This window comes from Sorangiineae bacterium MSr11954 (assembly GCA_037157815.1).
GTDB lineage: Bacteria > Myxococcota_A > Polyangia > Polyangiales > Polyangiaceae > Pendulispora > Pendulispora albinea.
Genome location: CP089984.1, coordinates 2,306,142 through 2,536,827 on the forward strand (window position 1 = coordinate 2,306,142; position 230,686 = coordinate 2,536,827).

Annotated in this window: 153 protein-coding genes, 2 tRNA genes and 1 pseudogene (2 of these 156 only partly in view); 84 read left to right on the top strand and 72 right to left on the bottom strand. The window is 67.0% G+C overall.

Going from position 1 to position 230,686, the window contains the following annotated elements; all coding sequences use genetic code 11:
• The 3 genes from LZC94_09460 to LZC94_09470 all read right to left on the bottom strand — a co-directional run.
• A protein-coding gene (locus LZC94_09460) for a pyridoxal-dependent decarboxylase (protein WXB17492.1) crosses the window boundary here: on the bottom strand, window positions 1-1,482 show its 5' portion. 12 nt of this gene lie to the left of the window's left edge; only the first 1,482 of its 1,494 coding nucleotides appear in the window; its start codon is at window positions 1,480-1,482; its stop codon lies off the left edge, out of view.
• Window positions 1,483-1,928: 446 nt separating this feature from the next.
• The gene (gene ligA / locus LZC94_09465; protein ID WXB17493.1) at window positions 1,929-3,872 is read right to left on the bottom strand and encodes an NAD-dependent DNA ligase LigA; all 1,944 of its coding nucleotides are present in this window, start codon (window positions 3,870-3,872) and stop codon (window positions 1,929-1,931) included.
• Between the two features lie 661 nt (window positions 3,873-4,533).
• Window positions 4,534-4,752 (bottom strand): hypothetical protein, encoded by a 219-nt coding sequence (locus LZC94_09470; protein ID WXB17494.1) that lies wholly within the window; start codon window positions 4,750-4,752, stop codon window positions 4,534-4,536.
• A 633-nt stretch (window positions 4,753-5,385) separates the two neighbouring features.
• On the opposite strand from LZC94_09470, the gene LZC94_09475 reads away from it, so the two are divergent.
• The 5 genes from LZC94_09475 to LZC94_09495 all read left to right on the top strand — a co-directional run bounded on the left by LZC94_09475 (window position 5,386) and on the right by LZC94_09495 (window position 13,174).
• Window positions 5,386-8,364, top strand: coding sequence for a serine/threonine protein kinase (locus tag LZC94_09475; protein WXB17495.1), 2,979 nt, complete (start codon window positions 5,386-5,388; stop codon window positions 8,362-8,364).
• Window positions 8,324-8,530 carry a hypothetical protein gene (locus LZC94_09480; protein ID WXB17496.1) on the top strand — a complete coding sequence of 69 codons (207 nt, stop codon included), beginning with the start codon at window positions 8,324-8,326 and terminating at the stop codon, window positions 8,528-8,530. Before LZC94_09475 ends, LZC94_09480 begins: the two co-directional genes overlap by 41 nt.
• Before the next feature lie 516 nt (window positions 8,531-9,046).
• Window positions 9,047-11,236, top strand: coding sequence for a prolyl oligopeptidase family serine peptidase (locus tag LZC94_09485; protein WXB17497.1), 2,190 nt, complete (start codon window positions 9,047-9,049; stop codon window positions 11,234-11,236).
• Between the two features lie 4 nt (window positions 11,237-11,240).
• Window positions 11,241-12,488, top strand: a complete 1,248-nt coding sequence (locus LZC94_09490) for a cupin domain-containing protein (protein ID WXB17498.1) — start codon at window positions 11,241-11,243, stop codon at window positions 12,486-12,488.
• A gap of 137 nt (window positions 12,489-12,625) precedes the next feature.
• Window positions 12,626-13,174: a sigma-70 family RNA polymerase sigma factor gene (locus tag LZC94_09495; GenBank protein ID WXB17499.1), complete on the top strand. Its 549-nt coding sequence runs from the start codon at window positions 12,626-12,628 to the stop codon at window positions 13,172-13,174.
• Here the strand turns inward: LZC94_09495 and LZC94_09500 are convergent.
• Complete coding sequence (locus LZC94_09500) at window positions 13,171-13,758, bottom strand: DoxX family protein (GenBank protein ID WXB17500.1); 588 nt, start codon at window positions 13,756-13,758, stop codon at window positions 13,171-13,173. The genes LZC94_09495 and LZC94_09500 overlap by 4 nt on opposite strands.
• Entirely contained in the window at window positions 13,755-14,363 is a 609-nt protein-coding gene (locus LZC94_09505) for a TetR/AcrR family transcriptional regulator (protein WXB17501.1), read from the bottom strand. The genes LZC94_09500 and LZC94_09505 overlap by 4 nt, the downstream gene beginning before the upstream one ends.
• 191 nt (window positions 14,364-14,554) lie before the next feature.
• Here LZC94_09505 and LZC94_09510 point away from each other — a divergent pair, with 191 nt between their 5' ends.
• From LZC94_09510 to LZC94_09525, 4 genes are all read left to right on the top strand, one after another.
• A complete protein-coding gene (locus LZC94_09510; protein ID WXB17502.1) occupies window positions 14,555-14,998 on the top strand; it encodes a DUF4339 domain-containing protein in 444 nt (147 codons plus the stop codon).
• 239 nt (window positions 14,999-15,237) lie between these two features.
• Window positions 15,238-16,737: a hypothetical protein gene (locus LZC94_09515; protein WXB17503.1), complete on the top strand. Its 1,500-nt coding sequence runs from the start codon at window positions 15,238-15,240 to the stop codon at window positions 16,735-16,737.
• 216 nt (window positions 16,738-16,953) lie between these two features.
• A complete protein-coding gene (locus tag LZC94_09520; GenBank protein ID WXB17504.1) occupies window positions 16,954-17,394 on the top strand; it encodes a MarR family transcriptional regulator in 441 nt (146 codons plus the stop codon).
• A complete protein-coding gene (locus LZC94_09525) occupies window positions 17,391-18,161 on the top strand; it encodes an enoyl-CoA hydratase (protein ID WXB17505.1) in 771 nt (256 codons plus the stop codon). The genes LZC94_09520 and LZC94_09525 overlap by 4 nt, the downstream gene beginning before the upstream one ends.
• A 5-nt stretch (window positions 18,162-18,166) precedes the next feature.
• On the opposite strand, the gene LZC94_09530 is transcribed toward LZC94_09525, so the two are convergent.
• Window positions 18,167-19,117, bottom strand: coding sequence for a PEGA domain-containing protein (locus LZC94_09530; protein ID WXB17506.1), 951 nt, complete (start codon window positions 19,115-19,117; stop codon window positions 18,167-18,169).
• A 37-nt stretch (window positions 19,118-19,154) separates the two neighbouring features.
• Window positions 19,155-20,690, bottom strand: a complete 1,536-nt coding sequence (locus LZC94_09535) for a serine/threonine protein kinase (protein WXB17507.1) — start codon at window positions 20,688-20,690, stop codon at window positions 19,155-19,157.
• A gap of 72 nt (window positions 20,691-20,762) precedes the next feature.
• On the opposite strand from LZC94_09535, the gene LZC94_09540 reads away from it, so the two are divergent.
• A complete protein-coding gene (locus LZC94_09540; GenBank protein ID WXB17508.1) occupies window positions 20,763-21,449 on the top strand; it encodes a hypothetical protein in 687 nt (228 codons plus the stop codon).
• Window positions 21,450-21,516: 67 nt separating this feature from the next.
• On the opposite strand, the gene LZC94_09545 is transcribed toward LZC94_09540, so the two are convergent.
• The gene (locus tag LZC94_09545) at window positions 21,517-22,182 is read right to left on the bottom strand and encodes a queuosine precursor transporter (GenBank protein ID WXB20367.1); all 666 of its coding nucleotides are present in this window, start codon (window positions 22,180-22,182) and stop codon (window positions 21,517-21,519) included.
• Window positions 22,183-22,333: 151 nt separating this feature from the next.
• Between LZC94_09545 and LZC94_09550 the strand changes: the two genes are divergently transcribed.
• Window positions 22,334-23,944, top strand: coding sequence for a metallophosphoesterase (locus LZC94_09550; protein ID WXB17509.1), 1,611 nt, complete (start codon window positions 22,334-22,336; stop codon window positions 23,942-23,944).
• Window positions 23,945-23,965: 21 nt separating this feature from the next.
• On the opposite strand, the gene LZC94_09555 is transcribed toward LZC94_09550, so the two are convergent.
• Window positions 23,966-26,632: an aminopeptidase gene (locus tag LZC94_09555; protein WXB17510.1), complete on the bottom strand. Its 2,667-nt coding sequence runs from the start codon at window positions 26,630-26,632 to the stop codon at window positions 23,966-23,968.
• 77 nt (window positions 26,633-26,709) lie between these two features.
• Between LZC94_09555 and LZC94_09560 the strand changes: the two genes are divergently transcribed.
• The 4 genes from LZC94_09560 to LZC94_09575 are packed head-to-tail and all read left to right on the top strand — an operon-like array spanning window position 26,710 to window position 31,269.
• Window positions 26,710-28,089, top strand: coding sequence for a DEAD/DEAH box helicase family protein (locus LZC94_09560; protein ID WXB17511.1), 1,380 nt, complete (start codon window positions 26,710-26,712; stop codon window positions 28,087-28,089).
• Window positions 28,076-29,296, top strand: a complete 1,221-nt coding sequence (locus tag LZC94_09565; GenBank protein WXB17512.1) for a DUF790 family protein — start codon at window positions 28,076-28,078, stop codon at window positions 29,294-29,296. The genes LZC94_09560 and LZC94_09565 overlap by 14 nt, the downstream gene beginning before the upstream one ends.
• Window positions 29,293-30,393, top strand: coding sequence for a N(4)-(beta-N-acetylglucosaminyl)-L-asparaginase (locus LZC94_09570; protein ID WXB17513.1), 1,101 nt, complete (start codon window positions 29,293-29,295; stop codon window positions 30,391-30,393). Before LZC94_09565 ends, LZC94_09570 begins: the two co-directional genes overlap by 4 nt.
• Window positions 30,394-30,432: 39 nt before the next feature.
• Complete coding sequence (locus LZC94_09575) at window positions 30,433-31,269, top strand: arylamine N-acetyltransferase (protein ID WXB17514.1); 837 nt, start codon at window positions 30,433-30,435, stop codon at window positions 31,267-31,269.
• Here LZC94_09575 and LZC94_09580 read toward each other — a convergent pair.
• The gene (locus LZC94_09580; GenBank protein ID WXB17515.1) at window positions 31,199-31,975 is read right to left on the bottom strand and encodes an AraC family transcriptional regulator; all 777 of its coding nucleotides are present in this window, start codon (window positions 31,973-31,975) and stop codon (window positions 31,199-31,201) included. The genes LZC94_09575 and LZC94_09580 overlap by 71 nt on opposite strands.
• Before the next feature lie 82 nt (window positions 31,976-32,057).
• On the opposite strand from LZC94_09580, the gene LZC94_09585 reads away from it, so the two are divergent.
• The 5 genes from LZC94_09585 to LZC94_09605 all read left to right on the top strand — a co-directional run bounded on the left by LZC94_09585 (window position 32,058) and on the right by LZC94_09605 (window position 38,151).
• On the top strand, window positions 32,058-33,047 hold the full coding sequence (locus LZC94_09585) for a proline racemase family protein (protein WXB17516.1): 990 nt from the start codon (window positions 32,058-32,060) through the stop codon (window positions 33,045-33,047).
• On the top strand, window positions 33,044-34,297 hold the full coding sequence (locus tag LZC94_09590) for an FAD-dependent oxidoreductase (protein ID WXB17517.1): 1,254 nt from the start codon (window positions 33,044-33,046) through the stop codon (window positions 34,295-34,297). The genes LZC94_09585 and LZC94_09590 overlap by 4 nt, the downstream gene beginning before the upstream one ends.
• A 101-nt stretch (window positions 34,298-34,398) precedes the next feature.
• Entirely contained in the window at window positions 34,399-35,304 is a 906-nt protein-coding gene (locus tag LZC94_09595) for a dihydrodipicolinate synthase family protein (GenBank protein ID WXB17518.1), read from the top strand.
• Window positions 35,305-35,306: 2 nt separating this feature from the next.
• Window positions 35,307-36,902 (top strand): aldehyde dehydrogenase (NADP(+)), encoded by a 1,596-nt coding sequence (locus LZC94_09600; protein ID WXB17519.1) that lies wholly within the window; start codon window positions 35,307-35,309, stop codon window positions 36,900-36,902.
• A 91-nt stretch (window positions 36,903-36,993) separates the two neighbouring features.
• Window positions 36,994-38,151, top strand: a complete 1,158-nt coding sequence (locus LZC94_09605; GenBank protein WXB17520.1) for an MFS transporter — start codon at window positions 36,994-36,996, stop codon at window positions 38,149-38,151.
• Between the two features lie 380 nt (window positions 38,152-38,531).
• Here the strand turns inward: LZC94_09605 and LZC94_09610 are convergent, their stop codons facing one another.
• The 3 genes from LZC94_09610 to LZC94_09620 are packed head-to-tail and all read right to left on the bottom strand — an operon-like array spanning window position 38,532 to window position 42,311.
• The gene (locus LZC94_09610; protein ID WXB17521.1) at window positions 38,532-39,755 is read right to left on the bottom strand and encodes a substrate-binding domain-containing protein; all 1,224 of its coding nucleotides are present in this window, start codon (window positions 39,753-39,755) and stop codon (window positions 38,532-38,534) included.
• A complete protein-coding gene (locus LZC94_09615; protein ID WXB17522.1) occupies window positions 39,752-40,537 on the bottom strand; it encodes a dynactin subunit 2 in 786 nt (261 codons plus the stop codon). The genes LZC94_09610 and LZC94_09615 overlap by 4 nt, the downstream gene beginning before the upstream one ends.
• Before the next feature lie 28 nt (window positions 40,538-40,565).
• Entirely contained in the window at window positions 40,566-42,311 is a 1,746-nt protein-coding gene (locus tag LZC94_09620; protein WXB17523.1) for a VWA domain-containing protein, read from the bottom strand.
• 368 nt (window positions 42,312-42,679) lie between these two features.
• Between LZC94_09620 and LZC94_09625 the strand changes: the two genes are divergently transcribed.
• The 9 genes from LZC94_09625 (at window position 42,680) to LZC94_09665 (ending at window position 54,066) form a co-directional block, all read left to right on the top strand.
• On the top strand, window positions 42,680-44,674 hold the full coding sequence (locus tag LZC94_09625; protein WXB17524.1) for a DUF1585 domain-containing protein: 1,995 nt from the start codon (window positions 42,680-42,682) through the stop codon (window positions 44,672-44,674).
• Complete coding sequence (locus LZC94_09630; GenBank protein WXB17525.1) at window positions 44,671-45,387, top strand: hypothetical protein; 717 nt, start codon at window positions 44,671-44,673, stop codon at window positions 45,385-45,387. Before LZC94_09625 ends, LZC94_09630 begins: the two co-directional genes overlap by 4 nt.
• 13 nt (window positions 45,388-45,400) lie before the next feature.
• Entirely contained in the window at window positions 45,401-46,795 is a 1,395-nt protein-coding gene (locus tag LZC94_09635) for a DUF1501 domain-containing protein (GenBank protein ID WXB17526.1), read from the top strand.
• Window positions 46,792-47,976 carry a cytochrome c gene (locus tag LZC94_09640; protein ID WXB17527.1) on the top strand — a complete coding sequence of 395 codons (1,185 nt, stop codon included), beginning with the start codon at window positions 46,792-46,794 and terminating at the stop codon, window positions 47,974-47,976. Before LZC94_09635 ends, LZC94_09640 begins: the two co-directional genes overlap by 4 nt.
• Before the next feature lie 25 nt (window positions 47,977-48,001).
• Complete coding sequence (locus tag LZC94_09645) at window positions 48,002-49,369, top strand: sigma 54-interacting transcriptional regulator (GenBank protein ID WXB17528.1); 1,368 nt, start codon at window positions 48,002-48,004, stop codon at window positions 49,367-49,369.
• Window positions 49,369-50,751 carry a hypothetical protein gene (locus LZC94_09650; GenBank protein ID WXB17529.1) on the top strand — a complete coding sequence of 461 codons (1,383 nt, stop codon included), beginning with the start codon at window positions 49,369-49,371 and terminating at the stop codon, window positions 50,749-50,751. Before LZC94_09645 ends, LZC94_09650 begins: the two co-directional genes overlap by 1 nt.
• Window positions 50,752-50,891: 140 nt before the next feature.
• Entirely contained in the window at window positions 50,892-52,322 is a 1,431-nt protein-coding gene (locus tag LZC94_09655; GenBank protein ID WXB17530.1) for a serine/threonine protein kinase, read from the top strand.
• 4 nt (window positions 52,323-52,326) lie between these two features.
• Window positions 52,327-53,163, top strand: coding sequence for a hypothetical protein (locus tag LZC94_09660; GenBank protein ID WXB17531.1), 837 nt, complete (start codon window positions 52,327-52,329; stop codon window positions 53,161-53,163).
• Complete coding sequence (locus LZC94_09665; protein ID WXB17532.1) at window positions 53,164-54,066, top strand: glycoside hydrolase family 16 protein; 903 nt, start codon at window positions 53,164-53,166, stop codon at window positions 54,064-54,066.
• A 7-nt stretch (window positions 54,067-54,073) separates the two neighbouring features.
• On the opposite strand, the gene LZC94_09670 is transcribed toward LZC94_09665, so the two are convergent.
• The 5 genes and pseudogenes from LZC94_09670 to map form a co-directional block, all read right to left on the bottom strand.
• Window positions 54,074-54,994: a hypothetical protein gene (locus LZC94_09670; GenBank protein ID WXB20389.1), complete on the bottom strand. Its 921-nt coding sequence runs from the start codon at window positions 54,992-54,994 to the stop codon at window positions 54,074-54,076.
• A gap of 832 nt (window positions 54,995-55,826) precedes the next feature.
• A pseudogene (locus LZC94_09675) lies at window positions 55,827-56,516 on the bottom strand (serine/threonine protein kinase).
• Window positions 56,517-56,591: 75 nt separating this feature from the next.
• A complete protein-coding gene (locus LZC94_09680) occupies window positions 56,592-58,034 on the bottom strand; it encodes a sigma 54-interacting transcriptional regulator (GenBank protein WXB17533.1) in 1,443 nt (480 codons plus the stop codon).
• Window positions 58,031-58,288 (bottom strand): LysR family transcriptional regulator, encoded by a 258-nt coding sequence (locus tag LZC94_09685; GenBank protein WXB17534.1) that lies wholly within the window; start codon window positions 58,286-58,288, stop codon window positions 58,031-58,033. Before LZC94_09685 ends, LZC94_09680 begins: the two co-directional genes overlap by 4 nt.
• A 129-nt stretch (window positions 58,289-58,417) precedes the next feature.
• Window positions 58,418-59,182 (bottom strand): type I methionyl aminopeptidase, encoded by a 765-nt coding sequence (map, locus tag LZC94_09690; GenBank protein WXB17535.1) that lies wholly within the window; start codon window positions 59,180-59,182, stop codon window positions 58,418-58,420.
• Between the two features lie 118 nt (window positions 59,183-59,300).
• Between map and LZC94_09695 the strand changes: the two genes are divergently transcribed.
• From LZC94_09695 to LZC94_09705, 3 genes are all read left to right on the top strand, one after another.
• On the top strand, window positions 59,301-60,236 hold the full coding sequence (locus tag LZC94_09695) for a 2-dehydropantoate 2-reductase (GenBank protein WXB17536.1): 936 nt from the start codon (window positions 59,301-59,303) through the stop codon (window positions 60,234-60,236).
• Window positions 60,237-60,311: 75 nt separating this feature from the next.
• Window positions 60,312-61,292 (top strand): ATP-binding cassette domain-containing protein, encoded by a 981-nt coding sequence (locus LZC94_09700; GenBank protein WXB17537.1) that lies wholly within the window; start codon window positions 60,312-60,314, stop codon window positions 61,290-61,292.
• Window positions 61,289-61,945, top strand: coding sequence for an ABC transporter permease (locus tag LZC94_09705; GenBank protein WXB17538.1), 657 nt, complete (start codon window positions 61,289-61,291; stop codon window positions 61,943-61,945). The genes LZC94_09700 and LZC94_09705 overlap by 4 nt, the downstream gene beginning before the upstream one ends.
• A 639-nt stretch (window positions 61,946-62,584) precedes the next feature.
• Here LZC94_09705 and LZC94_09710 read toward each other — a convergent pair.
• Window positions 62,585-63,661 (bottom strand): histone deacetylase, encoded by a 1,077-nt coding sequence (locus LZC94_09710; protein WXB17539.1) that lies wholly within the window; start codon window positions 63,659-63,661, stop codon window positions 62,585-62,587.
• Window positions 63,662-63,831: 170 nt separating this feature from the next.
• Between LZC94_09710 and LZC94_09715 the strand changes: the two genes are divergently transcribed.
• Window positions 63,832-65,208: a cache domain-containing protein gene (locus tag LZC94_09715; protein ID WXB17540.1), complete on the top strand. Its 1,377-nt coding sequence runs from the start codon at window positions 63,832-63,834 to the stop codon at window positions 65,206-65,208.
• Between the two features lie 105 nt (window positions 65,209-65,313).
• Complete coding sequence (locus LZC94_09720) at window positions 65,314-66,066, top strand: HEAT repeat domain-containing protein (protein WXB17541.1); 753 nt, start codon at window positions 65,314-65,316, stop codon at window positions 66,064-66,066.
• A 220-nt stretch (window positions 66,067-66,286) separates the two neighbouring features.
• Here LZC94_09720 and LZC94_09725 read toward each other — a convergent pair whose 3' ends face one another.
• From LZC94_09725 to LZC94_09740, 4 genes are all read right to left on the bottom strand, one after another.
• Window positions 66,287-67,093, bottom strand: a complete 807-nt coding sequence (locus LZC94_09725; protein WXB17542.1) for a hypothetical protein — start codon at window positions 67,091-67,093, stop codon at window positions 66,287-66,289.
• A gap of 104 nt (window positions 67,094-67,197) precedes the next feature.
• The gene (locus LZC94_09730) at window positions 67,198-68,169 is read right to left on the bottom strand and encodes an outer membrane beta-barrel domain-containing protein (GenBank protein ID WXB17543.1); all 972 of its coding nucleotides are present in this window, start codon (window positions 68,167-68,169) and stop codon (window positions 67,198-67,200) included.
• A 300-nt stretch (window positions 68,170-68,469) separates the two neighbouring features.
• Complete coding sequence (gene ftsY, locus LZC94_09735; protein WXB17544.1) at window positions 68,470-69,441, bottom strand: signal recognition particle-docking protein FtsY; 972 nt, start codon at window positions 69,439-69,441, stop codon at window positions 68,470-68,472.
• Window positions 69,442-69,853: 412 nt separating this feature from the next.
• The gene (locus LZC94_09740) at window positions 69,854-71,716 is read right to left on the bottom strand and encodes a hypothetical protein (protein ID WXB17545.1); all 1,863 of its coding nucleotides are present in this window, start codon (window positions 71,714-71,716) and stop codon (window positions 69,854-69,856) included.
• A 116-nt stretch (window positions 71,717-71,832) separates the two neighbouring features.
• Here LZC94_09740 and LZC94_09745 point away from each other — a divergent pair, with 116 nt between their 5' ends.
• On the top strand, window positions 71,833-72,726 hold the full coding sequence (locus LZC94_09745; protein ID WXB17546.1) for a HEAT repeat domain-containing protein: 894 nt from the start codon (window positions 71,833-71,835) through the stop codon (window positions 72,724-72,726).
• Between the two features lie 81 nt (window positions 72,727-72,807).
• Window positions 72,808-73,533: a hypothetical protein gene (locus LZC94_09750; GenBank protein WXB17547.1), complete on the top strand. Its 726-nt coding sequence runs from the start codon at window positions 72,808-72,810 to the stop codon at window positions 73,531-73,533.
• A gap of 60 nt (window positions 73,534-73,593) precedes the next feature.
• Here LZC94_09750 and LZC94_09755 read toward each other — a convergent pair whose 3' ends face one another.
• Window positions 73,594-73,911, bottom strand: coding sequence for a YraN family protein (locus tag LZC94_09755; protein ID WXB17548.1), 318 nt, complete (start codon window positions 73,909-73,911; stop codon window positions 73,594-73,596).
• Window positions 73,912-73,984: 73 nt separating this feature from the next.
• A complete protein-coding gene (locus tag LZC94_09760; protein ID WXB17549.1) occupies window positions 73,985-74,611 on the bottom strand; it encodes a hypothetical protein in 627 nt (208 codons plus the stop codon).
• Window positions 74,612-75,086: 475 nt separating this feature from the next.
• Between LZC94_09760 and LZC94_09765 the strand changes: the two genes are divergently transcribed.
• The 8 genes from LZC94_09765 to LZC94_09800 all read left to right on the top strand — a co-directional run bounded on the left by LZC94_09765 (window position 75,087) and on the right by LZC94_09800 (window position 99,689).
• The gene (locus tag LZC94_09765) at window positions 75,087-76,919 is read left to right on the top strand and encodes a hypothetical protein (protein ID WXB17550.1); all 1,833 of its coding nucleotides are present in this window, start codon (window positions 75,087-75,089) and stop codon (window positions 76,917-76,919) included.
• A gap of 6 nt (window positions 76,920-76,925) precedes the next feature.
• The gene (locus tag LZC94_09770) at window positions 76,926-80,777 is read left to right on the top strand and encodes a tetratricopeptide repeat protein (GenBank protein ID WXB17551.1); all 3,852 of its coding nucleotides are present in this window, start codon (window positions 76,926-76,928) and stop codon (window positions 80,775-80,777) included.
• A gap of 11 nt (window positions 80,778-80,788) precedes the next feature.
• Window positions 80,789-82,255, top strand: a complete 1,467-nt coding sequence (locus LZC94_09775) for a hypothetical protein (GenBank protein WXB17552.1) — start codon at window positions 80,789-80,791, stop codon at window positions 82,253-82,255.
• 332 nt (window positions 82,256-82,587) lie between these two features.
• Entirely contained in the window at window positions 82,588-82,914 is a 327-nt protein-coding gene (locus LZC94_09780; protein ID WXB17553.1) for a hypothetical protein, read from the top strand.
• 3 nt (window positions 82,915-82,917) lie between these two features.
• Window positions 82,918-85,182, top strand: coding sequence for an AgmX/PglI C-terminal domain-containing protein (locus LZC94_09785; GenBank protein WXB17554.1), 2,265 nt, complete (start codon window positions 82,918-82,920; stop codon window positions 85,180-85,182).
• 457 nt (window positions 85,183-85,639) lie between these two features.
• Window positions 85,640-86,563 carry a tetratricopeptide repeat protein gene (locus LZC94_09790; protein WXB17555.1) on the top strand — a complete coding sequence of 308 codons (924 nt, stop codon included), beginning with the start codon at window positions 85,640-85,642 and terminating at the stop codon, window positions 86,561-86,563.
• A 479-nt stretch (window positions 86,564-87,042) separates the two neighbouring features.
• Window positions 87,043-98,940, top strand: coding sequence for a tetratricopeptide repeat protein (locus tag LZC94_09795; GenBank protein WXB17556.1), 11,898 nt, complete (start codon window positions 87,043-87,045; stop codon window positions 98,938-98,940).
• A gap of 245 nt (window positions 98,941-99,185) precedes the next feature.
• Entirely contained in the window at window positions 99,186-99,689 is a 504-nt protein-coding gene (locus tag LZC94_09800) for a DinB family protein (GenBank protein WXB17557.1), read from the top strand.
• Between the two features lie 43 nt (window positions 99,690-99,732).
• Here LZC94_09800 and LZC94_09805 read toward each other — a convergent pair whose 3' ends face one another.
• The 3 genes from LZC94_09805 to LZC94_09815 form a co-directional block, all read right to left on the bottom strand.
• On the bottom strand, window positions 99,733-99,927 hold the full coding sequence (locus LZC94_09805; protein WXB17558.1) for a hypothetical protein: 195 nt from the start codon (window positions 99,925-99,927) through the stop codon (window positions 99,733-99,735).
• A gap of 27 nt (window positions 99,928-99,954) precedes the next feature.
• Entirely contained in the window at window positions 99,955-101,589 is a 1,635-nt protein-coding gene (locus LZC94_09810) for an L-lactate permease (protein ID WXB17559.1), read from the bottom strand.
• 529 nt (window positions 101,590-102,118) lie between these two features.
• Window positions 102,119-102,955 carry an SDR family NAD(P)-dependent oxidoreductase gene (locus tag LZC94_09815; protein ID WXB17560.1) on the bottom strand — a complete coding sequence of 279 codons (837 nt, stop codon included), beginning with the start codon at window positions 102,953-102,955 and terminating at the stop codon, window positions 102,119-102,121.
• A 196-nt stretch (window positions 102,956-103,151) separates the two neighbouring features.
• Here LZC94_09815 and LZC94_09820 point away from each other — a divergent pair, with 196 nt between their 5' ends.
• On the top strand, window positions 103,152-103,508 hold the full coding sequence (locus LZC94_09820) for an antibiotic biosynthesis monooxygenase (protein ID WXB17561.1): 357 nt from the start codon (window positions 103,152-103,154) through the stop codon (window positions 103,506-103,508).
• Between the two features lie 90 nt (window positions 103,509-103,598).
• Window positions 103,599-104,192, top strand: coding sequence for a TetR/AcrR family transcriptional regulator (locus LZC94_09825; GenBank protein WXB17562.1), 594 nt, complete (start codon window positions 103,599-103,601; stop codon window positions 104,190-104,192).
• Window positions 104,193-104,206: 14 nt separating this feature from the next.
• Here the strand turns inward: LZC94_09825 and LZC94_09830 are convergent, their stop codons facing one another.
• The 9 genes from LZC94_09830 to LZC94_09870 form a co-directional block, all read right to left on the bottom strand.
• Window positions 104,207-105,388 (bottom strand): hypothetical protein, encoded by a 1,182-nt coding sequence (locus LZC94_09830; protein ID WXB17563.1) that lies wholly within the window; start codon window positions 105,386-105,388, stop codon window positions 104,207-104,209.
• Window positions 105,389-105,480: 92 nt separating this feature from the next.
• Entirely contained in the window at window positions 105,481-106,509 is a 1,029-nt protein-coding gene (locus LZC94_09835) for a hypothetical protein (protein ID WXB17564.1), read from the bottom strand.
• Window positions 106,510-106,811: 302 nt separating this feature from the next.
• Window positions 106,812-107,273 (bottom strand): YbjN domain-containing protein, encoded by a 462-nt coding sequence (locus LZC94_09840; GenBank protein WXB17565.1) that lies wholly within the window; start codon window positions 107,271-107,273, stop codon window positions 106,812-106,814.
• A 71-nt stretch (window positions 107,274-107,344) separates the two neighbouring features.
• Complete coding sequence (locus tag LZC94_09845; GenBank protein WXB17566.1) at window positions 107,345-108,238, bottom strand: hypothetical protein; 894 nt, start codon at window positions 108,236-108,238, stop codon at window positions 107,345-107,347.
• Window positions 108,239-108,271: 33 nt separating this feature from the next.
• Window positions 108,272-108,796 carry a leucyl aminopeptidase gene (locus LZC94_09850; protein WXB17567.1) on the bottom strand — a complete coding sequence of 175 codons (525 nt, stop codon included), beginning with the start codon at window positions 108,794-108,796 and terminating at the stop codon, window positions 108,272-108,274.
• 59 nt (window positions 108,797-108,855) lie between these two features.
• Entirely contained in the window at window positions 108,856-109,278 is a 423-nt protein-coding gene (gene nusB, locus LZC94_09855) for a transcription antitermination factor NusB (protein ID WXB17568.1), read from the bottom strand.
• Window positions 109,278-109,775, bottom strand: coding sequence for a 6,7-dimethyl-8-ribityllumazine synthase (ribE, locus tag LZC94_09860; GenBank protein ID WXB17569.1), 498 nt, complete (start codon window positions 109,773-109,775; stop codon window positions 109,278-109,280). The genes nusB and ribE overlap by 1 nt, the downstream gene beginning before the upstream one ends.
• Entirely contained in the window at window positions 109,775-110,956 is a 1,182-nt protein-coding gene (gene ribB / locus LZC94_09865; protein ID WXB17570.1) for a 3,4-dihydroxy-2-butanone-4-phosphate synthase, read from the bottom strand. The genes ribE and ribB overlap by 1 nt, the downstream gene beginning before the upstream one ends.
• Window positions 110,957-110,963: 7 nt before the next feature.
• Window positions 110,964-111,599: a riboflavin synthase gene (locus LZC94_09870; protein WXB17571.1), complete on the bottom strand. Its 636-nt coding sequence runs from the start codon at window positions 111,597-111,599 to the stop codon at window positions 110,964-110,966.
• A gap of 68 nt (window positions 111,600-111,667) precedes the next feature.
• On the opposite strand from LZC94_09870, the gene LZC94_09875 reads away from it, so the two are divergent.
• Window positions 111,668-112,354 (top strand): hypothetical protein, encoded by a 687-nt coding sequence (locus LZC94_09875; GenBank protein ID WXB17572.1) that lies wholly within the window; start codon window positions 111,668-111,670, stop codon window positions 112,352-112,354.
• A gap of 157 nt (window positions 112,355-112,511) precedes the next feature.
• Here the strand turns inward: LZC94_09875 and LZC94_09880 are convergent, their stop codons facing one another.
• From LZC94_09880 to hemB, 4 genes are read right to left on the bottom strand one after another with little or no spacing between them, the layout of a single operon-like run.
• On the bottom strand, window positions 112,512-113,054 hold the full coding sequence (locus tag LZC94_09880) for an inorganic diphosphatase (protein ID WXB17573.1): 543 nt from the start codon (window positions 113,052-113,054) through the stop codon (window positions 112,512-112,514).
• Window positions 113,051-113,626: a hypothetical protein gene (locus LZC94_09885; protein WXB17574.1), complete on the bottom strand. Its 576-nt coding sequence runs from the start codon at window positions 113,624-113,626 to the stop codon at window positions 113,051-113,053. Before LZC94_09885 ends, LZC94_09880 begins: the two co-directional genes overlap by 4 nt.
• Window positions 113,623-114,204 (bottom strand): hypothetical protein, encoded by a 582-nt coding sequence (locus LZC94_09890; protein WXB17575.1) that lies wholly within the window; start codon window positions 114,202-114,204, stop codon window positions 113,623-113,625. Before LZC94_09890 ends, LZC94_09885 begins: the two co-directional genes overlap by 4 nt.
• Window positions 114,201-115,193: a porphobilinogen synthase gene (gene hemB, locus LZC94_09895; protein ID WXB20368.1), complete on the bottom strand. Its 993-nt coding sequence runs from the start codon at window positions 115,191-115,193 to the stop codon at window positions 114,201-114,203. The genes LZC94_09890 and hemB overlap by 4 nt, the downstream gene beginning before the upstream one ends.
• A gap of 148 nt (window positions 115,194-115,341) precedes the next feature.
• Between hemB and LZC94_09900 the strand changes: the two genes are divergently transcribed.
• The 3 genes from LZC94_09900 (at window position 115,342) to LZC94_09910 (ending at window position 121,486) form a co-directional block, all read left to right on the top strand.
• A complete protein-coding gene (locus LZC94_09900; protein ID WXB20369.1) occupies window positions 115,342-116,982 on the top strand; it encodes a uroporphyrinogen-III synthase in 1,641 nt (546 codons plus the stop codon).
• On the top strand, window positions 116,979-120,473 hold the full coding sequence (locus LZC94_09905; GenBank protein WXB17576.1) for a hypothetical protein: 3,495 nt from the start codon (window positions 116,979-116,981) through the stop codon (window positions 120,471-120,473). The genes LZC94_09900 and LZC94_09905 overlap by 4 nt, the downstream gene beginning before the upstream one ends.
• Window positions 120,474-120,853: 380 nt before the next feature.
• Window positions 120,854-121,486 carry a hypothetical protein gene (locus LZC94_09910; protein ID WXB17577.1) on the top strand — a complete coding sequence of 211 codons (633 nt, stop codon included), beginning with the start codon at window positions 120,854-120,856 and terminating at the stop codon, window positions 121,484-121,486.
• Between the two features lie 196 nt (window positions 121,487-121,682).
• On the opposite strand, the gene LZC94_09915 is transcribed toward LZC94_09910, so the two are convergent.
• On the bottom strand, window positions 121,683-122,804 hold the full coding sequence (locus LZC94_09915; protein ID WXB17578.1) for a hypothetical protein: 1,122 nt from the start codon (window positions 122,802-122,804) through the stop codon (window positions 121,683-121,685).
• A gap of 103 nt (window positions 122,805-122,907) precedes the next feature.
• On the opposite strand from LZC94_09915, the gene LZC94_09920 reads away from it, so the two are divergent.
• A tRNA-Met gene (locus tag LZC94_09920) sits at window positions 122,908-122,981 on the top strand.
• 105 nt (window positions 122,982-123,086) lie between these two features.
• Window positions 123,087-123,160, top strand: a tRNA-Met gene (locus LZC94_09925).
• A 188-nt stretch (window positions 123,161-123,348) separates the two neighbouring features.
• On the opposite strand, the gene LZC94_09930 is transcribed toward LZC94_09925, so the two are convergent.
• Window positions 123,349-123,816 carry a hypothetical protein gene (locus tag LZC94_09930; protein WXB17579.1) on the bottom strand — a complete coding sequence of 156 codons (468 nt, stop codon included), beginning with the start codon at window positions 123,814-123,816 and terminating at the stop codon, window positions 123,349-123,351.
• Window positions 123,817-123,994: 178 nt separating this feature from the next.
• Between LZC94_09930 and LZC94_09935 the strand changes: the two genes are divergently transcribed.
• Complete coding sequence (locus tag LZC94_09935; GenBank protein ID WXB17580.1) at window positions 123,995-124,222, top strand: hypothetical protein; 228 nt, start codon at window positions 123,995-123,997, stop codon at window positions 124,220-124,222.
• A 188-nt stretch (window positions 124,223-124,410) separates the two neighbouring features.
• Here LZC94_09935 and LZC94_09940 read toward each other — a convergent pair whose 3' ends face one another.
• Window positions 124,411-124,836, bottom strand: a complete 426-nt coding sequence (locus tag LZC94_09940; GenBank protein WXB17581.1) for an avidin/streptavidin family protein — start codon at window positions 124,834-124,836, stop codon at window positions 124,411-124,413.
• A 1,238-nt stretch (window positions 124,837-126,074) separates the two neighbouring features.
• On the bottom strand, window positions 126,075-126,887 hold the full coding sequence (locus LZC94_09945; protein WXB17582.1) for an RNA ligase family protein: 813 nt from the start codon (window positions 126,885-126,887) through the stop codon (window positions 126,075-126,077).
• A 615-nt stretch (window positions 126,888-127,502) separates the two neighbouring features.
• Between LZC94_09945 and LZC94_09950 the strand changes: the two genes are divergently transcribed.
• The 4 genes from LZC94_09950 (at window position 127,503) to LZC94_09965 (ending at window position 131,139) form a co-directional block, all read left to right on the top strand.
• Window positions 127,503-128,066 carry a hypothetical protein gene (locus LZC94_09950; protein WXB17583.1) on the top strand — a complete coding sequence of 188 codons (564 nt, stop codon included), beginning with the start codon at window positions 127,503-127,505 and terminating at the stop codon, window positions 128,064-128,066.
• A 108-nt stretch (window positions 128,067-128,174) separates the two neighbouring features.
• Window positions 128,175-129,596 carry a hypothetical protein gene (locus LZC94_09955; GenBank protein ID WXB17584.1) on the top strand — a complete coding sequence of 474 codons (1,422 nt, stop codon included), beginning with the start codon at window positions 128,175-128,177 and terminating at the stop codon, window positions 129,594-129,596.
• Window positions 129,597-129,613: 17 nt separating this feature from the next.
• Complete coding sequence (locus LZC94_09960; GenBank protein ID WXB17585.1) at window positions 129,614-130,099, top strand: hypothetical protein; 486 nt, start codon at window positions 129,614-129,616, stop codon at window positions 130,097-130,099.
• A gap of 53 nt (window positions 130,100-130,152) precedes the next feature.
• Complete coding sequence (locus LZC94_09965; GenBank protein WXB17586.1) at window positions 130,153-131,139, top strand: hypothetical protein; 987 nt, start codon at window positions 130,153-130,155, stop codon at window positions 131,137-131,139.
• Between the two features lie 105 nt (window positions 131,140-131,244).
• Here the strand turns inward: LZC94_09965 and LZC94_09970 are convergent, their stop codons facing one another.
• Together LZC94_09970 and LZC94_09975 are read right to left on the bottom strand one after the other, a co-directional pair.
• Window positions 131,245-132,213, bottom strand: coding sequence for a serine protease (locus LZC94_09970; protein ID WXB17587.1), 969 nt, complete (start codon window positions 132,211-132,213; stop codon window positions 131,245-131,247).
• A 315-nt stretch (window positions 132,214-132,528) separates the two neighbouring features.
• Entirely contained in the window at window positions 132,529-133,434 is a 906-nt protein-coding gene (locus LZC94_09975; protein WXB20370.1) for an FHA domain-containing protein, read from the bottom strand.
• A gap of 560 nt (window positions 133,435-133,994) precedes the next feature.
• Between LZC94_09975 and LZC94_09980 the strand changes: the two genes are divergently transcribed.
• The 12 genes from LZC94_09980 (at window position 133,995) to LZC94_10035 (ending at window position 147,182) form a co-directional block, all read left to right on the top strand.
• The gene (locus LZC94_09980; protein ID WXB17588.1) at window positions 133,995-135,437 is read left to right on the top strand and encodes a DUF692 domain-containing protein; all 1,443 of its coding nucleotides are present in this window, start codon (window positions 133,995-133,997) and stop codon (window positions 135,435-135,437) included.
• A complete protein-coding gene (locus LZC94_09985; protein WXB17589.1) occupies window positions 135,380-136,099 on the top strand; it encodes a nucleotidyltransferase domain-containing protein in 720 nt (239 codons plus the stop codon). Before LZC94_09980 ends, LZC94_09985 begins: the two co-directional genes overlap by 58 nt.
• Window positions 136,096-137,112 carry a hypothetical protein gene (locus tag LZC94_09990; GenBank protein ID WXB17590.1) on the top strand — a complete coding sequence of 339 codons (1,017 nt, stop codon included), beginning with the start codon at window positions 136,096-136,098 and terminating at the stop codon, window positions 137,110-137,112. Before LZC94_09985 ends, LZC94_09990 begins: the two co-directional genes overlap by 4 nt.
• Window positions 137,109-138,467 (top strand): hypothetical protein, encoded by a 1,359-nt coding sequence (locus LZC94_09995; GenBank protein WXB17591.1) that lies wholly within the window; start codon window positions 137,109-137,111, stop codon window positions 138,465-138,467. Before LZC94_09990 ends, LZC94_09995 begins: the two co-directional genes overlap by 4 nt.
• Before the next feature lie 115 nt (window positions 138,468-138,582).
• Window positions 138,583-139,473, top strand: coding sequence for an N-acyl homoserine lactonase family protein (locus LZC94_10000; protein ID WXB17592.1), 891 nt, complete (start codon window positions 138,583-138,585; stop codon window positions 139,471-139,473).
• Between the two features lie 826 nt (window positions 139,474-140,299).
• On the top strand, window positions 140,300-141,376 hold the full coding sequence (locus tag LZC94_10005) for a hypothetical protein (GenBank protein WXB17593.1): 1,077 nt from the start codon (window positions 140,300-140,302) through the stop codon (window positions 141,374-141,376).
• A 436-nt stretch (window positions 141,377-141,812) separates the two neighbouring features.
• Window positions 141,813-143,381, top strand: a complete 1,569-nt coding sequence (locus tag LZC94_10010; GenBank protein WXB17594.1) for a hypothetical protein — start codon at window positions 141,813-141,815, stop codon at window positions 143,379-143,381.
• A 47-nt stretch (window positions 143,382-143,428) separates the two neighbouring features.
• Window positions 143,429-143,800 carry a hypothetical protein gene (locus LZC94_10015; protein WXB17595.1) on the top strand — a complete coding sequence of 124 codons (372 nt, stop codon included), beginning with the start codon at window positions 143,429-143,431 and terminating at the stop codon, window positions 143,798-143,800.
• The gene (locus LZC94_10020) at window positions 143,797-144,648 is read left to right on the top strand and encodes a DUF1588 domain-containing protein (GenBank protein WXB17596.1); all 852 of its coding nucleotides are present in this window, start codon (window positions 143,797-143,799) and stop codon (window positions 144,646-144,648) included. The genes LZC94_10015 and LZC94_10020 overlap by 4 nt, the downstream gene beginning before the upstream one ends.
• Window positions 144,649-144,688: 40 nt before the next feature.
• The gene (locus tag LZC94_10025; protein WXB17597.1) at window positions 144,689-144,877 is read left to right on the top strand and encodes a hypothetical protein; all 189 of its coding nucleotides are present in this window, start codon (window positions 144,689-144,691) and stop codon (window positions 144,875-144,877) included.
• A 105-nt stretch (window positions 144,878-144,982) separates the two neighbouring features.
• Window positions 144,983-145,564, top strand: coding sequence for a dihydrofolate reductase family protein (locus LZC94_10030; GenBank protein ID WXB17598.1), 582 nt, complete (start codon window positions 144,983-144,985; stop codon window positions 145,562-145,564).
• A gap of 799 nt (window positions 145,565-146,363) precedes the next feature.
• Window positions 146,364-147,182 (top strand): hypothetical protein, encoded by an 819-nt coding sequence (locus LZC94_10035; protein WXB17599.1) that lies wholly within the window; start codon window positions 146,364-146,366, stop codon window positions 147,180-147,182.
• Window positions 147,183-147,191: 9 nt separating this feature from the next.
• Here the strand turns inward: LZC94_10035 and LZC94_10040 are convergent, their stop codons facing one another.
• Complete coding sequence (locus LZC94_10040) at window positions 147,192-148,232, bottom strand: sigma-54 dependent transcriptional regulator (GenBank protein ID WXB17600.1); 1,041 nt, start codon at window positions 148,230-148,232, stop codon at window positions 147,192-147,194.
• A 321-nt stretch (window positions 148,233-148,553) separates the two neighbouring features.
• Between LZC94_10040 and dauA the strand changes: the two genes are divergently transcribed.
• Window positions 148,554-150,341, top strand: coding sequence for a C4-dicarboxylic acid transporter DauA (gene dauA / locus LZC94_10045; protein WXB17601.1), 1,788 nt, complete (start codon window positions 148,554-148,556; stop codon window positions 150,339-150,341).
• On the opposite strand, the gene LZC94_10050 is transcribed toward dauA, so the two are convergent.
• The 3 genes from LZC94_10050 to LZC94_10060 all read right to left on the bottom strand — a co-directional run bounded on the left by LZC94_10050 (window position 150,332) and on the right by LZC94_10060 (window position 154,589).
• Window positions 150,332-151,801, bottom strand: a complete 1,470-nt coding sequence (locus LZC94_10050; protein WXB17602.1) for a DUF1565 domain-containing protein — start codon at window positions 151,799-151,801, stop codon at window positions 150,332-150,334. The two genes, dauA and LZC94_10050, sit on opposite strands and share 10 nt — an antisense overlap.
• 42 nt (window positions 151,802-151,843) lie before the next feature.
• Entirely contained in the window at window positions 151,844-153,370 is a 1,527-nt protein-coding gene (locus tag LZC94_10055; protein ID WXB17603.1) for an Ig-like domain-containing protein, read from the bottom strand.
• 235 nt (window positions 153,371-153,605) lie between these two features.
• Window positions 153,606-154,589 (bottom strand): LysR family transcriptional regulator, encoded by a 984-nt coding sequence (locus LZC94_10060; protein ID WXB17604.1) that lies wholly within the window; start codon window positions 154,587-154,589, stop codon window positions 153,606-153,608.
• A 52-nt stretch (window positions 154,590-154,641) separates the two neighbouring features.
• Here LZC94_10060 and LZC94_10065 point away from each other — a divergent pair, with 52 nt between their 5' ends.
• Both LZC94_10065 and LZC94_10070 read left to right on the top strand, forming a co-directional pair.
• Window positions 154,642-155,346, top strand: a complete 705-nt coding sequence (locus LZC94_10065; GenBank protein ID WXB17605.1) for an NAD(P)H-binding protein — start codon at window positions 154,642-154,644, stop codon at window positions 155,344-155,346.
• Window positions 155,347-155,596: 250 nt separating this feature from the next.
• The gene (locus tag LZC94_10070; protein ID WXB17606.1) at window positions 155,597-156,649 is read left to right on the top strand and encodes a chitinase; all 1,053 of its coding nucleotides are present in this window, start codon (window positions 155,597-155,599) and stop codon (window positions 156,647-156,649) included.
• A gap of 106 nt (window positions 156,650-156,755) precedes the next feature.
• Here the strand turns inward: LZC94_10070 and LZC94_10075 are convergent, their stop codons facing one another.
• The gene (locus LZC94_10075; GenBank protein ID WXB17607.1) at window positions 156,756-157,646 is read right to left on the bottom strand and encodes an SDR family oxidoreductase; all 891 of its coding nucleotides are present in this window, start codon (window positions 157,644-157,646) and stop codon (window positions 156,756-156,758) included.
• Window positions 157,647-157,766: 120 nt separating this feature from the next.
• Here LZC94_10075 and LZC94_10080 point away from each other — a divergent pair, with 120 nt between their 5' ends.
• The 4 genes from LZC94_10080 to LZC94_10095 all read left to right on the top strand — a co-directional run bounded on the left by LZC94_10080 (window position 157,767) and on the right by LZC94_10095 (window position 162,337).
• On the top strand, window positions 157,767-158,756 hold the full coding sequence (locus LZC94_10080; GenBank protein ID WXB17608.1) for a LysR family transcriptional regulator: 990 nt from the start codon (window positions 157,767-157,769) through the stop codon (window positions 158,754-158,756).
• Between the two features lie 95 nt (window positions 158,757-158,851).
• Entirely contained in the window at window positions 158,852-159,274 is a 423-nt protein-coding gene (locus LZC94_10085; protein WXB17609.1) for a hypothetical protein, read from the top strand.
• Window positions 159,275-159,586: 312 nt separating this feature from the next.
• Complete coding sequence (lanKC, locus tag LZC94_10090; protein WXB17610.1) at window positions 159,587-162,163, top strand: class III lanthionine synthetase LanKC; 2,577 nt, start codon at window positions 159,587-159,589, stop codon at window positions 162,161-162,163.
• A 36-nt stretch (window positions 162,164-162,199) separates the two neighbouring features.
• Window positions 162,200-162,337: a SapB/AmfS family lanthipeptide gene (locus tag LZC94_10095; protein WXB17611.1), complete on the top strand. Its 138-nt coding sequence runs from the start codon at window positions 162,200-162,202 to the stop codon at window positions 162,335-162,337.
• Window positions 162,338-162,449: 112 nt separating this feature from the next.
• On the opposite strand, the gene LZC94_10100 is transcribed toward LZC94_10095, so the two are convergent.
• Window positions 162,450-163,232: a hypothetical protein gene (locus LZC94_10100; protein ID WXB17612.1), complete on the bottom strand. Its 783-nt coding sequence runs from the start codon at window positions 163,230-163,232 to the stop codon at window positions 162,450-162,452.
• Window positions 163,233-163,490: 258 nt separating this feature from the next.
• Here LZC94_10100 and LZC94_10105 point away from each other — a divergent pair, with 258 nt between their 5' ends.
• A complete protein-coding gene (locus LZC94_10105) occupies window positions 163,491-164,513 on the top strand; it encodes a sigma-70 family RNA polymerase sigma factor (GenBank protein WXB17613.1) in 1,023 nt (340 codons plus the stop codon).
• A 382-nt stretch (window positions 164,514-164,895) separates the two neighbouring features.
• A complete protein-coding gene (locus LZC94_10110; GenBank protein WXB17614.1) occupies window positions 164,896-165,537 on the top strand; it encodes a hypothetical protein in 642 nt (213 codons plus the stop codon).
• A 4-nt stretch (window positions 165,538-165,541) separates the two neighbouring features.
• Here the strand turns inward: LZC94_10110 and LZC94_10115 are convergent, their stop codons facing one another.
• Genes LZC94_10115 through LZC94_10160 form a run of 10 tightly spaced genes read right to left on the bottom strand, consistent with a single transcriptional unit; the run spans window position 165,542 to window position 212,148 of the window.
• Window positions 165,542-169,960, bottom strand: coding sequence for an amino acid adenylation domain-containing protein (locus tag LZC94_10115; protein ID WXB17615.1), 4,419 nt, complete (start codon window positions 169,958-169,960; stop codon window positions 165,542-165,544).
• Window positions 169,957-179,055, bottom strand: a complete 9,099-nt coding sequence (locus tag LZC94_10120; GenBank protein ID WXB17616.1) for an amino acid adenylation domain-containing protein — start codon at window positions 179,053-179,055, stop codon at window positions 169,957-169,959. Before LZC94_10120 ends, LZC94_10115 begins: the two co-directional genes overlap by 4 nt.
• Window positions 179,056-179,061: 6 nt before the next feature.
• The gene (locus tag LZC94_10125; protein ID WXB17617.1) at window positions 179,062-186,024 is read right to left on the bottom strand and encodes a condensation domain-containing protein; all 6,963 of its coding nucleotides are present in this window, start codon (window positions 186,022-186,024) and stop codon (window positions 179,062-179,064) included.
• 4 nt (window positions 186,025-186,028) lie between these two features.
• Window positions 186,029-194,377 carry an amino acid adenylation domain-containing protein gene (locus LZC94_10130; protein ID WXB17618.1) on the bottom strand — a complete coding sequence of 2,783 codons (8,349 nt, stop codon included), beginning with the start codon at window positions 194,375-194,377 and terminating at the stop codon, window positions 186,029-186,031.
• A complete protein-coding gene (locus LZC94_10135; GenBank protein WXB17619.1) occupies window positions 194,374-195,327 on the bottom strand; it encodes a TauD/TfdA family dioxygenase in 954 nt (317 codons plus the stop codon). The genes LZC94_10130 and LZC94_10135 overlap by 4 nt, the downstream gene beginning before the upstream one ends.
• Entirely contained in the window at window positions 195,324-195,587 is a 264-nt protein-coding gene (locus tag LZC94_10140) for an MbtH family protein (protein ID WXB17620.1), read from the bottom strand. Before LZC94_10140 ends, LZC94_10135 begins: the two co-directional genes overlap by 4 nt.
• Window positions 195,584-198,007 carry a penicillin acylase family protein gene (locus LZC94_10145; protein WXB17621.1) on the bottom strand — a complete coding sequence of 808 codons (2,424 nt, stop codon included), beginning with the start codon at window positions 198,005-198,007 and terminating at the stop codon, window positions 195,584-195,586. Before LZC94_10145 ends, LZC94_10140 begins: the two co-directional genes overlap by 4 nt.
• Window positions 198,004-199,395: a diaminobutyrate--2-oxoglutarate transaminase gene (locus tag LZC94_10150; GenBank protein ID WXB17622.1), complete on the bottom strand. Its 1,392-nt coding sequence runs from the start codon at window positions 199,393-199,395 to the stop codon at window positions 198,004-198,006. Before LZC94_10150 ends, LZC94_10145 begins: the two co-directional genes overlap by 4 nt.
• Window positions 199,396-199,435: 40 nt before the next feature.
• Entirely contained in the window at window positions 199,436-201,157 is a 1,722-nt protein-coding gene (locus tag LZC94_10155; protein WXB17623.1) for a cyclic peptide export ABC transporter, read from the bottom strand.
• On the bottom strand, window positions 201,154-212,148 hold the full coding sequence (locus tag LZC94_10160; protein ID WXB17624.1) for an amino acid adenylation domain-containing protein: 10,995 nt from the start codon (window positions 212,146-212,148) through the stop codon (window positions 201,154-201,156). The genes LZC94_10155 and LZC94_10160 overlap by 4 nt, the downstream gene beginning before the upstream one ends.
• Window positions 212,149-212,815: 667 nt before the next feature.
• Between LZC94_10160 and mxcH the strand changes: the two genes are divergently transcribed.
• A complete protein-coding gene (mxcH, locus tag LZC94_10165; GenBank protein WXB17625.1) occupies window positions 212,816-215,290 on the top strand; it encodes a TonB-dependent siderophore myxochelin receptor MxcH in 2,475 nt (824 codons plus the stop codon).
• A gap of 20 nt (window positions 215,291-215,310) precedes the next feature.
• On the top strand, window positions 215,311-216,552 hold the full coding sequence (locus LZC94_10170; protein WXB17626.1) for a hypothetical protein: 1,242 nt from the start codon (window positions 215,311-215,313) through the stop codon (window positions 216,550-216,552).
• 40 nt (window positions 216,553-216,592) lie between these two features.
• Here the strand turns inward: LZC94_10170 and LZC94_10175 are convergent, their stop codons facing one another.
• Window positions 216,593-216,832, bottom strand: a complete 240-nt coding sequence (locus tag LZC94_10175) for a hypothetical protein (protein ID WXB17627.1) — start codon at window positions 216,830-216,832, stop codon at window positions 216,593-216,595.
• Between the two features lie 74 nt (window positions 216,833-216,906).
• Window positions 216,907-217,143: a hypothetical protein gene (locus LZC94_10180; protein WXB17628.1), complete on the bottom strand. Its 237-nt coding sequence runs from the start codon at window positions 217,141-217,143 to the stop codon at window positions 216,907-216,909.
• A gap of 421 nt (window positions 217,144-217,564) precedes the next feature.
• Here LZC94_10180 and LZC94_10185 point away from each other — a divergent pair, with 421 nt between their 5' ends.
• Genes LZC94_10185 through LZC94_10195 form a run of 3 tightly spaced genes read left to right on the top strand, consistent with a single transcriptional unit; the run spans window position 217,565 to window position 221,887 of the window.
• On the top strand, window positions 217,565-218,584 hold the full coding sequence (locus LZC94_10185) for a PEGA domain-containing protein (GenBank protein WXB17629.1): 1,020 nt from the start codon (window positions 217,565-217,567) through the stop codon (window positions 218,582-218,584).
• 58 nt (window positions 218,585-218,642) lie between these two features.
• Window positions 218,643-220,112 (top strand): hypothetical protein, encoded by a 1,470-nt coding sequence (locus LZC94_10190; protein ID WXB17630.1) that lies wholly within the window; start codon window positions 218,643-218,645, stop codon window positions 220,110-220,112.
• A gap of 11 nt (window positions 220,113-220,123) precedes the next feature.
• Window positions 220,124-221,887: a hypothetical protein gene (locus LZC94_10195; protein WXB17631.1), complete on the top strand. Its 1,764-nt coding sequence runs from the start codon at window positions 220,124-220,126 to the stop codon at window positions 221,885-221,887.
• A 162-nt stretch (window positions 221,888-222,049) separates the two neighbouring features.
• Here the strand turns inward: LZC94_10195 and hflC are convergent, their stop codons facing one another.
• The 7 genes from hflC to LZC94_10230 form a co-directional block, all read right to left on the bottom strand.
• The gene (gene hflC, locus LZC94_10200; GenBank protein WXB17632.1) at window positions 222,050-222,961 is read right to left on the bottom strand and encodes a protease modulator HflC; all 912 of its coding nucleotides are present in this window, start codon (window positions 222,959-222,961) and stop codon (window positions 222,050-222,052) included.
• Window positions 222,958-224,010 carry an FtsH protease activity modulator HflK gene (gene hflK, locus LZC94_10205; protein ID WXB17633.1) on the bottom strand — a complete coding sequence of 351 codons (1,053 nt, stop codon included), beginning with the start codon at window positions 224,008-224,010 and terminating at the stop codon, window positions 222,958-222,960. Before hflK ends, hflC begins: the two co-directional genes overlap by 4 nt.
• Window positions 224,007-225,683, bottom strand: coding sequence for an MFS transporter (locus LZC94_10210; protein ID WXB17634.1), 1,677 nt, complete (start codon window positions 225,681-225,683; stop codon window positions 224,007-224,009). The genes hflK and LZC94_10210 overlap by 4 nt, the downstream gene beginning before the upstream one ends.
• A 68-nt stretch (window positions 225,684-225,751) precedes the next feature.
• Window positions 225,752-226,342, bottom strand: a complete 591-nt coding sequence (locus tag LZC94_10215; GenBank protein ID WXB17635.1) for a DUF1993 domain-containing protein — start codon at window positions 226,340-226,342, stop codon at window positions 225,752-225,754.
• An 87-nt stretch (window positions 226,343-226,429) separates the two neighbouring features.
• A complete protein-coding gene (locus tag LZC94_10220) occupies window positions 226,430-227,572 on the bottom strand; it encodes a sterol desaturase family protein (GenBank protein ID WXB17636.1) in 1,143 nt (380 codons plus the stop codon).
• Window positions 227,573-228,295: 723 nt separating this feature from the next.
• Complete coding sequence (locus LZC94_10225) at window positions 228,296-228,757, bottom strand: hypothetical protein (GenBank protein ID WXB17637.1); 462 nt, start codon at window positions 228,755-228,757, stop codon at window positions 228,296-228,298.
• A gap of 86 nt (window positions 228,758-228,843) precedes the next feature.
• On the bottom strand, window positions 228,844-229,842 hold the full coding sequence (locus LZC94_10230; GenBank protein WXB17638.1) for an AraC family transcriptional regulator: 999 nt from the start codon (window positions 229,840-229,842) through the stop codon (window positions 228,844-228,846).
• A 64-nt stretch (window positions 229,843-229,906) separates the two neighbouring features.
• Here LZC94_10230 and LZC94_10235 point away from each other — a divergent pair, with 64 nt between their 5' ends.
• A protein-coding gene (locus tag LZC94_10235) for a phytanoyl-CoA dioxygenase family protein (GenBank protein WXB17639.1) crosses the window boundary here: on the top strand, window positions 229,907-230,686 show its 5' portion. 72 nt of this gene lie beyond the right edge of the window; 780 of the gene's 852 nt are visible here — the first part of the coding sequence; its start codon is at window positions 229,907-229,909; the stop codon falls past the right edge of the window.

The window sequence follows — 230,686 nt, forward strand, 5'->3', positions numbered from 1 at the left end:
CGTGGGCTGTCGTCCGGGCTCGCGCACGAGCTCGCGTCCGAGCTTCTCGACCTCGTGCACCAGAAAGTCGAAGTCCTCGCGGCGGCTGCGATGGTTGGTGATCGACACGCGCAGCGCGAAGCGTCCATTCAAGACGGTGTGCGATGGCACCGCCGCGCCGCTCTCTTGCAATCGGTGGAGCAGCTCGCGGTTCAACGTGTTGCGCTGATCGTCGTCGCCCGGGAACCGGTAACGCAGGCACACGACATTGAGGGATACGGGCGCCAGCAGCTCCAGCTCCGGGGATGCCGTGACCAACTCCGCGAGGTAGCGGGCCTGCGCCACGTTTTGCTCGATCAGGCGCCGGAATTTGTCGATTCCATGTTCTTTGATGCCCATCCAGATCTTGAGGGCACGAAACCCTCGGGACAGTTGGGGCCCGTACTCGGTGAACGGTTGCGATCGCGCGGCCGACAAGCCCCGGGTCGAAGGCGCCATGTAGGCTGCCTCGTAGCGGAACGCCGCGCGGTGCTCGGCGTCCGAGCGGACCAGGACGCAGCCGGCCTCGTAAGGGAAATACATCCACTTGTGGAGATCGAAGGCGATTGAATCGGCGCGCTCCAAGCCGGCGAGCTTGGGTCGCAAGGCCGGGGAGAGGGCCGCGCAGGCGCCGAACGCGCCATCGAGGTGGAACCAGATGCGCTGGCGCGCGGCCAGATCGGCCAGGGCAGGAAGGTCGTCGATGGCGCCCGTGTTGACGGTGCCCGCCGTGCCGATGATGGCCAGCGGGATGCGGCCCGCCGCGCGGTCGTGTTCGATCGCAGACGCCAGCGCGCGCACATCGATGCGGTGCGCGTCGTCGACGGGGATTCGGGACAGCGCGTGGGTGCCGAGCCCGAGGAGCTGCACGGCCTTTTGAATCGAGGAGTGTGCCTCGGTCGAGCCATATACGATCAAGGGGCTCGTCCCGGCCAGCCCCCTCTGTTTGACGTCTGCGTCCCGTAAATTGTTGCGGGCCACGGCCAGGCCCACGAAGTTGGCCATCGAACATCCGCTCAGGAGGATGCCGCTGGCCTCGGGCCGATATCCCAGCATGGTTTTGCACCATGCGATCACCTGAGCCTCGACATAGGTCCCCGCGTCGTCGAACCCGTCGACGCTGGAATTGATGGCCGCTGCAAGCATTTCGGCCAGCATCGACAATCCGGTGCCATTTCCGCACACCCATCCCCAAAAGCGTGGATGCGCATTGCCGGTAACGTAAGGCAGAATCAGCTTCGTGAAGTCGGTATACGCCTCTTCCGCACCTTGCGGGGTGAGCGGTATCGGCTCTTGGAATCGCGCGCGAACGTCCTCGGGCATCGGCTGCCAAACGGGCCTTTTTCGCAGGTCTTCGAAGTAGGAGAACATGTCGTCCACCATGCGATGGCCAAGCTGCCGCAACTCCTCCCACGACTCCGGATCCAGCGTTTCTTCCGTGCTGCCGATCGAGCGATCGTCCATCTCGTCCTCCTGCATGGTCAGGGTTCAGAGTCACGGTTCACGTCAGTGCGCACGTTTTCCGTCGCGGGCGACACACTAGCTGAAAATTATCGAAGCACCATGGGATTAACGATCTGCGTGCGCAAACGAAATGGGAATGGATCGTACGCGATGACGAAATGGGTCCAAGATGTCTGTAGGGACGGGCAATTCCCTAATGCCGTGCCGGTCACGCCCACACATCGCCGCGATCGCGGGCGTTCGGGACACACGGTCCGCGGTTCGTTGGCGGATGAGTCGGAGCACCAGCCCACCATCATCCCACCATGATTGGGAGTCGATAGGGTTCGTTCAACATCACGCGTGCATGTCCTGAAGCGCGACCGTGGATGTTCCATGGCGCGCGTGCAGATTCAATGCGCCGCGCGGCGCATTCTGCCGCACCGCGCAAGGCGGGCTCGCTGCGACTACGACGCTTTGTCGCTCTCCAACATCGCCAGGAGCTCGTCCTCGGAGAGCACCTTGAGGGTGGCGCCCTGTCCAATGAGCTTCTCGGCGGCTTTTTCCTTGGTCGACTTGGGGCCGCTCTTGTCCGCGCCCACCACCAAATACGTCAGTTGTTTGGTGACGCTGCTGAGCACCGCGCCGCCCAGCGCGCGCACGCGCTTTTCGGCCTCGCTGCGGGAGAAGGCCACCATCTTGCCGGTGAACACGAACGACATGTTGCTGAGCGGGCCCTCGGCGCCGCCGTCTTGGTGCGCGGGCGCCGCGATGGTGACGTGCTCGCGCAGCGCCTCGATGACCGGGCGGGCCTCGGCCAAGCCGGCGACCACGCTCTTCGCGATGGACGAGCCGATGCTGTGCGTCTCGAGGAGCTCCTCTTCCGTCACCGCGAGCACGAGGTCGAGGGTGCGGTATCGATCGGCCAAAATGGCGGAGACATGTTTTCCGAGCTCCGAGATACCGAGCGCGCGAAGGAAGGTCGCGAGCTCCAGATTGCGCTTCTTGTCGACCTCCGCCACCAGCTTTTTGGCGATCTTCTCGCCGCATCGCTCGAACTTTGCGATCTCCTCCCATTGGAGTTTGTAAAAATCGACGGGGGAGCGGAGGATGCCCGCATTGTAGCCGTGCTCCAGAATGGCGTCGCCGAAGCCGAGCATGCCCACGGTGGCCGCGTAGTGCGCGAGCTGCCCGATGACCGCGGCTTTGCACGTATTGGGCGTGGTGCAAAAGATGAAATCGCGCTCGCGCACGACCGGCGAGCCGCAGCTCGGACATTGCTCGGGGATCGGCACGGGCTCGGTGCCCGGGGTGGTGACGTTCTCCAAGTTGGGAATGACGCCGCCGCGCCGGACGAGGGTGACGTGCGCGCCCAAGGTCAGCCCCAGGCTCCCGATGAAGGCCACGTTGTGCAAGGAGGCGCGGGTGACGGTGACCCCCGAGAGGTTCACGGGTTCGACGATGGCCACCGGGGTGATGGCCCCCGTGCGCGCCACCGACCACTCCACCTGGCGGAGCACCGTAATACCGGAGTCGCCCTGGAACTTGTACGCAATGGCGAAGCGGGGATGGTGCGACGTCTGCCCCAATCGGCGCTGCTCTTTGATGGAGTCGACTTTGTAAACGACGCCGTCGATTTCGTAGTCCAGATTCGGCCGCCACTCGGTGAACTTTTCGAAGCCCTCCATGATGCGGTCGCGCTCGAGCACCAGGTAATCCATCTTCGCAAAGCCGAATCGGACGAGCTCCTCCAGCTCCGTGACTTGGGAGTCGGCCTTGGTGCCAATGAGATCGTAGGCCGCGAAGGAGAGCTCGTAGGCCGCCGATTTGGCCTTGTCTTTTTGCTTGATGGCGCCCGCCGTGAGGTTGCGCGGGTTGGCCATGCCGGCGGCCTTGAACTTGGCAAAGACGGAGAGGCGCATGTAAATCTCGCCCCGCACCTCGATGGTCTCCTTGGTCGGGATCTTCGCGGGGACGTCTTTGATCTCGAGGACGTTGACGGTGATGTCGTCGCCCACCTGGCCATCGCCGCGGGTGGCGGCGACCTTGAGGCGGCCGCCCTCGTAGTGCAGCGCGCAGGCGATGCCGTCGAACTTGGGCATGGCCACCACCTTGCCGTCGAAGGACGAGGCCCACTCTTCGAGCTCGGCGGGCTCGTAGCATTTGTCGAGCGAGAGCATCGGCTCTTTGTGGCGGAACTCTTGGCCGAGGACGCGGGCGGGGTCTTTGCTAGGGCCCATCTCGGAGAGCACGGGGGCGTCGGGGGCGAGCTCTTTCAAGCGGCGTACGAGCTTGTCGTAATCGACGTCGGAGATTTCGGGGGTCGCCAGATCCCAATACAGTCGATTGTGGTGTCGGATTTCACTCTCGAGACGTTCGATTTCGGCCTTTTCCTTGGTGCTCTTGCTCACGAGTTCTCCGATTCTCTCTTCTAGATCTTCCAGACGCTTCGATACGGCAACGGTCGCCACGCGAGGATCTGCCCTGCGGTTGGGGTCGAGATTAGCAGGTCATGCGTCGCTTGCGGGGCTCGCGAGGGCCCGCCACAGCGCCGAGCGCGGCTTGGGAACCCTCGGCGCAGAGCAGCGCCAGGCACGTGGCGATTGGCTCCCGGTCGTCGGGGAACGCGAGCACGCCTCTCGTGCGGCCGGGGAACGCGAGCGCGCCTCTCGTGCGGCGGCAGGTGATGGTCGGAAGAAATCGACCAGGCGAGGTCGATGACGACGGGCGGGTGATGACAACCGCCAGGGCGCCATCGTCGCCCGGTGTTCGATAGGAATGGATTCAGAGACGCGGGAATGTCACGCCGCAAACGCGGGCGAGCGCTTCGAGCTTCGGTTGGCTGGCGCGGCCAATCACGTATTCGCCGCCGCACGATGGCCATCCGCCTCGCGCTCGCACCGCCGTTGCTTGCGCGCGCCGTCCGGTGGGAGGCGCGGGTGCAGGCCGCGCCGCCTTCGCGCGCGGCATCTCAGCCAGCTTGCGCGTCTTCTCGGAAGAGCTTACGAGCAAGTTGGTGGCGATCTTCCCTTTCTGATATTTTTGTTTTCTCACTCCGCTGGAACGCGGACGTCAGACGTGCCACTTGCACGTGGTCTTTCGCGCGCGCGCCGGCCGAGGGCAAAATCGGCACCGTTCAACGTTGTCGCCGCCGCGCGTCGAGGTGGAGGGCTGGTCCTTCCAGCGCCGGACGACGGCCGCCGCCTCCCGGACTTCACGGCGCCATTTGGTCACCATTTCCACTTGGGAATGATCGCCCGTCAAATAGAGACGATTTTCTTCGGATAGCATGCTCAATGCCAAGTCTTCGAGCGCATAGCCGAGTCGTTCCAGCGCGTCATCGATGGGAAGGGCGATCTCTTGGCTCTCACGGATCGCACCATACGTGGGGTCTGCCTCACTCGGGTGCCGTGGAGCCCCCCCGTGCGCTTCGTACCTTTCGCGATCCTCGCGGATTCGTTGGTCTTCCGGGTTTTGCGTGTTCGGCTCGGTTTGGCGGTGTTTTTGCCGATGTTGGTGGGCGCGTTCGACAAGGAAGGGTGAAGAGGCGTTCGGATCTGGACGCATGATTCCCCCATGCGCAACCGCGTGGCGGCTGCGAGGCCAGTGGTCGTCTATTGGTTAAAGGGGGAAGAGCGCCTTTTGAATGTACGAGGTGAAACAAATTCGTTTGTTCTGCGTAAGTTACTGTGGGTGCCTTGCGGGAACGTCCGCTGTCGAGGTACAATTAGGGATTTTTCGCGTCGTGCTTAGAATGGACTTGCGATCGCGCGGGAGGGGAACCACCATGCGAGCGTTTGGTTACGGTGGCGGGGGGCTTCGGACGCCTTTGGTTGCCAGATTTGGAACCCGAAGAGGCCAGGCAATGAGCAGGGGCACGCGGTTCAGCCGTCGCTCGTTCCACCCGTGCGCGCGGAGCGTGCCGTGAGCGCGGTCTCCCCAGTGGCCATGTTCTCCAAAGAGGCCGAAACGCTCGACGCGACGGCGCTCGACATGCCGACCGGTGCGCCGCCCAAGGTCGGAAGCCGTATTCGTGAATACTTACGACTCGACCGATTTCTGGAGCGCACGGAAGATTGGGCCCTGTACCTCGGCGACGATGAAGAGTCGTCGCAATTGGTGCTTGTCGTCATCGCCACATCGGAAGAAGCTCTAACGCGCTGTTTGTCGGGGCCTGCCAAGGGGGTCGTCCTCAAGCGCACGACCTTGGCGTCTTTGTTCGTCGCGGAGATCATGCTCGAGGAGCATCACTATCTTCGATTCGGCGAGCGATTCCTTTCCGTGCGAAGCATTCCGACGGAGAGCCCGACCCTCGTCTCCCCCAGCTCGCCCCACGAGGCATGCCTCTCCGACGGCAGCATCTTTGCAGGTCGCTATCGCATCGATGGCGTGCTGGGACGCGGCGGCATGGGCGAGGTGTACCGCGCGTTCGACGATACGTTCCAGCGCGCCGTGGCCCTCAAGGTCGTTCGCGTGGACATGTCGGACGAGACCACGGACCACCGCGACGAGTCCAAGCGCCGGCTGCTCAACGAGGCGCGCTTGGTGTCGGTGCTCAAACATCCGCACATCGTCGAGGTGTACGACGCCGGGGAGAGCTCGGGCCTGGCGTATTTGGTGCTCGAGCTTTGCGACGGCGGCAGCCTTCGAAAGGCGATGAGCGAGGGCGCGAGCGAGGCCGATCGACTGCGGTGGATCATCGAAATTGCGGAGGCGCTGGCGCACGCGCACGATCAAGGGATCATCCACCGCGACGTCAAGCCGGAGAACGTGATCCTCACGCGCGATGGCGTGGCCAAGGTCGCCGACTTCGGGATCGCCAAGGCGCTCGCGCGCGATCGCGCCGGCAACAGCACCGGCATCGTGGGCACCCCGCGGTACATGGCGCCCGAGCAGATCCTCGGCGGCGCCGTCGATGCGCGCGCCGATCAATACGCGTGGGGCCTGGTCGCCTACGAGCTCCTCAGCGGCTCGCACTGGCGATCGCGCGACGCCGGTCCGCTCCGCGATGGACATCTCGTCACCGGCGATCCCGCGGTGCCCCCGAGCTTCCGAAGGGTGCTCGCGCGCGTGCTGTCCAACGATCCGCGCGCGCGTTACGACGACGTGCGCACGCTGCTCGGCGAGTGGAGGCATCCCACGGGGCGGCGCCGCGCGTGGCCCCGGACCCTCGCCATCATCGCCGCGTCGATGGCGCTCGTGGCGGGCGCCTTCACCTTGACCCGGCAAAGCGCGGGTCAATCGGGCGCTCGCAAGGTGGCCCTGGCCTCGCCGAGCGCGGACGAGCCGGCCAAGCACGCGGGCGAAGGTTTGCCCTCGTCGTTCGCGCGGCCCGAGGACTCGATGCAGCCCGAGGCGCGCGCCGCCTACGACGCGGCCGTGCAACTGTGGGTCGACGCTTCGTCGCAAGACGCCCTGGCCTCCCTGGCCATGGCCACGCAGCTCGACACGTCGTTCGCGCGCGCGCACCTCTTGTACGCGCTCATCGACGACGTGACCGCGGACGCGCGGCAGCACTGGCAGCTGGCCGCGCAGCATCGCTCCAAGCTGTCCTCGCGCGATCGGGATCTGCTCGACGCGCTGGGGCCGTCGCTTCACGATCCGGTCGATCTGGAGGAGACGCGCACCTTGCTGGAGCGCCTCGAAAAGCGGTTTCCGGAGGATCCGGATATCCCCTTGTTCATCGCCAGCCGGTATCTGCGCGCATGGGATGGCAAACGGGCGCTTCCCTTCGCGGATCGTGCGATGGAGTGGCCGCGGCCCATCGCGCGACTCATGCGCGCTCGCTGCTTGGCCAAGCTGAATCGGGTGGAGGATTCGCGGGCCGAGTACGGCGCGTGCTTCGCCTCGTCGCCCTCGGCCACCGGGTGCTTGCGTTGGAACGCCAAGCTCGACGCGGCGGAGGGGCGCTGCCAGAGCGTGGAAAATCTCGCCCGGCAGCTCATCGCGGCGGCGCCCAACAACCCCGATGGTTACTACTTTTTGGCGGGCGGGCTGGTGGGGCAGACCGCGTCGATGCCGTCGGCCCAGGCGGCGCTCGAGACGCGCTGGCTGGTCGCGCCCGAGTCGGGGCGCACCTGGCTGCGTCTGCAGGACACCTTTTACCTGCAGGTCTCCTCGGGTGCTTTCGACGACGCGGAGCGCACGCTCGATGCCTGGCAGGCCGAGTCCTTGCGCTTCAGCGACGCGGACCATCGGGGGCGGCCGGCGGTCGAGCGTCTCTTGCTCAACCTCGAGCTGGGTCGCACCAAGAAGGCGGCCTCTCTGGCGCGAACGTATCTCGAGCAAAGTCGGGCGTGGACGGAGGGCGCATCGATCGTTTTCGACATCGAGGCGTATCGCGTCCTCTATTGGTCGCACGCGATTGACCGTACCGAGTTCGATCGTCTACGAGCGGCATGGTTGCTCGCCTCGGAACACCGCCGGGCGGGCATGAACGAGATGGCGCTCTATCGTTGGTACGAAGGGTTCGTGGAGCCCGTGGCCACCGAGGAGGATGCGGTGCTCGCGGTATCCCGGCGACCGGAAGGTATGGAGGAACCGGATCGAGAACTCATGCAGACCCAGTCGATGCAGAGGTTGGGCCGGATGTATCTCTTGGCTGGGCAAACGGATCAAGCGCTCGTTTTCTTAAAGAGATCGGTCGAGTCGTGCTTTTACCGATACCCCTTTCATCAAATGTGGGCGAATCTCGATTACGCGGCGGCGGTCAGCCAGAAAGGTGATACCGCGCTCGCCCTTAAATCGATCGATACCATTCTCCACAGATGGGGTAACGACCCACGAAGCAAGACCCAACGCGAGGCGCGGGACCTGGCCGCGCGCCTTCGCTACCGATCCCCCAAGGAAAGCGAGCATCCCCATGGCAGACAACCGTTCGATTCCCCGCCACGAGGAAGATGATCCTGCGCGCCTCGCCAGCCGCGCATCGCAGACGAGCGAGAGCTCCAAAAAAGCCGAAAAATCGGGTGAATCGAGGCAGATGAACCTGGTCCGAAAGTTCGTTGCCGTCCGAACCCGGCTGCGCGCGGGCGGCCCTCCGTCCATCCTCGATCCCGATCCGAAGTAGCCCGATCCGAAGTGCCGGTCGGCGCCGCCCGATCCGAAGTAGGCCGATCGGCGCCGCCCGATCCGAAGTAGCCCGATCCGAAGTAGCCCGATCCGAAGTGCCCGGTCGGCGCCGCCCGATCCGAAGTAGCCCGATCCGAAGTAGCCCGGTCGGCGCCGCCCGATCCGAAGTAGGCCGATCGGCGCCGCCCGATCCGAAGTAGCCCGATCCGAAGTGCCCGGTCGGCGCCGCCCGATCCGAAGTAGGCCGATCGGCGCCGCCCGATCCGAAGTAGGCCGATCCGAAGTAGCGATCGGCGCCGCCCGATCCGAAGTAGGCCGATCCGAAGTAGCGATCGGCGCCGCCCGATCCGATGTAGACCGATGCAGTCCGATCCGGCGTAGCTCGATTCGTGCAGCCCGATCCGACGTAGTCCGATTCGTACAGCCGATTCGAAGTAGGCTGATCCGAAATAACCGATCATGTCGAGTCCGCATATTTGTCCATCGGGTGCGGGCGCCACGAGGGATTCGTTCGATGACGTTTCGTGTTCTGTTTCTCATCGTGGTGCTCGTGCCCGTATGGGCATGCCGGAGCAAGAGCGCGCCCATCATGTCGTCCGCATCTTCGTCGCACAAACCGCCCGCGCACGAACCCTCGCCCCCGGTGGCCCCCGTGCGGCCCGTGCTCGATACGTATTTCGGTGTCGGGGTCACCGACCGATACCGCTGGATGGAAAACGATCCGTCCCCCGAGTACGGCACGTGGCTCGCGGAGCAGAATCAACACGCACGCCGCGCGCTCGACCGCATCGTGGGACGCTCGAAGGTGGCCGGCGACATCCGCGCGATCACCCGCGACGTCGATACCATCGTGGACATCCAGGACACCGAGACGTCCACCGTGCTCTCGCGCAAGCCCGCCGGCGCGATCTCCGCGAAGCTCTACGTGCGCGATGCGCACGAGCGGGATGGCCGCGGCCGCGAGGCGGGCGAGCGGCTCGTGTTCGATCCGCCCGGCGGCGCCACCCTCGACGGGTTCACGGCATCGCCCGATGGCCGGTTCGTGATCGTGCTCACCTCGAGCCGCGGCACCGAGGAACGAACGGCGCACGTCCTTCGCACCGAGGGCGCGCAGCCGCTCCCGGATCGGGTCGAGCGCCTGCGCGATCCGAGCATCGCATGGCTGCCGGGCGCGCGGAGCTTCGTGTACACGCGCTATCCGGAGGCGGGGAAGCCCGATCGCCTCGCGCGCTACAAGAACGCCGAGGTGTGCGTCCACGCCATCGGGACCGACGCCGCGGCGGACAAGGTGGTGTTCGGCGGCGTCGCGCTCGGCGGGGCGCCCGACGATTACCCGGTGGTCGCCCTCACCGAGGGCAGCCCCACGGCGCTCGGCATCGTCTACCACGGCGTGCTCCGCGAGATATCTCTTTACGTCAAGCCGCTCTCCGAGCTGGAGAGCCCGTCCAAGTGGCAAAAGCTCGCGGGCCCGGCGGACGCGATCACCGAGGTGGCCGCGCGCGAGAACGAGCTTTACCTCCTCTCGTTCCACGGCGCGGACCGCGGCCGCGTTTTACGGCTGCGCGAAGGGGCTGTGTCCCTCGCCTCGGCCACCACCCTCGTGCCCGAGGGCGAGGACGTCCTCGAGCAAATCCGCCCCGCGCGCGATGGCATCTTTACGTTGGCCCTCCGGCGCGGCGTGCACCGGCTGGCGCACGTATCGGCCACCGGCGAGCGCCACGAGGCGCCGCTCCCGGCCGAAGCCTCGGTGGAGAGCTTTCGTTCGCGCGGCGCCGAAACGACCGCCGTGCTTCGCACCGAGAGCTATGTGACCTCGCCCGTGTGGATGCGCTGGGAGGGGCGCGATTCGGCCCCCGTTCCGGTCTCGTTCAACCCCCGGCCGATGGCCTTCGCCGGAGTGCGGGTCGAGCGCACGGTGGCCACCAGCTCGGACGGCACCGCGATCCCGCTCACCCTCCTCGTGCCGCAGGGCGCGGCGCGCGACGGCAAGTCGTATGTCTGGCTCCTCGGCTACGGCGCCGGCGGCTACAGCCTTTCGCCCAAGTTTTATCCCTACCGCGATGCGTGGTTGAAGCGCGGCGGCGTCTGGGCCATCGCGCACATTCGCGGGGGCGGCGAGCTGGGCGCGGCCTGGCATCGCGCCGGCATGAAGGGGAACAAGGAGCGCTCGATCGACGACTTTTTGGCGTGCGCCGAGAAGCTCGTCAAGGACGGGTACACCACACCGCAGCGCATGGTGGCCAACGGTCGAAGCGCGGGCGCCATCGTGGCCGGCGGCGCGATGACCCGCCGCCCCGATCTCTTTCGCGCCGTGGTCTTGACCGCGGCGGGGGCGAACATGCTCCGGCTCGACACCTCGCCGGTGGGGGCCGAGAACGCGAGGGAGTTTGGCTCCACCAGCACCCAAGAGGGCTTCGAGGCGCTCCTCAAGATGGACACCGTGCAGCGCGTCCGCGACGGTCAGCCGTATCCGGCGCTGCTCCTTCAAACGGGCGCCAACGACCCAAAGCTGCCCAGCTGGCACTCGGGCAAGCTGGCGGCGCGCGTTCAAGCCGCGTCGACCAGCGGCCGCCCGGTGCTGCTCAGCGTGGCCGCCAACCAAGGACACCACGACGATACGGCCGAGCAAGTCGCCCAGAGCTACGCCGACGCCTTCTCATTCGCCTTTTCGCAGTTGGGCCACCCCGATTTCCCGTCGCGTTGATGCCATGAGCTCACCTGCGCTCCTCCCCACCGTCGAATCCTGGATATGGCCGCTCGGGCTCTCCGAGTTTCGGGAGCACTACTGGCTGCAGCGTGCGTACGTGCGCGACCGAGGCGCCTCGGCGCTGGGCGCATACGGCCATATCGGACCGGCGGCCGGTGACGCCGACGACCTCGAGTGGTTCCATACCCTGGGCGGCCGCGCGCGCGTGCCGATTCACGCGGGCGGGCGCCTGGCCAGCGTGGCCAATGTCTCGCTCCAGGAGGCGATCAAGTTCTATCGCGCCGGCCAAACCGTATATGTGACGGACGCCGAGCCGCTCATTCCGAGCGCCCGCGCGCTGGCGCGAACGTTCGATGTGCCGCCCTCGCACGTGGAGTGCAATCTTTATTTGTCCACCCGGGGATGCCGGACCACACCCCATTTCGACGCCACGGAGACCTTCGTCATCCAACTTCGCGGCACGAAGATCTGGCAGCTGGCCGACAATTCCATCGCGCCCTTGCCGCTGATGCATTGGCACCTGGAGAGACCGGTCCCCGCGTCGATTCGCAACTACGTGCCCGGCGAGTGGCCATCGTCGATGCCGGCGGACGCGCGCACCATCGTGGCCACGCCGGGGATGGTGATGTACGTGCCGCGCGGGACGTGGCACGCGACCGAGACGCACGAAGAGTCGCTCTCGGCGCACGTGCACTACCGCACCGCGTGCTGGGCCGACCTCGTGCAAATGACCATTCACCGGGAGCTGACCCGCCATCGCGCATGGCGAAGGGCGGCCCTGGGGCTGGGCGAAGATCCGGGCGAGCGCGGTCGCGCGGCGGCGGAGCTCGGACCGCTCTTGGCTCGCCTCGCCGAGGATCTGGCGGGGCTGACGGTGTCGGATCTTCTTGGCCCGCTCGACTCGGGCGCGGTGGGCGCGCGCGCGGGGTGGCCTGAGGATGGTGAGAGCCTCGATGCCGTGCGTTATAAGCGGGTGGCGCTGGCCTCGGTGGGCATCGAGTCGACGTCGGACGACCATCGAACCAAGATGGTGCGCTTCGTCGTCTCGGGGCCGCTCCATGAGCGGGTGACCGAGTACGAGCTCCCCGAGAGCTTTGCGCCGGCGTGCCTCTGGGTGCGGGCGCAGTCCTTGGCGACGCAGTTCGGGGTGGACGATCTGGTGCGGCTCGGACCCTCGCGCGCCGAGGCGAGGGAGATTCTGCCGGCGCTGGAGGCAGCGGGGGTCATCGAGCGCGTGGGACGGGCGTAGACCTCGTACGATGTGAATCCGTGATGATGTGAATATGGGACGGTATGAATCCGTAACGATGTGAATCGGTGAATGTGCAAACGTCTCGAACGACGCTATGATGCGAGCGACTCGAGCTGCAAGGGTTGTCTCGTCCCATGCTTCTTACCGCGCGCTCCCAGCTCATCATCGAGCTTCTCCCCGTGCTCTGCGCGGGGATTCGCCCCGTGCGTCTCCGGCCGTGCTACGCGGACGATGCTCTTCAACAAAGCCTCGTCGCATTGGTCCCCCACATGGAGCGGCTCGCGCAGATGCCGAAACGCGAGCGCTCCGCCTATGCGTTCGTGGTCGCCTCGCGCATGGCCATGGCCGAGCGAAGGCGTCTCGGCATCGAGCTCGCGCGCGGCTCCGAGGACGAGGTCCGCGCCTGGGAGCGCGAGGTGGCGCGCCGGAGCGCCACGCCCGAAGAGGTGCTGCGCGTGGCCGAGGGGGCCGAGGAAGTGGCGCGCGCGTTCGGCGCGTTGAGCACCCGCGATCGCTCCGTCGTTCTCGCCATCAACGACGATGGGCTCTCGGAACGCGAGGCGGCGCTCAAGCTCGGAATGACCCACGGGGAGGTCGCCTACCGCCTGCGGCGCGCCCGCGGCGGTCTTGCGCGGGTGTGGTTGGAGACGTCGTCGTGGGTTCGCCGCAAGCGCCCCACCTAGCTCGCTCCGCGTTGGTGCGCGTAATGGGGTAGAAGATCGCGCTGGGCGGCGTCACGGCCAAAGCGCCGGGCCAGGAGGGCGTCGAGGGAGAACCTGCCGGGGCCGATGCCGAGGAGCACGGCCGACATGGCGATGAAGAGGCTGGCGAGCTCGGAGGAGCCGGAGCCGGCGATGGATTGCCCACCGGCGCGGGCGAGCCACGTGGGGTAGATGCCCCAGGGCTCCCCGGGGCCCGGTGTGGCCATGCCGACGGTGAGCCGGATGAAGGGCTCGTGCATGGGGATGTGCCAGGTGAGGATGCCCATCACCATGGTGAAGAGGATCCCGGCGGTGGCGATGGGCGTGAGGAGGCCGAGGATCCAGGCGATTCCACCTCCGAACTCGGCAAAGGCGCCCAAGAATTGAAGCGCGCCGGGCATGGACGCCGAGGGGCCCATCCAGGTGAAAGGGGTCATCATTTTGGTGGAGCCATGGATGGCCATGGCGGTGCCGGCCAGCACGCGCAGAACCAGGAGCCCGGTGGACGCTCGTCCATCGACGTTACCGCGGCCAAACACATAGGGGAGAAGGGTATTCGTATTCATGGTGCGATCTCCGAAGCATGGCTGTTGATGAGAGAGAGACCCATCTGCACGGCCGCCCCAACGAGCACCGGATCGGTCTCGGTCTTTCCGACCACCGTCATTCCTTGAACGAGGACGACCAGGTGGCGCGCGAGGGTTCGTGCGTCGTGGGCTCGATCGATTTGCCCCAGCTTTTGGGCGGCCAAGATGGCCGGTTCGAGCGCCTCCGCCAGCTTGGTGAACCCGTCGCGGACGAGGGCCTGAATCTCCGGATCGTGGGGCGAGAGCTCGGCGGCGGTATTGGCCAGAAAGCAGCCGCGCTGGCGGGTCTGGCCCGTGCTGCAATGCTCCGCCCGGAGGCGCAAATAGCGCTCAATCCCTTCGCGCGGCGTGGGGGCAGCCGCCAAAATGGACTGGATTTCGCGCGGTCCCCACTCCGAATAGCGCGCCAAGGCCGCCAGAAAGAGGGACCGTTTATCGCCGAACGCCGCGTAGAGGCTCCCTTTGAGCAGCCCGGTGGCCGCCTCCAAATCGCGAACGGAGACGGCGTGGTAGCCCATTCGCCAAAAGCAATCGATGACGCGCTCGAGAACTTCGTCATCGTCGAAGGTCTTGGGTCGGCCCATGCGGATCGTTCCTGTGCCCCGCCGTTTTGGGGGCGCTGAAGTTGTTGGACGATCGTTCAAATAGGGGTTGTTGGACGACCGGTCAAGTACGGGGCGCGCGAAATTCTCGGCCAAAGGACATCGAGGCGCCTGCCGTCCCAGGTCTCGGGCCTTCGGCTAGCATCGTCGATGAGCCTTCGCGGAGGGTGACGATGCCGTATCGAGAAACTGCCGAACGCCCCAAGCTCGCGCCGGAAGAGCGGCGCTTCTTCACGAAGCGGGACGACGTGGAGAAGGGCCCGTTCGAGCGTGGCGCGCTTCTTCGGGCGATTCGCGCGGGCAAGCTCCATCGCGCGACCCTGGTCCGCGCCGAGGACGAGAGCGAGTGGCGTCCGCTGTCGTACGTGAAGCAGATCGACGCGGAGGTCGCTCCCGCGCCCAAGGTCGAGTTCGACGCCGCCCGGCACCTCCTCCACGACGAAGATTCGGGGAGCTTCGGCAAGGGGATCGTCATTGGTTTGCTCGGCGGGTGCGGCGGCTGGATCCTCGCCGAGATCTTCGCCAAGGGGCGAGAGACCAAGCGGGGCGCGCGGATCGGTTTCGTCGTGCAGCTCGTGGGCGGCATCTTCTTGCGACTCGTTCTCGGAAAGCCTTGACGCGACCCCGCCCGGCGCGCGCCGGGTGCCGAGATCGACGTCGATTCGCGCCGTCTCGGCTTTCTTTCGAGGGGCGATCGATTTCGTGATCGCGGCCCCTCGTCACCTGCACTCAGGGGACGAGAGGAACGCGATGCGCACGAAACATCGACTCGGATTCTCGACCGTACAAATTACGCCGATTTGGATGGCGACAACCGCGAAGCCATAAGCCATTTCGGCAATGAATAGGGTGCTCGGTGCGCCGATCCCAAAATTGGATAGCCGCCCTCGGCTTCATGGTGGCGATCTCCATCGTCTATTGTGCGAACCTCCAGCTCGGCTTGGGGTTCTGGTCCTCGCTTCCCGGCTGGTTCTGGTGGCGAACGGAGAAGCCGGCCGAGCCCCAGGGGCTTGCGCTGTTGGCCGCGGGCTGGATTTTCGCCGTGTCTGCGCTGCAGCTCGCGCAAGGACGTTCCACGGCCCACCTCGCGCGCCCGGCACGGGACCGCGCGAGGATGGTGGTCGTCGCGGTCCTCGTCTTCGGGGCCGCGCTGCTCTTTTCCTTTGGACATGTCTTATTGGAAGGGAGGGGGCTCGATCCATCGAGGAGGTATCTCGCGTACGTCCAGGGCGCCTGTTTGCACAGCAACCCGCTGGCGGTCATTCGCTATTACGAAGATATCGTCCGCTCCGAATATTGGTTTGGCGGTTTCTATCGAACGAAACCGCCCGGCCTCGCCGCCATGTACACGATCGCGTGCAATATCGCGTGCGGTTTCCCAGGCCCTCTCCCCGATCACGAGGGCCGCATGGCGCGCACGGTCGACCTCCTCGTCTGGATCTGGCCGCTCTTCAGCGCGGCCTCCGCCGTGCTCGTGGGGCTCTTCACCGCGCGAATCTCGAGGCCCCGGTCGAGCCGGCCATCGGCTTCCCGCGACCGCATGGATTTCGCCCTTGGAGGCGTGCTCTTTGCCAGCACCCCGGCGGTGGGGATCGTGGTGATGAACGCCGATCAATTTCTCTACCCCGGTCTCGTCGCGAGCTCCGGGCTGGCGCTCGTCCGCGCGCTGGATGGTGGGGGAACCGCGCGGGGGCGCGCGGGCTCGGCGGCGCTCGGCGCGATATGGATGTGGGTCTTCTGTTTCTTCCACTTTTCGACGCTCGCCGCGGCCGCGGGGCTCCTCGGGGGCGCGGGGTTGGCGCTCGCCGTTCGAATGGTGGATCGGTCGGTGCCGCGACGCGAGACCTGGAGGATCGCGGCGAGCCTCGCCCTTACCTTGTGCCTGGTGACGGTCCTGGCGTTCGTGGTCCTCCGCTACGATCCGCTGATGCGCTACCGCGATGCCATGGCGGCTCACATTGGGTGGAAAGGTTTTACGGACACCCCTCGCGAGAGGGCCTATTGGGCGTCCATCGATTTGCTCGAGCTCTCGATGACCTCGGGCTGGCCATTGGCATGCCTCGCCACATTCGGTGCGTTTAGCCTGCTGTCCGAGCCCCGGCGCTGGCTCCGGCCCCAAGGCGCGCTGCTGCTGATGCCGATGGTGTTCCTCCTGGCTGCGGCATGGGTGGGGAAGACCAAAGGGGAGACGGGCCGCATCTGGATTTTCTCGCTGGCCTTTACGGTCCCGCTCGCGGTCGAACGCTTGCGCGCCATCGCGCCGAGGCGCCTCGTCCTCAGCGCGTCCACCGTCGTGGGCCTCCAGGTTGTCGCTGCGATCTTCCTCAAGCGCTATCAGGACTTTCGCCCCCACTGAGCCGTGCGGCCGAGGCCATTGCGCGGATTGCGCCTGCTGCGCCGATTGCGCCTATTGCGTTTCGCGGCGCACGACCTCGTACAATCCCGTGTGCGAATACGCCTGGGCGGGGTCGACCTCGGCGTCGTGCGTCTTGGGGAAGTCGCGGTGAACGAAAGTTAGTACGCATGCATACTAATTATTGCGCATGTGTACCATTTCTGTCAGGCTGTTCGCGTGGCCTCCGATCGGCGGTTGTTCTTTCTTCTCCAGCGCGCGGCCCGTGCGGCCATGGGGCGCGCCAACGAGGTGATGATCGAAGCGCTGGGCGTGTCGTCGTCGCAGCTCGCGACGTTGGCGTATCTGGCCAAGCGACCGCGGTCCACGTTGACCGATGTCGCCAATCTGTTCGATTTGAACAAGTCGGGTGTGAGCAGCATGATCACACGCCTCGAGCGGGCGGGGCTGGTGAAGCGTGAGCCCAGCCCGCGCGACGGGCGGGCGAGCCTTTTGTCGCTGACGGCCAAGGGGGAGGCGGTGCGCGCGGAGTCCGTGCCGCTCATTCGGAGGGCGACGGCCGAGATGACGGAGGGGTTCACCTCGGCCGAGGTCGAGGTCATCTATCGATTTTTGAGTGCCATCATCGAAAAATGCGCGGGGGCGGAGGAAGAACCATGAGCGATATCATCATTGAGCGAACCGCGAACGTATCGAGTCTCATTCTCAATCGGCCCAAGAAGAAGAACGCCCTGTCGTTCGCCATGTACGAGGCCCTGACGGAGGCGCTCCAGACGGCGCAGAAGGATCCGGCCGTGCGCGTGGTGCTGCTCTCGGCCGCCGGCGATGCGTTTTGCTCGGGCAACGACATCACCGACTTTCTCTCGAGCGCCGGGATGGATCCCACGTCGGCGCCGCCCATCCGATTCATCGAGTCGCTGGTGGGCCTCGACAAGCCGCTGATCGTGGCGGTGCAAGGGGCGGCCGTGGGCATCGGCACGACCATGCTCCTGCACGCCGATCTCGTTTATGCGGGCGAGAACGCGAAGTTCTCGGTCCCCTTCGTGGGGCTCGGCCTGGTGCCGGAGGCGGCGTCGAGCCTCCTCTTGCCCCGGCGGGTCGGGCAAGCCGCGGCCAACGATCTTTTGCTGCGCGGAGGCGTCATCGACGCGCAGCGCGCGGCCGACATTGGCCTGGTGAACGAGGTGGTGCGCGCGCCCGCCGAGCTCCTCGCCGTCGCGCGCGAGCGCGCCGATGAAATCGCCGCCAAGCCGCCGCGCGCGGTGCGGCTCACGAAGGCGCTCACGCGCACGCCGCAAGCCGAGGTGCTCGCCCGCGTGCACGAGGAGGCGAAGCACTTTGCCGATCGCGTCGGCTCGGACGAGGCGCGCGAGGCGTTCATGGCCTTCATGGAGCGGCGTCCGGCCAACTTTGCCAACTTCTCGTAGGCGATTCAGAATTTGCCCGAGAACGATATGCCCGCCGTAGCGTGTGGACCGCTGGGCGCCGTGAGCACCAGCGCCACGCCGGTGCCCCCCAAGGCGGCGCCGGCCGCCAGCCCCGCGATGCCGACGATTTTCCAGCGATCGGCGGCCGAGACGTGGGACTGACACTGCGGCGGGTTGGGCAGCGGGCTGTTCATGCCCGGGCATTGGGGATCGTCGTTGTACCCGGACACCTCCGCGTTGCGCACGATCAAGCCGACGATCCCCGTGACGATGGCCGCGCCGCCGGCGCCGGTGAGGATCCATCCGACCGTGCGCTGGGTGCTGCCTGGTTTTGCGTCGGGGGGCGGGTTGGATGCGCGGGGCGGCGGTTGGCCGGGGACGGTGGTTTGGTCGGGGTCGGGTCTGCGCAAGGGGCGCAGCTCGATGGTCTCGCGCGCCGTCTTGTCGGGCAGGATGGTGACCATGCGCGACGTCGATTGGTAGCCCGGCGCGCGCAGCTCGAGGGTTCGGCCGCCCGCCTCGAGGCGCAGGCCGTGCGCGAGCGGTAGCTGGCCCACCTTGCCGCCGTCGACGAAGACCTCCGCGCCCGCGGGGCCGCGCACGTCGAGGGTGCCCAAGTGCTGTTCGATGGTCTTGAGCGACTGCGCCAGGGGCGCGCGGTTCTTGGCGATCCAGGGATCGCTCTCCGCGCCGAGGGCCGCGCGGACGTGCTCCTCGGCGGCCGTCCAGAGGCCGAGCGCCTGCTCGGCGAGGCCCATTTGCGCTTGCGCGCGCGGGGTGGGGGCGACGGCGTACGCTTTGCGAAACTCGGCCAGCGCCTCTTCGTCGCGACCTTGCTCGCGCAGGGTGACGCCATGTGCGATCAGCGCGTCGGCGCTTTGCGCGGCAAGTGGAGGGGATGCGAGCAGGAGCGCCGTCGCAAGGCCAAAAACGAGACGATGACGGAAAGGAAGCACGGCGCGAAGTATACGCTGCGTCCCCTCGAGGATCGCGCTAGTGAAGAATTGGCGCGCCGTTCGGCGATGTGCGTGGCGCTTCCGGCTGCGTCGATTCACCATGGGTCGCGCTGGACGCAGGTGCCGCGGAGCCCGACGTGCCCGCCGCTGCACCGGCTCCACCAGCTGCACCCGCGGCGGCTGTCGCACGCGGGGCGCGCTTTGGTCGTACGGGCGCCGCCGATCCCGGCGCGGTGGCGCTTGCGGTAGCAATCGTACCGATTCCGCCACCCGCGCCCGCGCCAGGCGCACCCGCATCGACGTCCATCCCGGCGAGCGCCGACTCCGTTCCGTTCGAGCCCGCCAAGGCATGCGCCGGCTCCGAGGCGCCCGATGAAGCAAACGGCGCCACGGCAGCCTCCGGCGCCAACGCCCGTGCGACCCCTGCGGCCGATCCCCGCCCACCCTCGTGCACATCGCTTCGCGCCATGAACAACCCCGCCGCCCCAAACGCCACCAGCGCACCGCCGGCGATCAGCCCAAAGGCAAACGCGCGACTCTTCCCGGGCTGCGCCTCCATCGGTTGCGTGCCGCCCCACGTCGGGTTCTCCGTGGCGCTGAGCTGCGGCTCCCGCGGGCGCTGCGGCGGCAAATCGCTGGGCGCGGCCGTGGTGGCGAGCGATCGCCAGGTGCGCTCGGTGACCCCGCGCACCGCGCTGGCGGAGAAGGGCTCGAGCGCCGCGGCCAGCGCGGCCACATTGGGAAAGCGCCGGTTGGGATCTTTTTCGAGGCAGCGCATCACCACGGCCACGAGCCCCGGCGGAAGATCGTCGCGCGTATGATCGGGGGGAACGACGGGATCGCCGACGACCTTGAGGCATAGCTCGGTCATGGTGTCGCCGGTGAAGGGCACATGGCCGGTGAGAAGCTCGTAGCAAATGACGCCAATGGACCAGATGTCCGTTCGCGTATCGACCGCGCGGGCCGAGCGCAGCTGCTCGGGGGCCATGTAGAGCGGGGAGCCGAGCACGGTGCTCGACTGCGTGAGCGAAGGTGTATCGATGGCGCTCGGGCCCACGAACTTCGATATGCCGAAATCGAGCACCTTGACGAGCGGCATGCCGTTTGGCCGCCGGGTGACGAACAGGTTGGCGGGCTTGAGATCGCGGTGCACGATGCCCAATCGATGCGCTTCGATGATGGCGTCGCACGCCTGGAGCACATATTCGACGGCATCGGCCACCGGCAGCGGTCCCCGCTCGTGCACCAGCTTGGAGAGATCGATGCCCTCCAGGAGCTCCATGACCAGAAACGGGACGCCGTCCGCCGTGGTGCCCACGTCGTGGACGCGCGCCACGTGCTCGCTTTTGAGCCGCACGGTGGCCCGCGCCTCACGCAAAAACCGCTCCCGAAACGACTCGCTCTCGTTCACATGGGGCAAAACGAACTTGAGCGCCACCGATTGCTCGAGCTGCACATGGGTGGCGGCGGCGATGATCCCCATACCACCCATTCCGAGCACGCGCTCGACGCGGTACTTTCCGTCGACGATATCGCCGACTCGGACGGGGAGCTTTTGCTGCGGGGGAACCATCGATGGCAGAAGGGAGGGTACCAGAAGGAAGACTTGGCGTGATGCCTCCCTTCTCAGTAGGCTGGTCGTCCCATGTCGCCCCGAAATGCAGTTTCGGTGCTGCTGCTATCCTGTCTCACCGCCCTGATGGTGCGGTGTTCGAGCTTCAAAGATGGCGCCGCGCTCGGTAAAGACGACGATGGCGGCGCGATCGATCCCGGAACGGGTTCCCGCGAGGGCGGCGTACCGAGCGACGGCGGCGGCCGTCCCGAAGATGCCAGCGATCCGAACGGCAGCGGCCCTGGCCCGCTGGGCGCGCTCCCCAGCGGCTACTGTTGCACCTCCAACGAGGAGTGCCGCTCGCGCAACTGCATCGAGCTCGCCGGGGGCTCCGCGGGTCAAAAAATGTGCGCCGACGGGTGCCGCTCCGACGATCACTGCAAGGGTGGACCCATCACCAGCCGCTGCGCCGGCGCCACCACCTCGCAGGACGGCCGCTGCGAGCCCGCGGCCAGCCCGGCGGCATGCATCCCCGCCGATCAGTTCCGGTACGGGGTCAAAGAGCTCGGCGTCTGTTGCTCGCCAAAGTCCGGTCAAGCCAATGGCCAAGAGTGCAAAAGCGGTCTGTGCAGCCTCTGGAACGAGATGACCCGCGCCATGTGCGACCGGGTTTGCACATCCATCGACGATTGCCCCGGCGGCGCCTTCTACTGCGGCCCGCCCGAGAACGGCCGCCGCCTCTGCGTTCCGAACGATCGAAAATACGAATGCCGCGAGTGAGGGCGAATCGAATTAGAAAATCGCCACGCCGTTTTGCTCATTCGTATTTGGCGTTGCGTTGCCGGGTTCAAGCTTTGAGCGAAAACGGCGTAAAGTTGGTATCGCGGTCGTAATAATCTTCTTGCTCGGCCTTCTTGAGCCAGCCCACCAGCTTGTAGGTGACCGGGGTAAACACCACCTCGACGGCGATCTTCGTCACGAACTGCGCCAGCATGACGGAGGGCAGTTTGTCGTTGGGGATGATGCCCGTATCGTAAAAGGCCAGCGGGTAGAAGAGCAGGGAGTCGACGCCTTCGCCAAAGATGGTGGAGCCGATGGTGCGCATCCAGAGGCGCTTGCCCTCGGTGAGGATCTTCATTTTGGCGAGGATGTAGGAGTTGGCGAACTCGCCGCAGCAGTAGGCGACGAGGGAGGCGAGGGAGATGCGCCAGGTGGAGCCGAAGGCGACTTCATAGGCGCCTTGGTTCTTCCAGAATGGGGCGGGGGGCAGGGATACGATGACGTAGGCCATCAGGGAGGCGAAGGCGAGACCGGAGAAGCCCGCCCAAATGACGCGGCGCGATCGCGCGTAGCCATAGACCTCGGTCAGAATGTCCCCGAAGACGTAGGAGATTGGGAAGAACATCACGCCGGCGCCGAAGGTCAGGGTGCCGACGATGGGGGCCTCGACCTGCGCAATTTTGGCGGGGCCTATGAGATTGGAGCACACGAGAATGGTCACGAATGCGACCATCACGAACTCATAGTAGCGATAGGTGCGTGGTGTCCCCATGAGCTCCCGTTTAGCACGGGCCGGGAGTGGGCAAGTTGGATGTTTTCGAGCCACCGGACACGTTTTGTATGATGCGTGCCCACTTTTTTGTTGGATGCTGACGGGATACGCCGTGAGTGACGCGCTCCTCGTTCATCTCTCCGATCTGCATTTCTGCCAATCCAAGGACCGCGATCCGGGTTCCCGGTTTCGAGCCAGCCTCTTCCAAGCCATCGCGGACGTGGTCAAAGAAGCAGCCCCCGCGCGGGTGGGGGTCGCCATTACGGGCGACTTGGTCGACAGCTCCGAGACGCCCGCCGAGACCATCTCGGCGGCTTTCTCCGCCTTCTTGCGCGATTTGCGCGAGGCGGTGGGGCAGGCGCCCGTCGTGCTCCTGCCCGGCAACCACGATCGACGCGGATCGGGCATCTTTGCGCCTTGGTCGACCCGCGCCATGGATCACATCGCGCACGCCATGGCCGGCGATCCGCACGTGTTCGTGCACGCGCCCACCGCCGACGAGCCGCTCGCCCGGCACCTGCCCGCGCTGTCCGAGGTGCTCAACGCCCACGTGGTGGCCTACGACAGCACGCACGCCGTCGATGGTCGGTTCTCGGCCGGCGGCATGTTTCGCACGGAGGATCTGCTCGCCGTGCCCGGCATCGTGGCCTCGGATCGTCCCGTGGTGTTGCTCCTGCACCATCACTTGGTGCCAACCCCCGTGACCGACGTCGGAGCGGTGGATACCTCGCACGCGCCATGGCCCCAGCAAATGTTCGTGGGGCACTTTCTCCCGTGGCTCGTGTCCTTTGCGGACCGCGAGGAGCTCTTCATGACCGCCCTCGGCGCCGGGACCGCGCTCACCTTGCTCAACGCGCTCGGCTCGCCGACCCTGGTGCTGCACGGCCACAAGCACTATCCGACCGCGCGCCTCTTGCGCGCCGTGCAGTCGGGCGATGGCGATGTGCTGGTCGCGTCGGCGGGGAGCGCGGGGGTCCTGGAGCATTACCGCGCGCTCGGGCCCATCGAGCGCACCTTTCTATGGGCGTCGTTCAACGCCATTTTCTTCCGTGGCGGGGAGGTCGAGATCGAGACCGTCTTCTTCTCGCCCAAGGGAACGCGCCCCAATGTGCGCCAGAGCATCGCGCGCGCCATGCGAAACGGCGCTTCGTGGGACGCCGCGCCCGTGCGCGCGCCAAAGCCCTCCGAGGTGCTCGCGAGCTCGGACGACGCCGAGTTTCGGCTGGAGCCCGGTCGCCAGGGGGTTTGGGACGTCACGTGCACGCGCCGGGTCATCACGCCGGCGAAGTCGGCCAAGTTCTATGTGGAGCCCATCGAATCGCTCCCGCGCGCCGAGATCACCGGCGACGCGGTCACCATCGAGCCCAACGGGCAAGCGATGCTCTCGATCCACGCCGTCGAGACGGCCGAGACCTCGTACCGCGCGCGCGGAGGCATCGTCCGCACCGTGGCCGAGGCGCGGCGGCTCGCGCCGGGGGATGGCTTTTCGCCTTTTGCGTCGGTGTGCCTCAAAGTGCGCCGGGGCGCGCGCTCGGCGCGCCTGGTGTTGCGCGGTCTGCCGAATGCGGCCGCCATCACCTTCGGCACGCTCACCGACTTGAACACCGGTCACAAGCGCCCCGTCCCCCTTCAGGAGATCGAAGACGGTGTCGCCCTCGTCGTTCCGTCGTGCCCCGCGAGGCGCTTGCTTCGGATCCATTGGCCGCTGGAGCGTGGCTCCTGATCGGCGACTCCGGACTGGCGCTCAGGGCGGACAGGCCGCCGGATTGTCGACCCGCGCTTGGACATCGGCCTTCAGCCGCGCGTCCGAGAGCCCCGCGACGAACGTTTGCCACGCGGGTGACCCAGGTGATCGGCCCGTGAGCGCGTACGCGGCGCAGACGGCGTCGCCATGGATATCGCCGTACCAATAGTCCACCGGATCGTGGAGGACCGCGTTCAAGCCCGCGAGCGCCGGGGCGCTGTCCGCCGGCGCGCTGGCCCGGGTCGCCACCACGCCCGCAATGGCGCTCGAGAGCACCGTGTAATCCTGCGACTCCGTGAGCAAGCGAACGAAGAACGCGCGCCACGTGGGGATGTCCTCGGCGGGCACGAGACCGCGGTACGCGTCGTCCCGGAGCTTGTACACCGCCTGGCCCCGCTGGTTGAGCGCGCTCGAATGGGTCGCGACATGGGACCAGATGGCCCACTCGCGCGCGGGCGAAAGATCGAAGCGGGTGAGGAAGGCGACGCGGTTCTCCGGGAGCCCCCGCGCCGAGGGCTCCGCCTCGAGCTTCGCCCAATCCGAGGCGAACAGCTCTTCGACGTCGAGGATCTTGCCGCACGCGGCAAATCGGCGGCTCGACAGATCGCGCAGGCCCAAGGTGGACGGCGGATCGCGCAGCGCGCGCGTGAGCACGGCCGTCCACCGCGCGCGCGCCTCCGGATCGAGCGCCGGATCGCTGGCCACGTCGCAGGCGCGCGAGATGGCCAACATCTTCGCGCCCTCCGCGTCGAGCTCCTTCAGGAACGCGTCGAACCGCTCGGGGCCCACCGCGGGCATCGTCCGTGAAAGCACCGCCATTTGATGGATCCCGCCCGCGTGCAGCCATTGCGCGAGCGCTCCGGGGCCCTTTGGCACCAGCAGCGGCGCCACGTACGTCTCGAAGTTCTTGCCGGAGGCGGGGCTGGCCAAGGTGGCGAGCCTCTTGGCGTCGAGGTGGATGTCGGGCGGATCGATCACCAGAAACTCGCCCTCGATCTGGGGCGCGAGTGCGACGCGCGCGTCGATGGCCAAGGTCTGATCGCGCGACGTTCCGTCGGGTGCTATCCAGCGCACGGTCATGGGCGCGACGATCGCGCCGTCCGGATCGCGGAGGGTGACGAAGGCGCCCGCGGGTGTCCCCGGCTCGACCTCCAGCCGCGGCAGGCGCTTGGCGGTGAGCGCCCGCGCGACGCGGGACGTGGCATCGGGCCCCAAACGCGGCGCGAAGGCGGCGACGAATTGGTCGGTGTCGATGGAGGCAAAACGGTATTGGCGCAAGACGCCGCGGAGGGTCCGCCAAAAAGGGTCGTCGCCCAGGATGCTTCGAATTTGCGTCAAGAGCCACGCGGCGCGCGCGTAGGGGCCGGAGCCATAGGGCATGACGGGCAGAGAGCGATCGCGCACGATGGCCTCGCCGTCGTTGGGTATGCGCCGCTCGATCCCCAGGGTGCCGATCCCCTCCTCGTCCAAAATGGGGAGCAGGGCCTCGGTCGCCAGCAGGGTGGCCATGCCTTCTTTGAACCAAACATCGTAAAAGCTGGTGTTGGTGACCAAATCGCCGAACCAATGGTGCGCGAGCTCGTGCGCGCCCGTATTGAGGTTGCCGTAGCTGCCGAAATCCAAGAACCACTCGCCCATCTGCGTGATGGTGGCGTTCTCCAAGCCCCCGCCGCCGGGGGTGAAGATTTGCGAATAGCGGTCGAAGGGATAAGGGCCAAAGAGCCGCTCGTACCGATCCATCGCGCGAACCGTCTCGGAGATCACGGTCGCGTAATCATTTCGGAGACCCCTTCGGTGCCAGATGGAGATGGGCACCCGGCCGTGTTGGATGGTCTCCGCCTCCACGTCGCCCGCGAAGAACGCCATCACGTACGTGGGCAATGGAAATCCGCTGTCGTACTTCATGCGGTGGGTGTTCGTGGCCTCGTCCTGGCGATCGAACCGCAAATCGCCGTTGGCGACCAAGCGCTCGTGCGCGGGCAGGCGCATCTCCACCGAGAAGACCGCGCGGTCCGAGGGCGTATCGTGGCACGGCATCCAGAACTGCGCGCCGAAGGGCTCGGAGAAGGTGGAGGCCATGCGCACGGGCGCCGGATCGCCTTTGAGCGCGGGCATCATGTACATGCGCGCGTTCTGCGTGAGCTCGGGGGTGATGACGGCGTCCGCCTCGTAGTCGATGTCGAGCCGCACCACGCGCCGGGAGCGCGCCTCGGGCGGGAGATCCACGAGCAGCTTTTGGTGCTCGCGGTCCACCGTGAAGGGCAGCGGCCCGCCATGCGCCAAACGCACCGCGCGCACATCGACCGCGCTGTCGAGGGCGATGCGCGCGAGGTTTTGGTGCCGGAGCTGGATGCCGACCGTCGCGACGAGACGGAGGCGCTCCCAGTCGAGCTCTCCTTTCAAATCGTAGCGTTGAACGTCGTAATCGGTATTGGCGTCGAGCTCGTCGCGTGTTTCGAGCGCGTGGGAAGATTCTTCCACGCGCGAGGGGCTCGGCGCCGCGCGCGAAGCTTCGTCCGAGCTGGAGCATGCCAGGGTGAGGGCGGTGATGGGGAGCGCCGCGAGCCATCGTCTGCGGCCCAAGCGGGAGACGCGCGAGATGCGCGAGACGCGAGAGATGCGCGAGACGCGAGAGGAGCGAGGGAAGCGAAGGAAAAAGGCGGCCATGATGCCTGATGAGCTTACCGACTTTCTGCCGAACGTCGACGATGCTAATCGGTATGCGCGTGCTTCCTCCCGTCACGGTGTCTTTGACGTTTGCATCCGGCACCCTCGAGATTCGAGGCGTGCCGCACGACCGTGAAGCGTCCGTTCCCGCGTCCGTTCCGGTTCCCGGGCTCGCGTGGGACGATCGCACCATGTGTTACCGCGCACCCGCCGTGGCGTATGCCGACGTGGTGCGATGGCTGGTCGCGGCCAAGATCCCCTACGAGGACGACGCACGACGTTATCCGACCCTCGACGCCGGTGCGCGCGTGCACCGCGAGCCGCGGCCCTTTCAAAGCGAGGCGCTCTCCGCCTGGCGCGCGCAGCGCGGGCGCGGGGTGGTCGTCTTGCCCACGGGCGCGGGCAAGAGCCATGTGGCGCTCATGGCCATCGACGACAAGCGCCGCGGCAGCCTGGTCGTCGCGCCCACCTTGGACTTGGTGCGTCAGTGGATCGACGTCCTCCAGACCACCTTTGGCGTGCACGTCGGGCTGGTGGGCGGCGGCGATCACGATGTGCAGCCGCTCACCGTCACCACCTACGACTCGCTGTACCTGCACGCCGAGCACCTGGGCTCGCGCTTTGGCCTCATCGTCTTCGACGAGTGCCACCACCTGCCCAGCGCCGCGTACTCGCTCGCCGCGCGCGCCTGCCTCGCGCCCTATCGCCTGGGGCTCACCGCCACCCCCGAGCGGGCCGATGGACGCGAGGCCGATCTGGCGGAGCTGATCGGCCCCGTCGCCTACCGCCGCGACATCGTGGAGCTCTCGGGCGAGTACCTCGCGGAGTACGAGACGGAGCGCGTCTCCATCGAGCTCTCGCCGGAGGAGCGCGAGGAGCACGATACGGAGCGCGCCATTTACCGCGACTTCGTGCAGAGCCACGGCATTCGTATGAGCCACCCCTCGGGCTGGGGCGAGTTCATCATGATGGCCTCGCAGAGCGCGAGCGGCCGCCGGGCCTTGGCCGCGTACCGACGGCAGCGCGAGCTGGCCTTTGCGCCGAAGGCCAAGCTCGAATACCTCGAGTACCTGCTCTTTCAGCACCGCCAGGACCGCGCCATCCTCTTTACGCAAGACAACGCCACCGCGTATGGCATCGCGCGGCGCTTTCTCGTGCCCGTGCTCACCCATCAGACCAAGGTGCGCGAGCGCAGCGCCATTTTGAAGGCGTTCGCCGAGGGCACGTACCACGCGCTCGCCACCTCCAAGGTGCTCAACGAGGGCGTCGACGTCCCCGACGCCAATGTGGCCGTGATCCTCTCGGGCAGCGGCTCGGTGCGCGAGCACGTGCAGAGGCTCGGGCGCATTTTGCGCAAGAAAGGCGACAAACGCGCGGTGCTCTACGAGCTGGTGACCGAGTCCACCACCGAGACGTTCACGAGCGAGCGGCGGAGGGAGCACAGTGCTTACCGTTGATCTGGTGAACGCGCGCCGCAAGAAGGGCGAGCTCCAGCTGGTGGCGCTCGACGGCGCCGCGCGCGAGCGGGCGCTGGTCATCGCCGAGCGGCTCATCACGGCCGCGCGCGAGCACGTGGGCCTGACCCGCGAGGAGCTCACGGCAGCCACCTCGGCCATCGACGTCGATGCGCGCGAGCACCGCCTGCGGGCCGGTCTGGCCAAGCTCGTGGAGGACCGCTGCGCGTTCGACGCGGCCGATGACGTGGATCCCGAGGCGCTGCGCCGCGAGGTGTTCACCCGCGCCAGCGCCGTGCGGGCCGCGCTCGGCCCGGGCGAGCACTTCGACCGCGACGCCGTCCTCGACGCGCTGGCCCGCGAGCGCGAGACCAGCCGCGAGGCGCTGGAGCGCGCCCTCTTCTCCGATTTGCGCGGCGCGCACCGGCTCTTGGCCTTCGACGCGCCCTCGGCGAAGACCCTCGTATTGGCCTACGAGCACGGCCAGGCGCAGGCGGTGCTGCTCCGCGCGGTGAATGTCCAGGTCGACGTGCAGTGCACCTCCGCCGCGACCCTGCGCGCGTTCTTTCGACGCCTCAAGTTTCTTCGCTTGTTGCACACGATTGAAAAGTTGGAGAAGGGATATCGCATCACCATCGACGGCCCCTTCAGCATCTTCGAGTCGGTGACCAAATATGGATTGCAGCTCGCGCTGATCCTGCCCGCGCTCGAGGAGTGCGATTCGTGGAAGCTCCAGGCCAACGTGCGCTGGGGCAAGGAGCGCACGCCGCTGGTGTTCAAGCTCGAGGGCGGATTTGCGGCGGGCGGCGAGGGCGCGCGCGCGGGCGAGCCGGCGCTCCCTGATGACATCGAGACCCTGATGCGCAACTTCGAGGCGCTCGGCACCGGGTGGAAGGTGGGGCCGAACACGACGATCCTCGAGCTACCCGGCATCGGGCTGGCCATACCCGATTTGGTCTTCGAGCGCGGAAAGGGCAAGCGCCGCGAGACCGTGTACCTGGAGGTGATGGGCTATTGGAGCCGCGCCGCCGTGTGGCAGCGGGTCGAGCTCGTTCGCGCCGGCCTCGCCGAGCGCGTTCTCTTTGCCGTCAGCTCGCGCCTTCGGGTCAGCGAAGAGGTCCTCGGCGACGATCTCCCCGGGGCACTTTACGTCTACAAAGGAACCATGAACGCACGCGCCATCGCCGAACGTCTGGAGCGACTCGGATGAATACCTTCGCCACGCGCCGAGATTGGCTCAAAATTTCCGCCGCCGGCTGTCTCCTCGGCTGCGCACCGGGCGCCTCTTCGCCGCGCGCCTCTTCGCCGGCTGCGGCCGCACCGGGTTCGCCCAGCTCGGGCGCCTCGGGTCCGACCTCTTCGCCTCTCCCAGGTGGTGCCCGCACGGGCGTGGGCGGCGCGGCCGGTGCCATCGTTCTTTCGACATGGAATTTCGGCCAAGCCGCCAACGAAGGAGCGTGGAAAATCCTGAGCGCGGGAGGTCGCGCGCTCGACGCCGTGGAGGCCGGGGTTCGCATTCCCGAGGCCGACCCCAAGATCACCACCGTGGGGTACGGCGGCGCGCCCGATCGCGACGGTCATGTGACCCTCGATGCGTGCATCATGGACGAGCAGGGGAACTGCGGCTCGGTCGCTTGCCTCGAGCACATCATGCACCCCATTTCCGTGGCTCGGAAGGTGATGGAAACGACGCCGCACGTCCTGCTCGTGGGCGAAGGGGCTCTGCAATTTGCCGTGGCGAACGGCTTTCCCAAGCAAAATTTGCTCACCCCCGAGTCGGAAAAAGCTTGGAAGGAGTGGCGCAAGACATCGCTTTACAAGCCGATCGTCAACATCGAAAACCATGACACCATCGGCATGATTGCGCTGGACCAAAGCGGTCGCCTCGCCGGCGCCTGCACCACCAGCGGCATGGCCTACAAAATGCGCGGCCGGGTCGGCGACTCGCCCATCATTGGCGCGGGGCTGTATGTCGACGGCGCCATCGGCGCGGCCACCTCCACCGGCGTGGGGGAAGAAGTGATTCGCATCGTCGGCTGCCACTTGGTTGTGGAGCTGATGCGCCAGAATCATACGCCGGAGGACGCATGCCGCCTGGCCGTCGAGCGGATTGTCGAGCGCGGACCTCGACGCGCGCGCGATATCCAGGTTGGATTTCTCGCCTTGAACCGTCATGGCGCGTACGGCGCCTACTGCCTGCAAAAAGGTTTCCAGTACGCGGTACGATCCGACACGCAAAACGTTCTGCTCGACGGGAAGAGCCACTACACTATTGATGCTACGGGGGATGCGCCCTATCGAAAGTGAGCCGCCGAGCACTTGCGCGCATGCACCGAGGACATTGCAATGACCGACATCGACCTAAGCGCCTATTTCGAACGAATCGGCTACACCGGGAATCGCTCTGCCACCTTGGACACATTGCGGGAGATCCATCGGCTGCACGCGCTGGCCATCCCCTTCGAGAACCTGGACCCCGTGCTGCGGCGCCCCGTTTCCCTGGACATCGTGTCGCTTCAGAAAAAGCTGATCGCGGATCGGCGCGGCGGCTACTGTTACGAGCAGAACCTGCTCTTTCAACATGTCTTGCGCGCCCTTGGTTTTTCGGTCACCGGCTTGGCCGCGCGCGTCATTTGGACCAACCCCGAGGGGGTCATCACCCCGCGCAGCCATATGCTCAATCGGGTCGACCTCGAGGGTACCACCTATGTCGCCGACGTGGGCTTTGGCGGCATTACCCTGACGGAGCCATTGGTGCTGGAACCGAACACGGAGCAGAGCACCTCGTACGAGCTGTTTCGTTTGGTGCCCCAGAACGACGAGGGCGGCGGCTTTGCCATGGATGCCAACGCCGGCGGAAAATGGCGGCGTCTCTATCGCTTCGATCTCACGCCGCAGTACCAACCGGATTACGAAATATCGAGCTGGTACCTGTGCACCAACCCCAAATCGCACTTTCTGACCGGGATCATGGCGGCGCGCCCCATCGAGGGCGGGCGCTACGCGCTGAACAACAATCAACTGACGATTCATCGCTTGAACGGGGAGCCCGAGCGCCGCACCCTGACGAGCGCCGCCGAGCTGCGCGACTTCTTCACCGATGGACTCGGGATCACCTTGCCCGACTCCCCGGATCTGGAGCCCGTCCTGGCGCGAGTCGCTGACGGAAAGCCCGTGGCGTAAGCCCCACCGTCGCTCGAAAATTGCGCGTGAAGGCGCTGTGATCGCTGTAGCCGCACGCGTGGGCGATGGCGGCGACGCTCGCCTGGCCTTCACGCAAGAGACGCGACGCCGCCTCCACCCGGATCTTGGTGAGGAGCTGCCGCGGCGTGAGGTGAAAGACTTGGGCGACCAGCCGCTCGAAGCGGTCCATCGAGAGGCCGACCTTTCGCGTGAGCGCCTCCAGCCGCAGCGACTCGTCGTAGTGCGCGTGAAGGAAGTCGATGGCCTCCGCCAGGCGGCGGTACTCCGGGTGACGCTCGTCGGGCCGGTGCAGATCGCGTGAAATGCCCGCGAGCCCTTGGATCGCACCGGCGCCGTCGCGCAGCGGGGTTTTGTAGGTGAGGCACCAGCCTTGTTGCCCGTCGGGGTAAATGTGGAGCTCGAGGCGATCGACGATCTCGTTGCCGGTCCGCAGCACCAGGCGATCCTGCGCGGTGTACCCGGCGCCCAGGCCACGCGGAAACACGTCCTCGGCCGTGCGGCCGAGCACCTGCTCTTTGTGCTGGATTCCGCAGCGCGAGAGGAAGGTCTCGTTGATCATCACATAGCGCTCTTGGCGGTCTTTTACGAAGAACGCAACGTCCGGGAGTCGGTCGAAAAGATGCTCGAGGAGAGCCGGGTCGGCCAGCAAGGTTGCCCAGCGCGCGGCGTTGGAGGCGTTCGCCATGTGCCTATTATGCAGAATTCCGCAACGGGATCGCGCCAATCCTTCAAGACCGCGCCGCCTTGGAGCGCTACGTTGCCCATCCATGACCTACAGCCGAATCAAGGTGGTCGACTCCCACACGGGAGGTGAGCCGACGCGGGTGATCCTGGAGGGCGGTCCGTCCTTGGGCACCGGGAGCCTGGCGGACCGGGTCCGCATCTTCCGCCGCGAGCTCGATCGGTTTCGCACGGCCATCGTGTGCGAGCCGCGCGGGCCCGAGTGCATGATCGGCGCGCTCCTGTGCGAGCCGACCGCCGCCGACTGTGCGACCGGTGTGATCTTCTTCGACAACGCAGGCTATTTGGGCATGTGCGGGCACGGGACCATCGGGTTGATGGTGACGTTGGCGCACCTGGGCCGCATCGGACCCGGGCTGCATCGCATCGAGACGCCGGTGGGGATCGTCTCCGTGCGTTTGCACGACGATGGTCGGGTTTCGATCGCCAATGTGCCGAGTTACCGGTTGGCGACGAAGGTGGGGGTCGATGTGCCGGGCTACGGCCGGGTGATGGGCGATGTGGCGTGGGGAGGCAATTGGTTCTTTTTGATCGAAAACCGCGGTGTGGCTTTGGAGCTCGCGCACGTGGAGGCGCTCACCGACTTCACCTGGAAGGTGCGGCAGGCGTTGAACGCGGCCGGCATCACCGGGGCGAACGGGGCCGAGATCGATCACATCGAGCTTTATGAATCGACACCCGGCCAACGAGCGCGCGGGTGCCGCAATTTCGTGCTCTGTCCGGGCAAGGCGTACGATCGCTCGCCGTGCGGGACGGGGACCAGCGCCAAGCTCGCGTGTTTGTACGCCGATGGAGAGCTCGCGCCGGGGGAGGTGTGGCTGCAGCGGAGCGTTACGGGAAGCGTGTTCGAGGCGCGGTTTCAGATCGATCCGGCAGGGGGCGGGCGGATTGTGCCGGAGATTACGGGGTCGGCGTATGTGACGGGGGAGGGGACGTTGATTTTGGATGAGCGCGATCCGCTGCGGTGGGGGTTTGGTGCGGGTGCGGGGTTTGGGGATGCGGCGGCGGCGCCATGAGCAAGCATGTGGTCATCATTGGGGCGGGGGTCGTGGGGCTTTGCACGGCGTATTATGCGGCGCGGAAGGGGCATCGGGTGACGGTGCTCGATCGGGCGGCAAACGCGGGGGAAGGGTGCTCGTATGGCAACGCGGGCATGGTGGTGCCCAGTCACTTCGTCCCGCTGGCCGCCCCGGGCATGGTGGCGCTGGGGCTGAAATGGATGTGGAACCCCGAGAGCCCGTTCTATGTGCGGCCGCGGTTCAGTGGGGAGCTCCTGAGCTGGGGGATCAAGTTCTGGCGGGCCGCGAATGCGGAGCACGTGTTGCGCAGCGCGCCCGTTCTGCGCGATTTGCACAGCGCCAGCCGCGCCTGTTTCGAGGAGCTCGACGAGCTGTGGGGGCGTGATTTCGGGCTCTCCAAAGAGGGCATGCTGATCCTCTGCAAGACCGTGCACGGCTTTCACGAGGAGGCGGAGGTGGCCGAGCGGGCGCGCCGGTTGGGCATCGCGGCCACTGTTCATGATGCGGGGGAGCTCGCCGGTCTCGAGCCCGAGGTCCGCATGGATGTGGCCGGCGCCATTCGCTATCCGATGGATTGCCATCTCACGCCGGGGCACTTGATGGCGGCCCTCGTGCGCGAGGTGAAGACGGCGGGGGTGCACCTTTCGTGGGGCACCCAGGTCCGCGGCTTTCGCACCCAGGACCGCCGCGTGGAGGCGCTGTCGACCGCCTCCGGCGAGGTCTCGGGCGATGAGTACGTGCTCTGCGCGGGCATTTGGTCGCACCGCATCGCGCGCGAGCTCGATCTGGCGATCCCCATGGAGGCGGGGAAGGGCTACAGCCTCACCTTGCCGGCGCCGCGCGCGACCTTGCGCCATTGCGCCATTCTCTCCGAGGCGCGGGTGGCCGTCACGCCGATGGGGAGCGCGCTTCGATTCGGTGGGACCATGGAGCTGTCCGGCATCGATTCGAGCATCGATCCGGCGCGCGTGCGCGGCATCGTCAACGCCGCCACCCGCTACTATCCGGACTTCACGGCCGACGATTTTGCGGGGGTGGCACCGTGGTGCGGGCTGCGCCCGTGCTCGCCCGATGGGCTGCCGTACGTGGGCCGCTTTGGACACTACGACAATCTCTCGGCCGCGACGGGCCACGCGATGATGGGGGTGAGCCTCGGCCCCATCACGGGCAAGCTCATGGCGGAGATCCTCTCGGGCGAGAAGCCATCGCTCGATATCGAATCCTTGAGCCCGAACCGATATTCGTAAATCGCGTGGAGACGGCGATTTGCTGGTTCATAACGTAGTTCGTAAATCATGGCCGTCCTTTTCGGGCGGCACCTCTACGAAGAATGAATGGAGAAGTGACGATGAGAGTAGACTTCAAAGGCGTATTCCCGGCAATCACGACACCATTCAACGCCGACCTCACGGTGGACCACGGTTTCCTCGCCGAGCATTGCCGGTGGTTGGTCGAGCAGGGCTCGGCCGGCATCGTCCCACTCGGCTCGCTGGGCGAGGGCGCGACCCTCTCGGCCGACGAGAAGTGGAAGATCCTCGAGACGTGCGTGGCCGCCGTGGGTGAGCGCGTGCCGATCATGCCCGGCATCTCGGCCCTCGGCACGCACGAGGCCGTGGCGCTCGCGAAGCATGCGGCGAGCGCCGGCTGTCGCGGCCTCATGGTCCTACCCCCTTACGTGTACAGCACGGATTGGCGGGAGATGCGCGCGCACGTGGCGGCCGTCCTCGGGGCCACCGATCTGCCGTGCATGCTCTACAACAACCCCGTCGCATACCGAACGGACTTCGTCCCCGAGCAGATCGCGGAGCTGGCCGCCGCGTTTCCCAACTTGAAGGCGGTGAAGGAGTCCAGCACCGACGTGCGCCGGGTCACCGGAATTCGCGCGCTCCTGGGCCAGCGCCTCGACATTTTGGTGGGGGTCGACGACGCCATCGTCGAGGGCATCGACGCCGGCGCCACCGGTTGGATCGCGGGCTTGGTCAACGCCTTTCCGGCCGAGTCCGTGGCGCTCTACCGCTACGCGATGGAGGGAAAAAAGCGGGAGGCCGCGGAGCTCTATCGCTGGTTTTTGCCGCTGCTCCGCATGGACACCGTGCCGAAGTTCGTGCAGCTCATCAAGCTGGTGCAAGAGAGGATCGGCCGGGGAAGCGCGCGCGTTCGCCCGCCGCGCCTCGTGCTCGAGGGCCAGGAGCTCGAGCAGGCGCGCGCCACCCTGGAGCACGCCCTCGCCACGCGCCCGCGGTTGGAGGTCTAGCCGTGTCCGCGTCTTCGCCGAAGCCCCAGAAAGGCCGCGAGGCCGGGGTGTCCCTTCGCGGTCTCTCCTTCATCGGCTTCGAACGCGGCGCCGCCGGCCCGCGCACGTTCCGCGCGGAGGACCCTTCGACCCGGCAGCCGCTTCCCCCCGTGTTTCACGCGGCGAGCGACCGCGACGTTGCCCGCGCATGCGAGCTGGCCGACCAAGCCGCGGATCCCTACGGCGACACCTCCGCGTCCGAGCGCGCCGTGTTCCTGCGCACCATCGCCGAGGGGCTCGAGGCCGAAGGCGCCGCCATCGTCGCCTGCGCGCACGCCGAGACCGGCCTTCCGCTGCCGCGCCTGCAGTCCGAGCTCGCGCGCACCGCCTTCCAGCTCCGCCTCTTTGCGCGCGTCATCGAGGACGGCACCTGGCTCGCCGCCCGCATCGATCCGGGCGATCCCGAGCGCAAGCCGCTCCCCAAACCCGACGTTCGCTCCCTGCGCATCCCCTTGGGACCGGTCGTGGTCTTTGGCGCCAGCAACTTCCCCCTGGCATTTTCCGTTGCCGGCGGCGACACGGCATCGGCGCTGGCGGCGGGCAACCCGGTGATCGTCAAAGCCCACCCGGCGCACCCTGGAACCTCCGAGCACGCGGGCGCCGTGATCGCGGCCGCCGTTCGAAGCTGCGGTCTGCCCGAGGGCACCTTCTCGCTCCTGTTCGACGATGGCTTCACCGTGGGCCAAGCGCTGGTGCAGCACCCCCAGGTCGCGGCGGTGGGCTTCACCGGATCGCGCGCGGGCGGCGAAGCGTTGATGCGCCTGGCCGCCAATCGGCCGTGCCCCATCCCGGTCTATGCTGAAATGGGGAGCGTCAACCCGGTGATCCTTTTGCCCGGCGCCTTGCGCGAGCGAGGTCCGAGCATCGCGGAGGGCTTGCACGCATCCTTCACGTTGGGCACCGGGCAATTCTGCACCAAGCCCGGGGTCGTCTTCGCCCAAGCGGGGGAGGCCATCGACGCGAGCTTCCTTGCGCCGCTCGCCGAGCGCACGCGCGCGACCGCGGCGGGCGCCATGCTCACGGCGCGTATGGCGGCCGCGTATTGGCAAGGTCTGGAGCGAATGCGATCGCTCGGTGCCAGCTTGCTCGCACAAGGAACCGCGGGTGCCTACGCGAGCTCGGGCGAAGCGGCGCTCTGGCAGGTGGACGGCGCGGCGGTGCTCCGCGAGCCGCGGCTGGTGGAGGAGGTCTTTGGCCCCTCGATGCTCCTGGTGCGCTACCGCGACGCGGACGAGCTCCTCGCGCTTCTTCGTTCGCTCGAAGGTCAGCTGACCGCCACCATCCATGCGCAGCCGGACGAAGTGGCTTCGGCCGCGCCGTTGGTGCGTTTGCTCGCGCGTAAGGTGGGGAGGGTGGTGTTCAATCAGTTCCCCACCGGCGTGGAGGTCGGTCCGGCCATGGTTCATGGCGGGCCCTTCCCAGCGACATCCGATGGACGGAGCACGTCCGTGGGCACGCATGCTATCGACCGATTCAGTCGTCTGGTTGCGTACCAGAATGCGCCCCACGAGGTGCTCCCCGCCGAACTCGTCCGCTCGGAAAAGCGCACGTCGACGTAAAAGGGTTACGTGACATCTCGCGCCGGGCATGGCAAACCCGGCGCGAGCGCGCAAACATGCGATGCGGGGAGGGGTAGCGCGCATTCGCTCGATGCATTACGCCAAGACCGTTTTTCCGCTCGCGTTGATCATGTTTCTCATCGGCGCCGATGAGTACATTTTGGCCTCGATCCTGGCCCCCATCGGCGAGACCTTCCAGGTCGAGCCGGCCCGCATCACCCTGCTGGTCACCGCCTACGCCCTGCCGTGCGCGATCTTTGCACCGCTCTTCGGTACCCTCTCCGACCATTGGGGCCGCCGGCGGGTTCTTCTTCCGTCGCTGTTCATCTTCGCGCTCGGCACCTACGGCGGCGCATTGGCCAGCTCCTTCACCTTCGCGCTCATCTGCCGCTTCATCGCCGGCGTGGCCGCCGCGGCCATGGGCCCCAATGCCTTCGCGCTGGTAGGCGACTTCATCCCGCTCGAGCGGAGGCCCGCGGCCATGGGGCACGTGATGCTGGGGCTGACCATCGGCTTGATCGTGAGCCCCGCCATCGGCGGTTGGGTGACCCAGGAGCTCGGCTGGCGCTGGGCCTTCGGTCTCCTCGCGACGAGCGCGCTCGCCACCCTGGCCGGCGCGGCCATCGGCATCCCGAGCACGCGCCAAGCGTCCACGTCGCACGCGTCTCCGGGCGTCGCCACCTATGCGCGGGCGCTGACCCTCCCCGGTGTTCCCGCCGGCATCGCCGCACAGGGTCTTTGGATTGGCGTCACCATTGGCGTGATGGCCATCGTGGGCGAAGTCTTGCGGACCCGTTACACCTTGAGCATCGTGCACACGGGCCTCGCCCTGGCGAGCTTCGGCGTCCTCACCATCGTCGGCAACCTGGCCGTCGCCCGCGCCGTCATCTGGACCGGGAGCACCCGCCGCGCCGTTTTGGTGGCCAACGCCGCCACCGTGATTGGCATTGGCGGTCTCACCTTGCTCCCCTCGTGGCCGTTGGCCTTTGCGCTCGCATCCTTCTGGCTCTGGGCGGTCTTCGCCGGCTTCGGCGGTCCCCTTCTCCAGTTGCGCCTCTCGGAGTTCGCAGGCGACTGCCGCGCAACGGTGCTCTCCACCAGCGCCTGTGCGATGCACTTGGGCGTGGTCGCCATGACGTTCATCGAGGCGTGGATCTTTCCGCAGTTTGGCGGGGTGGGGGTGGGCGTCGTTGCGTGTTCGCTCATGTCACTGGCGTTCGTCCTTCAGTGGCGGTCGACGGCGGGGTAAGGGCAGGATGGGCGCCTTTGGCGACTGTCGCCGGGGCGGCGGTAGAGCGGCGCGGTCGAGGTTGCGTTGCGGGCTTGGCGGATGAAGCCGAAAGCGAGCAAGACGCAACATCGATAGCTCGTCGAGATCGTCTTGCAGGAGCTCGAGCGCGCGGGAGGAGGTCTCCCGACGGAGAGCCCGGCACGCGCCTGCCACGCCCCCGTCCACGCCCTTCACGTCCACGCGAGGCGCCCGGCTGCGGGCGTTCATCGCCGCTCCGTCCCATGGTGATGCCATCGTTGCCATGCTCCGCATCGTGTGCGCGCAACGCGGCCGGGCCAAATGACACGAGCTGACCGTTCATGGACGCGTCGTCCCGACTCACCTCGTGCGGGCGAGCCTCAACGAGGTCCGACGCTGCGCGTCCAGAATGTCAACAAGTTGCGAACCACGGTGCCTTCGGGGGCGCGCGCCACCGGGGGAATGTCCACGCGAATGCCGAAGGGAGCCATCTTGGTAAACGGATTTTGGGCGTCGCCCGTCTTGATGGCGACCGACGGATCGCCCGGCCGGAACCCATAGGCCAGCGCCTTTTCCTGCACCGCGCGGCTGCGCAGATGGGCGATCCAGGTGCGCGCGGCTTGCTTTTGCTCGGAGGTGACCCAGTCGCCCTGCAGCAAGGCGACGGGGTGGTCGCTCCAGAGCGTGATCCCCGGGTAGTACACCTTGAGGTTCCCCCATCGACCCTGCGCGTTCTCGATCTGAGCGATGGCCAGGTTCTCGTACACCACGCTGATATCGTATTTGGAAGGACCAAAACGGACCATGTCCGTCATGAACGTCCCCGTCGAAGATTCGAATTTTTGCACGCCCTTTTCGATGTCTTTGACGAATGACTGATAATTCGGTTTCAGCAAATCGCCGACCTCGAGCCCGCCCGTTTTGCCGTAGAACTCGAGCGACATCAGATAGAGCGCCTGCACGCCCGAGTTGGAGCGGGTCGGGTCCGTATGTCCCAGCTTCACGAACCCCCAATCGGCCTTTCCGCCCACCGTGGGCCAGCCTTGGGGCGATTGCACGGCTTTGTGGATCGTGTGCCACGAGATGGTGTTTCCCGACTTGAGCAGCGCGTTGGCCCGGTCCTCCCACGCCACGAACACCAGCGGGGTGATGACCAAGGTCTGCGGCGCGTCTTCGGAGCCGGTGGGGGCTACGAGGTTCGACTTGTTCTTCGTCTGCCAGTCCGACTCGAGCAGGTTCATGATCATCGAGTCGGCCGGGCTGAAGAGGGTCGGCTTCTCCTTCTCGTCGAGGATCGCTTGCTCGCCCTCGAGCGAGCCTTTGCCAATCAAGGTGACCCGAATCTCCGGGTGCTCGCGCGCAAAGCTCACCGCGGCGTCCTCGACCCAGTCCTTCTTCTCCGTGCCGTACAACATGGAGATGGTGACCGCCGGGGCCGCCGGATCTTTGCCCTTGGCGGAGGCCAGCAAGGTGGCCGAGCCCGCGGCCGCGCCGGCCGAAGGATCTTTGCCCGCGCCGCCCTGTTCGCGCTCGCGAAGGGTGAAGACCACCACCACGACCAAGGCCACGAGAAACACGGCCACGATGGCCAATTTGGCTTTCACGCGATGACCTCCGAGAGAGACTTCAAGGTATCCTCGAGCGACTGCATATCGTCGTTCATTCGACTCAGCTCTTCGTTCATTGTCCCCGTGGCCGCGTCCATGGTCGCCGCGTCGAGCGCGCGCATGCGGACGATCTTCGCCGGGAGCGCGTCCAGGGTGGCGCCGATGGTCACCAGGCTCGCGAAGATCCGCTCTTTCACGTGCATCAGCTCCATCAAGGTCCCGAGGTGCTCCTCGCGCGCCTTCTTGGCCGCCTCGTACTGCGCGCGCGCTTCGGGATCGCGCGTTGCCGCAATCTGGTGTGCGAGCTGCCGCACGCCCTCTTCGACCACGCGGGGATCGGTCGTCCCGAGGTAGCTCCCGATGGCCTCCGCCCGCGCCGCCAGCTTGGTCGCGCGCTCCTCCAGCTCCGAGGCGGAGGCGAGCACCAGCACCAGATTCGCTTGGATCTCCTCCGAGGTCTCCGCCAGCACCCGGTCGAGCGCGATCCGCGAGGTCACCAAGGTCTGCATCGCCGAGCGGATGGCCGGATCGCGCAGGGTGCTGGGGTTGGGGAGGATCGAGGCGCGCGCCTTCCTCTTCGAGCCCTTCGGATCGCCGCTCGCCAGATCCCAGGCCACCAAGGTGGCGTAGGCGACCCCGCCCAGCGCCAACACCGACCAGGAATGGAGCGCGACCGCCCCCAATGTCGCGGTGCCGGCCACCGCCAGGCTCAGGGTCGATGTGGCGGCCTTCACCGTCTCTCGCAAGCTGCTGCTCGGCTTTTTCGTGGATTCACCCAAGCTCGATCCCGTTCCGGCGCGGCGCGCGCTAAAAGAATGCTGCCATATCCGCGTACACGCGGTTGATCGTTTCGACGCTCCCGCGCGCGGCCGAGCCCTTGGCCGATTCGGCGATCTCGTCCAACACGTCGGCGCTGGCGCCCTCGCCGTAGGCGATGGTGAAGACCTTCACCGGCGTGTCGGCTTCGTTGGGGAAGCGTCGTTTGAGGGCCGGGAGGGTCAATCGGCTCCCTTCGTCGTTGCCGTCGGTCATCACCACGATGGCGTGGATTCGACCTCGCGCGCTGGCGGCCCGCTTGGAGACGTCCTCGTAGGCCTTGTCGATGGCGTCGTAGAGGGACGTTCCGCCGCCCGCGCTCACGCCGTCGATCCGTTGCGCCAGTTGTTTGCGGCCGCCGTCGCCCAGCTTCACGGGGCCCACCGTCGGGTAGACGACGGTGTCGAAGAAGCTCAAGGTCACCTCGTCGCGATCCGAGAGGACGTCGAGGAAGCTCTTGGCCCCGCGCTTGGCCTCCTCCAAAGGACGCCCGCGCATCGAGCCGGATTTGTCGAAGACGAGCACCACGTCGGTGGTCTTCTTCGTGTCCTTCCACACGTCGAGGAGCTTCTCCAAGGTCGCGACCTCGGGCACCTCCAGGAGGTTCTGCGGCTGCTTGGGATCGACGCCGTGCGCGAGGTCGATGGGGGAGGCGATGGGCACCGAGGCCTCGCCCGGACGAAAGCCCAGCGCGAGCGCGCGCTCTTGCTGCGGACGCGCCTTGAGGAACTCGAGGAAGATCTTCGCCGCCTCGCGCTCTTCGTTGCCGACCCACTCCGCGTCCAGGATCGAATACGGGTGATCGGACCAGAACGTCCCCTCTTTGGGGTAAATGGCGATGATCGGCTGCGGCGGGTTCTTTTGATACGACTCGATGACCAGGTTCTCGTAGCTGACGGTGGCCGACATGTACGCGGGGCCGCGCGCGATCATCTTGTCGGTGAAGAAGCCCGTCGACGTTCCGTAGTGGACGATGGTCTGCTCCACCGACTCCAGGAATTTGCGCGTGCTCGGGTTGTCCAGGTCGGCGCGGGAGAGGCCGCGCGTCTTCTTGGCGCCGGCGTAGGCTTCGGCCAGGACCGAGAGAAATCCCGAGTTGGAGAACTCGGGGTGCGTGTGACCGAGCTTGAACCGGCCCCACTCCGCGAACCCTTTCGAGCCCCAGCCCCGCGGATCCAGGTTCACCTTGAGCAAATCCGACCAGCCGATGGGCGACTTCGGCCAGCCCAATGCCTCCGCCATCGGCTTCCACATGGCGATGACCACCGGCGAGAGCACCACCGTCTCCCCCGGTTGCGCGATGGGCTTGGCCCGCTTTTGCGCGTACGCGCTGTTCAACAAGGCGATGTACGCGCTGGACGCCGGGCTAAAGACGTGCGGCTTGTCGGTGCCGTTGACGATGGCTTGCACCGACTCGCCCGAGCCCATCGCTTTTGCGCGGATCGTGATGGGGCGGCCCGAGGCCGTGGTCTTTTTTTGCGGCTCGAAGGCTTTGATGGACTCCTCGAGCCATGTCTTCTTTTCGCTGCCGTAGATGAGGAAGACCTCGACCTCGCGGCCCGCGGCCCCCGAATTTGCGGCTCCTGCCGTCGCCGAACCCGCGGCGCTCGTGGCGCCCGGCGGCTTGTCCGCGCTGGGATCTTGGGTGGGGGCTTTCTGGGGGTTGCATCCGTTGCAGGCCCCCAGGCCGAAAATGCTGACGATGAGCAGCGCGAGCCGGAAAAAGCAGAGGCGCAAGCGATTCCCCTCCAAGGTAACCCGCAATTTTCGTTTGGCGACGGACGGCACTGCCTTCAATGTGCGTCTGCCTGCATCGATTGTGTGACAATTGGGTATCACGTTGATGGCGGCGCCGTTCGTTGGCCCTCGGCGGACTTACATGGTTGGTCCTCGGCCGACCTGCATCGTTGGCCGCGCCGGAGCGATCGGTTTGTGATCGATTCGATCTCAAGCCCGTGATCGAAAAGGGAACACGTCCACCCCCCTGGCTCCGGCCATGTTCTCCCATGATTTCCGATATTTCCGAGTGACGGTCCCCGCGTCCGGCCTCGCGCGTGCTTGGCCCGGATGGTGCGAAGAGCACGGGCAGGACGCGGAGGAACATCGTGAGAAAAGCTCGTCTACTCGTACCTTTACTGGCATCGGGCGCCCTTGGGTGGGCGGCGGATGCAGGCGCCGCGCCGTCGCTCGATGATTATCGGCGGTTTCGTGCGCTGACCGTGGATCTGGTGGGGCGCATTCCAACGCGGGACGAGGTGGCTGCGTTCGAGAAGCCCGGCTTCGACTTGGAAGGGTGGATCAACCAGCGCTTGACCGGCCCCGGGTACGCCGATCGGGTCACGCGCATCTACTCGGACCTTTTGCGGCTGCAGGTGAGCCCCGTGTTCAATGCCTTGAACTCGCAGGTCGACCTCCGGCGCGAGTTGATCCGCGGGCCCAACAACGAGCAAATTTATGTCTATTACCGATTGGGGCAGAGGCGCCAGCGGGCCGAGACCGACGGCGATTTCTGTCTGACCTCCGAGGAGACGGGGATCACCTTCCCGGTGAACCGCCCGCGCGGCACCTACCCCGACGGCGGAGCGCCGGGCGGAAAAGCGGTACCGGCGACGGTCCTCGACAAGGCCACCTTGAAGGTCAAACCGTGGTGGCTCTATCGCGACTACAAGTCCGCGAACCCCACGGACCGTTTCGACCCGGCGAAGTGGCCCGCCAAATATGGATTCGAACCCAACCGCGCCCTGCTCGTGGAGCCGACCGGCGATGCCACGGTCGAGATTCGAGTCTGCCGCGAGGAGGCGCAGGAGGCCGAGGTCGGGAAGGTCTACGCCAGCGGACGGACCGCGGGAGACGCCGGGGCTCTTCCGCCCGGACGCACCACCGCCCTGCCGCTCGACGACTCCTTCGCGACCGCGAACCAGGGCAAGCCCATTTCGTGCCGGACGCAAAGCGGTATTTCGCACTCCATCGATTGCGGCTGCGGCAAGGGGCTCGAGCACTGCTTCCCGACCCCGGGGTTCACCGGGCAAGACCTGGGGGTGGTGGCGCCGGAGGTCAACATCCTCGGCGCGGAGGCCCCCATCGACAGCATCGCGCAAGACAGCGGCGACTGGGATCGACTCTGGTGGGGCGAGGAGGCGCGCCACTTCATGCTCGACCTCTTCGGCAAGGACCGTGACTTTCGCGAGCTGCTCTCCTCCCCCCGCACCTTCGTGAACGGGCCGCTCATGCAGTATTACAAGAGCGACGCGCCGGGGACCTGCTGCGGCGCCGCGCTCTTTTTCGGCCACGTGGAGCCCGTTCCGCTGCTCGATCCCAAGAGCATCCCCGGAGGCTTGCTGCCGCACGACGCCAACACGTGGGTCGAGGTCCAGAACCGCGGCGCCTTCGCGTCGGGCATCCTCACCATGCCCATCTTCCTCACCAAATACGGCACCCGGCGGGCGCGCGCGCACGTCTTGTACAACGCGTTCCTCTGCAAGGACTTCGTGGCGCCCGCGAACCTGCAGCTCACCCCCTCGGAGGACCCCAACTTGATGACGCGCGAGGGTTGCCGATCGTGCCACACCACCCTGGAGCCGATGGCCGCGTACTTCGCGCGGGTGACCGAGAGCGGTGTCACGTATCTGCCGCCGGACAAGCTCCCGCTCGACACCGCCTCGATGTGCTCGCCCACCGCGACCAACCCCAGGGTTTGCACGTGCAAGAACGACGCGAATGGGAAGATGAACGGGACGTGCGCGCCTTATTACGATCCTGCGTTCAGCAACAAGACGCACGGCGTTCTGCGCGGCGGCTACCCCGATGTGACGAATCGAACGAACCACGCGGAGCAGGGGCCGAAAGGGATGGCGTCGGAGCTGGTCAACCAACCGGAGTTCGCGGCGTGCGTGGCCGAGAACGTGGCCAGCTCGTTCCTCGGTCGCTCGCTGAGCACCGAGGACGCGGAGCTGACGCGAACCTTGACCCAGGCGCTTCGAGACGGCGGCTACCGCATGCGTGCGGTGGTGAAGAAGATGCTCCTCAGCGACGCCTACCATCGCTCGAACAACCTGACCTCGAGCGCCTGGCGCGGCGGGACGGATGGAGGTGCGCGATGATCCGTAGAAAGGCTCTCTTCGCCGTGCGCGGCGCGCTCCTGGCGCTCGGCTTCGCCGGCACCTTCGCCGCGTTTGCGTCGTCCACCGCGTGCTCGAAATCGCCCGCCGAGCCGCTCACGCCCCCGGAGCCGCTGCCGCCCGGGCACGGTGTCCTGCAAGACAAGACGCCCAAGGAAGGCCCGCGCCTGGTGCCGGTCGAGGCCTATATCCGCACCTACTTGACGTTGTTCGGCAACCTCTCGCCGCTGCAAGCGCAAACCAACGCGCGGGGCACCGACGGCGCCAACCTATTCGACACGTGGCGCGACTACCTCGGCACCATGGGGATGCCCGACTACCGCTACGACACGCCGCGCGTGAACCAGACGAACACGCTCATGGTGGCCACCTTCGAGCGCATCGGGGTGGCGCTGTGCGATCGCGCGATGGAGCACGACAAGGCGCTCACGCCGCGGTTCATTTACGACTTCGACATGCCGAAAGATCTCGACGCGGCGGCGTTCGCGCCCCGGTTCGACGTGGTGCACCGCACGTTCCTCAATTACCCCGCGCAGCTCGCGCCCACGGATCGCACGAACCGGTTTTGGAAGCTCTATCAAGATACGGTGAAGACGCACGCCACGGTGACCGGTTCGCGCTTCTCCCCGGCGGAGGCCGGATGGGCGGCCGTCTGCTACGGCCTGATTCGCCACCCCGAGTTTCACCTTTATTGAGGAGCGCAGGATCATGAACAAATCGAGCCGCCGCAGTTTTCTCAAGGCCCTCGCCGGATCCGGCGTCGCCGCCCTGGCGAGCACGCCCCTCGTCCACGCCCTGGCCGCGCCCGGCGGAGACGCCAAGACGAGCGACGAGTTCTTCCTCCTCCTTCACGCGCTCGGAGGGTGGGACGTGACCTTGAGCCTCGACCCGCGCTGGGACGAGGTGGGGCTCATCGATCCGGCCACCACGGCCAACACGAACACCCTCGGCATTCGCCTCTGGGAGAACGATACGAAGAAGCTCTCGGACGGGGGTTACTCGTTCCAGCCGATCCGCCCCAAAGACACGCCCTTCGTCTTCGGGCCCGCCATCGGGAGCCTCGCCGACCTCGATCTGGTATCGCGCCTGTGCGTGGTGAACGGCCTCGCCACCAACACCGTGAGCCACCCCGACGGCCAGACGTACGCGGTGACCGGCCGCCACTTGAACGGCGGGAGGCCCAATCAGTCGAGCATCGACGTGTGCTGCGCCAACGAGTTCGGCACCGAGCAGCTCCTGCCGGTGGTGAGCGTGGAATATCCCTCGTACCTGCTCGGCTCGGAGCTGAGCTCCAAGGCGCGCCCTTTGCGCATCTCCAAAGTCGGCACCATGGCCCTCTCTTTGTCGCGCGCCACCGCCTTCGATACGCAGGCGGAGCGCAACAACGTGAACGCCGTGCTCACGGAGGAGGCGGCGGAGCTGGCCGAAATCTCCAACGACCCCAGCGCGCTCCAGAGCCTCGCCACGCAATATTCGGCGTTGGATCGGGTCTTGAGCGATACCCGGCTGCAAAACGTCTTTAGTGAGAAGGCGCTGGTGGACGGCCACAAGGAGTTCAACTTTCCCGCGCTGCGGCATCAATACAAAGCGGCCACCAACGCGGCGTTCGCGATCGAGGCCTTCGCCAACAACATGGCGCGGTGCGTGAGCTTCGCCTTCAATGGATTCGATACGCACGCCAACAATTATGCGTACCAAGCGGCCACGCAGCAGGAGACCTTCGACATTCTGGCGGCCTTGATCCGGAAGCTCGATACGCTCCCCCACCCGACCCGCACGGGGGCCAAGCTCAGCCAGCATACGCATATTTTGGTGACCAGCGATTTTTGCCGGACTCCGGCCATCAATATCGCGCGCGGGCGCGATCATCATCCCAATGGATCGGCGTTGGTGATTTCACCCAAGTTCAAAGGGAAAAAGGTCTTTGGATCGACCGACGTCCCCCAACTGCTTCCGCGCCCCATCAAAGCCGGAACGTTCATGGATGGCGAGCGGGCGGTGGCGCCGCCCGATTTGCTCGCGACCTTCGTCTCGGCCTTCGGGGTCAATCCGCAGAAGTACTTCCGCGAAGGGGAAGTCATCAAGGAGCTGCTCGCGACATGAAACGATCCACGGCTGCAGGTTTGATTGCGCTTCTTGCGTCGATGGGGCTGGGGTGCAGCTCCAGCGACGAGTCCCTCCCGCCGGGCGAGCTGACCCTCGGCCCCGTGGTCTGGAACCCCTCGAACATCGCGGTGGGGCAGGTGCAGGCGGTGGCGGAGTACGATAAAACGGTGGCGGTCTTCGGCGCCTCCGGGGTGAGCACCTTTACCAGCGGCGCGCTGGTGGGCAGCGACGCGAGCGTGACGTCCTGGCGCTCGGCGGCGGTGATCCCGTCGGCGTCGGGGCTGGGGACGTGGATCGTGGGCATCGACGGCAAGGGGCGCATGAAGCGCGTGCTCGGTCACGAAGGGATCGAGGACGTCTCCGATCGCTTCGGCCTGACATCCGAGGCCGTGTCGTCGCTCGCGGGGAGCACGGGGGCGACCGGGTTTCTCACCGAGCGCGGCATCGCCACCAGCGACGGTACCACGGTGACGCATTACCCGTCGTCCGAGCTTCACGCGGTGGCCGCGGGGGCAGGGCGGGTGGCGGTGGCGGTGGCGGGCGGCGTCCGGATCTTCGATCCCTCCGCGAAAGGAAGAGAGACCGACGTGGCGCTCCCCGACGCGCGCTTCGTCGCGTTCGACGCCGCTGGAGCGCTCTTTTCCGCCACCCCGCGGGGCCTCTACAAGTTGGAAGGTGGGGAGATGCGCGTGGTCTACGACGCCGGCGCGCGCGCCATCCGTGCGCTGGCGGCAGCGGGGCCGCACGTGTGGTTCGCCGTCGATCGCGATCTCGGGATGGTGCGGGACGGGCGGGTGTTCATCACCTCGGCGCCGCCGTCGCTGGGGGACGATCTGCGGCTCGCCGGCTCGCCCGACGGTGATGTCTGGGTGGTCACGGGCGGGCAGCTGTTTCGTTACGAGGCGCGCTTTGGGGGCGCCAGCGGGGATGAGGCCATCTGGACGGACACGGTGCAGCCCGCTTACGCGCGCGTCTGCAGCAACTGCCACAGCGCGCCGGGGAGCGGAAAAGCTTCATCCAATGTGGATCTCTCGACCTACGCGTTGTGGAACGCACGTCGCGCAGCCATCCGAGAGCGGGTGATAACGCAAGCGGGCACCCCCGGCGCGATGCCGCCATCGGGCTACACCTTGACCGAGGAAGAGAAGGCGGCCATCGACGCGTGGACCAAGCGCTGATTGGGAATGTGATACCGTTCGGACGATGCCCATCGAGGAGGGCGCGTCCACCGTTCTTCAATCGCGGCCCCGCGGCGGGTTCAACGCGACGGCCACGTTCCGTTTGCGCGTCGTCGAGGGGCCGGACGCGGGCCGGGAGTTCGTGCTGGACGGGACGCAGCCCTCGCGCGTCCTCATCGGCACGAGCCCCGCGTGCGCGTTTCGTCTGAGCGATCGCCAGATTTCACGCCGGCACGCGTCGATTGACGTGGTGCCGGAGGGCCTGCGCCTCACGGATCTGGGCTCCACCAACGGCACGTGGGCCAATGGGCTGTGCGTCTTCGACGTGCGGCTGCACGGCGGGGAGCTGGTGCGCCTGGGCGACAACGTGCTGCGGGTGGAGGTGGTGGCCATGCCGGCCGAGCACCCCACCACCTTGGCGATGCGGTTCGGGCGCCTGGTCGGGGCCAGCCCCGAGATGCGAAGGCTCTATCCTCTGTGCGAGCGGCTGGCGGCCACCGACGTGCCGGTGGTCATCGAGGGCGAGACGGGGACGGGCAAGGAGCTGCTCGCCGAGTCGATCCACGAGGAGAGCGCGCGCGAGAAGGGGCCGTTCGTGGTCTTCGACTGCACCACGGTGGCCGCGAACCTGCTCGAGTCGACCTTGTTCGGTCACGAGCGCGGCGCGTTCACCGGCGCCGTCGCCGCGCGGCGCGGGGTGTTCGAGCAGGCGCACGGCGGCACCTTGCTCATCGACGAGATCGGCGATCTGGACGCGTCGTTGCAGTCCAAGCTGCTGCGCGCCATCGAGCGCAACGAGGTGCAGCGGGTCGGCGGGGAGAAGTTCGTGCGCGTGGACGTGCGCGTGATGGCCGCCACCCGGCGCGATCTCGACAAAGAGGTGCAGGCGGGGCGCTTCCGGGACGACCTCTTCTACCGTCTGGCGGTGGCGCGCATCGAGCTGCCGCCGCTGCGCGAGCGGCGCGGCGACGTGCAGGTGCTGGGGCGCTACTTCTGGGAGCAGCTCGGCGGCACGGACAAGCCGATCCCGGAGGATTTGCTGCGGCGCTTCGAGGAGTACGGCTGGCCGGGCAATGTGCGCGAGCTGCACAACGCCATCGCGCGGCGGCTCGCGCTCGGTGACCTGGCGGCGATGGAGCGCTCGCGCGCGCTGGACCCGGCGCCGTCCCAGGCGCCGGGCGCGGACGTGATCAAAGAGACGTTGGCGATGGATCTTCCATTTCCCGCTGCGCGGCAGCGCGTCATGAACGCGTTCGAGCGGGGGTATGTGGAGCGCGTGCTGGCCAAGCACGGCGGCAACGTGGTGCGCGCGGCGGCCGCGTCGGGCATCGCGCGCCGGTATTTCTACGTCATCAAGTCGCGCCAGCGTCCGGGCGGGCAAGAGAACGAGTGATGCGTTCGCGGGTGCGCGCGGGGCTCGGGTTTCTCGGAGGGAGCGCGTTCGTCCTTGCCGCCGTGTTGGCCGCGTGCCGCTTTACGGACGATCTCACGGGCGGCGCCGCCTTGCCCAGCGAGTGCGACGCCGACGCCCCGCAATCGATCACCAACTGCGGCGCGTGCGGCCGCGTGTGCGCGTCCGGGCCCAATGGTTTCGCCGCGTGCGTGGACGGCGGATGCCAGGTGATGTGCGCGCCTGGCTTCGGCGACTGCGACGAGGACAGCACCAACGGGTGTGAAGTCTACGTGCTCGACGCCGGCGCGCATTGCGGCCGCTGTGGTCACGATTGCCAGGGTGGAAGCTGCCAAACCGGCGTATGCGGCCGCGTCATGCTTCGTTCGGGCGATGGCACCCCGATCCACATCGCCACGAACAATGGCTCGACGTCGGTGTACGGCATCACGCCCTTCGGGAGGGTCGTGAGCGTGCCCAAGGCGGGCGGCGATGCGTCGTACCTGACCGAAGGGAGCGCGTCGCCTCGGCTCGATCCACCGCCGCGCATCGCGATCGCCAACAACGTTCTCTATGCGACATCGTGGCGCAAGCCGCCGTGGGGACCGGACGGCGGTGCAGCGCCGGGCGCCGTCCTCTCCATGTACGTCGATGGTGGGGGGCTCCGTTCGATTGCTGCCAACGAGCCGTACGCGATCACCGCGACACCCGTGTCGACTGCGCAGGCGTACGTCTATTGGTCGGAGGGAACGCCGCCGCCGATTTGGGCCGATGCAGGTGCACCCGATGCGTCCGATCCGCCCACGATTCTTCGTCGTGCGGTGGGCCCGGCGTTCACGAGCGCGACCGTCATCGCGGATGCGGGCGTCGCGGCCATCTACTCCATGGCGTCGGATTCCAACGGTGTCTTTTGGACGAACACGGGCGCGTACACGGAATCGCACCGCGGCACGCTCGAGCGGTACCTCAACATGAGCGGAACCGGGGGTCCCGTGCGCGACGAGCTCGTTGGCGCCGAGCACAAGCTCGCACCTTTTGCTGTCGCCGCGACCTCGTCGAGCGTCTTCTTCACGGCAACGGGCGCGGGAGGAGGAACCTTGCGCAACCTGCTCCTCTCGTGTGGGGCCAGCGGTTGTCTGCAGGGCCCATCGCGGATCGCGTATCCGTACGATGCGCGCTTCGTGGCCGTCTCCGGGGCCACGATCTTTTGGACCGATGGCGATGGCACCATCCGATCGCTCCTGAACGGAGTCGAGTCCACCCTCTCCCGAGATGATCGAACAACGTCTCCTTGGGACATCGCGGTCGACGACACCACCATTTATTGGACGGCGTATGCGAACGCAGGGGCGAATGTCTACTTGTTCAAGATTGCGCGACCTTAGCAGTACCGGTGCAAGGGCCACCGTTCGACCTGCGTGGTCGGAGAATTCACGCTAACGTAGTGCGCAAGGTGTTCGAATCCCGGACATTGCCGCTCGTACTTGGCCGCTATGAGCTTCATTCCGTCATTGCGAGTGGCGGCATGGCGAGCATTCACCTGGGGAGGCTCCGCGGGGCCTCGGGGTTTGCGCGCACGGTAGCCATCAAGCGACTGCACCCCCACTACGCGCGCGATCCGGTGTTCGTGACCATGTTCATGGACGAGGCCCGGCTGGTCGCGCGCATCCGGCACCCCAACGTGGTGCCCATCGTGGACGTGGTGTCGGAGGACGGCGAGCTCTTTTTGGTCATGGAGTACGTGCACGGCGAGTCGCTCGCGCGGCTCGTTCACGATCGGGCCCGCGGCTCGGTCCCCGTGGCCCCGAACATGGCGGCGGCCATCTTCGCCGACGTTCTGCACGGCCTTCACGCCGCGCACGAGGCGAAGACGCCCGAGGGCGAGCACCTGGGGATGGTCCACCGCGATGTCACGCCGCACAACGTGTTGGTCGGGGTAGATGGCTCTGCCCGCATCGCCGACTTCGGCATCGCCAAGGCAACGCAGCGCAACCAAGCCTCGAGCTCGGGCATGCTCAAGGGGAAGCTCTTTTACTTCGCGCCGGAGCAAATCCACGGGCGCGCCGTGGGTCGCGCCACCGACGTGTATGCAGCTTCCGTCTCGCTCTGGGAAGCGCTCACCGGGCGTCCTCTGTTTGCCGCCGAGAACGAGGCGAGGGTGCTCGAGAAAATTCTCACGGGCGCCATGCGGCCGCCCAGCGCCTTTGCCGCGGGCATCCCGCCGGAGCTCGACGAGGTGGTGATGCACGGCCTCGAGATGCAGCCGCACAAGCGGTTCGCGAGCGCGCACGACATGGCGCTGGCCCTCGAGAAGAGCGTGGCGCTTCCATCGCCCTCGGAGATTGGGGCGTGGGTGCAGGCGCGCGCGGAGCAAGCGGTGGCCGAGCGGATGGCCCTCATCGAGACCCTGGAGCGCATGCCGCCCGTGGAGGCGGTGCCGATCCCCGCGGCCTTGGTGGCCATGGCGGATCTTTCGCAGACGCCCGTCTCCTCGGACTTGCCCGTAAGGCGCCGTCAATCCGTCGCGGCGTTCGTGGGGTTGACGGCGGTCGGCCTCGGGGCCGTGCTGAGCGGGGCGCTCTGGGCGCACGTTCGCTCGGCGCCCTCGGGCAGGGCGGGGCAGGCTTCAGCGGCGGTGTCGACCCCGTCGCCGTTGGCGCCGTCGCCGGTCGAGGTGAGCGACTTTTCGCCCTCGCTGGTGTCGGTGGCGATGAAGGCGGCGCCGGAGAGCGCGCCCGCGCCCGCGGCGGAGAAGGAGACGCCGCGCGCGTCGCGCACGCGCCCGCGCGGGGAGGCGAAGAGGAGCGCGACGTCCGTGAGCTCGGGAACGTCGGGGGCATCCGGAACGTCGGGGGCATCCGGAACGTCGGGGGCGCCGAAGGAAGACGATGCTTGCAAACCGCCGTACACGCGCGACGAGACGGGGCGCAAAATCTACAAGCGCGAGTGCCTCTAGGTCCATGCGCACGTTTCGTTCGGGGTCGATCGCCGTCGCCGTTCTCGCAGCTACCTTGGTCGCGGCCGATGGGGCGCGCGCCGACGAAAAAGACGTGTGCGCGTCGGGATCGGAGGACGCGCAGCGGCTCATCAAGCAGGGCAAGCTCCTCGAGGCGCGCGCCCGTCTCCTCGTGTGCACGCGGGCGGTGTGTCCGGCGGTGATCAAGCAAGACTGCGACGGGTGGCTCTCGACCTTGGATGCGACCACACCGTCGTTGGTGATCGCGGCGCGCGACGAGGCGGGGCGCGATTTGCTCGACCTTCGGGTGACATTGGACGGTGCGGCGGTCGACTCGTTGAACGGGCGCGCCATTCCGGTCAATCCTGGCGTTCACAAGCTGCAGTTCGAGGCGAGCGGGAAGACGCCGAGCGAGCAGCAGGTGGTGGTGCACGAAGGGGAGCGGGCGCGCCCGGTGACGGTGACCCTCGCCTCCGTCGCTCGTGCTCCGGCGCCGGCGGTGGCTCCCGTGCGTGCGCCGGCCGAGCGCTCCACATCGCCGTTCGTGTACGTGCTGGGCACCCTGGCGGGCGCCTCGCTCGTGAACTTTGCGGTCTTCGAGATCAAGGCGGCGACCGAAGCTTCGCACCTGCGTTCGACGTGCGCGCCGCGCTGCCATCCGGCGGACGTCGACCGGGTCAGCACCGATACGGTGATCGCCAATGTCTCGCTGGCGCTGGGCGTCGCGTTCGCGGGCGGCGCCGTCGCCGTCTGGTACTTCGGGCGCAAGGGCCCATCGTCTGCACCTGCCCTGGCCGTCGAGACGGGGCCGGGCCGGATCGGGTTGCGCGGGACGTTCTGAATGGTGCGCCGCTCCGTCGTCTCGCGTGTGCTCCGTGCGTTCCGTGGTTTGCGCGGTCTTCGCGCCTTGCGGGCGGGGGCGGTCGCGGCAGGCGCGTATGCGGTCGCCGCCGCGTTGTCGCACTGCTACTGGCTGACCCCGTACGACGATCTCACGAGCGACGGCGCGGGGGGAGACGGAGGCGATGCGGGGGCCATCGCGTACCCTCCGGGCGGCGGGTGGCGCTTGGTCTTCGACGATGAGTTCGAGGGGCGGACCCTCGATCGGAGGAAGTGGGATACGAAATATCCGCGCGACGGCGAGCGCGCCTATTCCGATCCCGACAACGGCGAAGCGCAATGGTACTTGGAGCAAAATGCGATCGTCGAAGATGGTAAGCTCAAGCTGACGGCGCGCCGTGAGGAGTACCGGAGCCCGAGTCGCGTATTTCGGTATACATCCGGGATGGTTCACGCCAAGTCGTCTCCATTTCAATATGGATACATGGAGGCGCGCATGCTCCTCCCCAAGGGCGTGGGGTTCCATCCTTCGTTCTGGACGTGGCCCGAAGACGAGAACGCGTCGCCCGAGATCGACGTCATGTCGTTCTTCAGCGGAACCCCGTCGAAGATCTCGTGCATCTACCATCCTCCGGGTGGCGGGTCGACGGTCGGCACCGACGTCACGCGCGCCGATTGGAGCGACGGTTGGCACACCTTCGCCGCCGATTGGTCGCGCGATGGAGTCAATTGGTACATCGATGGGCAATGGGTGCATTCGTCGCCTGCCCCGTCGACCAAGCTTTATATGATTCTCACCATGGCGGTGACCAATGGGGCGGCCGGGTTTCCTCCGGCGCCCGACGGGAATACGACGTTTCCCTCGGCGCTCCAAATCGATTACGTGCGCGTGTTTCAGCGATAGCGCGCCGTCAAAAGCGCGCGCGCAGGGAGGCGGCGGCGCCGTGGGGCTCGGCGCGGACATCGAACGTGAGGCCGGCGCTGGTGCCGGTGGTGTGCACGGTGGGGCGGGTGAGGACGAGCCAGGTGGTGATGCCGGCGGCGACGACGCCGGCGGCGAGGGAGATGTCGCCCACGAGGAGCTTTCGTCGGGCGTCGTCGACGTCGTCGCGTGCGCAGCGGTGGCCGCAGGTGGAGCGCAGATCGTCGAGGTCTCCGCGGCCCTTCAATCCGAAATAGGTGAAGCCGGCGAGGCCGATCAAAGCTGCGCTCCCCGTGATGTATGCGGCGGCGGGGATCGGGCGGCTCGGCGGCTCGCGCAAAGGGGCGCGGGGCTCTTCGGGGGGCGCGGCGGTGCGCGGCGGGGGCGATGGTTGCGCGCGCGACGGCGGCGGTTCGAGGGGCTCCAAGGTCGGTGCGATGAGCCGGTTCTTTTCGCCCTCGTGGATCACCGTCTCGAGGGTGAGCGGCTTTGCGCCGTCGAGCTCGAAGCGCAACGTGTGGGCGCCGGGATCGAGCGGCACCGCGCGACCGTTCAAGCTGCCCTGCAAAAGCTCGCCGTCGAACGCGATGCGCCCTTGGTGGAGCTCGCGCCCATCGCGGAGCTTGGGGGCAAAGACGACCGAGGGGAGGCTCGCGTCGACCTCCGTCAGCCAGTGTGCACAATCTCTTCGCACGGGCGCGGGGCACGAATCGCGGGCGCAGGCGATGAACTCGTCGCGGGCCTTTCGAAGCTTTCCATCGCGGTGAAGGAGCTGCCCTCGTTCCACGGCGGCGACGCACGCGCGTGCGTCCGGTTCGGCGGCTCGGGCGTGCGGGATACCGGGCGATGCGAGGACGGTGCAGATGGCGGCGGTCAGGGAGACGATGGATCGGGCACCGGGCAACGTCATCGAGGCGACTCTACCAGCACTCGGGCTTGTAGTGCCGCAGGCCGTCGGCTCCGATGCTGTACGGTGGGGAGCAGCTGGGGCGCGCGGGGCGGGGTTTTTCGCGGGTGCGCGCGGCGGGGGGAGCTGGATGGTGCTCGGGCGAGAGCGCGGGTGGTGCGGGGGTCGAAGGGGGATTGACCGGTGCATCGGTCGTGGGCGGGGGCGCGGCTGCAGAGGATGGCGCGGCTGCAGAGGATGGCGCGGCGATTGGTGTCGCGGGCGCGGCGGCGGAGAAGGATGTTGCGGCTTGCGGCGCGGGCGTCGCCGAGGGCGTTGCGGTTCGCGGTGTGGGCGATGGCGTTGCGGGCGACGGTGTGGACGATGGCGACGCGGCGTATGCGAGCGCGATCGCGATCGGGAGGGCCCCCGCGATCCACCATGGGAGGGGGCTGCGCGGGGTCTTCGCCGGGAGAGAAGGACCGCCAGGGCGCAAGGGAGTTGCGGAGTTCGTGGTGATGGGGGGCGAGAGGGGAGGGGAGGGGGCGAGTCCCGGTACGGCGCGGGTCGGGGGCCCTGTTGGCTCCTCGCCGTCGTCGCGGTCCTCGCCGTCGTCGCGGTCCTCGCCGTCTTCGTCGTCGCGCGCATCGTCCGACGGATGCTCGATGCTCGCCAGTTGGGTGGCGCGCCGATCGAGCGCGGGGGCGGCGATGCGCTCGAGCCACTGGGCTACGTCGATGGCGCTCGCCGGCGCCGAGGCGCGTTGCATCGCGGTGGCCATATCGAGCGCGGTGGGAAAGCGCTTCGACGGATCGCGCTCCAGCCCGCGCATCACCACCTCTTCGAGTGCCTCCGGGATCTCTGGCGCGTGCGCGCGCGGCGGTGTGATCCGAAGGTGGCGCACGTTGTCGATGCGGGCGGTGTCGCTCTGGCCGTCGAAGAGGCGAAGCCCGGTGAGCACCTCCCAGAGCACGATGGCCGTCGCGAACACGTCGGTGAGCCGGCTCGTCGCCCCCTCCAGCTGCTCGGGCGCCATGTACGCGAGCTTCCCTTTCAGCTCACCTGTGCGTGTCGTTTGAAAACGCCCGCGCGCCTTGGCGATCCCGAAGTCGGCGACCTTGGCGATGCCGTCGACTCCCACCAATACATTGTCCGGCGATACATCGCGGTGAACGATGTCGAGCGCCTCGCCCCGCGCGCTCTTCGCCTCGTGCGCCGCGTGGAGCCCCAAGAGCACGCCGTGCAGAATGGCCACCGCCATCGGTACGGGGATCCGCTCGCCCTGCCCGTGCGCATCGCGCATCAAGCGCGCGAGCGACTCGCCGTGGATGTACTCCATCACCACGAACAGCTCGCCCTGCGTCGACACCACGTCCAACGTTTGCACGACGTGCGGGTGCACGATGCGCGCGGCCAGCCGCGCCTCGTCCATGAACATGGAGACGAACGCCGGATCCTTGGCGAACTGCGGCTGCAGCATCTTGACGGCCACCGTGCGCGAAAAGCCCTCGTGCCCGAGCAGCCGCGCAAAATGCACCGAGGCCATCCCGCCGCGCCCGATCGCATCGTAGACGGCGTACCGCCCCGCCACGCGCACCGGATCGCCTCGCCTGCGCATCGTCTACTTGCGCGGCCGCGGCACGCCGTATTCATCGAGCCGCGCCACCAAGGTGCTCCGCGCCATGCCCAGCACCTTGGCCGCCCGCGACTGGTTGCCCGCGCACTCCTGCAGCACCCGGAGAATATGCTCTCGCTCCTGGTCCGCGCGCGACGACGCCGGCGCCCGCGAAGACGCCGGCGCCCGCGAGATCGCCGCTTCCCGCGACGACTCGGCGCCACCCTCCGGCAGCGCATGCGGCATGAGCGCGCTCCCCATCTCCGCCACGGGAAAGTGCTCCGCGCCCAGCACCGGCCCATCGGCGAGCAGCACCGCGCGCTCCACGCAATTGCGAAGCTCCCGCACATTGCCGGGCCACGGATACGCGCGCAGCAAATGCAGCGCCTCGGGCCGAAACCCGGGCACCTCGCCGCGCCCCAGCTCCGCGGCGGCGCGGGCCGCGAACGCCTTTGCCAGCGGCTCGATTTCGCGCGGTCGCTCGCGCAGCGGCGGAATCACGAGCTTCGCGCCCCCGAGCCGGAAGAACAAATCGCTCCGAAACCGCCCCTCGGCGATGGCCGCCCCCAGATCGCGGTTGGTCGCCGCCACGAAGCGCACGTCGATGGCGCGCGGACGAACGGCCCCCACCCGCAAGAGCTCCTTCGACTCGATCACGCGCAGGAGCTTCGCCTGCAGCGCCATCGGCATCTCGCCCACTTCATCGAGGAACACCGTTCCGCCGTGCGCCGTCTCCAGCAACCCGGGCTTGCTCTGCGCGGCGCCCGTGAACGCGCCGCGCTCGTAGCCAAAGAGCTCCGCCTCCAGCAGCGGCTCCGACAGCGCCGCGCAGTTGAGGCAAACGAACGGCCCCGCGCGCCGCGGCGACTCGAGGTGCAACGTCTCGGCGACGAGCTCCTTGCCGACCCCCGTCTCGCCCAGCACCAGCACATGGATGTGCCCGGCCGCGATGCGCGCCGCCATGGCGAAGAGCGCCTTCATCGCATCGTCCTCGACCACGTGCAGCGCCCGCCCCCGCGCGCCGGTGTGCACGATCCCCGCCCCGCGCTCCGCAGGGTTCGCCCGCCGGGTCGAGACTTCATCCGGGCTCGCGCGCCCGTGCGCATGCTCGCGCGAGGCGTCGTCCTCCGCGGAGAACACCACCAACACATTACCGATGTGAAAAGCTTCGCCGGCGAACACCTGCACCCGCTCGCCGGGTGCGATGCGCGCGCCGCGGACCCTCGTGCCGTTGACGCTCCCCAGATCCTCGATGGCCATGCCCGCGCCCACGTGGAGCCGCGCGTGCTTGCGCGAAATGGAATCGTCGTCGATGCGCACGTCGCTCTTCTCGGAGCGGCCCACGGCGAGGCGCCCGCTGGCCGGGAGCGCATAGCTCGCGAACACCCCTTGTCCTACGATCACCAGCCTTCGCCCGCTGTGCGCTCCGGAGCTGCTACGTGAGCTCATCGCTTGTAGAGCGCGGCCGTTGCCGACTCCACCGAGGACAGGATGGCCCGCGCATGCGGCAGAAACACGGCCCCCGACGAGGACAAGCGCATCCCGCGCGAGGTTCGCTCGAACAGCTCCGTGCCGAACTCCGCCTCCAAATTGCGAATCTGCCGGCTCAGCGCAGGTTGCGCGATGCGCAGTCGCTCCGCCGCGCGCCCCACGTTCTCCTCCTCGGCGACCGCGACGAAATAGCGAATCTGCTGCAAGCTCATCGACCCTTGGATCTACGACCGAAGGGCCCGATTGTCGAGACGTTCGCCCTGGGACCGAGCGCCGCGCCAAGCCGCGGAGTCGAGCCGCCGCGCCAAGCCGCGGAGTCGAGCCGCCGTGCCAAGCGCCCGTCAAGCCACCGTGAGAACGACCGGCCCGTCCTTGGTGATCGCCACCGTGTGCTCGAAGTGCGCGGAGCGCCGGTGATCCTTGGTGATCACCGTCCAGCCATCGCCCAAGGTGCGCACGTTGCCCGTCCCCTCGTTCACCATCGGCTCGATGGCGATCACCATCCCCGGCGCGAGCCTCACACCGCGACCGGGCGGTCCATGGTTCGGCACCGAAGGCTCCTCGTGCATCGCGCGTCCGATCCCGTGCCCCACGAACTGACGCACGACCGCGTAGCCGTGCGACGTCGCGCACTGCTCGATGGCCCAACCCACGTCCCCGAGGCGGCCGTTCGGCTGCGATGCCTCGATGGCGCGCTCGAGGCAAGCCTTCGTCGCGGCGAGGAGCTGGCGCGCGGCCGGCGACGCGGCGCCGACGGCCACCGTGCGCGCGGCGTCGGCGCAGTAGTCGTTCTTGAAGCACGCGAAGTCGAGGCCCACCACATCGCCGTCGCGAAGAATGACCTTCTTGCTCGGAATGCCATGCACCACCACCTCGTTGACCGAAGCACAAAGCACGGCCGGGTAGGGGGGCATCCCATGCGGGCGGTACCCGCGAAACGCGGAGCGCGCTTTGGCCCGCGACAGCTCGCGGTCGGCGATTTGGTCGAGCTCCCAGGTGGAGATGCCGGGCTTGCACGCTGCCTCGAGCGCATCGAGCACGGCATGCACGATGCGCCCCGTCTCCCGCATCTTGGCGATTTCGGCGTCGGATTTCAGGTGGATCATGGTGTTTCGACTCACACCCTCTGGTAGCCGAGCCTCTGGCCCTATGTCCAAGATCGAATCGATCTGCCCGCGCGGCCTCGATCGATCGACCTGCGGTGCTTTTCAAAGGAGGGAACGGATGAGCACATTCTTGATCGTAGGAACGGGTGGTGTCGGCGGTCTGCTGGGCGGTCTTCTGGCACGCGCCGGCCACGACGTGGCGTTCGTGGCGCGCGGCGCGCAGCTCGAGGCGCTGAAGGCCAAGGGCCTCACCCTTCGCGGGCCCGACGGAGAGATCGCGGTCCCGAAGCTCCGCGCCGGCGCCGATCCCGCGGAGTTCGGCGTGGTGGACCATGTGCTCGTCTGCGTCAAAGCGTGGCAAGTGGAGGAAATCGCCCCGCGCCTGCGCCCGGCCGTGGGCCCCTCGACCACGGTGGTCCCTCTGCAAAACGGCGTCGACGCCGGACCGACCTTGGCCGCAGCCCTGGGCGACGAGGTCGTGATTGGAAGCCTTTGCCATATGTTCGCCTGGATTGGCGGACCCGGCATCATCGAGTGGAAGCTCCCCCCGCCGGTGGTCACCCTGGGCGCGCGCATCGCGGCGCACCAGACGCGGATTGCGCGGCTCGCGTCCGAGCTCACCGCCGCCGGCATCACCACCCGCATTTCCGAGGACATCGACGCTGCGCTCTGGGAAAAGCTGATCTTTCTGGCGCCCATCGGATCGGTCGGCGCGGTGACCCGATCGCTCGCGGGGGTCCTTCGTGCGGTGCCCGAAACGCGCCAGCTGCTTCGGCGCGCCATGGACGAAATCGCGGCGGTCGCGCGGGCCCGGGGCATCAAGCTCGCGGGCGACGCCGTGGACCGGGCGCTGGCGTTCATCGATTCGCTGCCGCCCGAGAGCAATGCTTCGACCTATCGGGACATTCTGGCGGGACGGCCTTCCGAGCTCGGCAACCTCACGGGCGCGGCGGTGCGATTGGGCAAAGAATCCAATGTCCCCACCCCGGCCAACGACTTTTTGCTGGCCGCGCTGCTCCCCCAAGAAAATGCCGCGCGGGGGGTCGTTCGCTAAAATAGACGCTTCGCTCCTAAAGCGAATCTTTGTACATAGGCGGAGCGAACTCGTTCGTGCGAGCCTGTATCTTCCGTGATCCGATTTCAGAACGTCCGCAAAGTCTATGGCACCGGCGAGCAAGCTTTGGCCGCGCTCGACGACGTCACGCTCCATGTGCCCGAGGGTGAAATTTTCGGGGTGCTCGGCCAGAGCGGCGCGGGCAAGAGCACCCTGATCCGCTGCGTCAACCTGCTGGAGCGGCCGACCTCCGGGTCGGTGGTCGTCAATGGGCAGGAGATGACCAGCCTATCGCCGCCCGAGCTGCGCAAGGCGCGGCAGCAGATTGGCATCATCTTCCAGCACTTCAATCTTCTGCGCTCGCGCACGGTGGCCGAGAACATCGCCTTCCCACTGGAGGTCGTGGGCCAGCCGAAAGCGCAACGCGACACGCGGGTGAAGGAGCTGCTCTCCTTGGTCGGCCTGTCGGACAAGATCAACGCGTACCCGTCGCAGCTCTCGGGCGGTCAAAAGCAGCGGGTCGGCATCGCGCGCGCGCTGGCGTGCGAGCCCAAGGTGCTGCTCTCCGACGAGGCCACGTCGGCCCTCGATCCGCAGACCACCCGATCCATCTTGGATCTCCTGCGCGATCTCAATCGCCGCCTCAAACTGACGGTGCTTCTCATCACGCACGAGATGACGGTGGTCAAACACATCTGCGACCGCGTGGCCGTGCTGCGCGCGGGGCGGGTGGTGGAGCAGGGGTTGGTCGATGAGCTCATCGTGCGGCCGGGCTCCGAGATCGCGAGCGAGTTCTTTCCGCGCATCGTCCCGCCCTCCGGCCGCAACGGCGCGGTGCTGGCGACGATCACCTTCGCCGGTGCATCGGCCGACGAACCGATCCTCTCGTCCATCCTGCGAACGTACGACGTGGGCATCAACATTCTCGGCGGTGGCATCGAGACGGTGCGCGAGAAGCGGGTCGGCCGCTTGCTTCTGGAGCTCTCCGGGCCCGACGCCAACGCGGCGCGAAGCCACCTCGAACGAATGGGGCTGCTCGCGGAGGGTGCGACATGAGCATCGATACGATGCTTTCCATGCTGTGGACCGCCACCCTCGACACCTTTTACATGGTCGGCGTCTCCACCGCGCTCACCGTGGTGTTCGGGCTGCCGCTGGGCGTGCTCTTGATCCTGACCGATCACGGCGGCCTCCTCAGCGCGCCGTGGCTTCATCGGGTGCTGGGTGCGGTCGTCAATGTCGGCCGGTCGCTGCCGTTCATCATCTTGCTGGTGGCCGTCATCCCGCTGACCCGCTTCGTGGTGGGCACCACCATCGGCACCACGGCGGCCATCGTGCCGCTCACCCTGGCCGCCGTTCCATTCTTTGCGCGCGTCTGCGAGACCTCTTTGCGCGAGGTCGATCACGGTCTCATCGAGGCGGCGCAGGCCATGGGCTGCACCGAGGCGCAAATCGTCTACAAGGTGCTCATCCCCGAGGCCCTGCCGTCCCTCGTGCTCGGGGTCACCATCACGATCATCAGCCTCCTCAGCTACTCCGCCGTGGCCGGCGCCGTGGGCGCAGGCGGCCTCGGCGATCTCGCCATCCGCTACGGCTACCAGCGCTTCGACACCAAGGTGATGGCCGTCACCGTGGCCTTGCTCATCGTGATGGTGCAAGCCATCCAGTGGGTCGGCAACCTCCTCTCGCGCCGCCTCCGCACCTCGTAACGAGCGGCGCGCGCTGTGTTGGGCGGGCGGCGCGCGGGGTGTCCGGGACAGGTGAAAATTGCCCGGAAATCGTCCGGGGACAGGCAGGGGAGGGGATGTGCCTTCCATTTTTCCGGCAAAGGCGCCGTTCGTAGGGTGGCACCGGATTCGCAACCGGGGGCGGATAGGTTCCGAATTCGCGGCGCTCCGGACGCTGCGTTGCAGGACCGCAGACGATGGGTTGCCAATGGTACGATCGGGAGGCAACAGCCTGCGCATGCCTCGTGAGCTTCTTAGCCAGAGTCTCCACAGCGGAGGGCGGAATAAGCGAGGAATCCCATGCGACGGGTGATGGGACGCGCAGCGGGCGCGGACCGGTGGCCGAATTCCTCGTTGGGGCTAGCTGCGTAAACAACTGCTCGCATCCACCGGACCTTTTTTCGACCTCTCTTCGTCTGGACTCGAAAGAGAAGCCAGCAGCAGAACGTGTGCGAACGCGCGGAGCGCCTCGTTGACGCATTCGTTTGTCCGCCCGTGCCCCCCTCGTTCTTCACTGCTCGAACCTGCCTTGCCGATCGAACCTCAGCGAGCACACGTGATCGCACCTCCGGCGAGAGAACGTCTCCCGACGAGGGCACACACACGAAGCGCGGCGTGACGTCAGTCGATGGTCGGCCAATCGCTTCGGGCCGACTCGGCGGCGCGCGCGATGTCGATGGCGTCCGGCGCGCGCGGGATCTGCGCCGCCTCGCCGCGAACCACCCCATCGATGGCGGCCGCAAGCCCCGCTTCCATGGCGACCAGATCGTAGCCGCCCTCCAACACCAGCGCGATGCGCCCCTGGGCGCTCGTCTTCGCCTGCGCCGCCAACGCCTTGCCCATCCAGCCGAACGCCTGCGACGTGAGCTCCATCTCCGCGAGCGGATCGCGCCGCGCGGCATCGAACCCCGCGCTCACGAGCACCAACTCGGGGGCGAACGCCTCGAGCACCGGGAGGATCACGCGCTCGAACGCCGCGCGGTAAACGCCGTCGCCGCCACCTGCGAGCAGCGGAACGTTCACCGTGAACCCCTGACCCTCGCCCTCGCCGCGCTCGTCGGCCGCCCCCGTCCCCGGATAGAACGGATACTGGTGCGTCGAGAGATAGAGGACGCTCGGATCGCGGTAGAAGATCTCCTGCGTCCCGTTGCCGTGGTGCACGTCCCAATCGACGATGGCCACCCGCGAAAGCCCCCGCGCGCGCGCGTGCGCCGCCGCCACCGCCACGTTGTTGAGCAAGCAGAAACCCATCGCCTGCGCCGGGCGCGCATGATGCCCCGGCGGACGAAGCAAGGCGACGCCGCGCGGGCAGTCGCCGTCGATGAGCGCGTCCACCAGCGCGACGAGCCCGCCCGCGGCCTTCCGCGCGGCCGCCACGCTTCGTTCGGACACGTAGGTATCGGGGTCCAGGTAGGTTCGCTGGCCGCGAAGCTCCTCGAGCGACTCGAGGTACTGGGGCTCGTGCACCCGCAAAAGCTCGTCGTTGGTGGCATCCCGCGGCGCGACATGGCTCCAGCGAAGGCCCGGGCGCTCGAGGGCGGCCCGCGCGGCCAGCAGCCTCTCGGGTCGTTCGGGGTGGTACGCAAGGGGTACGTGTGCCTCGTAGACCGGATCGTCCAGAAGGACCGCGGTGGGCGCCGACGCACCTGTCGAACCTCCGGGCATCGCCTTGGGGTGTATTTCTTTTTGCTCAGCCATCGCTCTCGGTCTTGCTCACATCAGTTGCCGCCATACCAACGCGAATGATAGCGTCCAAATGCGTTCGGGAGCACCCCGGCGCACGCGCGGTCCGAGGGCGAATGCGAACCAAGATCATCGCTGTTAACGCGGTTATCGTTCTTTTGGTCGGACTTTTGACGTTCGTTCTGGTGCGGAAAGCACTGGATTCGGCGGCCGGAAATCCGACCCAGCTGATGGCCGAAGCCAAGCGCGACGCGCAGGCGGCGTCGGCACGTCTGCAGCTCGATGGGCTGCGAATGGAAAGGTGGCTGGCCGGCAAGGCATCTGAGCCTGCCACACTCGAGGTCCTGGCGAAAGCAAGTCCCGTGGCGCGAGGTGACGCTGCCACCAACCTTTGCGACGCCATCCTGAGCGCCGCCAAGCAATCGCACGCCTTTGGGGGCGCCGTCCCCTCGCTGGTCGTCCTCATCGACGCCCAGGGCAAGAGCATCGGGCGCAACGGCACCAACATCGGCCGCGACGAGGATTTTGCCGGCGTCTACGCGGGCCTCAAAGCCTCGCTCGCCACCGGCCAGAGCGGCTCCGACGTGTGGGCGAAGGCCGAGCGCACCGATCAGTACCTCGCCTCGTACGCGCCCGTTCGCAACGAGCAGGGGAAGGTCGTCGGCGCCATCGCCGCGGGCTTCACCTTGAACGACGAGCTCTCGCGGGTGAGCGACGCCACCACCGGGCGCGCGCTGCGGCTGGTGACCCCGCAGGGAAATAACCTGCAGATCGTCGCCAACTCGGCGGCCGGCAGCGAAACGTTGAACGCCGCCATCAACGGCGACGCCAAAGAAACGGTCAAGGGCGCGCTCATGGCCGGGCGCGTGGGCGCGCAGCAGGTGAGCGACACCATCGTCGCGGCCGCCGTGATCGAAGGATTTGGCGATGGAAAACGGGCGGCTGTCGTCTCCGCCCGGCCGGCGTCGCTGCTCGAAAACGTCAACGGCTTGATCCTGCCCGGCATCTTTGGCGTGACCTTGCTGGGGCTCGTGCTGGTCGTGGTGGGCGGATGGCTCCTCGGCAACTACATCACGCAGCCGATCGCGGTGCTCGAGGAGGGACTCTTGGCCATCCTCAACGGCCAAGCCGACAAGCGATTCCAGCTCGATCACCCCGATCTGGGCGGCCTCGCGTTCCGCATCGATCAACTGCTCAACCAGCTCATGGGAATCGAGGAGGACACCACCGACGACGAGGGCCGCGTGTCCAAGGCGCCGACCGCCTCCAATTTCACCGACGCCATGTCGGTCGACGACCGGCGGGGCGAAGCGCTCGATGCTGCCGCGCTCCAGCAGCTCGCGAACGAGCCCGCGGACCAGTACTACGCGCGCATCTACCGCGAGTACATCGCGGCCAAGCGCCAGATCGGCGAGGCGACCGACCACATCACCGAGCAAACGTTCCGCCAGCGCATTCAGAGCATGGAACAAGAGGCGTCCCAAAAGTTCGGAAAACCGGTGCGCTACCGCGTCCAACTCCGCGGCCGCGAGGTCACGCTCCTAGCGATTCCGCTCGGCTGACGCCGCGTTCCGGCCTCGGGTTGACGTCGTCCCACCCACGACCAACTTTGCGCCCACTGGAATCTCCAGGGTGCTAAACAGGTTGTCCCCGTAGAGGAGAACGTCGTGGGTTTGTTCGATCTTTTCAAGTCCGGCTCGAAGGACAAGGCAGAAAAACGCGACCCCAAGGCGGCCGCGGCCGCCAAATGGGCCGAGCGCGCAGGCGACAAGCGAGCGCAAAATTACGACCGCCAGGAGGCCCTTCACGCGCTCGCCGAGATGAAGACGGCGGAGGCCGCGGCCGCGCTCCTCAAGCGTTTCACCTTTTCGATCGACCCCTCGATCACGGACCAAGACGAGAAAGACACCGCCTTCGCCGGCATCATCGCCGCCGGCGAGCTCGCCATCGAGCCGATCCGCACCTTTTCGGCGAAGGCCGCCAGCTTGTCGTGGCCCATGAGAATCCTGAAGGAGCTCGTGCCCGAGGAAGCCTTCATCGAGGAGCTGCTCGCCTGGCTCGGTCGTTGGGACACCGAGTACGCCAAGTTCATCGACCCCAAGATCCAGCTGCTCGCCGCCCTCGAAGACTACAAACACGAGAAAATCCGCGAGGCCGTAGCCCCGTTCCTCGAGGACGTGAACGAGACCGCCCGCTTCCACGCCGTGGCCACCACCTTCGCCCAAGGCGACGACGCCGCCACCCCGGCGCTCATCGCGCTCCTCGTCGACGAAGAGAGCTTCCGCATCAAGAACAAGATCGCCGACGGCTTCGTCTCCGCCGGCTGGACCATCCCCGACGATCAACGCGACTCCACCCGCAAAGCCCTGCCCCCCGGCTACTCGATCGACGGCTCCGGCAAGGTCCGCAAGCGCGAGTAACCCCGCGAGCCAACGTAGAGAAGAGGGTCAACCGCAAGGACGCGAGGGTCGCAAGAAGAGATTTTTTGCCTTCCGCCCCCTTGCGATCCTGGTGCCCTGGCGGTTTCTTTCTTCTGAAACACATCGGCCCCGCTCTTCGACGAGAAGAGTCGGGGCCGAGCGCTTTTTCGGAGGCCGGCGAACGATCCACCGGCGCGCCTCCGGAGAGGCGCAGCCTCGCTTACTGGTTGATCTTCGGGCTCGCCGGCAGATGGAAGCCGATGGCGATCGTGATCATCTGATTGAACTTGAAGGTCCGATCCTCGCTGTTCACCTTGTCGTCGGGGAACTTGCTGTTGTTGCCCGCACCTCGCGAATCGAACCCGCCGCGGTTCCACGAGAAGGGGAACGCGCGATACTCGGCCCCGAGCGAGAGGAATCGGTTGATGTAGAACGACAGCCCGAGCCCGAAGGTCGGCGCCAGCGCCGTGCGCGACTCGAGCGAGAACGAGTTCGGATCCGTGCACCCGAGCTGCCCGGCGCCGCCGCACTCCTTGCGCTCGTCCACCCCCACGAAGGCCACGCCGCCGTGGATGTACGCGTCGGTGTCGACGAAGATCTTCTGGAAGATGGCGAGCTTCCCTCGGAAGGGCGTGAGCGTGATCTGCGGCGCGCCGATCCACTTCAACTTGGCCGTCTGGTCGGCGAAGTTGCCCGGCGTGACGTTGGTCGCCGTGAGCGGCGAGCCACGCGGCGCCTTCTCGTTGATTTGATCGGTCAGATCGGTCGCGATGCTCCCCGCGCCGAACGCGCCCCAGACGCCGATGCCGATCCAGTCCTTGATGTTGTACTGGAGCCGGCCGCCGACGAAGATCGTGCGCCGGTACTCGTCGAGCAAGGTGAACGAGATGGTGGGGGCGATCTCGAAACGGCCCTCGCGGTACAAGCGCAGGTGCTTGGCGGGAGGGGCGCCCGCCAACGGGCCCGTGAGCTGAATCTCTTGGGCCTCGGCGTTCCCCGCGGTGCCCAGCAGGGTGAAGGCAGCCACCGCGGCACCGGAACACCAAGCAAGAAGACGACGCGTAGAAATCATCGTTCGCTGTTTCATGGGACCGACCTCGCCAGTGGCGAGCTCTGAAGAGTTTTTGGCTCTCATTTCGGCAACCGGTAGTCCCAGCTAAAGGGAATGAAGACGCTCACACCGATTTGCGCCTGGACGTTGTTGGTGAGCTGGTTTTCGCCGTACCAAGTGCCTTTGTCGGTCTTCCCTGCACCCTGGGCGATGGTGAGGCTCTCGAGCTTCTCGCTGAAGATGTAGTCGCGCACCTCCGCGTTCACCGCGAACCAGCGATTGAGGAAGATGCGCAGGCCGAGCCCGGCGTTGAACGCCACCTTCATCTCGTAATCGAATTTACGATTGTCCGGGTCGATGACCGGGATCGGCCGGGTGGAGATGGCGCCTACGCCGCCCACCACGTACGCGTCGTAGTGGAAGATGAAGTCGCCGAAGGCGGCGAACTTTCCGTACATCGGCACGTAGGTGAAATTCAGCGCGGCGGAGAACTGATATTCATTGAGCGGCGCAGCGACGTGCGTGGCGCGGCGGTTTTCGAAGTTGAAATCCGAGTCGCCGTTCAGCCCATGATAAAAGTTACCGTTCAAGCCGATTGCCAGAACGTTGCTCAAATAATAGTTGATCGCGAGGCCCGGTCCCGGGTGATTCACGAACTGGTCGTTCAGGGTGAATCCCCAAAACGGATTGATCTCGAACCTGCGCGCGCGCAGCGCGTAGATCTGCTGCACCGCATAGATCTCGGCGTGAATGTCTTTGCTCGCCGCCGCCTTCACGTCGGCCGCTTTCGGACATGCCGAAGGATCGATGTCGCAGATGCCGCCCGTCGCACCCGCGGTGGGGGGCGGCGGCGCGGGTTGTGCGGGCTGCGTTCCCGGCTGATCGAGTTCCACCGTGCCCTCCTGCCCCGGTGGGGGAGTGGGAGGAGGCGCCGGCTGATCGAGTTCGACGGTGCCGGCGGGCGTCGTCGTACCTGGTGCGCCGGCGGGGGGCTTCGTCGGCTTCTTGCCGCCCCCCTTCTTCTGTGCCATCGCCGAGGATGCGGACAGCACGAGCCCCGCGCAGAGAGCTCCTGCGAGGAGCCATCGCATCCGCGGTCTCTCCCATGGCTTTTGACATTGATTCGCCCGGACGTCCGCGGGCCTAGCCTGCTTCATCGTGACCCCTTCCGCATCCACATTCTCGCGGTGACACTTTACGAGAAACCGCCTCCGGCCTTTCCTGAGGCGCCACTCCATTTTTGCGCCAGCCGCGTAACTTAACTGCTTAGAACAATTGGGGAATCAGGCTTACGGCTAAACTGTACACGACTATAGCATGTGCATTTTCAGCCAATCAACGACTATTCGCTATCAGGCTGCTCTTGCCTCTTCATCGGGTTTACCGAAGAGGGCCTCAACGAATTCGTCGGGGTAAAACTCACGTAGGTCCTCCGCGCGCTCCCCCAGACCGATGTATCGTACAGGAAGTTTCAACTCGTCGCAGATCCCGAGCACGATGCCACCCTTCGCGGTGCCATCGAGCTTGGTCAATATGATACCCGTAGGGTCAAGCGCTTCTTTGAACATAGCCGCTTGATTAAGTGCGTTCTGCCCGTTGGTGGCGTCGAGCACGAGCAGGATCTCGTGCGGGGCGCCCTCCATTGCTTTTGCGATGGTCTTTCGGACTTTTTTGATTTCATCCATGAGCGGCGTTTTCGTGTGAAGGCGGCCGGCCGTGTCGACCAAGAGTAGGTCGATTTTCGCCTCTTTGGCCTTGGTCGTCGCTTCGAAGGCGACGGCGCCGGGATCGGAGCCTTCTTTTCCCTTCACCACTTCCGCCCCTACGCGCTTCCCCCACACTTCCAGTTGCGCCACCGCAGCCGCACGAAACGTATCACCTGCTGCGAGCAAAACCGTTTTGCCTTCACCGTGATATTTCGTTGCGAGTTTACCAATCGTCGTGGTTTTCCCCACCCCGTTGACGCCGACCATCATCGCAACCGACGGTTTGGTCGGAAATCGGAGCGGTCCCCCGTCGAGCGACAAGATGCGGAGTGCCTCGGCTCGCAGTTCAGCCCAGACGGCATCCGGGTCGGCCAACTCATTGCGCTTCAATTTCTCCCGCAGCCTCTCGAGCACCGCTTGCGTCGTTTTGACGCCGACGTCGCTCGTGAGCATGACCTCTTCGATCTGTTCGAGAATGGCCGGGTCAATCTCTTTCTTGCCAACGAACAGCGCGGTCAGTCGCGCGATGAACCCCGTTCGCGTGGCCGCCAGACCTTTGCGAATGCCCGCCACGTCACGCTTGGCGACTTTGACCTCCGGCGCTGGCGCCGAAGGCACGGGGCCGAGATCGGCCGCCGAGAGCTCCTCCGCGATGGGTTGCCCGTGGTCGAGGGGCGGCGCCGCGGGCTTCGAGGTCGGGGGAACGCTGGGCTTTTTGACGGCGGGGGCCTTCGCCTCGGCTTCCTTCCGCGCGGCGGGCTTCTCCCGGGCCGGCTTCTCGCGCTCGATGGGCTCTTCCGAAGCGCGCCCTTCGCCAGGGCCGCGGTTCTCGAGCTCGGGCGCCTTTTTCCCCTTGCTACGGAAAAACAAAAGCGCCGCGATCGCGACGACAACGACGGCGACGATGATCCATTCCATGGCGGCCTTTGAAGCTCCGTTCCGCCGCGTTCAATCCCCTTCGATCTCGCTCGATGATGGCGGCGGCGGGAGCGACTATAGGAACCCGGTGTGGACCCCGTCCACAATTTGTTTAGGTCCGCCGGTGGCTGCGGGGCGGGGAAGCGGCCGCGTTGACCTGCGTCTGTTGTGCTGAAGGGACGTCCATTTTTGCCGGGCGCGCTTTCCCGACCGAAGCGGGGATTGGCGCTAATTTTTCGATGTCTTCCTCGGCGCGAGCATCGATGTCCTCGGCACTGAACACGGCGCGCTCCACCTCCTCGGCCCAGTGGGCGGTCCCAAAATCGGCCCCGGCCGCGTTGCGCACATGACCCGGTGTCGGCTCCGGCCGTTGATCGAATGGGCGGCCGCGCATCCGTGCCCAGGCGATGAGCCGGTCGAGCAGCGCCCGCTTGCGCGAGACCAACGCAATCAGGATTTCCCCCGCCGGCGGCAGCTTTTGACGGTGTGCAGTGTGAAATGGCCCTTCCGCGACCAGCCGCGGATCCTGTCCCACGTGCGGCGCCTCCAGGCGAAAGACGCCGAGCGCATCGGTCGTGGCGCTCGCCGCCAGCTCACGCTGGCCGAAGGTGGCATGTTCGATGACCACCCGCACCTGCGCCAGCGGTGCTCCGCGGTGCGCATCGATCACACGGCCCGTCCACGTGTGACCGTGGCCCGCGGGCGCCGGACGCACCACCTCGATGCGCGCCTCGGGGGTGCCCGCCGGCAGCGGCTTGACCTCGCGCGCGGGGCTCGTGCGCGCCGCCCGCCGCCCGAACCGGCCGAAGGCCAAAAACGCCATGACGGCGAGCCCCGCCAGCGCCAAAGGCAGTTGCCGCAGCGGGCTAGGTCCGCGCAGCGCCACGTGAATGGTCAACGGCTCGCCCGGCTCGTACCACGGCGCATCGGGCAAATAGCGCAGCACCAAAGGTGCGCTGGAACCGTGGGCCGTATCGGGCGGCACGAACGACGCGACCACGTTGGCGTGTCCGCGCTCCACCGGCGCCGCGCCCACGATCTGATCGAAGAGGCGAACCTCCACGCTCCCACCCGGGGGTGCGCTGCTCGCATCGCCCTCGCGTGCGCCATGGCCTTGAAGGGTCGCGTGCACCTCGATGGGGATGCCATCCTCCGACACGCCGCCCGGCTGCGCTTTTTCGGCCGCCGCCGCGCCCTCGTAGCTCGGCGCCGACAGCCGCACGTGCGTGTGCCGCTCGATCGACGCCGCGTGCGTGCCCGCGCTCGTGTCGGTGTCGCCCGCGTAGAAGAGGCGAAGCTCGCCCAGCCCCGGCGGTCCGAGCTTGCTCGGCTCCACGATGAAGTGTGCGTGCCCCGAGGCGTTGGTCATCGCATGTCCGAGGGCGGCGCCCTGCTCGTTCCGGAGCTCGAGCACGCGCCCCGCGAGCGTAACGCCTTGCGCATCTTCGTCGACCGTCGCCACGGCATCGAGCCCCGCGCTGGGCGCGTCGATCATCAGCACGCGCGGCGCGGGATCGAAGCGCAGGGCCACGGAGCGCTTGGCGAGATCGATGGTCACGTCCGTCTTCGCGGCGTCGAGCAACGTGGCCCCATGCGTGGTGAGGTGCGCCACGTAGCGATCGGGTGGAAGTGGGAAGCGCACGCAGAAGCGCCCCGCGTCGTCGACCTTCACACCGAGCGACGGCGACGCGCCCCCGCCCATCGTGAGCGCGGGGCCGGCGGTCGTTTTGTCGCGCACGGGATCTTCGCACCCGGTGGGACGTTGCTCGCCCTCGAGCCGCACGATCTCCTCCGTGGCTCCACCCGCACCTTCGCGCGCAGGCCGCGCGAGTACGATGGCGACGGATTCCCCTGCGAGCGCTTGCCCGAGATCGTCCTTGAGGGTCCCCGAGAGCAGGAGCGCCCCGTTCGACCGCGCCGCGCGCGCATCGATCTTCGCAGCGCCGTGGACGCGCACGCGCGACTCCGCGCGCACGCGTGACTCCGTCGCCGGAAGCAAGACAAATGCGCACACGAGCAGGTAAAGAGACCGTCGGTTGAGGCCACGTGATTTCATGAGAGTTAGCGACGCGGGCAGGCTCCCATGATAGCGTGGCAGGCACGTTGATGAATGGAAAGCGCGTGATCGCGTTTGCCTGGATGATGGGACTTTTCGTCCTTTTGTTCGCATGGCCTGTGGCGAGCGTGCGCGCCGAAGACCGGACCGATTTTCTCATCACGCGCCTGAAATACCCGCCCGCGCCCGGCGTGGCCGACGACTACCGGATCCGGACCAGCGCCGCGCTCGGCTTGGGCTCCTTGGCCGAGAGCGAACGCGAGCGCGCCATCACGCCTCTTTGCCAGGCCCTCGCCGACCCGAACGACATCGTTCGTCAGTCGGTGGCCGCGGCGCTCAAGAGACTGAGTCGCCCCTCGTCGGCCTCCTGTGTGCGGAGCCGGTTGAAGGTCGAGAGCAGCGAGCAAGTGAAGCTGCAGCTCCAACGCACGCTCGACACCCTGGAACCCGTCGAGTCCACCGCGTCATCGTCATCGTTCGCGCCCCTCGGCCCGTGGAGCCCCAAATTCGTGCAGAATGCACGTTATTACGTGGCCATCTCGCCCATCACCAACAACACGGGCCGGCCGCTCGAGGAGGTGGAGCGCGCGATCCTCCCGGCCTTGCGCGGCAAGATCGAGTCGCTGGGCGGCTACCAGCTCGCGCCGGCGAAGGAGGGGGTCGACGCGGCGCGGGCCACCATCACCAAGCGCAAATTGAAGGGCTACTACCTGTCGGTTTCGGTCGAGCGCTTCGACTACGCGGGGGGCAACCTGCGGGTGCGGGTCAAGTGCGCCGTCTTCGACTACCCCGGCAAGAACCTGCGCGGTGAGGTGCCGGCGGGGCTGACCCAAGCGGGGGTTCGGCCCAACGATCGCTCGGCGGAGCAAAATTTGATGGGGATGGCAGCGGAACGTGCGGCCGAGCTTTTTGCGCAAAATTTTCAATAATGATGTTGCGGGCCATCCAGTCCGAAGGATGACAAACTAGCGCGGAGGGGTCATGTCCGGCACGATGATGGAAAGAAACCGATGACCACTTCCGCCCCTGCGGCCTCCTCGGCTCCTTCACCCCCTTCCGTTGGAGCCGGTCGCCACCAGCGAAGCTTGCGCAACTACCTCATCGATTCGCGGTTCCAGCTCAAATACACGGGCTTCATCATCGCCGTCGCCCTGGTCATCAGCGCGATTTTGGGCGTGTTCCTGCTGAACACGAGCCAGAACGTCGTGGAGCAAAGCCAGCGCGTCGTCGACGAGAGCAAGAAGGTGTCCGACGTCGTCAAGATGACGATCAGCAACAATTACGCGGACAATCCCGAGCTCGCGAGCTCCTTCACGGGCGAGGCGGTGCTCACGGAGCAAAAGATCGCCGAGCAGCGGCAGGCGCTGGTGCAGAAGCAAAAGACCATGTTCGCGGCGCTGGTCGGGGGCTTGGGCCTGATGGTCATCCTCATCGGCCTCCTGGGGATCTACTTCACCCACAAGGTCGCGGGGCCGGTTTACAAGATGACCATGCTCCTGCGCCAAGTGGGGGAGGGGAGCTTCTCGTTCCAAGGCCGCCTGCGCCGCGGCGACGAGCTCCAAGACTTCTTCCGCACCTTCCTCGACATGGTCGAGAGCCTCAAGGCCCGCCAACAGCGCGAGTACCAGCTCCTCGACACCGCCATCGAAAAAGCCCGCGCCGCCGGCGTCCCCGACGAAGCCCTCCACGACATCTCCGCCGTCCGCGAAGAAATCCGCCTCTCCCTCGAGAAGTAAGGATCGCGCGGGCCCCCGAGGCACGAAGCCTCGCGGCGCACCTTGCGCCGAGATCCTCCGCTACGCCGTAATCGCCCCCGCGATGTACTCCACGTCCGCCACCCCATCGCGCCCAAACGTCACCCCCGCCACATCGATGCGCATGCGCTCGACCCCCGCCACCTTCGCCAGGTGAAGGCGCCACAGTCGCTCCGCCGCGCGCACGAGGTGCATCCTCTTCCTCCCCGCCACGCTGGCCAGCGGCCGCTCGAACGCCGTCCGCCCCCTCGCGCGCACCTCGACCATCACCGCCAGCGCATCGCGCCGGGCCACGATATCGATCTCGAGCCGCCCCAGCTTCAAATTGCGCGCAACGATCGCAAATCCTTGCGCCTGCAAGTACGCGACGACGACCTCCTCGGCCCGCCGGGCGACCGCGATGCGTCGCGCCTGGCGGGCCGCCGGATCCGTGTCAGCCCTCGCAGTTCTTCTCGTCGGCGTTGCAGGGCGTCTTGGCCGCTTGCGGCGCGTATTTGGTGCCGTTCTTCACGCAGTAGCCGCCGGCCAGCTGCTCGCTGCTGATGGCGCCGATGGACTGCACCAGCTGCTCGCAGGTGAAGCCGTCGGGGCACTTGCAGTAGTTGGCGCCGTCGTCGTCTTTGCCGTCGGCGTTGGCGCAGCGGCAGGAGCAGTAGACCGCCTTTTCGGGGTTGCGCTCCTTGATCTGCGGGTCGACCTTCTTGCCGACCTTGGGGTCCGGGCTGCCGGTGACGGGGCTGCTGGCCGTGCCGGGGAGCACGCAGGGGGAGCCCTTCTCGCCGTTGCCCGTCCCGTCGATTTTTTGGCCGTAGGGGCAGCTCACGCGGCCCTGGAAGTGGTTCACCAGGCAGAGGCGCGTTTGGCACTGGTAGCTCTTCGACTCGACGTTCACTTCGTCGACGTTGAAGCCCGTGAACGTGGGATCGTACTCACGCTCCGGACGGCACGGGTCGCCTACGCCCGCGGTCTCGTTACATCCTGGCGCCGCAATGGCAAAAATGACCGCCGAAGCCGCGAAACCAAACAGTCCTCGGGATAGGAGGAGGCGCGAGCGAATCATCGTGTGAGGCTCTCTTTCTTCTTTCTGGCTCTCTAGGAAGATGCAGCCACTACAGCCACCCTGGGCGCGCGCCGCCGGCGCGTCGCGTGAGACGCGATCAGAGCTTGTTCAAGGCTAATCGAGTTCTCCGAATGAGGTCAAGCGCGACCCGTGCCCTCTAATTGCATAAATCCCAGAGACACGGTGCACCTTCGGACGTCCGGGTGAGCCGAAGTGGTTCTCCGCACGCTTCTATAATGGCCGAAGATGCCGCCATCTTTCTTCGTCTCGGCCATCTTATTTTCAATATGATGTCGACGGCGGATGACGCTGGACTTGGCCTTGTTTCACCTTGACAGATAGCAAATCGCCTCCGTACCATCGCACGGCTCGGGGTGAATATCCTTCGAACATCGTTGGCGTTTTCGTTGCGCGGACCGGTCGTCCAGTTATCCCGATCCCCGCGACGTCGCGCGCGAGCATGAGGAGCAAATCGATGCGACGCATCTCTAGGTGGGCCGGTCGTGGCCCTCTCAATAAAGTAGCTCTCGTTCTGCTGGCATCGGCCTTCACCCTGGGCGTGCCCGGTATGGCCGACGCGCAGAAGGGAAAGCCCAAGAAGCCCCCGACCGCGCCAGCGCCCGCGCCCGGCAAACCCGCCGCTCCCGCCCCCCCATCCACGCCCGGCAGGCCCGCGCCGGCCGGCGGAGCGGACGTCGAGCTGGATCAACCCGCGCCGACCGGAGGCCCCGCGGCCCCCGCGACCGCGGCCAAGGCCGTGGACAACTCGCCGCCCCCCCAGGCCGGCCAGATGACCGAACAGGCGCAGCAAGCCAAGCGCCTCTTCGACGGCGAGAAGTGGCAGGAGGCCGCGCTGGCCCTCGACCGCGTCCGCAAGGGCGAGACCGGCGACGACGAGGGCAACAAGCAGCTCGCGCAATACCACCTCGCGATTGCGCTCTATCGGCTGAAATTTTACCAGGCCTCCTACGGCATCTTCAGCGAGATCGCGGAGAAGTCGAACCACCTCAAATTCAACGAGACGCTCCTCTGGTTGTCGAAGCTCGCCACCGACCTCCCGGAGCCGGCGGACATCGTCGAGCGGGTCGGCAAGTACTCGGACGCGCAAATCGAGCGCTTCAATAATGCCAATCAGCGCGATTTGTATTGGCAACTGAATTATCTGCTCGGTCGGTACCGATATCGCAATCGTCAATACGAGGACGCCATTCGCCTGTTCACCAAGGTGGACCGGCAATCGAAGCATTACGTCCAGTCCCAATTTTTCCAGGGCATCAGCTACGTCCAGCTGCGAAAGTCCGTCCCGGCGGTCCAATCCTTCCAGCGCATCGTCGGCGCCATCGACGAGGGCGTGCAGGGCGTCGAGGACGAGGCCCGCATGCGGGATCTGGCGTTTCTCTCCATGGCCCGCACCTATTATTCGGCCTCGGTGCGGCTGGACGAGAACAACGCCCCCACCATCGACAGCCAGAAGCTCTCGGCCGCCGTCAAGTACTGGAACAAGGTCGACGTCGCGAGCGAGTACTGGCTCGATGGGCTCTTCGAGGAGTCGTGGGCCTATTTCATGGCAGGCGACTACCCGCACGCACTTGGTAATATCCACACGATTCAGGCGCCCTACTTCCCCAATTCGCACTACCCGGAAGCGGAAGTCCTGCGTGCGGTCATCTACTTTGCGAACTGCCAGTACGACGACGCTCGCGTCATCGTTGCAAAGTTCCAGGGTAAGTATCAGCCGATTTTCGACGAGCTCAACAAGGTCCTCGGGCGATTCAAAGGCGAGAACCAAGAAGAAGCCTTCTACAAGTTTCTCAAGGACGTGCGCGAAGACAAAGCCCACCTCGATCCGCGGATCAAGCCGATCGTCCAGAATGCGCTCTCCGATCGCCAGCTCCTGCGAAACCTCGAATACGTCAAGGTTCTCGACGAAGAAGGCGCCCGGTTCAAGGCGCGGCCCGCGAGCTTCCAGTCCTCCTCCTTGGGGGCCGACGTCAAGGACTCGCTCCAGCTCGCGCGGGATCTCGCGGTGCGCAACACGGGGCAGCTGGCCCGTGACCGCTACCAGCGAAACCTGGATGAGCTGAACGAACATCTGCGCAACGCGTCCAAAATCCTCATCGACATCACAGCGGCCCAACGCAACCAGCTGGACGTCGCCATCTCCGGCGGTCAGGTCACCGCGGCCGAGTCGAAGGCCAACATCGTCAAGCCGGACGAGGAGCACGTCATCTGGCCGTTCGATGGCGAATACTGGCGCGACGAGCTCGGCTTCTACCGCCAGACCATCACCTCGAAGTGCGGGAGGTAGTTTCTCATGAATAAGGTCATCGCGTTCGGGCTCGGGCTCCTGTCCATGGTCGTGGTCCACTCCACGGCCGGGGCAGCCGAGACCGCGGGCGGCGTGTGCGTGAACGACAGCGCCCGCAAAGAGCTCACGGCGTGCCCGGGGGCCGGTCCGAAAGAGTTCGACGTCGGCAAGCACGGCAAACAGCCCCAGGTCAATTTTCGCGGTGTCGCACCTCTCGATGCCAAGAAAAAAGGGGAGATCAAGCCGGGCGCGCCCACGGAGTCCGTGCCGCGCGATGAGCGAAAGAGCCGCCTGCAGGCGCGCGCCCGCGCGCTCCTGGTGACGGAGATCCAGGGCCTGGAGAGCCTCTTTCAGTCGACGCCGCGAAGCTCGCCCGACCGGGTCGAGCTCGCGCGTCGTTTGTCGGAGGACTACGTCGAGCTCGAGAGCGCCGCCTTCAAGGAGAAGACGCAGGCCGAAATCGACCGCGACAACTTGAAGAAGGCCAACCCCGCCGCGGCCGGCCAGAAGCAGACGGTGGCCAACGACGCCGCGCGCATCATGAACGGCGCGCGCACCAAGGCCGAGACGTACTACGCGCTGATCAAGAACGAGTACCCGAACTACTCGAAGCTCGACGAGGTCCTCTACTACCTCGCCTACGAGTACGAGCAGTCGAACGACAACGCCAACGCGCGCAAGGTCTACCTCGAGCTGATCAACAAGCGCCCCGATTCCAAGTACGTGCCGCACGCGTACCTCGCCTTCGGAGAGCTCTTCTTCAACGAGGCGATGGGCGATCCGAGCAAGTGGGATCTGGCCGCGCAGGCGTACACGGAGGTCATCAAGTACCCGCCCGAGAAGAACAAGGTGTACGGGTACGCCTGGTACAAGCTGGGCTACGTCTTCTGGAACCAGTCGGCCTTCGAGAAGGCTCTGAATGCGTTCAAGAAGACCATCGACTGGGGCATGACCTACAAGGAGCAGCCGGGCGCCACCAAGCTGGCGGAGGCTGCCCGCAAGGACACCATCCCCGTCTACGCGCTCAAGGGCAACCCGGCGGCCGCGTACAACTACTTCCACAACATCTCGGGCGATCCGTCGGGTTCGGACACGAACACGTACAAGATGATGGACGAGCTCGGGATCAACTACCTCGACACGGGCCACTACCCCGAGGCGATCACGCTCTACCGCGACTTGATGGCGCGCGATCGCAACGGCGACAAGCACTGCGTCTACCAAGCCCACATCACCGAGGCGACCCTGGCCATGAAGGCCAGCCAGAAGGACTCGGTGAAGGCGGAGCTCGACAATCAGCTCAAGAACTACAGTGAGTTCAAGAACGCCAACCACCCGGCCGACGCCAAGCACGAGTGCGCGAACAAAACCGCGGCGCTGCTGACCGAGACCGGCATGGCGTGGCACCTCGAGGCCGTCGGCTCGCAAGGGCAGCGCGGCACGGGCGATCAGAAGGCGATGACCCTGGCCGCCTACCTCTACAAGAAGATTGGCGAGACGTGGACGGCGCAGGATTTTGCCTCGTTCGAGTTCCCGCGCATCGTCAAAGAGGACTGGCCCACCATCTACAAGATCCGCTACGCCATGGCGGACCTGCTCTACTTCCAGCAGCGCTGGGCGGAGTGTGGACCGGCCTTCGACGCGGTCGTCGCCGAGAACCCCACGGCGCCCGAAGCCCCCGAGGCCGCGTACGCGTCGGTGCTCTGCTACCAGAACATCTACGAGACCACGCACAAGGGTGGCGAAGATCGCAAGGGCATGGGCAACGCGCCCGGCCAAGCCAAGACGCAGACGGAGGCGCAGAAGAAGGCCGAGGAGACCGCGCGCCTTCAGCCCAAGCCGCTCACCGACAACCAGAAGGGGATGATCACCGCCTTCAACCGGTACATCTGTTACATCAAGCCGGTCGACAAGACGGGGCAGGACCAGCTGGTCGAGGTCAAGTACGCGCGCGCCCGCACCTACTTCGAGGCGCAGCACTGGGAGGAGGCCGCGGCCGCCTTCCGTGAGATCGCGATGCAGAACGCCGACAAGGACGTCGGCATCTACGCCGCGCAGCTTTACCTCGAGTCGATCAATGTCATCGGCTCGCACTCGAACCCCCCGCGCCCGTCCTGCTACGACGACATGCAGAACGACGTGCCCAAGTTCGTCGAGCTGTATTGCACCGGCGAGAACGAGAAGAAGAACGCCGACCAGTGCGTGTCGCTCACCAAGGTCCAGTGCGACATCCAGCGCCTGAAGGCGCAGAAGCTGGTGGAGCTCGCGGACAAGGGCGGCCCCAACGCCGTCCAGACGTACGAGCAAGCGGGCAGCACGTACATCGAGCTGTGGCGCCGCTACGGTGAGGCCCCGATCAGCCAAGGGCAGCCGGCGCAGTGCGAGCGGGTCGACGAGATCCTCTACAACGCCGCCAAGGCCTTCCAAGCGGCGCGCCTCATCGGAAAGGCGATCACCACGCGCCGCACGTTGCTCGACCCGCGCTACAAGATGGACAAGTCCGACCTGGCGCGGCGGGCCACCTACGAGATCGGCGGCAACTACCAGGCGATCGCGGTCTACGATCAAGCGGCCGACTGGTTCGAAAAGTTCGCCAAGGAGAACCCCAAGTACGAGAAGGCCGACCAGGCGCTCTCCGACGCGACCGTGCTGCGGCTCGGCCTGGGCGACGAGGAAGCCGGCATCCGCGACGCCGACATGTTCCGCAAGAACTATGGCGCCAGCAAGCCCACGCAGGCCGCGGCCATCGCCTTCGCCATCGGCGCGCACTACGCCGAGAAGGAAGACTGGGACAAGGCGCAAAAGGCGCTCGAGGGCTCGATCGGCTACATCGACCGAAGCGCGGCGCCCGACATCCAGGCGCAGGCGCACGCCACCCTGGCCCGCTCGTACACCAAGGTCCGTCACCAGAATCGCGACCGCGCGCAGGTGGACTACGCCCGCGTGCGCAAGATCTGGGACAACCCGGCGGAGGCCGTGAAGAAGATCAACGACGCGTACCCCAACGAGGACGAGGCGCAGAAGCAAAAGCGCGTCGGCAAGGCGCTCAACGCGGTGGGCGAGGCCTACTTCTACGCGGCGGAGGAGCTCAAGAGGGAGACGGTCGACAAGGTCAAGTTCCCCGTCTACCGCGGCTCCGGCAGCAAAGAGGACGTGTCGCGCCACATCAACACGCGCGTCAAGGATTGGCTGGAGAAGAAGGGGCCCGCCATCGAAAAGGCGGCCGCCGAGTACAAGAAGATCGTCGACCTGCAGCCCGACGCACCGCCCAAGTGGGTCATCGCGGCCGGCTCCAGGGTCGGATTGATGTGGGGCGACTTCGTCGACGAGTTCCGCCGGGCCCCCATCCCGGAGGCTTGGAAGAAGGACGCCGAGATGCAGGGCGTCTACTACGACCAGCTGGACGCGAAGAGCGAGCCGATCAAGGTGCAGCGCGCCAAGCCCGCGCTGGTGACCTGCCTCTCGTACTCCGTGAAGTTCCAGTACTTCGACGACTACTCCCGCAGCTGCGAGGTGTGGCTCGCGAAGAACTACAAGGCCGAGTACCACGTCGTCGACGAGCTGCGCGGCGCACCGACCCTGTCGAACAGCGGTCTCGATGACAAGGCGCCGCCGCTCACCATCGGCGGGATGATCTGGCACCCGCAGAACACCGGCCCGGCCGAGAAGGTCGCGGCGACCATGGCCAACTCCGAGGAGGGCAAGGACGCGGCGGCGGGCAAGAAGGGCGGCGGGGGCGCGGACAAGGGCGGCGCCGGCAAGGCCGCGGCTGGAAAGGCTGCTGGCGGGGGTGGAGGCGGCGGAAAGCCACCGAAGGGCGCCATCAAACCTCTCCCGGGTCAGGGGAAGAAGAAGTGAGGAGCGGGAGCATGAACGCCAAAGCTCGGAAGACGAACACGCGTGGAGTTCTCGGCGCCCTGTGCGCGATGCTCCTCGGGGCCACCGCCATCGCGTGCGGCGGCGGAGCCGAAGGAAAAGGGCCGCAGACCCCGCAAGGGGGAAGCAAGGGCGGAGGTCCTTCGCAGGCGGTCGAGGTCAACAAGGAGGCGCAGAGCAAGTTCTTTGCGGCCATCGACGTCTTCCACGGCCACGACAAGGCGAGCAACTGGAACGAGGCCGCGTGCCAGGAGACCGCCGGCTTGTTCAAGGCGGCGGCGGCCGAGCAAAAGGGCGGCAAGTTCCCCGAGGCCACGTTCAACGCGGGCCTCGCCTGGCAGCGCTGCGGCAACGACAAAGAGGCGAAGGCCCTCTTCGAGAAGACGCTCTCCGAGGACCCCAAGTTCCACCACGCCCGCGTGCAGCTCGCGCTCTACCAGTACAAAGCCGACGGCAACGAGGACGCGGCCATCTCCGCGCTGCAGCAGTCGGTGCTCGACTCGCAGTTCGAGAACATCCCCGCGCTGGTCAACTTGGCCATGTTCCAGATGCAGCGCGACAGCGCCGCCGCCGGCGATGGCTGCAAGAACGACATGGATTGCGCGAAGATGAACATCCAGCGCGCGCTCGCCAAAGACGACGCGTACATGCCGGCGTTCAATCAGCTCGCGCTCTACTACTTCCAGCAGGCGAAGAAGCGCGCGGGCAGCGTGAAGGTCAGCTCCGGAAAAGGGCGAGGGCGCACCATCGCCACCAACTCGGCCTTGGCCAAGCGCGCCGACGTGCAGCAGCTGGAGCTCGCGGCGCTGGTCTGCTCGCAGGCCGTCCGCAAGAACCCCAGCTACGCGCCGATCCACAACACCGCCGGGCTCATTCAGAACGAGCTGGGGCAGGTGAACGGGGCGGTGGCCGAGTTCAACACGGCCGCCAAGCTCGATCCGAAGTTCTTCGAGGCGCAGATGAACTACGCCTTCGTCAACCTGTCGTTCCGCGGCTTCGAGCAGGCGCAGGCCGCCCTTCGCCGCGCGCTCGACATGCGCCCCAACGACTACGACGCGCACCTCGGGATGGCGCTGGCGCTCCGGGGTCTCATCACCGACGCCAACTACGACGCGCAGGTGAACGCGGTGCAGGCCGAGCTCGATGCGGCCAAGAAGCTCGACCCCTCCCGGCCGGACGCCTACTACAACGAGGGCATTTTGACCCACGAGTACAAGGCCAAGGGCGGCGGCGGTAAGGACAAGACCATGGCCGCGCTGAACCAGGCCAAGAGCATCTACAGCGAGTTCGTGGTCAAGGCTACGGGCCGCACCGAGTACGACGGCGCCGTCAAACGCGCCAAAGAGCGTATGCAGGATATCGACGATACGCTCGCCTTCTTGAGCACCAGCCCCGACGCAAGCCAGCCCGGCGCTGCGCCAGCCGGCGCGCCCGGCGCCGCCGAGGCGCCGAAGAAGTAATTACCTTTCGCACATTGTCCGCGCGCGTTTGCGCGCGGTGCTTTTTTTGGGAACTTGGCCCTTCGCGCTCTGTCGATTGAAATAGCGAGGCTCTCGGGATGGCGCGATCGCGGCGTCCATCCTCCGCGCTGGCATCTTGCACCGCAACCGTAAGAAGCACTGCTCCGCACACAAAGACGCATGCAAAGAAGCGACAAAACATCGAGCGGAGAGATTGACCGTCGCGGCCGGCGGGGGGTACACTGTCACTGTAATCGCAATTTGGGCATGGGCGGGCTGTTTTGCCTGCGTTCTTTCGAAAATTTTGGCCGGAACAATTGGAGAGACACACCATGAAGCAGCCGAAGTCGGTTAAGCGCGGGATGATGGTCGGTTGCGTGGCGGCTGTTCTTCTTCTTAGTGCTTCCGCATTTGCTCAGGCGCCTGCAGGCGGCGCGGGTGCCCAGCCGGCAGGTGGATCCTCGGCGACGGGCGGGGCCAAGTCGACCTCGAGCAATGAAGGTTACGGCTACGAGTTTTCCGACGATCCACTCAGCGCGGGCGGCTTCGGCCCGCAAGATGCGACCATTCGCGTTCGCCCGGGACCGGTTCGTACAACGTTGATTCGGCCCCGTACATCCTTTGTGCCGGAGATGTTGAAGTCCGTGGAGAATCTATAAGCCATGGAAAGCCAAGGTAAGCCGAAGGTTGCGCTCACATTTGCGCTCTACCAAGGCGATCAGCTGATTCGTCGCGACACGATCGTCCAGGACATCGTCGTCAAGATTGGCAAAGACCCTCGCAGCCACCTGCGCGTCGACGACGAGCTCGCGTCGCGCATGCACGCCGTCATCGAGGTCGCCTCCCCCGGGGACATCACCTTGATCGATCTCGGCAACGAGCCGGGCACGATGGTGAATGGCCAGCGGGTCAACAAGTGCAAGATCCGCCCGGGCGATCAGATTCAAATCGGCTCGACCTTGATTCAACTCGAGAACGCCGAGCTGGCAGGCGCAGGCGCCTCGAGCCATCAAGTGGTCGGCCCGCCGCCGGCGCCGCCCGCACCGCCGCCGCGCGTGCAAACGACGCAGGGCACGGGCGCCGTGCTCGGCCCCGGTGGATTCCCCATGCCGCCCGCGGAGCCGCCGCCGCCGTCTGCTGCTGGAGGTAATTACGGCCCGCCGCCCGCATCCACGGGAAATCCGTTTGCACCGCCTCCTGCTTCCGGCCCCGGCGCATCGCCGATCGTGCAGGGAGGCGTCGTCACGGGCACGGCGGCCACCGCCAGCGCGGCAGCGGCCGCGAGCAACCCGTTCGCCGCCAATCCTTTTGCGGCGCCGCCCGGATCGCACTCGTTCTCGGGCCCGCCCGGCGCGAGCCCGTTCACCGCGCAGGCGCAGTCGCCGTACGGACATAGCGACGTCGATCCCAACGCTCCCCCCGGCACCTATACGTACAAGCTCGTCAAGAGCGGCCCCGAGGTGAACCCGGACGAGGTGGAGATCCCGCACCTCGCGGCCATCGAGGTGATGATCTCGTGGGACGCCAATGTGCTCCACGTCTCGCACCTCACGCCGCCGCGCTCGTTCTTCGTGGGCGAGGAGCAGATCGGCAACATCCAATGTGACTACTTCATCCCCAGCGAGACGCTCGGCACCACGCGCGCACCCATCGTGCTCGCGCGCGGCGGGAGCGCGGCGCTGGTGATCCTGCCGCGCACCACGGGCACGGTGGAGATCCCGGGGCAGCCCAAGCTGACCATCGCCGACTTGATTCAATCGGGGCGCGCGCGCCCGTCGAGCGAGATCAGCGGCGGCTACGAGTTCGAGCTGCCGGCCGGCGCCAAGGCGCGGATGGAGCTCGAGGGCTCGGGCCTCGTCTTCCAGGTGAGCGCCGTCAACGCGGGCAAGGCCCCGCCCATGGGCGCCTTTGCGCAGTTCGAGCCGGCCGCGTACGCGTTCGTGGGGCTCTCGTTCCTGATCCACATGGGCGTGGTGGCGGCGCTCGCGTTCTTCATGCCCAGCATGGGGGCCGACGACAGCGAGGCCATCGATCGCGACCAGATCCTCAAGATGCAGCACTTGCTCAACGCGGCGGCCGAGCGCGAGCAAGAGCAGCGCGACACCGAGGCGGTGCAGGACAACGCGGACAACCGCGAGGGCGGCACCGGAACGCGCGCCAAGGGTGAAGAAGGTTCCATGGGGAACCCGACCACCAAGGAGACGGGGCACCGCTACGGCGTTCAAGGCCCGCAGGACAACCCCGATCCGCACATCGCACGTCAAGCTGCGCTCCACGAGGCGGCCGAATTCGGCATGATCGGCCTGCTCAACGTGGGCGGCGGCGCCGATCCCAACGCGCCCACCGCGCCGTGGGGTCGCGAGGATTCGCTGGGCACCGATCCCATGAGCGCCCGCGGCAACATGTGGGGCGACACCATCGGCGACTCCTTCGGCGCGGGCGGCCTTGGCCTCTCGGGCGTCGGCGAAGGCGGCGGCGGTCGCGGCGAGGGCATCGGCCTCGGAAACATCGGCACCCTGGGCCACGGCGCAGGGACCGGAACGGGCCAGGGCTTCGGCAACGGCCACGGACGTCTCGGCGGCTCGCACCAGACGCGCGCGCCCAGCATCCGCCAGGGCACCACGCAGGTGAACGGTCGGCTGCCGCCGGAGGTCATCCAGCGCATCGTCCGCCAGAACTTCGGCCGCTTCCGTCTTTGCTACGAGAACGGCATGCGCACCAATCCGAACTTGGCCGGCCGCGTGTCGGTGAAGTTCGTCATCGACCGCAGCGGCGCGGTGTCCACGGCCTCCGACGGAGGCTCGGATCTTCCGGATCAGGGCGTGGTGTCGTGCGTCGTCCGCGGCTTCGGCAACCTCTCGTTCCCGCAGCCCGAGGGCGGCATCGTCACCGTCGTTTACCCGATTATTTTCAATCCGGGCGACTGACGCGGAACGCTCGACGTTTCACGGGTTCATGCCTCAACGGCCGGATCTCTCCCACGCGGAGGGCTCCGGCCGTTCTCATTTCGGCGCGTGCATTTCAACCGCCAGGGCGCCACGAGCGCCAAGAGAGGGAAGGGATTTTGGTTCTTCCGAGCGCGCTCTCCATCCCTTTCCCATCCTTTTTTGGCGCCCTGGCGCCCTGGCGGTTTGCCTTCTCATGCGGAAGGAAGTCTCCCGACGAGAGTCTCCGCGCCGGGCCCTCGGGCGGTTCCACCTCCTCGCGCCTGGCAAAAGTCAGCAGAGTGGACTTCTTCCCCCGCCGCCCGCTACACTTTACCCCACGCTTTCCCAGCGGGATGTGCGGGCGCTCGGTGTGCCCAATGCGACTGTCCGGCTCCTTTTCGCAGCCGTTTTCCTTCGGGAACGTGGCACATTTCGAGGTTTGACGATGACGACGCGCATGAAGACGGTACTCGTGGGGCTCGTACTCGGAACGGCAACGGCCGCGTTTACCACCGTCACGACGGGCTGCAGCCGAAACAACATCGAGGCAGTGAACCTGTCCAACGAAGGGGACAAGGCTCGCCAGAGCAACATCGATGAGGCGATATCGAAGTACGAGCAGGCGACCAATCTCGATCCGACCAACCACCGGATCATGTGGAAGCTGGCGACGGCGTATCAGAAGAAAGAGGCGTGGGACAAAGTCGCCTCCACCTGCTCGCGGGCCGAAAAGCTAGCGCCCAAACACGCCAATTACTTCTTTTTGCACGGCTACGCGCTGGCCAAGCAGGCGGCCAAAGGCCCCTCCGGGTGGGCCGACGCCAAAGGTCCCCTGGCCACCGCGATTCAGCTCGATCCCAATTACGCGGACGCACACTTCGAGCTGGCCAATGTGCTCCTGCACCTCGACGACGAAGCAGGTGCACTTCAAAATTATAGCGAGGCAATTCAAAAGAAGCCGGACGAGGGCGCCTATTACGGCCCCCTGGCCGACCTCTACATTCGCCTGAACTTCTTCGAGCAGGCCGATCAAGTCCTCAAAGAGGGGGTCGCGTTCGTCAAGCCGGACGACGTCACCGCGCAGTTCGTCCTCCGCTCGCTCGCCGGCGAGGTGAAAGAAGTGCGCGGCGATTTCAACGGCGCCATCGCCGAATTCGACGCGGCCAAGAAGGCGTGCGGCGCGTGCAACGAGAAGGGCCAGCAGATCGCCTACTTCAACCTCGGGTTTGCTTACTCCAAAGCCCAACCGCCGCGAAAGAACGAGGCGGTCGCGCAGCTCACCAAATTCCAAACGACCGTCTGCAAAGGCAGCGCGGCCAACCGCTACGCGGATGAATGCGCTCAGGCGCAGGAAATCCTCAAGCAGCTGAATGGGAGCTGACCTGAAGCAAATTCCCGATTCGACGTTGACCGCGGACCGGCCCCACGTCGGTCACCGCAAGCGGCGAGCCTCCGCGCGAGACCTACGAGCCACCCCCGGGCGCGTGTACGCGGAGACGTACATCGCCCGGTACGGTCACCGCCCGCATCGCGACGAGCTTGAACAGGGTCGCGATCTCGGGGAACGGGTTCGAGACCAGTGCGAGATGTACGACCCGCAGCCAGCCGTTTCGACGGCGACGGCCTCGACGGTGTGTTGCAAGTCGGGCGCCGCAGGCGCTTCTCCGTGTGATCAAGGGTCACAGTACCTTCTGTGTCTGATAGCTTTATCGTCCGTGTCGTCCTCCCAAACAGGGTGTCGGGTCCTCTCCGCGAAGGCGGAAATCCGGTCGTCCTGGGTGCATCCGGGAGCAACGGCCATATCCGTTGTCACAAGACGGCGGCTGCTCGATTGCCGGTTGTAAAAGCCGAGGGATTTTCATGGATCTGCAAACGCGTATTTCTCTGCTCGAGGCCAACCGCGATTGGCAGGGGCTGATCGAGGAGCTGGAGAAGGGAATCGCCAGCGCCAACCAGAACGTCGCCAAGGCTGCCTACCATCTCCGCCTTGGTCGGGTCCTCGATGGAAAGTTTCTTTTGGGCGTGAAGGCGCTCAAGCACTTTCAGGACGCCTACAAGCTCAACCCTCAGCTGACCGAAAGCCTCGAGGCCGCGCGCGGCATCTATTGGGACCTCGGCAAACTGAACATGGTCCAGAAGCTCATCGAGCTGGAGCTGAAGGCCGTGCAGCAGGGAATGCCTGCGAGCCTTCTGCTCTGCGATCTGGGCGATGTGCTGTGCGATATCGGCGACTACGACAAGGCCACCGCGACCTACGCGCGCAGCCTTGCCGCGAGCGGTGGCGCCAACAAAGAGGCGAGCGCCTGCTTGGAGGACGTCCAGGCCGAGAGCGGCTCGTGGCAAGCCCAAGTCGCCGCGCTGCTTCGCGCCGGCCAAGGCGAGAACAACCTCAAAGCCAAAGCGCGCCTGTTCTTGCGCGCGGCGCGCATCACCAAGCGCTTCGCCCCCGATGAAGCCGAGCTGCAGCTCGGGCGCGCCTATGCTGCCGATCCGCTGTCGAAGCCCACGGCCGCCGTCTACGAGGGGCTGCTCTCGGAGCAAGGGAAGCTCGACGAGCTGGAGTCGGTGCAGCACGAGATCCTGGCCGGCGTGAACGATCGCCGCGAGCGCGCGCAGTACGCCATGATGTTCGGCAAGCGCTGGGTGCAGCGCCACCAGAACATGGACGTGGGCGCCCGCTTCCTCGAGGCCGCGGTCAAGCTGGACCCGGACAACGAGGGCGCCTTCCACTTCTTGCGCGACGCATACGGCAAGAAGGGCGGCGATTGGAACCGCGTGCTCACCTTGGCCGAGGAAGCGGCCACCCACGCGGGCGAAAACGGCAACGCCACGTTCCTCCTCGTTCAAGCGGGGACCATCGCGTGGCGTGAGATGGGCAATTTGATCCGCGCGCGCTCCTCGTTCGAGCGCCTCGTATCGATCGCGCCCGAGCACCCGCAGCTGCGCGCCTTCGAGGCGCAGATCGGGGAGTCGCTCCACAAGGCCACGGCGCCCGCCGCGCACGACGTGGATCTCGGCGGCCCCGCGCCCGAGCGGGTCTCGCAGCCTCCGGCGCCCGAGCCCGCGACCGACCAAGCCATCGAGGCCGCGCGCCCGTACCTGGGCAGCGACGCGCCCTCCGCCGATCCCGAGCTGATCGTGGGCGAGGCCGAGCAGGTCTCCCTGGTCGACGAGGAAGAAGTGGGCGTCATCGAATCCGTATCGCCGCCCGCGTACGCGTCCGCCTCGGGCGTGCAAGCTGCGCTGGCCGCGCCGCCTCCTCCGGCGCCGCCGATCGCGGCGTCCGGTCTGGCGTCGTCCGCGTCCACGTCGGCGCGCGCGCCGTCGCAAACCTCGGCGGTCACCCGCGGCCTCTCGTCGGGCACCCTCTCGGCGCAGTCGCCCGCGGCCCCGCCGGTCACGTCCGGCACGTCTGGCGCGCCGGCGAGCGGACGGGTGCCCGTGCCCTCGTCGTCGTCGCTCATCGCATCGGAGACGATCCCGCCGCCGCGCATCTCCACCCGCTCCCTCGCGGCCGAAGAAGCTTCGGCGCTGGAGGCGGAGACGTCGCAAGTCGTGGTGGCCCGCTCGGAGGCGCCCGCCGCGCGCACCATCTCCACCCCGCCGGCCGCATCGGCCCCGCCGCCCGCAGCCTCGACCCCGCCCGCGGCCGTCACGCCCTCCCAAGCTCCGCCGCCCGACGAGGCGAAGATCGCCGAGCTCCGCGCCCTGGCGCAGAAGCAAGAGGCGTCCAAGCGCTTCAACGAGTACGTGAAGACCTTGCTGCAGCTCGCGGCCGTCGTCCCCTCGGACGACGAAAAGGTCGAGCTGTACATGAAGGCGGGCGAGCTTTACGTCACCAAGTTCGCCAACCAGGCGGAGGCGGTCAAAGCGTACGAGCAGGTCCTCGCGCTGCAGCCCGACAACCTCACGGCCGTCGACTACCTGCGCCAGATGTACGAGAAGCGCCGCGACTGGGAGAAGCTCCTCGGTCTCGAGCGCCGTGAGGCGGAGGCGCTCCCGCCGGGGCCCGCGCGCGCCGCCAAGTTCCTCGACATCGCCAAGCTGGCCACGGAGCGGGTCAAGAAGCCCGACGTGTGCATCGTCCTCTGGCACGAGGTGCTGGCGAGCGACGCCTCCAATGCCGAGGCCCTCGGCGCCCTGGCGATGCTCTACGAGCGCTCCAAGGACTTCGAGAAGCTGGCCGACGTCCTGCAGCGCCAGGCCGAGATCACCTTCGACCCGAAGCAGAAGGTCGCCATCCTCACCAAGCTCGGGACCATCTTCGGCGACCGACTGAACAACGACGAGGGTGCGGTCCTCGCGTGGCGCCAGCTGCTCGCCATCGATCCGTCGGATCGCAAGGCGCAAGAGGCGCTCAAGAAGAAGTACCTCGGGCTCGGCCGCTGGGACGACCTCGAGGTGTTCTACGCCGAGAGCGGCAAGTGGGACGAGTTCATTCGCGTCCTCGAGCAGCAGGAGGGCAAGGAGCCGGAGCCCTCGGCCAAGATCGGCCTGCTCTTCAAGATCGCCCAGCTGTGGGCGGACAAGAAGCAGAAGAACGACCGCGCCGCCAAGGCCTACGAGAAGGTCCTCGACCTCGAGCCGAGCAACCTGCAAGCGGCCGAAGCGCTCATCCCCATCTACACCGCGGCCAACAACGGCAAGGCGCTCGCGAACGTCATCGAGGTCAAGCTCGGCCACGTCGACGATCCGGACACCAAGCTCGCGCTGCTGCGCGAGGTGGCCGCCCTCTACGAGGGCCGGGTGCGGGATCCCGAGCGGGCCTTCGCGCGCTACCTCTCCGCCTTCGAGATCGCGCCGCACGACGAGCAGGCGGCGCTCGACGTGGAGCGCGCCGCCAAGGTCACCGGCGGCTGGGACAAGCTGATCGAGAGCTACACGCGCGCCATCGACACCGCCGGCCGCGATCACAACCCCGATCTCGTGATCAACCTGCGCCTGAAGCTCGGTCGCATCTTGATCGACGAGGTGGGCCGCATCGACGACGCGCTGGCGGCCTACCGCTCCGTCTACGAGGCGGACGGCGAGAACCAAGAGGCGCTGTCGGCCCTGGAGCGCTTGTACCGCGAGACCTCGCGCTACAACGAGCTGCTCGGCATCTACGAGAAGAAGCGCGATCTGGCGACGGAGCACCAGGAGAAGAAGGCGATCAACTACGAGATCGCCAAGCTGTACGAGACCGAGATCAAGGACGTCGATCGCGCGATCGACACCTACAACGCGGTCCTCGACGACGAGTCCACCGACGCGCGCGCGCTGGCGGCCCTCGACGTCCTCTACGGCCACTTGGAGCGCTGGCAGCCGTACGTCGACACCTTGCGGCGCCGCATCGAGCTCGATAACCCCGAAGCGCAGCTGGTCGATCTCAAGTTCCGCCTGGGCACCGCGCTCGAGAAGCACCTCGACGACGCCGCCGGCGCGCTGGAGAACTACCGCGAGATCCTCTTCGTCAACGCGCAGCACGAGGGCGCGCGCCTCGCCCTCGAGGCGATGCTCACGCACTTCTCGCTCAAGGCCGACGCGGCCGCGATCCTCGAGAGCATCTACGAAGAGCGTCGCGACTGGGACAAGCTGATCGAAGCGCTCGAGATCCTCGCCGCGAGCGAGGGCGACGTGCAGCGCCGGGTCCAGCTCAAACGCAAGATCGCGCGCATCAGCACGCAGTCGCTCTTCAACCACCCGCGCGCGTTCGACGCGCTGGCCGCCGCCTTGCGCGACGACCCGGCGCTGCGCGAGACGCGCTTCGAGATCGAGCAGGTGGCCGACGTCTCCGAGTCGTGGCGGCAGCTGGTGGTGCTCTACGAGCAGATCGCCAGTGAGCTCTCCGACGCGGCCCTGGCGCGCGAATATTGGATGAAGGTCGGCGCCATCGACGAGCGCCTGGGCGAGGTCGACGCGGCGGCGCGCGGCTACAACCAGGTGCTCATCCTGGACGCGGCCGACTCCGAGGCGCTCTCCGCCCTCGAGCAGCTCTTCACGCGCACCGAGCGCTGGCTCGATCTGATCGGCGTCATCCAGCGCCGCATCGATCTGGCGGTGGCGCCCGAGGAGCGCGAGACGCTTCTCGTGCAGACTGCACGTATTTACGACGAGCAGCTCCACGATCCGCACGAGGCGGTGTCCTCGTACCGCAAGGTGCTCGAGCTCGACCCGACCAGCACGCGCGCGCTCTCCGCGCTCGACGCGCTGTTCAGCCGCCAGCGCATGTGGACGGAGCTGGCCGAGAACCTCGAGGCGCAGCTCGCGCTCGCCGCCGAGGAGCAGGCGCAGCTCGCGCTCATGCTCCGCCTCGCGTCCTTGCGCGAGACGGAGATGGGGCAGATCGACGTCGCCATCGAAGGCTACCGCCAGGTGCTCGAGCGCGAGCCGACCAACGAGCGCGCCCTCGCGGCCCTGGAGCGCCTCGGCCAAGATCCGCAGTACGAGCTCACCATCGCCGATCTGCTCGAGCCGCTCTACCGGCACTTGGGCGATTACCAAAAGCTCATCGGCGTCCACGAAGTGCAGGTGCGCCGCAGCGACGACGCCATGCGCCGGGTGGAGCTGCTCCACCAGATCGCGGAGCTGTACGAAGGTGCGGCCGGCGATCTCGACTCCTCGTTCGCGACCCTGGCGCGCGCCCTCAAGGAAGATCCGGGCAGCGCCGAGACGCAGCAGGGCCTCGACCGGGTGGCCCGCGCCACCGGACGCTTCGCCGATCTGGCGCAGGTGTTCAAGGTCCAGGCCCAGGAGACCACGCCGAAGGAGGACGAAGGCCTCGGCGCCGATCTCGCGAGCTCGCTCTACATGATGAGCGCGCGCGTTCAAGAGTACGATCTCGGCGATGTCGACGTCGCGGTCTCGCTCTACCGGCGCGTGCTCGAGATCGCCCCGAGCCACCTGGCGGCCGCCGAAGCGCTGGAGCGCCTGTTCCGCGCGACGGAGCGCTACGCGGATCTGTCGCTCATCCTGCAGAAGAAGGCGGACATCCTCGAGGACCTGGCCGACAAGAAGGAGGCGCTCTTCCAGGCCGCCGCCATCGAGGAGGACGTGCTCGAGCTGCCGGAGGCGGCCATCGCCGTCTACAACAAGGTCATCGACCTCGACGGCGACGACGTCCGCGCCCTCGACGCGTTGATCAAGCGCTACCTGGGCCTGTCGCGCTGGGCCGACTTGATGCGCATCTACGCCAAGAAGGCGGATCTCGTCGTGGACGCCGACGAGAAGAAGCGCATCTTCTACCAAGTCGGCGCCGTCTACGAGCACGAGCTCGGCGACGTCGAGAACGCCATCGACACGTACAACAAGATCCTCGAGCTCGACCCCGACGATCTGCAGGCGCTCGCCCGCCTCGACGTGCTCTACGAGCAGGCGCAGAACTGGCAAGAGCTGCTCGGCATCCTCACGCGCGAGAGCGAGATGACCGCCGATCACGCGGAGGCCATCAGCTTCCAGTACCGCATCGCGGATCTCTACGAGAAGCGCCTCGACGACGTGACGCGGGCCATCGAGCTTTACCGCGAGATCCTGCAGCAGCAGCCGGATCACAACCCGACCTTGCGCGCCCTCGAGGGCCTCAAGTCGGGGAGCAGCGATCCGCTGGGCGCCGCCGCGGTGCTGGAGCCGGTCTACGAGGCCTCGAGCGACTGGCCGCGCCTCATCAGCGTGCACGAAGTGCAGGTGCAGCACGCGACCGATCCGTTCCAGAAGGTCGACCTGCTCCACCGCATCGCGCGCCTCTACGAGGACGCGCTCGACAACCACCACTCGGCCTTCGACACGTACGCGCGCGCCTTGTCGTTCGACAACGGCAACGAGCTGACGCTCCAGAACCTCGAGCGGCTGGCCATGGTCGTCAACCGCTGGCCGGAGGTCGGCCGCCTCTACGACGCGGAGCTCGACAAGCTGCTCGATTCGCCCGATCGCTTCGTGGAGCTCGGCCTGCGCACCGCGCAGATCTACGAGCTGCAGCTCGACGACGTGGACAGCGCCATCGCGCGCTTCCGCCGGGTCACCGAGGCCGATCCGGAGAACCAAACGGCGATCCGCTCGCTCGACCGGCTCTTCTTGCAGACGGAGCGCTGGCGCGATCTCGCGCAGATCCTCGAGCGCGAGGCCGAAGTGGGGCAGACGCCCGACGAGATCCTCGAGTTCAAGTACCGCCTCGGTCAGGTGCACGAGACGCAGCTCGGGAACCTCGACGCGGCCATCGCCGCGTACCGCGACGTCATCAACGCGGCGCCCGAGCACACCCAGACCCTCGAGGCCCTGGAGCAGCTCTTCTCGCGCGGCGAGAAGCAGGTCGACGTCGCCGAGATCCTGGAGCCGCTCTACCGGCAGATGGGCGAGTGGCACAAGCTCTCCGACGTGATGGAGGCGCAGCTCTCGCACATCCCGCAGCAAGCGGTGCTCGACCCCGCGGGGTTCCCGAAGGGCGGGGAAGAGGAGCGCCTCGGGCAGTACTACCGCATCGCGGAGCTGCACGAGGAGAAGCTGCTCGACACGGCGACCACCTTGGCCGTCTACATCCGCTCCCTCAAGGAGTACCCGCTCGACGAGAAGACCGGCGAGGAGATCCCGCGCCTGGCCGCCACCGTCGACGGAGGCTGGGAGGTCGTGGCCAACGCGTACGCCGACGTGCTCAGCGTGCACGAGGACCCGAACGTCCAAAGGCTCGTCGGCAAGCGCCTGGCGAAGACCTTCGAGGACGAGCTGGGCGACGTGGGCAAGGCCGAGGAGACGTACAAGTACGTGCTCGGCGTGGAGCCGCTCGACGTCGACGCGCTGGCGAACCTCGATCGCATCTACTTGTCGCTCGAAGCGTGGAGCGAGCTCGCGCAGGTCCTCGAGATGCGCGTGCAGGCGACCACCGACAACCTGGAGCTGGTGGAGCTCTACGCGCGGCTCGGTGAAATCTACGAGACGCGGCTCGAGCAGATCCCCGACGCCATCCGCGCCTACCGCCGCATCTTCGACGACCTCGAGAAGTCGCACGAGGGCACGATCGAAGCGCTGGCCCGCATCTACGAGCGCCTGGGCAACTGGGTCGAGCTCAACGCCGTCTACGAGCGCGAGCTCGAGAACGCGTCGGGCGACGTCCAGGAGGCGGACATCCGCGCGAAGCTGGCGCACCTGGCCTCGTCCAAGCTCGGCCAGCCCGAGCGCGCCATCAACACGTGGAAGGTCGTGCTCGATCTCCGCGGCGAGGATCCCGAGGCGCTCAGCGCCCTGGCGAACCTCTACGAGAACCAGCAGCTGTGGCGCGACCTGGTGGAGATCCTCGAGCGCGAGTACGAGATCGCGCCGAACGACGACGACCGCGTGAACATCCTCACGCGCCGCGCGCGCGTCTTCACCGACAAGCTCGGGCGCGACGAGATGGCGCTCGACGATTGGAACCGCGTCCTCGACATCGACTACGCGAACCTGGCGGCGCTCCGCTCGATCGCCGCCATCCGCCGGCGCCAGGACGATCCCAACGAGCTCACGGCCGCGCTGCACCAGATCGTGGATCGCGCCTCGCAGCTGCTCGACGGCGACGAGCTCAAAGAGATCTTCCGCGAGCTCGGCAAGACCTACGGCAACAAGCTGCAGCAGCCGTACGACGCCGCCGACGCGTGGCGCAAGCTGCTCGAGGTCGGGGTGGACTTCGAGGCGATGGACTCGCTCGAGTCGATCTACCGCTCCGAGGAGAAGTGGCCCGAGGTCATCGAAGTCAAGATGATGCGCGCCGACGCGCTCGACGACAAAACGGAGAAGATCGAGGAGTACCGCACGGTCGCGTACATCTGGACGGAGACCTTGCTGGAGCCCGACTCGGCGACCCCCGCGTACCAGAAGATCCTGGACGTGGAGCCGACGAGCCAGGAGGCCTTCTCCGAGCTCGAACGCCGCCACTCGGCCGCGTCGCGCTGGGAGCCGCTCATCGAGCTGTACCTCTCGTGGTTCGAGACGCGCACGGAGACCCCGGAGCGCACCGAGCTGCTGCGCAAGATCGCGCGCGTCTTCGAGGAGCACCTCGACGACAAGAACCAGGCGTTCGTCGCCTTGGTGAACGCGCTGGCCGAGGACTTCCACGATCGCGAGACCGCGCGCTACCTCGAGCGCATGGCGCAGGCGACCGGGCGCTGGGGCGAGCTGATTCAAACCGCGAACGGCTGGCTGAAAGAGCAGACGGAGCCGAAGGAGAAGATCCGCCTCTGCCTGCACCTGGCCAAGTGGTACGGCGACGATCTCGGTCACCCCGAGTACGCGCAGCCCTACTACGCGCAGATCGTCCAGCTCGATCCGAACAACGTGGGCGCCCTTCGCCAGATGGGGCAGCTCTATCGCAAGAACTCCAACTGGCAGCAGCTCGGCGCCACGCTCACCCGTGCGCTCGACGTCGCGATCACGGACGTCGACCGCAAGGAGATCATGAACGAGCTCGGCGAGCTGCTCGATCAGCAGATGGGGCAGACCGACCAGGCCATCACGCACTTCACGCGGGCCTTGGAGGTCGACGGGCTCTACATCCCGGCCCTGGAGAACCTCGAGCGCATCTACGCGAACCGCGGCCAGAACCGCGAGCTCGTGGAGATCTTGACCCGCAAGGTGCCCGCGCTCTCCGATCCGGTCGAGATCGCGAACACCAAGCTGCGCATCGCCGGCCTGTACGAGAGCAACCTGGCCGATCCGAACCGCTCGGCGCAGGTCTACCGCGAGGTGCTCGACATCGACGCGGGGAACCTGCAAGCGATGCGCGGACTCGTGCGCGTGTACGAGACCTTGAAGCAGTGGCCCGAGCTGGTGCGCATCCTCGAGGCGGAGCTCGACGTGGTCACCACGGAGCGCGAGCGCATCGACGTGCTCATGCACCTGGCGAAGCTGCAAGAGGAGCACTTCGTCAAGGCCGACATCGCGGCGCAAAGGCTCGAGCAGGTGCTCGAGATCGATCCGAACCACGAGGAGGCCTACTTCGCGCTCGAGCGGAACTACCGCAAGATGCGGCAGTGGCTGGAGCTCATCAACACCTACGAGCGCCATGTCTCGGCCACCAACGAGCGCAAGACCAAGGTCGAGCTCTACGGCTACATCGCCCAGGTCTACGCCGACGAGGTGCAGGACGCGGAGCGCGCGATCGACGCGTACCGCAACATCGTCGACCTCGACGAGTCGAACATCGAGGCGCTCGACGCGCTGGCCAAGCTCTATGACAAGGAGGGCGAGGCCGAGCAGTCGATCGAGTACATGACGCGCGTGGCGGAGCTGACGCAGGACACGCGGCAGCGGGTCGAGGCGTACTACCGCATCGGCAAGGCGCTCGACGAGAAGCTCGGCGACCGCGTGTCGGCGCAAGAGCGCTACGAAATGGCCATCGACATCGATCCGTCGCACCTGCCGTCCTTGGCATCCGTGCGCCAGATCGCGATGGACAACGCCGACTACGACAAGGCGGCGCGCTACATCGATCAGGAGCAGAGCTACACGCAGGCCTCGCGGCAACGCGCGAAGCTGCTGGTGGAGCTCGGAAACCTGCGCGAGAACCAGCTGGGCGATCACGACAGCGCGGTCCTCGCCTGGGAGGCCGCGCGCGAGGCGGACGACGAGAACGAAGACGCCGCGATGCCGCTCATCGACGAGTACATCGCCCGCGAACAGTGGGACAGCGCGGAGCCGCTGCTCGATCTGGTGGTGCGCAAGGCCGGCAAGCGTGAGCGGCTGGAGCAGCACGACTTGAACAACAAGCTGGGGCAGGTCTGCTCGGCGCTGGGCAAGGACGACAAGGCGCTCAAGGCGTACTTGGCGGCCCACCAGCTCGATCTGACCGACCAGGTGACCATCCGCGGCTTGGCGGAGGTCTCCTTCCGGCTGCGCGACTGGGGCGCGGCGCTCACCAACTTCCAAAAGGTGCTCACCTCGCTCTCCGAGAGCGAGACCGAGGAGCGCGCCAACGTCTACTACAAGCTCGGTTGCATCAAGCGCGAGCAGGGGCAGCCGAAGCAAGCCATCAACAATTTCGAGAAGGCGCTGGGGGTCGACTCCGCCCACCGCCCGACCCTTGAAGCGTTGGTGTCGCTCTACGCGGAGCTCAAAGACTGGAAGCAGGTGGTCGCCTACAAGCGCCAGATCCTCGACAACGTGTACGAGGGCGACGAGCGCTTCAAGATGCTCGGTGAAATTGCCGACATCTGGAACGACAGCGATCGCAACCCGCACAAGGCGATCGAGGCGCTGGAGGAGGCGCGGGACATCAAGCCCGACAGCCACCCGCTGCTGCACAAGCTCCTGGCGCTGTACCAGGCGACCGAGAACTGGTCGAAGATGATCGACACCATCCAGCAGATCTCGGAGCTGGAGAAGGATCCCGTCCGCAAGAGCAAGTTCATCTACACGATGGCGCAGATCTACCGCGACAAGGAAGGCGATCACGATCGCGCGGTGGAGCTCTTCAACGACGCCCTCGATCTGAACCCGACGTTCCTCGAGTCGTTCGAGCGCATCAACAAGATCCTCACGGCGAAGAAGGACTGGAAGGCGCTGGAGCGCGCGTTCCGCAAGATGCTGCGGCGCCTCTCGAGCGCCAACGCGAACCAACCGGATCTCGAATACAACCTCTGGCACAACCTCGGTCTCATCTACCGCGATCGTCTGAACGACGTGGCGAGCGCCATCGAAGCCTTCAAGATGGCGACGCGCTACAAGCCCGACGAGGCGGTGGAGCGCCAGATCCTGGCGGAGCTCTTCGAGGCGACGGACCAGATGGAGGCGGCCATCGGCGAGCACGCCATCGTCCTCCAGAAGGATCCGATGCGGGTCGATCCGTACCGCTCCTTGTACAAGCTGTACTTGAAGCAGCACGAATACGACCGCGCCTGGTGCATGTGCGCGGCGCTCGCCTTCCTGCACAAGGCCGACGAAGAGGAGCAGCGCTTCTTCGAGGACTACCGCCCGCGCGGGATGATCCAGGTGAAGAGCCGGCTCGACAACGAGCAGTGGGTGAAGAACCTCTTCCACAAGGACGAGAACATCTACATCGGGAAAATCTTCGAGATGATCACGCCCGCGGCGATCGTGGCGAAGACGAACCAGCTGCGCGCCTCGCGCCAGCTCCCGGTGCTCGACAAGCGGTTCAAGCAAGATCCGGCCACGAGCACGGTGACCTTCGCCAAGACCTTCGGGTGGGCGGCGCAGGTCTTGGGGGTGCCGCTGCCCGAGCTCTACGTGCGCAACGACGTCTCCGGCGCGCTGGTGGCGGTGCCGGCATCGCCGCCGGCGAGCGTGGCCGGTCAAACGGTGCTCACGGGCTTCACGCCGCAGGAGCTCACGTTCATCGTGGGCAAGCACCTCTCGTATTACCGCGGGGAGCACTACATCAAGAACCTGTTCCCCACGTTGAACGAGCTCAAGGTGATGCTCTTCGCCGCGATCAAGATCGTGATGAACGACTTCGCCGTGCCCGCGGAGATGGCGCAAGCCGTCGGCCAAACGGCGCAGGAGCTCGTCAAATTCATGCAGCCGATCCAGCGCGATTCGCTTCGCCTGGTGGTGCAGCGCTTCATCGAAGACGGCGCCAAGGCCGACTTGAAGAAGTGGATGCAAATGGTCGAAGTGACCTCGACGCGGGCGGGCTTGTTGCTCTGCGCGGATCTCGAGATCGCGAAGAAGATCATCAGCGCCGAGCCGCAGCTGCCGGGTGACTTGGCGCCGGCGGAGAAGCTCAAGGAGCTGATCGTGTTCAGCGTGAGCGAGCAATACTTCACGTTGCGCAAGACGTTGGGGATCGCGGTGGGGTGACGATCCGAGGCCGAAGACCCGAGCCCGAGGGCCGAATCCGAAGCTAGCTGTTCGCCCGGATTCGGCTTCGGTCCTCGCATCGGTCTTCGGTATCGGGATCGCGGCCGGCGCTTGGTGCGGTCCTCGTAACCGCCGCCGGAGCCGGCATCGGGGATCGCGGTTACCCGGTCGCCCCCGGGCTGCGTGCTAGCATGTCGCGGGTGACGCCCGAGATGTGTCGCGCGTTTGCGCGCTACAACCGATGGATGAATGACAAGGTCTACGCGTCTGCCGCGCGCTTGACGGACGAGGAGCGAAAGCGCGACCGGGGCGCGTTTTTTGGCTCCATTCACAACGTCTTGAATCATATCCTCGTCGCGGACCGCATTTGGCTCGGCCGGCTCGCCGGGCGGGTGCCCGAGCCCGGATACATCGGGGTCGACGGGATCAAGACGCTCGATCAGGAGATCGCCTCCGACTTCGACGAGCTGCGCCGCGAGCGCGAGCAAACCGACGGCAGGATCGACGCGTGGGCCGAGACGGTCACCGCCGATACGCTCGCCGGCATATTGCGAATGGGTCGCAAGGGGAGGTCGCGCGAGGTGCCGGTGTGGTGGGTGGTGATGCAGCTCTTCAACCACCAGACGCATCATCGTGGCCAGATCACGAACTTGCTCTTCCAGGCCGGCCAGGATCCTGGGTCCACCGATGTGTTCACCCTGTTGACCCAGGAAGCGGCGAGCTCCGGGTCGGGTGGCCGGGCGCGTTGAGGCTCTGTGCGCGTTGCCTCGGAATGTGGGCCGCGCTCGCGCTTCAAAACGAGAGCAGCGCAACCGATACGGACAGGCCGAGGGCAACCATGCCGGCCAGCATCACGGTGGGGTTATCCAGCTTCACCGCGCCGAGGTAAAGAATCACGAAATCGGCGGCGAGGGACCAAAAGACGGCTCGTTGGAGCTTCGTTCGATGCGCGGAGGTGAGGGCCTTTACGGAATTTGCGAGTTTCACGGACGGAGACCCTCCGGTTCTTCGAAATCAAAGCTTCAGCAGAATGGCAATCTGCACACCGACCAACAACGCCAGGGCCATGCAATAAGGGATGGTGCGCTTCATCACCTCGCCCTCGCGCCCGGACAGGCCCACGACGGCGGTCCCCACCAGCACCTTCGTGGGTGCGATGGCGCTGCCCAGCGCTCCCCCGATGGATTGAACGCTGGCCACGGCGACGGTGTCGATGGCCAGCGCGCGCGCACTCTCCAGCTGCAGGGCGCCGAACATGACATTGGAGTTGGTGTTGCTGCCCGTCATGAACGTCCCCAGAACTCCAATGTACGGCGAGAATACGGCAAACGCCGAGCCGGCGCCGGCGGCGATGGCGCGGCCCAGGAGCGCGGTCATGCCGGTGTCGGTCATGATGACGGCCATCATGACCATGGTGCAGATGCCCACGCTGGTGGAGATGCATTGCGCGTACGTGGTGCGCAGCGCGCCTGTGAAGAGGCGCGGCTTCCAGCGGTCGCTCAGACGATAAATGGCATACGAGAGCAGGATGCCAAATAAGATGAGCGGCGCAGGATGGCGAAGGAGCTCGATGGCGGCATACCGCTTTTGCGGTTCGACGGAGAACCCCAATCCGGTTCGAAGGCCGGGGTAGTCGAGGCCCCAGCCGGCCTTGATGGCGCGCAGCGCGGGCCACTGCGAGAGCAGGCTCAATCCAATGAGCACGTAGTAGGGCAGAAACGCCAAGTGAAAGCTGCGCTCGGCGGGGGCCGCGGCGGTCTGCGAGCCGCCGCCGATTTCGAGCACCCGGGTACCCGTTGGATCGGGCGCGCGCTTGCTACCGCGCCCAAAGAGCCCGAGGCGGCTCGCCAGCCAGCCGATGCAGCAGCCCACCAAGCCGGGGATCACGGACGCGAGCTGCGGCATGCCGAAGCGCGCGGTGAGCCACATGGCGAGGGCCATGGCGCCGCCCATGAGCAAGATGGCCCACGTGCCGCGGCGAAGGGCCGCGAGGCCGCCTTGCACGTGTGCGACCGCAAATCCGCTGGCCACGATGGGGAGCGCAAAGAGCGCGGCCATGCGCGGGGCGATGACGTCGCCGTGGATGCCCGTCACCAATTGAATGGTGTAATACGACGAGCCGAGCGAGCCAAAGGTGACCGACCACGCGTGCCCGATGAGCACGATGGCGGCGGCCTGCGCCGCGCCGAACCCCATGAGCACCAAAAGCGGCGCGACCACCGCGACCGGCACGCCGAAGCCGGCCACGCCCTGCATGAAGCCGGCGAATGCCCACCCCACCACCAGCGCTTGCGCCAAAGGATCGCCCACCAATCGACCCATCGTGCGTCCGATGATGCGAATGCCCCCGAGCCCCTCGACGATGTTGTAGAGGAGCACCGCGCTCCAAATGACCGATAGCACGAAGAGGCTCAAACTCAGTCCCTTCGTGCTCGAGATGGCCAAGCCACGCGCACTCTCGCCGAAACCTGCGCACGCCAGCGCCGTGGTGACGAGGCACGCGGCCGCCCCGGCTTTGGGCGCGCTCCAACGACAGCCCATGATCAACGTCAACAACACCACGATGGGCAGCGACGCCAACGCCATATACGGCGCCGTCAGCGGAGGGCCGCTCCACGCGAGCGCCAGCGACGGAGAGACGGATTGCATCCCCATTCCCGATGAGGGCCGATCCTACTCCTTGCATGCAAAAGGGGCGTGCGCATTTCCAAGCTGGAGCTTCGATTCATTGGAACGCAGCGCACCATACGATGCGTGCGCGTAAGGATTCATCGCGACGCGTATGCGCAGCGTCTTGTCCCGGCGCGTACGCGTAAGAAATCGTCCCAGCGCCTGCGCATGAGGATTCGTCCCGATACGCCGCGCGCGCGGCGATGGCCGGGATTACAACGTCGGCGGCGCGCTCGCGTTGTACCTCCCGGCGCGCATGCGTAAGAAATCGTCCCAGCGCCTGCGCATGAGGATTCGTCCCGATACGCCGCGCGCGCGGCGATGGCCGGGATTACAACGTCGGCGGCGGGCGGCGCGCTCGGGTTGTACCTCCCGGCGCGACGCGTAAGAAATCGTCCCAGCGCCTGCGCATGAGGATTCGTTCCGATACGCCGCGCGCGCGGCGATGGCCGGGATCACCATGTCGGTGGCGCGCTCGGGTTGTACCTTGCATCGACGTAAGGTTTCGTCAGGGCGCGGGGGCGCGAAGGAGGTATGGCGCCGTGAGTCGTTCGGACAGCGAGCGCAATTGTTTGCGTGCGGTTCGGTCGTAGGCTTGGTCGAGCGGGCGCGCCAGGTGCTGTTGATTGAAATACTGACCGGACGGGCCATTCTCCAATGCATGGTTCAATACGAAGAGGGTGGCGTCGGCGCCGTCGCGGGCGGGGCCCAAGGGGCGGATATTGGCGCCGCGTACCATGTTGGTGTCGAGGTAGGTACCCGGGTGAAGCGCATGCGTCTTGATGGTCGGATGCGTCTCCGCGAGATCGAAGGTAAAGAGGATTTGGGCCAGCTTGCTCCGGCAATAGGCCGAGCTGCCCGAGTAGCCGCGCTCCAGCATGGGATCGTCGAAGTCGATTTCCTCCTGGCCAATGGATGAAACATTGATGACGACCTTGGGCGCCCGCCCCTGGGCGATGAGGTTTCGCGTCAGGAGAAAGGGGGCCAGGTAGTTCACCGCGAAGCGAAGCTCATGACCGTCGCGGCTGGTCTCGCGCACCCCGCGGCTCCCGCCGGTGCCGATGCCGGCGTTGTTGATGAGCACATCGAGCTGCGGAACCTCGCGGGCGAGGCGCGCCGTCTCCTCCAAGGACGCAAGATCGGCGACGAAGCCCCGCGGCGCGATCGCCGCGCCGCCGTGCGCGCGAAGCGATGCCACCGTGCGCTCGACTTTTTCGGCGTTGCGCCCGTGGGGGTAGACGATGCTGCCCGCCCGCGCGAGCGCGTCCGCGGTGAGCGCTCCGATGCCGTCGGTCGCACCGGTGACGAGGATGTGTTGGCCGCGAAGGCGATGGGTGGAGGCCATGGTCGATTCGTTTCCTTTCGAGGCGACGCGGTACGAGGCGTTCGTTCCATGCCCCGCCCGCGCGATTTCATGTCTTTGTTTCGGTACGAGTAGTCTCGAAATATAACGAGACTAATCGTCTTGTAAAGTGGAGCGTTCTTCCTCCTTGACCTCGAGCGCACTCGAGGTTGCACCGTGCCATCGAGGAGAGACTCCAATGAGCACCGACGGTAGTTTTTATTCGATCATCGATTACACGGTGGATGGCACGAAGACGCAGCATGAGCTCGTCGAAGCGTTCGTGGAGCTGCAAGAGCGCTGGGTTCGTTTTTATCCCGGGTACCACTCGGCGCGGATTTTCGTGAGCTTGGACGGCAGCCGCGTTTACAACATCGTACGCTGGGAGAGCGAGGCCGATTACCGGCACTTCGAGGCGACATCCGACACGGCAGGGCGGGTGGCCGCCATTCGAGGTGCGCTGGACGGCTTGTCGGGCAAAGCCGAGCCGCGTATGAGTGGAAAACCTCATTACAAGGTCGTCCGGGAGGTAGGGCCGGGACCGCGGCGCGCGTAGTCCCTTGCAAGCGGCGCCGTCGTTGCCTATAACGAGACGGCTCGTCTCGTAAAACTCGCGCGCGCGACGCGGGAAGGCTGGTGCACGAACGTGGAAACGGAGCGTCCGAAGGTCGGTCGAAAGCGCAGCGAGGCAGCGCGGAAGGCGATTTTGCGCGCCTCGCTGGAGCTCTTGCGCGAACGGGGATACGGCAAGGTCACGGTCGACGCCATCGCGGAGCGGGCGGGGGTGGGCAAGCAGACCATGTACCGATGGTGGCGCTCCAAGGCCGACGTCGTGCTGGAGGCGCTCACCGAGGAGGCCCGCGTCGCGATCGTCGATCGGGACTCGAACGATCTGGAGAGCGATCTCGGCGCCTTTCTCAAGGCGACCTTTCGCCTCTTGAACCCCCCGCGAGCGCTCGGCCCCGTCATGAGCGGGCTGATGGCCGAGGCTCAGCTCGATCCCGCGTTCGGCGCGCGGTTCGGCGATTACATCGCATGGCGGCGCAAGAGCCTCGGCGCCATCTTTCAGCGCGCCGCCGAGCGGAACGAGCTCTCAGCCGACGCCGACATCGAGCTCCTGGTCGATATGGTCTTCGGGGCCATGTGGTACCGGCTCCTCTTGGACCGGCCCATCAGCCCGAAGTTTGCCACGTCCCTGGCGCGCACTGCCACGCGTGCGGCGCGCGCGCAAAAGAGCTGAAGCGCTGATCTTCGCTAAAACGCGCCCTCGAGGCCGAACCCCTTGGTGTCGGAGAACACCATGGGCACCGGGCGGATGAAGCCCGTGGTCGGCGCCTTTTCGGCGCTGGCGTTCTTCTTCTTGGCGACGAAAAACCAGACGCCACCGAAGACGGCGCCTGCGATCCCCACGCCAAGGGCGATGTTGCCGACGGTGGCGTTGGTGTCGACCTTGTCGTTGTTGTCGCGCAGTGAGTTGCAGGTTGCACCGAATCGCGCGATGACCGTGGGATCGGTCGATACGCACGTGCCGCGCGTTCCGCCGTTCTTCGTGATGTCCGCCGCGGCTTCGTCGGCCGCGTCCTGGGCGCTCTTTTTGAAGAAGTAGAACGCCACCGCCGTGGCGAGACCGGCCGCGCCCACGCCGAAGCCAACATAGGCGGGCACCAGCGACATGCGACCGGTGGTCGTGTCTCTCTTCGGCTCCTCGGTGATCTGCGCGCCGGGCGCCCCGCTGTCCGGCGGAGCATCGAGCTGCGGCGGTGTGGCGGCGGCGGGCGGCGGTTGCGAGGGAGGTGGCGTGGTGGGCACCGGCGCCGGAACGGGGGCGGCGGCCGGTTGCTCGGCGGGCGGGGCGAAGAGGATCTTCAGCTTGTCGCCCGGGCCCGGGGTGACGCTCTTCGTATCGGTGGTGCCGTCCGACAATTTGGCCCGGATCATATGCGTCGCCGGCTCGACGTCGATGGCTTCGCTGAGGGGCGCGGTGCCGATCACGTTGCCATCGACGCTGATCTCGGCACCGGTGGGGGCCGAGATCTCCAAGCGACCGAGCTTGGTGCGCGCCTCCGCGAGCCCCTTTTCGGCGTCGCTGCGTTGGGCGGGGGTGATGGAGGTCGACTCCCGCATGAACTGCTGGAAGTACTTCACCGACTCCATCGGGTGCCCGCTCCGCAGGCAGCTCTGCGCGAGGTTCAAGAGCACGGCCGGGTGCTTGCGAAGCGCATAAGCCTGCAGAAACGCAGCTCGCGCGTTCTCGTACTGCTTCTTGTCGTAGAACTCGACGCCCTCTTGGAACCGCGCGCGGGCGGCCTTGGTGCTGGCTTCGTCCGACTGCGCAAAGGCAGGCGTGGCGAGGAGCATGGGGGTGAGCGCCACGATCAAAGCGGCGGAGACCGAACGTCGCCGGGCGAAGGCGGCCTGCATCGTGTGCGTTTTCATAGGACCCGGACAGCGTAACCCACGCTCCCAGGATCGTGGATCACGAAACCTACCCTGGCACCGCATTCGCCGTGCGCGGGCGCGCTCCGCGATCAGAAGGGCACGTCGCGAACGATGCCGCCGGAGTTGGTGTTTCCCTTGCTCGACGGTTTGGCGGCCGGCGGAGGCGTGTTGTGCGTGGCCGGGAGCCGGGGCAGCGGTGCCGCGCGCGAGTTGGATCCATGCTCGCGGTTTTGAGCGCCGTTGCGGCCAGCTCCAGCGTTGTCCGGCTCCTTCGTCGCGGCGCGCGCGGCCGGTGCTTCCCGTGCGGGGGGCGCGGGCGCCGGTGCGGGGGCCGTGGAAGCCGGCGGGGTCGGCGCCACGGTCTCGCGGGTGGGTGGAATGTCGACGCGCGCGTTGGACACGCTGGCGCCCTTGCCGCTCGTCTCCTCGGGTGATGCGGAGGGCGCGGCATCGCCGTCGGAGCCGCGCGTGGCGAAGAAGATGCCCCCGACGACGACGGCCGCCGCGGCGATCAAGCCGAAAAAGAGCCCCTTGCGCGACTTTTGGGGCATCGCGAGCTCGTCCGAGAGGCTCGTCGGCCGCCTGCGCGCGGGTACGAGCTCGGGCTCGGGCTCGGGTATCGCCGCGACGGGGACGGGCGGCCGTGCTTCGACCACCTCGTTCCGAAAGGGATCGGGCGCGAGGGACGGACCTTCGAGCGTTCCGGCGGTCGGCTTGGTGGGGCCGGCCGGGAACGACGGCGTGGTGAGCGGAAAGACCGGCGGCGACGAAGACGGCGGCGGCGCTACCGGTGGCATGGGACCCGAATCGGCCACGACCTCCAACTTGGGCGCCGCGCCATTGCTGGCGGTCACGCCGATAGCACCGGGGGCACCTGCAGCGCTTGCCGATACGGTTGCGCTGGCGTGCTTCGAGCTGCCGTTTTGCAGAGCGCCACGTTCGGGCTCGCCTCGCAGCTGCTCCCACTCTTCCGCGGTGAGGCTGCGGTTGCCCATGGAAAATGGGCTATCGTCCAGCTCCCAGGACGGCTTAATCAGCGCGGCGAGACGGTCGAGGTCCTCCGCGGAGGGCACGTTCGGATGGGGCCCTGCCGGCTTGGGGAGGGGCGGATCGGCCATGAGGAAGTAGCCTAACATTCGAGCCGGTATCGGACAAACGCAAGGGCGAGCCCAAGCAGGTGCGGGCCCGCGCAAAGGGTGCTCGACAAACTCGTGACGGCGCGGCGATCGCGAAAAATCCTCCGCGATCAGAACGGCGACGCTGCTTCAGCGTGGCGCAGCACCGCGGGCGGTACGGGCGAGCTCCGATCTTTTTGCCGTCGCGAAGCTCGGCAATCGTGGGTCGGACCTCGATGTCGGGCGCGATGCCCACGCCCTGAAACGGCGCGCCGTTCGGGTAGCCGGAGACGGAACTTTCTGCTCTAAAATTCCTTGCGCAAAACGTCGTCCCATTCGTCGGCGACTTTGCCGACGGTCTCCAGCAGATCCTCGAACTCCTCGTAGTCGAGCCCCGAGAGCCGCCGAAGGGCGCGGACGTACACCTCGTCTTTTTGGGCGTCGATGGCGAAGGCGGCGTCGCTGGTGGTGAGGAACGAGAGCTCCAAGAGCCGGCGGTAGAAGCGCTCCCTTTGCGTTTTGGGGACCGCCATTACCGGCGCGAGCAAGAGCAGAACGCCGTGATCGCCCAGCACGTTGATGCCGACGCTGGCCGATCCCTTGCGGACTTGGGTGTAGCCCGAATCGTCGAGCTCATCGAGGCTCGTGCCCGCGCGGCTGGCGAACTGCGTGAGGTACGCGTTGACCATGGTGCGCGCATCGGGGAACACCTGCCCGGTGGCGCGGTCGGCGTAGATGGGGGTATGGGGCGACAGGACGTCCGGCATGACGCGGAGCGTACTATTCTGCGCGCGCCTACGGAAGTCGGGACGAGGCCCGCGCGCGGCGGCGGCGGACTTCAACGCGGCGGCGGCGATTCCGGACGCCATGCGCCGCTTCGGAGCACGTAGCGGGATCGTCCGGGTATGCGCACCTCGCGGACCGAGTGCTCGGGATCGCCGGGGAGGGTGAGCGCGACGGTCTCACCCGAGACATCCGTGTGCCGGACGACCTCCGGACATAGAATGGCGAGCGACGCATGCTCGGCGGCCGCGAGCACCTGCTCCACCTTGGTCATCTCGGCGAGGAGCTCCAAGGTGCGGTGCGTGGGCGGCGCGAGCTCGATGCTGCCCGCCTCGAAGCGCGCGAGCACGTCCTTCGGCGTGGCCCAGAAGCTCGCGATCGTCTCGTGGCCGTCGTGCGCCCCTTCTTGCCCCGGCGCCGCGCGGGCCACGAAGAAGCGCGTATCGAATCGTTTGCTCTGGTTTCGCGGCGTGATCCAGCGGCTCCACGGGTGGAGCGTGTCCAGATCGAGGCGGAGCCCCGCCTCGGCCGCGAGCGCGCGAAACGCGGCTCCGGCTTCGATGCGGCCGCGGAGCGCGAGCAGCGCGGCATGATCGAACGCGCCCGCGGCGCGCGTGGCCGGGAGCAACGCGGCCTCCTCGAGCGCCTCGCGGCAGGCGGCGATGCCGAGCGCGCGCCATCCGTCTTCGTCGGCGCCGCCATCGTTGTCGCGACCCCCGGGCGGTAGGCGCGGATCCGTGCAGAGTGCACGCCAGGCCGGATCGCGATCCGCCTCGTCGACCTTGCCGCCGGGGAAGACCACCAGGCCGCCCATGAAGCGCGACTTCTGGCTCCGTTGAACGAAGAACGCCGAGAACGATCCCGCCTCGGGCTCGTCGCGAAGCGCAATCAATGTGGCTGCATCGACCGGTACCACCTCGGCTTGGCTCGGCTCGTTCGTTTCGGGCATGACGCTTCTTTTAGCCTAGCGCCCGGCCGCGGCCTACGCTCGGCGGGCTCGCCGCTGTTCTTCTTGGGCGCGCTCGAGCAGATGGCGCTCGGCGTCGGCGTGGTCCACGATCCACCAGGTGTCGTGTGCGGCAGAGGTCCCGACGCACTCCAAGACCACGGTCGCGGCCCGATCGGGCAGGATGGAGGCGTCGGCGCGGCCGGGGAGCTCCACCACCGCGCGCGGGACGTGCAAGCCCTCCAAGGTGCGAAGCAGATGGAGCACGGTCTCGCGAAAGCGCGCCTCTTCGAAGCCCTGGGGCGGGCGCGGTCCGAGACCGAAGACGAGCACCTTGTCGAAGGGTAAGCGCGGCCGGCCGGGCACACAGAGGACCTCGCCCGCCTCGCCCCGCAGGTAATCGGCGCGCTGCAGGGCGCTCAGTTTGCCGGCGAGCCGCCAATCGAGCAGACCGGCGAGGCCGCGCATGGGCACCTCGTCTTGCCAGATGGCGCACGCCACCACCTCGGCGTTGGCTTCATCGATGCGGCGAAGATCGTGCGGTAAGTAGCGTAAATCCATCCGATCCGTCGCTCCGTGAGCTCCTGGCGATTCGGTCTATCCCGTGCGCCCGCGCCGCATCAACGATCCGTGTCCTTGCGCCCGAGCTCCTCGGCGATGCGATCGAGCACGCCGTTCACGAACGAGCTCGACGACTCGCTCCCATACGCCTTGGCCAGCTCGACGGCCTCGTCGAGGATGACCGCGCGCGGGACGTCTTGCCGGTTCTCGAGCTCCCACGTTCCGGCGCGCAGGAGGTTGCGATCCACGCGGCCCATGCGCTCGAGGCGCCAGTGCTTGGAGGCGGACGCGATGCGCGCGTCGAGCGCTTCGGTCTTCTCGGCGACGCCGCGCACGATCTCTTCGGCGTAGGCGCGGCCTTCGGGCTCGCCCTCGAAGTTGCGCCAGTAGAGCGCGATGGCCTCCTCGGCCCCGGCCCCCGAGGCCTCGATTTGAAACAGCATTTGCAGCGCGGCCTCGCGGCCCGAGTGACGAGCTCCCATCACAACCCCGCTTCGTCGAGGGCGCGGCCGAGCGAGACCATTTCGATGGCCGAAACCGCCGCGTCCCAACCTTTGTTGCCCGCCTTCGTCCCCGCGCGCTCGATGGCTTGCTCGATGCTATCGGTGGTGAGAACGCCAAACGCCACCGGCACCCCGGTGCTGGCCGCCACGCTCCCAACCCCGTTGGACGCGGCCCCCGCCACATAGTCGAAGTGCGGCGTCGACCCGCGGATCACCGCCGAGAGCGCGATGATCGCGTCGAACCCGCGCTTCGCCGCGAGCCTGTGCACGATGGCCGGGATCTCCCACGCCCCCGGCACGCGCACCACCGTGACGTTCTTGGCGTCGCCGCCGTGGCGGACGATGGCGTCGAAGGCGCCGCGGATGAGCGGGTCGACGATGAAGTCGTTGAAGCGGCTGGCGACGATGGCGAATCGTGCGCCGCTGGGGACGACGAGGTTTCCGACGAACGTACGCGCGTCGTCCAACGTGGGCATCAGAGGAGTCTCCCGGAAGACGGCGGGGCCGGTACTTTGTTCATGGCTTTGAGGGGGATGCTTTCGACGACCTCGAGCCCGTAGCCGTGGATGCCCGCGATCTTACGGGGGTTGTTGGTCAGGAGCCTTATCTTGTGGAGGCCCAAGTCGAACAGGACTTGCGCGCCGAGGCCGAAGTCGCGCAGAGGGTCGTCTTTTTTCTCGTGGGGCGGCGCCGACAAGGCCTCGTGGAGCGCCAGCTCCAGCTCGACATTGCCTTTCGGCGGAAGATACACCACCACGCCGCGTCCTTCCGCTTCGATCATGCGAAACGCCTCCCGCAAATTGCGGGCACCCTCGCGGGGGGTGGAGGCGAAGGTGTCGGCAATGAGGGAGCCCGAGTGCATCCGGCAGAGAATGGCCTCTCCCGTCGCGACTTCGCCTTTGACGAGGGCGAGCAGCTGCCGGCCGTCGGTCGCCGATTCGTAGACGATGGCTCGCCAGGTGGAGCCCGTGGCGTCGAGCAGGATGCTCTTCTCGGTGAGGCGCCGAACGAGCCGCTCGGTCTGGAGCCGGTACTCGATCAAGTCGGCGATGGTGACGATGATGAGCCCATGCTTCTTGCCGAAGCGCTCGAGATCCGGCATGCGCGCCATCGTGCCGTCGTCGTTCATGATCTCGCAGATGACACCGGCCGGGTTCAGGCCTGCGAGCCGCGCCAGATCGACCGAGCCCTCCGTTTGACCCGTTCGCACGAGCACGCCGCCGGTGCGGGCCTTGAGCGGAAAGACGTGTCCGGGGGTGACCAGATCGTCGGGGCGGCAGTCCGGGCTGGCGGCCAGGCGGGTGGTGAAGGCGCGGTCGGCGGCGCTGATGCCGGTGGTCACGCCGTGTCGCGCTTCGACGCTCACGGTAAACGCCGTTCCGAGCGGCGGTGCACCGCGACCGGGCGCTTGCATCATGGGGAGCTCGAGGCGCTCGATTTGCTGCTCGGTCAAGGTCAGGCAGATGAGCCCCCGCCCGTGCGTGGCCATGAAGTTGATGGCCTCGGGGGTGACGAATTCGGCTGCCATGCACAAATCGCCTTCGTTTTCGCGGTCTTCGTCATCCGTGAGGATGACCATTTTGCCGGTGCGAATGGCGAAAATGGCCGCGTTGACGCGTTCGAGCAGCTTTGGATCGATATCGAGCATAGGGGACATGGACGTCTCAGGTGCCGCTTTTGGTAGACGCAGTGAGCGCGGCGTGCGAGTCGACCTCGCGCGCGCGCAGGATGTAGCGCGCCAGCACGTCGACTTCGAGATTGACCTTTCCTCCCGGGGAAAGAATTCCAAGGGAGGTCACCTTGGCGGTGTGGGGGATGATCATGACATCGAACCGGTCCGCGCCGACGCCGTTGACCGTGAGGCTCACGCCATTGACGCAAATGGAGCCTTTTTCCGCGATGAAGCGCGCGAGGTTCGCCGGGTAGCCGAACGTCAGCTTGGACATTTCGCCCACGGGCTCGCGTTCGAGCAGCACGCCGGTGCCATCGATGTGCCCCGTGACGATGTGCCCTCCCATGCGGCCTCCGAGGGGGGTGGCCCTCTCCAAGTTGATGGTGGCCGGCAGGGTGAGCTCGCCAAGGGTGGTGCGGGCCAACGTTTCCGACGAAGCATCGCAGACGAAACCCGAGCCGTCGGGCAAGATGGTCTGCACGGTGAGGCAACAGCCATCGATGCTGATGGACTCCCCGAGCACGAGCGGTTCGCCGATGTCGCCGACCTTGATTTCCAAACGCGCATCGGGGCCGACGCGATCGCGCCGCGTAAGCTGTCCAGTGGCTTCGACCAGTCCGGTAAACATGGGTGAGATTCGCCTTTCTAAGGTAGCCGTTCAACCTCTAGGGGAAAAGGCCGTAGAGTAAAGGAAGCATGATGCGCCCCGTTCGGTTGGCTCTGCTCGCTGGAATTGCGCCGTTCGTTCTTCTCGTTCTTCCACTCGCTTCCATGACCGCCTGCGGGCCCAGCTTTCAAGCGATCTACGAAGGCGACGCGCGCTTCGAGCACTGTTACGCGCTCGAGGAGAACCCCAACGTTGCCATGCAACAGAAAGGCGAGTGCTGGCGCGATTGGTTGGCCCATTACACCTACGGCCAAACGCGCGACCGCGTGATGTACGCCCACGCGCGCGCGCAAGCCATCCGCCGTCCGCACGAGCTGCCCACCGACGAAGCGCTCATGCACGCCGCGCCCGGCGAGGTCGGTGCGCGCGCATGGAGCGCGACCCCGGCGCCCACCAGCGCCTTTACGCCGCCGCCCAAAACATGGGGCGGGGACGACGCCGGCACCTCCGCGCCCGGCAACGGCAATTGGTCGCTCGCGCCCGCCGCGTCGGTGTCATCGGCACCTGGCCCGGCACCAGGGACACCCGGCGCACCCGCGTCACCTGGCGCACCGGGTGCGGCCGCGGCAACGAGCCCCGAGGCGCCGCCACCCCTCGCCGGGTGCACCGGGGAGTGCGATCGCGGGTGGAGCACCTGCCGCGGCGCGTGCAAGGCCGACGGATGCGAGACGTGCACGAAGACCTACAAGGCGTGCCTCCGCACCTGCGCGAAATAGAGCCCGGCGCGATCCGCACGAACCCGCGCGAAATAAAGCCGGCGCGATCTGCACGCACCTGCGCGAATGAAGCCGGCACGATCCCGCACGCACCTGCGCGAAATAGAGCCCGGCGCGATACGCACGAACCCGCGCGGAGCGCCGCCCGGCGCGGGGGTCAGTGTGCTTCGGCGGCGCGCAGCTTTTGGTAACCGATGATGGATTCGCGGATGATGCGGTTGGCCTCGAAGGGGCCTTGAAAGTCCTCCACGGTGACCGCCTTGTGCTCGAGCAGCTTGTAGTCCTCGAAGAAGCGACGGAGCTCGATCAAGGTGTGGCGGGGCAGCTCGCGGATGTGCGTGTATTCGCAGTACGCCGGATCGTCCAGGTGCACGGCGATGATCTTGTCGTCGAGGCCCTTCTCGTCGCGCATCTGCATGACGCCGATGGCGCGCGCGCGCATGATGCACATGGGCGCCACGGCCTCCTGGCAGAGGACGAGCACGTCGAGGGGATCACCGTCGTCGCAATAGGTGCGCGGGATGAATCCGTAGTTGGCCGGGTAGTGGACGGCGCTGAAGAGGATGCGGTCGACCTTGAGGAGCCCCGTGTCCTTATCGAGCTCGTATTTGACCCGCGAGCCTTGGGGAATTTCGATGAACCCGGGGAAGCCTTCTTCGATGGGCTCGGGGATCGGGATGTCGTGCCAGGGATGACTCATTCCGTTGCTCCAGTGTCGTTCGTGGCGTCTCGACTCGAATCGGTGGGCCTCGGACCGAGGCTCGCGCCGCCTGCATCGATCGAAGGCGGGGCCGGCTCGGCCCTGACCCTCACGTACAAGTAATACTCGCCGCAGGTGTCGTTGCGCACGGTCATGACGGGGGCCTTACCCGCCTTGCCGTGCTCCTCGATGTGGTACTCGGCCAAGTTACCGCCCAGGGGGGCAAAGCGCCGTCGGTCCTCGCCCTCTTTGTTGGGCGCGTTCGGATCGCGCATGACCGCGATTTGGGCCTCGGGCGCATAAATGCGGCGGCCCTCCAAGCCGTGCAACCAAAAACGGTACGTTTGCTTCGCGGGGTAGTGGAGCCAATCGGGCGAGTCCAGCGGCCGGCTCTCCCAGGTGTCCGGCGGGATGAACCTCCCTTCGCCCGGCAGGTTGCCGAAGTCGATGACCGCGGGCTCGTTGCATTGGTCCCCGTAACATCCGGTGCCGCCGGTCAGAAACGCCAAGCTGGTGAGCAGGAACAACCCGCTGCCCAACGTCCCATACGCGAAGAAGCGATGGGGTCTCATTCCGCGCCGGTGTCGCTCGACGCATCGAGGTTCGCGCCGGTGCCTGCGTCGCCCGCATCGGGGGGGCCGGCGTCGGTCACGGGACCGCTCGGATAGGCTTGGACCTCGAACCGCGCATAGTAATCGGCGCACGTGTCGTTTGCGACGACCACCCTCGGGGCTTCGCCAGGAGGGGTCTCCAGGATTTTGACCTCGGCGAGGTTGCCGCCCGCCACGGTGAATTGCGTACCGGGTTGCGGGCCGTTGGGGGATTCGTCCGGGCTGACATAGGTGATGACGCGAAACACCTTGCGCCCTTCGAAGCCGTGCAGGCGAAGGAAATACCTGCGCTTCGGGCTATAACGAAGCCACTTCGCGCTCTGGGCGTGGCTCTCCCAAATATCGGTGGTGACGAGGTGCCCTTCGCCCTCCTTGTCGCCAAATTCCAAGTCGCTGCCCACGCATTGATCGCCGTAGCATCCCGCGGAGCCCGCGACGAGCGCGAGCCCGGCGCCCAGCAGCAACGTGAGCAACGTGCTCCCGAGCGCTCCGAACAGAATGACGCGGCCCGATTTACGCCACCACCTCGGTCGCATCACGCTCCCAAGAGCTCGGCGGCCCGAAGGGCATGGTACGTCAAGATGATGTCGGCGCCGGCGCGGCGGATGGAGGTGAGCACCTCCATCATGGCCCGATCCAAGTCGATCATCTTGGCGGCGGCCGCCGCGTGCAGCATGGCGTACTCGCCCGATACGTTGTAGGCCGCGATCGGGAGGTTGCTGGCGCGGCGCACCTCGCGCAGCACGTCGAGGTAGGGCAGGGCGGGTTTGACCATCAAAATGTCCGCCCCCTCCATCTCGTCCAGCGACGCCTCGCGCAGCGCTTCGCGCGCGTTGCCCGGATCCATCTGGTAGCCGGCGCGGTCACCGAACTTCGGTGCACAGTCGGCCACGTCCCGGAAAGGACCGTAAAAGGCGCTCGCGTACTTCACCGCGTAGCTCATGATCGCCGTCGACTCGAACCCGTCTTGGTCGAGCGCCTGGCGGATGCGCGCCACCCGGCCATCCATCATGTCGCTCGGCGCGATGATGTCGGCGCCCGCGCGCGCGTGCACCTGCGCCATTTTGGCCAGCACGTCGAGGGTCGCGTCGTTGTCGACCTCGAGCTCTCCGGTGTTCTTGCGTTCGCGGAGCACGCCGCAGTGACCGTGGTCGGTGTACTCGTCGACGCAGACGTCGGTCACCACCAGGAGATCGGGGACGGCCGACTTGATCTCCGCCACGGCGCGGGGCACGGGGCCGTCGGGATCGATCGCGCTATCGCCGTTCGGATCCTTCGTCTTGGGGAGCCCGAACAGGATCACCGAGCCGATTCCGCGCTGCGCGATCTCGCGGGCCTGGGCAGCCGCCATCTTGACGGGGAGCTGCAAGACGCCGGGCAGGGACGCTATGGGATTGGGCTCGGACAGGGTCGCGCTGAAGAAGAGCGGGTAAATGAAGTCGCTCGGGCTCAGCGAGGTTTCGCGTACCAGTTTGCGCATGGCCGGCGAGACGCGCAGTCGCCGCGGCCGAATGTCGGGAAAACCCATGGCCATCGTCTACCACGCCATCGGTTTGCGGACAGGCGAAGAAGAAACCCCGTGACGAATTGCTTGTCGGCGCCGGGCGGGCGCGCGAAGGTAGCTCCCCATGGTCGGCCGAGTGGTGTTCGTGGCTTCGCCCGCGGGCGGGCGAGACATGCTGCCTTTGCGCGCTCATGACGCGCTCGCCACCTGCCACGCGGTCGTTCACGATGAGCACGCCGATCCGGAAATTCTGGCCATCGCGCCCGAGGCCGCCGTTCGGATTGCCGCTCAAGCTGGCGAAACCGGCGAAGCCCGCGAAAATGGCGAAACCGGCGAAGCTGGCGAAACCGGCGAAGCTGGCGAAACCGGCGAAGCTGGCGAAACCGGCGAAGCTGGCGAAACCGGCGAAGCTGGCGAAACCGGCGAAGCTCGCGAAACCGGCGAAGCTGGCCAAGCTGCCGGGGACGATCCTGCCACGGCGTGCGTGGCGCTGGCCCGAGAGGGGCGAACGGTTGTGCGGTTGACGCGCTCGGAGGTGCTCTTCGAGGGCGGCGAGGCAGAGGTTCGCGCCGTGGCGCAGGCCAAGGTGCCCTTCGAGGTCGTGCCCAGCGCCCGCCCGGAGACGTCGGTCTCGGCGTTTGCGGGGACGTCGTTCGCCGCCTCGAGCTACGCCGTCTTGCGGGCGCCCGCGGCGGAGGGCCTTTTGCGCTGGGACTGGGCCTCGCTGGCGCATGCCACGGACATGCTGGTGGCGCACGTGACCCGCGCCACCTTGGACGAGGTGGTGACGGCGCTCCTGCAGCACGGGCGCTCGCCCGATACACCGGCCATGGCGTTGACGGATTTGGGCCGCCCGGTGCAGCGCACGCAGGTGGGAACGCTGTCGGACATCGCCACACGCGCCCGCCGGCTCTCCACGGACGCGCGCATCCTGGTGGTGGGCGACGGGGTGGAGCACGGCCGCGCGCTCGCCTGGTTCGATCGGCGGCCGCTGTTCGGCAAGCGGGTGCTGGTCACGCGCACGGCGGAGCAGTCGCGCTCCACGCTTTCGCTGCTTCGCGCGCGCGGTGCGGATGCGATCGCGCATCCCACCATCGAGATTCACCCGCCCCCCGATCCGGGGCCGATGCAGCGTGCGTTGGCGCGTCTCGCAACGGATTATGACTTCGTGGCATTCACCAGTGAAAATGGCGTGGCGTGCGCCTGGGAGGAATTATTACGCCAGGGGCGGGACGCGCGCGCCTTCGGAAACGTGCAGATTGCAGCCATCGGTCCCGGTACGGCGGCGGCGTTGGCTGCCCACGGGCTGAAGGCGGATTGCGTGGCCAAAGAGTTTCGGGGCGAGAGCCTGGCCGAGGCGCTGCAAGAGCTCTGGGCCCGCCGAGCTGGGGGCGGCGCAGCCGGTCGGGCGCCGCGTATTTTGATCGCGCGTGCGCTCGTGGCTCGTGATGCACTTCCGGAAGCGCTGCGGGTGGCCGGGTGGCAGGTCGATGTCGTGGCCCTCTATGAAACGCGCGCCACCGGGCCCGACAAAGTCGCCAACTTGGCCCGAGCGCTCGAAGATGGTGCAATCGATGCCGTGACCTTCACGTCGAAGAGTACGGTCGACAACTTCTGCCTCGCGCTCGGCCCGGAGACCGGCCGTTTGCTCGCGAAGCCGAAGGTCGCCGTCATCGGGCCGATCACGCGCGACGCAGCCGAAGCGCGCGGGATTCGGGTCGACGTGATGGCCTCTCCCTACACCGTCGAGGCCCTCGTCGGCGCCCTTGAGGCGAGCTTCGCGGGCGCGTATTTTCGAGAAGACCCCGTTTGACTTCCCACGCTATCCCCATCTCGCTGAGCTCTCTCATCGTCCAGAGCGAAATCGCGACGATGCGCCAAGTCGAGGAGGCCTTGGCGCGCCAAGTGCTCTACGGCGGCGATTTCGTCACCAACCTGCTCGAGGTGGCGGCGGTCGACGAGGAGAAGCTCACGCGCGCGGCGGCCGAAGCCCATGGCCTTGCGCCCGCGCCCATCGGGGTGCTCCCATCGCCCGAGCGCCGCGCCCGCGCCATGATCCCCGCGGAGCTGGCGTCGCATCGTTCGATTTATCCGCTCTCCGTCGCGGCGGGCGGCGAAGAGCTGGTGGTGGTGGTGGCCGAGCCGCTTCCACCGGCCGAGGAAGAGCAGCTCACCTTTGCGCTGGGGGTGCCGATCGTGCAGCGCATCGCGCCCTTGGTTCGCATTCGGCAAGCGCTGAATCGGGAGTTCCGCGCGCCTCTGGAGCGAAGGCTGGAGCGTCTCGTCTCGCGCCTTCACGGCGATCGCGGGATCGTATCGAGCGACCTTCCACCGTTGCTCCGCGATGTTCCTTTTGCCGAGCAGCCCCCGAGCCCTCCCGCCGTACCGTCCTATCGCAAAGCTTCGCCTCCACCGGCTCCTTCCATAACCGATGTAGGGGCATTTCCACCGGCGCCGCCCGTTCCCGTTTTTGCGAGAAGCGAGGAAGCGCGGTATCCGGAAGAACGCGTCTCGGATGAAGGACGCGAACGGCGGGAGGTGCGCGTGTCGGGGTCGGGGGAACGCGTCTCGGGATCGGGGGCAGGGGAGCGTGCGTCGGGCGCGGGGGCGGGGGAGCGCGTGACGGCCCCGGGCCCGGGGGAGCGCACGACCAGTCCGGGCGAGCGCGTGACCCGTCCGGATCCGGGGGATTCGGAGCGACGCCTGAGGCAATCGGTGTCTTCGACCGACATCCAAGCGAGGATGGAAGTCGAACCTCTCGCGTCTGCGGACCCGACGGAGCCGAATCGCCTTGCCACGCTCGTGCGCGAGGCGTCGGTGGTTCCGAGACCGGTCCGCCGGCGCCGGGGCCCGCTCACGTTCGAAGCGGCCAGCACGGAGCTCGAGGTCTTGGTCGACCGCGACCAATTGTTGGACCTGTTCTTCGATTTCGCGCGCCAGTATTTCGATTACTCGGCGCTCTTCATCGTCCAAACGGATCTCGCGGAGGGCCGCGAGGCCTACGGTCCGGGGGCCTCGCGCGATCGGGTCGCGGGCATCGGCGTGCCGCTCGACATGCCGAGCATGCTCGCATCGGCGCGCGACATCCGCGCCCCCATCGTGGCCAGGCCGGATCTGGAGGGCCTCGACGGCGTGTTGATGCGCGATCTGGAGCGCCTCCCGGCCACCGTCGCCGCCGGGCCCAATGGGCATCCGCTGGAGGCGAACACGATCATGTGCGTGCCCTTGGTGGTGCGCTCGCGGGTGGTGGCCATCCTTTACGGCGACGCCGGGGATCTCGACGTCGATCGCGACGCGGTCTCCGACGTGCCGACGTTCGCGCTGCTGGTGGGGCAGACGCTCGAGCGCATCATTCTGAAGAAGAAGCTGGGCGGCTTCTCCGGCGCCGGCCCGGGCGCCCTCGCCAGCGGGCGTCTGTCCGATCCAAGCCTGGTCTCGCCGAAGCGAAGCTCGCGCAACCCCTCCGCCGAAGAGCGCGCCGTCCGCGCCGAAGCGCTGGGCCGCGCGCTGTTCTCGGGGGCCGCCACCGTTCGCGCGAGCACCTCGACCCCGCCGCCGTCGATGCCGCCGCCCGCTCCCTCCGATCCCGACGTCGCGGGCGAGTCGCGCGTGGCGGTTCCGCCGCCGGCGCCCGTCGTGGACGTGGCGGCGCGGATTACGCCGGTGCGTGAAACTCCGGTCGCCGCCGTTGCGCAGGTCGCGGCGGCGGCGCGCGCGTCCGCGGCGCCTCGCATCGTGGAGGAGGTCGCGGAGCGGATTTCGTACGCGGAGAGTGGCTGGGATACTCCGCCGGAGTTGCAGGCGGCGCAGCCTGCGGAATTGGCGCAGCCGGTGGAGGTTGCGGAACGGGGGGATGCGTCGGGGGCGGAACAGCGTATCGAGCCGGCGGTGGGGCGTGGTGTCGAGCCGGCGGTGGGGCGTGGTGTCGAACCGGCGGTGGGGCGTGGTGTGGAGCCGGCGGTGGGGCGTGGTGTGGAACCGGCGGTGGGACGTGGTGTCGAACCGGCGGTGGGACGTGGTGTGGAGCTCGCGTCGGAACGGGTCACGGTGCCGGGGGCGGGTCGGATCGTGGAGTTGGGGGCGCAGCGGATTGCCGAGGCGCAGCCGACGGCGGAGGCGGAGGCGCAGCGGATCGCAGAGTCCGGGCTCGAACACCGGCGTGAGGTCGCGCAAATCGACGTGCCGGACGCGCGAACCTTCGCGCCGGTCGTGCAAAGCGAAGCACCGGAGGCGCAAACCTTCGCGCCGGAGGAGCGCGACGAGGAGGAAGAAATTTTCTCCGACGCGTCCACGGAGGACGAGACGGTTTACACCATCGACGAGGCGGCGGAGGAGCAGTCGAACCGCGAGCCGATGGTCAGCCAAATCGTCCTCCCCCCGCGGACGCCGCCCACGCCGCACGCCGACGGGGAGGCGCTGCCCTCGGTCATCGTGGACACGTCGCGCGAGCTCGAGCAGCTCGTCGAGCGCTACCTCGAGGAGGGCGACGACGACTACGCCGAGGGCGAGCTCCTTCGCGAAGGCCACCAAGCGATGCCGGTGCTGATGGCGCGCTTTCCGGGCCCCATCGTCGCCGAGCCCAAGGCCGCCGAGGGCGAAATCCCCTGCGCCAGCGCGTGCGGCCCGGTGCTGCGCCTCATCGCCATGCAGCGCCGCGTGGCGCTCCCCTGGGTGCTCGAGCACGTCGACTCCCGCAACGAAGAAAAGCGCTACTGGGCCACGTTCCTGCTCCGCGAGCTCGCCTACGTGGACGCCATCCCGCGTCTGGTGGCGCGCCTGCTCGACGTGAGCGATCGCGTTCGCCGCGCCGCGCGCTGGGCAGCCGCGGGCATGGCGCGCCAGCACGGCGAGGAGACCGCGCGCGAGCTGGGGCGCGTCGTGCGCGATCCCACCATCGATGGCAAGAAGCGCCTGACCATGCTGGAGGTGCTCGAAGAGATCCGCGAGCCCCTCGCCGTTCCCACGTTCATCGCGGTGCTCAACGACGATTCGGAGGACATCGCCGTCGCCGCCCGCCGCGCGCTCCTGGTGGTCGCCCGTCAAGACTTTGGCCGCGACACCCGCCGCTGGACCCAGTGGTGGAACTCGAACTCGTCCCGCGATCGCATCGAGTGGCTCATCGACGCCCTCGTGCACGAGTCGCAAGCCATCCGCCGCGCCGCCGGCGAGGAGCTGAAGGCCATTACGAAGGAGTACTTCGGCTACTACGACGATCTGCCGAAGCGCGATCGCGACCGCGCGCAGGCCCGTTACCACGAGTGGTGGATCACCGAGGGACGCGCCCGCTTTACGCGCCCCAACTGATCGCAGCCCTTCCGCATATTGCAGCCTGATTAACGTCGAGCTCGAAACGAGGGGGCTGGCCGATGGACCAGGTGCTCAGCGCCTCGACCGTGTAGGACTATGGCGCGAAACGTCGTGAATTGAGGCGAAAAGTCGGGCAATGCAAGCAGCGCGCCGGATCGCTTGCGAAGCATCGAAAGGATGTCACCATCGCGGGGCGGGTGAGGACGCACCTACCGGGGCGAATGCGCGAGCCCGGTAGCGCGAGAGCGATGGCACACGCGCTGCTTAGATAAATTGCGGCGACGGCAACACGTCGTTTTCTACCAGACTTTTGCCAATCCATGAGGTCTTTCGTGTCGCAACTCTTTCACGCTCGTTGGCTCCTTCCGTTCGCGGCTGTGGCAGCCCTTTCACTGTTGGCGCCCGCGGATGCACATGCAGAGAGCGATGACACGCAGCTCGATCGCCTCAATTCGGCGGGTCACACCTTGAAGTGGAACTGGAACCCGCCGGGCCGCCAGGAGCGCTACGGCCACGCTGAAACCTTGGTGCAAGCCCCGCTCGCGTCCGTCCGCGCGCAAGTGCTCGACTTTTCGCACTACAAGGATCTATCGGGCGGCAAATTCAAGACGTCGCGCATGATCGCCAAAGAGGGCGACAACACCGACGTGTACTTTCAGGTCCCGGTGATGAAGGGGATGCTCACCCTCTGGTACGTGTCGCGTTTCGGTCCCACCCAAGTGTCGTCGCCCGGCAACGAAATGGTCGAAGGCCGCTTCGTGCGCGGCAACATCAAGGACATGCACCTTCAGATGAAGATGCGCCGCGTCGACGACCGCTTCACCATCATGAGCTGCGATCTCTACGTGCTCCCGACCTTCCCGGCCCCCCAATCTGCCGTCGACGAAGAGCTCCGCGACGCGTGTAAAGACGCCGTCGAAGCCGTCCGCGACAAGGCGCAAGGCTTCAAAGGCGACGTCCCCTTCGTGACCCCCGCCGCACCGCTCCCCGCCGCCCGCGCCGGCCAGTAACGCGTCGCGACGTCTTACGCATCGCGCGAAACGCGACGCGCCTGCCGCGAACACGAGACGTCGCTCCCACCCCGCAAACGGGGCGCGCCCTTCAAGGGTTGCGCCCCGTTGGCATTTCAGGTCCCACGCAAACGCGCCCGCCAATCGGCGGGCAAGTCAGGTCCCACGCAAACGCGCCCGCCAATCGGCGGGCAAGTCAGGTCCCACGCAAACGCGCCCGCCAATCGGCGGGCAAGTCGAGGAACCCGTCGTTGTACAGGTAGTCGTACACGGCATCGCAGACGAGCTCGCAGACGTCGCTGAAGATCCGCGGATCGGCGACGAAGCGAATCGTCTCCGTCCGGAACTTCCCTTGGCTGGCGCGAACCTTTGCGAGCATCTCGTCCTCGGCAAACGGCACCAGTCGCTGCAGAAACCGCCGCTCGAAGGCCTGCCGAAACGCCGGAAACATATCGACCGCAATCTTGTACCCAGGACGGATCCGGCTATCCCCGGCCGCCGGCGCATCGCGCAACCGCGCTTCTTTGACGACCTCCCAGGCGAGCTCCCCGGTGAGCGGCGGCAGCTCCTGAGTAAAAAACTTCGTGAGCCCCTCGGAGAGCAGGGACACGAGCGCATTCAGCTCGGGGGTCGTCCGGCCCAGGAACTCGTGCCGGAGCCCTTTCACCCACTCGTCGAGCATGTCCTTGGCGCGTTCCAGGAGCTCTGGCTGGGCGTATTCGAACGACTCCAGCTGCTTGACCACAGTGTCATGATTTCGCGTCAGTGCGTAGTAGAGGGCCTGCTCTGGCTGGCGGATGGTTTTGGCCTCGGTGGCCGATCCCGCCCCCCGCATTTTTTCGTGGAGCTCGCTCTCGAAATAGAGCCGCGCAAACCGCTTCGAGAGCTCCCGCAGCTTCCGCTCGATGACGCTGGCCAGCTTGTCCCTCCGAAAGACCCGCGAGAGCATCGTCTTGAGGCTCTGAATCAACTCGATTTCGAGGAGGGCCTTGTCGCGATCGGTGAGCGGCCCCGGAGGCGCCACGGGCCCCGGGAGCGCCACCCGGCTCATTCTCTGAAGCTCCGAGAACTCCGCCACCACCTGCTCGGTGATCCGATCGAGCTCCGGGCTCGTCGCCAACTCCGCCTTGTAGTGCACGACGCGCGCAGCAATCTGCTCGTCCCGCAGCGCCAGCGCCGCATCGGCGAGCAAAAGTTTTTGCCTCGTCGACATGGTCCCATCCGCCGTCGGAATCGGCGCATGAACCGGCACAAAAGGCGTGACCTCCGCGACTTTTCGCGCGCGGGGAGGGAGCGGCGGGGGTACGGGCTTGCTCATGAAGGCAGACTGATCATCGCCCAAAATCGTCGCGTATGCACGCACGAGGGTTGACACCATCCACACCGCGAGTAAGGTGCCGCCCTGTCGATGACGACATTGGCGCGCGGTGGAGCAGCCTGGTAGCTCGTCGGGCTCATAACCCGAAGGTCGTAGGTTCAAATCCTACCCGCGCAACCGAGAAACTGTCGATCGCCCTCCCCGGCCCGCCTCGGAGGGCGGTTTTCATTTCTCGCGTTCGCACCCACGAACGCTCCGTCGTTGTCACGGACGAAACATTGGCGCGCGGTGGAGCAGCCTGGTAGCTCGTCGGGCTCATAACCCGAAGGTCGTAGGTTCAAATCCTACCCGCGCAACTGCTGCCTGTATACCGCCCTCCCGAGTGAAAGCTTCGGAGGGCGGTTGCATTAGAAGCACCATCGGGAGCACGCGGAGCGCGCGACGTAGAAGCCGCCCGGTTGCGGAATGAGGTCGATGCGGCCGTCTCGGAAGAGAAGGCGCAGTTTCTCTCGGCCTCGCGTGGTGTCCGCGGTGAGACGGCGTTTCAGGTCAAGACCAGGGCTAACATCTCTTCGCCGCTCGGCAGCTTGACTGGGGCGCCGGTACGAGTGAGGGCCGCGAGGGCACGGCGTCCGGATTCGGCTTCGCCTTCGAGCCTCGAAAGCTTCTCGGCGATCGTCTTGGCGCGGTCGCCCTTGGCGTGTCCTTCCGCGATGAAGTCGACGAGCTGGTTGATCTGCCCCTCGAGTTTTTCGAGGTGAGCGCGCCGTTCCGCTCGTTTCGTGTCTCGCTCGCGTTCAACTTCCCCGAGCCGCTCTGCGATGCGCTTGCGCGTGTGGGCGATGCCGTCAGGCGATGCGAGCCGGTGTCGGAGCTCGTCCAGCAGGCTGGCCCGAATGACGTTTTCTCGGACCGATACCCGTTGTCGCAGGTGCCGCGCTTCATGTGCGACTCGCACCGGCAGTACTGCGCGTTCCCGCTCCCTCCGGCGATGACCATCTTGCCGCCGCATGCGGCGCAGTGCAGGAGACCAGAGGACAGGTAAGGAGTCCGCTGCGCGCGGACCGTCTGACCCTTTGGCTTGCCGTCCTTCCTTGCGTAGTGCTTCGCTCCGGCGCGTAGCCATTCCTGAGCAGCATCCCATGTGTCCGCGTCGATGATCGGGAGGCCCGGAGCTCCAGGCGCTCGTCTTGCTCAAACGAAGGTACAAGAAGAAAAACGAGACCATCCCGGAGGGTATCCCGAGCATCGCACAAGCCACCCTCTGGATCGCCGAGCTGGGAGGATACACCGGCAGATCCTCTGGCGGCCCTCCCGGCTCGATCCCGATCGCGCGCGGCCTCGAACGCGTTCTCATCGCCGCCGAAGTCGTTGAAGCACTCGGAGCCTCAGGAGCAAAGAGAAGAATGCTGAGGTAACGTAGGGGAACAGGTGGGCAGGCGCGGGCTACAGCCTCGCCTCTTCCTGGTGTCATCCAAAGAGGCGCGGAAGCACGGGCAAGGTCCCTGCGTTTTTCGCGCCTCTTTGCGTTTGAGAGCTCGCCTCCAACCGCGCCCGAGCTCCGACCAAACGTTACCCCGGGAGGTCGCGGGCGAACGTGGCTGCTTTACCTTGTGGCTTTTCGCGGGTGAGCAAATGCTCGCCGCCGGCGCGCGCGTTCGATCTGTTGCTGCGTTGGTTGATTACGCGTGAAAGTATCCTGCCCGACATTGGTCGCTTCCCAGTCGCTCCCGGGCGATGCCTCAGTGGTCAGAAGCCAGAACGTGACGATCTCCTCCTCCCCTCCAATGCTCTGGTATTGACCACTCCAGGTCGTGACACTGTGTGATGTTCCATAAGTGTTGGTCCAGACAACTGTCCAGCCGACAGCCTGCCCGCCGGCGCTTGGTTTCTCGTTGATCTGTCCCGTCAGCGCGTACTCCCCCTCGGCGTCCCCGACAGCGGTCCAGTACGTTCCAGAAATATTGGCTCCGGCTTGACTTATATTCATCTGTGAACCGAGCTCGTTGTACCAGGTGCCTCCGATGCTCATTGCAGATCGCCTCCTTAGCGCGCACTCGACCAAGTTCACCGGACGGAAACGGTGAAATTCGTCGCGGCACGCGAGAAATTCAAAAACCAAAGCCTGCCTGCTATGAGCCCGTCGAGCAGACTCACCAAATAAAGTCTTGCGCTTCACGTTGTATAGGCGCAACTTCAGCCGATTTTACGAGAGGTCGGGCCACAATCGTCTTTGTGACCCAGCTCGCGCATTCGTACACCCCACCCGCCGCAAGGTAACGACTATATCGAAGTGTCCGGTTTTGGGCAATACAATTCGAATAGGCGTCGCGGCGACATCGCCCAAACCAACATGGGCCGAGCCGCAAAACAACTTTCGATAGATTCTTCATTACTCCACCTCAATATCGACCGCGCCAAGCAACGTGCCAGCGGATATCGCAGCCATTGACGTTGCAGTAACATCGCCTCGACGATTGACCATCCCGTAGGCGCGCCGTCATCGGGAGAAGGCCGCAATGCTCGCACACTCCGAAAGTAGAGTGCGCCGCCCCATCTGTAGCCTGCGGCTTGACGCGGCGTGCTCCGAGCTCGGGGAATCGGCAGCCCGAAAGCCCAAAGTTTCGCCCCGTCGAAGCATGGTTCCCTGGGCGAAATCGCCCGGCCGTGCGTTACGCGAGCGAGGAAGAGCGCAACGCGCATTTCTGCAGCGATATCAAGCGCCTGACTAAGATGCTGCCCTTGTTGCGCTCCAGGCCATGGGGGCCCGAGCTTCTAGGTGAATACACTCCGTATACTATATAAAATTATGAGTAACGTTAGGTAACAGGGTAGTAGGCCTATATTTCGGCCGGTTCGACGCTCCCCTTCTCCCCGTGCAACCTTTGGGGAAGGGTTACGAAAACGGTTTTCGCGAAAGCTCGGCGGTTGCTCTTTCGGGGGTGAGGCGGAGTGCTTAATCCGATGAGCGTGATGCGGCTCGGTGCTCCACGGATACGAGTCACGACGCTCGCACGAGGATGGTTTTACGACGTTGATAGAGGCGGACGCCATCAGTCTAGGGCGAAGTCAAAATCGATTTAAAGGGCATCCTGGAAACAGTGCGGGGGATATTTAGGTCGAGGAGCGTCGAATTTCTATTTCGGATAAATTTGGCCAATCCGTGCGGGTCGGTGGTCTTGTCGGGGACGGCGTCGCCCATGCTTGATCGAGCGTGGCCGTCGAAGTCGACGGCCCCATGTCACATCGCTCTCGCGCGCTTCGCCGGAGTTAGCCGCCATGGCCAAAGTCTTTGCGCTTGATCTTGGCGCGCCGCCCGTCGGGGTGGTGGAAAACGATCCCCTCGGCGAGGTGGCCAGGGGCAAAGCGGCTGTCGAGCTTCTCGAGAAATGCCTTCAATCCGTCGAAGCTGCGGGGCACGTCTTCGTAAGCCGGGATTTCCAAGTTGAATGGCACGCATAGGTTTTTCGCAAGGCCGAGAAGGTTGCCCTGAATGCTCGGCCCGAGTGCCTCCACCGAGTGTTCGCCGTCGGGCCAACCGTGGACGTCGGTGCCGCGGACGGCCTCGAAGATCCACTTGTCCTCCTTGCCGTGTTCGTCGGCGTCGACGTACCACCCGTCGATGACGCCTTGTTGCTTCTGTAGCTTGCTTGGATTGCGACGCTTCTCGACGCGCACGACGTGACCGGCACGAATCGTGAGCCTCACGTTCGTGCCGTCGAGCTTCTCCGTGGCGCGCCCTTCTCCGGCGAATACCCACTCGCATCCTTTGCGCGGTTGGTCGACGACCTTGAACCCGTCGCCTCGATCGAAGATCGTCGGTATTTTCTCCATGACCTGAAACCCTTTCCGAATCTGTTTGAGCAACTCGTCCGACGTGATGACCCCGAACGACAAACCATTGGCGAGCGCCCTCACGAGCTGCGCGACGGAGGTGTCGGCTTCGAGCGCCACGCGCTTGAGTGCCTTGCGTTCCTCCGCCGAGATCCAAACGACGAGGCGCGACCAGTCCGCCGGAGGCACCCATGTGGCCAGGTGCTCGGGATCTTTGCGCGGCCGGCCCCGCTTCCGATTGTCATCCATCGCCTTTCTTTTGTGGGGTTTATTTTCTGTTGTGTCAAGTTGCACAAGTGGCAAAATAGAAATGGCGAGCTCAGCCGTGATGTGGCGCACCCGCTCGGCCCTCGACGTGCCGAGTCGAGGGACGCCCCGGAGCGCGCGCGATGTTCGGACGACGATGCAGCCCCGCTTCTTGCCAGCTCATTCACGGACTGCTCGCGATGTGAGGTGTCGCGGGCAGAACGTTCTTCGGAGCTGGGTCCGGGGACGCCCATCGACTCGACATCAAAGTCATATGTAAAAGCAAATTGCCGCTGAGCTCACGAACCCATTCTCGTGAATCCAGTCGATCTTTCGTATGTACGACCCTATGTAGACATCTGGCAATCGATCGACCCGATCGCACCAATGCGATCCCGGCGATCGCACCCGCGAGGCGCCGCTTGCAGGTCCCGGCCACATCCAACGAGCTATCTACTTGTAAAAGATCGCCGCGCCGGAGAGTATCTCAGGACCGGCGCCCGGTGGGCTCTTCATTCGAAATGGCCTCGGCATGAGCCCTGCTTAACGAAATAGAAGCCGTGAGAGGGCGAGAGACACCGCCTCGACACCCGCCTATCCCATTTGCGAGGAAGCAATATGCCGACATCCTTGGCCAGCTTGAGGCACGAAGAGCGCGGCGCCATCGCCGTGGAGTTCCTCATCGCGTTCATGCCGCTGCTGTACGCTTTTCTCTGCTTCACGCAGATGGCCTTCGGGTTCACGGCTGGGGTGGTGATGCGCCATGCGACGACCGTGGTCGCGCGCTATGCGAGCGTGGTGGAAGGATGTGTTCCGCACGCGGCCGAAGCCGCAGAGGGAGAAGGCAATGAGAACTACATGGCCGCGGCGAAGGCTGCGCTCGGGCCCTGGAACGGCAGGATTACAGTCGAGAAGATCCATGTGAGCTATCCTGGCGGCAGCGGCACGGGCTGCACGAAGCCGTTCGGCGACGTGTCGACCACGGTCGCGTTCCGATACCAATGCGGTGTTCCGATTGGGAAGAACCTCTTTTGCCGTTCGGGGGTGCTGTCGAAGGAAATTCGCGCTATTTCACCCAATCACGGCGCTTGCTACAAGATGAACGCGCTGGGCGATGCCACCAACGGCGTCTATGGTTCGAAGGCGGGGTCCAACTGCGGTGGAGAAGGCAGCGGCTATTGAGCGATGCACCCAAAGTGCGCTCGGCGAGCAAGGACGATTGGGCGAACGACGAGGGGAGGATACGTGAATTCCGTCAAAAGGCTGAAGAACGATGAACGAGGTGCCATCATGGTGATAGGGCTCTTGGTGGCCCTCTCGCTGAGCGGGGCGCTCTGGTTCTTGATTGGGATTGGACAGGCCATCGTCTTTCGCGACCGCGGCCAGGAGGTCGCCGACTCCGTCGCGCTTTCGTCGGCCACGGTCCATGCGCGCGGGATGAATGCCATCGCGGCGATCAACGTCATTTCGCTCGCGCTCGTTGCCTTTTATCTCATCCTCTCGCTGATCGGCGATATTCTCCTTCTTTTGGCGATCGTAGCGGCCGTCATCCCGGGCGGGCAAGGGGCCGCGCTGGCGCTCGCGAGAGCGGCGCAGCTGCCTTACAAGCTCGCGGTCAAATACGAAAAGGCAAGCCTCAAAGCGGCCTTGCCCGCGCTCGGCGTCGCGTCGACGAGCGTCGCTCTCTCCGCCCCATGGCTCGGCAGCGCGGCAGGGGCGGAGGCGGCGCGTCACTACAGCGACCAAAAGGATTCCTTCATGGGGGTTGCGTTGGGCCCATCCAACATTCCCATCTACAAGGAGAGAGAATCGGATAAGTTGCCTTCGGGGGCGAAGTCGCCTGGTGGGGTCAAAGGGGTTCTCGACAAGGGAGAGCACAAGATCCTCGGGTTACCGGTGAGCCCGGAGAAGAACCAGGCGCTGTGCGTGCGGGCGATCGGCTACCCCATCAGCTCGTTGACCAATTGGATCCGGAGCGCGATCCCCATTCCGATGGTCGGCAATTGGATCGCGCGAGCCGTGGAGACCGTGGCCATCGCGCCTGCGTGGATTCATTGCGGCGGTAAGATCAAAGGTTTGGTGCCCCAGAAGCTGCAGCCAAAGGTCGAATCCGTCGCCGGGAAGCTGGAGGGGGCGGTCAAAAAGTTGAAAAAGCTCGGGGTGGCGCTCGACATTCCGTTGGGCGACGCCGACCTCTGGGCGGAAGAAGGGCCCAAGAAAATGGCTTTTGCCAACGGCGACACCCACTTCGTGGTGCTCGGCTGGGCGATGGGCGGCGACTTTCAGGATACGTCGAGTCGGAGGGTGCAGCTCGCCTCCCAGCAATACGGCGGCCGCGTGGAGGATTCCGTGCACGCATACAACGCGCAGGCGGAGTTCTTCTACGATTGCGGCGAGATCTGGAGCAAACCGAGCTGCAATGGCCCGAGCAATATCGGCATCACCGACACGGGATATCAGCACGCGCTCTACTCGATTCGCTGGAAGGCGCGCTTGAAGCGATCGATGAACCTCGCCGAGGTGTTTGCGCGCGTGGGGCTGGAGAAGGGGCTCGAGTACTTCACCGGCAAGGGATTCCGAGAGGCTTACGCCAAGACCGCCAATGCGCCCCTCCTGGACGCGGCCGTGCGTTACTTCGGAGACATGGGCAAGGCGATCGTCAAGGAGCGCTCGCAGACGGCCGGGCGATTCCCCACCGGTAACTATCATTGAAACCCAGGAGAACGACGATGCGTACGAATCGTGCGAGAGAGCGGGGCGCCGCGTTGGCGGAGGCGTCCGTGGTGATGCCCGTCATAGTCATATTCTATGGATTGATCATATTCGCCTACAACAATATTACGGTCAAGCAAGAGTCGATGCTCGTGACCCGGCACAAGGCATTTCAAAATTCGCTGCGTTCGTGCCCCAGCGGCGGGGAGCGGGGCAGCGGTGGATTCGACAGCCTGGTCGGCGGCGCCAGCCGCGTGGGCGGTGAGCAGGGTCGAACGGCGGTCGCACAGGGTAATCTGGCCTCCGTCATTGCCGGAGGTTTTACCTCCACGACCATGATCGAACGCCGGGTGGCGACCAACGCACCTCTCACGAGCATGGTTCGACGCAACATGCAAACGACCACGAGCTACGTCTATTGCAGTCCGGAATCGGGGTTCAAGGGCGGTATGATGGACATCGTCAAAACCTTGCTGGGCATGGCCCGCGGGCTCGTGCTTTGAATCGCGGACGCCGCGGGGTTCTTCGAACTTAGTCCGAAACCGAGGAAACGACCATGTGGATTCAGCTTTTGATCAAGCGAGCTCGCGGCGACTCCATGGCCGCCGCCGTGAAGAATGGGCCACGGGTGTATCGCGTCGTCGCGTATTTTGGAGCTCTCCTCCTGATTGGAGCGATCTTTACGGCCCGCTCGGCGCGAGCCCAAGTGCTGGAGGGCTCCCTTCAGGTCGGGCGGGATCTGCTCCCCATCGCCGACTTGCTCGGCGAGCGCGCGCAAATCAATATCGATGGTGAGACCGCGTGGGTCGGCAGCAGCATCTCGCGCGATCCAATCGGCGAGATCCTGGGCCGCTTCGCGGCGAACTGCCGCGAGAACGGGGTAAGCGAGGGCACATGGCAACGGCTCTCCAAGGGATCCGATCTCGCGAAGGTCGATTTGAATCGCTTCGATCCCGGGATTATCCGGCACGAGGAGGACAACGAAGGAATGGTCGTCTGTTTTCCCAAGGCGGAGGAGACGCCCGATGGATGGCTCGATCGATTGGCCGCGTTCGAGCGGACGCAGGATCTCGGCTCCTTGGGACGGGTGCGCTACGCCTTCGTCCGGAGCGATGGTTCCCAGTCGCACGTTCTAACGGTCTGGACCGCGACGCATTTCCACCTCGACAAGCTGGTGGCAACCGACGAATACGAGCCGGGCACGGACAACCCCGCGCTACCGCGCCCCATTCGCGCGCGCCGCACCCTCTCCGCGTCCATCGACGGAACGCCGTATGGCGTGCGCGGATACCTCTCGATGGGAACCCCGCGCGAAATCGTCGAGGCGTACGACACCGAAATGAAAGCGCGCGGCTTTCTCACCGTGCCCCACGGCCTCGAGCCCGAACGCGACGTGCGCGGCTACATCAAGGACGGCCTGATGGTCGTTCTTGGCACCGCCCCGACGGACGACGGCAAGAGCATCGTGTCCCTGGTCGAAATGGCCGCCGATCCAAAGGTCAACCCGGCTGAAGCCGCTCCTTCTCCTCGCATCGTCGATTAGCGTTTTCCCAAGGGCGTAGCTCCATCCGAGCGCTTCTGGACGCTTCGATTCGAGGGCTTCGTCGCCATGGAAGGGTCGGGGTGGGCGCCCGACCGCCTTTGCGGCTTACGATGTCGTTCCGTCGTGGTGTTCGGACACGCCTCGTTCCGGTGGGAAGTCGGCGGCTTCCTCGAAAAGCTCCGAGACGTCCGCGCGCGGTTTTTGGAGCTTGCAGCCAGCCTTGTTCAGATCGAGCTGATTGTTGCCATCGAGGCAGGTGTAGATTTGATAAGTCTCCTCGCCGTAGGAGGCCCCGTGATCCACGGTGATGCGTCCCTGTTGATCGACCTCACAAGGGTTGTTCATGGTACACCGTTCGCCATCTTCGTTGCCGGTGCTGTTGATGCCGATGATCTCGCGTGTTTGCGCGTGGATGATGGGCGACCCGGAGGTGCCCCCGATGGTCTCGCAGCCCGGCCGGCTGTATTTGATTGAATCGTGGCTCCTCCACTGATCTTCACGCAGCTCGTAGATGAACTTGTCGATCGCGCACGAGTAGATCTTCTTCCAATAGCCGGATACTACGCGAATGGGGGTGCTCACGGTGGGATGCACATTGGAAAGGGTGAGTGCGGTGACGCCGTAGCTCGACTGAATTTGAGCGTATGTCGAGGTTAGACGGTAAATTCCAATATCCGTGCCCGACATCGTGGCATAGACGAGTCGCGAAGCTCGGAGCGTGGCGAGCGTTGTCTGACCGTTGGACGAGAGAAGAGAAAACGTGCGACTGGACGCTTGGTTCACGACGGCCGTCCCTTGAGGAGGAAAGTTGCCGATGCAGTGACCATTCGTGAGCACCAATGCGGAATCGGTCGGGCGTGACGTGGTAAATCGGACGAGCGATCCCGAGCAGTTCGACAATCGAATGATGGCGGTGAAGTCGACCTCCGCGGCTTCGAGCTCGAACGTGCTCGGCGCGGAGCGTTGTGCTTCCTGTCCATTTCCGAGTGGAAATGCCAGGGCGGGGGAGGCGACGGCGGCCGTCGCGAGGAGTGCCAATGGAGCAAGTTGAAATATCTTAGGAGTGTTGACCATGGTGGCATCCTCTATGCCCACCATCGCGGCGAAAGGGGGAATATTTTGCGGATGACGTATTCATAAATATGCCACCCATGCGCGGCTTTGCCCACGTTTGCGAACATTTGAAATCAACACCCGGTCGCTCGACCGCTCGTGTGCGGGATTGTACCCGGAAGAGCCGGACGCCCAAAAAGGGCCAAGGTGGTTCCGTTTTGGCGTTCCGGCTAACTTTTGAGGAGTGACCGAGGCGCCTGAGCACACGCGAGCATTCGCCTGGGTGACGAGCGTCGCTTGACGAGCGTCGCTCGAATGCCGTTGGTTGAAAGCGCCTCACGTAGCGGTGTCCTCGTGCGTCAAGGCGTCTTGCAGGTCGTGCAGGTGCATACCGAAACTCACCATGTACTTTGAGGGCAATATTCGTAACGCCATTGCCCAATCCATACCCTCCGTCGCCGGCGCGTCCGCTTCCTGCCGGCGTGCGCTGAGCCGTGTCTGCTCTGCGGCCCGAAGTTCGGGGTACCTCCCGGCCATCCTCGCACCCAGCATCCCCATCAACTTCTCGTTGATGGGGAGGTTGGGCCCTCGGTATCCGTCTTTCTTGACGGAGGCGCTCACTTCTTCTCGAAGCGACTCGCTTCGTTCGTGCGCCGCACAGGTCAGATCGTCGGCATCGATGAGGCCGGGCGCGTTCTTTCGGAGTGCGTCGAGCCGCGTGCTGAGACCCTCCAGCGCGGCTACCCACTCTTTTCGGGTCTTGACCCCCGCGGACAGGAGCTCGAGCGCTTGCCCGATGTTCTCGTATTCCGCGTGCGCCCGCGTGTGCTCTGCCGCCTTCTCGATGTAACCAAGAGCCACCCGGCGATGCGCATTACCATGTACTTCGGCCCACGCACGCCAATCCGCCAAGAGCTCCTTGATGTCGAGTGTGGGCGTCAGGGTAATTTGCAGCGAAACGCCTCCAACATCGATGATGTCACCATCGGCAAGAGTTGTCAGCTTTAGAGGCTGAAGCACGATCCGGCGACGCTCGCGAAGGAGGTGGGTGCCGTTCGTGGAATCGCAGTCCATCACGACGTACCGGTTTGCCACGCGACCGATCTGTGCGTGGTGGATCGACACACACGGGTCGTTCAGAATGAGGTCGTTCCGCTCGTCTCTTCCGATCAAGATGCGGTCATCGATGGATTCGAAGGTCGTTCCGCCCAGTGATCCATGTCGCACCACAAGTCGAATCATGTGCACACCTGTTGGATTCTGAGGACTCGGATCCCCGCCATTCAAAGCCGCTCACGTTCTCATGTGAGCCGTGCCCAACACGACGGATGATAGACCGTGCAGGAGAGGATGCCGTCTTTTCGAATGCAGGAGGCACGTACCTCGCGCGAGGAGGCAATGAAGCGTTTGGTCCGACGTGAAGCGGACGATGTGCCATCACCAACAGGGAATGCGGGGTAAGACGTCGCGCGGATCGCCTCTGTAGGCGTCCGGCAGCGGATGATCGGACCACATGAACGCGCTATGTCCGGGGGCCTGAACGACCAGGACATGGCCGAAAGGCCGGACGGTCTCGACGGCCTTCGCCGCGATCGCGACAAGCGCCACGTATACGTACCACGAGCCAAAGCTCGCCGCCGGTAACGGGTGTGCCAACGCAAGCCCAATGCCATGGACCTCCGGCGCGCACCACGCCGCGACTTCAAGGTGCGGTCCATCGAAGTCATTTCCCCCTCCATGCACCGCCCGCGGCACCAAGACGAGCTTGACACCGCACGGATCGATGACGAATTACATGATACGTGATCGTCCGCGAGTTTCCTCGTCGTGGCGGGGTTGGCATAGGGTGGCGGCCCGAAATTGCGGTCGATTTGTTGCGTGAGCGCACGCGGATCGATTTCGTCGAGGTCGTGGCGGAGACGTGCTTCACGCAACGCCATTTGCGCCGTGAGGCGAGTGCGTTGGCGGAAATATGGCCGGTCATTCCGCATGGTGTGAAGCTCTCCCTGGGCAGTGCGGAGGGCGTGGACATGGAGCGGGCGCGCCGGCTCGGTGCCCTCGCGCGCGAGCTCGGTGCCCCTTTCGTGACGGAGCACGTGGCCTTTACCCGCGCCGGTGGACGCGAGATCGGGCACTTGACCGAGCTGCCGCGAACACGCGATGCCGTGCGCCTGGTGGCGCGCAACGTGGCGCGTGCACGCGCGGTCTTGCCCGACGTTCCGCTGCTGCTCGAGAATGTCGCGTGGTCGTTTCGATGGCCCGAAGACGAGATGGACGAACCATCGTTCTACGGTGAAATCGTGCGCGCCACGGGGTGCGATTTGCTCCTCGATGTGAGCAACCTCTATGCGAATGCGCGCAACGAAGGGGTCGACCCCGCGCGGCGTCTGGAGCAATATCCGCTCGAAAACGTGCGTATGGTGCACATCGCGGGCGGAGTCGAGGAGGCCGGCTTTTACTTCGACACGCACGCCCATTCGGTGAACGAGGATGTGTTCGCGCTCGTGGCCGCGCTCTTTGCGCGCAAGCCGGATGTCCCCGTCCTCCTCGAACGGGACGCGGACTTCGGGGCCTTCGATGGGCTTCGCGCGGAGCTCGAACGGGTGCGCGACATGCAGCGGACGGACACCGCGATCCCGCGCGCATCGAGCCTGCATGACGTGCGCTCGCTGGGGGATGCGGGCGATGCGCGCGAGCCGTCGGCAAAGGAGCTCGAGAGCCTGCAGGCGCAGGTGGCGGCGCTCTTGATTGACGTTGCGCCTCCGGCGGGCGCGCTCGCCGAACGAATTGGGCTTTCGGCGCTGGCGCGGGCACGTGCAATCCTGCAGCGCAAGCGCGTGGACGATGCGCTGCCGCTCCTCGCGAGCCTCGCGCGGAGCGCCGAAATCGTGCGACCGCTGGCGACAGGCGCGATGGAGCGCCATGCACGATTGCCGCGCGGAGCCGGCCCGGCCGACGCATGGCGCATCGTGCAGGCGGCGCTCGAGGATCCGCGCCTCCGCGACGATGCGCGGATCGATCGCCTCGTTTTGCGCGCGCGCTTCAGCGGGCCGGATGAACATGGCGCGCTCGAACCGCGATGGGGGCCGTTCTTCGGCTTCGAACGGCTCTCCGATGGACGGCGCGTCTCCGCGCGCAAAGGCTTCGGCGCGCTTGCTGCAGTGCGCCTTCACGAGAGGAAACGCACATGGCCCAGCAACTCGCGCAGCTCCCCGAATCGGCTCGGCGAAGGCTCGACGAGCTGAAGGCATCGCTCATCGGTGTCCTCGGCGACGAGCTGGAGGCGCTCCTCGTCTACGGCAGCGCAGCCCGAGGCGGATACCGCCAGGGCCAGAGCGACGTCGATGTGCTGGCGGTGCTCCGTTCGGATCCGCGGGCGTTGCTCGAAGCCATCGGGCCCGCGCTCCAGCTCGCCCGGTTCTCCGCGCGCATCGAGGTCATGCTGGTCACCTCCGCCGAGGTCCCGCACGCCGCCGATGTGTTTCCGTTGCTCTACGCGGACATCGCGCGCGCCAGCGTGTGCATCCACGGCAAGAGCCCCTTCGAAGGGCTCACCATCGACCCGCATCATCTGCGGGTGCGCATCGAACAGGAGCTGCGCGAGGCGCGCATTCGCCTCCGCCGCGTCGCCACCGACTTGGCCCGCGGGCCCATCTTCGCCGGCGCCGTGGAGCGCAAGATCAAGCAGGTGCGCGCGCCCCTGCACGCGTGGCTCGAGCTCCGCTTCGGACCATCGGACGATCATCTCCCCGCGGTGCTCGACGCTGCAGGCAAGGCGTACGGTGTCGACGTCGCACCGCTGCATCGCTCGTGCGAGGACGCGGAGGCCGCGTTCGAGAGCCTCGTGCGCTTGCTCGATGCCGTGCTGCGCGAGGTCAACGCTCACCACACGACGGAGGAAATATGACGGAGCTCTTCGACTTTTTCCCGTTCAATCTCCCCCCTTCGGAGGGCTGGATCGTCTTCTATGCGATCATGGCAGGCGCCATTCTGCTGGGGACGCGGGTGCTCGCCGATGCGCTCAGCAAGCGCTACGATCGAGCGAACGAGCCGGCCGCCCCCGCACCCTCGGTCCGCGCGGATTATCGCTATGCCGCCGTGCCTCGCCCGGGGCGGGGGCTCAGCATCGGCTGGATCCCGCAAGGCGAGGAGCTCTGGACCGTCGCGTACCTGCGCAATCGAAGCCATGGCGTCGCGGAGACGCTCCTCAGCGAGGCGCTGGCGAGCGGGTGGATCGTGAACGATTCCCCGCCGGCGGCGAATTATACGACGGCGCTCGCCGGGCGGCCTTCGGATCCTCTGGTGGCGCGCTTCGCGGCCAATCTTCGGAGCGTCCGGAGCTTCACCTTGGCGCAGGCGGCGGGTATCGCGAAAGGCGTCGCCATCGAGGAGGAAGATCGCTTCGAACGGGAGCTCGAGGCCGCGGGATTCGTGCGCCCTGCGCGGGCGAAGATGGTGTTGGCGTGTGTGGTGCTCGCGGGCGGCGCCCTCGCGGAGAGCATCGCCATCATCCGAATGATGGTGCGTCAGGAGGCGACCCACGGGGAGGCCAACATGCCATTTGTCCTGCTCATGGGGATGATGGCCGTCGCCTTCGTCACATGGCGCATGCTCTCCAACGTGGGCGTGAGCTCGCGACCGAAGCAGTACCTCGCATGGTTGGACGATGCGACCCAGTCGTTGCGGGCGGACGTGCAGCGCGGTCGCCGCCTCGCCGCGCCCGATGTGAGCCTCGCGGTGGCCCTGGCGGGCGTGGGCCTGGTCGCGGCGCTCCCTGGATTCGAAGCGATGGCGCCCATTTTTGCGCCGCCGCTGCCAGTGGCCGGAGCCGGGGGATCGAGCTGCAGCTCGTCGAGCTGTGGAGGAGGCGGCGGGTGCGGCGGCGGCGGTGGATGCGGCGGCGGTGGAGGCTGCAGTTGACGCAGCCGCCGCACGATCTCGGCGCGGAGCCGCGGGTCGCCTTCGACGTGATCGATGTCCTGGGGCTATGCACCTTGGAGAAGCGCTCGCCCACGTTGGACGGCTCCGTTCCGCTGCGGGTCGCGCAAGCGTGCATGCCGCTCCTCGAGGGAAACGCGTTCGGCTTTCAAATCGCCCTCCGCAAGCGCATCGAGCTGCGAAGACGCTTGGGGGCGTTCCACCTGTCGAGCTTCGAGGACGAGCCGGCCTACGCACGCGAGCATCGCGCCACGCTTCCCATGGCGGTCGCGCGTGGGCTGCTGGTGCGCGGCGGCGTCTGGCACGAGAGGCTCGAACGCGGCATCGTCGACGCAGGTCATTTCGCGCGGCGCTCCACGGGCAGCGCCGTCGCGTTCTGGACCGGGTTGCTCGTGCGGCCGAGGGCGGGGGTACGCCTGCGGCAATCGTCCACCGCAAACCGCCGAGCCGTCACGTTCACGGTGGACGAAGTCATCCTCGACGACACGGATGCGTATTGTCCCTTGGTGCTGGGCATCGCACCGGCGGACGACACCGACACGGTGGTCCTGCATGGCGAGATCGCGACCCTCGCGGCGCTGCCCGCGCGCGCGCGTCTGGAGTGTGTGCCGCTCGACGAGGCCCCGGAGGTCGCCCGCGCGCATCTGGCATTCTACGATGCGCACTATTTCGCGACGAAACGAGAGCATCCGTCGCGCAAGTACAAGCACCTCGCGACCCGCGCGCCATCGCCTGCCGAGAGCGCGGCGGACCTTCATGTGCGCGCGGCTTGCGCCGGGCCCGCCACCGTCTTCGAGGCATGCCCGCGGCAGATCGCCGGCGCGAAGGGGCCGCGTCCCGAGCCCTACGCGCCGGACCGCTTCGTCTTCCGCAACGCCGTGGCCTTCTCCGCGCGGTTCGACGGCCAACATGTGGCCATCGACTTCGACCGAGCGCGTCTTGCTGCGCACGCCGAGCGCATTCGCGCGGCGTGGACCGGCGTGCTCGGCGCAGGCGACGAAGGCGTACACCAAGGCGCTCTCTGGTACCTCACGAAGTACTTCACGCCGCATCCCGCCGGCGAGCCGCACTTCTTCGTCAAGCCATGGGCCTTGATGCACACACGAGCCGGATGCTCCATGCTGCTCGAGGGCATCCCTGGCCGCGGGTACGACGTCCTCCGCGGCGTGGTACGAACGGATGTTTTTCATGCGACCCCGGCCGTGTTTGCGCTGCGCCAACCGGGGCTTCACATCGACGTCGCCGAGGGAGCCCCGCTCCTCTCCCTCTTGCCGATCCCGCGCGCGTTGGAGCAGGCCACCTTCCACTTGGAGGGCTTTCGCGATGCCTTCGCATGAGATCCTCGGCGCGCTCCGAGCGCGCTCTCGTGGTTGATACCGCGGGGTGTTCTCGTCCTTCTTGCAAAGCCATGGGCTCGACGGGCTCGCGGCGCGGCTCTAAAGCTCTCCGCGCATGAACAAGCTCGCCCTTCTCACCGTCACGCTCCTGTCGCTCGCGACGGCGTGCCAAGGCTCGTCGCCAGCGACTTCCGCCGCGGCCGCTCCTTCGCCCCGCGCCGCGGCTCCCGGCGCCGTGCCGTCCCTCCGCCTCTACGCGCTCGACTGCGGTCGTGTCGAGGTCCCGGATATGGGCATCTTGTTCTCCGAATCGGGTAAACCCAGTGGCCGCGCGGGGACGGTCACCGTCCCTTGTTTCGTGGTGCGCCACCCGCGCGGCGTTCTTTTGTGGGACACCGGCTTGGGCGACGCGATCGCGCAAGCGCCGGTGAAGGGCCCGCTCGGAATAGGTGAGTACGTCGACGTGACGCTCCAAGGCCAGCTCCAAACCCTCGGTCTCCGTCCCGAAGACGTGACCTACGTGGGATTCTCCCATCTTCACGCGGACCACGCCGGCAACGCCAACCTCTTCACGACGTCGTCCACCTGGCTCCTGGGGCGGAAGGAGCTCGAATGGGCGCTCGGCGCTCCGACCCCTCTGGGCGTGGATCCAAAGGTATTTTCCGGCTACAAGACCGCGAAAGTGCGCTCGTTGGAGGGCGATTTCGACGTATTCGGCGACGGCATGGTGCGCATCCTAGCGACACCGGGGCACACGCCAGGGCACCAGTCGCTGGCGCTTCGCCTCGCCCGCGCCGGCACCGTCGTCCTCTCCGGGGACCTCTGTCACACCCGCGCGAACTGGGAGCATCACTGGGTGCCAAAGCTCAATTCGGACCGCGCACAAACGCTCTCGTCCATCGACCGGATCCAGTCGCTGGTGGATCAGAGCCATGGGCGCTTCGTGGTGCAGCACGCGCGCGAGGATTTTACCTCGTTACCCAAGTTTCCGGCATTTCTCGAATAGCCATTCGCGCGGATACCGTTCCACCGGGGGCGCGGAGGTGAAACTCTCCTAAAAGTGTATTTCGGATGATACGGGACCCTCGCGAGCCGCGAAAGGGGTGCGGCCGCGCCATCGGATAGGGACCCCGTGGGTAACTCGCATTTGCTCGAGTTGCCATACGGCTTTCAATGTGGGGGTCAACGATCTCGCCTCCCCAGGGAAGGTCTTCAACATCGGTTCGGCCGGCGGGGACCGGCGCTGCCAGCCAATATGCACGCCGAGCGTTTTCTCGCCAAGGAGCTGCGCGTTCATACGTTCAAGCACACGATGACGGGGGTCACCACCAAGGTGAACGACGCGGGGCGAGCGCTCGTCACCGGGAAATGGTTGGATAGTGGGCCATTCAAAGTGCCCGGTTTGCGTAACATTGCGTCGCATCCGCCTATTTTCATGATGGCAAGGAGGCCGCCCTCGAGGATATCGTCGAATTTACGATCGCGCCCTGGCGACGCCGTTTGGAGCCGCCCTGAGCGAGCGGGAGAAATCGGATCTCGTGGCGTTCTCGAACATGCTGTAGCGGGCGAGGGCGCCGTCCGAGCGAAGTGTGCTATCGGAGCGGCGCTCGTTTGGGATCATTCGCGCCAATTCGCGGTTGGACCTCTGCGGACGGTTTCGTGGAGGCTTCGGGCGTCTCTGGGCGTGAACGGAATTTCGTTCGCATCGATTGGGGTTATTGGGGTATCGCGCTCGTGTCGAAGTGGTTATGCGTAGTCGTGGAATGGCGATTCGACCTTTGTGGTGGCGAGACGAGCGCGGCGCGAGCGCCACCGAATATGCGCTCCTTCTGATGGCGATTCTGCTGACGGTGGTGGTCGGGTATCGCGCCCTCGGTACGCAGATCGGAAAACGAGTCGCGTGTGCGGCTACGTTTGGCGCGAACTGCGCGGCCGGGAATGGCGAATCTTTCGGAAAGAATGCGCTCGCCAGTGGGGCTACCGAGATCGGGGCGAGCGGGCGCACCGAGACACCGCCGTCGGCTGCGCCCGTGCAACACTACGTGGGGCCCGTTTCGGCGAGCACGTCCGGAGAGCCACCCGGAGGGAACGCCGGAGCCACCGGGCAACCGATACCTGGTCATGCAGGCCTGCCAGGTGACACGTTTCCCCCCGCGGGCAGCCCTCCTCCCGAACCGGTCACGCGCCCTGGAGAGGGGCCATACTACCGCAACGATACGCCCATCGACGCGCCCGTGCAGTTGTCGGAGGACAATCGGCCGGTGGATCCGAGCCCGGGCTGGGAGCAAGCCCGTGTTGCGTTCCTCGGTGATCTCACCGAAAAAGGACGGGCCATCACCATGATGGAGGGGGTGGTCGCCTATTTTGGTACCGTCAAAGATTACGATAGGGCGGCCGAGCTTCTCGGGCATTGGCTCTATGGGCACGGCGAGGCCGTGCGCATCGATGCGCGAAAGATGATTGAGGATTTGCCCTCCTTCGACCGAGCCATTCAGGAGCAGGTCCGCGCGGGCATGACCCATCGTGGAGCGTTCGACAGCGGCTGGAAGTCGGCCAGCGTGGCCGACGCGATGGAGCAAGACATCAAGACCGCCGGCGAGGACAGGCGGGTGCTCGATTGGTACTACGCGCTCAACGGCTACCAATACCGCATTCAGGGCGGCGGCAACGAGACCACCGTCAATGGCGCGCAGTACCGGGAGGTCAAGGTGCAAGTCTTCAAACGATACAATTGGGGCAATCCCAACGGCGGTGTGCATCGCAATGACCTTCAGGCCGGTCCGTTCACCGTCAAACAGAATACCCTCGCCGAGCTCAATCATTACGGTATGGCCCACGACTTCAACGTGTGGGGCGAGACCACCATGCTCGTTCCCGTCAACGGTCAGGGGCCGGTTATTTACCGTTGATCCATGCGCCGCTGCGGGGCGTGCGCGAGGGAGCCGCCGGCGCTGCGCACCGGCGATGACCGCAACGAGCGGGTCGTGCTCCACCGGTCGAGCTGCTCGGAACGATTTAAAGAACCTTCGTCTCGGATGTACCGATGTTTCGACTCGATGGATAGCGCGTAACGTTTCGTTCGTGGAGTTGGTGGTACCTACGTTCGCCCGCCAAATCGCCACTTTCGGAAGAAGGGCCGGTGCGACAAAAAGCGCAATGGCCCTTCGGCTGTGGGAGCGGTATCAACGCGCGCTTCGAGGTTGCCCGGAATGAACGCTCTCTGGCCTCTGCGGATTCGCCACGTGCCGCGCATCGAGCGACATCGGCTCGTGGTTCGTACACGCTCTCGAACGGCTCGCGCGTCGATGGCTGGCGCTCGTGGTCTGTCGCGATCCGGGGCGTGAGATGAGCACCGGGTCCTCCTCCTCCACGTGGGTCCAGCGGCTGGCTCGGGTGCATCGGTGGTTCGGGGTGCCCCTGTCGCTCCTTGTCCTGGTTTGGTTCGTCTCTGGGATCGTCATGACCCTTGGCGGTGGGTTCCCCGAGGTGACCGAGCGGCAGCGTCTCGAACGAAGCGGCCATCTGGTCTCGAGTTTCGATGAGATGGCTGCCGGTGGCGCGGTATGGGTTCCCGACGTCACGGGTGCCGCGGCCTTTCCGGCGGGGGTGGTGCCGAAAGGCTCCGTTCGAATCGTTGCCCGAATGGGGCAGATCATTTGGGAAATCGAGGCCAATCGTGGCATTGCACGCTACGAGGTCGAATCCGGGAGGGCGCTGGGACCGACCTCGGAAGCCCAGGCGCGTGAGCTTGCTGGAGCTTGGCTCGGAAGCGCGCCTGAATGGGCCGTGATCCAGAATACTCCGGACACATGGACCCCGCGCGCCGAATCCCACGGATGGCTTCCGATGCTTCACGCCGCGGCACATGATGGCACCGAGGTTTACGTGTCGCTTCCCGCGGGCCATGTCGTGCAATCCAGCACGGCGCGCGCGCGTGTTCTCGCGTGGCTCGGGGCGATCCCGCATTGGTTGTACGTGGTCCCACTCCGGCGTCATGGCGCGCTCTGGCGATGGTCGATCGTCGCGCTCTCCGGTGTGGGCGCGTGCGCCGCGCTGTCGGGGATCGTTCTCGGCGGGGTGCGCGCTGCAACGCACATGATTCGCCACAGGCAATTCGGCCCGTTCCGCAAGAATGTCTTCGTCTGGCACCACGGCGCTGGGCTCACCGCGGGGGCCTTGGTGTTCACCTGGCTCGTGAGCGGGGCGCTGTCGCTCGATCCCTTTTCGCTCGAACCCTACGGCAGCCCTCGCGCGGGCGACCGCGAACGTGCACGCGGTGGCGCGCTCGAGCCCCGCGCGTTCGTGCGATCCGTGCGCGATGCCGTCGCCGCATGCTCGCCGCATCTCACGGTTCGAAGCCTCGAGCTCGTTCAGATCGTCCGCGAGCCTTTTTACGTCTGCCGAGAGAGCCCCGTTCGGGCCATGATGGTCTCGGCGTCCCACGGAGGCGGCGCGCTCGCGCGCGTTCCTCCCGCGTGGCTCGCCCGCGAGGTCGAGGCGTTGACGGCGGGAGCGCCCTCGCGCGTGACGGAGCTCTCCGCCGCGGACGCTTATTACTATCCAACACACTTCGAGCCGGACCTGCCATTTCCCGTCATGAAAGTCGAATCGGGGTCGATTGCTCATTACGTGGACCTCACGACGGGCCGCGTCCTTCGCCGGCACGACCAAACGAGCCGCACGTATCGATGGCTTTACCACGGGCTTCATAGCCTCGACCTCCCCGCTCTTCTCGCGCGGCCGCTTCTCTGGCGCGTCGTGGTCATCGCCCTTTGTTCCGTGGGGAGCATCGTGGGAGCGACGGGAACGTGGCTCGCCGCACGACGGGCGTGGCGTACGATTGGGCCCGCCCCGTTGCGGGCGAAGACGGGACGAGCGATCTCCTCGACGAAGAAAAATATGGATCATCTCTGATCCGTTTCAAGTGACTTCGAGGGTGCGCTCGCGCTCCGCACGTCGCCATGCGTGGATCGATTGACCCGGCCGGCCGCGTGCTCCACGCGCGCTGCCAAGAGTGGTACGCGAAGCAGCTCGCCACCTTGCTGAGCAAGCTCGGTGAGAAGGACCCGCTCGATCCCGCGCACACGATTTTGGAGAACTCGGTGGTCCTGTGGTGCAGCGAGATCGCCGACGGCCAAGCGCACAACTGCCAATCGCTGCCGCTCGTGATGATGGGCGGCGGCGGCGGATATCTGAAGGGCAAACAGATCGTGAACCTCGGCGCCCGCTCGCACGCGGGCCTGCTCCTGTCGCTCTGCGAGTCGATGGGCGTGAACGGGATCGACGTGGGCAACGGCGGCGCCGCCGGCGCGCTGCGCGAGGTGAAGGCATGAGACCGCGAACGAAGACCTCGGCGAAGACATGGCTGGCCATCCTCGGAGTTGCGGTGCTCGGCGCGGCGGGCTGCGGGAATCGGGATCGCAGCGCCCCGACGAGCGGGGACGAGCCGACGACGCCGGAGGAAGAAGCGGCCGCCCATCAGCCAATCCCCGAGGGAACGTCGATCGGCAAGGTCCAACTGCGACGGCTGACGAAGGCCGAATACGAGAGCTCGATTCGCGACGTCTTCGCGCTCGGGTCCGAGTGGGCCGGCGCTTCGCTCAGCGCGGATCCCTCGTCCAAGAGCGGCTTCGACAACGACGTCGAGCTCCTCGCGATCGACGAGACGCGCGGGGCCGAGCTCGTGGCCGCCGCCGAATCGATCGCCGACCTCCCGCCGCCGCCGCCCAACGCGGGCGAGCCGCCGGTGCCCAAGCCGGGCCTCACCACGCGCGAGCTCTACGAGACCGTGCACTCGACCAAATCGGGTTGCGCCGGGTGCCACCGGCAGATCGATCCGATCGGGTTCGGCCTCGAGCACTTCGACGTAGCGGGCACGTACCGCACGTCCGAGCGCGACAAGCCGATCGACCCGAGCGGCAGCATCACCAACTTCGGCGGAGCGACGCCGGCGTTCGACGATCACAAAGGTCTCGCCAAGCTCCTCGCGGGCTCGCCGCTGGTCGCCGATTGCGTGGGCGGAATGATGGCCTCGTATGCGTTTGGAAGCGGTGAGGGCAAGACGTACACGCTGCCCGAATCGCGCGACGGCTTTCGCAGCGCGACGGTCAGCCTGGTCGATTACTTCTCCAAGCTCGCCGCGGCGCCCCACTTCGTCGTGCGCTTACCCGCTGGCAAGTAGCCGAGCGATCGCGTCGTCCGCGATACCGAGCCGGTGGTTCGTGGCGATGAAAGCCTTTTCCGAGCCGGAAGGTGCGGCCGCAGGCGCGTACCACACCGTTCGCCCCGAGGTCCAGGCGTTCGAAAAACGTTTGGACGCGATCACGCGGCGGCTCGTCGAGACAGCCGAGCTGGACAAAGATGCCGGTCGCCCGCGCCGAGCGCCATTCGTCGATGAGGAGGTGAAATGAATTAACGCTTCGGAGGCGGCAGCGTATGTGTCGATCCTGGCCTCGTTCGTTCGACGCCACGGTAGAAGCACGAAGAGGCCACCTCTCAAGTACGGAGAATCAAGAATGAGAAAGCTCATCGTTTCGGAGTTCATCACGCTCGATGGCGTCATCCAGGCCCCTGGCGGTCCGGACGAGGATCGCGACGGCGGCTTTGCCCACGGCGCTTGGACGCTCCCCTACTGGCACGACGATATCGGTCGTTCGTTCGGGGCGCTCATGAAGGACACGGATGCCTTTCTGCTCGGGCGGCGCACCTATGTCACCCACGCCCAGGCGTTCGAGCCCATGCCGGCCGGCGACGTGTTCGGCGATATGATGAACGCGCCGGCCAAGTACGTCGTCTCCAAAACGCTCGACAAGCCCATCTGGCGCAACACGACCATCATTCGCGACGATGTCGTCAATGCGGTTCGCGCGCTCAAGGCGCAGCCCGGCAAGAACATCCTCACCGACGGGAGCAGCCAGCTGGTGCACACGCTGCTGGAAAACGATCTGGTCGACGAGCTGCATCTTCTCCTCTACCCGATTTCCGTCGGCGGAGGAAAACGCCTGTTCCCTGCGGGCACCGCCCAGAAGTTCGCGCTGCTGGAGACGACGCCGTATCCGACCGGTGTCGTGGGGCTGCACTACAAGCGCGCGGTGTGACCCCGGCCGCTGCCGTAAAGCTGTTTCTCGTGCGACCGCGCTGACGGCATGGGGGCGATCCGCGCGGTCCAGATAGGTCCGACGGCGTCGCCCCCACGAGCGGACCCCGCTCGAGGTACGCGACGCCTTCGTCGGTGAACGTCTTCGGGGCGGCGTTCGTGACGTCCAGCCGGCGAAGGTGAAGCGCGATTTAGACCGAGTCGGCCGCGGAACGTTCCTTTTCTTTCTTCAATTCTTGGGGCATCCACCGCCGCAATCGACGGTGAAGCGAATCGGAGCTCAGCAAACGAGAAGTATTCTCATTTGCGAGAGTCATGATCGAGCTGTGCCCCATCATGTCCGCTGCCCGCGTCTCGTTCGTCTTCGGAGCGGTGCAGAGGGGCGCGTGCCGCGCCGCGTGAGCGATCCGTCACGTCGCGCCACGGGTGGAGCCGCGATCGCGAACACGCGCGCGACGCGCATGCCATGTCCTTTTCGCGCTACCGGAGCGCACGTCGCACGAGGGTGAACGCGCCGATCCCAGTTGAATGGCAGATCTCAACGGTTGCGCAAATCAAATGAAGGTATCGATCCTGGACGATTGATGATTTCGATGAGAGCTCAGCGGGATTGACGCTTCGGACGCGCGATTCTAAAAACAGAATTGCGTGTCGAAGGATCGGCCGTATAAGATCTTGCGAACTATCCCGGAGTGCGGCGCAATGCATTTCACGACGAAGGTGGACACCGCTGCAAACGGCGGTGAGTTGGACCGTGCGGAGGTTGGGCACGCGCGCGGGAGGTTCGATGTAGGATCGTCGTGGCCCCGCGCGTGAGGAAGGGGGCGGAGACGTTACCGGGCGCCCCCATCGAAATGGAGGCCAGCTCGCATTTGCCATGGGGATGCGGCGACGCCATCCGCCTGCCGCGCTCACCCTCGACCGAAGAGATCATCGTGATCATCCCGGATCGTCGCACGTTCGTCGTTGCGGGCGCGCGGTGCCCAGGCGAGTTGGCGGCCGCGGCCGATATCTTATTACGGGCAGCGCGCGTCGTTTCGGGAGAGCGCGAAACGGACGGGGATGCGGGCGCGAAGACCTCGGCTGCGTCGGCGGCCGAGGGCGGGGCCACCGAGGTGGCGGAACGGGATCTCGCGCACCTTGCGGTGGCATTGCGTTACCTGGTCGGGCGAGCGGCGCTGGATGAAGGACCTCCCACACCCCAGTTGGGTACGGGCCCGCCTACGTTCCGCGTCGACGCGGGGGGAACCTTCTTCGTCCTGCCGAATGGCACCAAGGTGTCGTGCCACGCACGCGCCATCGTTCAGCGCCTCCTTCGGGTGCTGACCGAAGGTCGACTGCATTCGCCGGGCGTGCCGCTCAGCGCGAACACGCTCGTGCAGGCGGGATGGCCGGACGAAAAGATTTTATCGTGGGCCGCGAAGAATCGGCTGCGGGTCGCCCTCTCGTGGTTGCGAAAACGAGGATGGGGGTCGAGCTTGATTACCCAGTCCAACGGCTACTTTTTCGACCCCAACGTAACGATCGAGATCATCTCCGACGATGCCATGGGCATCCATCCGAGCCGCCGCGCAAACGTGCTTTCAAACGACCTCCTTCGAGCCGGGCCGCGCAAATGAGCCTTCGGGTCAAGGTGTGATGGTCGAGGCCGAGGGGTCGACCCGCCGCGTGTCGGGCACCGCGCGCGAGGCATAGCGCTGCATCGTTCGAACGCTGATCCCCAGACGACGCGCCGCCCGCGAGCGGTTGCCGCCCTCGAGGTCCAGCGCCGCGCGAAGGATCCGATCGATCGTGCCCTCGAGGGGTTCATCGAGCCGTATTTCGAGGATCTCGGCGCCGGGCGCGATGCGTGGTTCGCCGCGCGTCGGCGCCGTTTGGGGTGCGGCCTCGCGTATGGGGGGCGGAAGATCGCGCGTGCGAATCTGCTTTCCGTCGCGCAGCAGGCAGACGAGCTCCACCAGATTTCGTAGCTCGCGGACATTGCCGGGCCATGGGTAATTGCGGAGCGCCGCCATCGCGGCTCGGGTGAACCGGGGAGGCTTGGTCCCGTGTTGGACCGATAGCGTTTCGACGAACTGGCGCACCAGGATGGGCAAATCGGCTTGTCGGTCGCGAAGGGGAGGGACGTTCAAGCTGATGCCCTGGATGCGGTAAAAGAGATCGGCCCGGAATCGTCCTGTTTTGACCTCGGCTTCGAGGGGACGCAATGTGGCGGTGACGAGCCGTACATCGACGGCGATTTTGGTCGTCCCGCCGACCCTCATGAATTTACGGTTTTCCAGGAACCTCAGGAGCTTCGCTTGAACGCCGATGGGCATCTCGCCCAGCTCGTCCAAGAACAACGTGCCGCCGGCCGCCGCCTCCACCTTGCCGCGCGCGCGGTCGTTGGCGCCCGTGAAGGCGCCTTTTTCGTGGCCGAATAGCTCGCTCTCGAACAGCGCCTCCGGAATGGCGGCGCAATTGATGGGGATGAACGGGCCGCGGCAGCGGGCGGATCGATCGTGGATGCGGCGCGCCAGCACCTCCTTTCCCGTGCCGCTCTCTCCGATGAACGTGACGATGACATCCTTGTCGGCCACCTTGCGGATGATGCGGTCGAGGTTGCGCATGGCAGCCGATCGCAGGACTGGCTGGAGGACGACGTCGAGCTGCCGCTTCGAACGGGGCATGCCATTCAAGATAGAACGGGTCACGCCTCTCCCTGGAAGCTTCGAGGTGCGGCATCGGACAATTTGGCCGATCGCGGCAGCGTCGTCGCGAACGAAGCGCGGTATGTGTGCGCCGATCGGCGTTGGCCGCCTTTCAAAGAGTACGACAAATTGTCGTATGTGCGATTCGGGAGGTCCGGCCGGACGGACGCGCTCGCGATCGACCTGAACCCGAGCGAAAATACCGGCTGGTACCGTCATTGCTGGTCTCGGGTGCGAGCCCGGGCGATCCGCGCCCTACCGCAGCCATGCGACTTCGCACCTCCCGGAGGAAGGGACACGATGACGACACTGGAAAGTCCACCTCGCAGCCGCGCGTTCCGAAAAGAGCTAGCCCCCGGAAAAGCCGGCGCGATGGCCGCCGTGCCGATCGGGGCAGCCCTTCGTCGCGTGTTCGCGAAAGGGTACGGGATCGCCGATCTGCGCTCGGACGTGTTGGCGGGTGCCGTGGTCGGCATCGTGGCCTTGCCCCTCTCGATGGCGCTGGCCATCGCGGTGGGCACGCCGCCTCAGCACGGCCTTTACACCGCCATCGTCGCCGGTGCGGTCGTGGCCTTGCTCGGTGGGTGCAAATTTCAGGTGACCGGCCCGACGGCCGCGTTCGTGGTGATCCTGGCGCCGATCGTTGCCAAGCACGGGATCGGGGGGTTGCTGACGGCGGGGCTCTTGGCCGGGCTCCTGCTCATCGCCATGGGGCTCGCGCGCCTCGGGAGCTTGATTCAGTACATCCCGTACCCGGTGACGACGGGCTTTACCACGGGCATCGCGACCGTCATCGCGACCTTGCAGATCAAGGACGTGTTCGGGCTCCTGCCGGATTCGATGCCCGAGCACTACGTCGATAAAGTCGCCGCGCTTTGGCGGGCCAGGGGGACGGCGCACGCGGGTGAGTTTGGCGTGGCGGCCGTGACCCTCGCGCTCCTTCTGCTCATTCCGCGGATCATCGAGAAGGTTCCGGCGCCGCTCATCGCCATTGGCGGCGCAGCGCTCGTCTCGGCGCTGCTTCACGCGGCCTATCCGGCGTTCGCGGTCGCCACCATCGGAAGCCGATTTCACACCGTGGTGGGCGGCGTGGAGATCGCGGGTATTCCGTCCGTGCTCCCGTCGCCCTCTCTGCCGTGGGGCACGGGCGGGCTGACCTTCGGGCTCGTTCACGACCTACTTCCGGCCGCATTGGCCATCGCCATGCTGGGCGCGATCGAGTCGCTCCTGTCGGCGGTGATCGCCGACGGTATGACCCATACGCGGCACGATCCGAACACGGAGCTGGTGGCGCTCGGGGTGGGAAATGTCGTCGCGCCGATCTTTGGGGGCATCGCCGCCACGGGGGCGCTCGCCCGAACCGCGACGAACATTCGCGCGGGGGCGCGCTCTCCGTTTGCATCGGTCACGCACGCCGCCGTGGTTCTCTTGGCGATGCTCGCGCTGGGCCGGTGGATGGCGTACGTGCCCATGGCCTCGCTCGCCGCGCTCTTGCTTCTCGTGGCGTGGAACATGTCCGAGGTTCACAGCTTCGTCGGTATCATCAAAGTTGCACCGAAGAGCGATGTCTTCGTGCTCGTGACGTGCTTTTTGCTCACGGTCTTCTTCGATATGGTGGTCGCTGTCTCCACGGGCTTCGTGCTCGCGGCCATCTTGTTCATGCGGCGCATGGCCGAGCTCACGCAGTCTCGTTTGGAGCTCGACGCCACGCGCGAGGGCGGAAAGGTCGCCTTGCCCGAAGGGGTCATGCTCTACGCGATCAACGGCCCGCTCTTCTTCGGTGGAGCCCAGAAGGCCATGGGCGCGCTCCACTCGGTCCAGGGGGACTCGTTTCGCGTGCTCATCATCGATTTGGGGCGCGTCCCCGTCATCGACGCGACGGGGCTCGTGGCGCTCGAGAACGCGATGGCTAGGGTGCTCCGCTGGAAGAAGAAGGTCGTCCTCGCGGGGCCCCTGCCGAAGCCGCGGCGAATCTTCGACAAGGCCAAATTGGAGACGAAGTACATGGGGCTCGCCATCACCCCCGACTTGGATGCGGCGATCGCGCTCTCGGGTGGCCTTGCCCTCGAGCCCCCGATTCAGAACTGAATGCTGCAGTTGGCTTGAAGGTCGAAGTTCGACGGCTTCGCGGGAGACGTCGGGCCTTGCACGAGCTGGGCGTCGTACGATCCGAACACGTCGGCGCCTTGCACGTTGGGGCGCCAGCGGTTGCCGACGGCTTGGACCGTCGGGGTTCCGTAGCCGATCCAGAGCGCGGTCTCGCCGGCGAGGAAGCTGTTCTCTCCAGGATCGTCCACGGTGCCGAGATCGACGTTCGCGCGCGGGATCCACACGCCGGACCCCGTCACTTGGATCTCGCTCTTTCGTAGGGTGAGCGAGGCATTGTACTCCGTGTGCACGCCCGAGCTCCCATGGATTCTCGTGTTGGAGATGGTGGCGACGCTATTCTCCTTGAGCCAAATCGTCGTCAGCCGCGCTTCGAGGAAGCTCTCTTCGACGGTCAGCTGTCCGGTGTTGTGGATGGCCCCGGTGGTGTTCTCGATCGTCGAGCGCCGGATCGTGAGGTTGCTCGACGGGTCCATGGCCATGGCGCCGAACCCCGATAGGTTGGTCACGCGAACGCTGTCGGCGGTGAGGGTCGCGCTGCCGGCCACGGTGATCTGGCTCGAGGCGCAAAATACGCTCGGGATCGGGCCTGCGAAGGTGCTGTTGCTCACGTTCACCGCAGCGCCCGCGGCGGCCAGGACGCTCGCGACCCCCAGCATGGAGAAGGACACCCCGCTGATGGTCGCCTTCCCGAGCTGCGTCACGAACACGCCCGCGAGGTTCATGCAGTCGCCCGTGCCGCGCGGTGTGACGTGGATGCCCCCGCCGTTCATCTCGAGCTCGGCGTGGCCGAGGACATGAACGCCCACGCCCGTGATCTCCTCGAACGTGACGCTATGCAAATACGCCTTTGCGGTATCTGCGAGCTGAAATCCGCCGCCGCCTTCGATGCGCACATCGGTCGCCCTCAAGGTCCCGGCCGTCGCACGGACCGCCTCCTTGAATGCGCGGAAGACGACCCCCCGCAGTTGGGCGCTGCCCGTGAGCTCGAGGCCCGATGCCTGCGGCGCGCCCGCGATCTGCGCGCTTCCTTGGGCGAGGGCCTCGAGGGTGACCCCGTCGGCGATCTTCTGCGGCCACACCTCGCCGTTCGCGGCATCGTAGGTGCCGTCGCCGAGGTAGACGGTTTGTCCTTTTTTGGCGATGGCCAGCGCCTCTTTCAGGGTCTTCACCGGCCTTTCGCGCGTGCCCGGGTTCGCGTCGTTGCCCTGGGCCGGCGACGCAAACACGTCGCACGCCGTGTCGGTGCGTGGGAGGCAGCCGCGCGGGCCTCCGTCGGGAGCAGGCTGCGCATCGGGAGCCCCCGCGTCCTCCGCGGGCGGTCGATTCGACGGCTGCGCATCGGAGCTGCCGCAGCCATCGAGGGCGGCGACGAGGCCGGAGTACGCGACGAGGAAGGCCAAGTGGGAATATCGAAGATAATTGCGACCGAGAGAGCTCATGAGTGTGCGCCTTCGAGAGGAATCGATGCCCGCCGTGGGGGCTCAATGATTGACGCGGTACACGGGGCCGCCGGAATCGACCGTGACGATGGGGGAGCCATCCGATTCGACCGCCAGAGAGTCATCGTATCCGCCATATGGAACCAAAAAAGACGGCCCGACCAGGCTCCAATCCTTTCGCGTCACATCGGCGACATGAAACGACGCTGCGTTGTCCACGTCCTCCGCCTGCCGCCAAAGTGCGAAGAGGTGGCCTTCGCGGCCCCGTACGAAGTGGGTAAGGCTCACATCGTAACGCGAGGCGCCGAGGGGCTGGCCGACCTGCACCCATTTTCCACCGTCGAGGCGTGCGACGCGAAGATCGGACTCGGTCCCCGCGGCCGTGGCCATCAAAGCGAACAGTTCGCCCGCGTCATCGAAGGCCAGGCGCACGAGCGAAGCGCTCCGGCCGTCGAGGGAAGGGTCGGGGCCGGCGGGGACCCATGCGCCGCTCGAGAACTTGCGCACCAACGCGCTTCCGCCGGATGGGCCGCGCGCGGTCACGCTGACGTAAGGAGTCCCTTCTTTGTCCACGGCGACCGACGGCGATCCGACGTAGCCTTCCGACAGGCTCGTGACTCGGCCGAGCGAGCGCCATTGGTTTCCGTCGAAGGCCCAAACCACGGTGAAGTATCCCTCTTCGCCCGCAGTGCTGTCGGCGAAGGCGACGAACATTCGGCCCGTGGCGTCGATGGCCATCGCACGGTGCTCTTGTCGATGGGAGGTTTTGGTGATTCCAAATGGATAGCCAACGTTCTTCCAGTCGGTGCCCGACCACCTCCGAACGCGCATGCGGTAGTTGCCGCTCGACTCTTCGGGGACGAACACCACCGGCGCACCTTGCGGATCGGCGGCGATCGAGTACGGCGCGATGTCGTCGACGAAGCCGATGTCGCCGAGCGTGTGCCACGTTCCTTGGGGGCCGTCGATGCGGCTCACGAAGGGGCGCAATCGATGGGATGCGTCGTACCTCCCATGAATGGCGTGGATCTGCCCGTCGGGTCCGCCCGCCAAGTAGATCGCCGAGTGGCTGGCGTCGAGCGAACCGCGTCCCACGGCGTGCCAATAGGGGATTTTCCAACTCCACGCCGGCTTGGGCGCAAATGGCTTGCCGTCGAGCGTGGAAATGTCGCCGAAGGTCGCGAACACCTCGGCCGGCGCCGAAAAGGGGCTCGTCGGGGTGACGGTGAGGGTGCGCCGGTCGGCGGAGAGCGCGGCCGTCGATGCGATGGCGGCGCCATCGGCCCGGAAGAGCGAGACGGGGTTGGGGGAGATCTGGACGGGCTCCGAAAATGTGATTCGAATCGGATCGCGCACGCCGACATTCTCGTCTTTGTTTGCAGGCGAAAAGGTGGCGGTGAGGGGAGCGGGGGCATCCGGCTCCGCGTCGCCAGGCCCCGCGTCGCGGGGATCGGCCGTCTTTGCGTCCGGCCCTGCGTCGGCGGTTCCGCTATCGTGCGGCGAAGGGGTCGCGTCATTGGAGTCACATGCCCAAAGGCCGCTACCCGCTACGGCGACGGCCAAAGCCATTTTCCAAGCCAAGAACGAAGCGCGCATCGCTTGCGAAGGTGGACTTTTCGCATGCTGCCGTCAACGCCTCGCCACGGGGGGCGAACATGAATTCTCGGCGGTCCGCACATGTATCCGGCCTGCTACAGCCGCGTGTTCGCGACGCGGTCCATTTCGACCAAATACCCAATGGAGAGCCGGCCGGGGCGCGCGGGCCGACGAATCGCGCCCGAAGATGCGACGTCGCCCGTGGGCGTCATCGATCGACGGCCCCGCCTCGCTTCGAGCCCGACGACGGCGCGCCGGCGCTCGGCTCCAGAACGGCCCGCACGACGGCGCGCAGTTGCTCCCGAACCCACGTGAGCGCCGCGTCGCGCTCGGATTTGGCGTGCCACACCATGGATACGGGATATGCGGTCATGGCAACGGGTGGCTCGGCCGTGCGAAGCCCGTACGTCTGCGCCACCACCGCCGCCGCGATGTGCGGCAAGGTCGCGATGAGCGGCCGGCCCTTGACGAGGGCGCCCAGGGGACTGAATCCGGAGACCGTGGCGATCAAACGGCGCTTCTTCCCTTGGGCGCGGAGCGCCTCGTCGACCAGGCCCACCAGATCGCCGGTGATGCTCGCCATCACGTGGGGCGTCGCGAGGAATCGCCTCATCGTGAGCGGCGGTCGCACGTGAGCAGGATCGAAGATCGAAACGAACCGCTGCCGATAGAGCTCCTCGGAGACGAGCGCGGCGCCCGGTTTGGGCAGCACACCGATGGCGATGTCCGTCTCTCCGCGCTCGAGCAAGGGGAGCCCCGTGTACCAATTGTTGCTCTGCACGACGAGGATCACGCCCGGCGCTTTTCGTTGAATCTCGTCCAAGAGGCGAGGCAGGAGCCACACGTCCAAATCGTCGGCCAGGGCCAGGCGGACGATTCGGGATGCCGTCTTCGGATCGAACTCGGTCGCGTCGAAGACCGCGCCGTGCACCAGGTCCAGGGCCTTTTGCACCAGCGGCTCGATCGCCGTCGCCTTCGACGTGGGCTCGACCCCGGTCGCCACCTTGACGAAGAGGTCGTCCTTGAAGAGCACGCGAAGCCGCCCCAGCGCCATGCTCACCGCCGATTGACCGACGAACAACCGCTTCGCGGCGCGCTTCACGCTGCGCTCTCGGAATACGGTGGCGAACACCACGAGCAGGTTGAGATCGATCTGGCGGAGGACTCGATAGTCAGTAAGGTTGAACATCATTGTCAAGATTATCAACTACCTTGATGATGCGCACCACCCTAAAACACGGCGCATGAACATCGGAATCATCGGAGCTACGGGGAACATCGGCCGGCGCATCGCAGACGAAGCGCTGCGGCGCGGACATCGGGTGACGGCCATCGCGCGCGACGCGTCGCGTGTTCCGCCGGAAAAGAGCGGCAAAGTCGCGTGGAAGGTGGCCGACGTGTTCGACCCCGAGGGCCTCGCGCGGGCGCTCGACGACGTCGACGTCCTGGTCAGCACCTACCAACCCGGCAACGCGTCCATCGACATCGCCGACACCATCCAGCGCTCGATCGCGGATCCTTCGGTGTACGCGGCGGCCGCCCGGTCCATGCTGCGGGCCATCGAGCGCACGCGCCCGAGCATGCGCCTCATCGTGGTCGGCGGCGCGGGGAGCCTGGAGATCCGGCCCGGGCTCGCGTTGGTCGACTCGCCGGACGCGGAGGCGCGATTGGAGAAGCTCGGTATCCCCAAGGAATACAAAGTGGCGGTCGAGGGGCACCGCGACGCGCTGAACGTGCTCCGGCTCTCCAATCGCAATTGGACCTACGTGAGCCCGGCGGAGCAAATCCGCGCGGGCGAGCGCACCGGCCGCTTTCGGCTGGGCGACAATCAGCCGGTGCTGGACCGAGATGGGGAGAGCCGCATCTCGTACGAAGATCTCGCGGTCGCGTTGATCGACGAAGTGGAGATTCCAAAGTACGTCCAAAGGCGTTTCACCCTCGGGTATTGATGCGCGAGGGGGGGCCGAAATGGCGCCGCCGTACCGCCCGGTCCTCGAATCATGGCTGAGCTGAGCTGCTCCGCGATGTACGCTCGCGCTGCCGAAAAATGCGGGGCAATGTATGGACCCTTCCCCCCGTCTCCGGCATTTGCCGTCCCTTTCCTGTGCAGAATTTCGCGCGGCCCGAGCTAGTGTGCGCTCGCTCGGATTGGGGACGGGGGATTGTCCCGTTCCGCGAGCCAGAAAGGACAATACGGATATGCGTCGTTTGCTTTCGTGCTTGATGGGGCTCGGTTTGGTGGTGGCAGGGGGGGCTCCGGCGGCGGCGGCGGAGGTCGCCGAAGAGGCGGTTTTGGCGGACACTTGTCCGGTCAAATCTCGGCCGACGGGGAAGGTCCTCCAGGGGTACTGGGAGAACTGGGATGGGGCGGCCAATGGTGTTCATCCGCCATTTGGTTGGGTTCCAATCAACGACAGCCGGATTCTCGCCCACGGCTACAATGTGATCAACGCGGCGTTCCCGGTGATCCTCAACGATGGCACGGCCCTCTGGGAGGATGGGATGGATGCCACGGTCAAGGTGTCCACGCCCGCCCAGATGTGCGCGGCCAAGGACGCCGGGGCCACCATTCTGATGTCCATCGGTGGGGCGGCCGCCGGCATCGACCTCAACTCGACGGCGGTGGCCGACAAGTTCGTGGCCACCATCGTGCCGATCCTCAAGAAGTACAACTTCGACGGCATCGACATCGACATCGAGACGGGTCTGACCAGCTCCGGGAACATCAATACACTGTCCACGTCGCAGAAGAACCTGATCCGGATCATCGATGGCGTGCTCGCGCAGATGCCATCGAACTTCGGGCTGACGATGGCGCCCGAAACGGCGTATGTCACGGGCGGCAGCATCGTGTACGGGTCGATCTGGGGAGCCTATCTGCCGATCATCAAGAAGTACGCCGACAATGGGCGACTCTGGTGGCTGAATATGCAGTACTACAATGGAAGCATGTACGGTTGCCGCGGTGATTCGTACCAGGCAGGGACGGTCCAAGGCTTTACCGTGCAGACGAATTGCTTGGACACGGGCCTGGTGGTGCAGGGGGTGACCATTCGGGTGCCGCTCGACAAGCAGGTCCCGGGTTTGCCGGCGCAGCCGGGCGCGGGTGGCGGCTACATGTCTCCCAATCTGGTATCGCAGGCCTACAACAGTGTCCGCGGCCTGAAGGGGCTGATGACCTGGTCGATCAACTGGGACGGCTCGAGGAACTGGACCTTCGGCAACAACGTGAAGGCCTTGCAGGGTAGATGACCCGCGGAGGGGCCCGAGGTCGGGCCGGGCCCTCCGCCATTTTGGGATTTCGTGGTTGGTCTGCGGGTAGTAAGCGCGGTTTGGATGCGCGCAGCGCCTCGGATGCTCATTCGAAGTAGTAAGGCTGGTCGATGTCGGCGATCAATCCGGGGAACGTGGGTCGCCACTGCAATCGTTCCCGCGTTTGCTGGCTCGAGGCCGTGACGTTCATCGCGGCGAAGTGCGCGAACCAGGTGAAGTGCGCGGCGGCTTCCTCTCGGCTCTTGGAGACGACGGGGATATTCAATCGCCGTCCGATGACCTCGGCGATCTCCCGAAACGGTACGCCTTCCTCGGCGATCGCGTGGTAGTAAGCGCCGGGGGTCCTTCGCTCGACGGCGAGGCGATACACCTTCGCGGCGTCGGTCCGGTGGACCGCGGGCCATCGATTCTGGCCGTCGGCGATATAGGCCGAGATACCTTTGTCGCGCGCAAGATCGATGAGCATCGGTACGAAGGCGTGGTCACCTTTGCCGTGCGTCGACAGCGGGAGGCGGACGACGGACACGTTCACGCCGCGATCCATCGAGGCGCGCGCGGCCTCCTCCGTCGCGGCGCGCGGGCTCGGGTTGGGCGATCGCGGCATCGTCTGCTCGGTCACGACGTGCCCCGTGGGGAGCACCCCGAGGGCCGAGGTGACGATCAGAGGGCGGCTCGAGCCGTGGAGCGCGGAGCCGAGCACCTCGATCACCTTGCGATCGATTTCGCACTTGGCGGCGTACTTTGCATAGTCGTGGTTGAATCCGGTATGGATGACGGCGTCTGCCTCGGAGGCGCCGCGCCGGAGGCTGTCGGGCTCCTCGAGATCTCCGCGGTACGTGATGGCGCCGAGGTCGGAGATGGCTTTTGCGGCCGAGTCGGAGCGAGCGAGCCCCACGACCTCATGACCGGCCTGGAGGAGCTCCCGAACGACCTCGGTTCCAACGAATCCCGAGGCTCCCGTAACGAAGATACGCATGATGTTCTCAATCCTTGGTGCGCGCCCATCGCGGGCGATTCGATGTCGACGGGGAGAGCATGGGCCATGGGCGAGCATGTCTCAATCCGCATGCTCGTCATGCTATGCATGACGGAAAGTATGGCTAAGCAAACGAACAAGAATGGGCTCGAAGGGCTCGGTGTGCTGCGGGCGGTCGTGGAGGCCGGGAGCTTCATGGGCGCAGGCGAGGCGCTCGGCCTGACGCAGCCGGCGGTCAGCCGCTCGATCGGGCGCCTCGAAGCTCGGATCGGCGTGCGGATCTTCCAGCGGTCGGCGCGCTCGATCGCGCTGACCGACGAAGGGGGCCGCTTTTACGAGTCCATCGCCCCGCATCTGCGGGCCATCGAGGAGGCGACGAACGAGGCCGGGCGCTCGCTCGCCAAGGTGCGCGGGCGGCTCCGCGTGAACGTCGATCCGGGGACCGCTCAATTCGTTCTGATGCCGCGCCTGGGGCCCTTCATGGCCATGCACCCCGAGCTCTTCGTCGAGCTCGCGGTGCGCGATCGCATCGGTGATCTGATCCGGGATGGAATCGACGTCGCCGTTCGCTTGGGCAATCCGGAGCCGTCCGCGCTGAAGGCTCGGCTGCTCATGCACACGCGCGTCGTCACGTGCGCGTCACCGGAGTACCTCGAGCAGCACGGCACGCCGCGGCGGCCGCTCGATCTCGAGAAGCATCGGTGCGTGCTGATGCGCGATCCCACGACGGGGAGCCACTTTGGTTGGGTGTTCGTCCGCGGCAAAGACGTGGTGCCCGTGAATGTGAAAGGCCAGATCATGGTGAATCACTTCGGGCCGATGCTGGCCGCGTGCCTCGCCGGACAAGGGATCGCGCAGTTCTCCCATCTCCATGTGCGCGAGGCCCTCGCCCATGGGCAGCTCGTGCAGGTGTTGCCCGGATGGGCGGACGAGACATATCCGCTTTATGCGCTCTATCATTCGGCGCAGAACATGTCGGCCAAGATTCGAGCCTTCGTCGACTATGTGGTCGCGATCACCCAAGACGAAGCGGGCGGGGCCGCGCCTCGACGGGCGAGCCGGCGGGGCGTCTTTCGAGACAACCGGGGTGCACGCGCGGCCGATAAGTAGATCAGTCGATCCATAGAGGACGCGGGCCCGTTTTGACCAACGGGCTCGATCCGAGAATGTCACATTGGCAACGATAGAATGAGGAGAATGAGACCATGGTCGCTTTTGGGAAAGTGTCACTGGTTGGACTTGGCGCCATCGCAGGCATCGTTTCGGTCATGGGCGTGCGCCTCGCGTCGGCCCAGTCTCCGACGAGCACCGCCGCAGCAGCCACCGCCGTGCTGACGGCCGATACGGACGTTGCGCAGCTCCGCGGGGGCTACATCACGAACTCGAGTGGAATGAAGCTGGTCGCCAGCGGGCCGTTCGTGCTCACGGACCTGGCGGCGGCGCGGGCAGGAACGCAAATGAGGGTCTATGTCGTGCCCGGAAGCGCGTGCCCGACGTCCAATATCCTCCCCACGTTCGAAACCGAAGTCGCGAGCCACGGTATGCGCATCGGGGTTCCCACCGGTTCCGTCGCCTGCATTCCCGGCTCGAACTCCAACATGTCCTGGGCCGGCTTCGTGCCGTACTGAGGATCGAGAGGGCTCACCTTTCGCGCGCCGCAACGGACGTTGCGCGTGGCGCGAAAGGGTGGGCTTGCAGCGCATATCGAAAGTTGGGCTGTTGGCATGAGCGCCCCGGATCGCTTGAGGTCTCCGTTTCGGGCTTCGATGTCGAGAGTACTCGTTTGCCGAGCGTTAAACGAAAGTCCTTGATCCGTTGTCTGATTTGAAATTAACGTTACATGAATAGCTGTCGTCGTAGCTCGCGTCACAACCAGACGGTCGACACCACACTCAATTTCCCCATTTGACTGGCGTTTTTTTTGCCAAGTGGAGGATTCGATGGATGCATCTTACGAGGCCTACTGCCTCGCCGATCCGTTTTTTTACGAATCGCCCGCCCGGATGGACCGCGAAGGCTGTGACGATTTTGCGCTGGCGAATCGGGCGTTGCCTGCGGGATGGCAGCGCCATGTCGACGATACGTGGGTTCGCTTCCGGCCGGATGACATATCCCTTCCGCAGCAGGGGTGGAAGGTCCACGTGTCGGGATGTATGGGCAACGCCAATCGCATTTTGGAAGCGGTGTGGGAATATTGCGTGCCCGCGCGGATTGCTTTCAAGTTTTTGCGTGGTCCGGCCATTCACTTCGTGCGGAATACGAAATACGCGCAGCGCAACGGCAGCGGTAAACTGGTGACCATCTATCCGGCGGATGAAGCTGCGCTCGCCATCGTTCTTCATGAATTGAACGAGCGTATCGGCGGTGAGCCGGGGCCCTACATTTTGAGCGATTTACGGTATGCCCGCGGTCCGCTCTATGTGCGTTATGGAAATTTCGCGCAGCGAACGTGCCGCGATGCGCGCGGCGTGCAGGTGTCGGCCATCGCCGATCCCGACGGGAAGCTCGTCCCCGACGTTCGCGGGCCGGTCTTTGCACCGCCCGTGTGGGTCCGTTTGCCGGAGTTTTTGCGGCCGCACGTGGAGGCGCGCAACGCGATCAAGGCGGATGGTTTACCTTATCAGGTCGAGTCGGCGCTGCATTTCTCCAACGGCGGCGGCGTGTACTTGGGGCGCCATCGCGATACCGGAGAGCGCGTCGTCATCAAAGAGGCGCGGCCGTATGCGGGGCTATCGTTGGGAGGTTTGGATGCCGTCGCGCGCCTCGAGAGGGAGAGGGATACGCTCCAGCGCCTCGCGGGCATCGAGGCCGTGCCGCGCGTTCTCGGATACCATGTCGTGGGGGAGCATCATTTTCTCATCGAAGAGCTGATCGATGGGGTCGCGCTCAATCGGGCCCAGGTTCAGCGCTATCCGCTCCTCACCGCGACCCCGGATCCGGCGGCGATCGCCGAATATACGGAGTGGGCGCTGCGCATTCATGCGCAGGCCGCGCGGGCGCTCGAAGAAATTCATGCGCGGGATATCGTCTTCGGGGACTTGCACCCGCGCAACATCATGATTGGGCCCGATGGGCGATTGACCTTGGTCGACTTCGAGGTCGCGTTCGATGTGAGCCGCGATCCAGGGCCGATGCTCGGCGCGCCGGGGTTTACGGCCCCGTCGGAGCGCACGGGCTTCGAGCGGGATGCGTATTCGCTGGCGTGTCTGCGGCTCGCGTTGTTCTTGCCCATCACGACCCTCTTGCGGGCCGACCCGAGCAAGGTCTTCGAGTTGGTGGATACGATCGTGGAGCATTTTCCGGTGGAGCGAAGCATGCTCCTCGAGGACGCCGCGATCGTCCTGGGTCGAGCCTACGGCGATGCGCCGCGACGGCGCGAGACGAGGGAGCTGCCGGATGCGTTCGACTGGCCGCTCATGCGGCGATCGCTGGCGGCGGCCATCGTGGCCTCGGCGACCCCCGAGCGGGACGATCGACTTTTTCCGGGCGACCCTGCGCAGTTTCGCGTGGGCGGGTGCGGCCTGGCACACGGTGCGGCGGGGGTCCTGTATGCGCTGGCCATGACGGGGGCGGGGACCTTCCCGCCATTCGAAGAATGGCTCGTGCGCCAAGTGAAGCGTGGCCCCCACAAGGGTAGCGGCTGGGGATTTTACCATGGTCTGCACGGCGTGGCGCATGTGCTCGACCGCCTCGGTCATCGTGCGGAGGCGTTGGCCATCGTCGAGCGCGGCCTCCGGGAGCTGCCGGGGGAGCTCGGGTTGGATCTCGCCGAGGGGCTCTCGGGGATCGCGCTCAACCTCGACCACCTTGGAGAGGCCGCGGGGGATTCGACCTTGCGTGGGGAGGCGCTGCGGCTCGCGCAGAACATCGCCGATCGGCTCGGGGGGGTCGAGCAGGTGGGGCCCATCAGCGGGGGGAAGTTTCCGTATGCCGGCTTGATGCTGGGGGCCTCGGGGCCGGCGCTGCTCTTCGTTCATCTGTACGAGCAGACACGTGATTCCGTATTTCTCGATCACGCGGCGGTGGCCCTTCGTCAGGATTTGCGCCGGTGCATCGCGAGGCCCGATGGGTGCTTGCAGGTCAACGAAGGGTGGCGGCGTTTGCCTTACCTCGACGGCGGCAGCACGGGAATCGGTCTGGTCCTCGATCGGTATTTGGCGCATCGCCACGATGAGGCATTTGCCGAAGCCAGCGCGGGAATTCGGATCGCCGCGCGATCGAGGTTCTACGTTCAACCCGGCTTGCTCCGCGGGCGCGCCGGCATGGTCCTTTATTCGAGTCAGCTTCATGGCGCCGGTGCGGCGATCGCCGACCCGGAGGTGCGCGAACAGGTTCGTCGCCTGAATTGGCACGCGCTCTCGTATCGCGGGCACCTCGCGTTTCCCGGCGATCAATTGCTGCGGCTCTCCATGGATCTGGCCACCGGCAACGCCGGGGTGCTCCTCGCGCTCGGCGCTGCCTGTCACGGGGAGCCCGTGCATTTGCCGTTTCTTGCGCCGGCTTCCGTCTCGCTCTGATCGTCGAACAACGTTACAAGAAAGGGAACGAGTCTCATGTCCATCCTCGATTTGCAGGCCATCGAAGACGCTTCGGAAGTCGAAACCAGCGACGATTCGTTTGCAGCAGGCAGCGATCTGAGCGTCCTCGGCGACTGTGGTGACAGCGGGATCAGCTTGCTCCTCTGCGGTTGATCCACGGCAGGTGATACACGGCAGTTGATCCATTCGCGACGGCCCGGGCTCTGGATGATCTCCAGGGCCCGGGGTTTTTGGTGCGCGCGGTGATCCGGCGGACGGCTTCGATTCAATGGAGATCGAGGACGATGTCGTCGTAGCGAAAGCGCCACGTGGATGTGTTTTCCGTCGCCCACACGATGCCGAGTTTGAGCTCGATGTCGGAGACGGACCAATCGGCCTTTATTTCATTGTCGATGACGAGGGTGCCGTCCAGGCGTGCGGCGATCCGCCGCGCGGGTACGTCGATTCGAATGTCGAGATGGGACCATGTGCCGGCCCTCGGTTGACGATCCACGAAGAGGTAGTTTCGATACTGGGGCGCCGAGCCGTCGGGGTTCATGATGCGTTCTTCGATGCTCGAGCCGTCCGCTCCCAGGTAAACGTCCATCTTGCGTGAATCGGGCTGGTCGGGGTGGCCCTCGATGCTCACCACGCTTGCCACCTGGGAAGGGATGTATCGTTCCATGAGGACGTCGAATGACATGCGAATGTTCCGCGGTCGCCCGGCGTCGAAGGTCCGAAACATGTAGGCTCGCCGATCCATCGAGCCCGTGGCCACCTCCGAGATGAACGACAGGGGGGCCGAAGACCAAGCGCCGGGATCGGCCGCCACGAAATCGGGTCGCTTGAACAGAAGCTCGAAATCGGTGCTGTAGAGCCGCCCGTCGTCGAAGTCGCGGCAAAAGGTGGGCGAGGGGTGAAGGCCTTGGCAGTAGGGGGTGCCGCAATCGGCGGTGCACGATCCTCCGCCGTCCGCGCTCGTGTCGCCCAGACCCCCATCGGACGCTGCGCCCGTGCCTCCGGTCATGCCGTCCCACGAAGTCAAGAACGAGCATGCCGTCAAGGCCATGACTGCCAGTCCAGCCAGCGCGCCCCAACGCCGTTTTCCCATCGCACGAGCATCGCCGCGTGCGGCCTCTCTTGCAAACGAGAGCGTACCGGGAGCAGCCGCAGAGCCCGTCGGGCTCAGGGAACCGTGGGATCACGGCGTGGGGCATGCACTCACGGGGAGCACGGCGTAGGGCGTGCACTCTCGGGGCGTGAAAAAAAACGGGTGGGGCGGTCACACTCTCGTGCTCTCGTACGAGGAGCGAATGTGCCCCGAACCGTGACGTCCCATTGGTCCTCGTCCACCTTCCGCGAAGCCCTCGTCGCGCTCGTGCGCCGTCGTGTTCCCGAGAAGGATGCCGAGGATGTCGTTCAGTCGACGTTGGCCGAGGCTCTGGCATCGCAGACGCGCCCCAGCGAGCCGGAGGCGCTGCGTCAGTGGATCTATGGCATCGCACGGCATAAGGTGGCCGACTACCATCGGCGCGCGCGGCGAGAGGTCTTCGACGTTCCCGAGATCCCCGTCCATGTATCGTCGGAAGAGGCCGACGATCTTTTGCGGTGGGCGGCGCGTGAGCTCCCGAGCGGGCGCGATGCGCAGCAGACGCTCGAGTGGCTTTTGCGCGAGGGCGAGGGCGAAAAGCTCGAGTCGATCGCCGATGGGGAAAAGCTGCCCGCGGCGCGCGTTCGCCAGCGGGTGAGCCGCTTGCGGAGGCATTTCGTGGCGCGCCGGGCTGCGCAAATGGCCGCGCTGGCGGCGCTCGGGATCGTGGGGATCCTGGTCGTCCTCTGGTTGGCGCGCGCGCGGCGACCGGCGCCCGATGCGCCGATGGCGCAAGATATCGGCCCCGAGGTGCCGAAGGAGCCGACACCGCACGAGCGCGCCTTGAACGAGCGCGACGAAGGTCTCGCGCTTTGCGAACGCGGGGAGTGGCGCGCGTGCCTCGACTCGCTGGATCGCGCCGCCACGTTGGAGCCCGAGATCGCGAAGGATCCCGCGGTGGAGAGCGCGCGAGACGCTGCGCGAAAGATCGTGGCGCCCGAGCTCGTGCCGCAGGACTTGTCGGCCCCCGTGCCGACGGCGCCGCCCGTGCCGACGGCGCCGCCGCCGCCCGTGCCGACGGCGCCGCCGTCCGTGCCGACGACGGCGCCGTCGTCCGTTCCGACGACGTCGGCGCCGCCCGTGCGAAGACCTCAGCGTCGCTCGAGCTCGAGCGATGCGCCTTGGACGCCGGCGGCGCCGCCAAAGCCAGGGGACTCCTACGGCGGTGTGGGTACCCCCTCCCTCGGCACGAAGAAGTAGTACGCCCCGCGGGGGTGTGCGGAGTCGGTCCGCTCGCGAACGTGTCGAGGCGCCCGTGCGCGATGCTTGGGGCTGGGAGCGTCGCGGGCCACGAATCCGCGCGCGGTGATCGGCGCGGGCACGTCACGAGTTGGCGCGCACGTGAATCGGCGCGGGGCATGTCACGAAATGGCTTTCACCGACGATGGAGAGGGTGAAAGCGCGCGCCGCATCGGGCGGCGCGGCGCTCCTGCGGAGGAGCGGCGATATGTATCCTTTGACTCGGCGCGCGCGGCGCGCACCCGTGGTGGTTTGTCTTTTATTCGGATTGACGTTGATGGTGACGGGATATTCCAGAGCGAATGGTGCGGAAACGGCGCACGATGCCCGCGGCGAAGGGCGAATGACGCTTCGGGATGGCCGATTGCCCATTTACGCGTTTTCCCCGTCGGGCGACGTGTCTCGGACGCCGCCGCGCGCCCGTCCGATAACCGTTTATCTTCATGGCATGTGCGGCGATCCCGGCAACGGGTGCGCCCATTTTCGAGACGGCGTGGTGGAGTCGTCGTGGCTCCTGTGCCCGAGCGCCCCCACGCCATGCACCGGCGGCGGTGCGATCTGGACCGGGTCCAGCGACGATCGCGCCAAGGTCATCGGCGACGCGGAGCAGCGGCTCGTGGCGAGGTACGCGGACGCGGTCGACGTGTCGCCCGGAAGTCGCGTCCTCGTCGGTTTTTCGCAGGGGGCGTACCTTGCACGCGATCTTCTTCGCAGCCAGCCCGGGCGCTACCGCGCGGTGATGTTCATCGGCGCCGACGTACGACCCGCCGCCGAGACGCTCCGCGCTGCAGGCGTGCGGCGCGCCGTCTTCGCCTCGGGGCGGTTCGATGGGACGCGCCGCGCACTCGAAAATGCCGCCGCGGCGCTCGTCCAAGAGGGATACGCGGCGCGCTTCGTGGATCTCGGGCCGGTGGGGCACACCTATGTTCCCGCACGCGAAGAGCCGGTGTTGCGCGACGCCCTCGCGTGGCTCGAAGAGGATTGACCCGTCAGGGTGGCGCGAGCAAACGATCCAGCGCGGCGCGCACGCTGGTCGTTGCCTCGCCGCTTTGCACGGCGGCCAGGTGATCGCCCGGTACGCGGACGGTGTGCACGGCGCCGCCGGTGAACGCTTGCCAGTCGACGGCCGGGCCGCCGTAGTTTTCGATCGTCTCCTCGCTCCACCAGACGCAAAGGGACGCGCGCAGAGCACGCGCGGGCAGCGCGTTCAGAAAGAGCGCGGCGTCGCGGAGTAGGACGTAACGGTGCCAAAATGCGGCGGCCGGGGCGTCCTCGGGAAGAAAGCCCCGCGCCTGGGCCCAAATGGCGGCTTGCTCCACGCGCTCGCGGGCGGCGAGGCGGTCGAGGCGCTCCTTCAAGGCGCGAAGCTCCTCTTGCGGCAGCGCCAAGAGCTCCTCGCGGCGATGGGGATCGATGTACCCCGCGAGCTCGGATACGACGTCGGGCGCTTCGCCCGTGTACAGGTGGGTGCGCGGCTGCGTATCGAGGATGCCGAGAAATCCGACCGACTCGCCCCGCGCTTCGAGCACGCGCGCGACACCGAGGGCGAGGACGCCGCCCAACGACCACCCAAGTAGATGGTACGGGCCGCGCGGCTGGTACGCTTGCACCTCGCGGGCGAGCGCCTCGGTGATGAATGGAATCGAATCGTCTTCGTGGCCCAACACCGAGCCGAGGTCGAGCCCGAGCACGGGGCGATCGTCGCCGAGGGCGTCGGCCAGCGGCTGATACGCCGTGACATGGCGGCCCGTGGGGTCCACGCAGAACAGGGGAGGACGCGCATGCGCCGAAGGTGACGCTTGGCGGAGGGCTACGATGGTCGAGGAGGCTCGCGCGCCCGCGCCTGCATTTGCGACGGCGTTCGCACGTGCATCGGCGGCAGCGTTTGCGTCTGCATTTGCGACGGCGTTCGCACGTGCATCGGCGACGGCGTTCGCGTCTGCATTTGCGACGGCGTTCGCACGTGCATCGGCGGCAGCGTTCGCGTCTGCATTTGCGACGGCGTTCGCGTCTGCATTTACGACGGCGTTCGCACGTGCATCGGCGACGGCGTTCGCGTCTGCATTTGCGACGGCGTTCGCGTCTGCATCGGCGGCAGCGTTTGCGTGGGCGCCCGCCTCTAGGCTTTGGCCGGCGCGGGCTTGGGCGATGAGCTCGGCCAGGCCGGCAACGGTGGGGGCACGAAAGATGGCCATCAGCGAGAGCCCGGTGCCGAACGATTGCTGGATTCGGTGCATCAGCGGAATGGCGAGCAGCGAGTGCCCGCCCAACGCGAAGAAGTCGTCGTCTACGCCCACCTTTGCGACCCCGAGCACGTCGGCCCAAATGCGCGCGAGCGTCTCCTCGATGGGGGTGCGGGGCGCGACATGAGCGTGCTTGGCGCGCCGGTCCGCGGGGCTGGGGAGGGCCTTGCGATCCACCTTGCCGTTGGCCGTGAGGGGGAGCCGCGGAAGGACCACGATGTCCGTGGGGAGCATGTAGTCGGGCAGCCGGGGGACGAGGAACTCGCGCACCTTCGCGGGGTCGAGCTTCTCGTGGGGTTTTTCGTCGAGCTGCTTCGGGACCACGTATGCGACGAGCGCGAAGCCCTCGTCCTGCCGCGCCAGGACGATGGCTTGGCCGACCGCGGGATGTTCCGACAAGCGCGCCTCGATCTCGCCCAGCTCCACGCGGAACCCGCGGATCTTGAGCTGATGGTCGCGGCGCCCGAGGAACTCGACGGTGCCGTCGGGGCGGTACCTCGCGAGGTCGCCCGTTCGATAGAGGCGCGCGCCCGCCGCGAAGGGATGCGGCACGAAGCGCTCGGCGGTGAGATCGGGCCGGCCCAGGTAGCCGCGCGCCAGACCGGCGCCGCCGAGATAGAGCTCGCCCACCGTGCCGACGGCCGCGGGCTCGAGGTCCGTGTCGAGAATGTACGATTCATCGCCGGGCAGCGGCCGCCCGATGGGCACCGACGCGCAACCGAATCGATCGCGCAGATCGCGAAGGGGCAAAACGAGCGCGCCCACGGTGGTCTCGGTGGGGCCGTAGTGGTTGACCACCGCGCACGTGCCGCCGAGCGCGGCGATCCGATCGGCGAGCGCCATCGGGAGCGCCTCTCCGCCGAGCACGAGGAGGCGCCGCGGCAACACGGCCCGGCCTTGCCCGGCGTCGAGCAACGCGCCGAGGTGGGACGGGACGATCTTCAACACGTCGAGCGCGTATCGTTCGGTGTATTCTGCAAATTTTTGCCCGTCCGTGGCCGTCTCGTAGTCGATCACATGGAGGCATCCGCCCGTGGCCAGGGACGCAAAGATGCTGGTGTTGCCTAGATCGGCGCTCAAGGTCGTGACGGTCGCGAAGTGGAGGCCGGGCTCGATGTCGAGCGCTCCGCAGAGCGCCTGCGTGTAGTTGGCGATGCCGCGATGGGTGATGGCGACGCCCTTCGGCACGCCCGTCGACCCCGACGTAAAAATGACGGACGCGAGATCGTCGAGCCGGGGGGTGACGTCCGGGTTTGCGTCCTGGTCGGGGGCAGGGGAGCCGTCGACTCGAACGATGGCGCAGCCCGTGTGCGGCCACGCCTCGTCGCGGTTCGTGAGCACGATGGAGAAGGCGCCTTGCCGGAGCTGCTGCAGGAGACGCTCGGAGGGCGCCTGCGGATCGAGCGGAGCATAGGCGCCGCCGGCCTTGAGGACGCCCAGAAGGCCGACGATCATGTCGGCGGAGCGCTCGCAGCAGAGACCGACGGGGCTCCCGGGCTTCAAGCCTCGGCGCGACAGCTCGCGCGCAAGTCGATTGGCGCGGCGATTGAGCTCCCGGTACGTCAAGCGCTGCTCGCCGCAGATGACCGCGAGCGAGTCCGGCCTTCGCGCGGCTTGCTGCTCGAAGGCGCGCTGGAGGAGCCGCGGCGCCGAATCTGGGGCTTTGCCGCGGCCATCGGTGAGCCTGCGCGCGCGCTCGGGCGCCCCGAGGATGCGAAGCGCGCCCACGGGTGCGTCCCACGATGACTCCAAGGTGCCCACGAGCGCGACGTACTGCTCGGCGAGGGTCGCGGCACCGCCGCTCGATACGCGATGGGTATCGTACCAGATCGTCACCGACGCGCCGTCATCGCGCACGCCGTCGTCGCCACGTACGCCGTCGCCACGTACGCCGTCGCCACGTACGCCGTCGCCACGTACGCCGTCGCCACGTACGCCGTCGCTACGTACATCGTCGCCACGTGCGCCGCGCACGACGGACAGCGCGAGCTTGAGACCCGGTGGCCCCATGCACTGCGCCTCGAGTTGCCAGGACGTGCCCGAGGCCATCACCGCCTTCGGAATTTCGTCGTAAGCAAATCCTACCCAATCCGATGTGCCATGCTGCACCGCGGGCCACTCCGCCGTGCGCTCGGGCGCATCCTGGTCGAGCGGATCGAGCCCCTCGTCGAGCGCAGCCTCCACCCGCCGCACGAGCTCACCGAACGACACCGCTTCGTCGACGCGGCACACGGCCGGCATCCAGCTCGCCACGGGCCCCATCACCTCGTGAAGCTCCTCCACGTGCCGCCCCGCGGAGAGGACGGCCACGCCGAGCTCCTTTCGCACGTTTTGCGCGCCGAGCCCGGGCGAGAGACGCGCGCGGTGCACGAGCCAGGCCGCCAATAGAAGCGCCGATACCGTCGTCCCCTGACGGCGCGCCAGGGCTTCGAGCCCGATCGCCACGCGAGCCTCGACGCCCAGCTCCACCCGCGCATACACCGCGCGCGCCCCGTCCGAGGCGTCTTCGAACGGCAGGACGATGGGGGCGGCCGAAGGCGCTTGCGAGGCCAAAGGCGAGACGTCTCCACCGCCGGAGAGCTCGTTCTGCCACTCCGAATATTGCGCGTACTGCGCGGGCTCCTCCGATCCTTCGGGCGGCCCGGCGCGGTGCGCGTAGGCCTCGGCGAGCTCCCGCACGAAGAGGCGCAAGGTCCATGCGTCGGCCGAGAGCGCCGGCAGGACCAGGAGGAGCTCGTGGTGCTCGGCGCCGCGCCGGAGGAGGGTCACGTCGAGCACGGGGCCGAGGGCCAGGTCGAAATCCCGCCGCGCCGCCTCTTGCCACAAGGTGGCGATGGTGGCGCGCTGTTCGCTCTCCGGAAGACCCTCGAGCTCGATGTAGCGCCATGCAAAGGCGCCCGCGCCGGCTCGTTGGAGCGGGAACTTGAGGCGCGCGTCGCGATGGAAGGTCGTGCGCAAAATCTCGTGGCGCGCGACGACATCCCGCAACGCGCGCGCGAGCCTCTCGTGCTCGATGCGGCCAAAGGCCCGAACGCGCGCCCGCGCGGTGGCCGAGACGCCGTGCTGGTGCAGGGCCCAGAGGCGCCGCTGCACGGGGGAGAGTCGAACGCCCTCCAGCGCGAGGCCGGTGGTTTCGATCGCAGGTGCTTCCGCGTGGGTCGTCACGGGGTCGTCTCCAGGCCCTCGGCGCGCGCGAGATCGGCGTGCGACACCATTTGGCCCATGGCCACCACGATTTTGCGCGGGCCCTTGAAGGGATCGCGGGCGTGGGCCACGAGCATATTGTCGAGCATCAGCAGATCGCCGCTCTGCCACGGGTTGCGCACGGCGCAGCGTTCGTAGATTTCGCCGAGAACGCGGGTGGTGCCTTCGTCGATGGGCGAGCCGTCGCCGTACGAGACATGGCGCGGCAACCATCGCTCGCCGAGCATGGCCAAGAGCGACTCGCGCACCGGTGCCTCCAGGTACGCGGGGTGGTGGAGCTGGATCTGATTGAAGAAGACCCATTCGCCCGTCTTGGGGTGCCGGAGCACGGCCGGGCCGCGCTGGCTGATACGAAGGCGCCCTCCGTCCATCCAATCGCAGCGCATGCCGCCCGCGCGGCAGCGCTCCTCCACCACCATGGGCTCGCTCGTATGAAAGAAGTCCTGCCAGCTCACGTCGTATCCGGGGGTGAAGTTTCGTACGTACAGGAGGCCCAATCGCTGAAAGCGCGCGCGGAGCTCGGGCGAGAGCGCCTCGTACAGACGGCGGCAGTCGACGATGGGCGTGGCGCCGCCTTCGGGCGAAGCTTGTGTGCAGAAGAACCACTGCTTGAGCGGCCAGCGCGGCAGGTGCGAGCTCTCGTTGTGGAAGAGGATCGCCTTGTCGGCGGGATACGGTGTCGAGCCGTATACGTCCTTTCCGGCCTTCTCGCGCGGCAGATCGCCGTATTCGCCGAATAGCTCGCCGGTCACGTTTCGCGCCACCTGCTCGAAGTCCTGGACCGACCTCAGGCCGAAACCGCGGAACAGCAGCGCGCCATGACGGGCGAGCTGCTCGTCGATGAACCCGCGCTCCGCCTGCGCCCACGCCGCGAGATCCACGTCGGGCAGGGCCGGCTCGACGATGAGCGGCATCGTCTCGGTGGGCTTGGCGAGGCGCGTGGTGATGAAGGCGTTCATTGGAGCCTGCACCTGGGACGTCGCCGGGGTGGCCGTCGGGGCGGCCGCGCGCTTGAAGCTCTTGAGGCCTCCCGCGGGGAGCGCGCGGCTTCGTTTGGTGCGCTCCTTTGGCTCCGCGGCCGCGAGGGCCGTGATGCGGCTCTCCGGCTCGGCGGCGATGCGCCGCAGGATGGCGAGCAGCGACGCGGCCATGGTCTCGATGGTCGTCGCCTCGAACATTTCGGCGCGGTACTTCCAAACGCCGATCATGCCGTCGCGCGTCTCCTCCACGAACAGGGCGAGGTCGAAGCGGGCGGTGTCCCACGCGAGGTCCATCCCGCGGAAGTGAAGTCCGGGCAGCTCCAGCTCGGACGCGGGGGTGTTCTGCATGACGAACAACGTCTGCACCAACGGGTGGCGCCCCGGGACGCGCGGCGCGCGGACGGCGTCGACGACCTGTTCGAAGGGGAGATCCTGGTGCGCGTACGCTTCCAGGGTCGTCTCGCGAACGCGGCCGAGGAGCTCGCGGAAGGTGGGCGCACCGCCCAGATCCGTGCGCAGGACCAGCAGGTTGACGAAGAAGCCGATGAGCCCCTCGGTCTCCACCCGGCCGCGGCCCGCCACGTCGGTCCCGATGAGGAGATCCGTTTGCCCCGTGCGCTGAAAGAGCAGGACCTCGAAGGCGGCCAGCAAGGTCATGAACAAGGTCGCGCCTTCCTGCCGGCCAAGGTCTCGAAGGGCGTTCGCGAGCTCGGGCTCGAGAGCCATCTCGAGGCGTCCGCCGCGGTAGCTCGGTGCACCCGTGGATGCATGCGTGAGCGCAGGATCGGGGCGGAGATCGAGCGCGGGCGGAGCATCGTGGAGGCGCTGCCTCCAGTAGCCGAGGTGCGCCTCGCGCGCGGGGCCGCGCATCCATTGGCGCTGCCAGACGGCGAAGTCCGCGTACTGGATCGGGAGCGGGCGGAGCGTCGAAGGACGCCCTGCGCGCGCCGTATCGTAGAGCTCCGCGAGCTCCGCCACGAGCACGCTCATGGACCAGCCGTCCGCCACGATGTGGTGCGCGACCAGGACGAGCACGTGCTCGTCTGCGCCCAGCTCGACGGCGGCCACGCGGAGCAAGGGGCCGCGGCCGAGGTCGAACGGGCGGCTCGCGTGCGCGGTGGCGATGGCCTGCACGCGGGCCTCGTGGTCTCCGGCCGGAGTATCCGAGAGATCGAACACCTCGAAGGGCACCTTTGCGCCCTGCGCGATCACCTGCACCGGCTCGCCGTCCTTCAGGGCGAACGAGGTGCGCAGCGCTTCGTGGCGCGCGATGAGCGCCGCGAGGCTCCGCTCGAACACGGCCAGATCGAGACGGCCGGTGACGCGAACGGCGGCCGTCATGTTGTACTCGGCGCTGTCGGGCTCGAGCTGCGCGAGGAACCACAGTCGCTGCTGGGCGAACGACAGGGGGAGCGGCTCGTCCCGCGGCACCGCGACGAGGGCGGGGGCCTTCGCGAGGTCGCGGGCGCGCCGGGTGTCGATGTCGCGCGCGAGCTCGGCCACCGTGGGATGGTCGAACAGGCTGCGAAGGGGCAACTCGACGCCAAAGGCGCGGCGCACGCGCGAGACGACGCGCGTGGCCAGGAGCGAGTGGCCGCCGAGGTCGAAGAAGCTCTGGTCGGTGCCGATGCGGTCGCGCCCGAGGACCTCGCCCCAGATGCCGGCGAGGACGTCCTCCGTCGGTGTGCGCGGGAGCTCGATGGCCGAGGGGGCGGCGGGCGTTTCGGCCGAGGAAAGCGCCTGGCGATCCACCTTGCCGTTGGGGGTGAGCGGCAGGGCGGGAAGAAGCACGAACCGGGTGGGGATCATATAATCGGGCAGCGTCTCCCTCAAAAATTCGCGCAGCTGCGCGGGGGTGAGCGGCGGCTCGACCTGCGAAGCTTGCGCGACGTGCGCGCTCGGGGCGGTCTGCGCGCTCGGGGCGGTCTGCGCGCTCGGGGCGACGTGCGGGAGCCCATCGCCGCCGGTGGCCACGTAGCCGACGAGCTGCTGTCCGCCTGCCGGGGGGGCGTGCACGAGCACGGCGGCGGCGTGGACCCTCGGGTGCTCGGCGAGGCGCACTTCGATTTCGCCGAGCTCGATGCGAAAGCCGCGGACCTTGACCTGGTGATCGCGCCGGCCGAGAAATTCGAGGGTGCCATCCTCGAGCCGGCGCGCGAGATCGCCGGTGCGGTACATGCGGGCGCCGGGCTCGCGGCGGAAAGGATCGGGCACGAAGACCTCGGCCGTTCGCCGCGGGTCGTGGAGGTATCCGCGACCGACACCGACCCCTCCGACGCAAAGCTCGCCGATGGCGCCGATGGGGGCGAGCGCATCGCCCGCGAGGACGTGGAGCTGCACGTTGGGAACGGCGCGCCCGATGGGGACGTGCGCCGCGTCGGGCTCCAGCGCGGCGGTGAGCACATGGAGCGCCACGTCGTCGGCGCACTCCGCGGGGCCATAGGCGTTCATGAGGGGCACGTGCGGGAATCGCTCGAACCATTTCCGGCACAGATCGGGGGTGAGCGCTTCGCCGGTGGGGAGCATCCAACGCAAGCGCGAGAACGCCTCGTTCGAGGCTTGGAGCTGCACGATCTCGCGCAGCAGAGACGGGACCAACTCCAGCACGGTGATGCCTTGGGCCTCGGCCTCCTCGAGCAGCCGCGGGGGATCCGCCACCACGTCGCCGGGGACGATGTGCACGCGCGCGCCGCAGAGCAGCGCCGAGAGGAGCTGCCAGACGGAGATGTCGAAGCACTGCGAGGCCGTTTGCCCGACGACGTCGCGCGCGGTGAGCGAGAGCGCAGGGATCTTGCCCCATACGTTGTTGAGCATCCCCGCGTGCTCCACCATGGCGCCCTTCGGCGTTCCGGTCGATCCGCTCGTGTAAATCACGTACGCGAGGTGCCCCGGCCCGGGTAGCTCGCCCTCGGGCGCCTCCTTCGCGTCGCGGGCATCGGACGGGAGCTCTTCGCGCAGGACGAGCCGCGGTCGTTCGGCCTCCGGGAGACGGGCCAGCGCGTCCGAGAGCGCAGGACCCCACGCCCGGGACGTCAACACCACCCGAGCGCGGCTCGTCGCGATGACCTGGGCGAGACGCGACGACGGATGCGACGGGTCGAGCGGGAGATACACACCGCCGGCCTTGAGCACGCCGACGGCCGCGACGACCAGGTCGATGTCGCGCTCCTCGAGGACGGCCACGATGCCGTCCGGGCCCACCCCTTCGGCGCGGAGCGCCCGCGCCACGCGGTTGGCCGCGCCGTTCAATCCGGCGTACGTCAGCCGGCGCCCGCGGCAGGAGACGGCGTCCGCGCCCGGCGTTTTTCGGACCTGGGACTCGAAGATCGCGACATACGACGCGGCGGGGGGCGCTTCGCCCGCGGTGGTGTTCCACGCGCCGAGCAATCGCTCTTGTTCGTCGGCGCCGAGCAGACCGATGTCGCCCAGCCGCGCGTTCGAGGATCGAACCATGTCCTCGAGGGCGCGACTCAGGTGATCGAGCATCCGGCGGACGGCCAGGGCATCGAACCATCGCTCGTCGTAGGAGAGGCGCACGCCGAGCCGGGCGCCGGGATAGGCCACGACCGTCATCGGATAGTTCGTGTGGACGCGGTCGTGCTCGAAGGAGAGTCGGACGTCGCCCACCTGCTCGCCCAGCCGCGGATCGAGCGGCGCGTTCTCGAAGACCACCAAGCTGTTGAAGAGCGATTGCCCATTGGGTAGCTCGCTCCACTGCTGCATTTGCACCAGCGGCGGATATTCGTATTGGCGTATTCGGTAATTGTGGGTGAGCAGCTCCTGGAGCCAAGGTACGATCGGCTGCTCGGGCGAGACGCGCACCCGGAGGGGCAATGTATTGATGAACAGCCCCACGATGGATTCGACCCCGGGCAGCTCGGTCGGCCGGCCGGCCACCGTCACCCCGAACAGCACGTCGCGGTTGCCGCTGTAGCGGCTCAAAAGCAGCGCCCAGGCGCCTTGGACCAAGGTGTTCACCGTGAGCTGGTGCCGCTGCGCGAACGCGGCGATCGCCTGGCTGGCCGAGGGCGATAGCTCGATGAACGCATCGCCCATGGTGTCGGCGGGCTCCACGTCGTCTTTGAGGATGCGCTCCACCCCGAGCCGCGTTGGGGACGAAAAGCCGCGGAGCTCCGCGCGCCAGAACTGCTCGCCGGCGGCCAAGTCCCGGCCGTCGAGCCACGCGATGTAGTCTCGGTACGGGCGCGGCATCGGCAAGGCGATCGGCTGCTTCGCGCGCAGCGCGCCGTAAAAGGAGAGGCACTCCATCATGAGCACCGAGAAGCACCAGTCGTCGGTGAGGATGTGATGGAAGCTGCGCACGATGCGGTAGGTCGCGTCGGCCATGCGAAAGAGGCGGATCCGCATGAGCGGCGCGCAGGTCATGTCGAAGCCCGCGCGAAGCTCGGACTCGAGGGTCTCGTCCACGCGCGCCTGCTTCTCGGCCTCCGGCAGCTCGCGCAGATCGTGCACCTGAACGACGTCCGCCGCGTGGACGCGCCGGACGATCTGCAGCGGTCGTTCGAGATCGTTCCACGCGAACGAGGTCCGCAGGATCGGGTGCCGATCGATGACCTTCTGCCACGCCTCGATGAGCAGGGGGACGTCGAGCGGGCCCTCCCACGTGTAATGCTGCTGCATCAAGTAGACGCCCGAGCTCGGGTTGAGCAAGGTATGAAAGAGCATCCCTTGCTGCATCGGCGACAGCGGGTAGACGTCGTCGATGCTCGCGGGCTCGGGCAGAAGGCGCTCGATCGCCTCGGGGGTGAGGCCGCTGAGGTTGGCCATCTTTGGCGGCGCGGGGTCGGGGGCCACGGCCTCGGGGAGCGCGGGCGCGGCCTTTTTGACGATGGCCACCGCCGATGCTTTGGCCACCGTGGGGTGCTCGAGGAGCTGCTTTGGATTGAGCTTGACGCCGCGCTGGTTGGCGCGCGCGATGACTTGCAAGCTCCGGATGGAATCGCCGCCAAGGCCGAAGAAGTTGTCGTGGATGCTGACCCGTTCCTTCCCGAGGACGTCGGCCCACACCTGGGCGAGGATGGACTCGACCTCGTTGCGCGGGGCCACGAAGGCGGTGGGATCCGGTGTTTGCGTTTGGCCCGGCGCGGGGAGCGCGGCGCGGTCGATCTTGCCGTTGGGGGTGAGCGGCAGCGCGGCGAGGGGCACGATCACCTTCGGGAGCATGTAATCGGGGAGCCGCCGGCCCAGCGATGCAAGCAGCGCCGCCTCGTCGAGCTCGGCGCGATGCTCGGATGCCGCGACGCCTTCGGCGCGATGCTCGGACGCCGCGACCACGTAGGCCACGAGCCGCTTCGCGCCCGCGTCGTCGTGCACCACGACCACGGCCTCGCGCACCTGGGGCTCTTCGCGGAGGGCCGACTCGATTTCACCGAGCTCGATGCGGTAGCCGCGCAGCTTGATTTGATGATCCGTTCGCCCCAGGAACTCGATGGCACCATCGCTTCGGTAACGAGCCCTGTCGCCGGTGCGGTACAAGCGCGCGCCGGGGGTCGTGCCGAACGGATCGGGGAGGAACCGCTCGGCGGTCAGGCGCGCGCGATCGTGGTAGCCACGCGCCACGCCGGCGCCGCCGAGGTAGAGCTCACCGGGGACGCCGGCCGGCACCGGCTGCATGTTCGGATCGAGGATGTACGCTTGCGTATTCGAGAGAGGCCGGCCGACGGGGAGCGACGCGGTCGTTCGCGGGGCATCGCGAGGGACCTCCCATGTGAGGGTGCCCACCGTGGTCTCCGTCGGACCGTAGTGGTTGACGACCGCGCAGTCCGGCGCGAGCGCTCGAATTTTGTCCACCAGCTCACCGCTCGCCGCCTCACCCCCCAGCACCAGGCAGCGACGCGGCAGCACCCGCCCGGGATCCTTGGCCTCGAGCAGACCCGCGAGGTGACTCGGAACGATCTTGAGGCCGTCCACCGCGTGCTGGCGCATGTACTCGGCCATGCGATCGGGGTCGAAGATTCGCTCGTCGGCGAGCACGTGCAACGTGCGCCCCGAGCAGAGCGCGCCGAACAGCGACGTGTGCCCCAGATCGGCCGCCACCGTGGAGACGAAGGCCAGGCTGGTGCTCCCGGCGAGCGGGAGGCGCGCGAGCGCCGCGCGCACGTAGCTCACGAGCTGGCGGTGCTCCACGGCGACGCCTTTCGGGCGCCCTGTCGAGCCGGAGGTGTAAATGAGATACGCCAATTGCTCCGGGCGGGCGCGCACCTGCTCGCGCGCGAGCGGCGAAGAGCCCTCGGCGGCGAGGGAAGGGTCGGCCACGTCCACGAGGGTGAGCCCTTCGCCGAAGGTGGCCTCGGCGCCGGAGCTCGCGATGACCACGCGCGCGCCGCTGTCGAGGGCGATGTCCCGCTGCCGCTCGCGGGGGAACTTGGGGTCGAGCGGCACGTATGCGGCGCCGGCTTTGAGCACGCCGAGCAGGCCGACGATCATCTCCACCGAGCGCGGGGCGCAAAGAACGACCCGGTCCTCGGCGCCGATCCCCAGCGCGCGCAGCCGGCGCGCGACGCGGTTGGCGCGCGCGTCGAGCTCGCGGTACGAGAGGCGCGCGTCCTCGCAGACGACGGCGAGGGTGTCGGGGTGGCGTCTGGCTTCGGCCTCGAACAGCTCGTGGACGCACGCCGCGGTGGGGGCCAGCGCCTCGGTGGGGAGCGTCGCGTTCCAGTCGACGAGGATCCGCTGGCGTTCGCGCTCGTTCATGAGGGGCAGCTCGCCCAGGCGCGCGTCCGGTCGCGCGGCCATCGCCTCGAGCAGGGTGGCGCATCGGTCGAGCAGGCGGGATGCGCCTTCGTGCGTGAAGCGGCGGCGCTCGTAACAAAGAACGAGCCGGAGCTCGCTCGTGGGCTCGACGATCAAGGAGAGCGGGTAATTGTTTCGTCCGGCCGTCAGAACGGCGTCGCCGGCGGGGCGGCTTGGCCTGGGCAGGGCGCGAACGCGAAGATCGGCGGGCATGTCGGCCACGTCCTCCTCGGGGTAGCTGTCGAAGACGACGATGCTCTCGAAGAGCGACTGCCCGCCCGGCACCTCGCTCCAGCGCTGCAGCTGCGACAGCGGTGTCCACTCGTGCTGGCGTAGCTCGCTGTTTCGATCCTGCAGCCGCTGCAGCCAGGGGCCCAGCGGCTCATGGTCGGCCATGGAAACGCGGATGGGCAAGGTGTTGATGAGCAGACCGACGATGCTGTCCGAGCCCTCCAGATCCGGTGGCCGGCCCGACACGGTGGAGCCGAAGACCACCTCGGACCCGCCGCCATGCCGGTGCAGAAGGCACGACCACGCGCCCTGCACCAAGGTGTTGAGCGTGATCCGATGGCGGCGCGCGCACGCGGCGAGGGCCTCGGTCTGGGCGCTCGAGAAGCGGAGCTCGCGCTCGGCGTACGGGAACGCGTCGTCCTCCAGCGCACGACCGGGCAACGCATCGGTGGGGAGCGCGGTCGGCGCTCGGAAGCCAGCCAGGGCGCCGCGCCAGAACGCCTCGGCGTCGGACTCGTTTCGAGCTTTCACCCACCCGAGGTACTCGCGGTAAGGGCGGGCCGGCGGCAGATCCAGCTTCGTGGCGGCGACCAGGGCATGGTACGCGATCAGCGCCTCCCGAAGGACCAGGGCGAAGCTCCAGCCGTCCAGCAAGATATGGTGGTGGCTGTTGACGAAGTACCAGGCGTCGTCCGCGATCCGGAGGAGGGCGAGGCGCATCAGGGGAGGCTTGAGAAAGTCGAAGCCGGCCCGGCGATCGCCGGCCAGGAATGTCGCGAGGTCTTCCTCGCGCGCCCGTTCACCGCGCCCGCGCCAATCATGGGATTGAAGAGGGATGGTCACCGCCTTGCGAGCGACTTGCACCGGCTTGGCGATGCCTTCCCAGGCGAAGCACGTGCGAAGGATCGGGTGCCGATCCACCACCGCTTGCCACGCGCGCGCGAAGGCCTCCGGATCGAGCTTGCCCTCCAGCAAAAAGCTGGTCTGCGTAAAGTAAGGGTCGCGCGCTTGGTCGGCGACGGCGTGAAAGAGCAAGCCCTCCTGCAGGGGGGAGAGGTGGAGAATCGACTCGATGTCCTTTTTCGTTTTCATGAAATCTCAATCCATTTGTCCGAGGATGGCGTCGAGCTCGTGAACCTCGAGTTGGACGTCGGGGAAGTCGGAGAGCGTGTACCCGCCGGCGTCGGGCGATATGCAGTGGGCGATCAGCTCCTCGAGCGCGTCGCGCCACGCGGCGCCGAGCGCCTCCACCGTCTCGCGCCGGTAGCGCGCCGCGCTGTAGCGCCACGTCGCCTCGAGCTTCCCGTCGTACACGGCCGCGTCGATCTCGAGCTCGTACGAGAGCGCGCCGCGCGGATCGTGCTCGGCGCCCGGCGACTCCTCGGCGAGGGGGAAGCGCGCGCGCGCGCCCACGATTTGGTCCCATTGTCCGAGGTAGTTGAAGGCGATGCCCACCGGCGGTAGCTCGCGCAGCCGCGCGGCGACGTCGCCCGTGCCGAGCTCCCGCACCACGCCGTAGGGCAGGCCATGGCGCGGGATCCGGCGCAGCTGCTCCTTGATGGACTTGAGCGCGTCGCCCGGGGCTGCGTCTGGGGCGATGTCGAGCACCACCGGGTGGGCGCTGGTGAACCAGCCCACCGTGCGTGAAAGGTCCATCTCGTCGCCGTCGGCCGTGAGGTCGCCGTCGCGCGCGCCAAGGGTGGGAAGGACATGGCGGCCATGGCCCTCGACCTCCAAGGCCACGGCACCCTCTCCCGTCCGGCGCCCGAGCGCCAGGCCCAGCGCGGTCAGCAAGACCTCCTCCACGCGCGTGCTGTACGCTTCGGACACGGTCTCCAAGAGGTTCCGCGTGGACGTCGCGCTCAAGCCTACGGTGATGGTCGCCGCCGTGGCCTCGGTTCGTTCGCCGGCGGGATGGTCGGGGGGAAGGGACGCGATCCGATCCCACGGCAGCCCGAGCCAGAAGGCGGCTTCGTCCTGGAGCGCGGGGTTTCGCGCCGCGAGCTCCAGGTGCTCGGCCCATCGTTTGAACGAGGTGCTCTTTTCGGGCAGCAGGATCGGCTCTCCGCGCCGGGCGTGATCGTACGCGGTCTCGAGATCCTCGAGCAGGATCTGCCACGAGACGCCGTCGACCACCAGGTGATGGGCGGCGAGGAGCAGGCGGCCGGGGCGGCCCGCTCCCAGGTCGAAGCCCACCACGCGCAGGACCGGACCGACGGTGAGCTCCAGGCTGGCCTGCCATCGGGTCGCGTGCGCTTCGATGGCCTGCGCGTGCTCGGCCTCGGGTACGCCGGAGAGATCGGCGCGATGCACGATGGTGGCCGGTTCGTCGGGCGCGTGCGTCTGACGCCAGCCGTCTGCTTGGCGGCCGTCGCGCACGTACCGCAGGCGCAGGGCGTCGTGGTGCCGTACGAGCGCGTGCGCGGCGGCCTCCAACGCGGGCCAGTCGAGGGGTTCGGCGACCGTGAGCAGGAGGGCTTGGTTCCAGTGGTGCGGGTTGGGTAAGTCGCGCGCGAAGAAGCGCCTTTGGATGGGGGTGAGCGGCGCTTCGCCGGTGATCGGGCCCTGCTCGTCGGGGGCGTCGGCGGTTCGGGCATGGGCGCGTGCGGCCGCGGCCAGCGCGGCGAGGGTCTGGTGTTTGAACATCTCGCGCGTGGTGATGCGCACGCGCGCTTGCCGGGCGCGTGCGACGACCTGCAGGCTCAGGATGGAGTCGCCGCCCAGCTCGAAGAAGTTGTCGTGTGGCTCCACGCGGTCGCGGCCCAGCACCGAGGCCCAGATCTGCGCCAATTGCTGGAGCTCGTAGCCTTCGGCGGTCGTCGTGGCTTCGGCGGTCGTCGTGGCTTCGGCGGACGCGGTGCTCTCGGCGGTCGGGGGCTCGTGCACGGGGCTGGGGGATGCGGCGATGACCCCGGCGTGCGCGGGAGCCGGGGCCTGCGCAGCCGGCGCGTGTGCGAGGCGAGGCGGCGCGGTGAACGGCAGCTCGGAGAGGCGCGCGGCCGGTTGCGCGACGATGCCCTCGAGCAGCGCGCGAAGATCGTCGGACATGCGTTGGATGGTGGGCGCCTCGAAGAGGTCCGTGCTGTACTCGAAGGCGCCACTGAGCTCGTCGCCATCGTGGGCCATGTGGAGGGAGAGGTCGAACTGGGCGGTGCCCGGGTCGACCTCGACGGGCAGGATCTCGAGCCCCGCGATGGGCGGCGCCTGGCCGGGGTTCTCCTGAAGGGAGAACATCACCTGGAACAACGGGGTCTGCCCGAGGTTGCGCGCCGGCCGTAAGGCCTGGACGAGGCGCTCGAACGGCAAATCCTGGTACGCCTGCGCCTTGAGCACCAGCTCGCGCACCCGAACGAGGAGCGCGGTGAACGACGGATCGCCCCCGAGATCCGTCCGCAGCACCAGCGTGTTGACGAAGAACCCGACGAGCCCTTCCAGCTCCACGTAGGTGCGGTTCGCGATGGGCGTGCCGATGCAAAGGTCCGTCTGGCCGCTGGAGCGCGCGAGCAATGCCTCGAACCCCGCGAGCAGCAGCATGAAGGACGTCACACCCTGGGCGCGTGCGAGCGCGCGGAGCGCATCGGCGAGGGCGCGCGGGAGGGTGAAGGTGTGACGGGCTCCCCGGTAGGAGCGCTCCGCGGGCCGCGGATGGTCCGTGGGCAGCGACAGCACCGGGGGAGCGCTGCCCAGGGTCTGCCGCCAGTAGGCGAGCTGCTCATCGAGGGCGGGGCCGTCGAGCCATTCGCGCTGCCATCGCGCGTAGTCCGCGTACTGGATGCCGAGGGGCGGGAGCACGCGTTCGAGGTCGCCGTTCGCGGCATAGAGCTCCGTCACCTCGCGGATCAAGACGCCCATGGACCAGCCGTCGGAGACGATGTGGTGGATCACGACCAGCAGCACGTGCTCGTGCTCCCCGAGCCGGACCAAGGTGATCCGAAGGAGCGGTCCCGCGATCAGGTCGAAGGGGCGGCGGGCGCGCTCCTCCAGCAAGGCGGGGGCCTCGTCGGGGGCCGCGCGGCGATCGACGAGCTCCATGTCGAGCGGCTGCTCGGCGCCCACGCGCATCACCGGTCGTCCGCCGTTGTCGTCGAAGCGCGTGCGCAGGGACTCATGACGCCGGACGACCGCCTCGAAGCTGCGTTTCAGCCGCGCCGGATCGAGCGGGCCGCGCAAGCGCACGGCTGCCGGGACGTTGTACGAGGCGGCGGTGGGCTCGAGCTGCGCGAGGAACCAGAGGCGCTCTTGGGCGAAGGAGAGCGGGAGCTCCGCCTCGCGCGGTCGTGCGATCAGCGGGGGCCGGGAGATGGTGGGCCGGTCTCGGAGGGCGTCGATCGCGCGCGCTTGGGCGGTGATGGTCGGCGTCTCGAAGAGCGCGCGAAGCGGCACCTCGAGGTTGAACACGCGGCGGATGCGCGCGAGGACCTGGGTCAGCATCAGCGAATGGCCGCCGAGATCGAAGAACGAATCGGAGGCGCCCACCCGCGGTAGGCTCAGCACGTCCGCCCAGATCCCCGCGAGGAGCTCCTCCGTCGGGGTGCGTGGAGCGAGCCAGCCTTGGGCGTCGCCCGCGTCGGGGGCAGGGAGCGCCCGTCGATCGACCTTGCCGTTCGGCGTGCGCGGCAGCGCCGAGAGGACGACGAAGGTCGGCGGCACCATGTAATCCGGCACGCGCTCGCGGAGCCACGCGCGGAGCTCGTCGACGGTCGCGCCCGCGCCCGCGGTGACGACATACGCCACGAGCCGCGTGACACCGGGTCGATCCTCGCGGACCACCACCACGGCCTCGGCGATGGCCGGATGCTCGCCGAGCCGTGCCTCGATCTCGCCGAGCTCGATGCGGAACCCTCGGACCTTGACCTGGTGATCGCGCCGGCCGGCAAACTCGATCGTGCCATCGGCCCGGTAGCGCCCCAGATCTCCGGTTCGGTACAAGTGGGCCCCTGGCTCGTCCTCGCGAAAGGGATCGGGGACGAACGACTCCGCCGTGCGCCGCGGCTCGCCCAGGTAGCCGCGGCCCACCCCGATGCCCCCGACGAAGATCTCACCGCACACGCCGATGGGCAGGGGCGACAGGAGGTGGTCGAGGACATAGAGCTGCAGGTGGTCCACGGCCTTGCCGATGGGGACCTGCGTTTCATCTTTTGGCGGCGGCGCCGTGAGCGGATGCAAGGCCACGTCGTCCGAGCACTCCGCGGGCCCGTAGGCGTTCATCAGGGGTACCGCCGGATAGCGTTCGAGCCAAGCGCGGACGAGGGCGGCCGGGAGGGCTTCGCCGGTGGGCAGGATCCAGCGGAGTCGCGCGAGCGCGGGCGGGGTGGGGGTGTCGCCGGCGGCGTCGAGCATGCCCTGGAGCACGGAGGGCACCACCTCGATGATGCGAATGCCACGCTGCTCGATGTGCTCGAGCAGGCGGGCGGGATCGCGCACGATGGCGTCGGGCACGATCTCGACCACCCCGCCGCAAAGAAGCGCGGTGAGGAACTGCCAGACGGAAATGTCGAAGCAGGGGGAAGCCGTTTGCGCGATGACGTCGCCCGGGACGAGCCCCAGACGCGGGAACTTGCTGAGCATGTTGTTCAACATGCCGCGCCGTTCGACCATGGCGCCCTTGGGCACCCCGGTGGATCCGCTCGTGTAGATCACGTAGGCGAGGTTGAACGGGCCGCCGCGGTCCGGCGGGTTTTCTTCGGGGCCGGGGTCGGCAGGCCGATGCTCGGGGGGGCGATGCTGGGCGGAGCCCGGGGGATCGGACGTAGGGGGAGCGCCCGGCGGCTCGTCGAGGGCGACGACGATCGGGCGCGCGTGGAGCGATCCCGCGAGGTGCTGCTCGGGAGGCCGGTGCTCGGCGGAGGCCGGGGCATTGGAGGTAGGAGCGCTCGGCAGCTCATTGAGGGCGACGACGATCGGGCGATGGCGCGCGTCGAGCGATCCCACGAGGTGCTGCTCGGCGGAGCGATGCTCGGGAGGCTGGTGCTCGGCGGAGGCCGGGGCATTGGAGGAAGGAGCGCGCGGTGGCTCGTCGAGGGCGACGACGATCGGGCGATGGCGCGCGTCGAGCGATCCCACGAGGTGCTGCTCGGCAGGCCGATGCTCGGGAGGCCGGTGCTCGGCGGAGGCCGGGGCATTGGAGGTAGGAGTGCTCGGCAGCTCATTGAGGGCGACGACGATCGGGCGATGGCGCACGTCGAGCGATCCCGCGAGGTGCTGCTCGGGAGGCCGGTGCTCGGCGGAGGCCGGGGCATTGGAGATAGGAGCGCCCGGCAGCTCGTCGAGGGCGACGACGATCGGGCGCGCGTCGAGCGATCCCGCGAGGCGCTCGAGGCGTTTGCGGTGGCGCGCGCGGGTCACGATCACGCGGGGCTCGCTGAGCGCGAGGATGCGCGCTACGCGATCGTCGGGGTAGTCCGGCTCGAGCGGGACGTATGCGCCGCCTGCCTTGAATACGGCGATGATCATGGTGAGCAGCTCGATCCCGCGCTCGTCGAGGAGGACCACCCGCTCCTCGGGGCCGATGCCGCGGGCCGCGAGCACGTGCGCCAGTTGGTTGGCGTCGCGATTCAGCTCGGCGTAGGTTCGCTGTCGATCGCCGCAGGTGACGGCCACGGCGTTGGGCGTTCGTGCCACTTGGGCGTGGAAGAGCGCCGCGTACGAGGAGAAATCGGCGGGGCTGGCGCGGGTGGTGTTCCACTCCACGAGGGCCGTTTGCCGCTCGGCCTGCGTGAGGAGCGGCAGATCGCCGAGCCGCGCGTCGGGATCGCGGGCCATCCCCGCGAGGAGCGTTCGCAGGTTGGCGAGCAGCCGCGCGGCGGTGTCCGGGTGGATGCGCGCGGGATCGTAGGAGAGCTTGAGCGGCAGCTCGAGGTCGACCCAGGACATCACGGTCAGCGGGTAGTTCGTGTGGACGCGGTCGCGCACCTGCTGGACGCGGAAGACCATGCGGCCATCGCGCAAGGTGGGATCGGTGGGGGCGTTCTCGAAGACGAACAAGCTCTGAAAGAGCGACTGACCGCGTTCGAGCTCGCTCCACCGCTGGATGTCGACCAGCGGCGCGTACTCGTATTGGCGGAGCTGGAGGTTTTGGTGGAGCAGCCCCACGAGCCACGGCAGGAGCGGTTGCTCCGGCGGCACCGCCACCCGCAGCGGCAAGGTGTTGATGAAGAGGCCGATGATCGACTCGACGTTCGGGAGCTCGGGAGGCCGCCCCGCGACGGTGACACCGAAGAGCACCTCGCGCTCCCCGCTGTAGTGGCTGAGGAGCAGCGCCCACGCGCCCTGCACGATCGTGTTGAGGGTGATGCGATGGCGCTGCGCCAACGACGACAGGATCTCGGTGGACTTGCGGTCCAGGCGGATCAGCACATCGTCGATGGTGGCGTCGTCGGCTCGAGCTTCGAGGCGGCGCTCGTCGATTCCGAGCTGCGTGGCGCTGGCGAAGCCTGCGAGGTAGCTCCGCCAGAACGCCTCGGCGGCGGGCAGATCTTGGCGCCCGAGCCAATCGATGTAGTCCTTGTACGGGCGCGCGGGGGCCAGGTTCGGTGTCTCGCCGCGGACCAGGGCCTCGTAGTGGGCGAGGAAGTCCATCATCAACGACGAGGTGCACCACTCGTCGAGCAAGATGTGGTGGAAGCTATGCACGAACTCGTAGGTCCGTTCGTCGAGCCGAATGAGCCGAAACCGGGTGAGCGGCGCCTTTCCGAAATCGAACCCCACGTCGAGCTCGGCCTGCAGCACCACGGCCAAACGAGCCTCTTGGGCCTCCTCGGGGAGGCCGCGCCAATCGAGGACTTCGAACGGCATCTCCACGCTTTTGTGAACGACTTGGAGCGGTCGCTTCTGGCTCTTCCAGACGAACGACGTGCGCAGGACCGGGTGCCTGGCGCCCACGTATTGCCAGGCTCGGACGAAGGCGTCGGGGTGCAGCTCGCCCTCGAGCCGATACCGGTTTTGCATCAGGTAGATGCCCGAGGTCGGCCGGAGCAGGGTGTGGAACAGCATGCCCTCCTGCATGGGGGAGAGGGCGTAGACGCTTTCGATGTTCGCGGAACGATCTGCCTTGTCGGTCACGGTTTCACCTCTCCAGCTCGTCCAGGAGATCGCTCCACTCCTCGGGGGACAAGCCAAGGTCTGGGTTGTTGGCCGCCGGAGGACCATCGCCCGCGACGAGCGACGATCCACCCCGCGCGGCCTCGGCGGGCGTGTCGTCCGTCGAAGCGCTCGACGGTGCGGTCGCCGCGTTCGACGGTGCGGTCGCCGCGTTCGACGGTGCGGTCGCCGCGTTCGACGGTGCGGTCGCCGCGTTCGACGGTGCGGTCGCCGCGTTCGACGGTGCGGTCGCCGCGTTCGACGGTGCGGTCGCCGCGTTCGACGGTGCGGTCGCCGCGTTCGACGGTGCGGTCGCCGCGTTCGACGGTGCGGCCGATGCGTCGAGCGGGACGGCCACCGCCGCGGCCTGGGCGATGGTCGGATGGTCGAACATCTGCTTGGGCGTCAGGCGCAGACCGCGCTGGGCCGCCCGTGCGATGACCTGCAAGGTAACGATCGAATCGCCACCCAGCTCGAAGAAGTCGTCGTCGATGCCGATCCGCTCGCGTCCCAACAGCGCCGCCCACACCTCGGCCAAGATGCGCTCCGCCTCGGTCCGAGGTGGGGCGTAGGGACGCTGGGCCGCGGCCATCGCGTCGGGCGCCGGCAGCGCGCGCCGATCGACCTTGCCATTCGGCGACAGCGGCAGCCGATCGAGCACGAGGATCCGCGCAGGCACCATGTACGCCGGGAGGCACTCCGCCACCCAGGCGCGAAGATCCTCGGGCCCCGGCGGCGCCGCCGGCACGCCCGCGGACGAGCCAATCGCCGAGGCGCCGCCCGCGGACGAGCCAATCGCCGAGGCGCCGCCTGCGGACGCGCCGATCGCCGAGGCGCCGCCTGCGGACGCGCCAATCGGCGAGGCGCCGCCCGCGGACGAGCCGATCGCCGAGGCGCCGCCCGCGGACGAGCCGATCGCCGGCGGGGCAGCCGACGCAGCCGCCACCGATACGTACGCCGCGAGGCTCTTTCCCCCGTGCGCCTGCTCGCGCGCGACCACCACCGCTTCGCGGACGTCGGGGTGCTGGAGCAGGCGCGCCTCGATCTCGCCGAGCTCCACGCGCAGGCCCCGGATCTTCACCTGGTGATCGAGCCGTCCGAGGAACTCGATGGCGCCGTCGGCTCGGTAGCGGGCGAGATCGCCCGTTCGATACAGCCGTCCTCCCGGTGCCGTACCAAACGGATCGGGGATGAAGCGCTCGGCCGTCAGCTCCGGGCGCCGGTGGTAGCCGCGCGCGAGCTGCACACCGCCCAGATGGATCTCCCCGGCCACGCCGTCCGGCACCGGGTGACCCTGGCGATCGAGGATGTACGTTTGCACGTTCGCGATGGGCGTGCCGATGGGCACCGACGCGCCATCGTCCTCGGGCTGGCACGCCCACGCCGTTACGTCGATCGAGGCCTCGGTGGGACCGTAGAGGTTGTGCAGCTCCGCGCCGAGCCGCTCGAAGAAGCGCCGCGCGAGCTCCGACGGCAACGCTTCACCGCTGCAGATCACGCGCCGGAGCGAGCGGCACGACGAGACCCCCGGGGTCTCCAAAAAGGCTTGGAGCATCGGCGGAACGAAGTGCAGGGTCGTCACGTCGTGCCGCATGATGAGCTCGACCAGCCGATCGCCGTCGCGGTGATCTCCGGGGCGCGCCACGACCAACCCGGCCCCCGTCATGAGCGGCCAAAAGAACTCCCAAACGGAGACATCGAAGCTGAATGGGGTCTTCTGAAGCACCCGGTCCGACGCCGAAAGACCGTAGCGCTCCTGCATCCACTGCAGCCGATTGAGCAGACCCCGGTGGCTGTTGCCGGCACCCTTGGGGCGACCCGTCGAGCCGGACGTGTAAATCGTGTACGCCAGGTTGTCGCCGGCCACGCGGACGGCCGGGTTCGCGGTGGGCTCCCGCTCGAGGGTGGCTCGGTCCGCGTCGAGGCAAAGCACGCGCGCCCGATGGGCCGGCAGGCGCGAGGCCACGGGCCACTGACTGAGCAGCACCTCGGCCCCCGCGTCCTCGAGCATGAAGGCGATGCGATCGGCCGGATACTCCGGATCGATGGGCACATAGGCGCCTCCGGCCTTGAGGACGCCGAGCAGGCCCACCACCATCTCCACCGAGCGCTCCATCGCGATGGCGACGAGCACGTCGGGGCCGACCCCCGCGCGCCGGAGGGCGTGCGCGACCTGGTTGGCGCGCTCGTTCAACTCGCGGTAGCGCAGGCTGCGCTCGTCGAAGATCAGCGCCACGTCGTCGGGCTTCGCGGCGGCATGCGCTTCGAAGAGCTCGTGGACGAGGCGATCGCCCGCATAGTCCCGCTCGGTCGCGTTCCGCTTGGCCAGGCTGCGCCGATCGTGCAGCTCGCCGAGGAGCGAGAGCGCGCCCACCGGTACCTCGGGGTGGCTGGTCAGCTGACGAAGCGCCGCCTCGACCAACTCGAGCACGTGCGCGGCGCCCTCCCGGTCGAAGCGGCGCCGATCGTAGGCGAGACGGAGCCGGAGCTCGGGGCCCGGGACGACGGTCAGGGTGAGCGGATAGTTGGTCTGCTCCTCGAACGCGACATCCCGCACCGCGAGCCCGGGCAGCCCCTGGTAGGCGCGCGGATCGGCCGGGTAGTTCTCGAAGACCAAGAGGCTCTCGAAGAGCGGCTGGCCCGAGGGCAGGGGGCTCCAGGCGCGCGCGCGGGCGAGGGGCGTGTGCTCGTAGGGCCCGAGCTCCGTGGTGCGCTTCGCGAGATCGCGCAGCCAGTCCCCGACCGTGGTCGATGCCGGCACGGCCACGCGCAACGGGAGCGTGTTGATGAAGAGGCCGACCATGCCCTCCACCCCGGAGAGGCCCGCGGAAGCAGGGAGCGCCGCCGATCGACCGGCCACCGTGATCCCAAAGAGGACGTCCTCGGAGCGCGCCGTGCGCGCGAGCACGAACGCCCACGCACCCTGGGCCACGGCGCTGAGCGTGAGTCGCTGCTGCTGCGCGAAGCGTTGGAGCCGCTCGGTGGCCGATGCCGACAGGAGCCGCGTCTCCGCGCCCTGTCCGCTCGGCGGATCCCCCGGCTGCGCCCGCTCGAAGGGCAACGGTGTGGCGGCGTGGAAGCCCTCCAAGGTGCGCTGCCAAAATGGCCTCGCCGCATCGGGATCGTGCTCCTGCAGCCACGCGATGTGGTCGCGGTAGCGCGTGCGCGCCGCCAACGCGATGGCGCGGCCGCTGCGCAAGGCATCGTAGGCCGAGAACGCGTCGCGCAGGACGATGGCCGCGGACCACCCGTCGAGGACGAGGTGGTGATGGCTCCATAGGACCCGATGGACGCTGTCCTCCAACCGAAGGAGCGCGACGCGCATGAGCGGGCCCTGACCCAGGTCGAAGCCCTCGGCGCGATCCGCCTCGAGACGCGCCTCGATTCGCGCACGCTGCTCGTCTGCGCCGAGGCCGCGCCAGTCTTCGGCGCCGATGGCGATGGCCGCCGTCCGCCGGACGATCTGAAGCGGTTCGTCGGCGCCCTCCCAAAGGAACGTCGTGCGCAGCACGCCGTGGTGCTCCACGACGGCCTCCCACGCGCGGCGGAACGCGTCCTGGTCGAGCGCGCCCTCCAGCCGGCACGTCACCTGCTCGACATAGACGCCGGAGCCGGGCTCGTACAGGCTGTGAAAGAGCAGCCCTTGTTGAAGTGGGCTCAGAGGGTACACGTCCTCGACGTCGCGGCGGGAGGCGAGCACGCGATCCAACGTGGCTCGTTGGAGCCGCGCGAGCGGGAAGTCCGAGGGCGTGTAGGGCACCTCGCCCCGCGCGGCCGCCGCGGCGGCGTGCGCCGAGAGCGCGCGGAGCCGGGCCGCGAAGTCGTGGTGGAGCTCTGCGATGGTCCCGCGCCGGTAGCGCGCACCGCTGTAGCTCCACGTGATCCGCAAGCGTCCGCCGACGACCGCCGCGTCGATCTCCAGCTCGTACGCTCGGGGGGCCTTGGGATCGCGCTCGGCGCCGGGGTCGGCCTCGGAGAACGCAAAGAGCGGGCTTTGCGCAAAGAGGTCGTCCCACTGTCCGAGGTAGTTGAAGCTCACGTGGGGCGCGCCTCGAGCGCGGAGCAGCTGCGTGTCCGCGTCGCTCGCGAGGTGGCGAAGCAGCCCGTAGCTCTCACGCATGGGCGATAGACTGCGCAGTCGTTCCCTCACCTCGCGCAGCGCGTGATCGGGCGCGGCGCCTCGGGGGATCGCCAGTCGGACGGGGTACAGCGATGTGAACCACCCCACGGTGCGGGAGGCGTCGGCGTCGTCGAGCGCGTCGCGTCCGTGCGCCTCCATCTCGATGAGCACCGTGTCGTCTCCCGTCCACTGCGCGAGCGCGCCGGCGAGGGCGGTGAGCAGGATCTCCTCCACCCGCAGCCGGTACGCGGGGGCCGATTCGAGCAGGAGCCGCGTGGCGTCCGCATCGAGGCGCTCCGTGAGGCGAACGGTTTCGCCCTCGACGGCCGCGCCGTTCGGATCGTCCACGGGAAGCAAAGGCGTCGGGCCACCCTGCGCGATCCACGCGGGCGCGTGCTTTCGGATCGCCTCCGATCGGGCGTGCGCCGAAAGGCGGCGCGCCCACGCGCCGAAGGGGATGGACGTCGCGGGGAGACGGATCGCTTCGCCCGAGGTGTGCTGCGCATAGGCGAGCTGCAGATCTTCGAGCAGGATGCGCCAGGAGACGGCGTCGACCACCAGGTGATGCGCGACCAGCAGCAAATGGGCGGGCTCGGACAAGGCGCCCTCGAGGAGCACGGCACGGAGGAGCGGCCCGTCGCTCAGATGAAGCTGCGACTGCCAGGGCTCCGCGGCGCGGGTGATGCGCCCTTCTCGGGAGATCTCCTCCGCGGGAGCCTCGGGGACGCGCACGCGCCCGACCGCCGCGCGCGGCGCCCCCGCGTACGCTTGGTGGTACGCGCCGCCCGTATCGACGAAGCGCAACCTCAGGGCGTCGTGATGCTCCGCCACCGCGGCAACGGCGGCCTCCAGGGCCTCGAACACCACGGGCTGGCGCAGCTCGAGCAAGAACGACTGGTTCCAGTGGTGCGGGTTCTCGGCGCCCTGCGCGAAGAACCAGCGCTGGATGGGGGTGAGCGGGACGTCGCCCTCCGCGCGCTCGGCGCGCGCCGGCGGATGCGCGAGCGCCTCCGCGACCGCGGCCAGCTCGGCGACGGTCTGATGAAGGAAGATCTGACGCGCCGTGATCGCGAGCCCGGCGGCCCGCGCGCGCGAGACGACCTGCAGCGCCAGGATCGAATCGCCCCCGAGCTCGAAGAAGTTCTCCCGCGTCCCGACCGCCGGCCGCCCGAGGAGCGCCGCCCACACCGCGGCGAGGACCTCCTCCGCGTGGGTCGCGGGCGCGGTGGCCTCGCGTTCGATGTCGATCGTGGGGGCCGGCAGCGCACCGCGATCGATCTTGCCGTGGGGCGTATGGGGCAGCTCGCCCCGCACCACGAACGACGAGGGCACCATGTAGTCCGGCACCCGCTCCTTCAAGGTGCGCCGGAGGGCTTCCGGCTCCACGGTGGCATCGGCCGCGACGTACGCCACCAAGCGGCGGTCTCCCGGGCGGTCCTCCCGCACGAGCACGATGGCCTCCCGCACGCCGGGGTGCGCGGCGAGCTGCGCCTCGATCTCGCCCGGCTCGATGCGAAAGCCGCGCAGCTTGACCTGGTGATCCACGCGGCCCGCGAACTCCAGCTGCCCATCGTCGCGCCAGCGGACGCAATCGCCCGTCCGATACAGCCGCTCCCCCGGCCGCTCGGAGAACGGATCCGGCACGAAGCGCGCGGCGGTTTGGTCCGGACGCCTCCAGTACCCGCGCGCGAGGCCTTCTCCGCCCAAGTAGAGCTCCCCCATGACGCCGATGGGAACGGGCTCCCCCGCGCGGTCGAGCACATGGGCGCGCACGCCCGCGAGGGGGCGGCCGATGGGGATCGCCCATGCGTCGCGCGCATCGATCGCGCCGCGCGCATCGATCGCCATCAAGTCACTGGCCGTCGCGCTCACGGTCGCCTCGGCCGGCCCGTACGTGTTGAGCAAGCGAACCTGCGCGACGCCACGTGCGGCGCGCCACGCGCTCACCCGCTCCGGCAAGGCCGCCTCGCCGCCGATGATGAGCAGCCGCAGGCAAGCCGGCACCGTGAGACCCTCCTCCAGGCCCGCCACCACGCGGTGCCAATACATGGTCGGAAGGTCCAGCACGGTCATGCCCCATCGCGCGCACGCCGCGAGGAACGATGCCACCGACTCGAGCATTTCTTCCGTGCGCAGCACCAAGGTCGCGCCGCGCACGAGGCACGGAAAAATCTCCTCCACGCTCGCATCGAAGCTCAGCGCCGCGAACTGCAGCACCCGATCGCCGGGCGCGATGGCGTAGTGCGCGGCCGCCGTTTCGACGAAGCGCGCGAGCGTCCGCTGCGCGACCACCACGCCTTTGGGCACCCCCGTCGAGCCGGAGGTATAGAGGATGTACGCCGCCTGCCCGGCGGCAAAATCCTCCGCGCGGAACGTCGGATCCGGCAAGCCGCCCGTCTCCGAAGGCGACCCACGAAGGCCGCCGAGCGCGGGATCGAGATCCACCACCTCGACCCCAGGCGGCAAATCGCCCATCGCACCACCGTCGGCGACGACCACGGAGACGCCGGCATCGCCGACCAAGCCGGCGATCCGCTCGCGTGGGTACTTGGGATCGATGGGAACATAGGTGCCGCCCGCCCGAAGCACGCCGAGCACGGCGACGATCATGCCGATGGAACGCGGCAGGCACACGCCGACGCGCACCTCGCCCGCTCCCTCGCCACCCACGCCGCGGCTCCGTAAATCGTACGCGAGCCGCAGGGAGCGCCGATCGAGCTCACCGTACGTCAGGTGCTGCTCGTCGTGGACGATGGCCACCGCCTCGGGCGTGCGCGCCGCTTGCTCCTCGAACATCCGGTGCACGGGACGCGAGGTCGACGGCGACGCAAGGCTCGAAGGGCCGGAGCGGCTCCATGCGAGGAGCTGCCGAAGCTCCTCGGGCGCGAGCATCGGCAATTGGGACAGGCGCGCGTCCGGGTTCGCCACCGCGCCTTCGAGCACACGGCGCACGTGCGCGCCGAAGCGCGCGATGCGCGCCTCGTCGAACAAGTCCTCGTCGTATTCGATCGCGCCGGCGAGGCCCTCGCCGTCGGGCGCGAACTCGAGGGACAAATCGAACTGCGCGCCGCCCGCGTCCAGGTCGAGCAGCCGCATGTCCAGCCCCGGGATACGCGGCGCCTCCCCTAGCGCGGGCTGGAGCGCGAACAGCACTTGGCAGAGCGGAGCGTGGCTCAAGTCGCGCGTCGGGCGCACGGCCTCGACCACGCGATCGAACGGGACCTCTTGGTTCGCCTGCGCGTCGCGCACGGTGTCCTTCACCCGCGCGAGCAGGGACGCGAACGACGGATCGCCGCCCAGATCCGTGCGGAGCACCACGGTGTTGGCGAAGCAGCCGACGAGCCCTTCGAGCTCCGCCCGGCTCCGGTTGGTGACCGGTGTACCGACACGGATGTCGGTCGCGCCCGTGTAGCGCGCGAGCACGGCTTGGAACGCCGCCAGGAGCACCGTGTAGAGGGTGGTCCCTCGTTGCTTCGCCCGATCGCGCAGCCCGTTCGCGAGCTCGCCCGGGAGCTGAAAGAAGTAGCGCGCGCCGTGGTGCCCTTGGACGGCGGGCCGGGGGCGGTCCGTCGGCAGCTCCAGGATGCCATCTTGGCCGGCGAGCTTTTGGGTCCAGTATGCGAGCTGCGCGGCGAGGGCGCCCGTCTCGGCGCGACGGCGCTGCCAGTCCGCGAAGTCCGCGTATTGCAGCGCCACGTCCGCGAGCGGCGACGGCTGCGAGGCCGTGAACGCGGTGTACAGCGCGGCGAACTCGCGAAGGACCAGCTGCGTCGACCACCCATCGAACACGATGTGGTGCACCACCCAGACGAGCACGTGCTCATCGGGCCCCAGGCGCAAGAGGAGCAGCCGGAGCAGCGGGCCGTTCACGAGATCGAAGGGGCGCCGCGATTCGCGCTCGATCAGGCGCCGCGCCTCGGGCTCGCGCTCGCTCGGCGGCAGGCCGCGGAGATCGACCACCGGGATCCGCTGCGCGCGCGCCGGCCGGATCACTTGGCACGGCTGCCCGTCGACCACCTCGAACGTCGTGCGCAAGACCTCGTGCCTCTGCACGATCTCGGAGACGCACGTCTCCACCCGGCCCGTATCGAGCGGCCCATCGAGCCGCACGGCGGCGGCCATGTTGTACGAGGTGCTCTCGGGCTCGAGCTCGGCGAGGAGCCAGAGTCGCTCCTGCGCAAAGCTCATCGGAAAAACGAACAGATCCTCGCTCACGACCTGGGTCCTCCCCCGGCGCCGCCCTCGGGGCGGTATGACTCGGCCATGGCCACCAGGACTTGGCGGGGCCCTTTGAAGGACGTCCGCCCGTGGGCCACCAACATGTTGTCGGCGAGCACCACGTCGCCCTCCCTCCAGGGGAAGGACACGGCGACTTGCCGGTAGACCTCCCGAATCTCGTCGAGGATCCCGTCCTCGATGGGCGTGCCGTCGCCGTAGAAGGCGTTGCGGGGCAGCTCGTCCTCCGCGAAGATGGCCAGCAAGCCATCGCGCGCCGCCGGCTCCAGGTTGGAGACGTGAAAGAGGTGCGCTTGATTGAACCAGACCGCCTCCTTCGTGCGCGGGTGCGTGGCGATGGCCTGGCAAACTTGCCGCGTGCGCAGCTCGCCGTCCTCCTTCCACTCGCAGACGATCTCCGCGTCCTTGCAGAAGCGCTCGACCTCCGCGCGGTCCTCGGTGCCGAAGACCTTCTCCCAAGGGACGTCGAGGCCGTTGCCGTAGTTGCGCGTGTACATGACCTTCTTGGCCGCGAAGCGCTCACGGATGCGCGCGGGGATCCGGCGGAGCACCTCGCGGCTGTCGGCGAGCGGTGTCTCGCCGCCCTCGAGGGCGGGCTTTGCGCAATAGAACCAAATCTTGAGCGGCCACTCGGTGGTGTACGACTGCTCGTTGTGCAGCGGGATCTGCTGGTGCGCGGGGTACTCGGTGGACGTGTAGATGCGTCCCGAAAGCCGAGACCGCGGGGTCGAGCCAAAGGTGTACTCGAGGAGATCGGGGGTGACGAACGACACGATGCGCTCGAAGTCGCGGGGGCCGCGCACGGGATATCCGCGGAAGAGAACGGCCCCATGCCTCGTGAGCCGCTCTTCCACGGCGGCGCGGATGCTTTCGGCAAAGTCCGACAGATCGCCCGGCCCGCTCGGGCTCACGATGGGAGGGAAGCTCACGGCGTCTGCCCCTCCATCTGCTTGCGCAGGCTGAGGGGGCGCATGTCGGTCCAAACCCGGGCGATATGGTCCAAGCACTCGGCCTTGGTGCCGCTCTTGCCGGCGTCGCGCCAGCCCAGGGGGTTCTCGCGGTACTCGGGCCAGATCGAGTACTGCTCCTCGTGGTTGACCACGACTTTGTAGATCGTCGTGTCTTCCTGCTCGCTCGGGCTTGCCTGGTGCTTTGCGATCGTCGGGTTGGTCGGATTTTCGGTGCTCATCGGGGTTTTCCTTGGGTTGGGGCGAGGGTCGATGTGGCGAGGGTGGGGCCCGCCAAGAGCGGCAGCGGATGGCCCGCGACCCACGCCGCTTGTTGATCGCCGTAGTGGGGCGACAGCGGGTGACCGGATTGACCGGCGGGCATGTGGAAGAGGGCATCGGGCTCGTGCCCGGGCGAGACGACCAGGCGCTCGCTGGCGCCGAGGGTGCCTGCGGCCATCCGCACGCAGAAGCCGCAGCCGGCGAGGGGCTCGGCCGGCATGTCCAGCCATCGGCCTACGAGCGGCAAGCCGTCGGAGAGCGGGTGGCGGACCTCGGCCAAGTTCGCCTCGCCCCACGAGAGGCTCCGCGGGTTCTTGCCGTAGCGCTCCTTCATTTCGTCTTCGGCCTTCAAGAGCGCCGCGTGCACGAAGTCGTTCCAGCTCGTGGCGGGCGGGGGAACGAGGCTCGCCGGTCGCTCGGTGAGGAGCCGCTGAATCGGGGTGTCGATGTCGCCCAGCGCGAACTCGAAGTCCGGCTCGAGCGCGCGGCAGGCGCCGAGCCAGGCGCCGAAAATGTCGCGGGCGAGGACGCGCCGGAATCGAACGAGCCACGCGAACCCCGGGCTCGCGATCTCCGCGCGGCCATCCCACGCCGAGAGCGCGGCGCGCGCCTCGCCCAGCCGCGGATTGGCCGCCCCCGTGGCCGCGTCGAGGGTCGCGAGCGCCAAATCGCGGTACACGTCGAACAGCTCGCTGCGCGTGTCGAGTTGAAGGGCGAACAGATCGCGCTCCGTCACCTTGGGCATCGCGCGCAGCCGCTCCGTGATGCGGTAGGCGCGGTAGCCATTTCCAAAGTCGTGGCCGAGCACCGGCACGTCGGGCTCGGTCCGCATGCGTTGGTTGGCGTTCACCACGAAGCCGGAGGGAGGATCGAGCAGGCGCGGCATCGATCCCGGCGGCAGATACCCGCCCCACGCGCCGCCGCCGCCCGCCCACGAGACGCTCACCGCCCCGTCGAACCCCTGCCGCAGCGGGATGCGCCCGACCAGGGTCCAGCCGACCCGCCCCTGCGCGTCGGCGAGCAGGGCGTTCATGGGCGGGCTCCCCGAGCGGTTCAAAATCGCGGTGGCCTCGTCGATCGTGCGCGCGCGATCCAGTTCGAGCAGGCCAAAGTCGACCGCCTCCGGATCGAGGGCCGTCCACTTCACGGCCACCGGCCGCCCGAGCAGCGGGCGCGATGCCACCGGACCCCAGATCGTACGGCGAACGGGGGTCGTCACGTCGGCTTCGCCGGCGACCTTCACGACCGCCTGCTCGACCTCGAACGGCTTCCACCCTTCGGGCGTGCGGTACGCGTCGGGGTGCCGAGGGTCGACCTCGAGCTGGACGAGGTCGAACACGTCGCCCTCGAGGTTCGTCACGCCCCAGGCGACATGACCGTTGGAGCCTGCGATCACGGGCGGCACGCCGGGCAGCATCACGCCGGTGATCTCCACGTCGCCGTAGCGAAGGGTGGCGCGGTACCAGACGTTGGGCACCCCGAGGTCGAGGTGCATGTCGTTGGCGAGGATGGCGCGGCCATCGTTGGTCCTCGATCCCGCGACCACCCACCCGTTCGAGCCCTTCGGCGCCTCGCCCGCGGCCGCCGCGAGCACCGGTCCGTCCTTCGCGCCCGCGGCCGGTGCCGCCATCGCCAGCGCACGAAGCTCGCGCTCGGGCAAGGGCGGTGACGACGGCAAAGACGGCGAAGGCAGCTCCGTTTGCGCACCCAACAGCGCGCGCGTGTAGCGATCGGCGTCCGGCGAGAGGAAGTCGGCCACGTTCGGCGGTACGCAACGCGCGATGACGCTATGGGTGCGCTCCTGATCTTCGCTCCCGCTCAGGACCTGGAACATGCCGAGGGCGACGAGCGCGCTGTCCTCCGGCCGCCACGCCTCGGGGCGGTAGCGAAGGAGCTGGAACTCGAAGGGGAGCGTGCGCCCGCGCGCCAGGTAGCCGTTGACCCCTTCCGCGTACGCCTCGAGCGCCGCGCGCTGGGGGGCGGGGAGGCGCGCGACGACGCGGGGCGCGAGCCGGTCGAAGCCGTAGGTGCGGCTCTGCACGTCGGAGGCGAGGAGATCGCGTCCGAAGATTTCGGCCAGGCGCCCCGCGGCTTGGCGGCGCAGAAGATCCATCTGAAAGAGGCGGTCGCGCGCGTGGAGGTATCCGAGCGCGCGCAGGGCGTCCTCGCGCGAGCCCGCTCGAACGGTGGGAATCGCGTGCTCGTCGCTGGTCACCGTGACGGTGCCGGCGAGGCCCGCGACCGTCACCTCCGCGGAGAGCTCGGGCAAGGACCCGCGGAGGACGAGCGCGGCGAACCCCACGGCGGCGAGCCCCAGACCTGCCACGGCCGCGGCCCCCCAGAGCACGAGGCGCCGCCGTCTCGTGCGCGCTCGGGTCATGACGCCTGCTCGGCTGCCCGCACGGCCTCGTCGAAGATCGTGGCGATGGAGTCCACCTGCTCGGCCGTGACGATGAGCGGCGGGAGGAAGCGCACGACGCAATCGCTCCGGCCGCCCAGCTCGACGATGAGGCCTCGCCGCAGCGCTTCGGATTGAATGAGCCGGGCCTTCGCGGGCGCAGGCGGGTGCGCGCCCACGCCGTCGGCCTCGCGCTCCCGATCGACGATCTCGGCGCCGACCATCAGCCCGCGCCCGCGCACCTCGCCGATGCAACGCGACCGGCCTTGGACCGCGAGGAGGTGCTCGCGCAGGCGCTCGCCCATGGCGCCGGCGTGACGATCGAGGCGCTGCTCGCGGACCACCTCGATGGTGGCGATGCCCGCGGCCATGGCGAGCTGGTTGCCGCGGAACGTGCCCGCGTGCGCGCCCGGCGCCCAACGATCGAGCTCCTTGTCGTAGATCACCACGCTCATCGGCAGTCCGCCGCCGATGGCCTTCGACAGAACGAGCACGTCCGGCACCACGTCCGCGTGCTCGAAGGCGAACATGGCCCCCGTGCGGCCGAGGCCCGATTGAACCTCGTCGACGATCAAGGGAATGCCGCGTTCGCGCGTGATGCGGCGGATCTCCTGCAACCAGGGGAGCGGCGCGGGGATGACCCCGCCCTCGCCTTGAACCGGCTCGACCACCAGGGCCGCAGGCGCGACGATGCCGCTATTGGGATCGTCGAGCAGCCGCTCCACGAAGGTGCTGGCCACCCGTCCGCTCTCCGCGCCCCCGACCCCGAAGGGGCATCGGTATGCGTAGGGGTAGGGCAGGAAGTGCACGTCGGGCATGAGGCCCGCGATGGGCTCCTTCGGGCCGCGGCTCCCGGTGAGCGCCAGGGCGCCGTGGGTCATGCCGTGGTAGGCCCCGCGAAATGCCAGCACCGAGCGGCGGCCGGTGGCCGTCTTCACGAGCTTGAGCGCGGCCTCGATGGCATCGGCGCCCGTGGGCCCGCAGAACTGGATGCGCGCCCTCTCGGCGAAGCGGGGCGGCAGGAGCGCGATGAGATCGTCGATGAAGCGGTGCTTGACCGGCGTCGTCAGGTCCAGGGTCTGCATCGGCAGATCCTGGGCGAGCGCCCGCACGAGCGCCTCCTTGACGCGCGGGTGGTTGTGCCCGAGCGCGAGCGCGCCCGCCCCGGCCAGGCAGTCGATGTACGAGCGCCCGTCCGTGTCTTTGACGTGGATCCCGCTCGCGCTCGCGAGGGCGAGCGGCAACCCCCGCGGGTAGCTTCGCGCGTTCGATTCCCGCGCCGCTTGGTGCTCGAGGTAAATGCCGCTGCTCTGGAGCGGCGCGTCGTGGACCGAATGGGGAGAAGAGCTCTGCAACGAAGGTACGTTCACGGCCTGTTCCTTTTGGTGGAGTGCATGGTGTGCTCCTCGTTCATGAGGTGCTCCTCGCGAGCGCGGGCTCGCTCTCATGAGCGTTGAAGGCCTCGACGACCGGCCCCGGGGAGAGCGGCTGCGCCGTGACCGCGATCTCGGAGAGAACGCCGAAGTCCATGTGCAAGCAGCGATCGGCGACCCCGAAGTACTGCTCGTCGTGGCTGATGACGAGCGCGGTCTTCCCCTGCGCCCGCAGCTCGGGGAGAAACTCCCGGTAGAAGACCCTTCGAAACTCGGGGTCCTGATCGGCCGCCCACTCGTCGAAGAGGTAGAACGAGCGATCCTCGAGCAGGGCCGCGATGAGCGCCAGCCGTTTGCGCTGCCCGGTCGAGAGCCCGCCCACGCGCAACCTTCCACCCTCGACGGTCACGCGGCGATCGAGCTTGAGCCGCTCGAGGTACCCGGTCACCCGTTCGCGGGCGCGGGCATCTCCGAGATCGAGCTGCTCGTCGAAGACATGGTAGTCGGCGAAGATGGCCGAGAAGATCTGGCGGTACTGGTCGCGGTTCGCGGCGCCGATGGCCACTCCATCGACGCGGAGCTCGCCCTCTTCGGGGGCATAGAGCCCGAGCAGCACCTTGGCGAGGGTGGTCTTGCCGCTCCCGTTGCCCCCCACGAGGAACACGATCTCGCCCGGGCGGAAGTCGAGCGCGATGGGGCCGAGTCGAAAGCTCGTCTCCTCGTACTCGCGCATGTAGCTGTGGGTGACGCCGCGGAGCTCGATGCGCTGCCAGCTCGATCCGAGGGCGCGTGCGGGCAGGGCGGACAGCGCGCGCGGCTGGTCGGGATCGGCGAGCGCGAGCCCCAGGTCGTCGAGCTTCCGAAACGCCACGGCGGCGCGGCCGGCCGAGGGGGCGATCTCCACCAGCTGCGCCACGGGGCCCATCAGATACAAGAGGGTCAAGGTGGCGCCGGCGACCGCGGAGGCCGAGAGCCCTGCGGCGCTGGGAAGAACGAACACAGTCGCGCCGAGCGCGGCGTAAAACAGAAGTCCGCCCCAACCCATCCCCACGCTGTAGCGGGTCATGCCCCCGACGAAGTCGCGCTCGTAGGTGGTGAGGCTTTGGCCCAGCGAGTCGGCCAGAAAGGCCTCGCCTCGTTCGCGGTTGATCTTCAGCTCCTTGATGCCCACGGTGAGCGCGCGAAAGTGACGAAAGAGGGTGTCGCTGGTCTCGCGCGCCCGCTCGAAGAAGCGCAGCGCCCCGGCCTCTTGGAGTCGGAAGAGCGCGACGCCGAGGACGAGCGCGCAGAGCACCACGAGGAAGGCCGAGCGGGCGATCCAGGCGAGGTACACGAGGCAACCGAGGATGGTCGCGGCGCAGACGCAGATGTGGGGCAGCTGCACATAGGCTTGGGTGATGACGAGGGCGTCGTCGTTGAGCGCCGCCAAGAGACGATGGGGACCCTGCGCCTCGATCTGCCGAAGCGGCGCCTCGATGATGCTCCGGCCGAGCCTTCTCCGAACCTCGCCCACGATGGACTGACCGAGCCGGGTGAGGAGCACCTCCGAGACGCCCTTGCTGAGCACCGCCAGCAAGGTCAGTCCGATGAAGCTGGCGATCAGCCGTTCTCGGGCTTCGCCTGCTGCGGGCGCGCTGGACATGGCTTCGTGCACGAGGCCGATCACGGCGGCGCCCGCGAAGCCGCTGGCGAGACCCGCGCCGATCGCGCAGGCCACGACGGGCCATGAGCCCCTCAAGAGGGAACCAAAGGGGTTCATTCGCTTCGCCCCTTGATGCGGCGCGCGGCGCTTCGCGGGAGCGCCACCAACGCCGGCTCGGCCGGCGGCGCAGAGGGCTCGGCGCGGAGCGCGCGAACCCGCTCCGCCAGGCCGAGGGCCGTGGGGTGCTCGAAGAAGTCCTGGAGCGCCAGGGCGACCCCGAACACGTCGCGGACGCGATTGAGGATTTGCAGGGCGACCAGGGACTCGCCGCCCAGGGCGAAGAAGTCTTTGCTCGGATCGAGCTTGGGGACGCCGAAGGCTTCGGCCCAGAGGGCGGCCATTCGATCTTCCAGTCCGTCGAGGGATACGTCCTTCGCGTTCGGCGCGCGTGGGGAGGGCGAGGTGGTCGCGCTGGTCGATGGGGTTGCGTTGGTCGAGGCGGTTGCGCCGGTCGAGCGGGACGGCGGGCCGGCGGCGTGTTCCCGGTCGTTGGTGCCTGCTCCGAGGTGCTGCAGGAGGAGTCGCCCTTCGTCGTCCTTCGGGAGTCCGTCGAGCACCTGCGTGGAGACGAGGACGTGCGAGGGCGCGGTCTGCGCGATGAGCCGGCAGAAGACTTCTTGCCCCTCGGCTGCCGACATCGCCGGCATGGGGTCGGCGCCGTGCGGGAGGGAGTCGGGGCCGTGCGGCGGCAAGCGGATCGAGAGGCCCAGGGCTTCGAGCTGGGCGGCGGCGCGTGCGGCCATGCCGATGCCGCGCCAGCGATCGAGGCTCACGGAGATCGTCTTTCGCGCGGCGCGGCGGGCGAGGCTCTGCGCGAAGGCGTCGAGGAACGCGTTGGCGGCGGCGTAGCCTGCTCGCCCCACGCCTCCGCTCGACGCCGTGAGCGACGAGCAATAGAGGACGAAGTCGAGCGGCGCATCGCCAGGCGGCGCATCGCCAGGCGGCGCATCACCAGGCGGCGTGTCGCCGAGCGGCGCATCGCCAGGCGGCGTGTCGCCGAGCGGCGCATCGCCAGGCGGCGTGTCGCCGAGCGGCGTGTCGCCGAGCGGCGCATCGCCAGGCGGCGCATCGCCAGGCAGAGTGTCGCCAGGCAGAGTGTCGCCAGGCGGCGTGTCGCCGAGCGGCGCATCGCCAGGCGGCGTGTCGCCGAGCGGCGCGTTGCGGAGCGCCTCCTCGAGCGCGAGCGCGCCCAGCGCCTTGGGGCGCAGATCGGCGATGAAGGACTCGGCGGTGAGTCCTGCGAGGAGGCCGCCACCCGCGGTCCCGGCCGCGTGAATCACGCCGGCGAGGGGGCCGAATCGCTCGCGCGCCCGGGCGAGGACGGCGCGCACGGCCGAGACGTCGGCCACGTCGGCGCGCTCCACGAGCACCTCGGCGCCCAGGCTCTCGAGGAGGCGCACGCGCTGACATTGCTCGTCCGTGGGCTCCGAGCGGCCCATGAGCACGAGCCGCGCGCGCACCGCGCGCGCAAGGGTCTCGGCCAGGGCGAGCCCGATGCCGCCGAGCCCCCCCGTGATGAGGTACACGCCCCGTTCGCGGAGGCCGGCGCCGCGGGGGGCTTCCTCGATTCGGATCGGTGCCACCGTGGGAAGCCATCGATGCGCGCCGCGCAGGGCGACCACGGGGTCGTCCGAGGTGCATCGAATCTCCGCGAGGAGACTTTGCACGGTGGCTTCGAGCTCGCGCGCCTCGTTCGCGACGGCGCTTGCCGTCTCCAGGTCGACGAGCCGGCCGCGAAGGCGGGGCCACTCGAGGGAGAGCGTCCGGCAAAGACCGATCAGCGGCGCCTGCTCCGGGCGCAGGATTTCGCGGCCGGTCACGTCGTGCAAGCCCTGCGCGAGGACCAGGAGCCTCGCGTCGTTCATCGCGCGACCCAGCGCCGTCGCCGCCGCCATGACGCTCTCCGCGCCGCGCCGCTGTGCGCGCAGAAATGCGTCCGCCTCGAGGGCACCATCGTTCGCGCGCGCGCCGTCGCTCGAAGTGCCGTCGCACGTGCCGTTGCTCGAAGTGCCGGCACGCGTGCCGTCGCTCGAAGTGCCGTCGCGCGTGCCGTTGCTCGAAGTGCCGGCACGCGTGCCGTCGCTCGAAGTGCTGTCGCTCGAAGTGCCGGCACGCGTGCCGTCGCTCGAAGCGCCGAGGGCGAAGGCATGCACGATGTGCGTCCGCGACCCGGTCGTGCCCTCGGCGCACGCTGCGGCCAGGGCCCGATAGTCGTCCACGGCGGTGGGCCGAAGCACGTACTCGTGCGCACCGGTCTTGGCGAAGGCGGCGCCGCTCCGCGCGCGCGTAACCCGGCCGCCGGCTGCCCCGAGGGCACGGACGAGCCGCGTTACGAGCGGAACGTCGTCGCCCAAGACGACCCAGTGCGTGCCCGGGTCCACCGCTTCCAGCGGCGCGGCGGGCGCGCGCTTCCACGAGGGCGCGTAGAACCAGTCGCCCAACGAACGCGCTCGCGCCGGCGCGTCGGGTGCTTTGCGCGGGCGCGGCTCGAGCCAGTGGCGTTGCCGCTCGAACGGCGTGGCGGGCAAGGAGACCCGCCGGCCCCGCTGCGCGCGGGCGAGCGCGGTAAGATCGATCGGCGCGCCAAGGGCCCACACGCGCCCGACGGCTTCGAGCAAGGTCGCATGCTCGCTCGCCGCGGCGAGGCCGCGCGTCGCACCCGCGTCCTCGGTCGAGCGCGAGCCCGAGCCCGAGCCCGAGCGCGGCGCGCTGGGCATCGAAGGCCACGCGAGGGCCGGCGCGCCCGCGTTCCGCTGCCACAGCCCCGTCAGCGTTCGTCCCGGACCGACCTCGATCGCGATCCGATCGGGGCGCGCGCGGAGCGTGCGGACGCCCTCCGCAAAGCGCACGGGCTGGCGCAAATGCCGGACCCAATACGCGGGATCCTGCGCCTCGGCCGCCGTGATCCAGGTGCCGGTGACATTGGAGATCCAGGGCACGCGCGGCTCGGAGAACGACACCCGCGCCGCCACCTCCCGGAAGGCGTCGAGCACGCCGTCCATGAGGTGCGAATGAAACGCGCGCTCTCCGCGCAGACGCCGCGACTGCAGCCCCGCGGCGGCGGCCTCGCGCTCGACCGCCTCGATCGCGGCGACCGATCCCGAGAGCACGCACTGCCCGTCCGCATTGACCGCCGCCAGCGCCACCTCGGCGCCCAACCAGCGCTGGATGGCAGCCTCGGACGCGGGGATCGCCAGCATCGCGCCCGCGGGGGTCGCTTCCATCAGACGCCCGCGCGCGGCGACCAGCGCCAACGCGTCGTCGAGGCTCATGCAGCCCGCGAGGCACGCAGCCACGTATTCGCCCACGCTGTGACCGATCATCGCCTCCGGCTCGAGGCCGAGCGATGCCCAGACCCGCGACAGCGCGTACTCGAGCACGAAGAGCGCAGGTTGGGTCCGCGAGGTCCGGTCGAGCGGCGAGCCTTGCGCCTCTGCGGAGGCCGCAGCGAACAGCACCGCCTTCAAATCGAGGCCGAGGATCGGCTCCAGACGGCGCGCGCAATCGTCGATGGTGCGGGCGAAGACGGGCACGCGCTCGTACAGCTCCCGGCCCATCCCGGCGCTCTGGCTACCCTGGCCGGGGAACAGAAATACCACCGGCGGAGCCTCCCCCACCGGGCTGCTCGCCTGCACCGCCTCGCGATCCGCGCGCAACGCCGAAACAGCTTCCGCCTTCGACCGCACGACCAGCGCCCGACGGTGGGTGCCCGCACGCCGGCCCACCTGCAAGGTAAACGCGGTATCCGCCAGGCCGAGGGCTGCGTCCTCCTCGAGGCGCGCAGCCAGCGCGTCGCTCACCGCAGCAAGCCCGTCGCCCGAGCGCGCCGACAGCACGAGCAACCGACTCTCCGCCAGCCGCGGCTCGTCGCCCATGGTCTCGCCTCGCGGCTCCGCGCCCACGGTCTCGCCTCGCGGCTCCGCGCCCACGGTCTCGCCTCGCTGCGCCGCGCCCGGCGACTCGCCTCGTTGCGCCGCGCCCATGGTCTCGCCTCGCTGCGCCGCGCCCGGCGACTCGCCTCGTTGCGCCGCGCCCATGGTCTCGCCTCGCTGCGCCGCGCCCACGGTCTCGCCTCGCTGCGCCGCGCCCACGGTCTCGCCTCGCGGCTCCGCGCCCATGGTCTCGCCTCGCGGCTCCGCGCCCACGGTCTCGCCTCGCGGCTCCGCGCCCATGGTCTCGCCTCGCGGCTCCGCGCCCACGGTCTCGCCTCGCGGCTCCGCGCCCACGGTCTCGCCTCGTTGCTTCGCGCCCACGGTCTCGCCTCGCTGCGCCGCGCCCATGGTCTCGCCTCGCTGCGCCGCGCCCATGGTCTCGCCTCGCTGCGCCGCGCCCACGGTCTCGCCTCGCTGCGCCGCGCCCGGCGACTCGCCGCGCCCATCCCCCGGCGACTCGTTGCGCTCTTCCAACTCGGCGCCGGCTCGCACCGGCGCTTGCTCCAACACGGCATGCGCATTCGTCCCACCGAGGCCAAACGCGCTAACGCCCGCGCGCCGCGGCCCGGAGGCCGCCCACTCCAGCAGCCCGGTCGCGACCCGAAACGGACTGCGCTCGAAGTCGATGGCCGGATTGGGGGTCGCAAAGTGCAAGCTCGCCGGGATCCGACCCTCCCGCACGGCCAGGGCCGCCTTGATGAGCCCCGTGACCCCCGCCGCCGCATCCAAGTGCCCCACATTGGTCTTCACCGAGCCGATCGCGCAGAACCCCGCCCGCTCCGTGCTCGCCCGAAACGCCTGCGTGAGCGCCGCGATCTCGATCGGATCGCCCAGCGGTGTACCGGTGCCGTGGGCCTCCACATAGCCCACGGAGTCCGCCGTGATGCCCGCGGCCGCGTGCGCGTCGCGAATCACGCGCGCCTGCCCGTCCACCCGAGGTGCCGTGTAGCCGATCTTCTTTCGCCCATCGTTGTTGACGGCGGAGCCCTTGATCACGGCGACGATGGCGTCTCCGTCGGCCAGCGCATCACCCAGCCGCTTGAGGAGCACCACCCCCGCGCCGCTCCCCGACACCGTCCCTTGGGCGCGTTCATCGAACGCACGGCAGTGCCCATCGGGCGAACCAATCGCGCCCTCTTGGTAGAGAAATCCCGCCGTCTGCGGCACCGTGATCGACACCCCGCCGGCCACCGCGAGATCGCACTCCCCGCCGAGCAGCGCCTTGCAGGCCAAGTGAACGGCCACCAACGAGGTCGAGCACGCCGTTTGAACGGCGACGCTCGGCCCTTCCAGGTTCAGGCGGTACGACACGAGGGTGGTGAGGAAGTCCTTGTCGAGCGCCAGCAGCGCCGCCATGTCCGCCGCCGACTCCAGCCTCACGCCCTCGGGGAACCGATGAAAGAGGTAACCACTGAGGCTGGAGCCCGCATAGACACCGACCCGCCCCCCCGCGCGCTCGGGATCGTAGCCCGCGTCCTCGAACGCCTCCCACACGCACTCGAGAAAGACGCGATGCTGCGGATCGAGCAGCGCCGCCTCCCGCGGTGAAAAGCCAAAGAACCCCGCGTCGAAGCGATCGATCCCATCGAGCACCGCACGGGCCCGCACGTAGCGCGGGTCGGACACCTGCGCAGGGTCCACCCCCGCCGCCAAGAGCTCCTCGTCCGTGAGGGTCGCAATGGACTCGACCCCCGCGCAGAGGTTGCGCCAGAACGCGCGAACATCCGGCGCCCCCGGAAACCGCCCCGCCATGCCGATGATGGCCACGTCGTTCCCCTCGATGCGCGCGCGCCCCCGTTCCGTCACCCATGGCGCGCCCGCGCCCTCCGACCCCTCGGCGGAGGCGTCGCCCTCGGCGGAGCCCGACGCGGAGAGCGCCGCCGCCAACGAGGCGATCGTCGGGTGCTGAAAGAGAAGGAGCACCGGCACATCGCGGCCCACCCGCTCGCGGAGACGGTTCGCCACCTCCGCCAGCAGCAACGAGTGCCCGCCCAGGTCGAAAAAATTCTCGTGCACCCCCGGATGCCGAACGCCCAGCACCTGCTCCCAAATCGCCGCGATGGCCCGCTCCAGCCCCGTTCGCGCCGCCCCCGTCGTTCGCAACGGCACACCCGCGTCCGCACCCGTATCTGCAAGCGCCGGCAGCCGGCTGCGATCGACCTTTCCGTTGGACCCAACGGGCATGTCCTCGAGCCAAACGAGCTTCGACGGCACCATGGCCTCGGGCAGGTGCGCGCGCAGATGGGCACGCAGCGCCGTCGTGTCCCCGGCGCCCGGGCCTACCCCGGTCACGTAGGCTACGAGGTACGTCGCACCCGCGCCGCTCTCCCCGAGCATCACCGCGGCCTCGCGCACATCCGGATGCCGGCGCAGGCAGGCCTCGATCTCGCCGACCTCGATGCGCATCCCGCGCACCTTCACCTGATGATCGAGCCGCCCCAGAAACTCGAGCGCTCCATCCGCCCGCCGCCTCACCCGATCGCCCGTCATGTACAGCCGGGCGCCCGGCGCGTCGCTCCAGGGATCGGGCCTCCACCGCTCCGCCGTGAGCCGCGGATTCCGCCAGTAGCCGCGCGCCACACCCGCGCCGCCGATCGCCAGCTCGCCCGCGGCGCCATCGGGCAGCGGCGCGCCCTGGCGATCGAGCACGTAGAGCCGCGTGTTCGGGAAGGGCAGACCGAGGGGAACGCCCCGGCCCGTGTGTGCCTCCGGCGCGGCGCTCTCCTCCGCCTCGAAGAACGCGTTGTCGATGGTCGTCTCGGTCACGCCGTAGCCGCTGAGCAGGCGCGTCGTGGAAGGGAGCTGCCTTCGAAGCTCCACGTAGTCGCGCATCGACCAGGCGTCGGAGCCCACGATGAGCAGCCGAAGACTCCCGAGCCGCTCGCCGTACGCCATCAACGGCTTGGCCAGCGCCGGAACGAGATCGAGCGCCGTCACCTGCTCGCGTTGCACCAAGGTCGCCAGCGCCGCCGCGTCGATCGACGCCTCGAGGGGCGCGAGCACGAGCGAGCCACCCGAGCCGAGCGCCCGAACCCAGTCGGCCGTCCAAACGTCGAAGGCCGGGCTCGCGACCTGAAGAAAGCGCAGCTCCCCGTCGCGCATGCGATAGACGTCCTGCCAAGCGGCAAAGGCGTTGGCCAACGTGCGATGGCTCACCATCACCCCCTTGGGCCGGCCCGTCGAGCCCGACGTATAAATGATGTACGCCAGGCGATCGAGCGCACCCTCGGCGGCGCGATCGCGATCGCGATGGGGCTCCGCCACATCGCAACGCTCGACCCGCTCCAAATCCACCACGTGAACGCCGTTCGAAAGCGCAGGCAGCCGGGCGGCACCCGCACCGCGCGTGATCACCACGGAGACGCCCGCGTCCTCGAGGGTGGCGCCGGCGCGCTCGGCCGGATGGCTCGTGTCGAGCGGAACGTACGCGCCGCCCGCCTCCAGCACCGCCAGCGCGCTCGCCACCAGATCGAACGATCGGTCCAAATAGAGCGCGACCCGCACCTCGCTGGAGACACCGAGCCGCGCCAGATGCCCCGCCAGATCACGGACGCGCGCGGCCAGCTCCCCATACGTGCACCGCTCGGAGCCCGCGATGAGCGCCACCGCGTCGGGCTGCCTTACCGCCTGCGCCCGAAACAGCTCGTGAACGCACAGAGGCGGCACCTCGACCCGCGCCTGCGCCCCGAACGTCCGAGCACGTTCGCGCTCGGTCAGGATGGACAGCTCCGAGAGCGGCGCGTCCGGGCGCGCCGCGATCTGCTCGAGCACCCCGCGCAGTCGCTCCCCGAGATCGCGGATCGTCGCGCGGTCGAAGAGATCCGTATTGTACTCCCAGACCCCGCGCAGCTCACCCTCGGCGGGCACGAGATCCAACGCCACGTCGAGCTGCGCGGTGCCCGTATCGAACTGCTCGACGGCAAACGTCACATCGGCCAACGAAGGCCAGGCGGGCAGGGGAGGCTGCATCGAGACCATGGCCTGGAAGAGGGGCGCGCGGCTTGGATCGCGCGCGAGCGGCAGCTCCCGAAGCACGCGCTCGAACGGCACGTCCTGGTGCGCCTGCGCCTCCTCGACCGCCCGGCGCACGCGCGCGAGCAGCTCCGCCGCCGCGGGATCGCCCCCCAGATCCACGCGCAACGCGAGCGTGTTGATGAAGCACCCCACGGCCCCCTCGAGCACATTTTCACCTGCCCGTACCCGCGCGCGTCCGGCGACCGGCGTTCCGAGGCAGAGATCCGACTGCCCCGTGTACCGATGCAACAGCGCGAACAGGCCCGCGGTCACCGTCGCAAAGAGCGTGGCCCCCTGCTGCCGTCCGAGCCGCGCGAGCCGCTCCACCAACTCACCCGGCAGGACGAATGTCTCGCGCGCGCCGGCGTACGTCTGGACGGGCGGTCGAGGTCGATCCGTCGGGAGCTCGAGGGGCGGCACCGGCCGCTCGAGCCGCGCCTTCCAGTAGCGAAGCTGCGGCTCCCAAAGACGCGCGCGCTCCGCGCTTCGCTGCGCCAGGGCTTCGTCGGCAAATGCAAACGAGCCCGCGTTCGCCGGCAGCGCCGGCTCGCGCCCCGCAGCAAACGCCGCGTAGTGCTGCAGCAGCTCGCGGAGCACGATGGTCAACGACCAGCCGTCCACCACCAGGTGATGGGCCGTGAGCGTGAGGACATGCGCGCGCCCCCCCACGTCGAACAGCTCGAAGCGAACCGGAGGACCACCATCGAGCGCGACGGGCCGCCACATGTCCGACCGCCCCACCTCGATGGGCAGCGCCACCGGCGAAGGCGGCACGATCCTCTGGCAGGGGCGCCCTTCGTCCGTCGCAAAGCGGGTCCGCAACGCGGCATGCCGCGCGACCACCGCGTTCACCGCCCGCTCCAGGGCCTCGCGATCGAACGCGCCAACGAAGCGCAAACCCCCCGCAATCTGGTAAACCGGCGCCGGCGCCACGAGCTGCTCGAGGAACCAGAGACGCTCCTGCACGAACGAAAGCGGGACCCGCTCGGGACGCTCCGCAGCCTCCCGCGCGGAGCCCACCACCCCAGCACCGCCCGCCTCTACGAACCTCGACGGCTGCGCCTCGATCCATTTGGCCAGCGCCGCCACCGTATTCGTCTCGAACACCTGCGCAGGCCCCACCTCGACCCCGAACGTCTCGGTCGCCCGCGCGCTCAATTGCATCGCCTTCAGCGAATCGCCCCCCAGCTCCAGGAACGCATCGTCCGGGGTCACCCGCCCGCACTGGAGCACCTCCGTCCAGATCCGAGCCAACGCCGCCTCACGCGGCGTAAGCTCCCGCGCATCGTCCGCGCCCGCCGGCCCCACCGCGCCCGCATCCGCGCGGGTCGCCTCCCAGCTCCAGATGGCCGGCAGCTCCCCATTCACGAAGCGCTCCCGGCACGCCCGCCGCTGCACCTTGCCGCTGGTCGTGCGGGGAAGGCTCCCGCGCCGGATGAAAACGAGGGCGAAGACCGCCACCTCGTGCTCCGAGGCGATCGCCTCGCGGACGCGAGCCCCCGCGCGCGCCCACTCCTCCGCCGCGCGCGTTCGGAACTCCTGGACGACCACCAGGCGCTCCTCGCCGCCCACCTCCACCGCGAAGGCCGCCGCACCGCCCCCGCCCAGCGCCGCGCTGCACCCTTCGGCGCAAGCCTCGAGATCGTGCGGGTACAAGTTCCGACCCCGGATGATGATCAGATCCTTGAGCCGCCCCGTGACATAGAGCTCCCCATCGCCCACGAAGCCCAGATCGCCCGTTCGCAAGAACGGCCCTTCGCCCGACGCGAGCCGCGCCCCGAACGTGTCCGCCGTCTCCTCGGGCCGCCCCCAATAGCCGCGCGCCACGCTCCCACCGCGCACCCAAATCTCCCCCACCTCGCCCGCGCCACAAGGCTCCGCGCGCACCGGATCGACGATCGTCACCACCGCCGGATCCTGCGGCCCGCACCCCACCAGCCGCGCGACCGCACCCTCGCCCCTCGCGCCATCACCCGGCACGAGCACCGCCCGCCCCTGCTCGAGCGCCGCCCGCTCGACCGCCCGCACCACCGGCGGCGCGCTGCGCGAGCGCGCACTGACCAACAGGGTCGACTCGGCCAGCCCATAGCAAGGAACGAACGCCGAAGCCCGAAACCCGGCGCCCGCGAACGCCTTGGCAAAGCGTTCCAGCGTAGCCTCCCGCACCGGCTCCGCGCCGTTGAAGGCCACGGTCCACGAGCTCAAATCGAGCGCCTCGCGCTGCTCCGGCGCGATCTTGTCCACGCAGAGATCGAACGCGAAGTTGGGGCCGCCGCTGGTCGTCCCGCGGTAGCGCGTGATCGCCTCCAGCCAGCGAAGTGGGTTCGTCAAAAAGTGCTCGGGCGTCATCTGGATGCAGGGCGCGCCCACATAGAGCGGCTGCAGGATGTTTCCGATGAGCCCCATGTCATGGTACGGCGGCAGCCATCCCACGATCACGCTCTGGTCCGTCTGCCCGAACGCGCCTTGGATCATCCGCTCGTTCTGCAGAAGGTTCGCGTGGGTGAGCGCCACGCCCTTGGGCACCCCGGTCGAGCCCGACGTGTACTGGAGAAAGGCCAAGTCCCCCGGCTCGATGGAGAGCGGCCGCCATTCTTCGTCCGCGCCGTCCGGGATCGAATCGATCGAGACCCAGTGCAGCGCATCGAGCTCCGGAGAACGCGCCGCGATGCCGCTCGCAGCGCGGATGGTTCCCAAGAGCGCCTCGGTGGTCAGTGCCACGGTGGGACGGGCGTCGCGGATGATGGAAAGCAGCCGCGGAAGGCCCCGCCGTCGCTGGGGCAGCGGCACGGGCACCGTGATCAACCCCGCGTAAAGGCAGCCAAAGAACGCGGCGATGAAATCGAGCCCGGGCGGCAACACGATGAGCACACGGTCGCCGGCGCGCGCGCGCGATTGCATCGATCCCGCCACCGCGCGAGCCCGCCGATCCAGCTCGCCATACGTCGTCGAGCGAACATCTGATGCGCCGTCCGCGAGGAAGGTGTACGCGTGGGACGATGGGCGCTCGCCCGCGCGACGTCGAAGCAGCTCGATCAACGTCGTGGGCTCTCGGGACGGAGCGGTCGTAAGCGCGCGTGTGCGCGGTTCGTTCGATTCCATAATGTCCTTGGCACCAAATCCGAAATTCGAAGAATCCAGGACAGCGAGCTGGATCCGCTTTCGGGGCTCTAAGAATCAGGATCGCCGGCCGGCCGGGGACGCTTGCCGCTCAACGTTTCAGAAGGCCATTGGTCCGAGCGCCATTGGCGCACGCCAAGAAATATTTGTGCGATCGGTTGCTGAATATGAAAATCAGTCTCAACTGTCAACGGTGAAAGGTCAGCATCGCGTACGCGGGGGCGACTGTCGCTCGGACATCATCCGTCTCAATCGTCCGCGAGGAGGGGTCGATCGCATGCTCGGGGTAACCGTCGGTTGGACATCGAACACCTCAACCGTCCGTACGAAAGGACTCGAGTCGAACGTTCGGATGTTGTCGATAAAACATCGATCGTCGATGATGCTGCGCCATCCCCGTGACGAGCCGCATGAGCCCTTCGCAATTGACCCGACCCTCGGATACACGGTATGCGCGGACCATTTTGGATGACCGAGGCGTAGCCCGACCCACATACATTCTCGCTGTTCCAGGAAATAGGAATCATTCGCACCTTCGAGGGGCACCCGCGGCCCGCCGACTATGACACAGTGGATCCCCGATCTCCGCCTCCCAGCGGCCCTTCTCGTGAGTCTTGGCGTGTTGAGCCTTGGCGGGGATCGTGCCGCGTTGGCGCAGGGTGTCCCGTCTTCGGGGGACACCACGAGGTCCGAGGGGGCCGGCGCGGCCACGGTCCATCCGCCGGAGCTCCTTGCGTTCGTGGACGCGGACTACCCACCCGAGGCCCTGGCGGCCAGACGGGAGGGCCGGGTGGTGCTGCGGCTGACGCTCGACACGGAGGGCTTGGTGATCGACGCCGACGTGACGGAGCACGCGGGTCACGGCTTCGACGAGGCCGCCCGCAGCGCCGCGCTTCGTTTTCGCTTCTCCCCGGCCCGACGCGGTGACAAGGCCGTCGCCGCCCGCATCCTGTACACGTACGAGTTCCGTCTGCCCCCGTCACCCGCGCCGCCTGCGTCGCCCGCGCCAACCTCCGCGCCGTCCGCACCCGAACGAGCCCCGGACCTCCCATCGCCCGCGCCGCAGCCCTCCACGTCGGGCGACAAGCCCGTCGAAGTCAATGTCAAGGGCATCTCCGAAGCGAACCGCATGCGGCAGTCCGCGCAAGCCGTGAAGGTCATCGAGCTGGAACAGGCGCAGCGCGAGTCCGCGGATCTCGGCGAGGTGCTCGCGCGCTCCGGGGGCATCAGCGTCCGGCGCGGCGGCGGGCTCGGATCGGGCACGCGCTTATCGCTCAACGGCCTCACCGACGATCAGATCCGCTTCTTGGTCGATGGCGTGCCGCTCGAGCTCGCGGGTTATCCGTTTGGCGTCGCCAACGTCCCTTTGAACCTCGTCGAACGGGTCGAGATCTACCGCGGCGTCGTCCCCATCCGCTTCGGCGCCGACGCCCTGGGCGGCGTCGTCAACCTCCGCACCGACACCGAGGTGCGTGGAACGCACGGCGCCGCGTCCTATCAAGTGGGCTCGTTCGGCACCCACCGCCTCACCCTCGCCGCGCACACCCTCGATGAGCCCACCGGCAGCTTTACGCGCGCCACCGCCTTCCATGACTATGCCAAAAACGACTACCCCATCGACGTCGACGCGGCAGACGCGCGCAGCCGGGTCGTCCGCGCGCGCGTGGATCGCTTCCACGACGCCTACCGGGCTACGGGGGCCAGCGTCGAGACGGGCTTCGTCAACCGCCCATGGGCAAAACGCCTTTTGCTGCGCGCCTTCGTCACCGACTACACGAAGGAGCTTCAGCACAACGTCGTCATGACGGTCCCCTACGGGGAGGTCGAATACGGCGAGCTCACGTCCGGCGCCACCCTTCGCTACGAGAACGTCCTCGCCAAGAAGCTCTCGGTCAGCCTCATCGGCGGCTACACGCAGAGCCGCATCACGTTCCGCGACGTGAGCCTGTGCGTGTATAGCTGGTTCGGACAGTGTCTCCCGGAGCTGCGGACGTCGCCCGGTGAGGTCGAGTCGAAGCCGCACGACATCCTCCTCACGCAGCACAGTGGCTTCGGCCGGCTGAACGCCAATTGGCAGCTCCACCCGCGGCATTCCATCCGGCTCTCGCTCTCGCCCACCTATGTCACCCGCAAAGGCGACGAGCGGCGCGAAGCGGATCCCAACGAACGCGATCCGCTGGCGGCCCAGCGCGATCTGTTCACCCTGGTCAGCGGGGTCGAATACCAAGCGGACCTATTGGGCGATCGTTTGGAGAACATCGCCTTCGTCAAAGACTATCTTCAAATCGCGCGGACCGAGGAGCCCCAGCCGGGACGCTTCGTGCGCCGCCACGATCGCGATCTCCACCGCCTCGGCGTCGGCGATGCCCTCCGCTACCGCTTTCGCCCCTGGCTCTATGGAAAGGCCTCGTACGAGCTGGCCACGCGCCTGCCGCGGCCCGAGGAGATCTTCGGCAACGGCGCGCTCATCGTGGCGAACCTCGAGCTGAAGCCCGAGACCAGCCACAACGTCAATGTCGGCGCCATCATCGACGGCACCGAGACCCGCTACGGCGCCTTTCGGTTCGACGTGAACGGCTTCGTTCGCGTCACCGATCAGCTCATCAACCTGCGCGGCAGCGACCGCACCGCCATGTACGAGAACGTCTCGAGCGCGCGCTCCATCGGCGCCGAGACCACGGCCGGTTGGACGTCGCCGGGCGAGTACCTCGCGCTCGACGGCAATTTCACCTACCAAGATTTTCGCAACACCTCGCGCGAGGGGACGTTCGGCAACGAGGGCGACCGCATCACCAACCGCCCTTACTTGTTCGCCAATGGCTCGGCGCGCCTCCAATTCCGCCGCGTGGCCGCCTCCAACGACGAAATCGCGCTCGTCTGGAATACGCGCTACGTGCACGAATTTTACCGCGGCTGGGAGAGCCTCGGCTCGCGTGACTCCAAACAAATCGTCCCATCGCAGCTCCTGCACTCGCTCGCGCTCACGTACCTCGTCCGCGGCAACCCGCTCATTTTGAGCTTCACGGGCGAGGTGCAGAACCTGACCAACGAACCGGCCTACGACTTCATTGGCGTTCAGCGGCCGGGGAGAGCCTTCTATTTCAAGTCAACCGCGGAGTTCTGACTCCGCAAAAGGGAACAGCCATGAATTCGATGTTTGACGGCGCCATGAGTTTGAAGCGGATTGCCCTCCTCGCCGCGCTCCTCACCGTGTCGGGCGTCCCCGCATGTGGCAAGGACGATCCCGCGCCCGGCGGTGGCCCCGACGGCGATACCAGCCCCGCGTACTTGGTCGGCACCCGGGTCTGGAACGACAGCGCCACGACATCGTACTTCCAGGTGGTCTCCTCCATCGACGAAGCCACGACCTTCGACCCCAAACAGGCGCTGGAGGTCGCCGGCTCGGCGAAGCTCTACACCATCCCCGGCGTCGGATGGTTCGCGGTCGGCAACGGCGACGATCCCACCTTGACCCGCTTCACCTTGGGCAACGGCCGCAAGCTGCTGCAGCAAGAGAAGATCACCCTGCAGCCGCAGGGGGTCGGGCGCCTCTGGGACACGCTCTATGTCGTCTCCCCCACCAAGGTCTATTACCCCGATCGCGAGGGCCGGCAGCTGGTCATCATCAACCCCACAGAGATGACCGTCGAAGGCACCATCAAGCTCCCGCAAACGGAGCGCACCGGGTACCTCTCCCTCTACGGCTACGGATCGCTGCTGCGCGACGGTAAGCTCATCTTCCCCGTGGGGTGGTTCGACTGGGACGTGGGCGACAAGGTATTGGGCGAAACCGGCTTGGTGGTGATCGACACCGCCACCAACACCGTCTCCCGATTCGACGTGGACAACCGCTGCGGAGGAATCACCACCCCGGTCCTCATGGCATCGGGCGATATGTACTTTACGAGCTCCGCCCTCGCCGGTGCCGCCTTCCGACTGGGCCGGCTGCCCACGGCGCCCTGCGCGCTGCGCATCAAGGCCGGCGCCGATGCCTTCGACCCGAGCTACCTGGCGCGCCTCTCCGACGTCACCTCCACGGCCATCGCGGGCGAGCCGATCCCCGCGGGCGGCAACAGCATGTTCCTGCGCGTCTTCGACGAGACGGCGGCCACCGTAAAATCCGACGACCAAACCTGGAAGCTCACCAGCCAAGCTGCGTGGCAGTGGTGGCGTTGGGACGTCACCACCGCCAAGGCCGTTCGTCTCAGCGAGCTCCCATCCGCCACCGCCGACGCCCTCTGGTTCCAAGTCGATGGCCGCGTATTCGGCGCCGACGCCAAAACCGACTACTCCTCGACCACGCTCATCGAGCTCACCGCCCAAGGAGGACCCAAGCGCTCCTTGACCGCGCCCGGGTTCCTCCACGGCGTCGCGCGCGTGCGCTAGGCGCGGGCACCCACGCGCGGAAGCGCTGGCGACGGCGCCTTCAGCGGGGGCACTTCTTGATGCACCGGCCATAGAGCGGGACGCACTGCGAGTGGGGGTGCGTCTCGAGGCAACCCTCGAGGAGAGCGTCGCAGCGCTGCTGGCACTCCTCGCATTCGGGGCTGCACACGGCGCGCTCGTCGCCCCCGTTGGCGTCGCCGGCCAAGGCCTGACTCGGGGTCGTCATGCCGAGCCCCAACGCAAAGATGGCCATCGAACAAAAGGCAAATAACTTCTTCATGGCGTTACCTCATCGTGTCGAACCTCACGCCGCACACGAACGGGCGCGTGCTCCCTTGATTTGCGATCCCCGACTCAATGAGGGCACGCTCGGAGGCACCGTTGGTACGCGCGCGCGCAGATGTGATGAGGCAGGTCGAAGACGCACGCATCGAACTCGTCTTGGCAATCCTGCCGACACTGCTCGCACTCCGGATCGCAGGCGGCGGATCCCTCGATGGTGACGTCCTCGGCCAACGCGCGGCGCGGCGATGCGGTGCTGATCCCAAGAGCGAAGATGGCAATCGAGCAAAAAGCAAATAGCTTCTTCATGGCGTTTACCTCATCGTGGTTGAAGTCCGAGTGCCATGTTCAAGTTTCGTGCCTTCAGTCCTGTTCATGACGGCTCGTGACGGAGCGTGAAAACGAGGCGCCTCGTTCGTCCGCGTGACGTGCGGCGACCACCCGCGTCGTTGCGCGATGCAACGTACGTTTCACGCCCGCACCGTCCCCCGGCGAGAGCGCGGCCCGATGCGGTCGATGACGCGTCGTGACGGGAAACTTTCCCTGCTGGCGTAGGCTGTAGGATGGTCTCGATGTACTAATGACGCCGGGGGGATCGACGTCATTTCAAGAGCCCCCGAGGGGGCGTCTTCATGGTGATTGGCGGCGAAGATACGTATGCCAATGATGCCGCAAACGAAGAGTCCGGCCTCCCTTGACACACCGAGGGATCACATTGTCTTCTAGTGCGATGCAAGGTCGTAACGGCCGGGCGGCGTCGTTGCTGTTCGCTTTGCTGGTCTCTTCGTCGAGCCTCGCGTTCGGCCAGGAGCCGCCCCCCGCGCCCCCGGCAGGAAAGGCGGCGGAGCACCCGGCCAACGCCATGGCCGAGGCCCGCAAGCGCCACGATCTCGGCCTCAAACTGTATGACGACGGCAACTACGAGGCGGCGCGCATCGAGTTCGAGCGCGCCTTCGCCCTCGCGCCAAGTCATAGGATTCTCTACAACATCGCACTCGCATATCGGGCGCTCAACAATTATGTGGACGCGCTGAATACGTTCGAACGCTACCTCGCGGAGGGCGGCTCCGAGATTCAACCGGACCGACGCGCTCGGGTCGAAAAGGACATCGCGGAGCTCCGCTCGCGAATTGCGCGCGTGCGCGTCATCACCAATGTGCCGGGGGTCGAGATCTCCATCGACGGTATCGTCGTTGGAAAGGCGCCTCTGACCAAGCCTTTGCCCGTCAACCCTGGGGTCCGAAAGGTCTCCGGTCAGGCTCCGGGGTACTTGCCGAGGACCATCACGATCACCGTCGGCAGCACGGACGAAGCCACGGCGGACCTGGAGCTCGAGAGCCTCTCCAAGACGGCGCGCCCCGAGCCAAAATCGAATCCATGGGTTGCCCCGGCCGTGGTTGGGTGGAGCGCCACGGGGGTCGCCGCGATCACGGCGGGCGTGTTTGCCGCGCTCTCCTTGAACGCCAAATCCGATCAGCGCGATAAGCTCGAGCAGATGGGGGTCACCCACGACGAGCTGAAATCCGCGCGGGACAAGACGCAGACCTTATCGGGCGTGGCGGACGCCTTGCTCATCACCACGGCGGTGTTTGCCGGCGTATCGACCTTTTTTACCGTTAAGCTGATGACAACGAAACACCATGCCGAGGGGGAGAAACACGCGCGGCAACCGGAATTGCGGAATCTAGAATTGCGGAATCTAGAATTGCATTGGGGGCCCGGTGGCATCGCCGCATCGGCATCGTTCTGAGCCGGTGCAGCCCATGGGACGTACGTCGCGCGCAAAACGCGTATTATCTTACTTTGGCATGTCGGTAGCATTTCCTTCCAAAATCGGTGTTACGGCCGGTGTCGTCGCGGCGCTCGCCGTCCTCGCGAACTGCCTGGACGATCCGCGCAAAGACGATCCCGTTCGCGTCACGAACAGCTGCACGAAGGGTGCGCTCTCGACGGACCCGAGCTCGCCGCAGTCGACCTTGCGGGCCTTTCTCGACGCATCGGAGCAGCTCCTCGTGCGGGCCACGGCGACCGAGGCCGAGCTTCGCGACGCGTGCAACGCCCTCGACGTGGAGCTGGGGCTTCCCACGGGCACCGACGCCGTCACCGCGTGCAAATCCATTGGCGCGCGCGTCGAAGAGGTGAGCAAGAAGGGACCGATCCCCAACCCGGGTCTTCCGCAATGGGCCGAGCTTCGATTTGCGCCCGACTGCACCGTTGCGCCCGAGGCGCTCGGCCAATGCATTTCATCGTGCGCGGGACCCTGCGAGACGGCCAAGTGCGAAGCCGGGCAGCTCGCGGCGCCTTGCTACGGCGAGTGCAAAGGCCTTTGCCTCACGGAGGGGGAGGACATCCCGTGCAACGGTTCTTGCGTCGGCGAAATCCCGATCGACGGCGAACCCACCACGTGCAGCGGTGAATGCCAAGGCGTGTGCACGGGCGCCGATTGGTCGGCACGGTGCACGGGATCGTGCGCCGGTGCGTTCCGTGGCTCCTGCGCCGGAACCTGCACCGGTCAATGCGACGGTCAACCCATCAACACGGACCCGACCGACGCCGGCACCGACGGCCGCGCGCCCGGCGACGGCGGTTCGAGCGAGGCGCCGTCGTTGGTGGAGCCCCCGCCCACCAACGCCGACGGCAATTGCAAAGGTCTCTGCGTGGGCGTCTGCAGCAAAGGCGCGAATGGCTACTGCCACGGCGCGCCTTGCCTGGACTTTCCCTCCAGCGGGGCGCCGGCGCTCGCGCCTTTTTCGGGCGGCAACTGCTTCTCGGGGGGCTGCGGCGGCCTTTGCAAAACGGGCTTCGGCAGCGGCGCCACCAAGCTTTGTCGCGGCAAGTGCACCCAGAAAAAGGCCCAATGCGATGGCCTTTGCCTCGGCGAGTGCAGCGGCACCCAAGGCGCGGCGCCGCTCATTTGCAAAGGCAAATTGCGATGCAACCAGAACGTGGAGTGTGAAAACGCGTGCCAGGCCAGGGCACAACTTGCCACCACCTGCGCGGAGCCCAGGACGCTCGAAATGTATGCCATCACGGATCCCGCGCTGTTGGCCGCGTTTCAGAGGCATGGAGCGAAGCTGGCCAAGCCGATTTCGGAGCTCCGGATACTACGGACCGCGTTTGGCTTCTTGGGGCGCCGCGCCTACGGCGATTTCGTCACCATCGGTCTGCGCGGCGATCTCGCCCGCGCCTGCGTCGCCAAAGCGGTCGCCAATGTGGCCGACGCCGACGTCGCGATCCGGGCCATCATCACCGCCGACCCCACGGTGCGAAAGCTCTAATGGATAGATCCATGCGGTATGCATCGATTCGTCGCGTGGCGCTCGCCGCCCTCCTGGCCGCGGGCGCCCCGAGCGCCGTCATGGCCCAGCAAGGCTGCTCCTTCAGCACGAACACGACGGCCGTGCAGTGCACGTCGGAGGACGAGTGCCTCGCGTTGGGACCATCGTTCGCCGGCACCACCTGCGATCCCCTCTCTCGCACGTGCGTTCGCGTCCCGGAAGACCAGGGGCTCTGCAGCACCAACAAGGAGTGCATCGACAAGGCCGGTGGGGTTCCGGCCATCTGCCGCCGGCGCGATCGCCGCTGCGTCACGCTCGCCTCGCCCGAGTGCCCGACCATCATGGCGGAGCCGGGACAAGTGTCGAACGACGACGCCATCGTCATCGGCGCCATCACCCCGGGGGGAGGCGATACGGAGCTCGGCGACAACATGGAGGCGGCGCTTCATCTGGCGCAAATCGAGCTTTCGAAGGTGGGCGGCCATGGGCTTCCGTCGATATCGGACAGGCCCGAGGGGCGCCCGCTGGTGATCGTCGCCTGCCGCGAGTTCGGCCCCGAGGGCTACGAGTCCATTTTGCGAGCGGCCGATCACCTCGCGCGCGATATCGAGGTTCCGGTCAATATCGGCCCCGTCGACTCGGGGAGCGCCGCCATCGTCGCGGCCCAGGTGTTCAACCCGAGGCGCATCCTCTCCATTTTGCCATCGGGGAAGAGCTCCATCCTCGCCACCCTGGCGAACCCCGTCGCCCCCACGCCCATCATCTGGAGCCCGTCCTATGGCGATCGCGAGATCACCAACGCGGCGGTGAAGCTGGTCTCCAAGGTGCTCGAGCCTCGGATTCACGCGCAAGGAGAGCCGGGGCCGATTCGGGTGGCCGTCCTTTCGGAGGACAACTTCCTCGGGCAGATGTCCACGAGCATGCTCCAAGATCAGCTATCGTTCAATGGCAAGTCCGCCGTCGACAATGGCGCCGCTACACCGCCCAACTATCTGCGGCTGAGCATCGGCGATCTCCTGGACCCCGTCGGCAACCCCGCGCCGGAGACCAAAATCGCGGCCGCCATCCGGAGGGTGTACGAGTTCAAGCCGCACATCATCTTTCACTCGTACGCGCCAAAGGCCGTCGCCGCGACATTCTTTCCGTTGGTGCGCAACTACCCGCCCGCCACCGCCGGCACCCCCGTGCCCTATCATATCGACGTGGTGGCCACGTTTGGCGCGTTCCAGCCGCTGGAGGAGGTCATCGACAACTTCTCCAAGCCATCGATCCCCGCGCAAGCGCGGCTGCGCTCACGGCTCTTCTCGGCCGAAACGCGCGTGGTCGATCGCACCCGCAACGACGCGTGGGTCATCAAGTTTCAAAATCAGTTTCCACGGTTTGCGACGTCGTCCTCACCAAAAACGCTGCTCGTCCAATCCTGGTACGACTCGGCCTACATGGCGGCCTTCGCGATCGTCGCCAATGGGAAGAAGCCCCTCACGGGCGAAAACCTCGCCGCGACCTTGCCGCAACTGATCCCCCCCGGTCAACAGATCAGCCCCGGACCCGATGATACGCAACGCGCGTTCGGGCTCCTCGGCTCCGGCCAAGGCATCGACCTCGACGGGCTCTCCGGTAACCTCAACCTCGATCAGCGAACCGGGCGAACGCGGTACAACATTTCGATCACGTGTCCCAACACCGGCACCAACGGCAAAACGCAAGGCTTCAAGGACTCGGGGTTCTATACGGAGAACCAGGAAGGGGTGGGAAACATCAACCATTGCGACTGAGGACCGAGGGCTATCCGCGCCGCGGTCGAGAAGACTCGTCCCGCCGGCCAGAATTACGTCCTAACGCCACGTGCCCGACGTCACTCGACGGAGTCACGTGCCCGACGTCACGTGCCCGACGTCACTCGACGGAGTCACGTGCCCGACGTCACGTGACCGACGTCACTTGACCGACTCCAAGTAATGATAGAATTCCGAATCGGCGCGGATCATGAGGGTGGTGTTCGCGCTCATCGTCTCGCGGTAAGTCTCGAGGGTCTTGAAGAGACCATAGAACTCGGGGCTCTGGCCGTAGGCCTGACCGTAAATGCGGGTCGCGCGGGCGTCGGCCTCGCCGCGGATCTCCTCGGCCTTGCGCGAGGCCTCGGAGCGAATGGCCTGGAGCTCCCGCTGCATCTCACCGAGGATCTCTTCGCTGCGGCCGCTGCCCTCGGAGCGGAATTTCTCGGCGATGCTCTGACGCTCCGAGATCATGCGGTTCTCGACCCGTTCCCGTACGCTGGCGATGTAGTTGACCCGCTTGATGCGAACGTCCAAAAGCTCGATCCCGTAGCTGGAAATCTGCGCCTGGGCGGACTCGAGGATCTCACGCTCCAAGTCTTCGCCCCCGCGCTCGGCCGTGGGGGCCGGGTTGGCCTCGGACGGAGACTTCCAACCGGAGGAGCGAATGATCTCTTCGAGCCTGGCCCCGGAGACCTTGTTGCGCACGATGGAGTGCAGGATGTCGTCGAGCCGGTCTTGGGCGCCCCGATCGTCGTGGACGCTCTCCAAGAACAGGCGCGGGTTCGCGATGCGCGAGCGCGCCGTGGTGTTGACCAGGATGAACTCGCGACCGAGCGTCGGAATCTGCTCGAGATCGCTGGTCGAGACCAAGAGGCGCCCGTCGAAGCGGCGGACCTCGTCGAGGATGGGGAGCTTCCAGTAGAGCCCCGGCTTGGTGAGCACCTGGCCCCGGATCTCGCCGAATCGAACGATGAAGGCCTGTTCGGCCTCCCCCACGACGAAGGCCGAAAGCGAAAGGGCGACCAGAAGAACGGCGCAAAGGACGCTCAGACCCGCCACCTTGGGTTTCATTTTTGTGACCCTCCCTGCTCATTTAAGTGAAAGAACGATTGCGGGTGGCTCTTACCATCTTGCACGACGATGATCTTGCCGGCCTTGGGCGCCACCTCCCGGATGGTCTCCAAGTAGAGGCGTTTGCGGGTCACCTCGGGCGCGAGGCGGTATTCCTTGAGGACGGCCTGAAACCGGGCCGCGTCCCCCTCGGCGCGATGGACCCGCTCGATGGCGTAGGCCTCGGCCTCGGCGATGGTCCGTTTGGCTTCGCCGACGGCCTTTGGGATCGCATGGTTCTTTTGCAGGATGGCCTCGTTGATCATCCGCTCTCGCTCTTGCCGGGCCTCGTTGACCTCGTTGAACGAGGCGCGCACCTTTTCGGGGGGCAGCACGGCCTGCAACTCCACCGCGGTAATGCGGATGCCGGAGTCGCAGCCATCCATCGCCCCCTGGATGGCGTCGCGCGCCAAAAGCGAGATCTCCGCGCGGCCCGTGGTCAGCACGTCGCTGGCCAGGCGATTGCCCACCAGCCGGCGCATGATCCCCTCCGAGGCATCGCGCAACGTGCGCTCGGGCTCCCTCAAATCGTGGAGGTATTTGATGGGATCCTGAATTTGATACTGAATCACCCAGGAGACATCGACCATGTTGAGGTCCCCGGTGAGCATCTCGCGCTCCTCGTGGTAGCCCTCGGTCACCGGGCGCTCCTGGTGCGCGTGCGGATCACGGCCTTCGGCCGACTCACTGCGAAATCCGAACTCCTGCTTGAGAACGCGCTCCGTGGGCACCTTGTGGACGTCCTCGATGCCGAAAGGCAACTTGAAGTGCAGCCCTGGTCCCGTTTGGCCCATGACCACCCCAAATCGCTTGATCACGGCGCGCTCGTCCGGTTCGACGGTATAAAACAAGCTCTGCGCGACCATTCCGCCGACGATGAGCGCGCCGACCATGAGGTTGATGGCCCAAACGCTCGTGGCCGCGGGCTCCGAGCGGCTCTTTGCGGGCTCGGAGTCGCCTTCGACGGCGGCTAAAAATTCGACGTCTCCTTTTACGGCTTCGTCATTCATGGGAGGACTCCGGGGCCAGAGGCCACGTCAGGGTGTTGGCCCGTCAAGGTCGGTGCAGGGTCGGGATCCGCTGCGGCGAGCAGCTCGTGCGGGCTCGGATAAAGCTCCGATGCGAGCGGGTATTTGGCCCATACGAGCGCGAGGAAGCGGGAGGCCTCCTCGCGCTCGAGATGGCGCCGGTCTCCAAAGAGATCCACCAGCTCCCGCCGCAATTTCCAATCGAGCAGAAGGCGCCGAACGTAATTCCAGAGGGAGAGCTCGGAGAACGCACGCTGCGAGGGGCCGAAGCGAAACTCGAATTGGACACCCGACGGATCGGGCGGCAAACGGCGTTCGTGGCCCTCGGGATCATTCGTGAGCACATCGCGCGAGACGCCTGCGGAGAGCTCGCGAGAAAGACCTGGAGAAAGACCTGCGGACGGCGCGGGGCTTCCTGCGGATTTCCGCGCATGGATCGCGCGGATGTGGAGGGACAGGAACGTCAGCACCACGAAGAGCATCGCGACCACCGTCCACGCCACCGTTCGATACGACTGGGCCAGGGAGGCTTGGTCTGCCCAACGGCCAATCAGGTACGAGATTCCCTTGGCCCCCAAGGTGCCCGCCATCAGACCGATGCCCGACAGCATGGCGCTCCTCGTCGGGGCGCGCTCCATCGAGAGGCCCAGCAGCAGAGGAAAAATCGCCCCCAGCCCAAAGCCAAACAGGAAGTTGAGGATGCAAAGGGCGTTGTAGCTTCGGTACTCCAAGATGGACACCGCCGCGACGGTCGCGGTCGCGATACCCATCGCCATCAATGTCGTGGGCCGCAGCTTCCACGTGAGCCAACTGCTCAGCAGCCGCGACGAGGCCATGCCCACCAGAAAGAGCCCAAAGGCCTCGCGGGCTCGCTCGGGAGGGAGCCCAATGATCTCGTTCGCGTAGGTGACGAACCAAACGCCATGCCCCCACTCGGTGGCTTGCAGCAGAAAGCAGCCCAAGGTGAAGGGCAGGAACATGGGGTCGGAGAGCAGCGACAGATAATCGGTCTTGGTGCGAACGGTCCTCCGCTCCGGCGCGCGCGTCGAGCTTTCGACCAGGCGCGCGGCCAGCACCGAGGTCATGAGCAACAGGGCCGCCGCGACCAAAAAGACGAGCCGCCATCCCTTTCCCGTCCAGTTGCCAAAGGTCGTAAAATAGTTCACGAGCAGGGGAGTCGACAGGCTCCCCAGGCTGAACAAAAAGTCCATGAAGCTCAGGATCGATACCTTGTTGTCCTTGCCGACCCTGGCGGCGGTCGCGTGCCCCGCGGTGAAGAACAAGCTGCCCGACAAGGAGAGGGCAAACGCATAGATTTTGTAGCGCGCGAGATCCTGCTCGTCGTAGAGGAGCAGCAGGCACGCCACGGAGAACAAGGAGGTGATGACGAAGAGCGTCCGTACATTGGCGACGTAGAAGGCCTTTCCACCGATGTACGCGCCGAACAAAAATCCGGCCGACCAGTAGACGAACACCACGCCCGCCTGCTCGTTGGTGACGCCGAACTCCTGTTTGATATTGGGCATCGAGACGCCAATGACCGTGCTGAGCAGGCCAAAGACGAAGAACCCAATGCACAGGATCGAGAGCGCGTTCTTTCGTTCTTGTTCTTCTTGTTCTTTTTGGTCGAGCGCGAGAGCGCCAGGCGATGACATGAGCCTTCCTTTTTCGTGCGATCCGGCGCGCCAATCACCGCGCGCCAAGCCGGCCTGGCCGGCCCGGGTCAAACGGTTTCGACGCGGTAAGCGGGTGTACCCTCGAAATCACCCTTCCCCAGATCGACGCCCGCCGACCTCAGCAAAGCGTAGGCGATGCTGATATGGAAATAGAGGTTCGGGAGGACATAATCGAGCAGGAAGGCGCGGGCCTCGAAGACGCGCGCCTCCCCGGGTTTGGCGACGGTGATGGATTCGGGCCCCGCGTCCATCGCGTCACGGGAGAACGTCTTCAAATAAACGACGGCCTCCTCGATGAGGGTCTGGAGCTCTCCGAAGGAGGTCGGCCGGCGGCCAAAGGATGCCTCGTCTCCCCGGTTGAAGACTTGGAGCTCCGGAGATGTGTCCTTGGCGTCCAGGCGGCCGGCCAATCGCGCCGCGCTCCCCTTGGCGCCCGACACCACGATCACCACCTGGTGTGCCAGCGAAAACATGTCCGGCTGGAGACGTCGCTCGAGGAGGGACTCCGGGCGGATCCCTGTGCGGCGCGCAAACGCCTCACCCTTTCGAAGGATATGTCCCAAATTTTGCAACATGCGAATCAGCGCGGGCACGCTGGCGTCATAGATGGAGATGGAGCTGGAGATGGATGTGCTCATAGGGTTCCCTGTAACCCGGTGGGGCATGGGGCGCACCTGGTTTCGTTCGCGGTTTCGCTCTCGGAGAGCAATTGCAGTTCTGCCGGTTCAATACTTGCGGGTGGCCGGCACGGGGGGAACGTAGGAGGCATGGGCAAATAAGATGGATGGCCAATGCCGGATGGCGTTCTTGCGCAGCTCCTCGAGGATGCGCAGATAAGGCTGAAATAGAAAGCGCAGCGGGTTGCGGCAGTAGTCCGCGTCATCGCCGAATAGGCCCGCATCGGGAATGTACGAAGGAGGCTCGACATAGGTCCCAAACAACCGATCCCAGATGGTCAGCCTCGCTCCGAAGTTGCTCCCGTCGGAGACGTTGTGTTTTTGCTCCCGCGAGTGATGCGTAAAGTGCACCGCGGGGGTGACCAAAATGGCGCGGAAGAGCCTCAGCACCTTGTATTTGTTCTCCGCGTGATAGAGCGATACGGAGTGCGACGGGTTGGTCCATGCATCGAGGATCACCAAGACCACGAACATCCAACCGCTGCCGCGGAAGTCGAGCGAGAAGAGCTTGGTCAGCACGGGGAGGAGCAGCAGCACGAAGGCCCTGCCGCCGGCGACATCGAAGATGGATGCCTGAGGATCGACCGCTTGCGTGAGCTGCGAGAGGTTGCGCGAGCGGTGGTGGTTGATGTGCCCGAGATACCAGAAGAGCCGGATCTTGTGCGACCACCGGTGCGACCAGTAGTAGCAAAAGTCGGCGATGAAGCACGCGACCACGAGCGCGATGGCGCCGTGCAAGTTCACGATCGTCGGGATCCGTTCGAGCAAATGCACGTAGTGCACCAGCAGCCGCTGAACGGCCGGGTTCATGAAGGTGAACAGCGCCGTCGACAGAAACACGAAGTTGACGATGGATACGTTGATCATGGCCTCCCAGTCGAAGGGCCGCCCGGTGATCTTCTCGTAGAGCACCATGTCCGCGATGCCGACGAGAATTCCAAATACAATGCGAAAAATCGCCGCCGCGATGATCCAGGAAGCCAGCGATCGATCGACGTTGGATAGCAGCAGTGCGTCGACATTGTAGAAGATCACCACGCGCTCCGCGTGGGGGGTATCGAGCAGCGCCAGCCCGCCGTGATGGTACGATAACTCGGTGACGAGCGCGGCAGCCGATAAGAGGGCGAGGGCCAAGGCTTGAGCGCCGGAGCGTCCGATGGAGATGTCGCGGTCCCAAATCCTTCGTTTCATTCGCTCGAACCAACGAATGCCCTCGTCCGCTTCGTGGGTCCGTCGCAGTGTAGCCCTTATTTCCATACCGAATGCGTCATCCTTTGCGGGTGGAGGATCCTACCAATGCATGCTCACCGTGCGTGAATTTGGAAATCCTTCGCGCAGCGGACGGACGCAGGCCGTGGTCGATGAATGGATGTAAAACCGCGAGAGCGCGAACCGTGAAGCGTGGATTCCCTGCGTTCTCGAGCAGGCTCACGAAGCAGGGATTCGCGGCCTGCGACGCCATCGCGCCAGGAAGAGCCTGGGCGCACGGCGCCTGCTCCGTTTAGAGGCCTTTTCGCGCGCTAATCAAGTCGACGGCCTCGCGCGACGAGCTGGCAAATGCGATCGCGAGCACCTCGGTATTCGTAAACTGAAAGCCAAACGCGCTCGCGGCGGCGTTCGGATTACGAAAGAGCAGCTCTCGGAGACTCTCTTCGCCGGCTGCGGCCGTCGCGAGTTGAGCGATTTTCGAAGAGCGGACGGTCGCATATTCGCGACACGTGGTTCGATCCGGCGTACGCGTGGGGAGCCGCGCACTCGGCTCATCCGTCATTGTGTTCCAGAACAAAGCATCCGCGGCGGATATCCTAGTCTCGCCACACATTCATTGATTCCCTCGTAAGGAAACGTGCGAAGCAATGTTACTGCCCGCGTCGTCCAAGCGGACGAGGCGGTTCAGGATGTCTTTAATTCATGTTATAGGGTTGCTGTTTCGGCCGATTTTTGGCGATGAGCGTATGCCGCAGGCGGCCATTGTGCAAGTTGCCAAGGTGAATATTTTATTCGATTCGAGGTGGCGCGTTTGGCGCATCGAAACACGTGTCGGGCCGCAATCAGGCACACCTCTCGTTTCTCCATTAAGAAGGAAGAACGGTAGTTTGGATAGAGGATACCAAGGCGCGCGTCAACTGCTTGCATGATTGTGTCGGGGACGTTGCGGCGATGGTTGCTGGCGACCAGGACGCGCGCCGTAAAATTAAAGTTGCTGCTGCATCGATTGAGCGCGCCGGGCGCGCGGTCCACGAAATCGCCTGACATCGGCATACCGCTGCGTGCCTGCGCATGGAGTTGAACGGTTGATGTACCTAAGACGAAAAGTGCGCCATCGATTGACGGAGGATGCCGTTTGTTCCTGCGAAAGAGCAGGCCATTTGCCACTTGAGCTGCGCCGAAGCTCAGGCCGCGATGTGGGCTGCCGCGCCTTGTGCCGATTAGCGTGTGTGCGTTCGACGACGAGAGCGACGTTACCGTCGATAGCGCGCGGGGGTCGTACCCGTCCACTGTTTGAATGCGCGCTGGAACGCGCTCACCTCGGAAAACCCGATATCCTCCGCGATGGAACTCGTACTTCTCCCTGTGCGCAGGGCGGCGATGGCGGCGTCCCGGCGGAGCGCGTCTTTGACGCCTTGAAAGGTCGCTCCGCGCTCGCGAAGGCGGCGGGCGAGGGTCTGGGCGGACATGGCCAGTGAGCGCGCCACGTCCTCGAGGGATGCATCGCCAATGGGGCGCACCTCGGCGAGCGCGCCGCGCACCCGCGCCTCGAAGGAATCGGCGGGCGCCGGATCGAGCATGGTGCGCAGCGACCGATGTGTCCACTCGTCGACGTCGGCCGGCGCGCGAACGATGGGCGCACGGAGCGCGGCGGCCGGCAGATCCATGCGCGGCGGTCCTACATCGAACGACGGCTCGCGGCCGAAGAGAAATCGCGCTTCACTCGCGTACTCCGCAAAGGCGTGCGGCAGGATCAGCCGCGCCGGCCGAATGGGATGTCCACTCAGCCAATTCGCCGTGCGTAGCGGCGTCAGCAGCATGGCGTGCACGAAGAGCAAGGCACCCGATTGGATTGTCGTGTGCGGCTCGAGCGACAGCACCGCGGTACCCTCCGACATTTCGATTCGCCAGTGGACGTGGCCGTCGAAGAGCGCAAAGAAGTCGGCGGTCGCCTCCAGCGCGGCCGCCACGTCGCGCACGCGGGTGAGCATGCGCACCAAGGTCGCGTAGCTCCCGCGCGGCACCGGCCTTTGCATCATCGCGAATAGCTCGTCATCGGTCGCGCGCACGATGGTCTCGTAGACCGCCAGCACCTGCGCGCCGGTCACGCGGAACCCGCCGACGTGCCCCTTGCGCGCGGCGATGCCCGCGTTGCGGAGCGCGCGCGCCACGATGGCGGGCTCGATGCGCGAGCACATTTCGGTGACGTAGCGTATCGGCACGGTGGCAAGGAGCGGTTCGCCCTTTCGCATCGGTCAATCTCGTTGAGCGGATCGGTCATCGACCGGGACATGGCGGGGGGCACATACTCGCGACATGGCGAAGCATAACGTATTCGAGGACATGGCGGGCTACGGACGCGCGGATCTCGCCGGTACGTATTCATCGACCGCGCGGGCCCGAGCGGGGATGGATCCCGCGCAGGTGGATGCGCCGCTCGCGGAGCTCTTGGAGCGCGGATATGTCATCGTGCACGACGCGCTCGACCCCGAGACGCTCCGGCGCGTGCGCGACGCCGTGACCGCGCGGTTCGCCCACGCGGGGGGGCGGAACAACTTCGAAGGGTTTCGCACCCGCCGTCTCTACGGGCTCCTCGACAAGACGGACACGTGCGATCCGATCCTGATTCATCCGCTCGCCCTGGCGCTGCTCGACCGCGTCCTTCTCCCGAACTACCTGGTGTCGCAGGCGCAGGCGATCGAGATCCTCGCCGGGGAGGACGCGCAGCCGCTCCACTACGACGATGCGTTTTATCCGATTCCGCGCCCGCGCGCTCCGCTCGGCGCCGCGACCATCTTTGCGATCGACGCCTTCACGGAGGACAATGGATCGACCGTGCTGCTCCCGGAGAGCCACCGCTGGGGCGAGCGCGCGCCAGCGCCCGAGGACCCGCGCGTCGCCGCGGTGATGCCGCCCGGTTCGATGCTCTTCATGCTGGGCACGCTCTGGCACGGGGGCGGAGCGAACCGCACCCACGCGTCCCGGCTGGCGGTCACGGTGCAGTATTGTCAGCCGTACCTGCGCACCCAGGAGAATTATTTCCTGAGCATGTCGCGCGAGCGCGTGAAGCGCGCATCACCGGATATGCAGCGGCTC

Coding starts and splice junctions, on each gene's coding strand:
- LZC94_09870 (WXB17571.1), bottom strand. CDS start 111,599: ATGTTTACCGGACTGGTCGAAGCCACTGGACAGCTTACGCGGCGCGAT.
- LZC94_09585 (WXB17516.1), top strand. CDS start 32,058: ATGACCTACAGCCGAATCAAGGTGGTCGACTCCCACACGGGAGGTGAG.
- LZC94_10210 (WXB17634.1), bottom strand. CDS start 225,683: ATGTCATCGCCTGGCGCTCTCGCGCTCGACCAAAAAGAACAAGAAGAA.
- LZC94_09495 (WXB17499.1), top strand. CDS start 12,626: ATGCTTCTTACCGCGCGCTCCCAGCTCATCATCGAGCTTCTCCCCGTG.
- LZC94_09830 (WXB17563.1), bottom strand. CDS start 105,388: ATGAAAACGCACACGATGCAGGCCGCCTTCGCCCGGCGACGTTCGGTC.
- LZC94_09500 (WXB17500.1), bottom strand. CDS start 13,758: ATGAATACGAATACCCTTCTCCCCTATGTGTTTGGCCGCGGTAACGTC.
- LZC94_10020 (WXB17596.1), top strand. CDS start 143,797: ATGAGACCGCGAACGAAGACCTCGGCGAAGACATGGCTGGCCATCCTC.
- LZC94_10095 (WXB17611.1), top strand. CDS start 162,200: ATGTCCATCCTCGATTTGCAGGCCATCGAAGACGCTTCGGAAGTCGAA.
- LZC94_09975 (WXB20370.1), bottom strand. CDS start 133,434: ATGATTCGACTTGTGGTGCGACATGGATCACTGGGCGGAACGACCTTC.
- LZC94_09955 (WXB17584.1), top strand. CDS start 128,175: ATGGTGATAGGGCTCTTGGTGGCCCTCTCGCTGAGCGGGGCGCTCTGG.
- LZC94_09525 (WXB17505.1), top strand. CDS start 17,391: ATGAGCGATATCATCATTGAGCGAACCGCGAACGTATCGAGTCTCATT.
- LZC94_09765 (WXB17550.1), top strand. CDS start 75,087: ATGCGACGCATCTCTAGGTGGGCCGGTCGTGGCCCTCTCAATAAAGTA.
- LZC94_09760 (WXB17549.1), bottom strand. CDS start 74,611: ATGATTCGCTCGCGCCTCCTCCTATCCCGAGGACTGTTTGGTTTCGCG.
- LZC94_09750 (WXB17547.1), top strand. CDS start 72,808: ATGACCACTTCCGCCCCTGCGGCCTCCTCGGCTCCTTCACCCCCTTCC.
- LZC94_09485 (WXB17497.1), top strand. CDS start 9,047: ATGACGTTTCGTGTTCTGTTTCTCATCGTGGTGCTCGTGCCCGTATGG.
- hflK (WXB17633.1), bottom strand. CDS start 224,010: ATGAATGACGAAGCCGTAAAAGGAGACGTCGAATTTTTAGCCGCCGTC.
- LZC94_10160 (WXB17624.1), bottom strand. CDS start 212,148: ATGGAATCGAACGAACCGCGCACACGCGCGCTTACGACCGCTCCGTCC.
- LZC94_09775 (WXB17552.1), top strand. CDS start 80,789: ATGAACGCCAAAGCTCGGAAGACGAACACGCGTGGAGTTCTCGGCGCC.
- LZC94_09940 (WXB17581.1), bottom strand. CDS start 124,836: ATGAGCATCGGAGGCACCTGGTACAACGAGCTCGGTTCACAGATGAAT.
- LZC94_09640 (WXB17527.1), top strand. CDS start 46,792: ATGAAACGATCCACGGCTGCAGGTTTGATTGCGCTTCTTGCGTCGATG.
- ribB (WXB17570.1), bottom strand. CDS start 110,956: ATGTCCCCTATGCTCGATATCGATCCAAAGCTGCTCGAACGCGTCAAC.
- LZC94_09915 (WXB17578.1), bottom strand. CDS start 122,804: ATGAGCAAGCCCGTACCCCCGCCGCTCCCTCCCCGCGCGCGAAAAGTC.
- LZC94_10005 (WXB17593.1), top strand. CDS start 140,300: ATGGCGATTCTGCTGACGGTGGTGGTCGGGTATCGCGCCCTCGGTACG.
- LZC94_09665 (WXB17532.1), top strand. CDS start 53,164: ATGGTGCGCCGCTCCGTCGTCTCGCGTGTGCTCCGTGCGTTCCGTGGT.
- dauA (WXB17601.1), top strand. CDS start 148,554: ATGACGACACTGGAAAGTCCACCTCGCAGCCGCGCGTTCCGAAAAGAG.
- map (WXB17535.1), bottom strand. CDS start 59,182: ATGATCCACCTGAAATCCGACGCCGAAATCGCCAAGATGCGGGAGACG.
- lanKC (WXB17610.1), top strand. CDS start 159,587: ATGGATGCATCTTACGAGGCCTACTGCCTCGCCGATCCGTTTTTTTAC.
- LZC94_09710 (WXB17539.1), bottom strand. CDS start 63,661: ATGGCTGAGCAAAAAGAAATACACCCCAAGGCGATGCCCGGAGGTTCG.
- nusB (WXB17568.1), bottom strand. CDS start 109,278: ATGGGAGCTCGTCACTCGGGCCGCGAGGCCGCGCTGCAAATGCTGTTT.
- LZC94_09695 (WXB17536.1), top strand. CDS start 59,301: ATGAGCACATTCTTGATCGTAGGAACGGGTGGTGTCGGCGGTCTGCTG.
- LZC94_10060 (WXB17604.1), bottom strand. CDS start 154,589: ATGATGTTCAACCTTACTGACTATCGAGTCCTCCGCCAGATCGATCTC.
- LZC94_10155 (WXB17623.1), bottom strand. CDS start 201,157: ATGAACCCCTTTGGTTCCCTCTTGAGGGGCTCATGGCCCGTCGTGGCC.
- LZC94_09670 (WXB20389.1), bottom strand. CDS start 54,994: ATGACGTTGCCCGGTGCCCGATCCATCGTCTCCCTGACCGCCGCCATC.
- LZC94_10230 (WXB17638.1), bottom strand. CDS start 229,842: ATGCGAAAGGGCGAACCGCTCCTTGCCACCGTGCCGATACGCTACGTC.
- LZC94_10080 (WXB17608.1), top strand. CDS start 157,767: ATGGCTAAGCAAACGAACAAGAATGGGCTCGAAGGGCTCGGTGTGCTG.
- LZC94_10030 (WXB17598.1), top strand. CDS start 144,983: ATGAGAAAGCTCATCGTTTCGGAGTTCATCACGCTCGATGGCGTCATC.
- LZC94_09800 (WXB17557.1), top strand. CDS start 99,186: ATGAATGACAAGGTCTACGCGTCTGCCGCGCGCTTGACGGACGAGGAG.
- LZC94_09810 (WXB17559.1), bottom strand. CDS start 101,589: ATGCAATCCGTCTCTCCGTCGCTGGCGCTCGCGTGGAGCGGCCCTCCG.
- LZC94_09555 (WXB17510.1), bottom strand. CDS start 26,632: ATGGCCGCCTTTTTCCTTCGCTTCCCTCGCTCCTCTCGCGTCTCGCGC.
- LZC94_10190 (WXB17630.1), top strand. CDS start 218,643: ATGTCGGTAGCATTTCCTTCCAAAATCGGTGTTACGGCCGGTGTCGTC.
- LZC94_09545 (WXB20367.1), bottom strand. CDS start 22,182: ATGGTCGCATTCGTGACCATTCTCGTGTGCTCCAATCTCATAGGCCCC.
- LZC94_09645 (WXB17528.1), top strand. CDS start 48,002: ATGCCCATCGAGGAGGGCGCGTCCACCGTTCTTCAATCGCGGCCCCGC.
- LZC94_10100 (WXB17612.1), bottom strand. CDS start 163,232: ATGGCCTTGACGGCATGCTCGTTCTTGACTTCGTGGGACGGCATGACC.
- LZC94_10010 (WXB17594.1), top strand. CDS start 141,813: ATGAGCACCGGGTCCTCCTCCTCCACGTGGGTCCAGCGGCTGGCTCGG.
- LZC94_10040 (WXB17600.1), bottom strand. CDS start 148,232: ATGCCCCGTTCGAAGCGGCAGCTCGACGTCGTCCTCCAGCCAGTCCTG.
- LZC94_09510 (WXB17502.1), top strand. CDS start 14,555: ATGCCGTATCGAGAAACTGCCGAACGCCCCAAGCTCGCGCCGGAAGAG.
- LZC94_09785 (WXB17554.1), top strand. CDS start 82,918: ATGGAAAGCCAAGGTAAGCCGAAGGTTGCGCTCACATTTGCGCTCTAC.
- LZC94_10195 (WXB17631.1), top strand. CDS start 220,124: ATGCGGTATGCATCGATTCGTCGCGTGGCGCTCGCCGCCCTCCTGGCC.
- LZC94_09680 (WXB17533.1), bottom strand. CDS start 58,034: ATGAGCTCACGTAGCAGCTCCGGAGCGCACAGCGGGCGAAGGCTGGTG.
- LZC94_10055 (WXB17603.1), bottom strand. CDS start 153,370: ATGGCTTTGGCCGTCGCCGTAGCGGGTAGCGGCCTTTGGGCATGTGAC.
- hflC (WXB17632.1), bottom strand. CDS start 222,961: ATGAAACCCAAGGTGGCGGGTCTGAGCGTCCTTTGCGCCGTTCTTCTG.
- LZC94_09470 (WXB17494.1), bottom strand. CDS start 4,752: ATGCTATCCGAAGAAAATCGTCTCTATTTGACGGGCGATCATTCCCAA.
- LZC94_10180 (WXB17628.1), bottom strand. CDS start 217,143: ATGAAGAAGCTATTTGCTTTTTGCTCGATTGCCATCTTCGCTCTTGGG.
- LZC94_10140 (WXB17620.1), bottom strand. CDS start 195,587: ATGAGCACCGAAAATCCGACCAACCCGACGATCGCAAAGCACCAGGCA.
- LZC94_09885 (WXB17574.1), bottom strand. CDS start 113,626: ATGAGACCCCATCGCTTCTTCGCGTATGGGACGTTGGGCAGCGGGTTG.
- LZC94_10000 (WXB17592.1), top strand. CDS start 138,583: ATGAACAAGCTCGCCCTTCTCACCGTCACGCTCCTGTCGCTCGCGACG.
- LZC94_10050 (WXB17602.1), bottom strand. CDS start 151,801: ATGAGCTCTCTCGGTCGCAATTATCTTCGATATTCCCACTTGGCCTTC.
- LZC94_10065 (WXB17605.1), top strand. CDS start 154,642: ATGAACATCGGAATCATCGGAGCTACGGGGAACATCGGCCGGCGCATC.
- LZC94_10075 (WXB17607.1), bottom strand. CDS start 157,646: ATGCGTATCTTCGTTACGGGAGCCTCGGGATTCGTTGGAACCGAGGTC.
- LZC94_10110 (WXB17614.1), top strand. CDS start 164,896: ATGACGCTTCGGGATGGCCGATTGCCCATTTACGCGTTTTCCCCGTCG.
- LZC94_10085 (WXB17609.1), top strand. CDS start 158,852: ATGGTCGCTTTTGGGAAAGTGTCACTGGTTGGACTTGGCGCCATCGCA.
- LZC94_09705 (WXB17538.1), top strand. CDS start 61,289: ATGAGCATCGATACGATGCTTTCCATGCTGTGGACCGCCACCCTCGAC.
- LZC94_09650 (WXB17529.1), top strand. CDS start 49,369: ATGCGTTCGCGGGTGCGCGCGGGGCTCGGGTTTCTCGGAGGGAGCGCG.
- LZC94_09790 (WXB17555.1), top strand. CDS start 85,640: ATGAAGACGGTACTCGTGGGGCTCGTACTCGGAACGGCAACGGCCGCG.
- LZC94_09595 (WXB17518.1), top strand. CDS start 34,399: ATGAGAGTAGACTTCAAAGGCGTATTCCCGGCAATCACGACACCATTC.
- LZC94_09850 (WXB17567.1), bottom strand. CDS start 108,796: ATGGATTTACGCTACTTACCGCACGATCTTCGCCGCATCGATGAAGCC.
- ribE (WXB17569.1), bottom strand. CDS start 109,775: ATGCCCACGTTGGACGACGCGCGTACGTTCGTCGGAAACCTCGTCGTC.
- LZC94_10015 (WXB17595.1), top strand. CDS start 143,429: ATGCGTGGATCGATTGACCCGGCCGGCCGCGTGCTCCACGCGCGCTGC.
- LZC94_10185 (WXB17629.1), top strand. CDS start 217,565: ATGCAAGGTCGTAACGGCCGGGCGGCGTCGTTGCTGTTCGCTTTGCTG.
- LZC94_10070 (WXB17606.1), top strand. CDS start 155,597: ATGCGTCGTTTGCTTTCGTGCTTGATGGGGCTCGGTTTGGTGGTGGCA.
- LZC94_09490 (WXB17498.1), top strand. CDS start 11,241: ATGAGCTCACCTGCGCTCCTCCCCACCGTCGAATCCTGGATATGGCCG.
- LZC94_09965 (WXB17586.1), top strand. CDS start 130,153: ATGTGGATTCAGCTTTTGATCAAGCGAGCTCGCGGCGACTCCATGGCC.
- LZC94_09535 (WXB17507.1), bottom strand. CDS start 20,690: ATGGTTCCCCCGCAGCAAAAGCTCCCCGTCCGAGTCGGCGATATCGTC.
- LZC94_09630 (WXB17525.1), top strand. CDS start 44,671: ATGATCCGTAGAAAGGCTCTCTTCGCCGTGCGCGGCGCGCTCCTGGCG.
- LZC94_09840 (WXB17565.1), bottom strand. CDS start 107,273: ATGCCGGACGTCCTGTCGCCCCATACCCCCATCTACGCCGACCGCGCC.
- LZC94_09845 (WXB17566.1), bottom strand. CDS start 108,238: ATGCCCGAAACGAACGAGCCGAGCCAAGCCGAGGTGGTACCGGTCGAT.
- LZC94_09770 (WXB17551.1), top strand. CDS start 76,926: ATGAATAAGGTCATCGCGTTCGGGCTCGGGCTCCTGTCCATGGTCGTG.
- LZC94_09635 (WXB17526.1), top strand. CDS start 45,401: ATGAACAAATCGAGCCGCCGCAGTTTTCTCAAGGCCCTCGCCGGATCC.
- LZC94_09820 (WXB17561.1), top strand. CDS start 103,152: ATGAGCACCGACGGTAGTTTTTATTCGATCATCGATTACACGGTGGAT.
- LZC94_10170 (WXB17626.1), top strand. CDS start 215,311: ATGAATTCGATGTTTGACGGCGCCATGAGTTTGAAGCGGATTGCCCTC.
- LZC94_09795 (WXB17556.1), top strand. CDS start 87,043: ATGGATCTGCAAACGCGTATTTCTCTGCTCGAGGCCAACCGCGATTGG.
- LZC94_09780 (WXB17553.1), top strand. CDS start 82,588: ATGAAGCAGCCGAAGTCGGTTAAGCGCGGGATGATGGTCGGTTGCGTG.
- LZC94_09605 (WXB17520.1), top strand. CDS start 36,994: ATGCATTACGCCAAGACCGTTTTTCCGCTCGCGTTGATCATGTTTCTC.
- LZC94_09590 (WXB17517.1), top strand. CDS start 33,044: ATGAGCAAGCATGTGGTCATCATTGGGGCGGGGGTCGTGGGGCTTTGC.
- LZC94_09950 (WXB17583.1), top strand. CDS start 127,503: ATGCCGACATCCTTGGCCAGCTTGAGGCACGAAGAGCGCGGCGCCATC.
- LZC94_09655 (WXB17530.1), top strand. CDS start 50,892: ATGGCGAGCATTCACCTGGGGAGGCTCCGCGGGGCCTCGGGGTTTGCG.
- LZC94_09945 (WXB17582.1), bottom strand. CDS start 126,887: ATGGATGACAATCGGAAGCGGGGCCGGCCGCGCAAAGATCCCGAGCAC.
- LZC94_09985 (WXB17589.1), top strand. CDS start 135,380: ATGGCCCAGCAACTCGCGCAGCTCCCCGAATCGGCTCGGCGAAGGCTC.
- LZC94_10215 (WXB17635.1), bottom strand. CDS start 226,342: ATGAGCACATCCATCTCCAGCTCCATCTCCATCTATGACGCCAGCGTG.
- LZC94_09880 (WXB17573.1), bottom strand. CDS start 113,054: ATGAGTCATCCCTGGCACGACATCCCGATCCCCGAGCCCATCGAAGAA.
- LZC94_09930 (WXB17579.1), bottom strand. CDS start 123,816: ATGCGGCGGCAAGATGGTCATCGCCGGAGGGAGCGGGAACGCGCAGTA.
- LZC94_09505 (WXB17501.1), bottom strand. CDS start 14,363: ATGGGCCGACCCAAGACCTTCGACGATGACGAAGTTCTCGAGCGCGTC.
- LZC94_09900 (WXB20369.1), top strand. CDS start 115,342: ATGCTGCCTTTGCGCGCTCATGACGCGCTCGCCACCTGCCACGCGGTC.
- LZC94_09990 (WXB17590.1), top strand. CDS start 136,096: ATGACGGAGCTCTTCGACTTTTTCCCGTTCAATCTCCCCCCTTCGGAG.
- LZC94_09540 (WXB17508.1), top strand. CDS start 20,763: ATGTCGCCCCGAAATGCAGTTTCGGTGCTGCTGCTATCCTGTCTCACC.
- LZC94_10120 (WXB17616.1), bottom strand. CDS start 179,055: ATGAAAACGAAAAAGGACATCGAGTCGATTCTCCACCTCTCCCCCCTG.
- LZC94_09835 (WXB17564.1), bottom strand. CDS start 106,509: ATGGCCGATCCGCCCCTCCCCAAGCCGGCAGGGCCCCATCCGAACGTG.
- LZC94_09970 (WXB17587.1), bottom strand. CDS start 132,213: ATGGTCAACACTCCTAAGATATTTCAACTTGCTCCATTGGCACTCCTC.
- LZC94_09580 (WXB17515.1), bottom strand. CDS start 31,975: ATGGCGAACGCCTCCAACGCCGCGCGCTGGGCAACCTTGCTGGCCGAC.
- LZC94_09875 (WXB17572.1), top strand. CDS start 111,668: ATGATGCGCCCCGTTCGGTTGGCTCTGCTCGCTGGAATTGCGCCGTTC.
- LZC94_10175 (WXB17627.1), bottom strand. CDS start 216,832: ATGAAGAAGTTATTTGCCTTTTGTTCGATGGCCATCTTTGCGTTGGGG.
- LZC94_09570 (WXB17513.1), top strand. CDS start 29,293: ATGAATACCTTCGCCACGCGCCGAGATTGGCTCAAAATTTCCGCCGCC.
- LZC94_09480 (WXB17496.1), top strand. CDS start 8,324: ATGGCAGACAACCGTTCGATTCCCCGCCACGAGGAAGATGATCCTGCG.
- LZC94_10145 (WXB17621.1), bottom strand. CDS start 198,007: ATGACCCGAGCGCGCACGAGACGGCGGCGCCTCGTGCTCTGGGGGGCC.
- LZC94_09960 (WXB17585.1), top strand. CDS start 129,614: ATGCGTACGAATCGTGCGAGAGAGCGGGGCGCCGCGTTGGCGGAGGCG.
- LZC94_09660 (WXB17531.1), top strand. CDS start 52,327: ATGCGCACGTTTCGTTCGGGGTCGATCGCCGTCGCCGTTCTCGCAGCT.
- LZC94_09685 (WXB17534.1), bottom strand. CDS start 58,288: ATGAGCTTGCAGCAGATTCGCTATTTCGTCGCGGTCGCCGAGGAGGAG.
- LZC94_10220 (WXB17636.1), bottom strand. CDS start 227,572: ATGAAACGAAGGATTTGGGACCGCGACATCTCCATCGGACGCTCCGGC.
- LZC94_09575 (WXB17514.1), top strand. CDS start 30,433: ATGACCGACATCGACCTAAGCGCCTATTTCGAACGAATCGGCTACACC.
- hemB (WXB20368.1), bottom strand. CDS start 115,193: ATGGGTTTTCCCGACATTCGGCCGCGGCGACTGCGCGTCTCGCCGGCC.
- LZC94_09815 (WXB17560.1), bottom strand. CDS start 102,955: ATGGCCTCCACCCATCGCCTTCGCGGCCAACACATCCTCGTCACCGGT.